At 35.9% G+C, this 184,862-nt stretch carries 195 protein-coding genes, 3 tRNA genes and 2 pseudogenes (1 of these 200 only partly in view); 92 read left to right on the top strand and 108 right to left on the bottom strand.

Annotated features, from left to right (window positions below; genetic code table 11):
* Positions 1–66 precede the first annotated feature (66 nt).
* The 25 genes and pseudogenes from EK17_RS04885 (at position 67) to EK17_RS04765 (ending at position 22,807) form a co-directional block, all read left to right on the top strand.
* Positions 67–837, top strand: a complete 771-nt coding sequence (locus EK17_RS04885; protein ID WP_035586604.1) for an N-acetyltransferase — start codon at positions 67–69, stop codon at positions 835–837.
* Between the two features lie 38 nt (positions 838–875).
* Positions 876–1,151 (top strand): annotated as a pseudogene (locus EK17_RS04880) (four helix bundle protein); the annotation flags it as partial.
* A gap of 171 nt (positions 1,152–1,322) precedes the next feature.
* On the top strand, positions 1,323–2,282 hold the full coding sequence (locus EK17_RS04875; protein WP_035588033.1) for a Gfo/Idh/MocA family oxidoreductase: 960 nt from the start codon (positions 1,323–1,325) through the stop codon (positions 2,280–2,282).
* Between the two features lie 79 nt (positions 2,283–2,361).
* Complete coding sequence (locus EK17_RS04870) at positions 2,362–3,465, top strand: DegT/DnrJ/EryC1/StrS family aminotransferase (protein WP_035588031.1); 1,104 nt, start codon at positions 2,362–2,364, stop codon at positions 3,463–3,465.
* Positions 3,455–4,705 (top strand): lipopolysaccharide biosynthesis protein, encoded by a 1,251-nt coding sequence (locus EK17_RS04865; protein WP_051904435.1) that lies wholly within the window; start codon positions 3,455–3,457, stop codon positions 4,703–4,705. The genes EK17_RS04870 and EK17_RS04865 overlap by 11 nt, the downstream gene beginning before the upstream one ends.
* Complete coding sequence (locus EK17_RS04860) at positions 4,702–5,409, top strand: class I SAM-dependent methyltransferase (RefSeq protein WP_035588029.1); 708 nt, start codon at positions 4,702–4,704, stop codon at positions 5,407–5,409. Before EK17_RS04865 ends, EK17_RS04860 begins: the two co-directional genes overlap by 4 nt.
* The gene (locus EK17_RS04855) at positions 5,406–6,626 is read left to right on the top strand and encodes a glycosyltransferase (protein ID WP_035588027.1); all 1,221 of its coding nucleotides are present in this window, start codon (positions 5,406–5,408) and stop codon (positions 6,624–6,626) included. The genes EK17_RS04860 and EK17_RS04855 overlap by 4 nt, the downstream gene beginning before the upstream one ends.
* The gene (gene hisH / locus EK17_RS04850; RefSeq protein WP_035588025.1) at positions 6,627–7,241 is read left to right on the top strand and encodes an imidazole glycerol phosphate synthase subunit HisH; all 615 of its coding nucleotides are present in this window, start codon (positions 6,627–6,629) and stop codon (positions 7,239–7,241) included.
* A 2-nt stretch (positions 7,242–7,243) separates the two neighbouring features.
* Positions 7,244–8,008, top strand: coding sequence for an AglZ/HisF2 family acetamidino modification protein (locus tag EK17_RS04845; RefSeq protein ID WP_035588022.1), 765 nt, complete (start codon positions 7,244–7,246; stop codon positions 8,006–8,008).
* Positions 8,008–9,153, top strand: a complete 1,146-nt coding sequence (locus EK17_RS04840) for an N-acetyl sugar amidotransferase (protein ID WP_084675085.1) — start codon at positions 8,008–8,010, stop codon at positions 9,151–9,153. The genes EK17_RS04845 and EK17_RS04840 overlap by 1 nt, the downstream gene beginning before the upstream one ends.
* Positions 9,150–10,301 (top strand): non-hydrolyzing UDP-N-acetylglucosamine 2-epimerase, encoded by a 1,152-nt coding sequence (gene wecB / locus EK17_RS04835; RefSeq protein WP_035588018.1) that lies wholly within the window; start codon positions 9,150–9,152, stop codon positions 10,299–10,301. Before EK17_RS04840 ends, wecB begins: the two co-directional genes overlap by 4 nt.
* Positions 10,294–11,571 carry a glycosyltransferase family protein gene (locus EK17_RS04830; RefSeq protein WP_035588015.1) on the top strand — a complete coding sequence of 426 codons (1,278 nt, stop codon included), beginning with the start codon at positions 10,294–10,296 and terminating at the stop codon, positions 11,569–11,571. The genes wecB and EK17_RS04830 overlap by 8 nt, the downstream gene beginning before the upstream one ends.
* A gap of 43 nt (positions 11,572–11,614) precedes the next feature.
* Positions 11,615–12,751: a hypothetical protein gene (locus tag EK17_RS04825; RefSeq protein ID WP_035588013.1), complete on the top strand. Its 1,137-nt coding sequence runs from the start codon at positions 11,615–11,617 to the stop codon at positions 12,749–12,751.
* 17 nt (positions 12,752–12,768) lie between these two features.
* Positions 12,769–14,562: an asparagine synthase (glutamine-hydrolyzing) gene (gene asnB, locus EK17_RS04820; protein WP_035588011.1), complete on the top strand. Its 1,794-nt coding sequence runs from the start codon at positions 12,769–12,771 to the stop codon at positions 14,560–14,562.
* A 52-nt stretch (positions 14,563–14,614) separates the two neighbouring features.
* On the top strand, positions 14,615–14,902 hold the full coding sequence (locus tag EK17_RS04815; protein WP_035588009.1) for a hypothetical protein: 288 nt from the start codon (positions 14,615–14,617) through the stop codon (positions 14,900–14,902).
* A complete protein-coding gene (locus tag EK17_RS04810) occupies positions 14,877–15,302 on the top strand; it encodes a PIN domain-containing protein (RefSeq protein WP_035588007.1) in 426 nt (141 codons plus the stop codon). The genes EK17_RS04815 and EK17_RS04810 overlap by 26 nt, the downstream gene beginning before the upstream one ends.
* 77 nt (positions 15,303–15,379) lie before the next feature.
* The gene (locus tag EK17_RS04805; RefSeq protein WP_035588005.1) at positions 15,380–15,673 is read left to right on the top strand and encodes a hypothetical protein; all 294 of its coding nucleotides are present in this window, start codon (positions 15,380–15,382) and stop codon (positions 15,671–15,673) included.
* Complete coding sequence (locus EK17_RS04800; RefSeq protein ID WP_084675084.1) at positions 15,630–16,265, top strand: nucleotidyl transferase AbiEii/AbiGii toxin family protein; 636 nt, start codon at positions 15,630–15,632, stop codon at positions 16,263–16,265. Before EK17_RS04805 ends, EK17_RS04800 begins: the two co-directional genes overlap by 44 nt.
* On the top strand, positions 16,262–17,350 hold the full coding sequence (locus tag EK17_RS04795) for a glycosyltransferase family 4 protein (RefSeq protein WP_035588001.1): 1,089 nt from the start codon (positions 16,262–16,264) through the stop codon (positions 17,348–17,350). Before EK17_RS04800 ends, EK17_RS04795 begins: the two co-directional genes overlap by 4 nt.
* A complete protein-coding gene (locus EK17_RS04790) occupies positions 17,334–17,876 on the top strand; it encodes a Uma2 family endonuclease (RefSeq protein WP_035587999.1) in 543 nt (180 codons plus the stop codon). The genes EK17_RS04795 and EK17_RS04790 overlap by 17 nt, the downstream gene beginning before the upstream one ends.
* Positions 17,869–18,474, top strand: a complete 606-nt coding sequence (locus EK17_RS04785; protein ID WP_035587996.1) for a sugar transferase — start codon at positions 17,869–17,871, stop codon at positions 18,472–18,474. The genes EK17_RS04790 and EK17_RS04785 overlap by 8 nt, the downstream gene beginning before the upstream one ends.
* Positions 18,461–19,402 (top strand): ATP-grasp domain-containing protein, encoded by a 942-nt coding sequence (locus EK17_RS04780; RefSeq protein WP_035587993.1) that lies wholly within the window; start codon positions 18,461–18,463, stop codon positions 19,400–19,402. The genes EK17_RS04785 and EK17_RS04780 overlap by 14 nt, the downstream gene beginning before the upstream one ends.
* A complete protein-coding gene (locus EK17_RS04775) occupies positions 19,386–20,000 on the top strand; it encodes an HAD family hydrolase (RefSeq protein WP_035587990.1) in 615 nt (204 codons plus the stop codon). The genes EK17_RS04780 and EK17_RS04775 overlap by 17 nt, the downstream gene beginning before the upstream one ends.
* A gap of 43 nt (positions 20,001–20,043) precedes the next feature.
* Entirely contained in the window at positions 20,044–21,096 is a 1,053-nt protein-coding gene (locus EK17_RS04770; protein WP_269557959.1) for an aminotransferase class V-fold PLP-dependent enzyme, read from the top strand.
* Positions 21,074–22,807 (top strand): polysaccharide biosynthesis protein, encoded by a 1,734-nt coding sequence (locus EK17_RS04765; RefSeq protein WP_035587984.1) that lies wholly within the window; start codon positions 21,074–21,076, stop codon positions 22,805–22,807. Before EK17_RS04770 ends, EK17_RS04765 begins: the two co-directional genes overlap by 23 nt.
* A 4-nt stretch (positions 22,808–22,811) precedes the next feature.
* On the opposite strand, the gene EK17_RS04760 is transcribed toward EK17_RS04765, so the two are convergent.
* Positions 22,812–22,902, bottom strand: a tRNA-Ser gene (locus EK17_RS04760).
* 273 nt (positions 22,903–23,175) lie between these two features.
* Here EK17_RS04760 and aroF point away from each other — a divergent pair.
* From aroF to fliS, 18 genes are all read left to right on the top strand, one after another.
* The gene (gene aroF / locus EK17_RS04755) at positions 23,176–24,207 is read left to right on the top strand and encodes a 3-deoxy-7-phosphoheptulonate synthase (RefSeq protein ID WP_035587976.1); all 1,032 of its coding nucleotides are present in this window, start codon (positions 23,176–23,178) and stop codon (positions 24,205–24,207) included.
* A 93-nt stretch (positions 24,208–24,300) separates the two neighbouring features.
* Entirely contained in the window at positions 24,301–25,593 is a 1,293-nt protein-coding gene (locus EK17_RS04750; protein WP_035587973.1) for a homoserine dehydrogenase, read from the top strand.
* Positions 25,586–27,403, top strand: a complete 1,818-nt coding sequence (gene argH, locus EK17_RS04745; RefSeq protein WP_051904434.1) for an argininosuccinate lyase — start codon at positions 25,586–25,588, stop codon at positions 27,401–27,403. The genes EK17_RS04750 and argH overlap by 8 nt, the downstream gene beginning before the upstream one ends.
* Complete coding sequence (recJ, locus tag EK17_RS04735; protein WP_051904433.1) at positions 27,403–29,112, top strand: single-stranded-DNA-specific exonuclease RecJ; 1,710 nt, start codon at positions 27,403–27,405, stop codon at positions 29,110–29,112. The genes argH and recJ overlap by 1 nt, the downstream gene beginning before the upstream one ends.
* 9 nt (positions 29,113–29,121) lie before the next feature.
* On the top strand, positions 29,122–31,296 hold the full coding sequence (locus tag EK17_RS04730) for a vitamin B12-dependent ribonucleotide reductase (RefSeq protein WP_035587970.1): 2,175 nt from the start codon (positions 29,122–29,124) through the stop codon (positions 31,294–31,296).
* Between the two features lie 9 nt (positions 31,297–31,305).
* Positions 31,306–32,526 carry a tyrosine--tRNA ligase gene (gene tyrS, locus EK17_RS04725; RefSeq protein ID WP_035587967.1) on the top strand — a complete coding sequence of 407 codons (1,221 nt, stop codon included), beginning with the start codon at positions 31,306–31,308 and terminating at the stop codon, positions 32,524–32,526.
* The gene (locus EK17_RS04720) at positions 32,527–33,285 is read left to right on the top strand and encodes a type III pantothenate kinase (RefSeq protein ID WP_035587964.1); all 759 of its coding nucleotides are present in this window, start codon (positions 32,527–32,529) and stop codon (positions 33,283–33,285) included.
* Positions 33,269–34,276, top strand: coding sequence for an NAD(P)H-dependent glycerol-3-phosphate dehydrogenase (locus EK17_RS04715; protein WP_051904432.1), 1,008 nt, complete (start codon positions 33,269–33,271; stop codon positions 34,274–34,276). The genes EK17_RS04720 and EK17_RS04715 overlap by 17 nt, the downstream gene beginning before the upstream one ends.
* Before the next feature lie 41 nt (positions 34,277–34,317).
* Positions 34,318–34,902 (top strand): flagellar basal body-associated FliL family protein, encoded by a 585-nt coding sequence (locus EK17_RS04710; RefSeq protein ID WP_035587960.1) that lies wholly within the window; start codon positions 34,318–34,320, stop codon positions 34,900–34,902.
* On the top strand, positions 34,899–35,183 hold the full coding sequence (locus EK17_RS04705; protein WP_035587957.1) for a FliM/FliN family flagellar motor switch protein: 285 nt from the start codon (positions 34,899–34,901) through the stop codon (positions 35,181–35,183). The genes EK17_RS04710 and EK17_RS04705 overlap by 4 nt, the downstream gene beginning before the upstream one ends.
* Positions 35,180–35,500: a flagellar biosynthetic protein FliO gene (gene fliO, locus EK17_RS04700; protein WP_051904431.1), complete on the top strand. Its 321-nt coding sequence runs from the start codon at positions 35,180–35,182 to the stop codon at positions 35,498–35,500. Before EK17_RS04705 ends, fliO begins: the two co-directional genes overlap by 4 nt.
* A complete protein-coding gene (fliP, locus tag EK17_RS04695; protein WP_084675083.1) occupies positions 35,484–36,236 on the top strand; it encodes a flagellar type III secretion system pore protein FliP in 753 nt (250 codons plus the stop codon). Before fliO ends, fliP begins: the two co-directional genes overlap by 17 nt.
* 3 nt (positions 36,237–36,239) lie before the next feature.
* Complete coding sequence (gene fliQ, locus EK17_RS04690) at positions 36,240–36,509, top strand: flagellar biosynthesis protein FliQ (RefSeq protein ID WP_035587954.1); 270 nt, start codon at positions 36,240–36,242, stop codon at positions 36,507–36,509.
* Positions 36,506–37,294, top strand: coding sequence for a flagellar biosynthetic protein FliR (fliR, locus tag EK17_RS04685; protein WP_035587952.1), 789 nt, complete (start codon positions 36,506–36,508; stop codon positions 37,292–37,294). Before fliQ ends, fliR begins: the two co-directional genes overlap by 4 nt.
* Entirely contained in the window at positions 37,295–38,356 is a 1,062-nt protein-coding gene (flhB, locus tag EK17_RS04680) for a flagellar biosynthesis protein FlhB (RefSeq protein ID WP_035587948.1), read from the top strand. It begins immediately after the preceding gene.
* A 46-nt stretch (positions 38,357–38,402) separates the two neighbouring features.
* Positions 38,403–39,776 (top strand): flagellar filament capping protein FliD, encoded by a 1,374-nt coding sequence (fliD, locus tag EK17_RS04675; RefSeq protein WP_035587944.1) that lies wholly within the window; start codon positions 38,403–38,405, stop codon positions 39,774–39,776.
* 12 nt (positions 39,777–39,788) lie between these two features.
* Positions 39,789–40,178, top strand: coding sequence for a flagellar protein FlaG (locus tag EK17_RS04670; protein ID WP_051904430.1), 390 nt, complete (start codon positions 39,789–39,791; stop codon positions 40,176–40,178).
* Positions 40,175–40,555: a flagellar export chaperone FliS gene (gene fliS, locus EK17_RS04665; protein WP_035587942.1), complete on the top strand. Its 381-nt coding sequence runs from the start codon at positions 40,175–40,177 to the stop codon at positions 40,553–40,555. Before EK17_RS04670 ends, fliS begins: the two co-directional genes overlap by 4 nt.
* Here fliS and EK17_RS04660 read toward each other — a convergent pair whose 3' ends face one another.
* Both EK17_RS04660 and EK17_RS04655 read right to left on the bottom strand, forming a co-directional pair.
* Entirely contained in the window at positions 40,556–41,188 is a 633-nt protein-coding gene (locus tag EK17_RS04660; protein ID WP_035587939.1) for a hypothetical protein, read from the bottom strand.
* Positions 41,189–41,327: 139 nt separating this feature from the next.
* On the bottom strand, positions 41,328–42,569 hold the full coding sequence (locus EK17_RS04655) for an ISNCY family transposase (protein ID WP_051904429.1): 1,242 nt from the start codon (positions 42,567–42,569) through the stop codon (positions 41,328–41,330).
* 184 nt (positions 42,570–42,753) lie between these two features.
* Here EK17_RS04655 and EK17_RS04650 point away from each other — a divergent pair, with 184 nt between their 5' ends.
* Genes EK17_RS04650 through EK17_RS04635 form a run of 4 tightly spaced genes read left to right on the top strand, consistent with a single transcriptional unit; the run spans position 42,754 to position 45,251 of the window.
* Complete coding sequence (locus EK17_RS04650; protein ID WP_035587936.1) at positions 42,754–43,623, top strand: methylenetetrahydrofolate reductase; 870 nt, start codon at positions 42,754–42,756, stop codon at positions 43,621–43,623.
* A gap of 2 nt (positions 43,624–43,625) precedes the next feature.
* Positions 43,626–43,937 carry a DUF2018 family protein gene (locus tag EK17_RS04645; RefSeq protein ID WP_035587933.1) on the top strand — a complete coding sequence of 104 codons (312 nt, stop codon included), beginning with the start codon at positions 43,626–43,628 and terminating at the stop codon, positions 43,935–43,937.
* Positions 43,934–44,485 (top strand): dCTP deaminase, encoded by a 552-nt coding sequence (gene dcd / locus EK17_RS04640; RefSeq protein ID WP_035587928.1) that lies wholly within the window; start codon positions 43,934–43,936, stop codon positions 44,483–44,485. Before EK17_RS04645 ends, dcd begins: the two co-directional genes overlap by 4 nt.
* A 10-nt stretch (positions 44,486–44,495) precedes the next feature.
* Positions 44,496–45,251, top strand: coding sequence for a YebC/PmpR family DNA-binding transcriptional regulator (locus tag EK17_RS04635; protein ID WP_035587926.1), 756 nt, complete (start codon positions 44,496–44,498; stop codon positions 45,249–45,251).
* Here EK17_RS04635 and EK17_RS04630 read toward each other — a convergent pair.
* Genes EK17_RS04630 through EK17_RS04595 form a run of 8 tightly spaced genes read right to left on the bottom strand, consistent with a single transcriptional unit; the run spans position 45,241 to position 53,066 of the window.
* Complete coding sequence (locus EK17_RS04630; protein WP_035587924.1) at positions 45,241–46,407, bottom strand: glycosyltransferase family 4 protein; 1,167 nt, start codon at positions 46,405–46,407, stop codon at positions 45,241–45,243. The genes EK17_RS04635 and EK17_RS04630 overlap by 11 nt on opposite strands.
* 27 nt (positions 46,408–46,434) lie before the next feature.
* Positions 46,435–47,979, bottom strand: coding sequence for a PAS domain-containing sensor histidine kinase (locus EK17_RS09010; protein WP_051904428.1), 1,545 nt, complete (start codon positions 47,977–47,979; stop codon positions 46,435–46,437).
* Positions 47,976–48,647 carry a response regulator gene (locus EK17_RS04620; RefSeq protein WP_035587922.1) on the bottom strand — a complete coding sequence of 224 codons (672 nt, stop codon included), beginning with the start codon at positions 48,645–48,647 and terminating at the stop codon, positions 47,976–47,978. The genes EK17_RS09010 and EK17_RS04620 overlap by 4 nt, the downstream gene beginning before the upstream one ends.
* Positions 48,644–49,306, bottom strand: a complete 663-nt coding sequence (gene phoU, locus EK17_RS04615) for a phosphate signaling complex protein PhoU (RefSeq protein WP_035587920.1) — start codon at positions 49,304–49,306, stop codon at positions 48,644–48,646. Before phoU ends, EK17_RS04620 begins: the two co-directional genes overlap by 4 nt.
* Positions 49,307–49,318: 12 nt before the next feature.
* Entirely contained in the window at positions 49,319–50,077 is a 759-nt protein-coding gene (gene pstB, locus EK17_RS04610) for a phosphate ABC transporter ATP-binding protein PstB (RefSeq protein WP_035587918.1), read from the bottom strand.
* Positions 50,074–50,913 carry a phosphate ABC transporter permease PstA gene (gene pstA / locus EK17_RS04605; RefSeq protein WP_035587915.1) on the bottom strand — a complete coding sequence of 280 codons (840 nt, stop codon included), beginning with the start codon at positions 50,911–50,913 and terminating at the stop codon, positions 50,074–50,076. Before pstA ends, pstB begins: the two co-directional genes overlap by 4 nt.
* Positions 50,910–51,836 carry a phosphate ABC transporter permease subunit PstC gene (gene pstC / locus EK17_RS04600; protein ID WP_035587913.1) on the bottom strand — a complete coding sequence of 309 codons (927 nt, stop codon included), beginning with the start codon at positions 51,834–51,836 and terminating at the stop codon, positions 50,910–50,912. The genes pstA and pstC overlap by 4 nt, the downstream gene beginning before the upstream one ends.
* 57 nt (positions 51,837–51,893) lie before the next feature.
* Positions 51,894–53,066: a cation diffusion facilitator family transporter gene (locus EK17_RS04595; RefSeq protein ID WP_156957522.1), complete on the bottom strand. Its 1,173-nt coding sequence runs from the start codon at positions 53,064–53,066 to the stop codon at positions 51,894–51,896.
* 103 nt (positions 53,067–53,169) lie between these two features.
* Between EK17_RS04595 and pstS the strand changes: the two genes are divergently transcribed.
* Positions 53,170–54,189 carry a phosphate ABC transporter substrate-binding protein PstS gene (pstS, locus tag EK17_RS04590; RefSeq protein WP_035587906.1) on the top strand — a complete coding sequence of 340 codons (1,020 nt, stop codon included), beginning with the start codon at positions 53,170–53,172 and terminating at the stop codon, positions 54,187–54,189.
* A 21-nt stretch (positions 54,190–54,210) separates the two neighbouring features.
* Here the strand turns inward: pstS and EK17_RS04585 are convergent, their stop codons facing one another.
* The 29 genes and pseudogenes from EK17_RS04585 to EK17_RS04455 form a co-directional block, all read right to left on the bottom strand.
* Positions 54,211–54,774 carry a hypothetical protein gene (locus tag EK17_RS04585; RefSeq protein WP_035587902.1) on the bottom strand — a complete coding sequence of 188 codons (564 nt, stop codon included), beginning with the start codon at positions 54,772–54,774 and terminating at the stop codon, positions 54,211–54,213.
* 94 nt (positions 54,775–54,868) lie between these two features.
* Positions 54,869–56,503 carry a molybdopterin-dependent oxidoreductase gene (locus tag EK17_RS04580; RefSeq protein WP_035587899.1) on the bottom strand — a complete coding sequence of 545 codons (1,635 nt, stop codon included), beginning with the start codon at positions 56,501–56,503 and terminating at the stop codon, positions 54,869–54,871.
* Positions 56,491–57,204 (bottom strand): Wadjet anti-phage system protein JetD domain-containing protein, encoded by a 714-nt coding sequence (locus tag EK17_RS04575; protein ID WP_035587895.1) that lies wholly within the window; start codon positions 57,202–57,204, stop codon positions 56,491–56,493. Before EK17_RS04575 ends, EK17_RS04580 begins: the two co-directional genes overlap by 13 nt.
* Positions 57,197–58,669, bottom strand: coding sequence for an ArnT family glycosyltransferase (locus tag EK17_RS04570; RefSeq protein ID WP_232229304.1), 1,473 nt, complete (start codon positions 58,667–58,669; stop codon positions 57,197–57,199). The genes EK17_RS04575 and EK17_RS04570 overlap by 8 nt, the downstream gene beginning before the upstream one ends.
* 43 nt (positions 58,670–58,712) lie before the next feature.
* Complete coding sequence (locus EK17_RS04565) at positions 58,713–59,285, bottom strand: isochorismatase family protein (RefSeq protein WP_035587891.1); 573 nt, start codon at positions 59,283–59,285, stop codon at positions 58,713–58,715.
* Between the two features lie 12 nt (positions 59,286–59,297).
* The gene (locus EK17_RS04560) at positions 59,298–59,615 is read right to left on the bottom strand and encodes a hypothetical protein (RefSeq protein ID WP_035587890.1); all 318 of its coding nucleotides are present in this window, start codon (positions 59,613–59,615) and stop codon (positions 59,298–59,300) included.
* Positions 59,608–60,531, bottom strand: a complete 924-nt coding sequence (locus EK17_RS04555; RefSeq protein ID WP_035587889.1) for a Ppx/GppA phosphatase family protein — start codon at positions 60,529–60,531, stop codon at positions 59,608–59,610. Before EK17_RS04555 ends, EK17_RS04560 begins: the two co-directional genes overlap by 8 nt.
* On the bottom strand, positions 60,531–61,778 hold the full coding sequence (locus EK17_RS04550) for an inorganic phosphate transporter (protein ID WP_051904427.1): 1,248 nt from the start codon (positions 61,776–61,778) through the stop codon (positions 60,531–60,533). The genes EK17_RS04555 and EK17_RS04550 overlap by 1 nt, the downstream gene beginning before the upstream one ends.
* Positions 61,775–62,443, bottom strand: coding sequence for a TIGR00153 family protein (locus EK17_RS04545; protein WP_035587887.1), 669 nt, complete (start codon positions 62,441–62,443; stop codon positions 61,775–61,777). Before EK17_RS04545 ends, EK17_RS04550 begins: the two co-directional genes overlap by 4 nt.
* Positions 62,444–63,478 carry an Mrp/NBP35 family ATP-binding protein gene (locus EK17_RS04540; RefSeq protein ID WP_035587886.1) on the bottom strand — a complete coding sequence of 345 codons (1,035 nt, stop codon included), beginning with the start codon at positions 63,476–63,478 and terminating at the stop codon, positions 62,444–62,446.
* Positions 63,479–63,490: 12 nt separating this feature from the next.
* Positions 63,491–64,747 carry an adenosylhomocysteinase gene (gene ahcY / locus EK17_RS04535; RefSeq protein ID WP_035587885.1) on the bottom strand — a complete coding sequence of 419 codons (1,257 nt, stop codon included), beginning with the start codon at positions 64,745–64,747 and terminating at the stop codon, positions 63,491–63,493.
* Between the two features lie 2 nt (positions 64,748–64,749).
* Complete coding sequence (gene metK / locus EK17_RS04530; RefSeq protein WP_035587884.1) at positions 64,750–65,910, bottom strand: methionine adenosyltransferase; 1,161 nt, start codon at positions 65,908–65,910, stop codon at positions 64,750–64,752.
* Positions 65,911–65,934: 24 nt separating this feature from the next.
* A tRNA-Leu gene (locus tag EK17_RS04525) sits at positions 65,935–66,022 on the bottom strand.
* Positions 66,023–66,090: 68 nt separating this feature from the next.
* Positions 66,091–67,164 (bottom strand): ATP-binding protein, encoded by a 1,074-nt coding sequence (locus EK17_RS04520; RefSeq protein ID WP_035587883.1) that lies wholly within the window; start codon positions 67,162–67,164, stop codon positions 66,091–66,093.
* A 9-nt stretch (positions 67,165–67,173) separates the two neighbouring features.
* Positions 67,174–68,325 (bottom strand): radical SAM family heme chaperone HemW, encoded by a 1,152-nt coding sequence (hemW, locus tag EK17_RS04515; protein WP_084675082.1) that lies wholly within the window; start codon positions 68,323–68,325, stop codon positions 67,174–67,176.
* 114 nt (positions 68,326–68,439) lie between these two features.
* Positions 68,440–68,547 (bottom strand): annotated as a pseudogene (locus EK17_RS09400) (ATP-binding protein); the annotation flags it as partial.
* A 3-nt stretch (positions 68,548–68,550) separates the two neighbouring features.
* Positions 68,551–68,823, bottom strand: a complete 273-nt coding sequence (locus tag EK17_RS04510) for a nucleotidyltransferase substrate binding protein (protein ID WP_232229303.1) — start codon at positions 68,821–68,823, stop codon at positions 68,551–68,553.
* A gap of 17 nt (positions 68,824–68,840) precedes the next feature.
* Positions 68,841–68,972, bottom strand: coding sequence for a hypothetical protein (locus tag EK17_RS09535; protein ID WP_269557958.1), 132 nt, complete (start codon positions 68,970–68,972; stop codon positions 68,841–68,843).
* Positions 68,969–69,262, bottom strand: coding sequence for a nucleotidyltransferase family protein (locus tag EK17_RS04505; protein WP_035587880.1), 294 nt, complete (start codon positions 69,260–69,262; stop codon positions 68,969–68,971). The genes EK17_RS09535 and EK17_RS04505 overlap by 4 nt, the downstream gene beginning before the upstream one ends.
* 15 nt (positions 69,263–69,277) lie before the next feature.
* Positions 69,278–69,853 (bottom strand): hypothetical protein, encoded by a 576-nt coding sequence (locus EK17_RS09005; protein WP_051904426.1) that lies wholly within the window; start codon positions 69,851–69,853, stop codon positions 69,278–69,280.
* Positions 69,854–70,879, bottom strand: a complete 1,026-nt coding sequence (locus tag EK17_RS04495) for a prepilin-type N-terminal cleavage/methylation domain-containing protein (protein ID WP_035587879.1) — start codon at positions 70,877–70,879, stop codon at positions 69,854–69,856.
* Positions 70,876–71,250, bottom strand: a complete 375-nt coding sequence (locus tag EK17_RS09000) for a type IV pilus modification PilV family protein (protein ID WP_084675080.1) — start codon at positions 71,248–71,250, stop codon at positions 70,876–70,878. Before EK17_RS09000 ends, EK17_RS04495 begins: the two co-directional genes overlap by 4 nt.
* Positions 71,222–71,674, bottom strand: coding sequence for a pilus assembly FimT family protein (locus EK17_RS04485; protein WP_051904424.1), 453 nt, complete (start codon positions 71,672–71,674; stop codon positions 71,222–71,224). The genes EK17_RS09000 and EK17_RS04485 overlap by 29 nt, the downstream gene beginning before the upstream one ends.
* A gap of 2 nt (positions 71,675–71,676) precedes the next feature.
* The gene (locus tag EK17_RS04480) at positions 71,677–75,237 is read right to left on the bottom strand and encodes a PilC/PilY family type IV pilus protein (RefSeq protein ID WP_035587875.1); all 3,561 of its coding nucleotides are present in this window, start codon (positions 75,235–75,237) and stop codon (positions 71,677–71,679) included.
* Positions 75,234–75,581: a hypothetical protein gene (locus EK17_RS04475; RefSeq protein WP_035587873.1), complete on the bottom strand. Its 348-nt coding sequence runs from the start codon at positions 75,579–75,581 to the stop codon at positions 75,234–75,236. The genes EK17_RS04480 and EK17_RS04475 overlap by 4 nt, the downstream gene beginning before the upstream one ends.
* A gap of 69 nt (positions 75,582–75,650) precedes the next feature.
* Complete coding sequence (locus tag EK17_RS04470; protein WP_035587872.1) at positions 75,651–76,298, bottom strand: nucleotidyl transferase AbiEii/AbiGii toxin family protein; 648 nt, start codon at positions 76,296–76,298, stop codon at positions 75,651–75,653.
* On the bottom strand, positions 76,295–76,519 hold the full coding sequence (locus tag EK17_RS04465) for a hypothetical protein (RefSeq protein ID WP_035587871.1): 225 nt from the start codon (positions 76,517–76,519) through the stop codon (positions 76,295–76,297). Before EK17_RS04465 ends, EK17_RS04470 begins: the two co-directional genes overlap by 4 nt.
* The gene (locus EK17_RS04460) at positions 76,512–77,090 is read right to left on the bottom strand and encodes a Uma2 family endonuclease (protein WP_035587870.1); all 579 of its coding nucleotides are present in this window, start codon (positions 77,088–77,090) and stop codon (positions 76,512–76,514) included. Before EK17_RS04460 ends, EK17_RS04465 begins: the two co-directional genes overlap by 8 nt.
* A gap of 19 nt (positions 77,091–77,109) precedes the next feature.
* Complete coding sequence (locus tag EK17_RS04455; protein ID WP_051904423.1) at positions 77,110–77,550, bottom strand: GIY-YIG nuclease family protein; 441 nt, start codon at positions 77,548–77,550, stop codon at positions 77,110–77,112.
* 246 nt (positions 77,551–77,796) lie between these two features.
* Here EK17_RS04455 and EK17_RS04450 point away from each other — a divergent pair, with 246 nt between their 5' ends.
* The 3 genes from EK17_RS04450 to EK17_RS04440 are packed head-to-tail and all read left to right on the top strand — an operon-like array spanning position 77,797 to position 81,528.
* The gene (locus EK17_RS04450) at positions 77,797–78,645 is read left to right on the top strand and encodes a VIT1/CCC1 transporter family protein (protein WP_035587864.1); all 849 of its coding nucleotides are present in this window, start codon (positions 77,797–77,799) and stop codon (positions 78,643–78,645) included.
* 9 nt (positions 78,646–78,654) lie between these two features.
* Positions 78,655–79,845, top strand: a complete 1,191-nt coding sequence (locus EK17_RS04445; RefSeq protein WP_035587863.1) for an L-serine ammonia-lyase, iron-sulfur-dependent, subunit alpha — start codon at positions 78,655–78,657, stop codon at positions 79,843–79,845.
* Positions 79,846–79,857: 12 nt separating this feature from the next.
* Positions 79,858–81,528 carry a methyl-accepting chemotaxis protein gene (locus tag EK17_RS04440; protein ID WP_035587861.1) on the top strand — a complete coding sequence of 557 codons (1,671 nt, stop codon included), beginning with the start codon at positions 79,858–79,860 and terminating at the stop codon, positions 81,526–81,528.
* Position 81,529: 1 nt separating this feature from the next.
* Here the strand turns inward: EK17_RS04440 and EK17_RS04435 are convergent, their stop codons facing one another.
* From EK17_RS04435 to EK17_RS08995, 7 genes are all read right to left on the bottom strand, one after another.
* Positions 81,530–82,096: a hypothetical protein gene (locus EK17_RS04435; protein ID WP_035587859.1), complete on the bottom strand. Its 567-nt coding sequence runs from the start codon at positions 82,094–82,096 to the stop codon at positions 81,530–81,532.
* A complete protein-coding gene (locus EK17_RS04430; protein ID WP_035587857.1) occupies positions 82,096–82,908 on the bottom strand; it encodes an MlaD family protein in 813 nt (270 codons plus the stop codon). The genes EK17_RS04435 and EK17_RS04430 overlap by 1 nt, the downstream gene beginning before the upstream one ends.
* Positions 82,898–83,659 carry an ABC transporter ATP-binding protein gene (locus EK17_RS04425; RefSeq protein ID WP_035587854.1) on the bottom strand — a complete coding sequence of 254 codons (762 nt, stop codon included), beginning with the start codon at positions 83,657–83,659 and terminating at the stop codon, positions 82,898–82,900. Before EK17_RS04425 ends, EK17_RS04430 begins: the two co-directional genes overlap by 11 nt.
* Positions 83,644–84,732 (bottom strand): MlaE family ABC transporter permease, encoded by a 1,089-nt coding sequence (locus EK17_RS04420; protein ID WP_051904422.1) that lies wholly within the window; start codon positions 84,730–84,732, stop codon positions 83,644–83,646. The genes EK17_RS04425 and EK17_RS04420 overlap by 16 nt, the downstream gene beginning before the upstream one ends.
* Positions 84,707–85,576 (bottom strand): DMT family transporter, encoded by an 870-nt coding sequence (locus EK17_RS04415; protein WP_035587849.1) that lies wholly within the window; start codon positions 85,574–85,576, stop codon positions 84,707–84,709. The genes EK17_RS04420 and EK17_RS04415 overlap by 26 nt, the downstream gene beginning before the upstream one ends.
* A 7-nt stretch (positions 85,577–85,583) precedes the next feature.
* Positions 85,584–85,946: a roadblock/LC7 domain-containing protein gene (locus tag EK17_RS04410; protein ID WP_035587847.1), complete on the bottom strand. Its 363-nt coding sequence runs from the start codon at positions 85,944–85,946 to the stop codon at positions 85,584–85,586.
* Positions 85,947–86,009: 63 nt separating this feature from the next.
* Positions 86,010–87,041, bottom strand: coding sequence for a hypothetical protein (locus tag EK17_RS08995; RefSeq protein ID WP_051904421.1), 1,032 nt, complete (start codon positions 87,039–87,041; stop codon positions 86,010–86,012).
* Positions 87,042–87,157: 116 nt separating this feature from the next.
* Between EK17_RS08995 and EK17_RS04400 the strand changes: the two genes are divergently transcribed.
* From EK17_RS04400 to rpmB, 13 genes are read left to right on the top strand one after another with little or no spacing between them, the layout of a single operon-like run.
* The gene (locus tag EK17_RS04400) at positions 87,158–88,624 is read left to right on the top strand and encodes an ASKHA domain-containing protein (RefSeq protein WP_084675078.1); all 1,467 of its coding nucleotides are present in this window, start codon (positions 87,158–87,160) and stop codon (positions 88,622–88,624) included.
* Positions 88,617–88,892 carry a SemiSWEET family sugar transporter gene (locus tag EK17_RS04395; protein ID WP_035587842.1) on the top strand — a complete coding sequence of 92 codons (276 nt, stop codon included), beginning with the start codon at positions 88,617–88,619 and terminating at the stop codon, positions 88,890–88,892. The genes EK17_RS04400 and EK17_RS04395 overlap by 8 nt, the downstream gene beginning before the upstream one ends.
* The gene (xth, locus tag EK17_RS04390) at positions 88,883–89,653 is read left to right on the top strand and encodes an exodeoxyribonuclease III (protein ID WP_035587839.1); all 771 of its coding nucleotides are present in this window, start codon (positions 88,883–88,885) and stop codon (positions 89,651–89,653) included. Before EK17_RS04395 ends, xth begins: the two co-directional genes overlap by 10 nt.
* A gap of 4 nt (positions 89,654–89,657) precedes the next feature.
* Positions 89,658–90,500: a glycine--tRNA ligase subunit alpha gene (locus EK17_RS04385; protein WP_035588071.1), complete on the top strand. Its 843-nt coding sequence runs from the start codon at positions 89,658–89,660 to the stop codon at positions 90,498–90,500.
* The gene (gene glyS, locus EK17_RS04380; protein WP_051904420.1) at positions 90,497–92,512 is read left to right on the top strand and encodes a glycine--tRNA ligase subunit beta; all 2,016 of its coding nucleotides are present in this window, start codon (positions 90,497–90,499) and stop codon (positions 92,510–92,512) included. The genes EK17_RS04385 and glyS overlap by 4 nt, the downstream gene beginning before the upstream one ends.
* 2 nt (positions 92,513–92,514) lie before the next feature.
* The gene (gene guaB / locus EK17_RS04375) at positions 92,515–93,969 is read left to right on the top strand and encodes an IMP dehydrogenase (RefSeq protein WP_035587834.1); all 1,455 of its coding nucleotides are present in this window, start codon (positions 92,515–92,517) and stop codon (positions 93,967–93,969) included.
* On the top strand, positions 93,962–94,486 hold the full coding sequence (locus EK17_RS04370; RefSeq protein ID WP_035587831.1) for a phospholipase D family nuclease: 525 nt from the start codon (positions 93,962–93,964) through the stop codon (positions 94,484–94,486). Before guaB ends, EK17_RS04370 begins: the two co-directional genes overlap by 8 nt.
* Positions 94,462–94,884, top strand: a complete 423-nt coding sequence (locus EK17_RS04365) for a hypothetical protein (RefSeq protein WP_035587829.1) — start codon at positions 94,462–94,464, stop codon at positions 94,882–94,884. The genes EK17_RS04370 and EK17_RS04365 overlap by 25 nt, the downstream gene beginning before the upstream one ends.
* Positions 94,868–96,664 (top strand): translation elongation factor 4, encoded by a 1,797-nt coding sequence (gene lepA, locus EK17_RS04360; protein ID WP_035587827.1) that lies wholly within the window; start codon positions 94,868–94,870, stop codon positions 96,662–96,664. Before EK17_RS04365 ends, lepA begins: the two co-directional genes overlap by 17 nt.
* A gap of 1 nt (position 96,665) precedes the next feature.
* Positions 96,666–97,307, top strand: coding sequence for a signal peptidase I (gene lepB, locus EK17_RS04355; RefSeq protein ID WP_035587824.1), 642 nt, complete (start codon positions 96,666–96,668; stop codon positions 97,305–97,307).
* Between the two features lies 1 nt (position 97,308).
* Positions 97,309–97,854 carry a CDP-alcohol phosphatidyltransferase family protein gene (locus EK17_RS04350; RefSeq protein ID WP_051904419.1) on the top strand — a complete coding sequence of 182 codons (546 nt, stop codon included), beginning with the start codon at positions 97,309–97,311 and terminating at the stop codon, positions 97,852–97,854.
* Positions 97,851–98,048, top strand: coding sequence for a YgaP family membrane protein (locus tag EK17_RS04345; RefSeq protein WP_035587822.1), 198 nt, complete (start codon positions 97,851–97,853; stop codon positions 98,046–98,048). Before EK17_RS04350 ends, EK17_RS04345 begins: the two co-directional genes overlap by 4 nt.
* Before the next feature lie 54 nt (positions 98,049–98,102).
* Positions 98,103–98,297: a 50S ribosomal protein L28 gene (gene rpmB / locus EK17_RS04340; RefSeq protein WP_035587819.1), complete on the top strand. Its 195-nt coding sequence runs from the start codon at positions 98,103–98,105 to the stop codon at positions 98,295–98,297.
* 29 nt (positions 98,298–98,326) lie between these two features.
* Here the strand turns inward: rpmB and EK17_RS04335 are convergent, their stop codons facing one another.
* Genes EK17_RS04335 through EK17_RS04280 form a run of 12 tightly spaced genes read right to left on the bottom strand, consistent with a single transcriptional unit; the run spans position 98,327 to position 108,409 of the window.
* Positions 98,327–98,860: a ferredoxin domain-containing protein gene (locus EK17_RS04335; RefSeq protein ID WP_035587817.1), complete on the bottom strand. Its 534-nt coding sequence runs from the start codon at positions 98,858–98,860 to the stop codon at positions 98,327–98,329.
* Positions 98,857–99,558, bottom strand: coding sequence for a sigma-70 family RNA polymerase sigma factor (locus EK17_RS04330; RefSeq protein WP_035587814.1), 702 nt, complete (start codon positions 99,556–99,558; stop codon positions 98,857–98,859). Before EK17_RS04330 ends, EK17_RS04335 begins: the two co-directional genes overlap by 4 nt.
* A 17-nt stretch (positions 99,559–99,575) precedes the next feature.
* Complete coding sequence (locus EK17_RS04325) at positions 99,576–99,878, bottom strand: hypothetical protein (RefSeq protein WP_035587812.1); 303 nt, start codon at positions 99,876–99,878, stop codon at positions 99,576–99,578.
* Position 99,879: 1 nt separating this feature from the next.
* On the bottom strand, positions 99,880–101,883 hold the full coding sequence (ligA, locus tag EK17_RS04320) for an NAD-dependent DNA ligase LigA (protein ID WP_035587809.1): 2,004 nt from the start codon (positions 101,881–101,883) through the stop codon (positions 99,880–99,882).
* A complete protein-coding gene (locus EK17_RS04315; protein ID WP_035587807.1) occupies positions 101,876–102,577 on the bottom strand; it encodes a UDP-2,3-diacylglucosamine diphosphatase in 702 nt (233 codons plus the stop codon). Before EK17_RS04315 ends, ligA begins: the two co-directional genes overlap by 8 nt.
* Positions 102,574–103,221, bottom strand: a complete 648-nt coding sequence (locus EK17_RS04310; protein WP_035587805.1) for a rhomboid family intramembrane serine protease — start codon at positions 103,219–103,221, stop codon at positions 102,574–102,576. Before EK17_RS04310 ends, EK17_RS04315 begins: the two co-directional genes overlap by 4 nt.
* Positions 103,208–103,657, bottom strand: coding sequence for a DUF2062 domain-containing protein (locus EK17_RS08990; RefSeq protein WP_051904418.1), 450 nt, complete (start codon positions 103,655–103,657; stop codon positions 103,208–103,210). The genes EK17_RS04310 and EK17_RS08990 overlap by 14 nt, the downstream gene beginning before the upstream one ends.
* An 8-nt stretch (positions 103,658–103,665) precedes the next feature.
* Positions 103,666–104,268 carry a DnaJ domain-containing protein gene (locus EK17_RS04300; RefSeq protein WP_035587803.1) on the bottom strand — a complete coding sequence of 201 codons (603 nt, stop codon included), beginning with the start codon at positions 104,266–104,268 and terminating at the stop codon, positions 103,666–103,668.
* Positions 104,268–105,116, bottom strand: coding sequence for a sigma-70 family RNA polymerase sigma factor (locus EK17_RS04295; RefSeq protein ID WP_035587801.1), 849 nt, complete (start codon positions 105,114–105,116; stop codon positions 104,268–104,270). Before EK17_RS04295 ends, EK17_RS04300 begins: the two co-directional genes overlap by 1 nt.
* A complete protein-coding gene (gene cysS, locus EK17_RS04290; protein ID WP_035587799.1) occupies positions 105,098–106,525 on the bottom strand; it encodes a cysteine--tRNA ligase in 1,428 nt (475 codons plus the stop codon). Before cysS ends, EK17_RS04295 begins: the two co-directional genes overlap by 19 nt.
* A 4-nt stretch (positions 106,526–106,529) precedes the next feature.
* The gene (locus tag EK17_RS04285) at positions 106,530–107,501 is read right to left on the bottom strand and encodes a LysM peptidoglycan-binding domain-containing protein (RefSeq protein ID WP_035587797.1); all 972 of its coding nucleotides are present in this window, start codon (positions 107,499–107,501) and stop codon (positions 106,530–106,532) included.
* Between the two features lie 2 nt (positions 107,502–107,503).
* Positions 107,504–108,409, bottom strand: a complete 906-nt coding sequence (locus EK17_RS04280; protein ID WP_035587794.1) for a tetratricopeptide repeat protein — start codon at positions 108,407–108,409, stop codon at positions 107,504–107,506.
* 126 nt (positions 108,410–108,535) lie between these two features.
* Between EK17_RS04280 and EK17_RS04275 the strand changes: the two genes are divergently transcribed.
* From EK17_RS04275 to EK17_RS04260, 4 genes are read left to right on the top strand one after another with little or no spacing between them, the layout of a single operon-like run.
* Positions 108,536–109,339 carry a DsbA family protein gene (locus tag EK17_RS04275; protein WP_035587792.1) on the top strand — a complete coding sequence of 268 codons (804 nt, stop codon included), beginning with the start codon at positions 108,536–108,538 and terminating at the stop codon, positions 109,337–109,339.
* 3 nt (positions 109,340–109,342) lie between these two features.
* Positions 109,343–112,414: an AsmA-like C-terminal domain-containing protein gene (locus EK17_RS04270; RefSeq protein ID WP_035587790.1), complete on the top strand. Its 3,072-nt coding sequence runs from the start codon at positions 109,343–109,345 to the stop codon at positions 112,412–112,414.
* On the top strand, positions 112,411–114,831 hold the full coding sequence (locus EK17_RS04265) for a homocysteine S-methyltransferase family protein (RefSeq protein WP_035587787.1): 2,421 nt from the start codon (positions 112,411–112,413) through the stop codon (positions 114,829–114,831). The genes EK17_RS04270 and EK17_RS04265 overlap by 4 nt, the downstream gene beginning before the upstream one ends.
* Positions 114,824–115,975, top strand: a complete 1,152-nt coding sequence (locus tag EK17_RS04260) for a sigma-54-dependent transcriptional regulator (protein ID WP_035587785.1) — start codon at positions 114,824–114,826, stop codon at positions 115,973–115,975. The genes EK17_RS04265 and EK17_RS04260 overlap by 8 nt, the downstream gene beginning before the upstream one ends.
* A gap of 23 nt (positions 115,976–115,998) precedes the next feature.
* Here EK17_RS04260 and EK17_RS04255 read toward each other — a convergent pair whose 3' ends face one another.
* Together EK17_RS04255 and EK17_RS04250 are read right to left on the bottom strand one after the other, a co-directional pair.
* Positions 115,999–116,421, bottom strand: a complete 423-nt coding sequence (locus EK17_RS04255) for an FKBP-type peptidyl-prolyl cis-trans isomerase (protein WP_035587783.1) — start codon at positions 116,419–116,421, stop codon at positions 115,999–116,001.
* Positions 116,422–116,485: 64 nt separating this feature from the next.
* Positions 116,486–117,490: a 4Fe-4S binding protein gene (locus EK17_RS04250; protein ID WP_035587780.1), complete on the bottom strand. Its 1,005-nt coding sequence runs from the start codon at positions 117,488–117,490 to the stop codon at positions 116,486–116,488.
* A 103-nt stretch (positions 117,491–117,593) separates the two neighbouring features.
* Here EK17_RS04250 and tatA point away from each other — a divergent pair, with 103 nt between their 5' ends.
* Genes tatA through EK17_RS04165 form a run of 17 tightly spaced genes read left to right on the top strand, consistent with a single transcriptional unit; the run spans position 117,594 to position 131,697 of the window.
* The gene (gene tatA, locus EK17_RS04245) at positions 117,594–117,812 is read left to right on the top strand and encodes a twin-arginine translocase TatA/TatE family subunit (RefSeq protein WP_035587778.1); all 219 of its coding nucleotides are present in this window, start codon (positions 117,594–117,596) and stop codon (positions 117,810–117,812) included.
* A 5-nt stretch (positions 117,813–117,817) separates the two neighbouring features.
* Positions 117,818–119,437 (top strand): arginine--tRNA ligase, encoded by a 1,620-nt coding sequence (gene argS / locus EK17_RS04240; protein WP_035587777.1) that lies wholly within the window; start codon positions 117,818–117,820, stop codon positions 119,435–119,437.
* 9 nt (positions 119,438–119,446) lie between these two features.
* Positions 119,447–120,241 (top strand): SPOR domain-containing protein, encoded by a 795-nt coding sequence (locus EK17_RS04235; protein WP_035587775.1) that lies wholly within the window; start codon positions 119,447–119,449, stop codon positions 120,239–120,241.
* Entirely contained in the window at positions 120,225–121,016 is a 792-nt protein-coding gene (gene lgt / locus EK17_RS04230; protein ID WP_035587772.1) for a prolipoprotein diacylglyceryl transferase, read from the top strand. Before EK17_RS04235 ends, lgt begins: the two co-directional genes overlap by 17 nt.
* On the top strand, positions 120,985–121,536 hold the full coding sequence (locus EK17_RS04225) for a beta/alpha barrel domain-containing protein (RefSeq protein ID WP_035587770.1): 552 nt from the start codon (positions 120,985–120,987) through the stop codon (positions 121,534–121,536). The genes lgt and EK17_RS04225 overlap by 32 nt, the downstream gene beginning before the upstream one ends.
* On the top strand, positions 121,530–122,906 hold the full coding sequence (gene murC, locus EK17_RS04220; RefSeq protein ID WP_035587767.1) for a UDP-N-acetylmuramate--L-alanine ligase: 1,377 nt from the start codon (positions 121,530–121,532) through the stop codon (positions 122,904–122,906). Before EK17_RS04225 ends, murC begins: the two co-directional genes overlap by 7 nt.
* Positions 122,890–123,690 (top strand): UDP-N-acetylmuramate dehydrogenase, encoded by an 801-nt coding sequence (gene murB, locus EK17_RS04215; protein WP_035587765.1) that lies wholly within the window; start codon positions 122,890–122,892, stop codon positions 123,688–123,690. Before murC ends, murB begins: the two co-directional genes overlap by 17 nt.
* Positions 123,687–124,574: a D-alanine--D-alanine ligase family protein gene (locus EK17_RS04210; RefSeq protein ID WP_035587763.1), complete on the top strand. Its 888-nt coding sequence runs from the start codon at positions 123,687–123,689 to the stop codon at positions 124,572–124,574. Before murB ends, EK17_RS04210 begins: the two co-directional genes overlap by 4 nt.
* Positions 124,568–125,359, top strand: coding sequence for a cell division protein FtsQ/DivIB (locus EK17_RS04205; RefSeq protein ID WP_035587761.1), 792 nt, complete (start codon positions 124,568–124,570; stop codon positions 125,357–125,359). Before EK17_RS04210 ends, EK17_RS04205 begins: the two co-directional genes overlap by 7 nt.
* On the top strand, positions 125,356–126,618 hold the full coding sequence (gene ftsA, locus EK17_RS04200) for a cell division protein FtsA (RefSeq protein WP_051904417.1): 1,263 nt from the start codon (positions 125,356–125,358) through the stop codon (positions 126,616–126,618). Before EK17_RS04205 ends, ftsA begins: the two co-directional genes overlap by 4 nt.
* Before the next feature lie 12 nt (positions 126,619–126,630).
* Positions 126,631–127,758 (top strand): cell division protein FtsZ, encoded by a 1,128-nt coding sequence (gene ftsZ / locus EK17_RS04195; RefSeq protein WP_035587758.1) that lies wholly within the window; start codon positions 126,631–126,633, stop codon positions 127,756–127,758.
* 1 nt (position 127,759) lies between these two features.
* Positions 127,760–128,347 (top strand): glycerol-3-phosphate 1-O-acyltransferase PlsY, encoded by a 588-nt coding sequence (gene plsY, locus EK17_RS04190; RefSeq protein WP_035587756.1) that lies wholly within the window; start codon positions 127,760–127,762, stop codon positions 128,345–128,347.
* A 39-nt stretch (positions 128,348–128,386) separates the two neighbouring features.
* Positions 128,387–128,668, top strand: a complete 282-nt coding sequence (locus EK17_RS09530; protein ID WP_035587754.1) for a DUF507 family protein — start codon at positions 128,387–128,389, stop codon at positions 128,666–128,668.
* On the top strand, positions 128,665–128,943 hold the full coding sequence (locus tag EK17_RS09525) for a DUF507 family protein (RefSeq protein WP_035587752.1): 279 nt from the start codon (positions 128,665–128,667) through the stop codon (positions 128,941–128,943). Before EK17_RS09530 ends, EK17_RS09525 begins: the two co-directional genes overlap by 4 nt.
* Positions 128,940–130,055, top strand: coding sequence for a glutamine-hydrolyzing carbamoyl-phosphate synthase small subunit (gene carA / locus EK17_RS04175; RefSeq protein WP_035587750.1), 1,116 nt, complete (start codon positions 128,940–128,942; stop codon positions 130,053–130,055). Before EK17_RS09525 ends, carA begins: the two co-directional genes overlap by 4 nt.
* A 13-nt stretch (positions 130,056–130,068) precedes the next feature.
* Entirely contained in the window at positions 130,069–130,983 is a 915-nt protein-coding gene (gene lpxC, locus EK17_RS04170) for a UDP-3-O-acyl-N-acetylglucosamine deacetylase (protein ID WP_035587748.1), read from the top strand.
* A gap of 36 nt (positions 130,984–131,019) precedes the next feature.
* Positions 131,020–131,697: a tRNA1(Val) (adenine(37)-N6)-methyltransferase gene (locus tag EK17_RS04165; protein WP_035587746.1), complete on the top strand. Its 678-nt coding sequence runs from the start codon at positions 131,020–131,022 to the stop codon at positions 131,695–131,697.
* Here EK17_RS04165 and dxs read toward each other — a convergent pair.
* The 45 genes from dxs to mraZ all read right to left on the bottom strand — a co-directional run bounded on the left by dxs (position 131,649) and on the right by mraZ (position 177,103).
* Complete coding sequence (gene dxs / locus EK17_RS04160; protein WP_035587744.1) at positions 131,649–133,520, bottom strand: 1-deoxy-D-xylulose-5-phosphate synthase; 1,872 nt, start codon at positions 133,518–133,520, stop codon at positions 131,649–131,651. The genes EK17_RS04165 and dxs overlap by 49 nt on opposite strands.
* Entirely contained in the window at positions 133,521–134,318 is a 798-nt protein-coding gene (gene ybgF, locus EK17_RS04155; protein WP_035587742.1) for a tol-pal system protein YbgF, read from the bottom strand.
* Positions 134,319–134,330: 12 nt separating this feature from the next.
* Positions 134,331–134,867 carry a peptidoglycan-associated lipoprotein gene (locus tag EK17_RS04150; RefSeq protein WP_035587740.1) on the bottom strand — a complete coding sequence of 179 codons (537 nt, stop codon included), beginning with the start codon at positions 134,865–134,867 and terminating at the stop codon, positions 134,331–134,333.
* A 15-nt stretch (positions 134,868–134,882) separates the two neighbouring features.
* Positions 134,883–135,452 carry an OmpA family protein gene (locus EK17_RS04145; protein WP_035587738.1) on the bottom strand — a complete coding sequence of 190 codons (570 nt, stop codon included), beginning with the start codon at positions 135,450–135,452 and terminating at the stop codon, positions 134,883–134,885.
* 10 nt (positions 135,453–135,462) lie between these two features.
* A complete protein-coding gene (locus tag EK17_RS04140) occupies positions 135,463–136,728 on the bottom strand; it encodes a PD40 domain-containing protein (RefSeq protein ID WP_035587736.1) in 1,266 nt (421 codons plus the stop codon).
* A gap of 1 nt (position 136,729) precedes the next feature.
* Positions 136,730–137,509: a TonB family protein gene (locus EK17_RS04135; protein ID WP_035587734.1), complete on the bottom strand. Its 780-nt coding sequence runs from the start codon at positions 137,507–137,509 to the stop codon at positions 136,730–136,732.
* Positions 137,506–137,883, bottom strand: a complete 378-nt coding sequence (locus EK17_RS04130) for an ExbD/TolR family protein (RefSeq protein WP_035587732.1) — start codon at positions 137,881–137,883, stop codon at positions 137,506–137,508. The genes EK17_RS04135 and EK17_RS04130 overlap by 4 nt, the downstream gene beginning before the upstream one ends.
* The gene (locus tag EK17_RS08985) at positions 137,883–138,461 is read right to left on the bottom strand and encodes a MotA/TolQ/ExbB proton channel family protein (protein WP_051904416.1); all 579 of its coding nucleotides are present in this window, start codon (positions 138,459–138,461) and stop codon (positions 137,883–137,885) included. Before EK17_RS08985 ends, EK17_RS04130 begins: the two co-directional genes overlap by 1 nt.
* Positions 138,458–138,862: an ATP synthase F1 subunit epsilon gene (atpC, locus tag EK17_RS08980; RefSeq protein ID WP_051904415.1), complete on the bottom strand. Its 405-nt coding sequence runs from the start codon at positions 138,860–138,862 to the stop codon at positions 138,458–138,460. Before atpC ends, EK17_RS08985 begins: the two co-directional genes overlap by 4 nt.
* Before the next feature lie 11 nt (positions 138,863–138,873).
* Complete coding sequence (gene atpD, locus EK17_RS04115; protein ID WP_035587729.1) at positions 138,874–140,277, bottom strand: F0F1 ATP synthase subunit beta; 1,404 nt, start codon at positions 140,275–140,277, stop codon at positions 138,874–138,876.
* Between the two features lie 22 nt (positions 140,278–140,299).
* Positions 140,300–141,172 carry an ATP synthase F1 subunit gamma gene (atpG, locus tag EK17_RS04110; protein WP_035587726.1) on the bottom strand — a complete coding sequence of 291 codons (873 nt, stop codon included), beginning with the start codon at positions 141,170–141,172 and terminating at the stop codon, positions 140,300–140,302.
* Between the two features lie 14 nt (positions 141,173–141,186).
* Positions 141,187–142,695: a F0F1 ATP synthase subunit alpha gene (gene atpA, locus EK17_RS04105; protein WP_035587723.1), complete on the bottom strand. Its 1,509-nt coding sequence runs from the start codon at positions 142,693–142,695 to the stop codon at positions 141,187–141,189.
* Positions 142,696–142,707: 12 nt separating this feature from the next.
* Positions 142,708–143,247 (bottom strand): ATP synthase F1 subunit delta, encoded by a 540-nt coding sequence (atpH, locus tag EK17_RS04100; protein WP_035587720.1) that lies wholly within the window; start codon positions 143,245–143,247, stop codon positions 142,708–142,710.
* The gene (locus EK17_RS04095) at positions 143,244–143,783 is read right to left on the bottom strand and encodes a F0F1 ATP synthase subunit B family protein (protein WP_035587717.1); all 540 of its coding nucleotides are present in this window, start codon (positions 143,781–143,783) and stop codon (positions 143,244–143,246) included. Before EK17_RS04095 ends, atpH begins: the two co-directional genes overlap by 4 nt.
* Before the next feature lie 8 nt (positions 143,784–143,791).
* Positions 143,792–144,208, bottom strand: a complete 417-nt coding sequence (locus EK17_RS08975; RefSeq protein WP_051904414.1) for an ATP synthase F0 subunit B — start codon at positions 144,206–144,208, stop codon at positions 143,792–143,794.
* 69 nt (positions 144,209–144,277) lie between these two features.
* Positions 144,278–144,718: a universal stress protein gene (locus tag EK17_RS04085; RefSeq protein ID WP_035587713.1), complete on the bottom strand. Its 441-nt coding sequence runs from the start codon at positions 144,716–144,718 to the stop codon at positions 144,278–144,280.
* A gap of 1 nt (position 144,719) precedes the next feature.
* Entirely contained in the window at positions 144,720–146,387 is a 1,668-nt protein-coding gene (locus EK17_RS04080; RefSeq protein WP_035587711.1) for an ArsB/NhaD family transporter, read from the bottom strand.
* Positions 146,388–147,200: a ParB/RepB/Spo0J family partition protein gene (locus tag EK17_RS04075; protein ID WP_035587709.1), complete on the bottom strand. Its 813-nt coding sequence runs from the start codon at positions 147,198–147,200 to the stop codon at positions 146,388–146,390.
* A complete protein-coding gene (locus EK17_RS04070) occupies positions 147,193–147,939 on the bottom strand; it encodes a ParA family protein (protein ID WP_035587705.1) in 747 nt (248 codons plus the stop codon). The genes EK17_RS04075 and EK17_RS04070 overlap by 8 nt, the downstream gene beginning before the upstream one ends.
* Complete coding sequence (gene murG / locus EK17_RS04065) at positions 147,936–148,973, bottom strand: undecaprenyldiphospho-muramoylpentapeptide beta-N-acetylglucosaminyltransferase (RefSeq protein ID WP_035587702.1); 1,038 nt, start codon at positions 148,971–148,973, stop codon at positions 147,936–147,938. Before murG ends, EK17_RS04070 begins: the two co-directional genes overlap by 4 nt.
* On the bottom strand, positions 148,970–150,502 hold the full coding sequence (locus EK17_RS04060; protein WP_035587699.1) for an AAA family ATPase: 1,533 nt from the start codon (positions 150,500–150,502) through the stop codon (positions 148,970–148,972). The genes murG and EK17_RS04060 overlap by 4 nt, the downstream gene beginning before the upstream one ends.
* Entirely contained in the window at positions 150,496–151,392 is an 897-nt protein-coding gene (locus EK17_RS04055; RefSeq protein WP_035587695.1) for an NAD(+)/NADH kinase, read from the bottom strand. Before EK17_RS04055 ends, EK17_RS04060 begins: the two co-directional genes overlap by 7 nt.
* Complete coding sequence (locus tag EK17_RS04050; RefSeq protein WP_035587692.1) at positions 151,393–152,103, bottom strand: ABC transporter ATP-binding protein; 711 nt, start codon at positions 152,101–152,103, stop codon at positions 151,393–151,395.
* The gene (locus EK17_RS04045) at positions 152,103–152,861 is read right to left on the bottom strand and encodes an ABC transporter ATP-binding protein (protein ID WP_035587689.1); all 759 of its coding nucleotides are present in this window, start codon (positions 152,859–152,861) and stop codon (positions 152,103–152,105) included. The genes EK17_RS04050 and EK17_RS04045 overlap by 1 nt, the downstream gene beginning before the upstream one ends.
* Positions 152,840–153,766: a branched-chain amino acid ABC transporter permease gene (locus EK17_RS04040; RefSeq protein WP_035587687.1), complete on the bottom strand. Its 927-nt coding sequence runs from the start codon at positions 153,764–153,766 to the stop codon at positions 152,840–152,842. The genes EK17_RS04045 and EK17_RS04040 overlap by 22 nt, the downstream gene beginning before the upstream one ends.
* A complete protein-coding gene (locus EK17_RS04035) occupies positions 153,763–154,599 on the bottom strand; it encodes a branched-chain amino acid ABC transporter permease (RefSeq protein WP_269557961.1) in 837 nt (278 codons plus the stop codon). The genes EK17_RS04040 and EK17_RS04035 overlap by 4 nt, the downstream gene beginning before the upstream one ends.
* A gap of 32 nt (positions 154,600–154,631) precedes the next feature.
* Positions 154,632–155,177: a macro domain-containing protein gene (locus EK17_RS04030; RefSeq protein ID WP_035587682.1), complete on the bottom strand. Its 546-nt coding sequence runs from the start codon at positions 155,175–155,177 to the stop codon at positions 154,632–154,634.
* Positions 155,178–155,190: 13 nt separating this feature from the next.
* Positions 155,191–157,080, bottom strand: a complete 1,890-nt coding sequence (locus EK17_RS04025; RefSeq protein ID WP_035587679.1) for a hypothetical protein — start codon at positions 157,078–157,080, stop codon at positions 155,191–155,193.
* A complete protein-coding gene (locus EK17_RS04020; RefSeq protein WP_035587677.1) occupies positions 157,077–159,698 on the bottom strand; it encodes a valine--tRNA ligase in 2,622 nt (873 codons plus the stop codon). The genes EK17_RS04025 and EK17_RS04020 overlap by 4 nt, the downstream gene beginning before the upstream one ends.
* An 11-nt stretch (positions 159,699–159,709) precedes the next feature.
* The gene (locus tag EK17_RS04015) at positions 159,710–160,282 is read right to left on the bottom strand and encodes an indolepyruvate oxidoreductase subunit beta (protein WP_035587676.1); all 573 of its coding nucleotides are present in this window, start codon (positions 160,280–160,282) and stop codon (positions 159,710–159,712) included.
* Positions 160,279–162,048 carry an indolepyruvate ferredoxin oxidoreductase subunit alpha gene (iorA, locus tag EK17_RS04010; protein WP_035587669.1) on the bottom strand — a complete coding sequence of 590 codons (1,770 nt, stop codon included), beginning with the start codon at positions 162,046–162,048 and terminating at the stop codon, positions 160,279–160,281. The genes EK17_RS04015 and iorA overlap by 4 nt, the downstream gene beginning before the upstream one ends.
* A 10-nt stretch (positions 162,049–162,058) precedes the next feature.
* A complete protein-coding gene (gene queF / locus EK17_RS04005) occupies positions 162,059–162,418 on the bottom strand; it encodes a preQ(1) synthase (protein WP_035587668.1) in 360 nt (119 codons plus the stop codon).
* 59 nt (positions 162,419–162,477) lie between these two features.
* Positions 162,478–163,992, bottom strand: coding sequence for a YifB family Mg chelatase-like AAA ATPase (locus EK17_RS04000; protein ID WP_035587665.1), 1,515 nt, complete (start codon positions 163,990–163,992; stop codon positions 162,478–162,480).
* Positions 163,992–165,212 carry a fibronectin type III domain-containing protein gene (locus tag EK17_RS03995; RefSeq protein WP_035587664.1) on the bottom strand — a complete coding sequence of 407 codons (1,221 nt, stop codon included), beginning with the start codon at positions 165,210–165,212 and terminating at the stop codon, positions 163,992–163,994. The genes EK17_RS04000 and EK17_RS03995 overlap by 1 nt, the downstream gene beginning before the upstream one ends.
* Positions 165,209–166,123: an RluA family pseudouridine synthase gene (locus EK17_RS03990; protein WP_035588055.1), complete on the bottom strand. Its 915-nt coding sequence runs from the start codon at positions 166,121–166,123 to the stop codon at positions 165,209–165,211. The genes EK17_RS03995 and EK17_RS03990 overlap by 4 nt, the downstream gene beginning before the upstream one ends.
* Positions 166,110–168,062, bottom strand: coding sequence for a penicillin-binding protein 1A (locus tag EK17_RS03985; protein WP_051904411.1), 1,953 nt, complete (start codon positions 168,060–168,062; stop codon positions 166,110–166,112). The genes EK17_RS03990 and EK17_RS03985 overlap by 14 nt, the downstream gene beginning before the upstream one ends.
* The gene (locus EK17_RS03980; RefSeq protein ID WP_035587661.1) at positions 168,059–170,287 is read right to left on the bottom strand and encodes a tetratricopeptide repeat protein; all 2,229 of its coding nucleotides are present in this window, start codon (positions 170,285–170,287) and stop codon (positions 168,059–168,061) included. Before EK17_RS03980 ends, EK17_RS03985 begins: the two co-directional genes overlap by 4 nt.
* A gap of 7 nt (positions 170,288–170,294) precedes the next feature.
* Positions 170,295–171,497 carry a pyridoxal phosphate-dependent aminotransferase gene (locus EK17_RS03975; protein ID WP_035587658.1) on the bottom strand — a complete coding sequence of 401 codons (1,203 nt, stop codon included), beginning with the start codon at positions 171,495–171,497 and terminating at the stop codon, positions 170,295–170,297.
* Positions 171,498–172,001: a pantetheine-phosphate adenylyltransferase gene (coaD, locus tag EK17_RS03970; protein WP_035587657.1), complete on the bottom strand. Its 504-nt coding sequence runs from the start codon at positions 171,999–172,001 to the stop codon at positions 171,498–171,500. It abuts the gene before it with no gap.
* Positions 171,994–172,527 (bottom strand): 16S rRNA (guanine(966)-N(2))-methyltransferase RsmD, encoded by a 534-nt coding sequence (rsmD, locus tag EK17_RS03965; protein WP_051904410.1) that lies wholly within the window; start codon positions 172,525–172,527, stop codon positions 171,994–171,996. The genes coaD and rsmD overlap by 8 nt, the downstream gene beginning before the upstream one ends.
* Positions 172,502–173,710, bottom strand: coding sequence for a peptidase U32 family protein (locus EK17_RS03960; RefSeq protein ID WP_035587654.1), 1,209 nt, complete (start codon positions 173,708–173,710; stop codon positions 172,502–172,504). Before EK17_RS03960 ends, rsmD begins: the two co-directional genes overlap by 26 nt.
* A gap of 37 nt (positions 173,711–173,747) precedes the next feature.
* A complete protein-coding gene (locus tag EK17_RS03955; RefSeq protein ID WP_035587652.1) occupies positions 173,748–175,451 on the bottom strand; it encodes a peptidoglycan D,D-transpeptidase FtsI family protein in 1,704 nt (567 codons plus the stop codon).
* Positions 175,448–175,774 carry a hypothetical protein gene (locus tag EK17_RS03950; protein ID WP_035587650.1) on the bottom strand — a complete coding sequence of 109 codons (327 nt, stop codon included), beginning with the start codon at positions 175,772–175,774 and terminating at the stop codon, positions 175,448–175,450. The genes EK17_RS03955 and EK17_RS03950 overlap by 4 nt, the downstream gene beginning before the upstream one ends.
* Positions 175,767–176,660, bottom strand: coding sequence for a 16S rRNA (cytosine(1402)-N(4))-methyltransferase RsmH (gene rsmH / locus EK17_RS03945; protein ID WP_035587648.1), 894 nt, complete (start codon positions 176,658–176,660; stop codon positions 175,767–175,769). Before rsmH ends, EK17_RS03950 begins: the two co-directional genes overlap by 8 nt.
* Positions 176,660–177,103 (bottom strand): division/cell wall cluster transcriptional repressor MraZ, encoded by a 444-nt coding sequence (gene mraZ, locus EK17_RS03940; RefSeq protein ID WP_035587646.1) that lies wholly within the window; start codon positions 177,101–177,103, stop codon positions 176,660–176,662. Before mraZ ends, rsmH begins: the two co-directional genes overlap by 1 nt.
* Before the next feature lie 139 nt (positions 177,104–177,242).
* Between mraZ and EK17_RS03935 the strand changes: the two genes are divergently transcribed.
* Genes EK17_RS03935 through aspS form a run of 5 tightly spaced genes read left to right on the top strand, consistent with a single transcriptional unit; the run spans position 177,243 to position 182,511 of the window.
* On the top strand, positions 177,243–177,794 hold the full coding sequence (locus EK17_RS03935) for an HDIG domain-containing metalloprotein (RefSeq protein ID WP_035587644.1): 552 nt from the start codon (positions 177,243–177,245) through the stop codon (positions 177,792–177,794).
* A gap of 25 nt (positions 177,795–177,819) precedes the next feature.
* Positions 177,820–178,383 (top strand): elongation factor P, encoded by a 564-nt coding sequence (gene efp, locus EK17_RS03930; RefSeq protein ID WP_035588049.1) that lies wholly within the window; start codon positions 177,820–177,822, stop codon positions 178,381–178,383.
* Positions 178,380–179,513, top strand: coding sequence for an MFS transporter (locus EK17_RS03925; RefSeq protein WP_035587639.1), 1,134 nt, complete (start codon positions 178,380–178,382; stop codon positions 179,511–179,513). Before efp ends, EK17_RS03925 begins: the two co-directional genes overlap by 4 nt.
* Entirely contained in the window at positions 179,510–180,733 is a 1,224-nt protein-coding gene (gene hisS / locus EK17_RS03920) for a histidine--tRNA ligase (protein WP_035587637.1), read from the top strand. Before EK17_RS03925 ends, hisS begins: the two co-directional genes overlap by 4 nt.
* Entirely contained in the window at positions 180,724–182,511 is a 1,788-nt protein-coding gene (gene aspS, locus EK17_RS03915; RefSeq protein ID WP_035587635.1) for an aspartate--tRNA ligase, read from the top strand. Before hisS ends, aspS begins: the two co-directional genes overlap by 10 nt.
* A 7-nt stretch (positions 182,512–182,518) precedes the next feature.
* Here aspS and EK17_RS03910 read toward each other — a convergent pair.
* Positions 182,519–182,593: transfer RNA gene (locus tag EK17_RS03910), tRNA-Val, on the bottom strand.
* Positions 182,594–182,697: 104 nt separating this feature from the next.
* Here EK17_RS03910 and EK17_RS03905 point away from each other — a divergent pair.
* Entirely contained in the window at positions 182,698–183,981 is a 1,284-nt protein-coding gene (locus EK17_RS03905; RefSeq protein WP_035587629.1) for a C40 family peptidase, read from the top strand.
* Positions 183,953–184,417 (top strand): crossover junction endodeoxyribonuclease RuvC, encoded by a 465-nt coding sequence (ruvC, locus tag EK17_RS03900; protein ID WP_035587625.1) that lies wholly within the window; start codon positions 183,953–183,955, stop codon positions 184,415–184,417. Before EK17_RS03905 ends, ruvC begins: the two co-directional genes overlap by 29 nt.
* Here ruvC and rlmN read toward each other — a convergent pair.
* Positions 184,388–184,862 carry the 3' end of a 23S rRNA (adenine(2503)-C(2))-methyltransferase RlmN gene (gene rlmN / locus EK17_RS03895; RefSeq protein ID WP_035587623.1) on the bottom strand. Its footprint extends 578 nt past the window's final position, so only the last 475 of its 1,053 coding nucleotides appear in the window; its start codon lies beyond the right edge, outside the window; its stop codon occupies positions 184,388–184,390. The two genes, ruvC and rlmN, sit on opposite strands and share 30 nt — an antisense overlap.

Raw genomic sequence — 184,862 nt, 5'->3', positions numbered from 1 at the left:
TATACTTGCGTTCAGGTTTTGAATTTAGAAAAGTTTTTAATAAACCTAACAAGAAAGGATCTTTTTATGGAGAAATTTGAAAGATGCGTTATTGACCCATCAAGTGTGATAGGTGAAAATACACAGATTGGTTATTTTACCGTTATAGGTAGGGATGTAAAGATAGGCAAGAATTGCCAGATAGACAATAATGTTGTTATTCATGAGGGTACAATTATTGGTGATAATGTCAGAATTGATGATAATACCGTTATTGGCAAGCAACCAATGAAATCACCCATTAGTGCAACAACAAAAAAACAGCAACTACCACCAGCAATGATTGCGGATAATTGCTTGATAGGCACATCAGTTGTGATTTATGCTGGTTGCAAGATAAATAAGAATGTGCTTGTAGCAGATCTATCTACCATTAGGGAAAATGTTGAGATAGGCGAATACACGATTGTTGGAAGAGGCGTTGCAATAGAAAACTTCTGCACCATTGGCAAACGATGCAAACTTGAAACAAATGTATATATCACAGCCTACTCTGAAGTTGAGGATTACTGCTTTATAGCTCCAGGTGTTTTAACATCTAACGACAATTATTTAGGCAGAAGTCAAAAAAGGTTTAAAGAATTTGGTGGGGTTAAAATTCAAAAAGGTGGAAGAATAGGTGTTGGTGCGGTTATATTGCCAAACAAGACTATAGCTGAAGACAGCGTGGTTGCCGCTGGAAGCCTTCTTACAAAAGACACTCAACCCAAAAAGATCTATGCAGGCTTACCTGCAAAATACTTTAGAGATGTGCCAGAAGATGAGCTGTTGGAGAATCAATTCAGCATTAAGCGCTAAGTATCAAGGACTAAGTTTTAAAAGGGGAAAACGTAATCATGAAATGTGAAAATTTGGATGTTTGGAAAAAAGGCTGTAGGCTTTCTATTGAAATATACAAATATTTCAAAGACCTGAAAGATTTTGGCTTTAAGGATCAGATAACAAGAAGCAGTTTGTCAATAGCTTCTAATATTGCAGAAGGAATGGAAAAAGAGTCCGACAAAGAAAAGATTAGATTTATCGAAATCGCTAAAGGTTCTTGCGCAGAATTAATAACGCAGATATATATTGGAATAGAAATTAATTATATAGAAAAGCAGTTGGGTTTAAAATAGATTAAAGAATTAAATGAAATTTTAAAAATGCTGACAGGTCTAAAAAACAATTATATAAAAGTTCTAAGCTCTAAGAGTTAAGTTAAACGCCAAAAATTTAATCTCAACTTTTAACGCTTAGCGCTTAACACTTAATACTTAACGCTTAACGCTAACTCAGGAGGTTTTATGAAAAACTTTGTCCTAATAGGTGCAGCAGGTTATATCGCACCAAGACATATGAAGGCAATTAAAGATACCGGTAATAATCTGCTTGCAGCAGTTGATCCAAACGACAGTGTAGGCATTATAGATTCATACTTTCCAGAAGCCCATTTTTTTACAGAATTTGAAAGGTTTGATAGGCATGTTGATAAGCTAAGAAGAAGAGGAAATAAGGTAGATTTTGCATCTATCTGTTCCCCAAATTACCTTCATGATGCTCATATAAGATGGGCATTGAGAAGTGGAATAAACGCAATATGCGAAAAACCTCTTGTTTTAAATCCCTGGAATTTGGATGCTTTAGAGGAGATAGAGCAAGAAACAGGGAGAAAAGTTTACAATGTTCTTCAATTAAGACTTCATCCTTCAATCATTTCACTAAAGGATAAGATAGAAAAAGAGACTTCTAAAGAGAATAAAAAATACAACATAGACTTGACCTATATAACCTCAAGAGGCAGATGGTACTTTGTTTCGTGGAAGGGAGATTTATCAAAGTCCGGCGGTGTTGCAACAAATATCGGAATACATTTCTTTGATATGCTGATGTGGCTTTTTGGTGAGGTAAAGAACAGCGAGGTTCACTACTGTGAGCCTTTAAAAAAGATGGCAGGCTTTATAGAGTTAAAAAAAGCTTATGTTAGGTGGTTTTTGTCAGTGGATTATAACGATTTACCCGATGATATAAAACAAAAAGGTCAGAGAACATACAGATCTATAACAGTAGATTCAAAAGAGATTGAATTTTCTGGTGGCTTTACAGACTTGCATACACTTGTTTATAAAGATATATTAAACGGCGGAGGTTTTGGCATTAAAGATGCAAGACTATCTATTGAGCTTGTGCATCAGATAAGAAATATAAAACCTGTTGGATTTAATGATAGAGTACATCCTTTAGCAAAGAGATTGATGAATGGATAAATGTGGGATATGAGTGGATGAGTTAATGAGAGGATGTGCAGATGAGATTAAGGGTAGATGAGTAAAAGGAGCATTAGTGATGAAAATTGACTTTGCAAAACTTACATATCAGTATAATTTGTATAAAAATGAAATAGATAAAGCCATTCAACATGTTTTAAATCATGGGAAATATATTATGGGGCCTGAGATAAATGAGCTTGAAGAAAAATTATGTGAATTTACTAGTGCAAAAAATGCTATAACATGTGCCAGTGGAACAGATGCCTTATTACTTGCTATGATGGCTCTTGATATAAAACCAGGAGATGAAATAATAACAACTCCATTTACTTTTATAGCAACAGCTGAAACAATAGCACTTCTTGGTGCAAAACCTGTATTTGTAGATATAGATGAAAAAACATATAATATTGATGTATCAAAAATAGAAGAAAAAATAACTTCTAAAACAAAAGGTATTATATCAGTTAGTTTATATGGACAGCCAAGCGATTTAGATGCAATTAATGAAATTGCAAAAAAATATAATTTATTTCATATAGTTGATGGTGCTCAAAGTTTTGGAGCCACTTACAAAGGTAAAGCAGAAGTTCATTACTGTGACATATACACAACAAGCTTTTTTCCTGCAAAACCTCTTGGTTGTTATGGAGATGGTGGAGCAGTTTTAACAAATAATGATGAATTAGCTGAGAAAATTAAAATGCTAAGAGTTCATGGGCAAAATAAAAGATACAACCACAAATATATCGGTATTAATGCACGAATGGATACTATACAGGCAACTATTCTGAATATAAAGCTCAGGCATTACCCAGAAGATTTAAAAAAGCGCCAACAGATTGCTGAAAAATACACAGAATTACTCAACTCATCCACCCATCCACTCATTCTACCATTTACTAAAGATGATAGAACAAGTGCATGGGCGCAATATAGTATAAGAGTAAAAAATAGAGATGAAATACAAGCAAAATTAAAAGAAAAAGGAATTCCAACAGCAATTCATTATCCTATGCCACTTCACTTGCAAGAGTGCTTTAAATATCTTGGCTACAAAGAAGGAGATTTTCCAGTGGCTGAGAGAGTTAGTAAAGAGATTATAAGTTTGCCAATGAATCCTTATTTGAGTGATGAGGAGATTGAGTATATTAAAGAGGCCTTAATAGGTGATAAATAAACTAAAACCAAAAAGTGAATTTGCAAAAAATGTTTTAACTCTTATGACAGGTACAACTATAGCTCAAGCCATACCAATAGCTATTAGTCCAATTCTTACAAGGCTTTATACTCCTGAAGATTTTGGAATATTTGCCTTGTTTGTATCAATTACTTCTATTTTAGGAAGCATAGCAAGTGGTAGTTATGAATATGCAATAATGCTTCCAAAAAAAGATGAAGATGCTATAAATATTGTGGCTCTTGGTATTATTATAACAACTATTTTTTCATTTATAATTTTTTTAGTCGTTTTATTTTTTAATAACAAAATAGTAAAACTTTTAAATAATAAAGAGATTTCTTTGTGGCTTTATTTCATACCCTTAGCAGTATTACTCACAGGTTTTTATAATGTGCTTAATTACTGGAACAATAGAAAAAAATATTATAAAGATTTGGCAAAAGCTACAGTTATAAAATCAATAGCAAATACTATTACTCAATTAAGTTTAGGGTTTATAAAAGTTGGAGCGAGTGGTCTTATTAGTGGACAAGTAATTTCTCAAATGTTTGCTAATGGGAAGTTATTTAAAAATTTGATCAAAGAAAAAACTATTTTAAAAAAAATAAACAAAAATAGTATACTATTTTTGTTTAAAAGATATATTAAGTTTCCAAAGTACTCTTTGCCTAATGTATTGATTGATTCTTTTAGGGAACAAGGATTTAATATATTAATAAGTTCAGTGTACAATATAACAACTTTAGGACAGTATTACTTAGCTCAGAGAATGTTGAAATTACCAATGTCTATTATTGGAAGTTCAATATCACAAGTTTTTTTACAAAAAATGAGTGTTGTTGATAAAAGAGAACTTTTTAACTTATCTTGGAATTTTGTAAAAAAAGCTTTGATTATTTCATTGCCAATATTTACTGTAGTCTATTTTTTTGCGGGTGATCTGTTTATTATAATATTTGGAGAAAAATGGAAAACTGCTGGAGATATAGCTTCCATTTTATCTTTCTGGATATGCTTAACTTTTGTTTCATCACCATTATCAAATATATTTATTATCTTAGAAAAACAACATATTGTTTTAATATATGCTATTATTTATGCTATTGTACCAATAGTATTGATTTTTTTAATGCAAGACTTTATTCAAATGTTAAAGTTGTTATCTTTTAGTATGATAGTAATTTTGGTTGTATTTATTGGGCATATTTTTTACATTTTACAAAGAGAAAGACTATGATTTTTAGAGATATTTTAGGATATTTAAATGGAGAAAAGTTTCATAATGGTTTATTGGTTGATATACCGTATAGTGATTTAATATTTAGGAATAACTACTTATTAAATATTTCAAAAGGAAAAAAAATTTTACACATAGGTTTTGTAGATCATTTACCGTTAATTGATAAAAAGATAGCGACAGATAATTGGCTACATAATAAATTGATTAAGGTTTCTAAAAAATGCATTGGAGTGGATATAAATAAAGAGGGAGTTGAATATCTTCAAAAGAAGTATAAAATAAAAAATATTTTTGCATTAGATATACTTAATGATGAATTTCCTTCTGAAATAGTAAATGAACAATTTGATTATTTATTATTGCCTGATGTTATAGAACATATTGGTAATCCAGTGCTATTTTTATCAAAATTGAAAAAAAGATTTCCTAATGTTAATAGATTTATTATTACAACACCAAATGCATTTTGCTTAGATAATATTAAATTTGCTTTGAAAAGTAAAGAATGTATTAATACAGATCATAGATTTTGGTTTACCCCTTATACATTGTCTAAAATTTTGATTGATAGTGGATATGAATTAGATAATATTTTATTTGCAGAACATGCAAGTAGATTATCAAGGAGAAGAATAATAAAAAATATTTTAATTAAAAAATATCCTATGCTGCGAGATACAATTATAATGGAAGTAATATGAAAACCATAGTTCTTTTTACAGGTTCATATCCGTATTCTGTAGCACTGGAAGATACTTTTATTGAGCCAGAGTTAGAGGTATTGTCAAAACATCATAAAATAATCATTATTCCTTTAGCTAAAAAGGGTAATCGTAGTAGATTTGTTGACAAATTACAAAATGTAAAAGTTTATGAAGATTTAGATGAATTTAATAAAAACAAGATTTTTTTATATTTAAAAAATATAGATGGAGAATTTTTTAAAGAATTAAAATATATCACCAATAAGAAGCATTTTATAGATTTACTTAAATATTATTTAAGATATATTTGGATTAAAGATAATATCAAAAAACTTATCAAAAATAATGTTTTAAATGCGGATTACATCTATTATACCTATTGGTTTGATTATACGACAACAGCTTTACGTAGTTTAAAAAAACAGTTTAATTTAAAAGTCATTACAAGAACTCATAGATATGATTTGTATGAAGAAAGAAGAGGTGGGTATATTCCTTTTAGAAAAGATGATGTGAGAAATATAGATAAAATTGTAACTATTTCTATGCAAGGATATAATTATTTAAAAAGAAAATATAATTTGCAAAATCTTTATAATAGCTATTTAGGAGTGAAAGATTTGCATATAATAAATCCTATCAATATTTCAAATACTCTTAAAATAGTTTCTTGCGCTTTGATGTCTCCAGTAAAAAGAATAGATATGATTATGGAGTATTTATCAAATTATTCTAAAAAATATAATATAAATATAGAGTGGCATCATATAGGAAATGGTATTTTAGAAAATGAATTAAAACAACAAAAGAAAAAGTTACAAAATGATAACTTTATAATAAACTTTGTTGGGTTTTTAGAAAATAGAGATATATTTGAATATTATAAAAAGAATTCATTTGATTATTTTATAACTTTAAGTGCAAGTGAAGGGTTGCCTGTTAGTTTAATGGAAGCTTGTAGTGTAGGACTTCCAATTATAGCTACAGATGTTGGTGGAATAAGTGAGATAGTAAAAAATGAAGTAAATGGTTTTTTGCTTTCAGCAAATCCAGATTTTGGAGAGTTTGAAAATATTTTAACAAAAGCTATAAACTTAAAGAAAAGTATTGAAAATTACAAAAAAATGAGAGAAAAATCGAGAGATATTTATATAAAAAACTTTAACTCAAACGATAATCATGAGAAATTTGCTGAGTTTTTGGAAAGGTTTTAGATGATAACAATAATAAACTGCGGAATGGGAAATGTAGGCTCTGTTGCTAATATGATAAAAAAAGTAGGCGGAAAAAGCATAATTACTTCTAATAGAGATGAAGTAAAACATGCAAAGAAATTAATCCTTCCTGGTGTTGGAGCTTTTGATAATGCAGTAAAAAATTTAAAAGATTTAGGTTTATGGGATTTGATAAAAGAAAAAGTTTTGCTTGAAAAAGTTCCTATTATGGGGATTTGTCTTGGTATGCAACTTCTAACAAAGGGAAGCGAAGAGGGTGAGTTGAAAGGTTTTGGTTTTATTGATGCTTATACTAAGAAATTTAAATTTGAAGATAATAAGTTAAAGGTACCACATATGGGATGGAATACGGTAAAGATTACAAAAAAGTCAAAATTGTTCGAAAATATGGAAAATCAGGAAAGTAGGTTTTATTTTGTACATAGCTATTATGTGGATTGCTATAATAAAAATGACATTTTAACAATCACTAATTACGGAATAGATTTTGTATCAAGTTTTGAGAATGATAATATTATTGGTGTTCAGTTTCATCCTGAAAAGTCTCATAGGTTTGGAATGCAATTGTTAAAAAATTTTGTGGAGAAATATTAGAAATGATAAAAACCAGAATAATTCCTGTTTTATTAATGAAAAATAGAGGATTATATAAAGGAATAAAGTTTAAAAATCATAAATATGTAGGGGATCCAATTAATACAGTAAGGATTTTCAACGAAAAAGAGGTTGATGAACTAATAATATTTGATATAGAAGCAAGTAAAGCTAATAAATCAATAGATTTTGATTATTTAAAAGAGGTGGTTAGTGAAGCTTTTATGCCTATTGGATATGGAGGAGGGATAAAATCTGTTAAAGACGCTGAAAATCTATTCAAAATAGGAATAGAAAAAGTAATATTAAATACGCATGCAATTTTAAATTTTCAATTAATAAAAGAACTGGTTAAAAACTTTGGCTCTCAAAGTGTAGTTTTTTCTTTAGATTACAAAAAAACTTTTTTCAATGGCTATAAAGTTTTTATAAAAAGTGGAACAAAAAAAACCAGTTATAAGCCGGAAGATATAGCTTCAATCATGGAAGATTTAGGAGCTGGAGAAATAATACTCAATGATATTGATAGAGATGGAACTTTTAATGGATATAACATAGAAATGATAAAAGAAATCTCGTCAAATCTTTCTATCCCCTTAATAGCATGTGGCGGAGCAAGAAATTTAAAGGATTTTAAGATGGCAAAAGATGCAGGAGCAAGTGCTTGCGCAGCTGGAAGCATGTTTGTATTCCATATGCCTCACAGAGCAGTAGTGATATCATACCCAAGATATGAAGAACTTAAAAAAGTATTAGGAGAGAATTAATGCAGGAATTTATAGATTTATTAAGAGAAAAATTAGTTGAAATTAACGAAAAACCTAAAAGATGCAAAAGGTGTCTTATGGATGAAACAGCAGAAGGTATTGTTTTTACCGAAACAGGATGTAATTATTGTGACGAATTTTTAAAAATTTTAGATAATCCTCCTAAAAAAATAAATTTGAGTTTAGAAGAGCTCGTAAATAAAGTTAAAAAAGACGGCAGAAATAAACCTTATGACTGCATAGTCGGACTAAGCGGAGGTGTAGATAGTTCCTATACTTTAGTGAAAGTAAAAGAATTAGGGCTGAGACCCCTTGCTGTTCATATGGATAATGGTTGGGATAGTGAGCTTGCAGCAAATAATATAAAAAACCTTGTAGAAAACTTAGGTGTGGATCTATATACTCATGTTATTGATTGGGATGAATATAGGCAATTAATGCAAGCCTTTTTTGATGCAGATGTTATAGACATAGAATTACTATATGATAATGCAATGCTTGCAGTTTGTTATCAACAGGCAAATAAATATGGATTAAAATATATATTAGCTGGAACAAATTCATCAACAGAAGGTATGATATTACCCCGCAACTGGAATTGGTTTAAGTGGGATAAGAAAAATATAAAAAATTTGGCAAAACTTAAAAGAATTAAGATAAAAACATTTCCCGCTATAGGTACATTAGATAAGATTTATTATGAATTTGTTAAAGGTATAAAGTGGATTTCTTTTTTGGATTACTTACCAAGCTACAATAAATTTGAAGCATTAGAAGCATTACAAAAACAATTTAATTATAAACCGTATCCATATAAACATTATGAATCCGTATTTACCCGATTTTATCAAGGGTTCATTTTGCCAGTAAAATTTGGAGTTGATAAAAGAAAAAACCATTTATCAACACTTATTTTAACCAATCAAATGAAAAAAGAAGATGCAATTAAAACGCTTCAAGAAATTCCATATCCAACAGAACAAGAGTTAAAAGATGATATTGAATATTTTCTAAAGAAAATGAATTGGACTAAAGATGATTTAAAAGATTACTTACAAAGACCTGAAAAGCCTCATAAACAATATGGAAGCGAAATTAGCCTATGGAATTTTTTTAAAGAGATTTACAAGAAAATAAACAAATGAAAATCCTAACAATACTTGGAGCAAGGCCACAATTTATAAAAGCAGGAGCAGTGAGTAGAGCAATAAAAGAATATAATGAGCAACTTACTAATCACAAATCACTAATCACTGAAATTATCGTTCACACAGGTCAGCATTATGATGCAAATATGAGTGATATATTTTTTGAAGAGATGAAAATTCCAAAGCCAGATTATTATTTAGGAATAGGTGGAAAATCTCATGGCGCAATGACAGGGCAAATGATAGAAAAAATTGAAGAAGTTACACTAAAAGAGAAACCAGATTGGATAATGGTTTATGGTGATACAAACTCAACTCTTGCAGGAGCAATTGTGGCAAGTAAACTTCATATAAAATTAGCTCATGTAGAAGCAGGACTTAGAAGTTTTAACATGAAAATGCCTGAAGAGGTAAATAGAATACTTACAGATAGAGTAAGTGATATACTGTTTTGTCCAACAGATACAGCAGTAGAAAATCTAAAAAAAGAGGGATTTCCATTTATAACTGCATCAGGAAATAAACAAAGAATAGTTAATGTAGGTGATGTAATGTTAGATGTAGCATTATATTACAAGCAATTTGCTAAACCACCAAATCATCTACCCATTCACTCATTAACCCATTCATCCTTTATATTATGTACAATTCACAGAGCCGAAAATACCGATAATCCTGAAAGACTAAAAAATATATTTGAAGCATTAGAAAAAATTGCAAAAGATACTCAAATTGTTTTGCCTCTTCATCCAAGAACAAAACAAAAATTAGAAAAATTATCGCTACCTCTAAATTCTATCACTATAATTGATCCAATAGGATATTTAGAAATGATCTGGCTTCTTGATAATTGTGAATTAGTTATTACAGATAGTGGGGGACTTCAAAAAGAAGCTTACTTTTTTAAAAAGCCATGTATTACATTAAGAGATGAAACAGAGTGGGTAGAGTTGGTTGAAATTGGTGCGAATGTGTTAGTTGGAGCTGATAAGGATAAGATAGTGAAAGTAGTTAATGACAGTGACAGATATTTTGAAAAGTTTTACAGTCAGCTATCATTAAACACTTTTACCAATATTTATGGAGACGGTAAGGCTGGTAAATTGATTTGCAATTATATCCAAGATCGGGTTTCAGATGAATAAAAACAGTATTCTTTTTATTAATTACTATTTTCCACCTGTAAAAGCTGTAGGTAGTATTGGAAATTATAAGATCGCAAAAGGTTTTTTAGAAAACAATTGGAATGTCTATATTATATCAACTGCAGGCTGTGGGTTGAACAAAGATTATTCGTGCTATAGTGAAATTAGAGCAGACAAAAAATGCTATAATATAGACGGTAAATACATTTTAAAAATATTTAATGTTTTGAAAAGTAAACTATTCAAAGCAAGTAATATCTATTCAAAAAAAGAAAAAAACGATATTAAACATAAAGAGTCAATATTGAATTCGCATTTATCAATTTTATATGAAGGTAATTTATTTTATATAATTCAAGCAATATATTATTCTATATTCTATATTAAAAAATATAATATAGAATATATTTTTACATCATACTCACCATTAGCCGATCATATATTAGGATTAATTCTCAAAGAAATATTTCCAAATCTAAAATGGATTGCACATTTTAGAGATTTAAGAATAACAAATGATAATAAGAGTAAGGTAGATTTGAAGATAGAAAGGACTATATTAAAAAAAGCTAATGTTGTAACTGGAGTCTCTAAAGGTATTTTAGATGAACTTAATAATATTTTTCCAACGAATAAATATTTTATCCTAAGAAATTGCATAGATAAAATTTATATAGATACCCAAGAAAAAACAAAAAATGATAAGTTTAAGATTATATACACAGGTAAATTGTATGCAGGAAAAAGAAATTTTAATGTTTTATTAAAAGCAATAAACAAGTTGCCCTCAGATATTAAAAAAAATATACAGCTGATATATGCAGGGGGCGATTCTGAATTATTTAAAAATCTACTTATCAGAAATAAGATAGATATGCCATCAATAAACATCGTTACTTACAATAATCTAACCTGGAAATCTTCGATAGAATTACAATCAAATGCAGATTTACTACTACTTCTCACCTGGAGTTATAAAGGAAATAAGGGTATTTTAACGGGTAAACTTTTTGAATATTTAATGCACGAAAAACCTATCTTGGGAATTGTAAATGGAGAAAAAGACAAAGAGCTTGAGGAGATCTGGAATAAAGGAAATTTAGGTCTTTTGGTTTACAATAAAAATGAGTATGTAGATTTAATTGTCGACTTTATAATAAAACTCTATCTACTAAAAAACAGAGAATCATGGAAATACAAAACTAATTATATAAATAATTTTTATTGCTCTAACATGGTAGGAAAGTTTATTAAAAATGCATTATTTTAAATGATAGCATTTATATAGTTCAATATTTTATTTGGAGGATAGGATGGACATTATAACTTTGTTATACAGTGTAGGTATAGCCACAGGTTTTTGCACAAAATTAAGAGTTATGCATTTAATTGGGTTATCTGAGATATCTTTTTTAGTTATAGTTTTAATGGCAATTTTTAGGGAAAAATTTGCCTCGCTATATCAGCATTCTAATATTAAAAATGATATGTTTATAATGTTTTTTATACCTATAATTATTATATTTGTAAATCCACTAATGACATTACTAAATTACAAATTTCTACATTTATGCTGTTTATATCCGCATTATATACCCGGTTATATTATGGCATTTTTAATTTTTTTGGCAACTCTATTATATCTAAATAACAATAAAATTAACTTAAGAAAAATCAGTATTTTTTCTGCTATTATTTTTATTGCATTAAACATCATTGTAACGCTATGTGGTAAAAACTATTATATGTGGAATATATATAGATTTGATAGTTTTGCTATAAATCCCAATCAAGTTGCTATATACGGTTTTTTTATGATATTCCTACTCTGGCAAGATATTAATCTTAAAAAAGCAAATTTTATAAACAACATTACACTAACCACAATAATAATTTTTATTGTTTACTTTACAAAAAGCGATGCCTTTTATTTAGCTGTTTTTTTAGCCTTTGTTTCATGTGTAATATTGTTTTTGCTAACTTACAACAAAACTACTTTTATAATAACAATTTTTTTCTTTGTAATTGCAATTGCTTTATCTTTACAGCATTTAGATTTTCTTGTTGAATTATGGAAGAAAGCCGATGATGGTACTTTTAATAGATTATATTTAACTGTAAATGGTATCAAAGCTCTAAGCTACTCTCCTTTTGCTGGATTAGGAAGTGGTTCTTTTTCGGGTATAGTTAAACCATTTAGCGGCAGTGAAGTTCACAATACATTTTTGGATTTTTCTGTAAGATTTGGAGTTGTATTTGCAACCTATATTTATTACATAATTGTAAAATATATTGTGTATACAATAAAAAACAGACAAATATACAGATCAGGCGTAGGTATTGGACTATTATCACTTTCTCTTTTCCACTTTATTGGCAGACATTTTACATTTTGGGTTATCTTGGCAATAATGTATTATATATTTAGTCACAATAAACAATTACAATAAATCTTATTCTACGGTATATGTGCGGAATAGCCGGTTTTTGTAATATCTCTGCTGATATTAACAGATCAAAAAAGCTGCTTCACCATAGAGGACCTGATGATAATGGTGAATTTATTGATGATAATTTAGCTCTTGTTCATACCCGTCTTGCAATTCAGGATATTCAATATGGCAAACAACCTTTCATTTTTGAAGATTTTGTTATTATTTTCAATGGGGAAATTTACAATCATCTTGAAATAAGAGAAAATTATCTTAAAAAATTTAAATTCAAGACAAATTCTGACACTGAAACTCTTCTTTATCTTTATTTAAAAAAGAATAAAGACATGTTTGACATAATTGATGGAATGTTTGCATTCTGTATTTATGATAAAAATAGAAAAACTTTGTTTTTAGCAAGAGATAGAGCTGGTAAAAAGCCATTATATTACTACATCAAAGATAAAAAATTTGCTTTTGCAAGTGAACTAAAAGTGTTGCAGAAGATTTTAAATCCTGAAATAAATTATGATGCAATCAATCAGTATCTATCCACTGGTTTTTTTTATAAGCCTTACACTCCTTACAAAGATATTTTTGAGCTTGAAAATGGAACATGGATGGAAATAAATTTGAATAATTTTTTTATAAAAAAAGGAAAGTTTTTTAATATTGAAAAATTTTATACGAATAAATTTTCTAAAAAAGAAAATGAAATTATTGATGAAATTGATGATAAATTAACTCAATCTGTTAAAAATAGGTTATTTGCAAGTGATGTTGAGGTTGGTGCTTTTTTAAGTGGAGGAATAGATAGCGGTTTAATTGTTGCAAAGGCAAGTGAATTTACAAATATTAGAACTTTTACTGTAAAAATAGAAGGAAATCTCGACGAAAGTTCTCTTGCAGAGCTTGTCGCAAAAAAATATTCCACAAAGCACACAATTATTGAAATTTCAATGGATTTAAAGAATGATATAGAAAAGATTTTATTAAATTATGGCAAGCCATTTTTTGATTCATCTGCAATCCCAAGCTATTATGTGAGCAGACAAGCAAGAAAGTATGTAAAGGTTATTCTAAATGGTGATGGTGCAGATGAACTGTTTGCTGGATACAGAAGGTATGTTCCAATTGCAAATAACTGGATAAATTTTGCAAAGTATTTTTCGTTTTTACAAAATTTAATTACCCCAGAAAGTCGTGGAATAAAAATGTTTATCTATAGACTTTTAAGGCTTTCAAAAAAAAAGGGTATTAATTTTTATAATGTCTTTTTAAATGATATTTTTGAGGATTTTTATTCTTTTAATAGTCAAATTATCAGTAAACTTGATGATTATATAAAAAAAATAATGCATAAAAATTTTACGCCTCTTTCAAAAGTAATGCTACTTGATTTTGAATTAAATCTTGTAAGTGACCTTGTTGTTAAAATGGATATTGCAACAATGAGCAATTCTTTGGAGGGAAGAAGTCCTTTTTTAAGCAAGTATTTCCTTGAATATGCTCCACAAATTCAGGATAATTTTAAAATAAATGGATTTACAACAAAGTATATTTTAAGAAAGCTTGCTAAAAGATATCTTCCAGAAAAATTAATAACTCAGCCAAAAAGAGGTTTTGAAGTTCCATTAAAAAAATGGGTGAATAATGAATTAAGAGAAGTTATATTTGATTATTTGAACAAAGGGTGTTTTTCAGAAAATTTTATTGAAAGAAAATTTATTGATAAACTCCTTGAAAAAAAGATAAAAATAGCAGAAGAAAAAAGAGCAAAAATGTTATGGATAATGTTTACTCTTGAGGTATGGAAGAAAAATATTTGACAGATAAATTTTTATGTTGTACATTAATTTAAAGTTGGACAAGGAGTAATATATGATTAAAAAAATGGGAATTAGAGAAATTACAAAAAATTTTAGCGCTATTGACAGATATGACTATATTGAAATTGAAGATAAAAAAACTCACCAGATAAAAGGGATTATTGTTTCTGGACGGTATGTTAATGAAATTAGAGATATAGTTAGAAAAGTAATTGAAGAGAAAAAGAAAAAAGAAATTGATGAAATTCTAAGATTTGCAGGAATTGCAGATGGAGATACTACAAATTTATCAGAAAAAGAGTTAAGGATAATTCATGCAAAAAAATACACGGATAAATAGAGTATTTTTAGACACAAATATAATAATTGACATCATTGATACTACAAGAAAATACCATCATTACGCAAAAAAGATAATAGAAATTATTTATAATAATAAAATTGAAGTTGTTATTAGTGAAAACATGCTTACAACAATTTATTATATTGTAACAGATAAAATAAATGTTTTAAAGTTTTTAGATTATATTGTTAAAAATTGGTATGTATATTCATACAGTAGAGAATTAATAAAAAAAGCTATTAAGATTTCGATAAAAAATCAGGTTGACTTTGAAGATGTGTTGCAGTGTTTGTGTGTGTTAGAAAATAAATGCGAAATTCTTATTACAAATGATAAAAAATTTTACAATTGTGGAATTAAAATAATGAAAAGTGAAGAATTTATAAAGGTTTTTTAAGAAATCTGAGAAACAAGAAAGTTATGTATAGCATTTACTTTTAAGATTGGTGTACAAGGCAAAAACAAGAAAAAAGCATGATAAAAAAAAGATTATTCTGGTTTAGTAAAAACTCAAAGGTAAATAAAGTAACAGTGATAGAGCATATTTTAAAATATGGAGATTTTGATGATATTTTAGAATTGTTTAAGAGATACAGAAAAGATGAAATACAGTATATATGGTTTAAAACAATGGCAGATGATAAAAGGTTTATAAAAATCAATCTCATGCTTGCAAGAGTATTTTTTAATATGGATATTGAAACAGATTATCTAAGAAAATTAAATGAAAAAAGATTTAAAATTTCATTGTCTATCAAAGAACACTGAAAATGTTTTGAAAAAACTTATAAATTATGATTATATGAGTAATTTCGTGCTTGTTGGAGGCAGTGCGTTAACTTTAAGATTATGTCATAGGATAAGCGAGGATTTAGATTTTTTTACTTTTCACAAAGAAAATTTTAATATTAATAAATTAAGGGAAATCTTAACTCCTTTCAGTGAAAAAGAAATAGTTAACATTAGTGATGAGCAGATTGATATATTTCTTGATGGAGTCAAAGTAACATTTTTTAATGCAGGATGGAATTTTCTTAAGCCTAAGGAAATCTCAAATTTCAATGTGGCATCATTAAAAGATATTGCAGTAATGAAAATCAATACCCTTTTTTTAAGGGCAAAATATAGAGATTATTACGACCTATATTTTTTATCTCAATACTTTACTCTAAATGAGTTATATGAGTTTTCTCGAAATATATTGCAAGGCATAAATAAAAAACTGTTCATTGCTGCATTGTTGTTTATTGACGATATTGATGATGAAGATATTGAATACCTAAAACCTGCCAAAAAGGTATCTTTAAAAGACATTAGAAAACATTTTGAAACAAAAATTAAAAAAGAATTTCATCTATGAAAATAGCTTTTCTTAGCCATTTAGATTTAAATTTGTATCTTTTTAGACTTCCTATTATGAAAGAGTTAGTAAGTCGTGGAGTTGAAGTTTATGCTATTGTTCCACGAGGTGAAGTTTTTGATGAGTTTAAACATTATGGGATAAAAGCGGTTGAATATAAAACAATTAGAGGCTCACTAAATCCACTAAATGCAATAAAAACAATAAAAAATATAAATGAAGTTGTAAAAAACATAAATTCAGATATTCTACACTCTTTTACTCATCAGCCAAATATTTATGGGGCATTTAGTGATACCAAAAACTATATTCAAACAATAACAGGGCTTGGGAGTTTCTTTATTTATAACGATTTAAAATCAAAAAAAATTAGAAAAGTAATTGAGAGTTTATATAAGATAACTTCAAAAAAAGCAAAAAAAGTTATTTTTCAAAACAGTGATGATTTAAATTATTTTGTTGAAAAAGGGCTGGTTAATAGTAAAAAAGCAGTTTTGATAAAAAGTAGTGGCATTGATACAAAGGAGTGGGTTAGTAAAAATAGGCCTAAAAATAAAAAACCAGTGGTTTTAATGGTAGCAAGGGTTTTAAAAGATAAAGGAGTTGAAGAGTATATAAAAGCAGCTGAGATTTTAAAAGATAAGGCAGAATTCTGGTATGCAGGTGATATTGATAGAGGTAATAAAAATACCTTTAAGCCTGATTGGAAAAATGTTAAATATTTAGGTTTTAGAAGCGACATAAAAAACTTAATAGAAAAGTGTGATATTTTTGTTCTGCCAAGCTATAGAGAAGGAATACCAAGAACCCTGCTTGAGGCAGCCTCTATGTCTAAACCGATAGTGACAACTGATGCAGTTGGGTGTAGAGAAGTCGTAGATGATGGATTTAACGGATTTTTAGTACCAATAAAAGATCACAAAAGTTTAGCAAAAAAAATAGAAGTTTTAATCGATGATAAAAATCTAAGAGAAAAAATGGGGGATAATTCAAGAAAAAAAGCAGTTAGTGAATTTGATATAAAAGTAGTAGTTAGTAAATATTTAGAAATTTATAAGGAGGTATTAAATGGCGTTAGTTCATGAGACTTATTCGTATGATGATTATAAATTGTGGGAAGGGAAATGGGAGTTAATTGATGGAGTGGCTTATGCCATGACTCCGAGTCCTGTTAAAAAACATCAAAATTTAAGTGTAAGAATTGCGGGAATGTTAGAAAATTTTATGGAAAATTGTAAAGAGTGTGAGGTTGTAATCGAGCAAGATTATAAAATAAGTGAATTTACTGTTTTAAGACCAGACATTGCAGTTGTATGTAATGATGAAAACCCAGATTATATTTCAAAAGCGCCTGAAATTGTGATTGAGATTATTTCAGCCTCAACAGCTTATAGAGATGAAAAAATAAAATTTGAGTTATATGAAAAAGAAAAAGTTAAATATTATATAATTGTATATCCAGGCGAGTTAAAAGCAAAAGTTTATAAATTAATAGATTTTAAATATACAAAATTAGGAGATTTTTTTGAAGAAACAATAGAATTTAACGACATTAAGTGTAATCCTAAAATAGATTTTTATAAGGTTTTTAAACGATACAAAAATGTATAGAAATTTTTTTAAACCCTTACTGGATAAGGTTTTAGCTACAATTTTAATTATTATTTTTTCTCCTATTATGTTAATAGTCGTAATAGGAATTTATTTATGGGATGGAAGACCCATTATTTTTAAGCAAAAGCGCCCGGGATATAAGGAAAAAATCTTCGAAATATATAAATTTAGAACAATGACCAATGAAAAGGATAAGCAGGGAAACCTTTTGCCGGACAAAGATAGACTTAAAGGATTTGGTAAAATTATAAGAGACTTAAGTATAGATGAGCTACCTCAGCTATTTAATGTCCTGAAAGGCGACATGAGTTTTGTTGGACCAAGACCACTATTGATTGAGTATTTACCTTTATACAAAAGCTGGCAGAGAAAGAGGCATGATGTTAAGCCCGGCATTACGGGTCTTGCTCAAGTAAAAGGTAGAAATGCCATCAGCTGGAGAAAAAAATTTAAGTATGATGTATTTTATGTAAACCATGTAAGTTTCTGTTTGGATATAAAAATATTGCTATGGACTTTACAAAAGGTTATAAAAAAAGAGGGTGTGTATCAAAACACCAACACAACCATGGAGAAATTTAATGGAGAAAATTAAAGTTTTGATAACAAGTGCAGGAAGAAGGGTTAGTCTTGTAAATAATTTTAAAAAGCATGCTATAGTTTACTGCTGCGATAATATACCAGAATTCAGTGCGGCTTGTCATATAGCGGATTTTAGTTTTAAAGTACCACCTGTTAATTCTACAGATTATATAAATACTCTTTTAGATATATGTAAAAAGGAAGGTATTAATATAGTTGTACCTACAATAGATCCAGAGTTGCCAGTTTTAGCAAAATTTAAAAAAGATTTTGAACATGAAGGCATATCCATAGCAATTTCAGAAGAAAGTTTGTGTGATACTTTTTCTTTAAAAACTAAAACATACGATTTTTTTAAAAAAAACGCCTTTAATACACCTGAGATTATAATTGATTTTCTTAAAGCAAAATATCCACTTTTTGCAAAGCTCAATAATTCATCATCTTCTCAAGGTGCTACTATAGTTATCAACCATCAAGAAGCTGAAATTTTGCTATTAAAAAACAAAGAATATGTGTTTCAAGAGTTTATCGAGGGGCAAGAGTATACTGTTGACATGTTTTTTGATAGAAAAGGTAATTTAATTTGTGCTGTGCCAAGAGAAAGAATTAAAGTAAGGTGCGGTGAGGTTGAAAAAGCCAGAACTTCTAAAAACCCCACAATATTAAAGGAAATAAAAAAATTATCTAAGAAACTGATAGGAGCATATGGTGTTATAACTACACAACTCTTTTTAAAAAACGATGAAATTTACTTTATTGAAATAAATCCACGCTTTGGTGGTGGATACCCTTTAAGCTATTTAGCTGGTGCTGATATGGCAAAAATGCTGATTGATGATTTTTTAGGCAAAAATTTAACCTACACTGAAGAGTGGAAAGATAATCTCATTATGCTTAGATATGATGCCGAGGTGTTAGTAGATGGTAATAGTATTTGACCTTGATGACACCTTATACGATGAAATTGATTTTGTAAAAAGTGGTTTCTTAGAAATAAGTGAGTATTTAGGATCAAGTCACTATTTTGATTTTATGTGGGAAGAATTTTTAAAAGCAGGTAGTGGTAAAATTTTCAATAAACTCATAGATAGATTCAAAATTTCTATACCACTTCAAAAACTCATTGAGATATATAGATTTCACAAGCCAAAAATCTCACTCAGAGAAGATGCTTCCAATATTTTAGGACGTATTAAGTGTAATATATCTTTAATAACAGATGGTCACTATATTATGCAAAAAAACAAATTTTATGCTCTCAACTTGAATTTATATATTAAAAAACCAATTTTTTCTGATTTCCTACATTCCCACAAACTTGAAGTCAAACCTTTTTTAGAAGTAATGAAACTTTTTCCTAACGATGAATATGTGTATATAGGTGATAATCCTCAAAAAGACTTTACAATACCAAAAAGATTATCGTGGATAACAATCAGATTAAAAAATAAAAGAGGTATATATTCTAACATAGAAAACAACGCTGACTTTGAAATTCTAAATTTAGAAGAAATTTACAATACATTAAAAATATAGGAAAAGCAGAATGCCTAAACAAATCTTTCTCTCTCCTCCTCATATGGGGAAAAATGAGATAAAATATGTAAAAGAAGCTTTTGAAAGCAACTACATTGCACCGGTTGGGCCGTTTATTGAGAAATTTGAACATGCTATATGCAACTATACAAAAGCTAAATACAGCGTGGCTTTATCAAGTGGTACAGCAGCCATACATCTTGCTTTGAGAATACTAAATATCAAAAGCAGTGACAAAGTTCTTGCATCAACATTTACATTTATAGGCTCTGTTGCACCTATTTTATACCAGAACGCAGAGCCAATCTTTATAGATAGCGATGAAAGCTGGAATATAGACCCGAATCTTGTTGAGGAAGCCATCAAAAAAGAAAAACCAAAAGCTATTATTGTAACACATCTTTATGGTCAACCTGCCAAAATTGACGAGATCATGAATTTGGCTTTAAAATACGGCGTGTATGTGATAGAGGATGCAGCAGAATCCTTAGGAGCAACACTAAAAAACAAACACACAGGCACTTTTGGACATTTTGGTGTGTATAGTTTTAACGGTAACAAGATTATAACAACAGGCGGAGGTGGAATTCTTGTAAGCAACAACAAAGAATGGATTGAAAAGGCAAGGTTTTTAGCCTCACAGGCAAAGGAAAATGAATACTGGTATGAGCACAAAGAAATAGGCTACAATTATAGAATGAGCAATGTGTTGGCAGCAATAGGGCTTGGTCAGGTTGAGGTATTAAAAGAAAGGATCAGAAAAAAAAGGGAGATATTTAAAATTTATTCACAAAACTTAAGCGAAATCGCTGAATTTATGCCAGAAATTAAAAACGCATACGGAAATAGGTGGCTTACAACCTGTCTGTTTAAAGATAAAAACCCTATAAAAGTACTTGAATATTTAAAAAATTTTAACATAGAAACAAGACCACTGTGGAAACCAATGCACCTACAACCTGTATTTAAATCAGCAAAAGCCTATATAAACGGAAAAAGTGAGTCGTTTTTTAAAAAAGGTTTATGTATGCCAAGTGGCACAGCCTTAAGTTTTGAGGAGGTGAAACGAATCTGTGAACTTATTAAAAAAGTCTAAAACAACACGCGCCATCTTTTTTATAATCGGTGATTTTCTGCTTTCCTTTGTCTCACTATACACAGCTTATCTTTTGAGATTTAACTTCCATATTCCCGTAGATTTTTACCACTCATTCACCAAGATTTTTTTTGTTTTTGCTATTTTAAAGATACTCTTTCTCTACACATTCAGGTTATATTTTGTAAGCTGGAGATATTTTTCCTTACTTGAGCTAAAAGAGCTAACCATCGCCTTAATAGCTGCATATATATACGGCTTTATGATTATATTTTTTTTTAGAAACTTTTTTTTGCCTTATCCAAGAAGTGCAATATTAATCGATTTTGTTTTGAGCTTTATTTTTATAGGTTTTTTTAGGATTTCAAAAAGACTCTTTTTAGAAAACAATACAAAAAATAAGCCTCCTGCTATAATAATAGGCGTATCCGACAAAGCTGCAACGATCTTTAAACAGGATTTTCCCTTTAATGTTGTAGGTGTATTTGATGAAAGCAAAGAAACAATAGGAAGCTATTTTTTTGGATTTAAGGTAAGGGATATAAAAAGCATACCGGAAAATATTAAAACAGCTATAATTACAAAACAACTACCGCCTGATAAACTAAATCAACTCTTTGAACTACTAAAAGATAAAAATATAGAGGACATCAAAATTTACAATCCCTTTTCCAACATAATAAGGGAGTTGTCCATTGAAGATTTATTGTCTCGGAAACCCCGTGATTTAGACCAAAGAGCCATATCAGAATTTGTTAAAGATAAAACGATTCTTATAACAGGTGGCGGAGGTAGTATAGGCAGCGAGCTTGTTCGCCAGTGTGTATTTTTTAAGGCAAAAAAAGTTGTGGTTATTGAAGCAAGCGAGTTTAATCTATACAAAATCAAAGAAGAGCTACCTCAAATAGAAGGCAAACTCGTAAATGTAGTGGACAAACAAGAACTTGAGAGAGTATTTAAAGAATACTCACCCGATATTGTTATCCATGCAGCAGCATATAAACATGTGCCGCTGTGTGAAGAAAATCCCCGCTCAGCTGTAATAAACAACATAATAGGAACAAAAAACACAATAGAGTTAGCAGAAAAGTATAACTGTAAAAAGTTCGTTTTGATCTCAACAGACAAGGCTGTGAGGCCAACAAGTGTTATGGGGGCAACAAAAAGGCTGTGTGAGTTATATGCTCAAAATTTTAAAGGGAAAACAGAAATTGTGAGCGTAAGATTCGGAAATGTCCTAAACAGCAGCGGCAGCGTTGTTCCCAAATTTAAAAAACTGATAGAGGAGGGTAAGCCCCTGACAGTCACACACCCAGAGGTTAAGCGCTATTTTATGCTCATACCTGAGGCATGTAAGTTGGTTTTGCAGGCTGCAAGCATAGGCAAAGGTGGTGAGATTTTTATCCTTGATATGGGAGAGCCTGTAAAGATAGTGGAGCTTGCTAAAAAAATGTTGAAAATCTATGGAAAGGATGAGAGTCAAATAGTGTTTACAGGCTTAAGAGAAGGGGAAAAGCTGTTTGAGGAGCTGCTTGTAAACGAGGCAGACAGAAAAACCCAGTATGAATCTATACTTGTAGCTAAAACAAAAACAGTTGACATAGGGTATTTAGAAAAAGGAATAAATGAACTTGTGAAATTGCATAATAAAGAGGAAATTCTGTTAAAACTCAAAGAGCTTGGTGTGGAGATAATGACTCAAAAAACATAGACAATGGCGGAGAGGGCGGGATTCGAACCCGCGGTGCGAAAAAATCGCACAGTTGATTTCGAGTCAACCGCCTTCGACCACTCGGCCACCTCTCCGCAGACCTTATAACAAAAACACCCCTTTTAGTCAATTGTAAGGTCAAATTTTTTACTTGCTTTTTTTAAACATATGTGGTATTAAGACTGCACTATGATGAATGTAGCTTTCTTTGTTTCCCATAACTTTAGCTTTTATTACTATTGGTTTGGAGGAGGGGGGTAGTCTATTTGTAAGGCTTTTTGTTGAGCCGTTTGGATAGGCTATCCTCCAGGGGATGGTCGATCCAAACGGCTTTTTTTATTGGCCGAAATTTTTTAGGAGGTGTTGTTATGATTATCGTAACGAAAAAAAGTTCAAAGGATGAGGATGTAGAACGGCTAAAACAAAAGATTGAAGAGTTAGGGTTAAAAGCTCACATCTCTAAGGGTAGCAGACGCACAATCATAGGTGTTATAGGGGATATAGACAAAAAGATAGAAAAAATAGACCCGGTTGCTGTTTTTTCTTTAGATAAAGCAGTTGATAGTGTTCACAGGGTTTCAAAACCGTACAAATTAGCATCAAGAGAAAACAAAGACTACGATACGATAATCGATGTAAAAGGAATAAAAATCGGCGGTGAGAATTTTACCATGATGGCAGGACCCTGCTCTGTGGAAAATAGAGAACAGATGCTTACAACAGCAACAGGCATAAAAAAATGCTCAGCTCATATCTTAAGGGGCGGTGCATTCAAGCCAAGAACATCACCCTACACCTTTCAGGGGCTTGGCGAAGAAGGCTTAAAACTTTTAAAAGAAGCCGGTGAAAAGACGAATATGCCCATCGTAACAGAGGTTATGAATCCAAAGGATTTAGATGTGGTTTTAAAATACGCTGACATACTGCAAATCGGGGCCAGAAATATACAGAATTTCTCTTTATTGAAGCTTGTTGGCCAAACAGACAAGCCTGTGCTTCTAAAAAGAGGTATGGCAACAACTATTCAGGAATTTTTGATGAGTGCAGAATATGTTATGAGCGAGGGAAATGCCGATGTAATTCTGTGTGAGCGAGGCATAAGAACCTTTGAAACAGCAACAAGAAACACACTGGATATATCAGCTGTTCCCGTATTAAAAAAGGAAACACATCTACCTGTTATAATAGATCCATCGCATGCTGCAGGCAAAAGGGAGTATGTACCGGCTTTAGCAAGGGCAGCAATAGCAGCAGGAGCTGACGGTCTGTTAATTGAGGTGCACTACAACCCAGCCATAGCCGTTTCAGATGCAGCCCAGCAGTTAACAATTGAGGAGTTCTGTGAACTAATGGAGGATATTAAAAAGATAGCAGCTGTTGTGGGTAAGGTAATTCAATAGAAATTTTTAAAGAATAAAAACTAAATTTTTGACATTGTTTGACATAAATTTTATATTATCGAGATGAAACTTTGATGCAAAGGAAGGTAGGCTATGGCAATCAATGTTGGATTGATAGGCGCTGGAACTGTTGGAAGCGGCGTTGTTAAAATCTTAACACAAAACAGTGAAATTATTAAAAAAAGGCTGGGTTTTGAGCTTGTTTTAAAGAAGGTTTATGCAAAAAGCATCAAAGATGAAGTAAAGAATCTTGTTGAAGGAAAGATTGCAAACAGCTTTGATGAGTTGCTTTCTGACGATATCGATATAATCGTTGAGCTTATTGGCGGGATAGACGCTGCCAAGGATTTTATTCTATCAGCGATTGATAAAAAGAAAAGCGTGGTTACAGCAAATAAGGCTCTACTTGCCGAATACGGTTATGAGATTTTCTCAAAGGCTTTTGAAAATAAGGTTGATGTGGGTTATGAAGCATCCGTTGCTGGTGGCATACCCATCATAAAAGCCATAAAAGAATCATTGGCAGCAAACAATATTATATCGATCAAAGCCATTGTTAACGGCACATGCAATTACATTTTATCTGAAATGTTTAACAATGAGATGTCGTTTGATGATGCACTAAAGGATGCACAAAAAAAAGGGTTTGCCGAAGCTGATCCTACATTTGATATTGAAGGCATCGATTCAGCCCATAAAATGGCAATCCTGAGCTCAATCTCATTTGGAGATAATGTTAAGGTAGCAGATGTTTATACAGAAGGTATCAAACGAATCAGTCTGCTTGATTTAAAATTTGCCGATGAACTGGGTTATAGAATAAAGCTATTGGGTATCACAAGCCTCACGGATGGAAAAATAGATGTCAGAGTTCATCCCACAATGGTCAAAAAAGGTGATATTTTAGCCAAAACAGAGGGTGAGTTTAATGCAATCAAGGTTAAAACCGATATGGATGATGAAACTATTTATATAGGAAAGGGTGCAGGAAGCCTGCCTACAGCAAGCGCAGTTGTTGCAGATATTATGGATATTGCAAGAAACATAAACAACAAAACAAATCTGCGCGTGCCGTTAATGGCTTTTCCTTTCAATTATGTCAAAAAAAGACCTATCAAAAACATAGACGATTTAGAAATGAGCTATTACTTGAGGTTTACTGTTAAGGATCAGGCGGGCGTGCTTTCAAAGATCGCTGGCATTTTAGGCGAGTTTGACATCAGTATAAAAAGCGTTATTCAACCAAACAGGGATGAAGCGTGGGTGCCGTTGATCGTATTTACGCATACAGCCAAAGAATCAGCCATCAAACAGGCACTTTCAATCATAGAAAAGTTTAATTTTGTTAAAGAGCCTGTATTGCTTGTGAGGGTTGACGATGAATAAGAAACTCTGGGGTGGTAGATTCTCTACATCTACAGATACCACAATGGAGCGATTCTCAGAATCGATCAGTTTTGATAAAAGGTTGTATGAATACGACATCACTGGCTCGATTGTTCATGCCCAGATGCTTGCAAAAGCAGGTATCATAACAGAAGAAGAGGCTAACACAATAATAGAGGGTTTGAGAAAAATAAAACACATGATCGATGAGGGTGAGTTTGATTTTCGCATAGAGGATGAAGATATCCACATGAATATTGAGCGTAAACTCATCGAAATTGTGGGAAAGGTTGGTGGAAAACTCCATACAGCAAGAAGCAGAAACGATCAGATTGCTTTAGATATAAGGCTTTTTTTGCGCGATGCAACAGTAGAAATCTCAGATAAATTAAAAAAACTGCTTGAAGAGATTGTAGAGTTGGCAGAAAAATATATCGATGTTGTAATGCCTGGCTTTACGCATCTTCAGCATGCACAACCGGTTCTTTTTTCCCACTACCTTATGGCTTATTATGAAAAATTTAAACGGGATCGTGAAAGATTTTTAGATACAATCAAACGGATAGATGTTTTGCCACTTGGAAGTGGAGCCTTAGCTGGCACAAGTTTTCCTATTGACAGAAGGTTTGTAGCTGAAAAATTAAAATTTTCAAAGATCTCAAATAACTCAATGGATGCAGTATCTGACAGGGATTTTGCAATAGAGTATCTAAACGATGTGGCAATCTGCGCTATGCATGCGTCCCGTTTTGCCGAGGAGATGGTTATTTTTTCAACAAGTGAATTCGATTTCTTTGAATTGCCGGATGAATTCTGCACAGGCTCAAGCATTATGCCGCAGAAAAAAAATCCCGATGCAATGGAGCTTGTTAGAGGCAAAACGGCTCGTACCTACGGCAATCTCATCCAGATGCTAACACTAATGAAGGCACTGCCTTTAACATACAACAGAGACCTGCAGGAAGATAAAGAATCGCTCTTTGATTCAACAGACACAATAATGGGAATCCTGGATATTTTGATAGGTTTTATACCAAAGATAAAACCAAAATCTGAATCGCTGGAAAAATCGCTTCAAAAAGGTTACATAACAGCAACCGATGTGGCAGACTACCTGGCCAAGAAAGGCCTGCCTTTCAGGGAAGCACACAGAATTGTTGGAGAGATCGTAGCTTATGCAGAAAAACAAAACAAACAGCTCCATCAGTTAAGCATAGACGAACTAAAAGGGTTTTTTGAGCTTATCGAAAGCGATATCATAGATGTTTTATCCTACAAAAAGGCTGTTGACTCAAGAACAAGCTACGGCGGCACAGCAAGAGAAAATGTTAAAAATATGATAAAAAAAGCCAAAAGTGAATTAAAACAGCCTGATATAAATGACAGGGTCGAATGTCCAAGGTGTGGATACCCTGTAAAAATCTACAAAAATCCCATACCAACGGTTGACATAATTATTGAGGTTGACAACAAAATTGTATTAATTAGAAGAAAGAATGAGCCTTTTGGCTGGGCAATACCCGGCGGATATATAGACTACGGTGAATCTGCAGAAGATGCAGCAGTAAGAGAGGCAAAAGAGGAGACCGGGCTTGATGTTGAGCTAAAATCCCTTTTGGGTGTCTATTCAAAACCAGACAGAGACCCAAGAAACCACACAATAACAACTGTTTTTGTGGCAAAGGCAGAAGGAACACCAAAGGCTTCAGACGATGCACTTGAAATAGGTTTATTTGATAAAGACAATCTACCTCAGCCAATAGTTTTTGATCATGAAGATATTTTAAAAGACTACTTTAGCAGACTATAATGTCAAAAACAAAAACAGCCAAAAGCATCACAGGCGAGATAAAAAAACTCAATATCTTGGATGAATGTTTAAAAAATATTCCCGTAAGGGTAGGGCAGCTAACGCTATTTGATGCAACAAGAAGGATATTAAAAAACAGAAACATCACAGGCGCAAAACAGATTAAAGAGTTTCTTTTTCCCTCTCTAAATCAGCTATACAATCCCTTTTTACTTGAGGATATGGATATTGCCGTTGATAGAATTATTAGAGCTATTGGCAAAAGGGAGAATATTTTAATTGTTGGCGATTACGACACAGACGGCGTTACAGCAACAAGCCTGCTTTTGATGTTTCTTAAAGAGATTGGCATTAATGCATCCTTTTACATTCCAACAAGAGAGGATGGCTACGGTTTAAGCGTTGAGGCTATCAAAAGGGCAATAGAAAGCAAGGCATCTTTAATAATAACAGTGGATAACGGCATCACAAGTATAGATGAGGTAGAGTTTGCAAAAACTGTTGGTATCGATGTCATAATTACAGACCATCATGAGCCGCAGGATATACTGCCCAACGCATTTGCAGTAATAGATCCTAAAAGAAACAACTCCCGTTTTCCTTTTAAGGAGCTATCAGGCGTTGGTGTTGCATTCAACCTTATAATGGCCTTAAGAAATAAACTGAGAAAAAAGGGATTTTTTACAAACAAAGAAGAGCCCAACCTGAAAAAATACCTTGACCTTGTAGCACTTGGCACTTTAGCCGATATAGTGCCGCTTTTAGATGAAAACAGGGTTTGCGTAAAAATAGGTTTGTTTAATAAACAACATTCAACAGCGGGTATTGAGCTTTTGAAGAAGGTTTCTGGCATTGAGGGTAATCTCACATCAAGACATGTGGGTTTTGTTATTGCCCCGAGGATAAATGCAGCAGGTAGATTATCCGATGCATCCATTGTTGTAGATATGTTTACAAACGACAATATGGAGGAGGCAAAACTCATAGCAGAAAAGCTTGAGCAGATCAACAACGAAAGAAGAAGGCTGCAAAATCAGATAATAGAAGAGGTTGATAAGCTCGCTTGCAACTCATCAAGTAGAATCATTGTAGCCGCCAAAAAAGGCTGGCACAGGGGTTTGATTGGAATAGTGGCAAACGCCATCGCCTACAGGCATAAAAAACCATCGATAATAATAGCAAAAGAGGGTGAGTTTTCCATTGGAAGCGGCAGAAGTTTTGGCGATATCGATCTATTTAGTATTATCAAGGAAACATCCCATCTACTTGAAAGATTCGGCGGCCATAAAATGGCCGTTGGTATAACAATAAAGACAAAAAACATTGATAAATTCTACGAAAACATAAACGATATAATAAAAGAGAAATATCCAGAAGAGGCCACCATTTCTACACTTAACATAGATTGCCTATCAAACTTCAATATATTTTCAAAAAAATTTGTTGAGGAACTGTCGTTGCTTGAGCCGTTTGGCCCGCTAAACGAAGAGCCGCTTTTTTTTACTCAGAATGTAATCGTTAAAAATAAAACAATGATATTAAACCGCTATCCACGATACCTTCTTGATGATGGAACTGCAAGTTTATGGATGGTTAGTTTCGATAAGCTACAGCTTGATGTTGGCGGTATCTACGATGTTGTTTATACTGCTTATATGAAAAACGGTTATGTGTCTTTTAATATAAAAGATGTTTTTAAGTTAGATTAGGAGGTTGTTGTGAGATTATCCGAAAATGCATTGGTTGTATTAAAAAGTAGATACCTGCAAAAAGATCAAGAAGGCAACATTATAGAAACACCCGATCAGCTTATAGATAGGGTGGCAAAAGCTATAGCAGATGCCGACAAACTCTACACCTCTGATGAAAAGGAGATTCAAAAAACATACGAAGAGTTTAAAGAGATAATGAGTGAGTTGCAATTTCTACCCAATACACCCACCCTCGTTAATGCTGGAAGACCGCTGGGTCAGTTATCCGCCTGTTTTGTTCTTCCGATTGATGATAGCATGGAAAGCATATTTGATGCTGTGAAAGCCACCGCTTTAATCCACAAATCTGGTGGCGGCACAGGATTCTCTTTTTCCCGTCTAAGGCCAAAAAACGACATAGTCAGCTCAACGATGGGCGTGTCAAGCGGGCCTGTTTCGTTTATGAAGGTTTTTGATTGCGCAACAGAGGCAATCAAGCAGGGAGGCGTAAGACGCGGCGCAAATATGGGCATTTTAAGGGTAGATCATCCAGACATCCTTGACTTTATCCACTGCAAAGAAAAAGAGGGGGAATTCAGCAATTTCAATATATCTGTTGCCATAACAAATAAATTTCTACAGGCGCTTGAAAACGACGAAGAATACGAGCTTGTAAATCCTCGAAACGGTGAGGCAACAGGCAAGCTCAAAGCTTCTTTTGTGTGGGATGAAATAGCAAAAGGTGCGCACAAAAACGGAGAGCCAGGTATAATCTTTATAGACAGAATAAATGAAAAACACCCCTTATCAAAAGAGGTGGGGATAATAGAAAGCACAAACCCCTGCGGTGAACAGCCGCTTCTGCCTTATGAAAGCTGCAATCTTGGATCTATAAACCTGGGTAAATTTGTAAAAAACAAAGCAATAGACTTTGACAGTCTGGCAAGGGTTGTCAAAATAGCCGTGCATTTTTTGGATAATGTTATTGATGTAAATAAATATCCACTCAAAAAAATAGAGGAAAATACAAAGAAAAACAGAAAAATCGGCCTTGGTGTTATGGGCTTTGCAGACCTTTTAATTGATCTTGGTATCCCTTATAATTCACAGGAGGCTGTAAAAACTGCCGAAGAGGTTATGAGATTTATTCAAGAAACATCCAAAAAGGCATCCAGCGAACTTGCAGAAAAACGGGGTAATTTCCCCAATTACAAATACAGTGTTTATGCAAAAGACGAAATACCTATGAGAAACGCAACAACAACCACAATAGCTCCAACAGGCTCAATATCCATGATAGCTGATGCATCAAGCGGCATAGAACCAATATTTGCACTTGCCTACTACAAACAGGTTCTGGATGGCAAACGGCTACCGTATGTTTATGAGAGGCTGTTCAATATATTGAAGGAAAGAGGGGTTTATTCAGATGCCTTGTCAGAAAAAATTATCGACAATAGGGGAAGCCTAAAGGGTATTGAAGAAATTCCTGAGGATGTTAAAAAGCTCTTTGTGACAGCTATGGATATTTCATACAAAGCGCACATAGATATTCAGGCTGCATTTCAGAAATACACAGACAACGCCGTTTCAAAAACAATTAATATGGCAAATTCAGTTACCGTAGATGATGTAAAAGAGGCTTATAACTATGCATACAAAAAGGGCTTAAAAGGCATTACAGTCTACAGAGATGGCTCAAGAGTCGATCAGGTGCTTGTTACACCCAAAAAGGAACAAAAAATAGCAGATAGTTTTGTTAGACCTGTGGTTTTAACTGGATTTACAGAAAAGATAAGAACATCCCGCGGAACACTTTATGTAACAGTCAATACGGTTAATGGTGAGCCTGTTGAGGTGTTTGCAAATATAGGCAAATCCGGCGGTGATATATCTGCTCTCAGTGAAGCAATAGGCAGACTCATATCAATTGCTCTACAAAACGGTGTTCATGTAAAAAGCATAATCAATACGCTTATCAGTATAACGGGCGCTCAACCCATCTGGAGCAACGGCAGGTTGATAAAATCTGTGCCCGATGCTATTGCTCAGGTGTTGAGGGATCATTTCCTCAATCACGACGCAAAGCCTGCTGAACCAAAAAAATTAGCAGGTGAGGAGTGTCCTGAATGTGGTTCTCCTCTTGAGATTGTTGAAGGATGCGCAGTTTGCAGAAACTGTGGATATTCGCGATGCGGTTAGGGAGGTAAGATGGATTTAGAAAAAGAGGTAAAAAGACAGTTAGAAATTATTAAACGCGGTGCAGCTGAAATCATAGATGAAGAAGAATTAAAGGAAAAAATAAAGGATAGCCTGCAAAAAAATAAACCTTTAAAGATTAAGGCAGGATTTGATCCAACAGCACCCGATTTGCATTTAGGCCATACGGTTTTAATCCAAAAACTCAAACAGTTTCAGGATTTAGGCCATGAGGTTTATTTTTTAATCGGTGATTTTACAGGCATGATTGGTGATCCAACAGGTAAAAGCGAAACAAGAAAAGCTTTGACAAAGGAAGAAGTAGAAAAAAACGCTCAAACATACAAAGAGCAGATTTTTAAAATCCTTGATGAGAAAAAAACAAAGGTAGTCTATAACTCAAGCTGGTGTGAGAAACTTTCAGCTGTTGATCTAATAAAACTTGCATCCACAATGACCGTTGCTCGTATGCTTGAAAGGGATGATTTTGCCAAACGGTTTGCAGCTAATAAACCGATTTCTATACATGAGTTTTTATACCCTCTGCTTCAGGGCTATGATTCAGTGGCATTGGAAGCTGATGTTGAGCTTGGAGGCACCGATCAGAAGTTTAACCTGCTTGTAGGCAGACATCTACAAAAACTTGTCGGTCAAAGGCCTCAAACAGTGCTTATGATGCCTATCTTGGAGGGACTTGACGGTGTTCAAAAGATGAGCAAATCGCTGGGTAACTATGTGGGTATAACAGAAAAACCAAACGATATGTATGGTAAAATCATGTCGATTTCTGATGAGCTGATGTGGCGATACTATGAGCTTTTAAGCGACAGAAGCATAGAGGAGATCAAAAAAATTAAACAGGATGTTGAAGATGGCAAACTCCATCCCAAAAAAGCCAAGCAACTGCTTGCTTTTGAGATAACGGCTCGATTTCACTCAAAAGAGGCAGCCGATTTAGCTCAGCGCTATTTTGAAGAGGTCTTTTCAAAGCGCGATATACCAGAAAATCTACAGACCATCAACTACAAATTGGAAGATGAAAATATCTGGATATGCAGACTCCTTAAGGATATAAGCTTTACGAAAAGCACATCTGAGGCTAAAAGATTGATAAAATCAAACGCTGTTTCCATAGACAAAAAGAAAATCAACGATGAAAATCTTAAATTAGAAAAAGGCAGCTATATCATAAAAGTTGGCAAGAAAAAGATTGCAAAAGTGGAGATTGAGTAGATGTTGATTGCGGTTGATATAGGCAATACCAATATCGTAATTGGAGTATTTCTAAATGATAGATTTTTGAACTTTAGGCTCAGCACAAACAAAAAACTCACACAGGATGAATACTGCATAAACTTTTACAACCTCTTCAATCTATACGGCTTAAACAAAAAGGTTGAAGGAGCAATCATCTCATCTGTAGTGCCCCAGATAACACCACTTGTTAAAAACGCCATAAAGATCGTTTTTGATATTGAACCGCTTGAGGTTGGACCGGGTATAAAGACTGGAATGCCTATTTTATACCACAACCCTCAGGAGGTTGGAGCAGATAGAATTGTCAATGCCGTTGGCGCTTATGAGGAGTTCAAAGACGCCTTGATTGTTATAGACTCAGGAACTGCCATAACATTTGATGTGATAAGCAAAAAAGGTGAATATATCGGTGGGGCAATAGCTCCGGGTATCAATATTTCAGCTGATGCCTTAGCTGAAAAAACAGCCAAACTACCCCGCGTTCCTATAGAAAAACCGCAGACTGTTATAGGTAGAACAACACTTAGAAGTATTCAATCGGGTTTGTTTTACGGATACCTATCAATGATTGAGGGGATGATTAAAAGAATCAAAAAGGAGATGCAAACAAACTGCACCGTTGTTATAACAGGTGGTGAGAGCGCACTTTTTTATAGACACCTATCAGAGATAAACCACTTCAGGCCATACCTTACGCTGTTTGGACTAAAGGTTATTTATGAAAAAAATGTATAAAATCGGTGTTGTAGGTGCTGGAAGCTGGGGAACAACCATAGCCGATTTATTAGCAGAAAACAACGATGTTAAGCTATTTGTAAGAAACAGAAAACTGTTAGAACAATTAAAGAAAACAGGCATAAACAATATCTATTTGAAAGATATACAACTAAACAAAAACCTTAACTACACAAATAATATAGACAAGCTATTCAAAGAAAGCGAAATTATTGTAATAGCAATTCCAACAAAATTTATAAGGTCGGTATTAACAGGCAAAATCCTGAATAAAAGCAGTTATGTTATATCGCTTTCAAAAGGCATCGAAACCAAAACATTCAAAAGACCCTCCCAAATCATATCAGAAACCTTAAGAATAGAAAATGAAAGAATCGCTGTTTTAAGCGGACCCAATTTTGCAGTAGAGGTTGCAAAGAAACTACCAACCGCAACTGTTGTTGCATCGGTTAATTTAGAGCTTGCAGAATTTTTTCAAAAACTCTTTTTCAGAAATTACTTCAGGGTGTATACATCTTCAGATGTTGTGGGTGTTGAGTTCTGTGGGGCTTTAAAAAATATAATGGCGATCGCAAGCGGTGTTAGTGATGGCCTGGGTCTGGGTTTTAATGCAAGGGCGAGTCTGATTACAAGGGCTTTGGTTGAAATGAAACGATTGGGATTGGCATTTGGATCAGATGAGCAAACATTCAACGGACTTGCAGGTATAGGAGATTTAATCTTAACATGCACGGGCAGCTTAAGCAGAAATAGACAGGTGGGTTTAAGGATTGCAAAAGGTGAAAAATTAGACGATATACTGAATAGCATGCAAATGGTGCCAGAGGGTGTATCAACTGTATTGGCAGTTAAAGAGTTCAGTAAAAAACACAATATAGAAATGCCTATCTGTAGTGAGGTTTATGAGGTTTTATTTGAAAACAAAAATCCATTAAATGCCATATCAGCACTGATGAGTAGACCAAAAAAACAAGAAAATTATTTACTTTAAAGCAATTTTATGTTAACTAATTAATAAAAAAGGAGTCAGATATGGCAAAGGAAAAAGAAGAAGCAAAAGAAAACGAAGGCGGCAAAAAGAAATCAAAAGGTAAGCTGCTGATTATAATCGTTGCGGTTGTTGTACTTATAGTGGCAGGTGTTGCTGTAAAGATGTTTGTATTGGGCGGTAAAAAAACGGAAGAAGCCAAACCAAAAGAAAAACAGGTTGAGCATCAAAAACAGGAAGAACCACCGCCCCAACCTCAGCCTGAATATGGCGGGGGTGAATATGTTAATGAAGCAAATCTAACACCTGTTGTTGTTGGGCCGCTAATTGTAAACCTTGCTGATGTGGGCGGTGATAGATATTTAAAAATAAAACTTGTGCTTCTTGAGGCCGTAGCCAAAAAGGAGGAAAAAAAAGAAGAAGGCGAAGAAAACAAAACCGGTATAAATCTCCAGGATGCTGTTATAAAAGATACAATAATAACCGTCCTTTCATCGAAAACATCCGACGATCTACTGTCTATTTCTGGCAAAGAAGAATTGAAAAATGAGCTAATGACTGCAATCAATAGGGCACTGCATAGGCCTGTAGTAAGAAAAATATACTTTTTGACATTTATAATACAATGAAAAAAGCTGAAGAGATAAAAAAAGAATTTGAAAAATACTACGATATTCCTCTAAAGCTAATTTTTGATCTGGCAACAGCAAAAGTAACAATCAGAGACCTTTTAAACTGGAAAGAAGGGGATGTAGTTGAAACAAACAAAATGGCAGGTGAGTATATAAACATCGATATAGAGAATAAACCTCTGGGAACAGGCGAGGTTATCGTTCTGGACAACAAATTTGCCATAAGAATTACAAATATCTATTCAAAAGATGACCTGATGGAACTCAATGTAAAATGAAAAAACTCTTTTTTGTTTTATTTCTCTTTTTCCCCTGCGATGCCTTTGCTGAGGGTGTTGGCTATTTTAGCTATACGCTTAAAGCCTTAGGCAGTCTGATACTTGTTTTGGGTGTTATAGTTGTTTTTTTCTATCTTTTAAAAAAAATCTCTTCACCATCAAAACTTTCATCGGGTAGATTAAGGCTAAAGGGGAGGCTTTATCTGGATAACAAACATTCACTTGCCATTGTTGAGATAGATAAAAAAGAGCTACTTATAGGCATAGCAGATAACATAACCCTTTTAAAAGAGCTTGATAATGAAGAAAACGATTAGTTTTGCAATTATATTTACAGCAATTCTTATTCCTTCAATTGTTTTTTCGCAAAATGTTGTAGCACCTTCTCTTAACATAACGCTTCCTGCGACCAATAATCCAACAACCATAGCAACATCGATAAAGCTTTTGGTAATTTTAACGGTTCTTGCACTTGCACCTTCAATTCTTATAATGATGACATCCTTTACACGGATTATTATCGTGCTTGCCATACTTAGGCAGGCGCTTGGCACACAGCAGATGCCGCCAAATCAGATTCTTATAGGTATTGCCCTTTTTTTAACATTTTTTATCATGACTCCACAGATAAACGCCATCTATTACAACGCATACCTACCGCTTGAAAAAAATCAAATCACGCTTCAGGAGGCTTATTACAGAGCCACAACACCGCTAAAAACATTTATGCTCAAACAAACAAGGCAGAAGGATATTGCTCTGTTTTTGCGTATAGCCCACAAAAAGAATCCAAAAAATCCACAATCCTTATCGATGGGGATATTAATACCTGCTTTTTTAGTCAGTGAGCTAAAAACGGCTTTTGAGATAGGCTTTTTAATCTATATACCGTTTTTAATTATCGATATGGTGGTTTCAAGTATTTTGATGAGTATGGGAATGATGATGCTACCACCTATTATGATTTCTCTACCGTTTAAATTATTAATATTTGTGCTTGCAGATGGCTGGAATCTTGTCGTTATGTCTCTCTTTAAAAGCTTTATGAGGTGAAAAATGGATATAGCAACCGTTGTTAGTATTGGAAAAAACGCCATGCAGGTTACTATGCTGCTTTCGATGCCCCTGTTGATTGTAAGTCTAATAGCTGGATTATTAGTAAGTATCTTTCAGGCTGTGACGCAGATTCAGGAGATGACCCTTACATTCATTCCAAAAATAATAGCAACGGCAGTGGCATTGATATTCCTTGCACCGTGGATGGCTAAACTAATGGTTAATTATATGATTCAACTATATTCATCTATACCAAATTTTATTAGATGAATGAGCTTATTGTTTACTCTGCCACCTTTTACCATAGCTTTTTGATATTTCTGTTTGTTTTGTTGAGGGTGTCAGCCGTTATTGTCTTTGCACCGGTGTTTTCATCATCATCCATACCAGCCCAACTAAAAGCCCTTTTTTGTGTGGTTCTTTCGTTTGCCCTATATCCTGTTGCAAAACCTTTTATCCACATAGAAAACTTAAGCGCATTGTATCTTGGACTTGCCGCAGTAAAAGAGGTGGTTTTTGCAGCCTTGCTTTCTTTGTGTATCCATTTTATCTTTAGCGGTATAGAGATTGGTGCACAGCTTGTAGGATTCAATATGGGATTTTCGATTGCCAATGTTGTAAGCCCTGAGGAGAATATTCAGATTTCAGTACTTTCTGAGTTTGAAAGCATCTTTGCTATTTTGGTTTTTTTAGCAATAAATGGACATTACGAATACATAAAAGCCATAGCATACAGCTTCAAAACCATACCCGTAGGAGGATTTTTTCTCAATCAATCTCTATTTGAAATACTCAACAGGATGATCGATACAATGTTTGCAGTGGCATTTACTGTGCTTGCCCCTGCAATAATAGCTTTGTTTATTACTCAGGTGGTGTTTGGCCTAATTGCAAGAACAATGCCGCAGATAAACATAATGATAGTGGCCTTTCCATTGAGTATAGCAATAGGTTTTGTGGTGTTGGGTGCTACATTTACATTTGCAGCCGAATCGCTAATTAACTACTACCATCAGGCAATTCAATATCTTTATGCAATAATAAAGGTGGGTTAAATGCCAGATCAGGATAAAACCGAGCCTGCGACCCCCAAACGGCGACAGGAAGCAAGAGAAGAGGGTAAAGTAGCTAAATCTGTAGAGCTAAACACTGCATTCCTGCTACTTATTTCTATTATCTTCTTCTACTTTTTTGCTAAAACAATGACTGAAACTATAGAAAATATGTTTGAGTATTACATAAACATGTCAGCGTGGTTTGACATCAAACTATCAAGTCTTGGAATTCTTTTAAAAACAATAAATGAATTTATACTAAAGCTTGTTTTACCATTCTTTATTTTAATCACAGCGGCTGCCTTCTTAATCAATGTCGTTCAGGTGGGTTTTATGATAACCCCGAAGGCACTTGAGATTAAATTTGACAAAATCAATCCAGTAAACGGGCTTAAAAATCTATTTTCCTTAAAATCATTTGGGGAACTTGTTAAGTCACTTCTAAAGGCTATCGTAATGGGTTATATCTTGTGGATCTTTATAAAACACAATTTACCTATATGGCTAAATCTAACCAAAACACAGCCAAATACTGTCTTTGTTAATCTTGCAAAGGATACATTCTCAATTGTATCTTATATTTTAATCTTTATAATCTTTATGGCGATTTTGGATTATCTATTTCAGAAATACACATTTGAAAAAAGCATAATGATGACAAAGCAGGAAGTAAAAGATGAATACAAACAGATGGAGGGTGACCCAAAGGTAAAGCAAAAAATAAGAAGCATGCAGATGGAGATTGCAAGACGCAGGATGATGGAGGATGTAAAAAAAGCCACTGTGGTCGTAACTAACCCGACCCACTATGCCGTAGCCCTTCAATACAAACAAAATGAGATGAACGCCCCTAAGGTAGTTGCAAAAGGCATAAATCTCATAGCTGAAAAAATCAAAGAAGTGGCCAAAGAAAACGATATACCCATAGTAGAAAGACCGCAACTTGCAAGGGAACTTTACCAAAAGGTTAAAATAGGCAGTGAAATCCCTCCCGAACTCTATCAAGCAGTAGCAGAAATTCTAAGCTACATCTACAGGCTTAAAAATTCCGCAAATTTTTAAAGTTTAACAGCTTTCATCCGATAATAGATACGAAAGGAGGAAGGCTATGAATGTAGGTAACATCACCGTTTTGGGATTGGGAAGCGGAATGGACCTTCAGGGTCTTGTAGATAAACTGGTAAAAGCCGATAGCCAGCCTCTACTACTTGCTCAAGCTCAAAAGGTTCAATATCAGGATTACTACCAAACCTTTAATAAATTAGAATCGGGACTAATGACCCTAATGAGCGATGCAAATAAAATGATTACAGATTTCTCCACTCAGACTGCCACAGTAAGCGATGACTCCAAAGCCGAAGTCTCCATAAGTTCCAATCCTGTTAACGGTATGCATAATATAACCGTAAACCAACTTGCAAGAGGTCAAACATGGATATCTAATTCTGATATAAGCTCAAAAACCGACACAATAGCCTCAGGATACGGGGAGTTTACATATAAAATCGGCGATAAGGAATACACCATCAACCTTGACAACAATATTTTAAGCTCAACACCTACAACGGCTGAGCAGTTTGTTAATGCGATTAATAGTAATGGTAGTGGCCTTCAGGCAAGCCTTATATACGATGGAACAGGTTATAAAATCATTCTTAAAACACCTGAAGGTACAAACAACAACTTAACAATCGTAAAAAACGACACAACATTAACATTTGGAGATGGCAACGGAAATACAACCCCCGCTGAAGATTCTCAAGATGCTACATTAACAATTGATGGCGTAGATATTACCTCACACACAAACACATTAAACGATTATATCCCCGGCTTATCAATAAAGCTTAAAGATACAGGCTCATTTAGCGTGTTTATATCGACTGACTATTCAAAGCTTGCTGAAGATATGCAAACCATCGTAAAAGATTACAACGATGTTATAGACTACATCAAAAAGAACAATAACTACAACGATCAGACAAATGTAGCCGACGCTTTCTTTTGCAATAGCACAATCGAAAATCTTCAAAATAGATTGAGTAATCTGTTTGTGTCCAATTACAACACCTCTTCAAACAACAACTACCACACACTATCCGATATCGGTTTGAGCTTTGATAAGGATGGCACACTTGAGTTTGACTCATCTAAGTTTTTAAGCGCTTTACAAGATGATTTTAAAGATGTTAAAAAGATGCTTGTTGAAAGCTCAACTGGAGCCAATGATGGCTTCTTAACCAAACTGCACGATATGATTTTTAATATGACTTCCTCAAATGGCTCTATAGAGCTTCAAAAAAACTATATAAACAGCAGAATAGACAGCTTAGATAGCCAGATCAAGCTAATGCAAAAAAGCCTTGATCAGGAAAGGGTAATGCTAACATTAACATTCTCTCAAATGGATGAGTATATAGGGATTTTAAAGAATCAGAGCGATTATATGACAAAAATGTTTGATAGTATGAATAAAAAGTAAGGAGGCGTAAAAATGTCTTCCGGAATTAATAAAATTGCAAATGAGGTTGCGGTTAAGAGTATAACACAAAACCAACAAACCAACAAACAAATCAACTCACCTAAGGATATATCAAAAATCTCTATCAATGAGAGTTACACAAAAAATTCAACTCAATCAAAACAGCTCAAGCCCCACGAGATCAAAAAAATCATTGAAAAGCTCAATGAAAATGTTGGCAAACTGACACAGGATGTTAAATTCACCTATTCAGACACGATCAAGTCGCTGGTAGTAAAAGTTATAGACGCAAAAACAGGGCAGGTTATAAGGGAAATTCCACCAAAAGAGGTTATAAACTTGCAGAAAAAACTCTCAGAGGTTGTAGGAATAATATTTGATAGTAAGGAGGTAGAACGATGACAGCTACAGAGGCATATAATACTTATAAAAACATGATGATCAACACGACGGTTGATAAGCTACAGATCGTGGCGATGCTTTATGAAGGCGCTTTAAGATTCGCAAAAAATACTGTTGAGGCTGCAAAACAAAACGATGAGGAGAAATTTATAGACAATATAAACAGGGTATTGGGTATTCTGCTTGCCCTAAGGGATTCTCTTGATCCAAACGCCGATAAAGAAACAGTAGATTATTTAACAGCGCTTTACAACTACCTTATCCAAAAAAGCATAGAAGCGATTGAGGATTATTCAGAAGAAAACTTTTCAACAGTAGTAAGATACCTCCATAAAATGCATGAGATCTGGACAACTCAGGTTATGAACAAGGAATAATCACCCCGCTTTAAAATTACTGATAAAGGCATTCTTCTCCTCCAAAGAGGAGTAGGATGCTAACCCTTTAAAAAAGTTATTTAATTGATTTGTAATGATCTTTGAAGAAGGCACAGAGGATAGCATATCGTTTAATTTATTTATAAAGTTATTAAACAGATTCTGGTTTTTATCTAAAGATAGAATTGAATTTGTCTCGTTAATAAATTTATCTGCGAAACCGTATTTAGAAACACCATTAAAATCATTAAGCCATAAACCTAAATCGTAGCTGTTGTTTTTGATGGTATTTGCAGTCTTAAAAAAGTTCTCAAACAGCTCGGGTTTTTGTTTTAGATTATCTATCGCATTAATAGTTTCGGCCGTTTTAAGTGGTGAGTCGTTTGAGTTTGCTAAAGTTAAAATAACCTCTCTTGCCCCTTTTAAAGCCTCACCGGATGCATTGTTCTCAGAAAGCGTATTGTAGATATCGTTGAGCTTTTTGCCAAAATTAGAAATTGTGGCATAATTTTCAGATAGCTTCTGCAGTGTCTCAACAACATCGTTGCCATTTTTGTTGGATTTTCCAAAAAGTGTATTAACCACATATTGATTGATGTAATTTTGATATCTATCATCGATCTTCAATGCCATTTTATCACCCCCTTTCTTCTTATAAAATGAACAAAAATCACCAAAAAGTCAACAGTAAAATTACCTTTGTCAATACAAAATAAAAATGTCCCCTTTTTTGCAAAATAAAAATGTCCCCATTACTATTATTCCTTCCATTCTATTTCTCTTTCTCTTTTTGTTCAAAAGAAGAAGAAATAAAAGAATGATTTAAAGAAATTTTGCAAATAGAAGAGGTTTCTTTTTTGTTTACCTCTTCTATTTGCAATTCTCTGTCTTTGTAAAACACTCTTATTGGTCCATAAATGGATTCTTTTATTAAAACCTTTTGTTTTCTTCTTACTGAAAATACATCTTTTATCTGAAAGAGCCTGCCTTTGTATCTTATTGTATAGTCGTTGTTTATGTTCCTTTGGCTTTCAAGTGCAAACTCCCACTCATAATCAAAATCCTTGTCTAACTTCTTAAAAAGGGATATGTTTGATTTGGGTTGTTTTGCAAACTGTTTATTGAAGAGAGGTATATACTCCTTCAAGAAGCAGTTTGCTTCTTCTTTTGTTTTTATCCCTTTTAATCTCATCTCTTTTATAAGCCTATCCTGTAGTGTCTTAAAAAGCCTTTCAATTCTTCCTTTTGCTTGGGGAGAGTAGGCATGTATAAGCTCAACACCAACCCTTTTTAGTATTCTTTCTACCTGTGTAGCAGGTCTTTTGTTTTTTAGCTCCTCCTGGATTGTTGGTTTCCTTGTTGTTTTGTAGGTTGAATGTCTATCTGTATAGATAGATTTAGGCAATCCATTTATCTTTACAAACTCTAAGAAGGAATCCAGAAATGAGTATACACCCTCATAATCGTAGAATTTTGCAAATATCTCACCTGTTGCATCATCTATATAACCCATAAGTGTAAATTTATCCTTGCATCTATCCTCAAGCCATCTATGGGTAGAACCGTCCACCTGAATAAGTTCTCCTGCATGTCTTTTTCTTTCTCTAAATACATGAACAGATTTTGAATTTCTCCTTGCTTTTCTGCTTTTATATACTCCGTATTCTTTCAAAATTGTTCTGATTGTCTCTCTGCTTAATGTGATGTTGTGAATAAGAAAAAGCTTTTCTTTAAAAAGAGATATTGAAAAATCTGAATAATTCTCCTTATAAAGAGAAGCTATTTTATCCCTCAGATAATCATCAATTCTTTTTGGTGATCTTCTGCCTCTTGATCTGTGAATCAACCCTCTTTCTTCTTCCTGTCTAAACCTCTTCAATATCCTTTTTGAATGTCTGTAGCTAATCCTTAGAATCTCACTTGCCTCTTTCAGTGTAATAGAACCCTTTAAAACCATACCCATATAGGTTGCTCTTTCCAATTCCTTCCTGCTCATAAGATAATGTTCCTCCATAAAACCTCCTTACCTGAATGATACCAGGAAAGGAGAGGATTATTAAAAAAAGAGAATAATAATTAATCCTCCCATCAAAGATGGGAGGGGACATTATTATTCTGCATAAAGAGGACATTATCACTTTGCGGTGACACATTAAAATTACCTTGAAAAAGAGCGGCAAATAAGTAATATTTTCCAGATGAGCTTAAGAGAAACAATAGGAAAAAAGAAGCTGTTGAGTGTTGAGTATAACCCACCAAAGGGTGCATCAAATCCAAACTTAGAAAAACTCAAAGAGGTAAGTCAATTTATAGATTTTATAAATATAACAGACTGTCCAATGGCAAGCATCAGGCTTAATGTAATAACCGCATCTTATCTTGTAAGGCAACACCTGCAAAAAGAAGTTGTGTTTAACCTGACCTGCAGGGACAGAAACAGACTTGCTATTACATCGGATCTTCTTGGTGCAAATGCCCTTGGTCTTGAGAATGTTCTTGCCATCAACGGTGACCCGATCTTTTATAAACCTGAAGAAAATGTTTATAAATTTAACACATACGGACTGCTTTCTTTAATTGATAACCTAAATAAAGGCGTTGATTTTTGCGGAAATCAGTTAAAATCAAAAACAAACTTTTTTTGTGGAGTGGCAAGCAATATTCCAACCAAACTATCGCTTAAAGGCATTAGAAACAGGCTAAAACGCAAGCATGAGCATTCTGCTAAATTCGTTATAACCCAGCCAATATACAGCATTGAATCGCTTGAGCTGTTTTTAGAGGCAATAGATGGCATTAATATGTTTAAAATTATAGGCATATTTCCACCTCCAAGTTTGAAGGTAGCGGTTTATCTGCATAAAAATGTTAAAGGTATAACAATTCCAGAAAACTACCTGAAACGCCTACAGGATGCAAATAATGAAAAGGAGCAAACAAAAAAACTCAGCCTTGAGTTGATTGAAAAAATTACTACAAAGGGGTATCTCAAACTAATAGACGGCATACATTTAATGAGGTTTGATCAAGAACTATTGCAAAATGTTTATCAACTAATAAGGGGGTAATTATGGATAAAAAGGATGCTATATTTGGATCGCCATTTAGCCAGATAGGTCAGGCAAGCTATGAGGAAGTTGTTGAGTTTATCGAAACTGTATTAAATAAAGCGCCTCACCATGCAATCATCGATGAATTGGAAAAAACAGCAGAATATGTTGTGCTTTTGGAAAAGCTACTTGAGGAAAACGGCATAGATTTCTCAGACGAAACACTTTTTGCAAAGAAGATTGAAAACACAGCAGAAATAGACAATCAAAAAAGGCTTTTTTTGCTCCATTTTGCAGGAAAGATCGTTAGAAAAGAGGGGTCTGTCGTATGAGCATTAAAAACGACCGCTGGATTATAGAGATGGCAAAAAAGGGTATGATTGAGCCGTTTGCAGAAAGACAGGTTAGAGAGGGCGTTATATCATACGGTGTCTCAAGTTACGGATATGATATGCGTATTGCCGATGAATTCAAAATCTTTACAAATGTCAACAATACAATCGTTGACCCTAAAAACTTTACAGAAAAGAATTATGTCGATTTTAAGGGCGATGTTTGTATCATACCGCCAAACAGCTTTGTTCTTGCAAAAAGTGTTGAATATTTTAGAATCCCCCGCAATATTCTAACCGTATGCGTTGGCAAATCCACATACGCAAGGTGCGGGTTGATCGTTAATGTAACACCATTTGAACCTGAATGGGAAGGGTATGTAACGATTGAGATTTCAAATTCAACACCAATTCCTGCTAAAGTTTATGCATTTGAAGGGATAGCACAGGTGTTGTTTTTTGAAGCAGATGAGGAGTGCATGGTTAGCTATGCCGACAAAAAAGGCAAATATCAAAAACAGATGGGTTTAACTCCACCAAAATTATAAGGAGGATGCGATGTCAGGACATAATAAATGGAGCTCTATAAAACATAAGAAGGCAAGGGAAGATGCAAAAAGGGGCCAGATTTTTACAAAACTTATTAAAGAAATAACAATAGCTGCCAAAAACGGGGGTGGAAACCCCGAAAATAACCCACGCCTGCGTATCGCCATTGAAAAAGCCAAAGAGGCAAATATGCCCAAACAGAATATAGAAAAAGCCATTAAAAAGGGCACAGGTGAGCTACCCGGAGTCTCCTATGAGGATGTAATTTATGAGGGTTATGGGCCAGGCGGTGTTGCAATGATAATTGAGGCAACAACCGACAACAGGCAGAGAACCACAGCAAGCGTAAGGCATCTGTTGAGTAAATACGGTGGAAGCCTCGGAGAAACTGGCTGTGTATCTTGGATGTTTGATTATGTAGGCTATATTACCTTTGATAAAAACTCAACCGATGAAGAAGCGTTGTTTGAAGCTGCATTGGAGGCCGGGGCAAGCGATGTTAGAGAGAATGAAGAAGACGGTATTTTTGAAGTTATCACAGATCCAAAGGAGTTTGTTGCTGTAAAAGAGGCTTTAGAAAAGCAGGGTTTTAAACCATCATCTGCTGAACTCACAAGAATACCGCAAACAACGGTAAAATTAGAAGGTGAAAAGGCCATTACGATGCTTAAACTGATGAGTGCACTTGAAGATGATGAGGATGTCTCCAATGTTTATGCAAACTTCGATATACCTGATGAAATAATGGACCAGTTTAATCAGTAAAGCATTTATCTAAAATTAGCTTCTCGATTTTCTCAAAACCACCAGAAAGCTCAAACTTTTGCAGGCTTTTGATAGCCTGCTGCTTTATTTGATCTATATTTATCTGCCTTTGTAGAATAGGTTTTAGAAGAGTTGCAATTTCGTGGGGTTTATCAGGCTCATGAATAATAAAACCGTTTCTGCCGTTTTCTATAATTTCGCTACTGCCGCAATATCTGCTAACAACAGGAATACAGCTGCATGCCATTGCCTCAAGCACAACAAGGGCAGATGTATCAAACAGGGTTGGATATACGAAAACATCAGACATCTGATATATTTTCTCAACATCTTTTATTCTACCATATATAATAACATAATCATCAAGCCCAAGCTTTTTTATAAGTTTTTTAAAATAGGGTTCATCGCCGCTTCCAGCAACAACAAGTTTGAAGTTATTAATTCCCTGATCTATAAGCAATCTTAAAGCTTTTAAAAGATACTCAAGCCCCTTTAGTCTGTGATTGGTTGAAACAAAGCTTAAAACAAATTTATCTTTTGCACCGATTTTATCCTTTAGCTCGATTGCTTTTTTTTCATCAGGTTTAAATCGACTCAAATCCACCCCGTTTCTAATAATCACTATCTTATTCTCATTAAACCCAAAAATATCAACAATCTGTTTTTTAACAAACTCAGATGGCACTATAACGGCTTTAAGATCTGGATTTTTAAATGTTAAATACTCAATAAATCTAACAGTCCAGTGGTAGGGCAAAATCTTTTTTTTAAAAGTATAAAACAATCTGCCGATTTTAGTTGAATATTTCTTTTTTGCCCTTTCAAAGTAGAATTTATGAACGCCACCGCCGCTTCTGTAAATATCCTGATAAAATGTTTTACCAAAACCAAGAATACATATGTCACTATATCTTTTTTTCAACGATTTTGCTTTAAAAAAACTATACAATGCAAACCACAAAACACCCACACTACCACCAAAAGGCACAAAAACTCTGTTGATTTTTATTCTACCGTCTTCTGGCTGATCAAATATCTTTTTTGCATATACCTCAATATCAAAACCTTTTTTTGCTAAAAAATAAGCAAGATTGTATATAACCTTTTCCTGTCCGCCGTATTTTCTAAAATACTTATAAAATATTGCTATTCTCATGCGATTGATAATATAAAAGTGACAAATTTAAGTCAAGGAGGGTAGTGTGATTTTGAAGCGTGAGCCTTTACCAACCTCAGATTCAACCTCAATATCACCACCATACAGCTCAACAATATGCTTAACAATAGCAAGCCCCAATCCTGTGCCAGAAAGCATTCTATCTCTGCCTTTGTGAGTTGTATAAAACCTCTCAAAAATTCTATTTATATGTTGCTTTTGGATTCCAGCACCGCTATCTGAAACTTCAATTGTAAATTGATTATTTTCAATAAAACATTCAACCTTAACAAAACCCTTTTCTGTATATTTTATGGCATTGTCAACAAGATTAAACAGAATTGATTTAAGATAGCCACACGGTATAGGCGCTTTATCAACATCACAATTGATGATAAATTCAATTCCCTTCTCTGATGCAAATTTTGAAAATGATACCCCTAACTCCTCCTTTACAATATCAACATCACAACTTTTAACCTCTTTTGTTCTAGTTGTCTCAAGTCTATGTAGCATCAAAATATCTTCAATTAACTCAGCTAAATGTTGGGCATTCACATTTATATATTTGAGGAATTTTTTTAGCGTATCGTTATCCATCTCACTATCAAGAATCGTTTCTGAATAGCCTAAAATAGAGGTTATCGGTGTTTTTAACTCATGAGATGCATCTGCAAAAAACTTTGCCTTTATACTGGCATACTCTTTCTGTTCAGTTATATCGCTAACAACAATAAGCAAACCATCAAGCACCTGCTGTTTGTTTACAAAAAGCCACATATTTGAAAGTTTATATTCAAAAGTTTCAGTCCTGTTTTCAAGCAACTTCTCACAAAATTCTATCGTTTCAACACTCTGACAGCAATCAAGAAGGTTTAAGCCATCTTTTAATTCTACCCCAATAAATTCCTCAATTTTAGGGTTGAAAAGTTCAATATTACCATTTTTTAAAAACAGCAATCCATCACTCATGGAGTTGATTATATGATTAAGTCTTTCCTTCTGTTGGTTTATCTGCTGGTTTCTTTTTTGAAGCGTTTTGTAGATCTCCTTTATGCCGTAAAACAATCGAATTAAGTTTTTGTCTTTAAACTTGGGAAACTCAGGTTTTTTGTCGTTTTTTATATTCTTTATGATTTCATTAATATATTTGAAAACCTTATCAGACTGTACACTTATTAAATAACTCACAAATAAAGATAAAAAGGTAAATAAAGCAAACAACAAACCGAGTAAATTTAATATATCTTCAACAAATTTATTAAGATGAAATGTATATGAAAGTCTTATATATTCTTTACCTCTTTTAAAAATCAAGTAAGCGGTATTGTTTCTTTCAAAAAATCCCGTCTCTTGAGGTTTTTTTAAAAATTCTATCTTTACAGAGCCCACCTGTTTTAAAGGTTTAAAATGTTTTGAATGCAATAGTATGTTCTTTGTTGTAAAGAGCAGATGTCTTGATGAGCTTTCAGATGCCTTTTTGATCTCACTGTATAGAAAAAAACCACTCACAGAAATTAAAATTATTTCTATGGCAAGCAGAATATTAAACAGTGCTATGAGTCTTTTCATACCACAAATTTATAACCAACGCGGGGAATAGCTTTTAGATGCTCAGATTTATCCTTCAATTTTTTTCTTATCTTTGAAATATGTACATCAATAGTTCTATCGTTTATTGCAGGATCATCACCCCAGATGTTTTTTAGAATATCATCCCTTGAAAATACCTTATTGGGATTTGTAAGCAAGAGTCTTAAGATCTCAAATTGCGTCTGCGTAAAATCAACATCCTTACCTTCGATTTTAACTGTGTATGACTCAACATCCAGATCTATGCCGCATAAAGATATTTTGGTTGGTAGTTTATTAATGCGTCTTAAAAGCGCCTCAACCTTGGCAACAAGAAGTTTTATACTGAACGGTTTAACCAAAAAATCATCGGCTCCCATCTCAAGCAGTTTTACAAACAAATCCTCCTGCGTTTTTGCTGTTATTATCATAATCGGGATATCCTTTGTAGAGGGACGAGATTTTACAAGGCTTAAAAACTCCTCACCCTGTAGGCCAGGCAACATTAAATCAAGCAGCATTAAATCGATATCCATAGACTGCAAAAACACCAGTCCGTCGTTGGCATTATCGGCTCTTATAACACCGCAACCTTTCTTTTTTAAGTTAAACTCAATAAGCTCTGCTATGTAATTATCATCTTCAATGATCAAAATCTGTCTTTTCATTGTGGCTCCCTCTTGTGCTTATAAATTTTTCCTGTCGCTACAAATAAAGCCTGCTCTGCTATATTCGTGGCTTGATCCGCAATTCTTTCAAACGCCCTTGCTACAAACATTAATCTCATTGCTGTTTTTGAATTAGAGGCATCCTTTGCAATAAACCCAAACAGCTCTTCTAATATTTTCATTTCATACTGATCTACAATCTTATCTTCCTCAATAATTTTAAGACTTTTCTCAATATCTTTAGCAAAAAACGCATCCATTGCTTCTTTTACCATCAAAACAGCAATATCTTTCATCTTTGGCAAATCCACATAAGGCTTAAGTTGTGAGTATTTATTAATCTTCAAACCCCACCTTGCGATACTCACCGCATTATCTGCTATCCTTTCAATCGACACATTGATTTTCAACGAAGAAAGAATCACCCTCAAATCTGTAGCCTCTGGCTGCCTGATAGCACAAATCTTTATAACCATTTCATCTATTTCGTTATCTATCCTGTCGACTTCATTATCCAATTCAATTGCCTTTAATAATTTTTCATTGTTCCTGTTAAATAATCCATCTGATGCAAGCTCTACCATATCCAATGCAATATGAGTCATTTTTGAGATTTTAACCTTCAGCTGTCTTAAATCCTCATCAATAAAAGCTACCATAAAAAACTCCTTTTAACCAAATCTGCCTGTAATATACCTTTCTGTCAACTCTTTTTCTGGATTGGTAAATAACTTCTCTGTTTCACTAAATTCTATCAATTCTCCTTTAAAAAGAAAAGCTGTAAAATCAGAAATCCTTGCTGCCTGCTGCATATTGTGTGTGACGATTAAGATTGTGGTGATGTTTTTTAACTCACTAACAAGCTCCTCAATCTTGGCCGTTGCAATGGGATCAAGTGCGCTTGTTGGCTCATCAAACAGAATAATATCGGGCTCAACTGCCAAAACCCTTGCTATTACAAGCCTTTGCTGCTGACCTCCTGATAAAGACAAACCGCTTTCAAACAATTTATCTTTAACCTCATCCCACAGGGCAGCCTGTTTGAGTGCTTTTTCAACCCTCTCCCTGATTTCTTCTTTATTTTTAACACCTTTTAGTTTTAAACCGTATGCAACATTGTCAAATATCGACATGGGAAATGGTGTTGGTTTTTGAAACACCATACCAATTTTTCCCCTCAATTCAATAATCCTTTTTGTTGTAAGAATATTTTCTCCCTGATAGATAATCTTACCCTCGTATCGATTATTTTTATAAAGGTCATGCATTCTGTTAAAACAACGCAAAAAAGTGGTTTTACCGCAACCTGATGGCCCAATCAACGCCGTAATCTTATTTTTATAAATGCTAAGATTTATATCTTTGAGCACCTGATTGTTGCCATAATAGAAGTTTAAATGTTCAACACTTATCAAAATATTTTCGCTCAAGCCTTAAACCTCCTTATCATCCATTTACTGAATAGACTCACAAACAATATCGTAATGGTAATTACAAATGATGCAGCCCAGGCAAGTTTATGCCAATCACTATAAGGCCCCATTGCATATTGATAAATCGTAACAGTCAAAGATGGCATGGGCTGGTTCATATTCAAAGTAAAAAAGGGATTGTTAAAAGAGGTAAACAGCAAAGGTGCGGTTTCTCCAGCAACACGGGCAATCGATAAAATAACACCGGTTAGAAGTCCAGCTGATGCTGATCTATAAACCACATCAATGATTACGCGGTAATAGGGTGCACCAAGTGCAAATGCAGCTTCTCTCAATTCCCACGGTATAAGCTTTAATGTCTGCTCGGTTGTACGCAAAACAATTGGAATCATAATAATCGCTAATGCTATACTACCGGCAATACCGCTAAAATGACCCATAGGTTTAACTATTATCGCATAAACAAAAGTACCTACAACAATAGATGGAAAACTCATCATAATATCTGAAACATCGCTAATGATTCTTGAGATTTTGAGGTTTCTACCGTACTCTGAAATAAATGTGCCACCCAGAATTCCGATTGGCACACCAATAATTGTTGCAACCAGACTCATTAAAAGCTGTCCAACAAAAGCACTTCTCAAACCGCCTCCTTTAATTCCAGGAGGCGCTGGATCTTTTAAAAATAGCGATAGGTCTATAGATGACAGGCCTTTTATAAGAACTTCGATAATAATAAAAACAAGCCAGAAAATGCCAATTAAAGCTGCAATTACACTCAAAGATAGGGCTATATTGCTTATGAGTTTTCTTTTTTCTAAGTTATTCATTGCTCAATCCTCTTTACAAAGATCTTACCGATACCAAGTAAAATAAAGCTTATAACAAACAGAATCAACGCAAGATAAAACAAAGAGGAAATATAAAGACCAAAATCAGCCTCTGTAAATTCGTTGGCAAGCGTAACAGAAATCGTGGTTGATGACTTTAAAAGCGATAGGTGAATATGATGATCGTTTCCAAGCACAAATGCTACAGCCATTGTTTCTCCTAAAGCCCTGCCAACTGCAAGTATGACACCACCAAGCACCCCTATCTTTGAATAGGGTAAAATTACATCCTTTATAACCTCCCATTTTGTTGCCCCCATAGCATATGCTGATTCTTTGAGCTCCTTTGGCGTCAAATCAAAGCTATCCTGTGAAATAGAGGATATAAAAGGAATTATCATGATGCTTAAAATTATGCTGCTTGTAAGGATATCTATTCCAAGGGGCGTGCCTTCAAAAAATAATCTCACTACTGGAATCGGCAAAAAAATAGCCTGCAGGGCTGGCTCTATGTAATTTTTCATAATTGGTGCAAGGACAAACAAACCCCACATGCCATAAATAATACTCGGAATAGAGGCAAGCAATTCTATCGCATTTGAGAAAAACAATCTAAAACGGGAAGGGCAGATCTGTGTGGCAAAAATTGCTATACCTATCGAAACGGGCGTGGCAAAAAGAACAGCCAAAATCGTTGTCATCAAAGTGCCGTAGATACTTGTAGCACCACCAAAAATTTTTTTAACAGGATTCCATTGACTGCTAAAAATAAAATGCAGCACACCAAAATGCTTGATTGCTGCAATAGACGCACAGGTTAGTACAACAAGCATAGCAATAACAACTATAGCTACAGTCGCCGCGCTCAATGCAGTTAAAACCATAAATATTCTGTTTTTTACAAAAAGAGATTTCTGCCTCATTAAAATCTATCATAATGAAATATGTTAAGAAAATGTTAATCTTTTTTTAAAGTTATATTAATTGGACTTTGAAACCTTTATATCCAGACCTTCAAGAAGAGCTATTCGATCACTATCGATATTTGAATAGTTAAATACTATTTCATTAACATTCTGCTTCACAAGCCATGAAAGAAATCTTACAAAATAACCGCGCTGCGTATTAAAAAATGGGTTTTCTCTCTCAAAAACACTGACCAGGTCACCTTTTTCATCAACCGTTTCAAATTTGACTTTATAAGCATCCCTTATTCTTTTTGCGATATTGCCATTCATATCCAGCAAAATAGCCCTTTTCTTATTGAAATTTATAGCCGGCTCGTAGTGAATGGTCAAGAAATGTAGATTTTCAATATTCTTTTTTAGGCTATTTTCTATCTTTTCCACAACCTCGTGAGCCTTAACCATATTTTTTTGTCTTATTTTCAGTATAATATCCCCAATTAAAACACTACCAGCTTTTCTTATAAACAGCATATCTATACTTTCAACTTCATCGAATGACTCTATAATCTCTTTTGCTTTTGAAAGAATAGCCTTATCAACGCTTGCATCAAGTAAAACCAAAACAGAATCCCTTATTAACTCATATGCAGCTTTAAAAATAAATACCACAATTACAAAAACAGCAATTTTTTGGGCATATACTACACCCAGCCAATCAAAAACCACACCAAAAATTGCAACTACTGTAACAGAAGTATCAAAAAGCCATTCAGCTGCATCAGCTTTCAGCGCAGGAGAATTATATTTTTTAGCAGCCTTTGATTCTAAAAATGTAAACACAAACTGAATTATCAAAATAAATATCAAAAAAAGAACAGCAAAAGCTCTATATCTTATTGGGTGGTGGTATTTTAGAGCATGAATCAAAATCTCATATCCTGCATAAATAATAAAAATACCGCTGAAAAGAGCCGCAAGGTCTTCCAACTTGTGCAACCCCTCAGGAAATCGTTCATTCTTTACACCTGCAAACTTAACAGACAGCAAAATTACAGATGAAGTTATAATATCGCTTAAACTGTGAATGCCATCGGCAATAATTACAGCTGTTGCCGTTAGGTAACCAGCGGCAAGTTTAGTTATTGCAAAAAAGATATTTAATATAACCGAAGCAACCATCCATCTCTGTTTATAATCCTTCATAAAACACACCTCTTTTTGAACATTTGTTCTATTATAATCCACCAACCGGAATTTTTCAAGTTTAATATTTTTTTAACACTTTTTCCATAAAAGCTTCACACTTAAAGCTTAAAACTATCGCAGAAAATCTTTTTAGGAGGTGTGTATGAAGCGGTTGCTGGGTTTATTGTTAACGGTTATGCTTTTTGCCACTACTTCTTATGCGGGTGGCATGGTAAATGGCGCAGGGGCAACATTTCCCTATCCGGTTTACACAGCATGGGCTTACAATTACTACAAAGCCACAGGTATCAGGGTAAACTATCAGGGCATTGGCTCTGGCGGTGGTATCAGGCAAATCACAAACAGGGTAGTGGATTTTGGCGGTTCTGATAAGATGTTGTCACCAGTGGAGCTGAAGAAAAAGGGTTTATATCAGTTTCCTGCTGTAATTGGCGCAATTGTGGTCGTATTCAATCTTGACAATATCAAAGATGGTCAGCTTAAATTATCAAACAAAACCGTTGCTGACATTTTTCTTGGAAAGATTAAATACTGGGATAACCCAGAAGTCAAAAATGATAATCCATCGCTTAGCTTGCCACATCTAAAAATCACCGTTGTTCACAGATCTGAAGGTAGCGGAACAACATGGAATTTTAGCTACTGGCTATCACACATATCAACTCAGTGGAGCAAAAAGGTTGGATTTGGCAAGGTTGTAAACTGGCCTGTTGGCATAGGAGCCAAGGGCAATCAGGGTGTAACAAACTATGTAAAACAGATTAAGGGTGCTATTGGATATGTTGAGTATGCATATAAACTTCAGAACAACCTTAAAACAGCACAGCTTATGACAAAGGAAGGTAATTTTATAAAACCTTCTGATGAAAGCTTTAAAGCTGCGGCAAAATATGCAAGCTGGAGCCCAAAAACATCGTTTTATATATATGGCAATCTGCTGTTAGCAGAAGGCAAAAACAGCTGGCCTCTAACTGTGGCAACAATGATCCTGCTTGCAAACAATAGACCCGCATCGAACAAAAAAGCCGTTAAATTCTTCAGCTGGGCTTTTAAACATGGAGATGCAACAGCGCAGCAACTTGGCTATGTGCCGCTTCCAAAAAGTGTGAAGAATACGATTAGAAACTACTGGAAAAATACTGTTGGTGTAAATGTAGAATAAGAGGGGAATACCCCCTCTTATTTAGTCAGCAACAACGGTAAAACGGTATTTGCAGGTTTTTGAGCCACCTACATTTTTACTAACATGGATTTCTAATCTGTAATGCACCTCGTTTCCCGCTTCAAGGTCTGGAGCATAAGCAGGCAACTCTATAGTTTTATATTTAGGATTAGACACATAGACATTCAGCTGCTTATAGGCAACAAGCTTTCCACCGTTTCCTTCTCTTACCAACGAAACCTGAATAAGGTTCTGTTTTTTCCTCCATATACCATATTTTCTTACACCAGCAACCTTTACCTTTAATTTGATTCTTACCGTTCCAGCTATAGTATGAATGTTGTTTTTACTCCATGTTCCAAGATCGGATTTAAATTTGCTTGGAAATTTAATATAACCCTTCCAGCCACCTTTACCATCCATAAAAACCGTTTTACCAAAGTCTATTACACCGGAAACCCTATTAACATTTGCCGTCCTGTTTTGAACCTTACATACCCCATGAAACTTAGCAAACGACACCGAGGAAAAAAGAATGGTAACAAAAAACACAACACCGCTCATTACACTTAACAATCTCTTCATACACACCTCCATACTTCATTTAACATTATGCATGAGCCCTTACTATTAAAATTATAAGATTATGGAACTTTGTCAAGTATATTTTTATTTATCTTTAAAGTTTTACAATTTCAACGAATGTATCGTTGAATGCTATGCCTCTTTTCGTATCGGTTGGGATGTTTGAGCAGATATAGTTTACATATTTTGATGAATCCTTATAAACAAAAGCAATATCTCCGTATATCTTATCGCTTAATTCTACTTCAAAAACAGCCTTTTTTGAAAGGTTTTTTAAAAACACACGCTGACCTTTAACCAGAGTGTATTTTTCTTTTAATTGTGGTGATACATAAACCCTGCTAAACGATTTTAAATCCCACTGCGAATTGAGATAGGCATGATGAGAAATATTCAGCAATCTAACTTTATCCTTAATATTAAACGGTTTTTTTAGATCAATCTCTTCAAAATTAATTTTTCTTTTCAAACTCCGTTTATCCTCAATATTATCAGTCGAAAAATCTATGGTGCAATTAAAGATGGCTGCAAGTCTCTTTGCCACATCAACATCGTTGGGCAAATCGATAAGCTTTTCTTTTTTTAAGGTCTTTGGAAAGAAATAGCTACCCTGAATATCCTTTTGAGAAAACATGCCTCCAACCCTTATAAATACATCAGCTAAAGCAGCAGTCTGGGTGCAGTTTGCATCAACAACGACAGTAGGGTTGTTTTCAAAAAAATCTGTCAACACATCGTTATCGGGCAGACTAATTAAAGGATTTGATGCCACAATTATAGCACCATCAAAAAACCCTTCCTTTATATAGTTTGTCAGTTCGCTTATAAAGATACTGTTTTTTGGCTTTACAGCGGGTTTCTTTAAACCCTCTTTGGATGAGCGAGAATAGTAAAGCCTATCTAAATTGCCTGTAAAATATGCAAGTCTATTGAGCCATTTTATAGTATTCTTGCCGTTAACATAACGCTGAAGGCCATATCCTTCAATAATTGCAACCTTTTTTTTCTTAAAAATGTCTTTTAAATATTCAAATTCCTCATCCGTCAATCCTGTTTCTTCAAAAGCATCATTACCGTTTTTTGTAAATCCATCTAATTCATCCAGAAGCGCTTTGGCTAACGCTCCGTCTGAGGCTGGATTGATTCTTATGTATCTGCCTATCGATGCTGCCTGCGTTTTGACAGGATCTATATAGACAATCTCTTTTGTTTTTGAGAGTTGCTTTAAAAGTGCAAAAAGATGAGGCGAAACTGCGTGTGCATTTTTACCAAATATAACGATGGCATCAGAGTTTATTAGGTTTTCAATAGGAGGATTTATACAAACTCCAAAATCCTCAATATGAGCCTCGATACCTGTTTCATCGCATGGACTTCCATCAACGAAATAAACATTCTCAAATTTAGCAAGAAGCAAATCCCATACAAACATGGAATAACCAAGATTACCCGAGCCCCTGTAATACAAGATTCTCTTTGAAGATTTAATAATTTTAACTGCAGCTTTTATGGCCTCATCAAGCAAAACAGGTTTTCCTGAAACCATACATGATGCGTCATTAAAAGCAATTTCTCTGTTGAAAAACTGCTTAAGCTTACCACAAACAAACGGTTTTTTTAAAAAATCCCAGCCTTTTGGTTTTATTTTTAGTTTATTATTCTCAATCCTCGCCAAAAATGCACATGTATCAGGACAATCTTTAGCACAAAACTGCTCTATCCAATCCATAACGGTTTTTTAAGACCCCCTTTTGCAAATAATACCTGCAAAAACTCCTGTTCTATCTTTTTGTTCTTCATCTTCAGATACTCAAAAACATCTTCTAAATGGTTGAAGTTCAAATTGTCTGTATTATTTAACGCTGGTAGTTTATCATAAAAATTTTCCATCACAAACTCAATCGTTTCAAAATCTGGATAAAACTCGATATCTTTAAAATTTTCTTTGAAACTATTGTATATGGCAATACCGTTTGCGTCCGCATCGCCAAAAAAAATCAATTTTTCATAAGGAAGCCTTTTTACAAATGCCGTTATTTGCTTTGTTAGATGAAAACCTTTGTTATACAGAAAAATAGCGTTGTTGGGATTTGCACTCATAAAAAAAGACAGGTTTTCAGAGATAACAACTGTAGCTTTACTAACTTTTAAGGTTTCAATTCTACCACCAAAAAAAGCAGCAAGCGTGAGTTTTTGAGTAAGCTCTTTAAGGTTTATGCCGTTTATCATCAAATCAACATCGCATCTGACATAAATAATATTAGGCCTTTGAATGATAGCCCTTTTATTAAACTCATCAGCAAGAAGCCTGTGTTTTTCGATAAACTTTGAGTCTCCAAACAGGTAAGCTGAACAAAACCTTATATCCTCTCCTTTATATTCATTTTCCATAAATTTTAAAAGCTTCTGGTGTGCATTTTTTTCATCCATTATCAACCCTCAACAGCAGGGTTGTTCTGCCGTTTTCAAAAAATCTATAAGCAATTTTGTATTTAAATGAGAGATATTTTAAATACTTTGGTCTGGTGTAGATATAAAAGCTTCCTTTTAATTTACCAAAAAGGGCAGGATTGCGAATCTCTCTTAAACAATGCCTTGTATATGCTACAAACGATTCGTTAAAAACGGCAAATTGATAAACCCTTGCATGCTCAAACTTTACCATTCTCCAGATTTTTTTCTCAGCTCTTAGGCTATCAAGCTGCAGAAGCAATACACCAAAAGCAACGGTTATTGCAACTGTTTTATAAAACACAACCTTTTGTGGCGTTTTTTGAAAATTAAGTAAAGCCACAACAAACAAGCCAAATAGCAACCAGTAACCAACAAATGCATAATGGATTTTATAAAAATAATAGGCAGAAAACATTGCAGCTAAAAATTCAATAACAAAAAAAATTTTTGCCCTTATTAAGGTTTGCTTTGACGATAAGATATATCTGCCAAAAATAATAGAAAGTGGGATGGTGCCAAATGCTATATAATGAGCAAGTTTATTGGCAGAAATGGAAAAAAATAGAAAAATCCACAAAAACCACAAAATCAGAAACCTGTTAAACTTATCTTTAAAATCAAAAGATTTTACAATATCGTAAACAAAAGGATACCACAGATAAACAACACCAACAACAACGGGAAAGTAGTAAAAAAACGAGCGGGGATGCTGATGGGCTGTGCCTGTAAATCGTTCAATGTTGTGATAGAGTAAAAATTTATTGATAAATTCATAACCATACATCTTATATACTGCCACATACCAGGGCAAACCAACAATAAAGAATATTGCAAAACCAGTAAGATTCTTTTTTTCAAAAAATTTTTTAATGGGATTTTCATTCGATACCAAAATCAAATAGATGATGTAGGTTACACCAACCATAACAGGACCTATAGGGCCTTTGGTTAAGAAGGATAGGGCAGTTAAAATCCATGCTATAATAAAACGCTCTTCAATAAAGTAATAAAGCGCTGCCAAAGCAAAAAAGGTTAAACTCATATCCGGCGTGGCTGCTCTTGGCAGGTAAATAAAGAAACCGTTTGATATAAAACCTAAAACGGCAAATTTTGCAATATTATCATCATCAAATAGTTTTTTTGAGAGTTTATAAACAAAAATACTACTAAAAGAGGCAGCGATTATACTTGGCAGTCGTGAAGCATACTCTATAATGCCAGCTGGATCAATACCTTTATTTATAAAATAGTTAACAAAAAACAGCTTAAAAGATGCAACAAGCTCCCAGTAAAATAGAATTGGTTTATCAAACCTCACATGGCAATTAAAAAACGGGATAATGTAGTTGTGATTAGAAATCATTCTGAGGGCTGCATCTACATATTTTGGCTCATCCGGCGGAAAAAGTGAGGTATAAAATGCCCCTATACTGAATAGCACAAAAGAGTATAAAAAAATTGATTTTTTATCTTTAAAAAAACGCTCAAACAACGCTAATTCTATGTGCTTTACCCAGTATAATCTTTTGCAGCTTTTTAAACGAATCTGTTCCTGCAAATTCAAGCCAGTAAAAAACAAGTGTTTCTGCAGGCACAACGGCAATACCTTCAGAGTTGTAAAAATCCATGGCCGTTTGATAAAACTCATCCTCTCTTGATGTAGTTGCATCTTTGGCAACAACAACATTATAACCCTCAGCTTTTAAATCTACAGCTGTCGATAAGACACATATATGCGATTCTATACCTGTGAGAATAATGGTTTTCTTACCAGTTTGTTTAATTCTATTATTAATTTCATCTATCTTTAAGGCAGAAAAAGACATTTTATCAAATCTCTCTGCTGAATAATCAACAAGAAGAGACTTTAGAGGCTCTATAGTCTCACCAAGACCCTTGGGGTATTGCTCTGTATAAATCACTGGCATATTAAACTCATGAGCTGCCTCAATCAGCAATCTTATGTTTTTCACTGTTCTGTCAAGGTTTTTCATTACTTTGCATAGTTTTTCCTGCATATCGATAACAACCAGCAAACAATCCTCTTTTGCAAACATAAATCACCCCCTTTAGCCTTTTAAATAAGTTGAAATCTTGTTGGCATCAGACTTCTTTTTATTAAACTCACCCTGCATTATCTCCTTCTTTCTGGTAATTTTTTTAAGTAAATCATTGTTGTCATTTATCATTCCCTCCACAAACTTAAGCTCCTCTTCATCTGCTTCTTTTAAAACAAATAAATCCTTCAGCTGATAAAATAGATTATTTCTCTGTCTGAACAGTTTATCTACCTCTGCAAGGTTAAACTCTTTTTTATCAAGCAACTCTCTTAGATTTTCTGCATTCTCTTTTAATTTGATATAAATATCCTTTCTTGTGTTATCCATCACACAACCTTTCTATAAAAATACCCTCTCTTAAAGATCCGTTTGTTACAACAACACTTTCCATCCCAAAAAACTCAAGCAATCTTTTTAATAGATAAGCCCCCAAGACTATAACATCCTCCCGACCCTTTTGCAAAATAGGATAAACCTCAAGTAATTTATCCGAATTATATTTTAACATTTCATCTATGATTTTTTCAATAAAATCCTTGCTCAACTCAAGACCCTCTGTGGCATAATAGTCATACTCAACAAGACCCAATTTTATTGCAGCAAGCGTTGTAGGCGTGCCTGCATTGGCCACAAAACAATCAATATTAAAATCGCTTTTAACAAAGCGCTTTAGGTTATCGATAAAATAATCGCATGCCTCGTTCAGCTCACTTTCTTGAGGTGGATCATGTCTAATAAACATTTCAAGCAGCTTTACAACACCCAATGGCACACTAAAGCTATCTATAAGCTCAAAACCACGGCTAAATATAAATTCAGTTGAACCCCCGCCTATATCAACTGCAACCCACGATTTATTGGCTAATACTTCCCTTAAAAAGTAAATAATACAAAGATGTGTTAAAAAGGCCTCCTTCTTTCCATCAATAATCTCTATATCAAAACCTAACTCTTTAGCCTTATTAATAAATAATTCTGAGTTTTCTGCCTCCCTTGTTGCAGATGTTGCAAGACAAAAAACTTTCTCGACCTTATAACTATCTATAATAGCTTTATATTGTTTTAAAACTGCTATAGCTCTATCTATAGCCTGAGGTTTTAATAGGTGTGTTTTTGCAATATCCTCACCAAGTCGTGCTATTTTGCCTTTTCTTAATAGAAACTTAAAATTACAATTTTTATCTTTTTCAACTATTGCCAATCTGATAGTGTTTGTTCCAATATCAATTGATGCTGCTCTCATTATCCAACAAAGAGACCTTTAAGAGAAAGAAATATAGCGGCAGATAAAGCAGCTGCAATAGGCAGGGTTAAAAGCCAGGAAACAACAATATCCTTCAAAACCTTTAGATTCAAAGCACCTATACCTCTTGCCAGTCCAACGCCAATAACTGAACCCACAAGTGTGTGGGTAGTAGAGATAGGAAGACCCATCTTGGAACAAACAAGAACTGTAGTGGCTGCCCCAAATTCGGCTGCAAATCCCCTTGATGGTGTCATGTCTGTTATCTTTCTTCCAACAACCAATATAACCTTATACCCATACATCGAAAGACCCGCCACTATGCCAACCGCACCAACACTCAACACCCATATAGGCATGGAAAGTGCTTTATGGGCAGTCAAAGCAGATGCATAAACAGCTCCCATCAGTGGACCAACAGCATTTGCAACATCATTTGCACCATGAGAAAATGCCATATAAGATGCAGTTATAACCTGCAGGATAGCAAACACACGCTCAACCTGAGGGAATCTTCTTTTGTAGGGCAGGGTAGCATCAACCGGTATGTTGTCAACAATTTTATAAATAACAGCATAAAAAACGATACTAACAGCAATTGCTATCAATAAAGCGTGTGTAAAACTAAAGTTTAAGTGCAGGTTTTTTAGTCCTTTATAAAGCATTGAAAATACAAGCACCATAGACACCAAAAAAGCCAGAAAGGGAGCGTATTTTTTGGCTGCAACAACCGGTTTATCATCGGCTAAAATCTTCTTTGATATAAAAAGAAAAATAAAAAACGATATAATACCACCGCTGATTGGTGAGACAATCCAGCTTGCAACAATAGTTATAACCTTTCCCCACTCAATCGATGCAAGACCGTGCGTAACTATACCAAATCCCATTACACCACCGACAATTGAGTGGGTTGTGGACACTGGCATTCCCAATTTTGTTGCCATATTTACCCACAGGGCTGCAGCAAGGAGTGTTGCAAGCATACCCAGAGCAAACACCAACGCATCTTTACTGTATGCAGCAGGTGACACAATACCTTTTGCCACAGTCAAACTAACATGGTTGCCCACAAGCATGGCACCTGTAAATTCAAAAATAGCCGCTACAATAATAGCCTGCCTGAAAGACAAACTCCTTGCGCCAACACTTGTACCCATTGCATTTGCAACATCGTTAGCGCCTATATTCCAGGCCATATAGAATCCAAAAGCTGCGGCAAGTAAAATAACGATTAAGGGGCTCATTGTGAGATTATCAACCTGATTCTATTTGCCATTTTTTCGGCTGCATTGGCAATATCACCAGTTGTCTCTAAAATCTTCATCCATAACATCAGCGAAGCACAATCTAATTCCCCTGATCTATTTATTACGATCTTTGTAAGGTTATATTGAAGCACATCAGTTTTATGCTCACTTTCATTTACTTTATCCAATAGATCAATAACTGTTTTTGCTTCTGGTCCTGCAAATCCTGCCTCTCTCAATGCCTCCAATTCATCTATAACATTACTGGACAACTCTACAACATCCAATACAGCTTTAATAAATTCATCAATTTTATCTTTAAGCTCATCGGGTACTTTTATGATTTTAAAGCTCATCAAGACGCCCAGGTCTTCTGTTTTATCTGCAATTGCATCCATCGATGTTATTATCTGCAGCACATCACCGCGGGCTACAGGCATAAAGATACTATTTGGAAGACTCTGTCTTATGCTGTTTTTTATATTATCTGTTTGAAATTCATGATCTGATATCTCTTTTGCTATCCTTTCAACCTCTTTCTCATCACCATCCATAAAGGCCTTATAGAGTTGCGGAATCCTTGAAGTGCATTCCAATACCTCTTTCATCATCTCCCTCAAGGCTATAAAGGGAGATTTTCTAAATAGGTCAAATATACCCATCTAACCCTCCTGATTCAGCTCTTTAACCCTTTCGATAATATTCCTTGCCACATCCTCAAATGCCTGGGTTATAGGAGAGGTGGGATCTGCTACAACAATCGGTTTACCCTTATCTGCACCCTCTCTTACCTCAACATCTATCGGAATCTCGCCCAAAAAAGTTAAGCCTTTATCCTCTGCAAAACGCCTTGCACCACCGTGGTCAAAGATATCGGTTCTTGCTCCACAGTGTGGGCAGATAAAATAGCTCATGTTTTCTATAACTCCTAAAACAGGGATATTTAGCCTTTCAAAGAAATCGTTTGCCTTATAAGCATCGCTCATTGCAACATTTTGGGGTGTAATAACAATTATTCCACCGCTAACCTTTGTCTCCTGCGCAAGCGTCAACTGTGCATCTCCAGTACCGGGTGGCAAATCAACAACCAGAAAGTCAAGTTTCCCCCAACTGACATCCTCTAAAAACTGTTGAATCGCCTTATGAATCAAAGCTCCTCGCCAGATTACAGCAGCATCCTTTGGAACAAGGTTTCCAATAGAGATAACCTTAATACCGTATTTTTCTATAGGAAGGATTTTATCCTTGTGATTTGGATCAAGTGTAACAGGAACACCCTCAATCCCCATCATTGTTGGAACATTGGGTCCGTAGATATCAGCATCAAGCAGGCCAACTTTATATCCAAACTTTGAAAGTGCAAGCGCTGTATTAACACTAACAGTGGTTTTACCCACGCCACCTTTACCACTTGTTGTTGCAATCACATAGCGAATATCCGAAATCTTATCTTTAGCATCAACAACCTTTTCAATAACAAGCTCTACATCTTCAACGCCGTCCAATTTCTTTAACGCAATCGGTATGCTGCGTTTGAGCATATCAATAACGGCCTGATTTTTTTCCTGAGTTTTTATTTTGACAACAACTTTATTGCCCTCAACAACTACATCATCGATAATTCCTTCCTGAAGCACACTATGCGTTTTACCCGGATAAAAAACCTTTTTCAGCTCATCCAAAACTTTCTCTTTCATCTTTAACTCCTTTTAAGTGCCAATTGTCCAGCTGTTTAGATACTCTTCTTGTTCCTTTGTTAACTCATCAATGTTAACACCCATCGATTCAAGTTTAAGTCTTGCAATTTCCTTGTCAATCTCCTCTGGAACCCTGTAAACCTTTTTTTCAAGCTTATCACCATTCTCAACCAGATACTTAGCACTCAAAGCTTGATTGGCAAAACTCATATCCATAACAGCAGAAGGGTGGCCCTCAGCAGCAGATAGATTAACAAGCCTGCCTTCGGCTAATAGATATACACATCTGCCATTCTTTAGTTTATATTCTCTAACAAAAGGCCTTACATCACGCTCTGAAACTGCAATCTCTTTCAAACCTTTAACATCTATTTCTATATCAAAATGACCCGAGTTGGCTACAATAGCTCCATCCTTCATCAACTCAAAATGTTCTTTTCTAATTACATGCATATCACCCGTTACTGTGCAGAAGAAATCCCCAATTTTTGCTGCCTCAGCAATAGGCATAACCCTATAGCCATCCATCACAGCTTCAAGCGCCCTTAATGGGTCAACCTCCACAACAACAACATTGGCACCCATGCCAGAAGCTCTCATGGCAAGCCCTTTGCCGCACCAGCCATAGCCACACACAACAAACACGCTCCCGGCAATAAGCCTGTTTGTTGCCCTGATTATACCATCTATTGTTGACTGGCCCGTGCCGTAGCGATTATCAAACATATGCTTTGTATCTGCATCATTAACCGCAATCACAGGAAACTTTAAAACACCATTTGTTTCCATGCTTTTGAGTCTTATCACGCCTGTGGTTGTCTCTTCTGTGGAACCGATAATATTATCGGCAAGTTCAGACCTTTTTGAGTGAAGCAAAGACACCAAATCTGCACCATCATCCATGGTGATATTGGGTTTTTTATCAAGAACGGCATTTAAGTGGGCATAATAGGTATCTCTATCTTCGCCCTTTATAGCAAAAACAGGTATGTTATAATATTTTACAAGGGCTGCTGCCACATCATCCTGAGTGGAAAGGGGGTTTGAGGCACAAAGATAAACATCGGCTCCACCCTTTTTTAAGGTTACCATTAGATTTGCCGTTTCTGTTGTTACATGAAGACAAGCACCTATCGTTTTGCCTTCAAGGGGTTTATTCTTTTCAAAATCATCCTGAATGGACTTAAGCACATTCATCTGCTTAAATGCCCATTCAATCCTATTTTTACCCTCATCGGCTAAATTGATATCTTTTATATCGTAATCCATCTTCACAACCCCGCTTTCTTTCTTATTTCTTCGGCTTTATCTGTTTTCTCCCAGCTAAACTCAGGCTCTTTCCTGCCAAAATGGCCGTATGCAGCAGTTTTCTTATAAATAGGCCTTAAAAGATCCAATGTTTCGATCATACCCTTTGGCGTCATATCAAATGTATCGACGATTATTTTTTTAATATCCTCCTTTGGTAGCTTACCTGTTCCGTAGGTATGCAACATAATACTTACAGGCTCCTCAACACCAATTGCATAGGCAAGCTGCACCTCGCAGCGTCTTGCAAGACCTGCAGCTACGATATTTTTAGCAATATACCTTGCCATGTAGGCGCCGCTTCTGTCCACTTTCGTTGGATCTTTTCCAGAAAATGCACCACCGCCATGGGCTGCAACACCACCGTATGTATCAACAATAATCTTTCTTCCTGTTAAACCGGTATCTGCATGGGGTCCGCCAAGCACAAACCTGCCTGTTGGGTTAATGTATAGCTTAATATCTGGATCCCACATCTCTTGCGGAATTACATACCTTATCACATACTGCACGATGTCCTTTCTTAACTGTTCAAGCTCAATATTGGGATCATGCTGAGCAGAAACAACAACCGCCGTTACTTTATCAGGCTCAAAACCTTTATATCTTATCGTTACCTGCGTTTTACCATCGGGTCTTAAATAGGGCAGAAGCCCTTGTTTTCTAACATCGGCAAGCCTCTTTGATAGCTTATGGGCATAAACAATAGTCAGAGGCAAAAACTCATCAGTCTCATCGGTTGCATAACCAAACATCATACCCTGATCGCCTGCCCCTAACTTTTCACCTTTATTGACGCCTATGGCAATATCAGGGGATTGCCTATCAATAGATGTAACAACAGCACAGGATTTATAATCAAGACCGTAATCTGCATTGGTATAGCCAATCTCTTTTATCGTCTGTCTTACAACCTCAGGAATTTCAACATAGGTGTTTGTTGAGATTTCTCCAGCTACAAACACAATGCCTGTTGTTAACATTGTTTCGCAGGCAACGCGGCAGTTTTTGTCATCTTTAATAATGGCATCCAAAATAGCATCAGAAATTTGATCTGCAACCTTATCTGGATGACCCTCTGTAACAGATTCTGAGGTAAAAAGGAAGGTTTCGTTGTTATTCATAGCCAACTCCTCTATACAAAAAAATGGTGCCGAAGAGGGGGGTCGAACCCCTACGGGCGTAAAGCCCACTAGACCCTGAATCTAGCGCGTCTGCCAATTCCGCCACTTCGGCACTTTTGAAGTGATTATAATCAAAAGTTTATCTTTGTCAATTCAAATACTAACCATGTAAGGTTTAAATTATCCTTTTACTAACAGCTCCATAGCCTTTTCATAGAGCCTGTTGTTACCCACTACCTTCAGACTTAGCGGGTCGAAGAAGAGGATTTCTGCTGAAGCAAAGGTGTCTATAACCCTGGTATACTTATCACTGTCTGGGATAAAGTAGCCGTTTTTTACTATAGAGGATGCAATATCTTCAAATATCTTCCTATCTTCTTTACTAACTTTACCAGAGAAATTCATAAAATGCATTATCTCAGTGTATGCCAGCCATTGCTGGTGTTCAAGATACTCTTTGAGATTTTTAAACTCACCTATATTTCTCTTCAACTTCTGCAAAAGCGGTATACATCCACCAAGGTAGTAGTAAATCATATCTATATCATTCTTTTTGAAGCCTTCAGAGGTTAGCCAATCATAAACAATTTCAAAGGGTAGATGGTCAACTTTATAAAACTCACTTGTTAGTTTTAGTTTTGCGTCGTTGTAGATTTTATCTATAAAAACAGTATTGGAAGAAATAATAGCAACATGCGATATATGGAGTTCTTTAGTTAACCTCACACAAAAATTCAAGAATTCCTTGAGAAGTTCTTTTTCTCCATTTATGTAAATATCCTCTAAAGTTTGAATCTCGTCAATAATTATTATTACTCTTTTATGCTTTGCAAGTTTACTTATTTCTCCTATCATCACATTAAACAGATCTTTTTCTCTGTTTTTAATTTCTTTTAAAATCTCGGCTTCTATCTCAAATATACCCACAGACATACGGGCATTAATCTTCTTTTTTTCTTTTATTTTTTTATCTGTAGGTTTTATGAAAGCCTCAAGAAACGAGTTGTAATTTGTAATCAAGTATCCCCTTAGATTCATATACTTAACCCAGTAATTTTTCTTTGGTTTTAGCTGATCAAAATCCTCAAATAGCTCTTTTTCAACAACATACTCTACAATTGTTGTTTTGCCCGATGATTTAGGACCATAGATCCATAATATTTCTTTTGGTAAAGCATTAAACCAATCAACAAGAAAATTTATCTCTTTTTCTCTGTCTATAAGTTTTTCTCCTCTGAAGAATCTATCTGCCATAACCGCTCCTTATAAAAAATCGCTTAAAATATAATTAGACACAAATTTAGCACTGTTTGAACTTAAAAATATCCTCCCGCCCTTTATCTCTATCATACCTGCAGTTTTAAAATAATTCAATTGATCCTTATAATAATCAAGCAAATCCACTCCAAATCTATCCTCAAATTCTTTTATACTTACTCCATCTGTTTTTCTTAAACCAAACACAAAAGCCTCTTTTAAAAGCTCATCATCTTTGAGATTTTCCTCAACAACCCTGCAGGAGAGTGGATCCTTCATGTAATTTAGCACATCTTCCTTATTTTTAAACCTCTGTTTATTACAAAACGAGCTTGCCGATGCCCCAAACCCTAAGTAATTTTTAAACTCCCAGTATGCACAGTTATGGATGCTTCTAAATCCCTTTTTTGCAAAATTGGAGATTTCATACTGCAAAAAACCGTTTGCCTCTAAAAAATTACACGCCTCATTATACATAAGCCAAGCCTCATCATCATCAGAAATTACCAGCTTTCCATTTTCAAATAATCTATAAAACTCAGTATGTTCATCAATAGTCAAAAGGTAAATTGAAATGTGATTAATATCAAGGTTCACAGCTTCTTTCAGCTCTTTTTTAAATAAATCAACACCTTCACTAACGCCATACATTAAATCTAAGCTGATATTCTCAAATCCACTTCTTACAGCCTCATCAACTGCCTTGTAATTATCTTCAACACTATGCCATCTGCCAAGCTTTTTAAGCTTTTTTATATCAAAGGACTGCACACCCAGACTTAGCCTGTTAAATCCAAAACCAACAAGCTCTTTTAAATATCCCTTTTTAATAAACGGCACCGCCTCAATAGTGGCTTCTTTGATGTCGCAGCTAAACTTTTTATGTACTGCAGATAAAACATCCTCAATATGTGAAGGCTTCAAAACCGTCGGAGTTCCACCACCAAAATAAATGCTCTTTACCACACCACTACAATCGCTCAAACTTATCTCTCTTTTCAATGCCTCAACATAATCATCAATTAAGCCAAAAGATTTCTCAAGGGAATAAAAGCCACAATATGGACATTTTTTGTAGCAGAAAGGAATATGAAAATACAGATAAAGTTCATTCTTATCTGCGCCAGTTAAAGCCTTCACACCTTTAAAGTATCGCATAGTTTTATTCTAACTTATGAAAACAAGTCATGCAATAGGTAAAAAAACAGTGGTTTAGTGTCAACTGCAATCCCAAACTGCACCACCTGCGCAATACAAAAATGCACCACTTTACTAAAAAATTTTTTCTAAATCTAAAAGAACACCAGCCTTTCTTTTCTGTTTAAGTCTATAGCTTTCCCCTTGAATATTGAGTATATGACTGTGATGGATAAGCCTATTTTGTCAGGATTTACACAGTTTTTGTGAGGGGTCTTGAAGGTTTTTATACCACTCTAAAACATTTTTCAAATGTTTTAAATAAACATTAAATCTTGAAAATAGCTCCTCTGCAACCTCCTCTCTGTAAGTATGGGAAGTAAGATTTCTATCATCTATCATTTTAAGAAATTGCACCACATCTTTCTCTTTCATATAACCTGCAGAAAAAAATTCTCTAACACAAGACTTTGGGCTTCTACATTCAATACCATCAATCTCCCTTAAATAACTTTTCATAAATTTCCACAATAATTCTACTGTAAATTTAAAGCGTTGTATTGCACTATCTCTAAAGTAGCCGTATTAGTCTTCATCTGCCTGTTTAGCTTTAAAATATGCCTGACTAAATCTATCAAATGCCTTTTGCAAAGTTTCAAAATACTCATCTACATCTTTCTCCCTCTTTTAGGATTTTATCGTATAATTCACTGTTTTTATTTAAAACAACCAGATCAACTTTAAAAGGAAAATTACTTTCCTCAAGAAGTTCTTTTAACAACACAATTTTTGCTGAGATATCCATTTCTGAAACAATAGCAATATTCACATCAGAAAAAGGAAAGTTTATCTTTTTAGCCCTTGAGCCAAATAGATAAATCTTAACCTTGGAGTCTTTGAAAAAATCTATCAGGTATTGTTTTAGGTCGTTTATACTTATTAATTCACTACTCTTCACAATTGGCCAGTAATATTAAAACTTTTTAAACAACACGGTCAGCCAGGCAATCTCCTGCTGATTCGTTTTACTTTTTGCAACTAAATCCACGCTGTATAACCAGTAATTTCTATTCTCAGGAATTACTGCAGTAGGTGCATTTACATGTGTAACATCTGTAATCTTTGCATAAACAGTATAGTTGCCCAAATCCCTCTTCCAGTCGTAGTAATTGATTATATCCTGCGGGCTTGAATGACTTATGCAGTGCTGGAATTCTTCATCTCCGCCACATATTTGATAACATGAGCTATTTGGCCACTTCCAATCATCAACCGACTCTGCAGGTTTAAGCTTGCAACTATGCAAAACAGTTACGCTGGAAATAACATCTCTTCTCCAATCGCTTGCATCCAGCCTGTCGATGTCGTAATAAAGCAGTAGCTCTGAAGCCCCCTTTGCTGCCTCTAATGCTGATGTGTAAACCTTAAAACTACCCGAAATCTTTGTGGATCTAAAAACCAAACTCATCAAAATAGCTATCAGGGCAAGAGCTATGAAAGATAAAAATAAAGTTGTTACAAGCGCAAGGCCCTTTTTGCTGCTCAGCATTTATTTCTCCTTGGGTGATAGATTTAACGGATTAACAACAAGCTCTATAGTTTTCCATCTATAATGCCTCTGTTTTTCAGTCAAATGGTCGACATTCAATACCCCTGTTCTATCATCACCAACTGCAATTGTTGAGTCATCGTAATAAAAATTTGGATCATACTTACCTATCTGCTGGACAATAAAAACCCTGACCTGTTTTAGATTACTTCTTTGAGCAGCTGCATCATCTGTCATAACCTGCTTCCAGATAATTTTATTACTGTTTTTATCATATACTCCAAAAGCAACCTGAAAATCCAGAATACAATCAAGAAGAGGCTGAGGGTTATTTCTTTTTCCATCAGCCTGATTTATATTGGCTCTGTAGAGTTCATATGTTCCTGAAGCACATCTTGAAGGCATGGTTGAGGGTAAATAAAGAAAATAATCTGCCCTGTTAAACGGCATACGTGGTTGCTGAGAGCTAATACCAAAGGCAAGAAAAATCCTCTGGCCCGATGGATATTGAAAAGATGATTTTTTATTGTAACCTATAAACCTAAATCTATTAAGGTCAATCTCAGAAAAATAGGTATCTGATATCTCATCACTTTGATTTAAAGGTATATATTTATATTTTGTTAAATAACCCCAGTTTCTTACATAATCGTTTAAAGATGCAACTGTTGACTTAATTACCAAAACATCAGAGTTATTTGGTCCACTACCGTTATCAGATACAAAAGGCCGCGGGGGGTTGTTTGGGGCATCGTTAAATGTTGTAGGGTTAGGGGAGTATTTTGAATCGTCAACAGCTTCGTTGTAGTTATCAAGCACATAAGGCAAACCAAAACCAGCCATCTCTATATCTTTTCTTAATATGTTTAAACCAACAAGGCTGTTTATATTATTTTCTGCAATGCCCACCTGTCTTGCTTGATGTCTTAAAACATAAATAAAACTTTGAGACACAGCAGCTATTACAAGAACAAATATAACCATAACAACCAATAACTCTACAAGCGTCAAACCTTTTTTATTCATTTGTAAATCACCGTATCAATTGAGTAGGAGTGTTTTTTAGATGGTGGATAAAAATATTCAACCACAACCTCAACATTATTATTACCATTAACAAAACTTGATGGGTCTGGAGCATTTACAACATAGAGTTCTTTAAAATTGCGAAAATCCTTTGTTACATTATCACACTTCAAGCCAGCTCTTAAATTTTCAACGCATCTTTGTGCTATATTGATAGCAGCATTTCTTAAACTATTTTGAACATTTATTTTTGTATACATAGCTAAGGCAGAAAACAAACCCATAAAAATTATAAGGAATATCACCATGCTCACCAAAATCTCAATAAGTGTAAAACCCTTCTTATTCCTCAACATTACAATTATCTCCATCCCATTCACCAACAGCGATTCTTAGCCTTGATACGCTTATACATGTAGCTGGCTTGTTTTTTAATTCTAAAGAATATATTGTACCAACAATATTTGCAGAACCATCAATCCCAAAAGTCATATTGTCAGATCCCAATTGAAAACGATGGCCGAATCGTGTCTTTGTATTTATTACAGACACAAGCTTATTGCCGCAAGTCAATTTTAATTCATTTGAAGAGCTACACGAAACTGCGCAGTTGGTTTTCATGGTAAACGCCTTAACTCGTGCATCATTAAGCAGCGAGTAAATATTATATATGTCTTTTTTCACCTGTGTTTTTTTAGACCAGCTTGCATACATAGGGATTCCAATCGCAAGCAATATAACCGCTATTGCCATTACTACAATAAGTTCAATTAAACTAAAACCCCTGTTTTTCAAAATCAATGCTCCCAGATATAGATTACTTCGTTGCCCGAATGAGAAAACTCATTCAACGGCATTGGTTGTTCAGGAGTAACTCCTTTATGCCATTGTGTAGCCATTCCGTTGTTTTCGGTAAATGATGTTTTTGCATTTATAGTATGAACAGCACCTGTTGAAGTTTGCAAAAGCAATATTGCTTGAGGTAGTGATTTTAAATTAACAGTATAAGAACCACATTTATTTAATATAGAATCCCCTGTTGCACAGTTTAATCTCAAAACTCTTGAACGTCCACCAAAACCACATATATCAGAGGTAGGCTCAGTAGTGGCAAAAAATACAACATTGAAATCGCTTACCATAGGATCCGATAAAACTCTTTCTTTAAGATATCCGTCTTCAGAACCATTAAGCTCCCTATACCAGCTTCTTATTACATTGTTTCCAAGGTCGGAACAGATAGCTGAGCTGTCATTTGTGACATCAGCAACATTAGCATTTACAAGAACTTTACCGTTATCATCTAAACTCAAAGCTAAACCATACAATCTTTCTTTCTGGCCAGATAATGGATTGTCTTCTTTGAAAAACCATTTTCCTGTTCCAAAATATATATAACCCCTATTGAAGCATTTAGCAAACTTGATATTTGATGTTACCGGTGTAATAGCTCTATTAAAATATACTGTTGTTGTCCATTCGTTTACATTATCACTATTTGTATTCAATTCTACCAATGCCCCTTTCATATTATTTATATCACCGTCAAAGATTGTTGCACCTGCAAAAACCGCATCTGTATTGCCGTCGTTATTCAGATCAACACCGTTATTAAAGAGCCTTCCGCAAAATGCCCTTTGTAAACCTGTATCGATTTCCCTTTCAAGTTTACCACTTAAAAGATCAAGAACAAAAAATCTTAAATCCGTATATACACCACCCTTGTAGTTATCAGGTCCGCTGCCAAACACAACATATCTCTTAGATCCTCTTTTTACAATCGCAGGGCCGGAGTAGGTAAATCCCAGATCTTTATTTGTAAACTCCCATAAAAACTTAGGTTTTAAAGGATTGGTAATATCAAGAGCAAAGTAAGATGACAAACCTATACAATCTGATGAAGATGTATTACTACATGTATCCTTGGGCGGGTTTATACAGCCATTATCTGTGCAACCAACTGCTCCACCCAACCTCATACCACCAATTAATATAATTTTATCATAATATCCATCGCCATTCGTATCTAACCTTAAAATATAAGGTGTTAAATCAACAAAATAATAGTGACAATAATCAGGATCAGCCAACACCCTTAAATAGGGCAGGGCATTCCTTGGTATAAATGCCCATAACTCCTTACCCACATCATTATTCTCATCGACAGTTGAATTTATGTTATTCACAAGTCTTAATTTTTGATTTGACTCAAGATGATTGTATTTTACCTTACCAACCAAGAAGGCATGAAGCATACCATCATTTGCTCCAACATAAACCACAGAAAAATTATCGTAGTCAACTACCTTGGGTGTAGAATAAATAATATCTCCAAGTTTCCAAATACCATTACCTGTATCTCTATTCCTGTAACCATTTATGTCAATTCCATAAATATATTTTTCTAAGTTTCCTAATGTTATTGCTTTAGACAATTTATAATTTTCATTGTCATCATCAATTACACCATCATTATTCTCATCACCAAATATGGTTGAATTATCAACATCTTTGAGTTCTATTAAGTGATTTTCTGAATTATCGTCAAAAGCGGGTGTATATATTTTCCTATTATTCAAGGGGTCATTATCTTCTTCCAATATTTTTCCTGATTCCACCACAGGTATTAATTCATTCAGAGTTTTAATTTGAGGCTGAGAGCTATTATCTATAATACCACCGCAGGTACTTTTATACACAGATATTTTGGTTGCTGTTTCCCCATACTGTATTATATTATCTCCTCCGCTATCTCCATTGGGCTGACAAATATCAAGTATTTTATTTTCAATTGTGTCTTCTCTGATATTATTAACTAACTCTCCATTGGCATAATAATTATACAACCACCATGTAAATAAATAACCCATCCAATCAACTGAATAGTTACTACTAAAGCTTCTTGAAGGATAAAACGCAGCTTGCAACATCAAAGACCCGAAACGATTTTTTTCTGACAAAACGGAAACAGAAGATCCAGAAGAGGCTTGTTTGAGAATCTCAGAAAATACATTGGTTATTGCCTTTTTTAATTCCTCCGGATTATTACCAAGAAAGAACCCATAAGGACCTGTATTATCCTTATTCTTTTTCACTTCAGGATTATTTTGTAGATTTTCAAGATTTTCCGTTTGAGTTAATGATGTGTTAGGATAACCATCATTGGTTAAGGCAATAGAATTGTTTGAGCCCAAATTATAGGGCTTACCATTATTATCTTTATCAAGATAGTTTCCATAAACAGCCATCCATTTTAAAGCATTTGTTCCTGAATCTGTTGGGCTTGCAAACATAGATATTGAGTAAGTCTCCACTTTTTGGTTACCGCTTAAGGATGGGACTAAATCGGCTGTTCCCCCGCGCCACATTTCATCTATCGGTCTTATTGGATCACTGCTTGTTTTAGTACTTGGAGTATTCCACTCACCATCTGACATTACAATTATAAAATTCTTTGTACATTTAACCTTCTGCTCCTGACCGTTAACTATAAATTCATAAGGGTCAACATTACCATAATTAGATAGATTCTTTTCTTTAAATAACTTCTCTACATCATCTAAAGCTATCTTTGTCGCTGTTGCACCGTTTGGAGATGTGTTATTAATTTTATTAATAAGTGTTGAATAATCATAAGATAACCCAATCCTATCAATAATATCGCCATTAAAAAGAATTGAACCAATTCTTGGTTTCTGCTTAAGTCTTTCAATTTCCTGCAAAATTCCCTCAACTTGCCCCAATGTTGAATTGTAAGTTGACGCATCTTGCTTCTTTATCCGTTCCCACCAATTTGAGTTACCTGAATAAGTAAACGTTGTCTCAATATAATTACTGTTATAAATTTTCCCTCCTGTCAAAATCCATCTTAGAATATCAACTCTGGACATAATCAACCAATTCAATACGTTGCCGCTAAAAGCATGTTTTTTAGTAAAATAAAAATAAGAATCATAAAAATTTGCTGTCGATGATGCATCATATTTTACTGTATCATTATTTGAGTTACTAAACGAAACAGTTGAATCTATATACCAATAACCATAACAATCATAGCCATTCAAACCATATATGCTTACACTGTTCCACTTACTACACTTATACATTTTATCTGGTTTAAAATAACCATAATAAGTTTTATTAGGATCATAACCGGATGTATCTCCAGGATAAGCAAAAAAAGTCATACTGCCCGAATAATCCAATACAAGCATAACATTGGATGGTGATTCTGATATTAAAAACGGAGGAATTGAACAATATTTACTCAATTCAACTGTTGCCGAAAAGGAAACATTCACAAACATTGTAAAAGAAAAAAACAAAAACAATAAAATAATCTTATTTGCTTTTTTCATCTTAGCCTCCTGTTATTAATTGGCGCAAACTTATTTTTACCCAAAAAACCTTCAATATAATCGCCCTTTTTAGCATCAATATTGCCGTCTATTAAAAACAGACGGTTCCTGTATGTCTCACTAACAATTCTTATTAAGGTTTGGTTAGCTTTTTTCTTTACAACAACAGCTCTGACCATCAAAGGCTCGACACCTAAACTTTTTACATTTGATAGCTCTAAAACAGTAATTTGTTCATTTATATTGTGAGATTTATTGTTGATAGGAAAATCATAACCAAACACATCAACAGACAACAAACAAATTACTAACAAACCCAATATCAATACCTTTATTCTTTTCATACCCCACCTCAACTTTTTATTCTTATTTTAAAGCTACTCGCTCTTCGTTAAAAAATCGTGAAAATTTCATCATTTCCAGAATTTTTTTGCTATTTGAATGGCTTTTTGTTCAAAAAATTGCTTATAATACTCTAATGGCTTTATTAAATAAGGCACATTCTCTAAATTCTCAGGCAGATTGGCAAATTTTCTCTGAATTATATATTGAGCACCATCTATTCCAAATTTTTCTTTCACTTTTTCTAATCCCCAGAACAAATAATTCTCATCTTTTGAGTTCAAAATAAAATACAAATCGATTAAATCCTTTTCTTCATCTCTATCAATTAAGGCAGCAATTTTATTTACAAAAAGATCATCAAAACTATCCACACGCAAACCTTCAATTATTATACATTTATTGATTTGCTCAAATGGATAGAAGCTAAACTCAACCTTCAATGAATCATTTGTAAACTCAAGAAAAAAAAGCCTTCTATCGTAAATCTTTTCATATTTAATTTTTCTAATATGCGGCAGGGAATTAAGAAATGAAATAATCGTATTTATATCAAGTGCTTCTTTGTGTTTTGTAAAAAAATCAAGATCATAGGAGTAGCGATGCTTTAAATAAAATTCAGATAGCGCAGTTCCACCAGTAAAATAAAAATACTTATTCAATGCAGAACTTCTAAATTGGTCTAAAAAAAGCCTTTGAGTGTCAGTCAATATCTTCATTCAAGTTCACCTTTTTGTATAAGCTCATAGTAAAGCTTGATCAGCTTTTTGTTTGCGGCTGGCACATCCAATTCATCAAGCATATTATAAAGTTCAATAACGGTATTTTTATCTCTTCCAACCTGAGGAAAAAACAAGGCTATTTTTTGCAGTTTTGCCTTTTTTGATAGTTTTTTATAGTCCCAGAATATATCAATATTATCGTGTGGTTTATCATTCATTCTTATTTTCCAGCTCCCTTTCAAATATCTCCCATAGCTTAAGTTCTATATCAAAGGTCTTGAGTTTTACAGTTTCGTCCCAGTTGAATATCTCAGGAGCCTGATATATGCCATTTTCAAGAAAGTATCGTTCAATGTATTCCCTGTCTGGAAAAACGATTATGTATTCTCCTACGCCAAATTTCTCATAGAGTTGCTTTTTTTCTCTTCTGTCTTTGATTTCTGTGGATGGGGATGTGATTTCAATGATTAAATCCGGTGCACCTTTTATGTTGTCTTCTGTTATTTTATTTTTATCACACACAACAAAGATATCAGGCTGAACAATATTAAACTCATTAAAAACCACATCTGTGGGGGCGGAGAATGCCTCGCAACCCTTCTGTGAAAATTCCTTCTTATGAGAAGCAAAGATTGCTACTATATTCCAGCTTATCCTCTGATGTTTAACTTTTGGTGCAGGTGTCATATTGTATGCAGTGCCATTTATTATCTCCCAGCGTTCATCATCTGGCCAGTTTAGATAATCATGATAGCTATATTTTATAGACTCTTTTTTAGCAACCGGCATGTGAGCCTCCTGTGTAAATTTAAAACTCTATCAATACAGCGTTTTTTGAGCTTTTCAGTAGAGCATCTCTTAGTTTTTCAAATTGTTCAGAATAAAAAAGATGGCTTTTAAGCTTTGAGTCGCTTGCACCAAAATTATCAACAAAATCAAACTGCCTTGCAAGCCTTCTTGCTATAACATCCTCTCTTTTTCTGTTTGACGGAAAAACAACAACCCCCACAATAATTGCATGCTTTAGCAAATAATCTATATGCCAGCGCGGCTTTTCAATGGGTTTAAAATATCTTTTTATCCTCCTTTTTATGCCAGCCATAGCTGAACCCACATAGGCATAATACCCTGCTTTAAATGTAACCCTGCCGAGTGCACCAACTGCTATAACTGTTTTCCTATCAAGCTTTAATATTAAAGCATATGCGCCTTTTTTATTCAACAATCCTTGTTCTACTTTAAAATCCACCGCCCCATCGATATAACTTCTTTCTTTAAGATTTCATTTAAAATTATACCAAAAACGATCCATAAAATCGATAAAATTACAAATAAATGTCAAATCACCAACCAGCTTGCACTGGATTTACATAAAAACCATGGTTTCTATAAATATCCCCCTTTAAATAAACATTAATTAACTTTATTTACCATATATTTAACCTTGAAATCAAGCTCTCTCTATCCTATAATTTTGAGGTTTAAAGGAGGGGGGATGGAACTTGAGAGGTTTCAAAAGGATGAAATAAACGGCTATACAATTTACTTAAAGCTTTCAGGTCTCAAAGGAGTCTCAACAAAAAACGCTGAAATTTTAAGACAGATAGCCGAGGATGAAAAAAAGCACTATGAAATTTTAAAAAAATACACAAAAAAAGAGATTAAACCCAACAGTCTCGTAGTTTTTTTCTATGTTTTGATGGCCTACATTTTTGGCATAGTTTTCAGCATAAAAATGATGGAAGCAGGTGAGGATAAAGCACAACAAAATTACTCATCAATCCTTAAGGATGTAAAAGAGGCAGAGTCTATCATAAAAGATGAAGAAAATCATGAAAAACAGCTTGTTGAAATGTTAAAAGAGGAGCGTATTGAGTATATCAGCTCGATGGTGCTTGGCATAAGTGATGCAATTGTTGAGTTAACAGGAGCCTTAGCTGGTGTTTCCCTTGCTCTGCAAAACCCACGCCTGATCGGTGTAGTTGGTGTTGTTACAGGCATTTCTGCTGCTTTGAGTATGGGTTCAAGCGAATATCTCTCGCAAAAATCAGAAGGTCAACAACATCCACTAAAGGCTGCTTTTTATACAACAGTGGCTTACTTTATAACGGTAATTATGCTTGTGGTTCCGTTTTTTATCTTTGAAAAGTTAATCTTTGCACTTCTTTTGATGTTTTTTGATGCAACTGTTGTAATATTATTTTTTAGCTTCTTTGTTAGTGTTGTTAAAGAGGTTTCGTTTAAGAAAAGTTTCTTTGAGATGTTTATTATAAGTTTCAGCGTTAGCATCATTTCCTTTGGCATAGGTTATCTTGCAAGAAAAATATTGAATATAAATGTTTAAGGAGTAGATATGGAGTTAAAAGAAAAGTTTCTTTCTATGATTGAGTTTTCTTTAGGATGTACGGAGCCCTCAGCCATCGCATACAATACATCTTTTGTGGGCAAATACCTACCCGATGCTACAACTTTAAAAATAGAAATCGATAAGATGACTTTCAAAAACGCATTTGCTGTTGGTATTCCAAATTCAAACGGTCTGCATGGCACAAAAAACGCTGCAATTTTTGGTTTTTTGATCGCAAACCCTGATTTAAAATTGGAGATATTCAAGGGATTAAATAATGAAATAAGAGAGAAATTTAACAGCTGTCATCTAAAGGTAGATATAAAAATCTCAGACAAAAAATACCTATACATCCATACAACGGCAAAAAATAAAAAAGGAGATGCGGTTGAGGTTATAACCAAAAAAACCCACACAGGCATCACTGCTCTAAAAAAGAACTCCGAATACATAATAAAAAAAGAGAACGAAAAAATTGAGGAGATTGAGTTTGAAAAAAAGCTATATAAACCCAAAGAGTGGCTGAAGATCGTTGATGAGCTTTATAGTATTGAGGGGGTTAGAAAAAAAGTTAAAAAAGCTATAGACACAAATATAAAAGCAGCGGAGTTTGCAAAGCGGTATACCAAAGATGAGAATTCTCTGGTGTTTGGTGCGGTGTATGCCAGAATGGGAGGTGATAATATAGAGGTGGCAAGCTGTGCAGGTAGTGGAAACAAAGGCCTTACGGCAATTATTCCTGCGGTAAATTTTGCAAAACAAATAAACGCCGATAATGAACAGACAACAAAGGCTGTGATTTTATCATGTCTTATAACATCGCTTATTACGGCAAAATTTGGTTTTGTTTCCTCCACTTGTGGAACGATCCATGCAGCAGGCGTTGGTGTGCTTGGAGCTGTGTTATATTTGCAAAATAGATTTGATAGATTTTTTGATGCTTTCAAGATATACGCTGAGGGAAGTTATGGCGTTTTTTGCGATGGTGCCAAAAAAGGATGCGCTGCAAAGGCAATACTGGCTCAAACTGAGGCGTTTAATGCAATCAACTTTGCATTATCAAACATAAAAATTGAACCAACAGATGGTTTTTTGGGTGAGAGTTTTGAAGACACATTGTCAAATTTTGCTCAATACGATGCGTATTTTAAACTGTTTGACAGAGAAACAATAGACATACTGCAAAAAAAGTTTTAAAGGAGGATTGGTATGGGTTTTAAAACAAAACTTGTTTTATACGGCATTGGTTCTGTTATTATTTTCCTTATTATTTTTGGAGCCTATGCTATATGGTGGAATATTGATCAGCTCAAAGTTAGAGAAAACCACACCTATTCACTGCTGTTGAAGGTAGAAAAACAGAAGATTAAAAACTTAGTGGAAACGGTAGCCTCAAACTACATAAAAATGATCCAAAATGGGGCAAGTTTAGAAGATGTGAAGTTGGCCATATTTGATGATCTAAAAAGAATCAGATACGATAACGGCAACTACTTCTTTGTTATCGATCAAAACGGAAAAATGATACTTGATCCACCAAAACCCAGCCTGAATGGTCAGGATGTTCTTGGTCTAAAGGATAAAAAGGGGCATTATCTGTTTCAGGATATGATTAAAATATCAAAAACAAAAGGTGCAGGTTATGTTTTTTACTGGTGGAAAAAACCAGGTGGTGGTATTGCACCAAAAATTTCATATATAATGACCATACCCAAACTCAAATGGATAATTGGCAGTGGTGTATATCTTGATGAGATCAATAAAGCTGCCTCTATTCAAGCTGCAAAAATAAAATCTGAGATGGTTTCATCATTCACTATTTCAATTATTGTTGTACTCGTTGCTCTAATTATAGTGGTATTTGTGGGTATGGCATTGGCAAACAAGTTGGTTAAACCAATCAACCTGATGGCGAATGAGTTGGATGAGCTTGCTAAAGGCGAAGGTGATCTAACGCGTAGAATCAAGCTTGATACAAACGACGAATTTGAGAATTTAGCCAATAAATTCAATAGCTTTCTTGAGAGCTTGCAAACGCTTGTTAGAGACATCAGAAAATCAGCAAACGATGTTATGAGTAAGTCAGAAACTACAGCAGCCCAGGCTATAGAGATGTCTTCAACCGTTGAAGAAACTACAAGAAACCTTGAGGAGATGGTGCAGGCAATTAACGATATGAATGAGGCTGTGCATAATGTTGCACAATCCACAGAAGGCATCAATATGCAGGCTGAAACAGTTAGCGAAATCAACCAGAGGATGCTTAAGGACATTGAAGAACGAGTTAAACGAATGAACTATAACGCAGACCTTGTCAGAAAAGCAATGACACAGATTAATACAGTGGGTGAATCATCAAAGCAGATAGGTCAAATTGTTAATGTGATAAATGAGATTGCCGATCAAACCAACCTTCTTGCATTGAATGCAGCAATTGAGGCTGCCCGTGCTGGTGAGGCAGGACGAGGCTTTGCTGTTGTGGCAGATGAGGTAAGAAAGCTTGCAGAGAAAACGCAGCGGGCAACAGAAGAAATCAAATCAATGATAATTAAGATGCAGGCCGATGCTGAAAAATCGATTGAGATGACCAAAAAAACAGAGGATGGCATCTTGAAAGAAGCCGAAAAAGCAGTTGAGGATGAAAATAACATTAAAGCAATGGTTGAGCAGATCAACAAAACTATCGAGGAGATAAACTCAACATCTGCAGCAACGCAGGAGCTTTCATCCACTGTTGCAGAAATCAACTCTCAGGCTGATGAAATCAGGCAGGCTGCAGAGGATAATTCAAAAGTTACAGAGCAGATCGCATCTCTTGCCGAGCAGCTAAAAACATCATCTGAACAGCTCACATCGATGGTATCTCGTTTCAAAGTGTAAATTAGCGGGGGCTTTTGCCCCTTTTTATTTTTCCAACAAGACTTTTAGCTGCCAACATTGTAAGCTTATTTAATGCTTTAACAGAAGAATAGGTTGAGTTATCTTTTAATTTTAAGCTTTTTAAAAATTCAAATTCATAGCTGTTTCTGCCGCAATTTATAAGAAAATCTACATCGATTTTTGCAGTATAGCTTTTTTTTATAAAAACAAGCTCAAAATCATATACATTAAAGGAAATCCTGCAAAAAGCCTCCGAGGGTAGGGCAGGTTTAAATCCGTTTTTTGCTAACGCTTTATAAAAGGTGTTTTTCAGCATGTTGCATGGTAAATCGATCCAGCGGGCATCTTTGAATGGTTTAAAACTAAAGGGCGAATTTTTGTAATAGATAAAATAGCTGTCAAACGGGGCAGGGCAACCTGCAAGAGAAATATAAACAGTTGATGGTTTTTTTATCTCTTGGGATGGCTTTATGGGTGGTGATATTGAATAGAGTGTGGGCTGCTTTAGCGGTGCAAAAGAGCACCCTGCAACAATAAAAGCAGCCAGTATTATGCAAATTTTTTTCATCACTGACTCCTTCCCCTTATTAATATTTGAGGATTGTGGTTAATTTCATCAATTAAGCCTCTGAGATGTTGATTCGTAATCTTTAAAGATTGAATTAAATCATAAACTGCAGGGAGTTCATCACTGTTGATCTTATTCAACATCCTGTTTGATCTGGCCGAAAGGTTGTCTATCTTTTTTAAAGTAACCTTAAGCTGTGGCATAACATCTCTGCTGCTTTTTAATAGTTTGGCAAGCTCTACTGCATCGCCGTTTAAATTCTCAAGCAGTTTATTGAGCCTAAAGATAGATGAATGAACATCCTTAATCGTTTTATTGTTTAGCAATTGATTAATCTTATCAACTGCAACTTTTAATGAGTTTATCAAAGGCGGCAGTTGTTGTGTTATCGATTGTATTGTTGAAGGAGCAGCATCGATCTGTGGATATTTTAAACCGTTTAATCTATTCTTGATTTTGTGTTTTTTATAGAATAAGTTGACATAGGCGATGCCGGTTAAACCGTTTGAAGATATTTTTGCCTCTATATCGTCAACGCTACCCAATTTTCTGCTTAGCTCTATATAAATCAGAATATAGCGAGGATTTTGTCTGTAAATTTCAATTTTTGAAACCCTTCCCACATCAAGGCCGTTGTATTTAACAGGTGAGTCTACATGTAAACCAGCAACAGAATAAGGCGTGGGTATAACATATTTTGCCTTTAAGTTTTTTTCCTTTGGTCCTAAAAACCACAAAACAATTACAACACCAGCAATTGAAAACAAAATTACAAATATGCCAACAAGCACATACCTTGCCTTAGGCTCCATTTAAAAATCTCCTTCCTCTATAGCCAAAAAACAGTTCTTTTAGCCATTTATCCTCAACCTTTAAAATATCTTCAGGCTCACCCTCGGCCAAAATCTTTTTATCTTTAATCAGACATGCCCTGTCTGTTATACCAAAAAATGTTGCAAGATCGTGCGTTATCATTACAACCGTGATGCCCATCGTCTCATTGAGCTTTTTTATTGTGTTATCAAAATCATCTGCACTTACAGGATCAAGACCGCTTGTTGGCTCATCAAGAAAGATAATATCGGGGTCTAAAACTAAAGCCCTTGCAAGAGCAGCCTTTTTTCTCATGCCGCCTGACAGCTGGGAAGGATATAAATCAAATACAAAATCATCAAGACCAACAAGCCTCAATTTAAATCGCACAATATCATCAACTGTATCTTTATCTAAGGAAGCATTTTCTTTTAGCGGCACTGCAATGTTTTCTCCTACAGTCAACGATGTGAATAAACTTGCAGCCTGAAACATTACACCGTATGACCTCAACACAGCTTTTCTTATTTCATCTGATACACTTTTCAAGTCTATTCCGTTTACCTTTATTGTGCCATCAAAACTATTAAGAAGCAAAATCGAGCGCATGAGGGTTGTTTTGCCAGAGCCACTTTTTCCCAGAATCGTGTATATTTCACCTTTTTTAACAGTAATATTTACCCCATCAAGCACAACCCTATCTCTAAACGAAACCCTTAAATTTCTTACCTCTATTAAATTCCCATCCATCTAAACAACACCGAAAATATTGCATCAGCTATAATAACGGCAAAGATACTATCGACCACGCTAATTGTAATGTTTTTGCCTATACTTTCAACATTCCTTTGAGTGGTAAAGCCCTTAAATGAGCCAATGGCTGCAATAAGAATCGCAAAGGCTGGCGCTTTTAAAATACCTGAAAAGAATGTATGCAGACCTATAGCCTGATGAAGACGCAACATAAAATCGTGAGGCGATACACCAAGCGAAATATCAGCTACAACCATTCCGCCAAACACACCCACAACATCTGCAAGAACAATCAATAAAGGCACACTGATTAGCAGTGAAACAACCTTGGGAAAAACCAATACATCGAAAGGTTCAATACCCATTGTTTTGATAACATCTATCTCCTCTGTCACCTTCATTATGGCAATCTGAGCTGTATAGGAACTGGCAGAGCGCCCTGCAAGAAGAATCGCAACAAGTAGTGGACCAAGCTCTCTAAACACCGAAATCGTCACTATATCCACAACAAATATATTTGCACCAAACTGTTTTAGTTTTATAGAACCGTGATAGGCTATAACGGCACCGATCAAAAAAGAGATTGTGGTCAAAATTGCAACAGCTTTTAGCCCCATAAGCTCAATATCTGCAACAATCGATTTAATGCGAATCCTTTTTGGATGGGTCAATACATCGATTATATTCAATACTACTATGCCCAAAAAAGACAGAAAGGCATAAAATTCCTTTAATCTTTCCACAACAGCCAAACCTAACTCGTTGAAAAATGCTACAACAAAATTGACTTTACTTTTTTCTGTTTTTTTAAAATCGATATAGTTTTTAACAAGTTCAAAAAGGTCTTCCTGTTTGTGATTTTTGATAATTTTGGGAAAGTGCTTTATTAAATAAACGGCAAACGACGAATCGAGGCTTTCTGCTTGTGTTATATCAACTACATTGAATCTTTTTTGTTTTGTTAATTTTTCAAGTTCATGCAGTGTTTCGAAGTTTAGCGTTCCTTTTAGAATCAACTTATCGCCATCTGTTTCTATTAAAATTCTACCTTTTGTTTGTGAGTATGACACCACCAATTACCAGAATACCACCAATAAATTCATACAAACCAAAACTTTCATTAAAAAATAAAACGCTTGTCAAAACACCAAATACAGGCACAAGATTTACAAAAACACTTGACCTTGATGCACCTATAACCTCAATCGATTTATACCAGGCACTAAAGGCAAAAACTGTTGAAAATACAGCCATATAAAGAATACTCAACCAGCCTTTAAGCGGATAGTGGATAAAGTTTTTCAAATCTCCAAAAATTATAGCTACAGGCAAAAATAATACAGCACCAATCAATGAAACAAGACTTACTGTTTCAAATAGATTCATTCTAACCAAAGCTTTTTTTGTCAAAACAGAGTAGATAGCCCACATCGTTGTGGCAACAAGCATCAAAAGACTGCCGATATTGAAATCTAAAACAGAAAAGTTACCCTTTAGCACAATAAACGATACGCCAATAAAAGACAGAATAATGCCTGCAATCATAACTAAATTTACCTTTTCTTTTAAAAAGATCGCTGCAATCAGGGCTGTTATTGCAGGATTAAAGCCAGAAACAAGCGAAACATCACTTGCTTTGGCAAACCTGACGGCAAATAAAAAGAAAACTCCATATAGAAATATACCTGTTAAAGCCATCAAAAACAGTATTGTAAAATTATCTTTTAGCTTTAATAAAAGATTGAAAGGCGAAAGTTTAAATAAAAAAACAAACAGAACAAAAACCAGACTAAATCTAATAAAGGCAAAACTAAAAGGGTGGATAACCTCCACCCCTACCTTTGCAATAGGAAAGCCTACTCCCCAGAAGAAGCAGGCTAAAACTACTAAAAAATATACATGGTTATTTTTCATTAAAGCATTAGAAAGCCTTTTTTATCTTATCTGCTGCAGATTTTATCTCCATGTATAAAAGTCCAAGCTTTACCTTTTCTTCGGCCATAACCATTAAAACAGCCTCTTCACCTGCTGATGTAATAACAATGTAGCCTTTATCACCTTTTATGGTAACCTGCTGTGGGATTCCCTTTTCCAGTTCCTCTACAGCCCTTTCAGATAAAGAAAGCAGTGCGGCCGACATTGCAGAAACCCTATCTTCATCCATCTCACTTGGTAAGTAGCTTGAAATCATCAAACCATCCGATGTGACAAGTGCTGCTCCCTCGATATGCTGGCTTGAATTTACAAGCTCCTGCAGCGTTCTGTTGATTAATTCTTCCTTCATCCTTTCAACCTCCAAATTTTACTTACTTTAGCATAACATAAAGATTTAGATTATCAAGTTTTTTTAAAGTTTATAGCCAATCCTCAAGCCACCCCAGTGCTTACCATCAAACATAACAGGTGCTGATAAATCATACATTAGAACACCGACATCTCTGGGATAGGGTTGCAGCAGATATTTTCTCTGGGTATTTTGAGCAGCAGATAATCCCGTAAAATCGTTAAAGATTCTCATTGAGCGATTACCTACAAGGTCTTTTTTATAATCACCCGTCAAAGGCTTATCGTATTTTGAGTTATGCGCAGGTAGGTATCCGTTTTCATCAACAAGCACAACAAACACTATTTTTTTACAGTTTTCAAGGAGTTTATCCTCAACAGGTTGAATATATTTCTTAGCAAAATCGGTAAATTTTGTTTTATATTTTTGAGGATTCGTGTTTTCAACTGGAATATAGTTTCTATCCCATAGGTCATCTTTTGATATCTCACCATTTTCAACCGCTGTATTAAAAATCTTTTCAATTTCTGCTACGCCATTTTTAAGTGTCTCTATCAATGTTTTAAAGATCTCATCCTCTTCTATCGTAAGCTCAATAATATCCCACTCACCATCTCGTCTCATATATGAGCCGTCTGGCTGCTTAACCATACCTACCTTTTTTGCCATATAACCATTTTTTATAATCATATCCAGATAAACACTGAAAAGCTGTGGGTAGGGACAAATCGTTGTGCCAAGAAGAGCTCCTCCAACACCTGTTGGGCAATACATACATCTATCTTTATGTATCCGAATTACAACACTTTTTTCATCGCCATCAACCTCATATCCATCAGCAAAAAACAAAAAATCATTTAAATCATCAAAAATCTCCCTATAAAGCTCCTTGTTTAGCGTTCTTCTATCTATAAAAGGAAATGTATTATTCTGCATTTTGTGTCGTGCAAGCCTTAAAGCGGCTGTTTTCATAGAAGGAATAAGCATCGCTTTACTCATTATGCCAAGATCAAATGTAGCCCCCATGGTGCTTGCCCACAGCAGATGAGCTCCATCCAACTTTTTAAATCTCTCCATCTTTTCTTTCTGGCTCATCTTCAACCTCCATATCTATACTAACTTTTAACAACTGAGAGTTTAGCAAACCTCTAAATATTATTCAATAATCTTTATAACTTGCCCCAAAAACAATTTTGTTGTAATCTTGGCATGTGAAACTTACTGTAGTGGGCGATGTTCAAAGAGAAATAGAGTTTAGCGAAAATGAGAACCTGCTAAAACTGCTTGCAAAAAACGGTATCTTTATTGAGGCATACTGTGGTGGAAGGGGCATTTGTAGAAAATGCCAGATAAAATTTATAGATAATGCACCGCCTCCCTTTGAAATAGAAAAAGAGGTATTTTCACATAAACAGTTAGAGGAAGGCTACAGGCTTGCATGTCTTCACAAGGCTACAGCATCAACAATCAAAATCACAAAAGCAAAAGGGGTTGTAAGTTTTGCTGAAAATCAACAATGTTGCTGCGATGATGATAAAAAGCATGCTACAATAGACATAGGCACAACAACAATAGCCATCTCTTTAATAGAAAATGGTAAAGTTATAAAAAACATAGGCATTCTCAATCCCCAGATTCCCTTTGGAGCAGATGTTATCAGCCGCATCACATACTCAGACCAGCACGGAGAAAAACTATTAAGCAACATTCTCAATAAAGCAATATTGGAAACTATTAAACCCTTCAATCCTTCATCGATTGTTGTTTGTGCAAATCCAACAATGCTTGCCTTCTTTTTGTGCAAAAATCCACACTCCATAGGCACATACCCCTATAAACCCTTGTTTTTTGGTGATTTACATACCAGATGGCATAATTTTGAAACATATATTCCACCTGTTGTAAGCGCCTTTGTTGGTTCAGATATTACGGCTGGCTTGATATTGTTAAAAGAGGTTAAAGAAAACTACCTATTTATCGATATAGGTACTAATTGCGAATTTGTAATTAAGTATAAAGATAGTTATTTTGCTGCAAGTGTGCCTGCAGGTCCTGCACTTGAGGGTAGTGGCATAGATTATGGAACAATTGCAAAAGAAGGCGCTATTACTTCTGTAGATTTTGATAGCAGTTTTAAAGTTAAAACAATCAACAACAAAAAGGCAACAGGTATAACAGGAAGCGGCCTAATCAGTGCAATTGCTCTTTTAAGAAGAGTGGGTTTTATAGACAAAGATGGGAGACTTTTGGAAAACTGGGAAGCCGAAGGTGATTTTCAACTAATAAACAGGCTTAAAAAAGAGGGTTTTTTGCTTGACAATAATATCTTTTTAACGCAAAAGTCGATAAGGGAATTTCAGCTTGTCAAGGCATCACTGGCAGCATGCCTGGATATTCTTTTTAAAAAACTCAACATTGATATGCCGGATAAGGTTTTTATAGCTGGCGGTTTTTCTAAATCATTAACAAAAAGGGATTTAATCGACAGCGGCTTGTTGCCTTTTGATAAAGATTTTGTTATGCTTTCAAACAGCTCTATAGCAGGGGGTAATTTATTGTTCTGTGAAGAAAACAGAAAGTGGCTTAAGGAAATTGCAAAAAATATCCAATACATTGAAATAGCAAATGAAGAAGGATTTGAGAGTAAATTTATAGAAAAGATGGCGTTTGATGAGTGAGGCAGAAATTAAGGCGATTGGCTTTTGTGCTGCTTTTTTGACAACCTTCGGTTTTGTGCCACAGTTTATAAAGCTTATCAAAACAAAACAGACCGAGGGGTTAAGCCTGCTTATGATGATTCAGATTTCATGTGGGCTTCTTTTGTGGTTGATATACGGTATTTTAAGAAAAGACATTGTCTTGATTGCAGCAAACGGCATAGGCCTTGTAATTATGCTTTCAACTATAGCCATTTTTTTACTTATAAGGGGTAAAATATGGAGCTAACCATTGCAACATGGAATGTAAATTCAATAAGGGCAAGACTCAATCAGGTTTTAAATTTTATAGACGAAAATAATATAGATATTCTGTGTATTCAGGAAACCAAGGTCGAGGATAACCTTTTTCCTAAAGAGGAATTTGAAAATTTAGGTTATGAGGTTGCAGTGTATGGTCAAAAACGATTCAATGGTGTTGCAACCATATCTAAATTTGGTTTTGAAGCTGTTGAACCATATCCGGATCAAAAAAACCACAAACGACTGCTTATCAGCAAAATTAAAGGTATTACGATATTCAACGCATACTTTCCAAACGGTCAAAGCCCTGACAGTGAGCATTTCATCTACAAACTCAATTTCATAAACAACCTCAAAAAATACCTTGAAGATAACTATAAAACAGAGGATAACATTATAATTTTAGGTGATTTTAATGTTGCAATGGATGATATAGATGTTTATGACCCGGTGGCTATGGAGGGTAAGATTGGGTTTCACATAAAAGAAAGAGAGGTTTTAAAAAATCTTTATCAGTGGGGATTTATTGATACATTTAGAAAATTCAACAAAGAAAAAGCCTTCAGCTGGTGGGATTACAGGGCGGGTAATTTCTGGAAAAATATAGGTTTAAGAATCGATTACATCTGGGCAACAAAGCCTCTGGCTGATAAATGTATCAACTGCTATATCGATAAACGGGAAAGAAAAAGAAAAAAACCATCCGACCACGCACCGGTGGTTGCAGTTTTTAGACTGGAGGGCTAAAATGATGACATATCAGGATGTTGTTTTATCTTTAAATCAATTCTGGAAAGAAAAGGGCTGCATAATACTTCAACCATACGATATTGAGGCTGGTGCTGGCACCTTTCACTGGGCAACAACGCTAAAATCATTGGATAAAGATGAGTGGAATGTAGCCTATCCAGCACCATCAAGAAGACCAACAGACGGCAGATATGGCGAAAACCCCAACAGGCTACAGCATTACTATCAATATCAGGTTATCATGAAGCCATCGCCTGAAAACATTCAACAGCTTTATTTAGAAAGCCTTGAGTATTTAGGCATAAAGCTCAATGAGCACGATATTAGATTTGTTGAGGATAACTGGGAGTCACCGACACTTGGCGCCTGGGGTCTTGGCTGGGAGGTGTGGCTTGACGGTATGGAGATAACGCAGTTTACATACTTTCAGCAGGTTGGAGGATACGATCTAAAACCGATACCTGTCGAGATTACATACGGCACAGAGCGATTGGGCATGTATATCCAGGGTGTAGATAATGTGTTTGATATGAAATGGAACGAAAAATACACCTACGGCTACATTCATAAGCACGATGAGTATGAGTATTCTGTATATAACTTTGAGGTTGCAAATACATCGATGCTATTTAAACTTTTTGATATGTTTGAGGATGAGGCAAAAAACTGCTTAAACGCTAAATTAGTAAGGCCAGCCTATGATTACTGTATGAAATGCTCCCATATTTTCAACCTGCTTGATGCAAGAAACGCAATAAGCACCACAGAGAGGGCAACATTTATAAAACGGGTAAGAGATATGGTTGCGCTTGTGGCCAAGCTTTATGTGGAGGGTGAATTATGAAACTGTTGTTCGAACTATTTACCGAAGAGCTTCCAAACAGCGAGATGGTAAACCTTGAAAGCGAAATTACAGAAAATTTAAAGAAACTACTTGAGAAAAATAGTGTATCATACAGCGAGCTTAATTTTTATATGACTCCAAGAAGAATAGCCATAAAATTTAAGTTTGATGAGACAATAAAAGCAGAAGACTTAAAGGTTATGGGGCCACCAAAAAACATATGCTTCGATAAAGATGGAAACCCAACAAAGGCTCTGGAAGGATTTTTGAAGAAAAACAACGCAACAAAAGAAGATATCGTTTTAGAAAATACAAAAAAAGGCGAATATGTAGCGATTGTTAAAAAGGGTCAGGAAAGTGAGGCAAAACCCATCGTTGTAAATATAATGGATGAGCTTTTCAAAATCATTCACTTAAATAAACAGATGCGATGGGGAGAAGGAGAGTTTGAATTTGTAAGACCCGTTCACGGTGTTGTTTTTTTGATTGACGATGCAGTGGTTGACTTTGAGTTTAAAGGCAAAAAGGCAACATCAAAAACATACGGCCATCGCTTTTTATCCGAAGGTAGTTTTGAGGTTAACTTTGATAACTACGAAGATATCTTGAATAATCATTATGTAATTGTTGACCACAAAGAAAGACGCAAAATCATCTTCAATCAGCTCAATGAAATAGCAAAAAAATACTCAGCAAAGCTTATTTACGATGATGATTTGCTTGATGAGGTTGTAAATTTAACAGAATATCCTACTGTAGTTGTTGGTAGATTTGAGGATAGATTTTTAAAACTACCCAAAGAAGTCCTCATTACCTCAATGAAGGATCACCAAAGATACTTTTCCTTTTTAAAAGAGGGCAAACTACTCAACATTTTTGCTGCTGTAAGCAACATAAAAACCCAGAATATGGATGTTATAATAAACGGCTATGAGAGGGTTTTAAGGGCAAGATTCTCTGATGCTGAATTCTTCTTTGAAGAGGATAAAAAGAAACCGCTTGAAAGCTTTGTAGAGAAACTTGATGAAATGATGTTTCATGAAAAATTGGGCAGCCAGCTTGATAGAACCAACAGGCTTGTCAACCTTGCAGGCTTTATAGCTGAAAAATTGGAATTTGATGTAGAAAAGGCAAAAAGAGCTGCCTATCTATCAAAAGCAGACCTTTTAACCCAGATGGTTTATGAATTTCCAGAACTGCAGGGTGTTATGGGCAAAGAGTATGCTCTTCTTAGTGGCGAAGATAAAGAAGTAGCTGAAGCAATTTATGAACAATACCTACCAAAAGAAGACGAAATACCCAAAACAGCAAGCGGCATAGCATTATCTATAGCAGATAAAATCGATATAATCGTTGGTGGATTTTATGCAAACCTTAAGCCAACAGGGGCAAAAGATCCGTATGGCTTGAGGCGGGCGGCATTAGGAATTATACGAACATTGATAGATAACAGGCTATTTTTAAACCTTGATGAACTCATAGATAAATCAAAGGCTATCCTTGGCGTAGATGTTGACAATAATCAGATAAAAGAGTTTATCAAAACACGATTTATAAACTACTTAAGCGATTATCCGTTTGATATTCTAACTGCAGCTTCAGACAACTTTGAAGATATATATGAGACATACTTAAGGGTTAAAGCACTCAGTGAATTTGCCAAAAAAGACACCGATAAAAAAGGTCAATATGCAATTAAAAGGATATTTAATATTGTTAAGGATTTTGATGATATCGATGTCGATACTACACTTTTAAAAGAAAAAGAGGAAAAAGAGTTATTTGAGGCAATAAAGGGCATTGAAGAAAATATAGAGGTTTATGCTAAAAATAGAGCTTACCTTGAGATTTTAAACAGCGTTGCTGCAATAGAAAATACAATCAGTCGCTTTTTTGATAATGTAATGGTTATGGATAAAGATGAAAAAATCAAGAACAACAGGCTCTCTTTATTAAACCGCATAAGAAAAGCCGTCCTGAATGTCGGCAATTTTAAATATCTGGAGATTTAGCCATGAGATTAAAAAGTGGATACGGTCTAACATTTGATGATGTATTGCTTTTACCCAACAGATCAGATGTTCTACCAAAGGATGTGGATGTTTCAACCACTCTAACAGAAAGATTATCTCTAAAAATACCCATTATCTCGGCTGCTATGGATACGGTCACCGAATACAGAATGGCAATAGCGATGGCAAGGCAGGGAGGCCTGGGTATTATTCACAAAAACATGCCGATAGAGGAGCAGGTCAAGCAGATCATAAGGGTTAAAAAATCAGAAAGCGGTATGATTATTGACCCGATAACCATTAGACCCGATGCAACAATAGAGAATGCCCTTGCCTTAATGAAAAACTACCACATCTCTGGAATTCCTGTAACGGATGAGACAGGCAAGCTGTTGGGCATAATCACAAACAGGGATGTGCAGTTTGAGAAGGATTATTCAAAACCGGTCAAAGATGTTATGACAAAGGAAAATCTAATAACGGCAAAAGAGGGTATTACACTGCAACAGGCTGAGGAGTATTTAAAGCAGTTTAAGGTAGAAAAGCTGCCTATCGTGGATGAAAACTTCAGAATCAAAGGCCTAATTACTATAAAAGATATCAGAAAGAAAAAGGAATACCCTTACGCCTCAAAGGATATACATGGTAGACTTCTTGTGGGAGCTGCAGTGGGTGTAAAAGATGGCATAAAGCGGGCAAAAGATCTTATTGCAGCAGGTGCTGATGTTATCGTTGTTGATTCAGCTCATGGACACTCCGTCTATGTTTTAAACCTTATAGAGAAAATAAAAAGCCTCTATCCAGAAACCGTTGTTGTGGGTGGTAATGTAGCAACAAAGGAGGGCACACGGGATCTTATAAAAGCAGGAGCAGACATTGTAAAAGTTGGCATAGGGCCTGGTTCAATCTGCACAACAAGAATAGTGGCAGGCGTTGGCGTGCCACAGATAACCGCAGTGAGTGAATGTGCCGATGAGGCAGCTTTATACGATAAAAAGATTATAGCTGACGGTGGCATAAAATTCTCAGGGGATATAGTAAAAGCACTGGCAGCAGGTGCAAGCGCTGTTATGGTTGGAAACCTTCTGGCAGGAACAGAGGAATCACCGGGTGAGTCTATCATTTATCAGGGTAGAAAGTATAAAATCTACCGCGGCATGGGCTCAATAGAGGCTATGAAAGAGGGCAGCAAAGACAGATATTTCCAGGATGAGGTTGAACCAGAAAAATTAGTACCAGAAGGCGTTGAGGGTAGGGTGCCTTATAAGGGCGAGGTTGCCGATGTTTTATATCAACTGATCGGGGGCTTAAAATCAGGTATGGGTTATGTGGGTGCACAAAATATCGAGGAGCTTAAGCAAAAAGCCACCTTTGTTCAGATTACAGAGGCATCCTTAAGGGAAAGCCATGTTCACGATATCATAATGACAAAGGAGCCACCAAATTACAATGTATAAAAAGATAGCTTTATTCGCTTTCATTGCAATATTGATACCGTCTATCTCTTTTGCGCGATGGATATATGTCTATTTTACCCCATCCTATGAAGCCTTAGATGCTATTATTGAAAGAATTGATGAAGCCAGGCAATCGATCGATGTGGCTGTTTATGATTTTACATCCAGACCGCTTGCAAGAGCCATAATAAAGGCAAAAAAAAGGGGTGTTAAGATTAGAATACTGCTTGATAAAAAGGCAAATAAAGATAGCATCTACTCTAAATACAGGTTTTTACGCCAGAATGGCATCACAGTTAGATTTGCCACGCCGCATATAGCCTGGAACAGGGAAGGGTTGATGCATAATAAGTTTGCCGTAGTAGATAAAAAAATTGTTATCACAGGCTCTGCTAACTGGACAGCAAGCGCCTTCAAGATAAACGACGAAAATATTTTAATTATAAATCGATTCGATATAGCAAATGTGTATGAGAAGGAATTTGAATACCTATGGAAGAGGAGTTTCATAAGATAAAGCGGGTTATAGATGCAAACCTCAACAGAACAAAAGAGGGATTGAGGGTTTTAGAGGAGATATCGCGCTTTATTTTAGACGATAAACAAACGACCCAAAGAATAAAGCAGATACGCTCAGATGTGGGTTTAAAGGCAAAGGAGTTGGATTTTGTTGCATTCAGAGAAAGTGCAGGTGATGTCGGTAGAAAGTTGTTTAGCAAGGGTGAAACACAAAGAAGCACCATCAAAGACATAGCCATAGCAAATGCAAAAAGGACTGAGGAATCCCTAAGGGTGCTTGAGGAGTTTTTAAAGATCATAAAACCCGACATGTCAAAATTTTTCAAAGACTTGCGATATGAAACCTATGAGATAGAAAAAATTCTACTGGAGAAAATAGATGAAAAGCAACATTAGGAATTTTTCCATAATAGCCCATATCGACCATGGAAAAAGCACTTTAGCTGACAGACTTATTGAGCTTACAGGTGCATTGAGCAAGCGTGAAATGAAACAGCAGGTGCTTGATAATCTTGAGGTTGAAAGAAAACACGGAATCACAGTAAAAGCCCAGACTGCAAGACTCAAATATTCATACAACGGCAATGAGTATATTTTGAATATGATTGATACACCAGGCCATGTCGATTTTGGCTATGAGGTATCAAAGTCGCTCAAGGCATGTGAGGGCTGTCTGCTTGTTGTGGATGCAACACAGGGTGTTGAGGCTCAAACGATAGCCAATGCCTATTTAGCTATCGACAATAACTTAGAGATCATTCCCGTGATCAACAAGATAGACCTACCAAGTGCAGATGTTGAAAAAACAAAACGAGAAATAGAGGATGCATTGGGGATAGATGCATCAACGGCTATAGAGATCTCTGCAAAAACAGGAGAAAACGTTGAAAAAGTGCTTGAAGCAATTATAGAGCGCATTCCTCATCCAAAAGGCAATTTAAATGAACCTTTAAGAGCGCTTGTTATAGATTCCTGGTATGACAACTACCGCGGCGTGGTTTTTATTGTCAGGGTTTTTGATGGAGAGTTTAAGGTTGGCGATAAAATCATGATGTACTCAACAAAAAAGGAGTATGAAGTTGAAGAGTTAGGCTATTTTACACCCAAGCAGGTTAAGGTTGATGGTTTATCAGCTGGCGAGGTTGGATATGTCATTGCAAATATTAAAAATATTAAAGAAGCTGTGGTAGGTGACACATTAACATTATCAAAAAACCCAACAACAAAACCGTTCGAGGGGTTTCAAAAACCCAAGCCGTTTGTGTTTGCTGGACTTTACCCAACAAATCCAGAGGATTATGACGATTTAGCAGAAGCATTAGAAAAATTGCAGTTAAACGATGCATCCTTAACAGTTGAGAAAGAAAAATCAGACTCTTTAGGTTTTGGTTTTAGATGTGGCTTTTTGGGTGTATTGAGTATGAATATTACCAAGGAGAGGCTTGAGGAGGAATTTGATCTTGATGTTGTAATGACAACACCGAGCGTTTTATACAAAGTGGAGAAAACCAACTCTGAAATAATCGAAATTTCAAACCCCTCTCAACTTCCACCACCTCAAACAATCAAGGCAATCTATGAGCCGATGGTTGATGCAGAGATTATTACACCGTCAGAATTTGTGGGTAATCTGATAAAACTACTGCAGGATAGGCGGGGAAACCAGAAAGAGTTGCTCTATATAGCCCAGGATAGAGTGCTTTTAAGATATAGACTACCTTTATCGGAGATTTTAGTTGATTTTTACGATAAATTAAAATCTCTATCAAGAGGATACGCATCGTTTGATTATGAATTTGCAGGTTTTGAAAAGGCAGATTTAACAAAGCTTATAATTTTAGTAAACTCAAAGGAGATCGATTCATTTTCATTAATCGTACCAAAAGAAAAGGCATACAGAATTGCAAGAGAGGTTTTAAAAAACCTGAAACAATATATACCAAAACAGCTGTTTGAAGTAAGGCTTCAGGCAAAGGTTGGCGGCAAAATCATAGCCAAAGAAACCATTGGGGCATTAAGAAAGGATGTACTTGCAAAATGCTATGGTGGTGATATAACAAGGAAGAAAAAACTGTTAGAGAAACAGAAAGAAGGTAAAAAAAGGCTCAAAAAATTGGGCAATGTGAGCATTTCAAAAGAGGCGTTTATAAAATTGATGCAGATAAAGGAGAGTTAAATTGAAACAGCAAAAAAAAGATGTTGTAGGTGAATGGATAAAATCAATCATTATAGCATTAGTTATTGCACTGTTTATCAGGGCTTTTTTTGTTGAAGCGTTTAAGATACCATCATCCTCAATGGAACCAACGCTTCTAATAGGCGATCATATACTTGCAAATAGACTGATATACGGCATAAGAGTACCAATAAGCGGAAAAATCATTATACCTGTTGAACATCCTAAGGTTGGTGATATAGTAATTTTTAGATATCCACCCAAACCATCTGTCTATTTTATCAAGCGGTGTGTTGGTGTTGGCGGTGATGTATTGATGATGAAAAACAAAGTATTATATAGAAACGGTAAAAGGGTAAATGAGCCTTATGCGATTTACACAGACCCACATATTTATCCAAGAAATACGGATAATCCAATAGTAAAAGCAAGATGGGGTTCTCGTGATAACTGGGGGCCTGTTAAGGTGCCTCCTCACGAATACTTTATGATGGGCGATAATCGCGATAATTCATACGACTCACGATACTGGGGTTTTGTGCCTGAAAAAGACATAGTGGGCAAGGCGTTTATCATTTATGGATCATGGACATTCTCACCCTTTAGAATACGATTTAAAAGGTTTTTTAAACTAATTCATTAAAATGAACAGCCTTAATCTACCAAACTCAATAACAGTTTTAAGATTGATTTTAGTTATACCTACAACAATTTTTTTAATAAAGGATAAATACACTTTGGCGGTTATACTTTTTTTTGTTGCCGCAATAAGTGATATTGCCGATGGTTTTTTTGCACGAATATTAAACCAGAAAACAAAAGTCGGCGCGATTTTAGATCCTTTAGCAGATAAATTCCTTATTAACTATACATTTCTTATTCTTTCAACAAAGGGCTTGATTCCTCTTGTACTATTTGGTGTTGTGCTGTTTAAAGATATTATTTTGATAAGTGGCAGTGTTGTGGGTGTTTTAACCTCAAAAAATTGTAAATTCAACATAAAAGCAAGTATCTGGGGCAAAATATCCACTTTTTTGCAGGTTGTAGTTATAGCAGAGGTATTTTTTAAAATATTTAACACCTACTTTAACAAAACACTGTTTGATATCACTGTGTATGTGTGCATATTGTTATCTATTGCGGCCTTAACTGATTATACAAATAGATACCTAAAAAGGGAGGAGTTATGAAAATTACAGCAAAGCCCAATATTGGAGGCAAAGACAGGGAGTTGAGATTAATCGGTGGATCTATTTTAACATTAATTGGCTGCATCACAAAAAAGCCTATCATCAAAACAGCTGGATGTATCTTGCTTACAACAGGCATAGCAAGAAAATGCGTCTTCTATGATCTGCTTGGAATTGACACAACAAATTCTTGAGATTAACTGCTTTTTTTGCTATAAATGGGCTTTAGTTTATGTAGGAGGTTTGAAATGGCAAGAAGATGTGAGATATGCGGTAAAAAAGCACAGGTATGGTATAAAGTCAGTCACTCCCATATCAGAACAAAGAGAAAATGGTATCCCAATATCCAGAAGGTAAAGGTAGTGGTTGACGGCAAAGTAAAGAGGATGAATGTCTGCACAAGCTGCCTAAAAGCAGGCAAGGTTCAAAAGGCCGTGCATTAAAAATATGCCAAAAGGGGCGTTTGAGCCCCTTACACCTTTATCTTTCTATCAAAAAACGGGTTTTTTGTAGTGGCAGAAAGGGGGATTCCGTAAGCACCCCTAACTTTAAAAGAATACCTTTCCTTATAATACCCCATCTCAACAGCAGCCTGACCAATCGATATCATTATCCTGTTATCCACACCAAAAATTGATGCAAGCTTTACAAGGCTACCGATGGCAATACCACAATCTGTAGTGGTTACTGCACAAATGCCACCATTTTTAGCACATTCATCGCAACCTGAAAATCCGCAAAAACCACAGTCAAAACCGTGATAAAACTCCTTGAATCCAATCAAAATAATATGCGATACATCTTTGCAGTTTATAGCATCCCGTTTATAGAAGCTCTTACCGCCCCTATCTGTTATAGTCTCCATCTGTGAAAGGATCTTTTCTTTTATCTTTTTATCCGACACAATGTCTACAACTATATCATCTCTTCCAACGCTTTTTGGAGCAGTAATGGCATCAATCACAAGCAGTTTTGATACAATATCTATCGCCTCATCAACTATCACTGTAAAAACCTCCTTTCAACAAAAGCTCTAAGTTTTAGCAATGCCTTGGTTTTAATCTGAGAAACTCTTGATTCTGTTTTGCCTATAATTGAGGCAATCTCTTTCATGTTGAGGTCTTCGTAATAATACAGGTTTAACACTATAATCTCTGTTTCAGTTAAATGAGATAAACCCTCTTTTAAAACATCCTCAAGCTCTTCTTCGTAGTATTTCTCCTCTGGTGATTTAGCTGCTTTATCCTCGATTACCTCAAGCAGTATAGCATCGCCATCACTTACTGTTTCATCTATACTCATCATCGTGGCATTTGCCTGTCTTCTAAGCAGCTCATTGAACTCATCTATGTCAAGATCGGCTTTTTTTGCTACCTCTTCATCTGTAGGATTAAAATTACCACTATCCATAAACGATTTATAGGCTTTGTGAATTTTTTTTAGTTTATCGCGGGAGTAGCGAGAAACAGGGTCAATTTGTCTTAATTTATCTAAAATATAACCTCTGATCTTTGTGTTGGCATAAGACTTAAACTCAGAAAAGCTTCTTGATTCATCCCACTTTTCAATTGCCTTTAAAAGACCCATCATACCGATCTGGACAAAGTCATCCTCATCGTATCCTTCAGGCATCCTTACAACAGTCTTTTTAACGATTCTTCTTATAATTGGATAGTAACCGTTAACAATTTCTTCTATATCCATGCGACAACTCTTTTAGATTATGCAGCTTCCTGAGTTTCTTCCTCTTGTTGCTCCTCTTCTAAAGTCTCTTCTTCCTGCTCTGCGTTTTCCTCTTGTGCTTCATCTTCCTCTTTCTTTAAAAACTGCAAACCAACAAAATTTACAGCCGCCGCAGTTGCTATACCAAACAGATAAAAAGAGATAGCGGTAAAAAAGGTTTTAACAAAGGCATCAAAAAAATCGATACCTTTATATGTAAAAATCAATGTGCAAAGAGCCGTCGCAACCAATGCATAAAATGAAGAAATCCATTTGGGGTCAAGCAAAATACCCTCTTTCAAATTATGCCTCCAACATCTTCAACAGCTGTTCTTCATTTATAATTTCAACCTGAGCTTTCTGAGCTTTTTTTAGCTTTGAACCCGGATTTTCACCTACAACAAGGTAGTCTAAATTCTTACTAACAGAATTTCTTACAATACCACCATGTTTTTCAATCAACTCTTTGTAGTAATCCCTTGGTTTGGAGAGCGTGCCTGTAAAAACAAAGCTTTTGCCTTTGATTTTCGGGTTAACTTTTCCTGTATCTTCTTCAAAATGCACGCCGGCCTTTAGTAGTTCTTCTATCATTTTTAGGTTCTTTTCCTCACCAAAGAAAGCAATTACGCTATCTGCTATTTCTTCACCAATACCATCTATGGAAAGCAGTTCCTCTTTTGTTGCTTTTTTTAGATTATCAAGATTCTTAAATCTCTCTGCAAGTAGCTTTGCCACATATTCCCCCACATGCCTGATTCCCAATGCATAGATAAATTTAGCAAAAGTAGTGCCTTTTGAGCGACTCAATGATGTTAAGAGATTTTCTGCAAGCTGCTCACCAACCCTATCAAGCCCCATCAAGGTGTCTTTATTAAGTTTGTATAGGTCTGCAACGCTTTTTACTATACCCTTATCAACAAGCTGCTCAATGAGTTTATCGCCAAAGCCTTCTATATTCATGGCCTTTCTTGAGACAAAATGCTTTATCGACTCCTTCAAAACCTTGGGACAATTGATGTTTGAGCATCTATAATACGCTCCGTCTTTTACCACTTTAGCGCCACACACCGGACAAAACTGCGGCATTTTGAAAGGCCTTTGGGTGCCATCTCTTAATTCCTTAACAGGTTTTACAACCTCAGGAATTACATCACCAGCCCTCTGAACAAACACCGTATCCCCGATCATAATATCTTTTTTCTCTATTTCATCCATCGTATGCAGACTTGCTTTTGATACAACAACGCCGCCGATTTTAACAGGCTCTAATATTGCAACAGGCGTTAGAATACCTGTTCTGCCAACATTCACTTCTATGTCTCTAATCTTTGTTGTTGCCTGCTGGGCTTCAAATTTAAATGCAATTGCCCATCGGGGAGATTTTGTTGTAAATCCAAGCTTTTTCTGTAGCTCAAAACTATTAACCTTTATAACCACACCATCAAGCTCATAAGGCAAATCTTTTCTTATCAAACCAAGATACTCTTTATGCTTTATCGCTTCTTTGATATTTCTGCATAACTTATTCAAATCACTCACAGGAAAACCCATCTGTTTTAACACCTCGAGTGCCTCAAACTGTGTGGAAATTTCTTTTTTATAGCCTTCAATCTCTCTGATTGCATAAAAAATCATTATTAGATTGCGCTTTGCGGTTTCTTTGGGGTCAAGCTGTCTGACTGAGCCAGCTGCTGCGTTTCTTGGGTTTGCAAATACACTCAAGCCCTCGTTAAGTCTCTCCTCATTTATTCTTTTAAACTCATCCTTTGTAAGTAAAACCTCACCCTGAACATCCAAATATTGAGGTGGATCGTTTAAGATAACAAGCGGAACATTGCGAATTGTTTTTATGTTTTGTGTTACATCCTCGCCGGTTAAACCATCACCCCTTGTTGATGCAACGCTAAGTTTGCCATTTTCATAAATGATTGAAATCGATAAGCCGTCAAATTTGGGCTCAACGCAGTATTCTATATCTTCATCCTCATCAAGTTTTAAAAACCGTTTAACCTTTCTGTCAAACTCTATAATTTCCCCTTCCTCAAAACCATCATCCAGTGACATCATGGGGATTTTATGCTCAACCTTTTTAAATTTTGAAAGCGGCTTTCCCCCAATCCTAACAGTTGGCGAATTTTCATCGTAAAACTCAGGAAACTGCTCTTCTAACTCTTTGAGCCTCTTAAGCATTGCATCGTATTGACTATCAGAAATAACAGGGTCATCTAAAACATAGTAGCGGTAGTTGTGGTAATGTAGCTGTTTTCTTAAATCCTCTATGATTTTTTTAGCCTCCTGCTTATCCATTTTTGCCTCCTGCAAACCTCTTCATGCAAAACTCACCGTTTTCATAAACAACATAACTAAACTGCTCAAAAAAATCTCCCGTGTTTATGTATAATCCGTTTTTAAAATTCTTAAACACACTCTTATGTGTATGAGCTAAAATCACTACATCAACCTCATCAAGCTGTTTTTTTGCAAACTCCTCAAGTGCCCTATATGTGCCCCTGTAGGGTTTATTTTTTAGTTTACTCTTTGAAAAATCAGAGGCAAACCCTGCAAGTTTTAAAAGTGTTTTTGGTGGAACACAACGGTTTATAAACTCAAGCGTTATGTCGTTTTTCAAAAAATATCTAAACAGCATATAAAATCTATCGTTTTTATCAATAGCATCACCATGGGCAAGATAAACCCTTTTTGAGTCTATTGTCTCAATTGCATAGTCATCTATAACCTCAACAGGTAAAAACCTTTTGATATTTTTTAGCCTGTATTCGTGATTTCCCTCAAAGAGAACTACACGGCTATACTGTGCAACCAATCCCAAAGCCTCAAGCAACGGTTTATGATGAGGGTATATTTTTTCATAACCATAGTAAAACTCAAATAGATCCCCAAGAATATAAACGGTATCGTATTGTTTAACAATAGATATTAAAAAATCAACAATAGCTGAACTTTTTGGATAGTGGGCATCAGAAACAAATAAACATCTCATAATCTTTTTAGGTAATATTTGGCAAATAGAAAACCAAACGAAAATCCGCCTATGTGGGCAAACCAGGCTATATGACTAAACCCACCAGCCAAAGCCAATACACCGTTGAAGTATTGCATAAAGAACCAGATAATGATAAACAGCCAGGCTGGTATCTGTATAAATGTAAAAAACAGAAAAATAAAAATAAGCGTTGTTATACGAGCTCTCGGGAAAAATACCAGATATGCACCAATAACAGCCGAAATTGCCCCACTTGCACCGATTACAGGAGCTCTAAGATGAGGTGTTACAGCACCCTGAATCAAAAAGGCAACTACACCGCCAGCAAGATAAAATAACAAGAAATTTACATGCCCCAATCGATCTTCAACATTATCTCCAAAAATCCATAAAAACCACATATTGCCCAAAATATGCATAAATCCACCATGAAGAAACATAGACTCAAAAATATTGAGAAACTGGGTTATGTAGTGATGCTTTTCAAAAAACATATACGGTATAAATCCATGCCTAAATATAAAATGCGTAAATGAAGGCTGTGATAGCTCATAAAAAAATGCTAAAACATTCACGGCAATCAATGTATAATTAACAACAGGGGCTGAATATGATGGTATATCATCCTTAAGCGGTATCACTTAATTTTCTCCTTCTGTAGCTTCTAATTAAATACTTTATCAAAAAATAGCTTATAACGGAAACAAAAACACCAAAAATAACACTGCCTGTTAATATATCAAAAAACGCCTGCTTTGATCCGCTTAAATAGTGCTGTAGACTGAATGGCTTTAGCTCAAATGAAGTAGGATCGTTTAGCAAAAACTTACCAATTCTATATTCTATATAAAACATCACAGGCACACTCCAGGGCAGGTTGACCCACGAGCCTATTAAAGCAGCAACCTTATTCAATTTAAAAAGAAAGGCAACAGCCAAAATAATAATCGTGTGAATTCCAAAAAAAGGAGAAACAGAGACATAAACGCCAACAGCAAATGAAATTGCTATCTTTTCTGGTGTATCATCAAGCGCTAATAGATCTTTTAGAAGCTTCCGATACGAGATTTTTTTCAAATTTAACCTTATTTTTTAAAAAATTTTCCCAAACCAGCAAAAGGGTTTTTTCTTTCTAATTTTTCTAAAGCCTCAGATGCCATCTTATTTGAAGGGTCAATCTTGAGCGCCTCTTTATAATACTTTACAGCCGACTCCTTTAGCCTGCTTTTTTCATACACCATGCCTATATAAACATAGGGCAGGGCATCCCACGGGTTTAAATCAAGGCTTCTTTTAAAATACTTTAAAGCCTGATGGAGTCTGTTCTTATTAAGCAATGCTATGCCAAGAAGCATATTGCATTCAAAGTCCATCTCATCTTCTTTGGGTCTTAACAGATCTATCGCTGCGTTGTAATCGCCTTTTTTGATGAAATAGTTAGCCTTCTTTTTAATATATTCCAAGTTATCTTTTTCATCCTTAACTTTATCGTTTATATCAGCAACCTTACCCTCTTTTATGAGAGAATATGCATAGGAAATCTCTTTGAACCGTTTTTCTTTAGCTATTCTATCTGCCTCATCTATTGCAGTATCTGGATGTAGCTGTTTTGCCAACGACAAAAAAACCTTTCTTATCTGCTCAAACGAGGCAGATCTGTCTACTCCCAAAACCTCGTATGGATCCATTACTGGTAGTTTTTAAACCGCTTTTTTAATTTTTTTAAGATATTATTCTCTAACTGCCTGACCCTTTCCTTGCTAATGCCGTATTTTTCTCCAATCTCGCGCAGGGTTCTTGGTCTGCCATCATACAAACCGTACCTCAATTTTATTATATCTTTATCCCTTTGAGGCAAGGTCTCGATAAATTTATTAACCTCTTCGATAAGAGATTCTTTGATATACCTATCCTCGGCTGACTCATCCTCCACACTGATCAACTCACCCAAAGACACATCCTTATCATCACCAACATATTCATCCAAAGAATCCACATATATCCTTGAAAACTCGGCATTTTTTAGTTCTTTTTCACTTAGGTCTGCCATTTCCTGAAGCTGCTTATCCATTGGATCCTCATTAAACTGCATTCTGTAGGCTTCCTTTAAATTATCAAGCTTTTGAATTCTGTTTTTTGCTTTAACGGGAATCTTGATAGGCGCAGACTGCTCGGTTATATATTTCATAATCGATTGTTTTATCCACCAGGCTGCATAGGAGATAAACTTTATATCTTTATCAGGGTCAAACTTCTTTGCTGCCTTAATTAAACCTAAATTGCCCTCATTAATCAAATCAAGTAAAGGAATGCCTAAATTCTTGTATTTTTTTGCCACACTGACAACGAACCTTAAGTTGTGTTTAACGAGCTTCTTTAAAGCCTCCTTATCACCCTTTCTTATCCTGTAGCCCAGCTCTTTTTCCTCATCTGCTGTCAAAACAGGAATGTTAGCTATCTCTTTTAGATAACTCTCAAGCGCTGTGCTTTCTGTATCGTTTTTATCCACTTCCAGAACTATCTTTTCACTTTCCATCGAGTATATCCTTTAGCATCCTCAAGTATAATGCCTTTTTTTGCAAGCTCATCCCTGATTGCATCAGCCGTTTTAAAATCCCTGTTTTTTCTTGCTATAGCTCTTTTGTCTATCATATCCTCAACCCACTTCACATCAATATCATCGGGTATGAACCACTTTGCAGAAGAGCTGCCAAAAACACCTAAAACATCTGAAATCCTCTCAATGGCATCAAGGAATAGCTCTTTATATACTTTTTTTGGTTTATCGTTATTCTTATCAACATTATCCAGATAGCTATTGAACTGCTTTATTGTAGAAAAAACCTCACCTATAGCCTTTGGTGCATTAAAATCATCATCCATCGCAGCCTCAAATCTATTAATTAAACCCTCAAGGGCTTCCTTTAGGCTATCATCCTCAACGCCATTTTTATCAAACGGTGTATCCTCAAGCCTTTTAATAAAATTATAGAATCTGTTGAGTGCCTCTTTTGCAGCATTCAAACCATCAAAAGAGAAGTCGATAGGGCTTCTGTAGTGGGTAAGCAGTAGAAAGTATCTCAACACCTCACCGCTAAACTGTTTTAGGATATCCCTGATTGTAAAAAAATTTCCCAAAGATTTGCTCATCTTCTCTTTATTAATCCTTACAAAACCGTTGTGGATCCAGTATCTTGCAAATGGTTTACCTGTTGCTGCTTCACTCTGGGCTATCTCATTTTCATGATGGGGAAAAATCAGATCCTCACCACCGCCGTGAATATCAAACGACTCACCCAGATACTTCATGCTCATGGCTGAGCATTCAATGTGCCAGCCAGGTCTGCCATCACCCCAGGGAGAATCCCAAAAAGGTTCATTCTCTTTGGAGTGTTTCCATAAAGCAAAATCAAGCGGATTTTTTTTCTTATCGCTTACCTCAACCCTTGCTCCGCTTTTTAGCTCTTCTATGTTTTTGTGAGACAGTTTGCCGTAATCTTTAAATTTTTCAACGCTGTAGTAAACATCACCATCTACCTCATAGGCAAAACCCTTTTTAATGAGGGTATCTGTAAGGTCAATGATCTCTTTGATATGCTCTGTGGCTTTTGGCTCATAAGTTGGCTTTTTTATGCCTATTGCTTCCATATCCCTGTAATACTCTTCAATAAATCTGCTGGAGATCTGATCAAAGCTCACCCCTTCTTTATTTGCACGATTGATAATTTTATCATCTATATCTGTAAAGTTTTTGACAAAAACTACCTCATAACCTTTAAACACCAAATACCTGTAGATTATATCAAACACCACAGCACTTCTTGCATGACCGATATGGCAGTAATCATAAACTGTCACGCCACATACATACATGCCAACCTTCTTAGGATTTAACGGCCTAAATTCTTCTACCTTTTTTGTTGCAGTGTTATAAATTTTCAACATTCCCTCACCTCAAAATGTATTGTTGTGTTCTATCTGGCACTTCATCTATTCCGCCAATAGAGTTAACAAATATTGCAAAATAATTTTTATACTGGCTAACCACTACGCCTTCTGCAATCTTAATGGGCTCATAGGCACCTTTATTGATCCTGTCGATTTCAACCTTTTTAAGCAGAATATTAGAAATGGGCTTTTGGGCTTTAAAGAAAAAGAAAAATCCAAGTCCGCTTTGAAACTCGCTTTGATAGGAAAACATCTGTCTCAAAGGAACCTTGCCTGCTTTAGCTTCTTCTAATTTTCCTTTTAGCACAATATAGGGATAAACACTGCTTATAACATCGTCGTGTGTAATTGAGCCTATAGATTTTATAACTTTAGCTTTAAAGATCCCTTTTCTTATGGGTTTTAAAACTTTAAGCTCTGCTACAACAACATAAACCTCATCCAGATCATTGCACATAGATGTATCCAATCTATCCTTTAGATTTCTATAGACATAAACAACCTCAGGCAAGTTGTTTAAATGCGTGTGAATATACACTACATCACCCTTTGACACCTCAACATGGCTGTAACTATCCCAGCTGATATAACCTATTCTAAACTGATCTTTATGCCATAAACATGTATGATAATTGCATATTGAGTAAAATTTATATCCGTCATACCAGATGGGTGCAATATACTTTTTTTGACCAATGTTTTTTGTTGTTTTCTGTTTATTTTTATTTTTTGAAAAAATTTCAAGACCGTGGTCAGTGATCTTTAAGATCTCTCCAGGAAAAATCAAATTCGGGTCGTTTATATATACATTGTTGTGCCAGATCTTACCCCATAAAAACGGATCTTTATAGAATTTTTTAGATATATCCCACAATGTATCATGCGGTTTTACGATGTATAGGTCTCCATACTTATAAGCATAGCTATTCAGCGCAAAAAAAACAATCAACACAACAAGCACCGTTTTTCTCATAACTAACTCCCTTTAATCTTTTTTGTGTAGCTACTTAATGGAAAACGTTTAAGTAGTTGATTTTTGTACATCCTTACCTGTTTTTTCTTACCCATTTTTTTATAGATCCTAATCAAACTAAAAATCGCCGCATCTGTTTTACCACCTTGAGAAACACTGCTGTATGGAAATTCATTAATGATTTTTTTAAACAAGGCTATTGCTTTTTTTATATCACCCATATGGATATTGCAGTATGCAAGCCAGTATAAGGAATTATCATATAGATCTGAGGTTTTATATTTTGCAACAAATTCTTCAAACAAAATACTCGCCTGTTTATAGTTGCCTTTAAAATATAAAGATAGAGCTTTTTTGTATAACTCTTTGGGCGTTAGGTTACTGCCTTGTTTATATTGCCTTGAATCTATAGAATTTCTCTTATCATTTGGGCCTTTACCTGTTGTAGCTACTTTTACAATGGGTGGCGGTATGCTGCTGACCTTTACTTTTTTTTCATTTTTGGGTTTTGCAGCTATCTTGATATTATTTATCGAGTGAGCCTGTTTCTTATTGCTTTGTTTTAAATTCTTTTCAATCTTGATTGTTTTTTTTGTTATAGTTGTTTTAGCAGGTTTTTTCTCTGAATTATTAGCTTCATCAACTGAAAGGTTATCAACTACTACTGCAGGAGGAATAGCCGATAATATACTATCGTTTTGCATTTGCCTTCTGATTCTCTCTTTGATTCTTTCAAGTTGGGCTTCAATAGAGCCAATTCTTTTGCTATTTTCTTTGATTCTAAAGCTGTTATAATCGATACGCTGCTGCATAATATCCAATCGTTTCAGAATAAAACTGTTGTCAAAACCACAGGAGGTCAAAAACATCACCATTACTACAGGAATTAAAAACCTTACATACCTCATTGACTTAACTCCTTATTTAAATGATTTTAAAGTATGCCCTACCATCTGTCAACCACAAGCTTTATACTTGCCAAAACACCTGAAAGCTCATATAATTTTATAACTTAAATTAAAGGGGGAGAGATTATGGATCTCAAAAAACTACTTGTTGGAAGTATCGTTGCAGGTTTTTACACCACAACTGCATTTGCTGCTCAAAACTACAGCGACATTTTAAACAAACTAATTCCACCAACAATTAGCTACAAGGTAAAGGTGGAAAAAAACAGCCAACTAAAAGGGTTTGACCAGCTAAATGTATCAATCATCCAGAAAAAAACAGGAACCGTCTATCATCGATACCTGTGGGTATCAAAGGACAAAACAAAGATAATACCTGTTCTACTTGAAAACAAAAACGGTAAAATCGTTAGAGTAAAACCCCAACAAAATGTTGAACGGATTCCTGTGGATATATCGTGGCTAAACAATCTCATAGAAAAGCTACCAGAATGGGCAAAGAAATCAATCGGAGAGGGCAGAGAGGTTTATCTTTTTAGCGATCCATTGTGTCCATTTTGCAAAAGAGAGCTGCCCAAACTACTAAAACTTGCAGAAAACAAAAAGATAAAACTCCATGTTTTGCCGTTTGATGTGCATGGACCTCAGGCAAAAAAGGGTAGTGCAGTATTTTTAGATATTGAAAAGAAAAAAGGCCTAAAGGAAGCACTCAATAAGGTAGAGCTTGCAAATTTTGGTGATGTAGAAAAGATGGCAAACACAAAAGAAGCCGCTGAATTGCTCAAAAAATACTCAAAAGTACTTGATGAAATTCAGAATGCTGCAGCAAAAGCCGGCATAAACGGAACACCTGCAATGTTGATTAAAACATCCAAAGATAAAGGGTATCTGATTTTGGGTTTAACGGATATAACGCCATACATAAAATAAACAATGAAAAAAGCCTTAAAGATCATAGGGGCAGCTTTTGCTGCCCTTTTTATTATCATCGTTATAGCAGTAGTAGTTGTCTGGAACAAATTCGACGCAGCGGCTATTTTAAATATCATCAACTCAAATAAAGCAAAACTCAAGGAACAACACATAAATCTTAACATAAAAAATCTCTCTATCAACAAGCAATTTCCATATTTAACAGTTAGAGCACAACAAATAACAATTACATCAGGACAGTTTAATGCCACCTGCGAGGATATTTACGATAAAATAAACATCGTTAAATTTCTAATCTCTTTGGCTGGTGGTAAATACTACGCTGGCAAGATAAAGATCAGCAAAGCCAATGTGGTATTGCTATCTTCGAATCAAAAAACAAACATAAACGAGATACACTTTCCAACAATTCCTGTTGATTTAGAGATAAAGCAAATACTCTTAAAATACAAAGGCTATAAGCTTACTGGAGGTATTTCAAGTTATTTTAACCCCATTACAAACTCAAACTCGATACATTTCATAGGAAAAATCAACACAATCTTTTTAAAACTCTCAGCCAAACTTTCAAAAAAGTACCTTACATTAAATATTTTTACCCCTCATATTATATTTAACAGTTTAAATGCAACCCAGATCTCAGCCAATATAAAGATAGGCAGTTCAAAACAGATTACAATAGATGCAAGTGGATTAGATATTCGCTACAAAAAATTCATATTTATAAAACCAAGGTTAATGGCAACTCTAAATCTACAAAAACCGCTTGAGATAGAAACATTGCAGTTTAGAAGCAACAACGGCTATGCAGTTAAACTCAAAGGCAGTATAGATGCAACAAAACCACTCAAAAGCGTTGTCTTTGGTTCAATAACCACACCTTTTATAAGCCTAAACCGCATAACACCTTTTCTGCCTGAAGATCTAAAAAACTACCTGCTTAAAGGAAAAGTAAAATTAGACAATATAAATTTTGCAGGCAAACCACCAATATCCTTTATAAGAAATGGCAAAGTGATTATAGAAAACGCTGAATTTAGAATAAATACAAAAGATAGACCATTTTTTGTTAATAAGGCAACGGTTAACATAACACCAGAAAAACTCAAAGCAGAAGGTTATGGCAATTTCGAAGGCGTTAAAGCCAAAAAAGCCCTTTTTATCGTTTATCGAAAAAATCTCTCATCAGATATACATCTCTTGCTTGATGGCAGTTTGAATGATTATGTAAGGTTGTTTTTAGAAAACAACATACTGGGTAAAAACGATTTAAAAATTATAGGTAAAACATCAAATCTAAAAGGATACGCCAAAGCAACAGTGGATGTCTATGGGTATCGCTTCAAGCCGAAACCGTATTTTGACTTTGATATAAATATAGTATTAAACAATGTTGAATTGATAAACAAAAACATACCCAACGGGTATATTAAGGCAAAAGGAAATTTAAGAATCAAAAGAACAACATCAAAGGGTAGGGTGGTAAAACTTTTTTTAAACTTCAAAAATTTCACCGCCCAAACAAAAACATCCTATCTTGATACAAACAACTTTGTACTTACAATTCAACCTGCATTGCACCTCAAAGGTAATATCACAACACGATTATCCTCAGTTGATTTAAAAAAACTGTTTAAAGAATTCAACAAAACACCACCAAAGGTATTATTAAATGCGATTACAGTTAAAAAAGCCTTTATCGATGGAACGCCAGCTAACTTAAGTTTCAGATTAAATACAAAATTAAAGTTTACTGACGATATTTTAGACTCCTATGCAGAAGGTATTATAAAAAACAATATACTCAGCCTAAAAAACATAACTATAAAAGGCTTTGGCAAGTCAACAGCATCTGCAAAAATAGACTTAAGCAAAGAAAAAATTCTGTCTCTCAAAGCACAATTTAACAACTTCAAGATAGAAACCATCTCAAAATTAATGGGCAAAAACTACAGCGGCATTGTAAACGGCAACATAACAATTCAACCGGGCAAAAATAAACCTTATCTAAAAACAGGCAATCTGCTGTTAGAAAATATAAAAATATATAACTACATACTACCACACGGTTCTGTATCTATAAAAAATAATCTGATCAATTTTAAGGTAGATGTAAAGCACAACAAAGAAACCGTCACTGCTGATGGAAAATACAACTACAACAACAATTCATTGGCCGTTAAAGGCTTCTGTGATAGTTTTACCGTTGACCTGACAAAAAAACATAAAAATACTTCACTCAAAACCATAAAATTACCCAAAATGGACATAGATGCTGTCTTTTCAACTATTGCCCTAAAAATCAAAAAAAGGAATGGTAGTGTAGTGATAGGTCCTGCCAAGCTTGTCCTTTTAAACAACAAAAACAAAGCCACGATGTATTTTGTAGCTGTTAAAAGCCGCATAAATATAAACTACGATAAATATTCAAAAAAGATAGTAGCTAAAGTAAAAGATTCCGCCATCTGGTCAGCTCTTACAGATTGCACAAAACCAACACTGCAGCTTAAAATAGAAGCTATTCTTCACAATCCTTACACAGATATAATCGACCCTTTAAAACTCAACGGTTTAATAGATTTTGAGGCAAGAAATGGCTGTATAAAAAATACACCTGCAGCAATCAACCTGTTCTCACTCCTAAATCCATTCAAACTATCTCTAAGTGGCTACAAAATTTCTAAAGGCATTGATTATGATACATTAAAAGCTCATCTTTTTTTGAAAAACGGTTCAATAGAGGCAAAAGAGAATAAACCGTTATACTTAAAAGGCAAAACACTCGATCTATTCGCATACGGCACTTACGACTTAAATAAAAGTTTTATAAACGGTTATGTTACATTTATCACATTCTCAACTATAAACAGCATCGTTTCAGAAATTCCAATAATTGGCTATATCCTTACAGGCAAACAGAAAAGCTTTACAGGTTTGTGTTTTAAAGTCAAGGGCAATATCAATAATCCATCAATAAAACCCGTGCCCTTTAAAAATCTTGCAAAAGGTGTCTTTGGTGTAGTAAAAAGAACGCTTGAATTACCTTTGGAATTGTTTGGAGTGGGTAAATGAGAAATTTTAGAAAAGAGCTAAACAAAAAAATCCTTATACTGGACGGTGCAATGGGCACTCAGCTTCAGCAACTTGGCATCTTAAAAGAAGGTGTTTCTCCCGACTACCTGAATATCACTCATCCAGAAGCAATTGCACAGATTCATAAGTCCTACTTAGAAGCTGGTGCTGATATTATTGTTACCAACACATTTGGAGCAAACAGGCTAAAACTTGCCGAATTTGGTGTTGAAGATAAGGTTTATGAAATAAACTATCAGGCTGTAAAGATAGCCAGAGGTGTTGTAAAAGATAAAGGTTTTGTTTCTCTATCCATAGGACCAACAGGAAAGTTTATCCAACCTGTGGGTGATGCTGAGTTTGATGAAATCAAAGAGATATTCAAAGAACAGGCGCAGGCAGCTGTTGATGCAGGTGTAGATCTATTTTCACTTGAAACATTTATGGATATAAAAGAGCTCAAAGCAGCTATAGTTGCCATAAGAGAAATCACGGATAAACCGATTATCGCCATGATGACATTTGCAGAGGATGGAAGAACAATTCTTGGCACAACACCTGAGGTCTTTGCAAAGACTATAGAGGCGATGGATGTAGATGTGATCGGCGCAAACTGCTCTGTTGGGCCGGATCTGCTGGATAAATTTGTTAAACAGATGGCCGATGTAACAGATAAACCTTTAATCATTCAGCCAAATGCAGGCATACCCCGTCTTATTGATGGAAAAACGATATTTCCCGTTGGACCTCAAGAGTTTGCAACTTATGCAGAAAGTTTTGCTCAATATGCAGCCATTGTTGCGGGATGCTGTGGCACATCGCCTGAGCATATAAAGCTACTTGCAAAAAAATTAAAAAACAGAGAGGTTAAAAAAAGGACAATAGAAAAATCTACGGTTCTGACAAGTAGGACAGAATTGTTGCAGATAGGTTATGGAAAACCTGTAGTTTTTATCGGTGAAAGGCTCAACCCAACAGGCAAAAAGCACCTCAAAGAGCAGCTAAGAGAAGGCAAAACAGGTTTATACAGAAAAGAGGCTATTCAGCAGGTAGAGCATGGAGCTAAAGCTTTGGATATCAATGTTGGCACCCCCATGATTGATGAAAAAGCCATGATGAAAAAATGCGTGCTTGCTGTCCAAAGCGTTGTTTCTGTTCCGCTTGTAATAGATTCATCAAATACAGAGGCAATAGAGGAGGGTCTAAAGGCAGCTGACGGTAAGGTTTTGATAAATTCTGTTAATGGTTCTTTAGAAAGCTTAGAAAAAATCCTGCCTTTAGCAAAAAAATACGGTGCAGCTGTTTTGGCTTTGCTATTGGATGAAACAGGCATCCCCGATACATCAAAAGAAAGGGTAGATGTGCTTGAAAGAATAATAACAAAAGCAGAAGAGTTTGGCATAAAAAATGAGGACATCGTAGCGGATGCCCTTGCTCTAACTGTGGGAAGCGACAAATTACGAGCCTTAGAAACATTAAAAACAATAAGGTTAATCAAGGAGAAATACAACCTGACAACAATATTGGGCTTAAGCAATGTATCATTTGGTCTGCCAAACAGAAAACTGATAAACGCCTCTTTTCTTGCAATGGCAGTTTACAACGGCCTTGATAGTGCAATTGTTAACCCATACGATGAGCTGTTATGGCAGATTAAATATGCAAGCGATCTTATTGTGGATAGAGATAAGGATGCTTCAATCTATATAGAAAAATCATCAGACATAACACTTACTGGCAGTCAGAGCAATAAGGCAAAAATGGAGCTGATTAGCTCTCCTTTTGAAAAAGGCAGCCTGGAAGATAAGCTGTTTATGTGCGTTGTTGAGGGCAACGAAGAGGAGATAATCACACTTACAAAAGAAGCATTAAAAGAATATGAGCCGCTTGAAATAAGCAATAAAATGCTTATACCCGCTTTAGATGTCGTAGGAAAGCTCTATGATAAAGGCATATACTTCCTGCCGCAGATGATCAGGTCTGCAAATGCAATGAAGAAGGCGTTTAACATTTTGAAGGATGAGATCAAAAAGAATTCTAAAAAAACAAAAACCGGCAAAACCATTGTAATAGCAACAGTCAAAGGCGATATACATGATATAGGTAAAAACATTGTATCTTTACTGCTTGAAACAAATGGATTTGAGGTTATAGACCTGGGTAAAAATGTAGATGATGATACTATAATAAAAGCCATCAAAGAGCACAACGCCGATGCAGTGGGTTTAAGCGCCCTTATGACAACCACAATGATAAATATGAAAAATGTGATAGATAAGATAAAAATGGAAGGTTTAAAGGTAAAAATCATGGTTGGCGGCGCTGCTGTGACAGAGGAGTTTGCTAAAAAAATAGGCGCTGATATGTATGCAAAAGACGCTATCGAGGCTGTGAGGTTGGCAAAAGAAAATGTATAGGGTTTTAGTAGTAGATGATGACGATCAGATGAGAATGGCCCTAAATGCCACACTAAAGCACCTAAACCACTCGCCTGTCGTTGCAAAAAATGCAAAAGAGGCTTTAAAGCTCATAAAGAAAGAGGATTTTGATGTTATAATTAGCGACCTTAAAATGCCCAAAATGGACGGCATAGAGTTTTTGAGTGAGGTAAAAAAGATAAAAAAAGATATACCGTTTATTATGATTACGGCTTTCGGTGATGTAAAAACAGCCGTTGAGGCTATGAAGTTGGGTGCTTTTGATTTTATACTTAAGCCATTCTCTCAGGAAGCACTACAAAAGGTGCTACATCTTGCTGTATCGCATAAAACAATAAAAAAATCAACAACGCAGAAGAATGATACTCCCTTTGCATTTATTTACAAAAGCAAACAGATGGAAAAAATTGTTAACCTTGCAAGCAAAGTTGCAAAAACCGATGCAACGGTTTTATTAATCGGTGAAAGCGGCACAGGAAAGGAGGTGTTGGCAAAATATATCCATTCACAAAGCCCCCGCTGTAATTCTAAATTTGTTGCTGTAAACTGTGCAGCTATTCCATCAAATCTATTGGAAAGCGAAATGTTTGGATACGAGAAAGGCTCATTCAGCGGTGCCACAAAAACCCATAAGGGCAAATTTGAACAGGCCAATAAAGGCACACTGCTTTTGGATGAGATTACAGAGATGCCACTTGAGCTACAGGCAAAGCTGTTAAGGGTAATTCAGGAAAAGGTCATAGACAGAATTGGGGGCGTTGAACCGATAAAAGTGGATGTTAGAATTATCTGCACAACCAACAGAAATATAGAGGATTATGTAAAAGAGGGAAAATTCAGGGAGGATCTATATTACAGAATAAGTGTTTTTCCAATAACCATTCCGCCTTTAAGAGAAAGAAAAGAAGATATACCATTACTTGCAGAGCATTTCTTGAAGCAGTTTTCAAGCTCATTTGGCAAAAATATTGAAAAAATAGACGATTCGGCCATGGAGATACTGATAAATTATCCGTGGCCTGGAAACATAAGGGAACTTCAGAATGTTATTGAGCGAGCAGTCGTTTTATGCGACAAGGATAAACTAACCAAAGAGGATATCTATCTGCACAACATGGGCTGACAAAAAGCCAGCCCACTATTTTTCTATTTTACGCTTACGATCTCCACATCAAAGATAAGGTCTTTGCCTGCAAGAGGATGGTTAAAATCTATTGTTACAAACTCCTCATCAACCTCTATGATTGTAACAGGCAGGCTTGCTGTCTGGGTCTGGGCAAGTAGCTGCATGCCAACCTCTGGCTCAATATCTGCAGGTAGTTGATTTCTTTCTACCCTTTGCACAGCCTCGGGATTCCTTTCACCGTAGGCATCAGCTGCCTTTACAACAACCCTCTTTTTTTCACCTTCTTCCATACCCTCAAGTTCTTGCTCCAATGCAGGAATAATACTTCCCTCGCCAAAAACAAACTCAAGTGGCTCCTTTCCTTCGCTTGAATCAAACACCGTTCCATCATCGAGCCTTCCGACATAGTGCATCTGCACTGTCTTATCCTTGGAAACCTTCATCAAAAATCCTCCAAAACAAAAATAATAAAATATTATTGCATAAAAAAGGGAATTTTGCAAATATTTAGATATTTTTCAGGAAATTTATCAGGCGGTTCTTTTCATCCTCTCTGTGGCGACATATATTGCAAATTTTTTCATTGGATGTCGTATAAAAGGTCTTACCACAGGATTCACAAACAACTTTTGCTGCCTCAAAAGCAACATACGGTTTTGTTTTAAATAGTGACGCACTGCCCTTATATATTTTGATTGCCTGAGGCAGGCATGCGTGCTCACACTCCCTACAACCCACACACAGGGCAGGATTGAACTTTATTAAGCCTTTTAAATCATTCTTTTCTACTAATATTGCATCCATTGGACAGATATGCTCACAGATCCCACACAAATTGCATTCATTTGAAATCTCAAGTTTAGCTATATCATTAAATTTCCTATCATGTTTAATATCTTCATGTTTAATCTTCTCAAGTAGCAACTCTCTTTTTGTTTTTTTATGTTTAAATTTCCTTGAAATATTAAAAAGACTGCGTCTATCCATACTTTCCTTGGGTATAAAAGTGCTTTTATCAGGATATGTTTTAATAGTTAATCTAAATTCAACCCCAAACGAAAGTAAAAGGGAAACAGTATTTTTTAGGTTTTTATAAAAATAGGGCAGGGTGGATTTAAATTTACAATTTTTGCAAATACCCCTTTTTATAACAACTGACTTATCTTTCAATAAAGCAAACAATAGGTCATCTGTTAGTCTGCTTAAACAAGCTACCCTGTTTTTAGCAAAAGAAAATATACAACCAACCTCAATCTTCTCAGCCTGTTCTATATTTGACAATATAAATTCATCATCCTTTGAGATATCAATACTCCCAAAAGGACATGCAGCATAGCATAAGCCGCATTTAATGCAAATATCATGAGCAATTTCTATTCTGTTTGGGAATCCAAATCTTACAGCATCAACAGGACAGATATCCTCACAATAGCGGCAGTGAGTTTTTGAAAAATTATGCCTTATGCATCTTGATTTATTTACATCAATTTTAGAGGAGAGCACAAAATCCATGCTTGTATTATTACACAGATTATTTTTAAGTTTCAAGTATCGTTGATATTGACTTTTTTTAAGCTAATAATTACACTGTGGCAAAAGGAAAGGAGGTGTAAAGATGCTGCCAAGCATGCAGGAGTTAGCTCCTATATTAATATTGCTTTTAGTTATTTTTGGTGCAAGAAAATTGCCAGAAATCGGTGCTGGATTAGGCAAGGGCATTAAGGAATTTAAAAAATCGATGAAAGATATTGAGGAGGATGAGCAAAAAGAGGAGAAAAAACCACTAAATGCCGAAATAGAGAATGAAAAAACAAAAGACGGTGAGGCTAATTAACAAACATGAAGGAAAAGATTAGCGAGCTGATCGAAAGATATTTAAATAAAATTGATATTAAAGATGTTTACTATACGATAGAACACCCAAAAGAGGAAAAATTTGGAGATTACTCAACCAACATAGCAATGGTGCTTGCCTCAAAGCTAAAAAAACCGCCCAGGAACATAGCAGAGGAGTTTATAAAAACCATAGAAAATAACCAATTATTTGAAAAAATTGAAATTGCAGGAGCAGGGTTTATCAACTTTTTCATAAATCCAAAAGAGCTTTTATCCCAATTGATGGAGATCAACTCTAAAAAAGACGAGTATTTCAAGCCATTTACCGATAACAGCAAAAAAATACAGGTAGAATTTGTTAGTGCTAATCCAACAGGTCCTTTGCATGTAGGCCATGGGCGTGGTGCAGCCATAGGTGATAGTATAGCCCGCATCTTAAGATTCGCAGGTAATAATGTCGAAACAGAGTATTACATTAACGATGCAGGGCTTCAGATGGAGCTTTTGGGTAAATCGGTATATGCAAGGTATAAACAGCTGTTAGGCTATGATGATGAACTACCTGAGGATGGATACAAAGGTGAATATATTATAGATATAGCAAAAAGCCTCGTTGTTGCATATGGTGATAGGCTGATTGACAATCAAGATGCAGTTGAGATATGCAAAAATGAAGCTGCTAAGGTTATCTTAAAGGAGATAATGGATGACCTTTCTCATTTCAGGGTCAAATTTGACAAAATATTTAACGAAAAAAGCCTATATGATAAAGGTGAAATGGATGAGAGCATTAATTTTTTGGAACAAAAAGGCGTTATCTATAACAAAGATGGTGCAGTATGGTTTGCATCAAGTAGATTCGGCGATGATAAAGATAGGGTTATAAAAAGAAGTAACGGTGCTTTTACCTACTTTGCAAGCGATATAGCTTATCATAGAAATAAATTTATTTTAAGAGGGTTTGATGAGGTTATAGATGTTTGGGGGGCAGACCATCACGGCTATGTGGCAAGAGTAAAGGCAGCACTCAAAGCCATGGATATAGATCCTGATAGACTAAAGGTAGTATTAGTGCAAATAGTTAACCTTTTAAGAAACAAAGAAAAGGTATCGATGTCCACAAGAAAGGGTGAGTTTATAAAACTTAAGGATGTTATGGATGAGGTGGGTGTCGATGCTGCAAGGTTCATGTTTGTTTCACGCAGCGTTGACTCACATCTGGATTTCGATTTAGAGCTTGCAAAAAAGCAAAGCAGCGACAATCCTGTATATTATGTACAATACGCCCATGCAAGGATTTGCAGCATTCTTGCAAACATAGACAGCATACCAAAATGCAATTACCCAGATGCTTTAGAACAAAAAGAGGAATTTGATCTGATAAAAAGCCTGATTTTCTTTAAGGAGTTTATAAAAAAAGCAACAGAAGAGATAGAGCCTTATTTTATCGTAAAAGGACTGATAACTATAGCGGAAAAGTTTCATAGATTTTACAACAAACACAGAATTATAGGCTCAGAAGATAATATTTTTGCATCAAGACTGATCCTTATTGAGGCTGTAAGAGTTGCATTAAAATTGGGCATGGATCTAATCGGCGTTGAAGCAAAAGAGAAAATGTAGGAGGAAAAAATGGCTGATCCTGAGAACAAAGACAAAATAAAGGAGATACTGGAAGGACATAGCAAAAAGTTTTCAACAGCTGAGATAATTGTTGGTATTGTGGTGGTACTCATAATTGGTGTTGGAGCAGGATATGCGATATTTAAATTAATCTTGCCGCCACCAACACCTATAGAATATCAAACCCAGCCGATAAATGAACAGCAAAATATTCAGTTAGCTCAAACACCCAAACAGGCTCCTTTACCACAACCAGAAATCAACAACAAAGAAAACCAACCAAATCAAAATCAAACTACACCACCCCAACAAGAGCAGCAAGCTGTGGTTGGCAATAATACAGAAACGCAGCAGGCACAAATTACCACTCAAACACAAAAACAAACGCAGGGTCCTGAAATTATCAATCCTTACAAAAAAACAACTCAAAAACCCAAACTACAGACAAAACCTGCATCTACACACAAACCCAAATTAACAACCAAAAAAACATCTCATGCGAAGCATTATATCGCAACAAGGCATTCAAAGGTTAAAAAGCATAAAACCACAACAAGAAAATACATACTGCAGGTCTCATCCAACTCCAACAGAAAATTTGCCATTGCAACGGTTCTTAAGTTAAGAAAATGCGGCCACAAAGCCTATACAAAAGAGATTGAAATAAAGGGTAAAAAATATACGAGAGTATATGTAGGTCCGATTAAAGGTTACGAAGCAGCAAAAGATGAGGCAGAAAATATCAAAAGACAACTCCATCTTGGATATCTGCCAATAATTAAGCGGTATGATAAAGTACCCTGATATAAACCCGAATATCTTTAGCTACAAAGGAATACATATACGTTGGTATGGTGTTGCATACGCAACAGGTTTTATTGTCGGTTATCTGTATTTATTGAAGCGATTTAGTGCGTTTAAACTCAAAGGTTTTGTAGATGATGCACTGCTTTATGGCGTATTGGGCGTTATATTAGGCGGAAGAATAGGCTATGTATTAATTTACAATCTTCCTTATTACATACACCATCCCATAGAGGCTTTTGAGATATGGAAAGGAGGCATGAGTTTTCACGGAGGCTTAATCGGCACAATTATTGCAGGTATTCTACTTGCAAAAAAATACAACATAAGTTTTTATAAAATTGCCGATGAAGTGGTTGTAATAGTACCCATAGGTCTTTTCTTTGGAAGAATTGCAAATTTTATAAACGATGAACTGTGGGGTAGACCAACAAATCTGCCGTGGGCTGTTGCATTTCCCAACGGAGGCTACATACCCCGCCATCCCTCCCAAATCTACGAGGCTATCTTTGAGGGTCTTGTATTATTTTTCATCCTTTATTTTAACAGGGACAAACTCATAAAAAAAGAAGGTGTTTTATTCTGGCTATTTGTATTTCTCTACGGTTTTTTCAGATTTTTTATTGAATTTACCAGACAACCTGACCCCCAAATAGGTTTTATATACGGCCTAACCATGGGACAATGGCTGTGCTTAATTATGATAATAACAGGATCAATAGAACTATTTATAAGGTGGAAAAATGGAAATAGAACAAAAGAAAATTTGGGTTAGACAAAAAAAACAGGAAATTCCTCCTCATGTTTTGGAGATGGGATTGAATATGTTGTTTGAAGAGCCCAGGGATATTTTTTCAAAACTAAAGAATAGTCAACCATTAAAACCCCTACAATTAGAACAGATAATAGATGCTCAGGAAGATTTGGTTTTCGTCGATGCAATAAAGATGCCCTACACAGCTGAATTTGACAATGTGGGCTTTGCAAAACAGCTAAATCCTAAGCTTAATGTTGCTGTTAAAGATATACTTGTTGAGGAGTATCAGGTATATCTGCATAGAATCTATGGTTTTGACGGCATTATCTTTCCTATCAGCCACTTGACAAAAAAACTCACAGAAACTTTTATATTTATGTGTGATTCTATGGGTATGTTGCCCATACCGATTATAGAAAACGAACTGGATCTTGAAAAGATTAACTCGATAGAACTAAAAGCTGCCATAACACAATTCAACAAGAACGGTTTAGTAAAACTAAAACAAAGCAGGGAAGGTTACATATCAAAATGCTAAGTGAATTTATAAAAAAGGCAAGAAAAATCCATTTTGTGGGTATCGGCGGAGTGGGTATGAGCTCACTGGCTCAATACTTTCTATCAAAAGGCTATACAATCACAGGCTCTGACCTTGAAAAAAACTCCTATGTGGAGAATCTTATCAGGCAGGGCGTAAAGGTTTATTTTGGTCATTCACTGCAAAACATCGAAAATGATGTTGACCTTGTTGTCGTCTCAAGCGCTATCAAAAACAACAATATAGAGGTAATTCAGGCAGAGAGAAACAGTATTTTAGTCATTAAACGCTATCAACTTTTAGCTTTTTTGGTAAATCAATCAAAATCGATTGCAGTGGCAGGCTCACACGGTAAAACGACCACAACCTCACTGTGCGCTTCACTTCTAAACAACGCAGGTATAAACCCCACAGCAATTATAGGTGGCAAACTAAGAAACATTAATAACAATGTGATTATAGGCTCAAGTGATTATTTAATCGTTGAGGCAGACGAAAGCGATGGTGGATTTTTGCTTTTGATGCCGTATATTGGAATAGTCACAAATATAGATAACGACCATTTAAGCTTTTATGGTAATTTTGAAAACGAAAAATTGGCATTTTTTGATTTTATCAGTAACTCTAAATATTGCGTGGTAAATATAGATGACCCGATAATCAAAACATACAAAAATCGCAATAACTCAGATAATCAGCTGATTACATACAGCACAAAAACAAAAAAGGCCGATATTTACGCCTATGATATAAAACTCAACAAAAACAACTCAATATTCAGTGTTAAAACGCCCACAAAAAACATAGAAAACATCTCACTTGGCATTATAGGCTATCACAACATATCAAATGCGCTTGCCGTGATAGGTGTAGCTGAACTATTAAACATAAAGGAAGAGATAATCAAGCAAACTTTTGAGGAGTTTAAAGGCGTTGATAGACGCTTTACCTACATCGGCAAATACAACAACCTTGAAGTCTACGATGACTACGCACATCACCCAACAGAAATAAAAACAACGCTTAAAGCAGCCAAGCTGTTGAACAAAAATGTTTATGCCATTTTTCAACCGCATCGTTTCTCACGCACAGCTTATCTTATGGATGATTTTGCTAAAAGTTTTAAAGAGGCAAAAAGGGTTTTTGTTTTGGATATTTATCCTGCAAGTGAACAGCCAATCGAAGGTATAAGTTCATCTATTTTAACTGAAAAAATAAACCGTGTATCATCAAATGCAGTATATATAAACAACATAGATTTACTCAAAAGACATCTTGAACAGATCGACGAGGCAGGTGTAGCTATAGCACTGGGTGCAGGCAGTGTAAGCAGTATTATCAGGCAGCTTGTTAATGAGAAAAACAACTGAAGCAAAAAGAAATTTAACAACCATACATCAGGATGGGATAGTTGATGTTGTTTATATAGAAAAGGAAGATGAGTTAAATTTTATAGACGCCCCTGTTATAGGCGGAGGAAGCAATATATTGATAATCAAAAACAATAAAGTATTTAAACTTGCTGATCAATTCAACTATATCAAACAAAACAAAGAAGAGCTTGTTGTTGGTGCTGTAACACCGCTTAAAAGTCTTATCCTTTATTGTATAAAACACTCATTAGGAGGGCTTGAGTTTTTATCAGGAGTTCCAGCAACAGTAGGCGGAATAATAAAATCAAATGCAGGTGCATTTGAAAAAGAGATCTCCGATATACTAAGATATGTCAAAATATTTGATAGTAGTGATAAATCGATAAAGATTTTAGACAAAAGCGAAATAGAGTTTTCATACAGAAAAAGCTCAATAGACGGTGTAATTATAGAAGCTGCATTTAACTTAAAAAACTCAAATAGCGTAAAAGATAAAGTAATTGAAATACTAAAAAAAAGACTAACAAAAGCGCATCTGTCATTTACATTTGGCAGTGTATTCAAAAATCCAACAGATGGTTATGCTGGCTGGTATATAGAGCAGGTGGGCTTGAAAGGCTTTAGAAAAAATACAGCGGCTATTTCCCATAAACATGCAAATTTTATAATCGGTAGTCAGATCACAAACACCTACGATATACTGTATCTTGTTGAGCTTGCAAAAGAGAGGGTATTTAAAACATTTTCGATTGAACTAACAGAAGAGGTGGTGTTTATATGAAAATAGCGGTTATTTGCGGAGGCAATTCATCCGAAAGGGAGGTTTCGCTTAAAACAGGTGAAGCTGTTTATAACGCTTTAGCTGCATCATACAGCGATGTTTATTGTCTTGAATGTAAAGATGAGAGTGACTGCATAGAAAAAATAATGAACTCAAAACCGAATATTGTGTTTATAGCACTCCATGGAGGGTTTGGTGAAAACGGCCAGCTGCAGGCAACACTGGATATGTTAAAAATCAAATACACAGGCTGTGGTTTTGCTCAAAGCAGCCTTGCAATGGATAAATTTGCAACAAAATCGATTCTTAAGGCTTTTAATATTCCAACTGCTATGTTTAAGTTGATAAAAAAGCCTGAAGATATAGAGGATATCGACTTTTATCCTGTCTGTATCAAACCCAATAACGAAGGATCATCTGTGGGCGTTGAGTTTGCAGAAAACAAAAAAGAAGCTAAAGCAGTTGCAGAAAAACTTCTAAAAAACCACCATCCACTAATAGCCGAAAAAAAGCTAAGCGGCAAGGAGTTAACAGTAGGCATCATTGGCGATACTGTTCTGCCTGTTATCTGGATAAAACCAAAAAACGGTTTTTACGATTACCATCATAAATATACAAAAGGTGCTACAGAATATATAATACCATCCCAACTACCTCAAAAGATAGAAAACCTGGTTCAAACGATAGCCTATAACGCATATAAAGCGATAGGTTGCAATAGTTATGCAAGGGTTGACATAATACTTGAGAATAACATACCATATGTTCTTGAAATTAACACCATACCGGGCATGACCCAGACAAGCCTGCTTCCCAAAGCAGCTTTAGCTAAAGGTATTAGCTTTGAGAAGTTAACAAAAATGCTTGTTGAGGCGGCATGTTAGATTTAAAAGATATCGATAAAAAAACCAGTAAAACCTCAACAAACAGACATAAACTGGATTTTATTGTTTTTATAGCAAAGCTCATTACTTCTGTGCTTTTTGTAGTGGGAATTTTTGCAGTAGTCGTTTATGGATACAAACAATTATCAAATAGATATGCTATACTTAAATACATCGATATCAACGGAAACCATGTGATCGATAGAAATTCAATAGTTTCAGCGATTCTAAATCCCAACTTAAACAATATAAACAATTACTCACCACAAAAAATCTATATGAAACTCATAACAAATCCCTGGATCAGCTCAGCAAGTGTCAGCGTTGTTTATCCAGATACAATTATTGTTAACATAACTGAGAAAAAACCCAAGGCAATTGTTAAAACATCTAAATCGACTTACATAATAGATTCAAACGGCAGTATTATATCTTCATATTCCAAAAATCTACACCTACCAGAAAATCTATACACTATAATTTTAAAAGATAACAGGTTTTTAAAATCACAAGATCTTTTAAAAAATGTTCTTCGGATGTATAAAAAATTAGACAATGTAGAAAAAATAAATTATATTGAAGTAGTGTCGCAAAGTTATCAATTGGTGCACTTTAAAGGTGGCCTGACAGTGAGTATAAACAGTTTTGATTGCCCCGATAGAGCCATAAAACATCTAAAGGAGAAAATTTCATATCTTAATTCACTTGCCAGTAAACTCAAAGAAGTAAGTATCTGTTTTGAAAATAAATTTGTTCTGAAGTGGAAAAAAGGAGTAAAGAAGTGAGTGAGGTGGTAAACAGCGATATTATTGTTGGATTAGATATCGGCACAACAAAGGTTTGTGCAATAGTGGGTAAAAAGACCCCTGAGGGAGATGTAAAGATCATAGGCATTGGACAAACTCCATCAAAGGGGTTAAAAAAAGGTGTCGTTATAAATATTGATGAGGCTGTACTATCAATCAAAAGGGCAATTGCCTACGCAGAGAGAATGAGCGGTGTAAAAATCGACAGCGTTATAACAGGCATTGCTGGCGGTCACATCAGGTCTTACAATTCAAGCGGCGTTGTGGCTATAAAAAACTTGGAGGTTTCAGAATCCGATATTAGAAGGGTCATAGATGCAGCAAAAGCGGTTGTTATACCACCGGATAAAGAGATTATACATATTATACCTCAAGAATTTGTAGTGGATGACCAAAGTGGTATAAAGGACCCTCGGGGCATGAACGGCACACGCCTTGAGGTTAGAGTACATATCGTTACAGCTTCGGTCACCAATGTGCAAAATATCGTAAAATGCTGCACAAAAAGTGGATTAAAGGTTCAGGATATAGTTTTGCAACCCATTGCTTCAAGTTACTCTGTATTGAGACCGGAAGAAAAAGATCTTGGCGTTGGTTTGATAGATATCGGTGGTGGAACAACAGATGTAGCTGTATTTGCATCAAACGCAATAAAACACTCATCGGTTATTGCAATCGGTGGTGACCATGTAACAAACGATATAGCAATTGGTTTAAGAATTCCATCCTTCAAAGAGGTTGAAGAGATAAAGAAAAAGTACGGATGTGCATTAACCGAGATGGTGGATAGCGATGAAGTTGTTCAGATTCCTGGAATTGGTGATAAAAAAACACGGGAAATACCAAGAAGATTGTTAAGCGAAATCATTGAGCCAAGAATGGAGGAGATATACTCCCTCGTTAAGGATGAACTTTCCAAAATGGGTTTAATGGATCTGCTTGCAGGAGGTATTGTTTTAACTGGCGGCTCGGCTTTAATGCAGGGAGCATTAGAGCTTGCATCTGCCATATTTGAACTACCTGTTAGACTCGGTAAACCCTACGGAATTGTTGGTTTAAAGGATGCTGTTGATAATCCTATGTATGCAACAGGTGTTGGTCTGGTGTTGTATGGTTTTAATAAAATGGAAGAAAATGAACAGTTCTTAAACATCGACTCAAAAAAGGTAGCCGACGGAAATAATCTATTTTCTGTAATTTTGACCAAGATGAAAAACTGGGTCAAAGAAATGTTTTAATCGGAGGAAAAAATGGCAAAAAACGCTCAAAAAGAAAATTATTCTGAAGGTGCTGTTATAAAGGTAGTGGGTGTAGGTGGTGGAGGCAGCAATGCCGTTAACAACATGATAACCTATGGTATAAAGAATGTTGAATTTATAAGTGCTAACACAGATATTCAGGCCTTAAACATATCACTGGCGCCAACCAAACTACAGTTAGGCAAAAAACTAACCCGTGGATTGGGAGCAGGCAGTGACCCAGAAAAAGGCAAAAAGGCAGCAGAAGAAAGTATTGATGAGATAGAGCAGGTTTTAGACGGTGCCGATATGGTATTTATTGCAGCAGGAATGGGAGGAGGAACAGGCACTGGCGCATCCCCTGTTATAGCCAAAGTTGCCAAAGAAAAGGGTGCTTTAACAATCGGTGTTGTTACAAAGCCGTTTGAGATGGAAGGCAAACAGAAAATGGAAATAGCCTTAGACGGCATAAAAGAATTAAAAGAGGTTGTTGATAGTATAATCATAATCCCTAATCAGAAACTCATGGACATCTATAAAAACTTAACGCTACTTGATGCATTCAAAAGGGCAGATGATATACTAAGGCAGGCGGTTCAAAGTATTGTGGAGTTGATCTACAAAGAGCCCAGCACTCAGATCATTATGAACATAGACTTTGCTGATGTTGTCTCTGTTATGAAAGAAAAGGGTGTGGCTTTAATGGGCATAGGTGAGGCATCCTCCGACGGCTCAGAAAACAGGGTTAAACGCGCAACAGAGATGGCAATATCAAACCCACTATTAGAGAATACCTCTATCAAAGGAGCAAAAGGGATTTTAATGAACATAACGGCTGGCAAAAACTTTGGTCTTGAAGAGTTCAATGAAGCAACCACAATTATCCAAAACAACATGAATGAAAAGGCACTGTTTAAACATGGCTTTGTTCTTGATGAAAGCATGGGAGAAAAGGTAAGAATAACCATCATAGCGACAGGTTTCAGTGATAAAGCAAAACCAAGAACAACAATAAACAGAAACTTTTACAATAGAAAACTGGATGCAAATACGCTGAAGGAAATCAAAAAAGAAACATCTATTCCAATAGAAGACGAGGTGGATATTCCGGCATTTATAAGAAAACAGAGGACAGAATAACTTGAAGGAGTACCTTTTAGCGGCATTAATTTCATATTTATTGGGCAGTATTCCGTTTGGATGGATAATTGCAAAGCTAAAAGGTGTTGATATTCGCTCAAAAGGCAGCGGTAATATTGGAGCAACCAATGTTTATCGCGTTGTAGGGAAAACAGAAGGTTTTTTAACGCTTTTATTTGATCTACTTAAAGGCTTGGCAGCTGTAGCGATCTTTAGCGGTCTTTTTCCCAACCATACCTATATGGGAGTAGTGGCTGGTTTTTCTGCTGTAGTTGGTCATGATTTCAGTATATTTTTGAAGTTTAAAGGTGGCAAAGGCGTCGCAACCACATACGGTGTTGTGCTTCTTTTGTATCCGCTTGCTGCTTTAGTTGGTATGGCTATATGGATAGCGATTCTTTTAACATCCAAATACTCATCACTTGCTGCTTTGCTTTCATTTACCATCACAACAATTATTGCTATTGCAGGAAAAATAGCAACTGTTAATAAAGTTTTATTTATAATTTTACTTCTATTGATGTTTTACAGGCATAAGGAAAACATAGCAAGATTGATAAAAAAAGAGGAGCACAGGATAAAAATTTGAGTTTTTTTAAAGAATCTTGTATAAAAAGCGGGGTTGGTTATGGCATTAAGAAAAAGGGAAGTTGAATTATTAGCCGATAAGATAACAGCAAACCTGATAAGAAGCGGGCATGTCAAGCTAAACAAAGATATATCGATTCTAAAATCAATCGTTAGAGATATATTGCAGGCTGATGCAGATAAAGAAAGAGAGATAGACGCAAAAACAAAGGAACTCCTCAAACAATATTCAACCGAAATAGAAAAAGAAGGCGCCGATTCCTCAAGACTTTTTGCTATGGCAAAGAAAAAAGTAGCAAAACAGGAAGGTTTTTTGCTATGAGGTATAGTAGCGCACGAATCAGGTATCTATCGAAAAAAATTCTCAAGCAAGCTACAGAGGAGGGTGTTATTGAGATTATATCTACCGATAAATTGGCTACAGAGGCGATAGCAGAAACAATAGAGAAATATTTTGCTCTTGAAGATGAGGTTTACGAAAAGGTGATTGAAAGTCTCAATAAACGCAGCAAAAAACTCATTCCAGGCAGTATGGAGTGGGAGATAGCCTTCAACAAAACCTATGAAGAAGAAATGAGTAAAAGGTTGCTTAAATGAAAGCTATCCTGATGCTTGAAAACGGTGAAATCTTTGAAGGTATATCTATTGGAGCAGAAGGTAGTATAGTGGGTGAGGTTGTATTCAATACAGCCATGAGCGGCTATCAGGAGATTTTAACCGATCCATCCTACAAAGGCCAGATAGTAACAATGACATATCCTCAGATTGGCAATTATGGATTCAACATGGATGACAATGAATCCATCAAACCGTTTGTCGAAGGATTTGTGGTAAAAGAGGCATCAAGAATCGTATCAAACTTTAGGGGAAAAGAGAGCTTAGATGAATTTTTAAAAAGAAACAATATCATTGGAATAGAAAATATAGATACAAGAAAATTAACCAAGATACTGCGAAACAGAGGCTCCATGATAGGTGGAATTACAACACAAGACCCGGAAAAACTCAAACAGATGATCGATGAGTTTGAAATTGTCGGAAGGGATCTGGTTAAGTTTGTAACAACCGACAAACCCTATCAATTCAAAGAAAAGCTATTCAGGTTTGGATTTGAAAAAAGAAAAATCAAACAGATAGTGGAGAACAAAAGAGTAGCTGTAATAGATTTTGGTGTAAAACGCAATATATTAAGATATCAATGCGAGGTTGGATTTGATGTATATGTATTTGGGGCATACACCAAATATCAGCAGATAGAGGAATTTAATCCGGATGCGGTGTTTTTATCCAATGGACCGGGCGATCCAAGGGGGTTGGATGAGACATGGATAAAGGAATACAGAAAAATTATTGAGCGATATCCAACATTTGGAATATGTTTTGGTCATCAAATCATAGCCAGGGCATTCAATATCAAAATCTACAAGATGAAGTTTGGCCATCATGGTGGTAATCATCCTGTTGAGGATCTGGAAAGTGGCGATATATTTGTTACAGCTCAAAATCATAATTATGCAGCAGATGAGAAAGATTCGCTTGAAAAAGGCTTTAAAATAACATATAAAAACCTAAATGACGGAAGTGTGGAAGGCTTTATGCATAAAGAACTGCCTATTATGTCAGTTCAGTATCATCCTGAAGCATCCCCCGGTCCACACGATGCAGAATACATTTTTGAGAAATTTGCAGAAATGGTCAATAATTCCTAAAAAGGAGTAAACAGTGAGAAAACAAAGAACCTTAAAAGAGGCAATAAAAGCATCAGGCATAGGCCTTCATACAGGAAAAAGGGTAGAGATAGAACTTATTCCCGCACCAGAAAACCACGGCATTGTGTTTCATCGAGCAGATAGGGATGTTTTTATAGAAATCAATCAAGAAAATGTTATAGACACAACACTTGCAACAACTATCGGCAAAAATAATGTATACATAAAAACGGTCGAACATCTACTTGCAACTTTATACGGTCTGCATATAGACAATGTTTTAATAAAGGTATGGGGAGATGAAGTCCCGATCATGGATGGCTCAGCAGCCCCATGGGTATATCTCATAAAAACAGCAGGCATTATAGAGCAGGATGCGTATAAAAAGGAGATAATTATAAAGAAACCTATAACAATCAAGGAAAAAGGTAAGTTTGTAGCACTGATACCGTCAAGGAATTTTGAAATTCACTACTCAATTCATTTTGACAATATGTTCATAGGAAAACAGAAGATCGCTTTAGAGATAAACGAAAAAACATTCATAAAGGAAATCAGTAAGGCAAGGACATTTGGTTTGCTAAAGGATATAGAATATTTACAATCGCATAATCTGGCACTGGGTGGAAGCCTTGATAATGCAATTGTTGTGGATGAATACGGCATAATAAACGAAGACCCCTTGAGATATGAAAACGAGTTTGTCAGACATAAGGTTTTGGATGCTATAGGAGATCTATCTATTTTAGGATACGATTTAAAAGCACGCTATCTTGCCTATAAATCCGGACATGAATTAAACAACAAATTGATAAGAAAAATGATGGCGGATAAAGATAGCTATGAGATTGTTGGCAATCCATACATGGAAAAAAAGATAGCCGCTGCGGTTTGGGCAAATCTGGAGTATAAACAAAAGTTAACATAATGTAACTTATCGGAACCAAAGTTAATAGACCCCTTTATGGATTTAGAACTCCATACCTTTAAAACATTCAAAATATATCAACCAAAAAATGGTTATCGGTTTTCCATTGAGCCCTTCATATTAGCACATAGCTTAACGCATATTATAAACCACAAAAATGATAAGAAAAAAATCGTAGATTTTGGAAGTGGCTGCGGTATTATTGCGATTCTTATTGCAACGAAGCTTCCATTATCAACAATTTTTGCCATTGAACAGAACAAAAACTTTAAAGATATAATAAAAAAAAATCTAACTCTTAATGATATTAACAATGTCATTATAGATGATATAGAGTCAATTAAAACAAATTCGATAGATATTTTTGTATCAAATCCGCCTTATTTTACAACTCAAGGTTATAGATTTTCTAAGCGCTATAGCAGCGAAAAATTTTCCACTCAAATTGAAATAGAAGATATTATTAAGCATGCTAAACGGGCTTTGAAAAATAAAGGCACTCTGTTGTTATCATTTCACCCATCAAGGATGGTTGAACTTTTGCAGATTCTTAAAAATCACAATTTTGGTATACAATACATCCAACCGATATATGGAGATTTTGACAAAAAGGCCTGCTGCTTTATAATACACAGTAAGCTTTCTGGAAAGGATAATACACAGATCTATGAGCCTTTATTTATAAGCAGGGATTCAGATTGGCTTGTTATGTAGTCAACACCTAAGTTATACTTTTGCCTCAAAATATCCTGGGAACCATGCTCTATAAAGACATCAGGTAGCGCAAATTGTCTGAAACTCACATTTATACCGTTTTCAAAAAGGAATTTTGCAACACCTTCACCAAAACCACCTATTGCAACATTTTCCTCTATTGTTATTACAGCCTTATAACTACTCAAGCTTCTTAAAACATCCTCATCCATAGGCTTGATAAACAGAGCGTTAAATACACTACTTGATATATCCTTCTGTTTGAGTTTTTCAGATACATTCAGGGCGGTTTTTACACAATTACCTACACCCAAAATAGCTAAATCCTTACCATCTGTCAGTTTCTGCCATCTGCCAATCTCTATTCTATCAAGCACAAATTTTTCATCAAACTCTTCACAAAAACCTCTTGGATACCTTATGGCAAAAGGCCCATCCTCATATTTAGTAGCAAACTCAAGCAGCTGCTCAAGCTCTTTTGGGTCTTTTGGAGCTGATATAACCATATTAGGCACACATCTTAAGTAGGATATATCAAAAACGCCCTGATGCGTTTCGCCATCATCACCAACAATACCAGCCCTATCGATTGCAAATACAACGGGAAGTTTTTGAAGAGCTATATCGTGAATAATCTGATCGTATGCCCTCTGCAGAAATGTTGAATAAATCGCCACTATAGGCTTATAACCCTTCATGGCAAGGCCACCTGCCATAGTTGTTGCATGCTGCTCTGCAATTCCAACATCAAAAACCCTATCTGGATAAATATCTTTAGCCTTCTGCAACCCTGTTCCTATAAGCATAGCTGCTGTAATAGCAACAACATTGGGGTTTTTAGACATTAAATCTACAACTTTATCCCCAAAAATCGACGAACATGATTTATTTTTAGTGCTTTTAAGAGGCTTTCCGCTTTCTATATCAAACTTTCCTATCCCATGAAACAACGATGGGTTTTCTTCGGCAGGTTTATAACCCTTTCCCTTTTTTGTTACAACATGGACAACAATCGACCCCTTTATCTTCTTAACATTATTAAAAATCTTTATAAGGTCTTCCAGTTTATGACCATCAAGCGGTCCAAAGTATTTAAAACCCAGTTCCTCAAACAAAAGACCGGGCGAGAAAAACTTCATTGACTCCTCAATCTTTCTGGCAAGTTTCAATGCAGGTTCATGAGGAAGAGGCAGTGTGGTTATAAGCTTTTCAATCTCATCTCTGAGTTTATTGTAAACAGGACCACTCATCTTTTTTGACAGATATGCAGATATGGAACCTAAAGATGGGGAAATAGACATATTATTATCGTTAACCACCACAATAAGATCCGTATCTATATACCCGGCATTATCCAGACCTTCATAGGCGATACCACATGATAGAGATCCATCTCCAATTATTGCAATTATATTTTCCTGACTTTTTGCAAGGTCTCTTGCAAGCGCCATACCCAGGGCTGCAGAAATTGATGTTCCTGCATGACCCACATTAAAGGTATCGTAAATACTTTCCTCTACTTTTGGGAATCCACTAATACCGCCGTACTGCCTTAAAGTATGAAATCTATCCTTACGGCCGGTTATAATCTTATGAGCATAGGTTTGATGACCAACATCCCAGACAAGTTTATCCTTTGGTGTATCAAAAACATAATGAAGGGCAAGCGTAAGCTCAACAGCACCCAAAGAGGAGGCAAGATGCCCCCCCGTTTTTGATACCGTTTTAATAATAAAATCTCTAATTTCTGTAGCTAAAACCTTAAGCTCATCTACAGATAATTTGCGCAGATCATCAGGATAATTTACACTTTCAAGCAACACCTATTTGCCACCCAGTATTTTTTTTGCTTTTTGAGCCTCAGTTGAGCTGGGATACTGCTGAATAACTTTTTTAAGGAGATATCTCCCGTCAATCTTATCACCCATCTTTATAAAAGACACACCTTCTTTGAATAGAGCCGTTTTAACCCATTTATTATGTGGATAGGTATTTACAAGATAATCGTAGTTGATAATCGCCCTATCATACTGCTTCTTTGCAAAATAACATTCACCTAAATAGAAATATATATCTCCTACAAGCTTAGAATCTTTAAATTTCTGTTGGAATGACTTAAAAGCCTCTATCGCTTTATCGTATTGCTTCTGCTTAAACAACTCCACGGCATTATTAAATGCCATCTTATCAGGTTCAAGTTGCGGTTTCTGTTGTGGTTTTAATTGCGGTTTAGGCAAATTAGGTTTCAGATTACCAGCAGGTTGCTGATTAACAGTAGGTTTGTTTGGCGGCAAAGGCATAGAGGGCGGAGTTTGATTTTCAGGAATCTTAACCTGTGGCTTATTATTAGTTAAAGGCTTCTTAAGCAACAACTGATTTAGCTGGTTGTTGATCATATCGATTCTGTGTTTTAAATCATCAAGCTGACCCTTTATCTCTCCGTATTTAACCAGCAAATCCTCAAGTTTTAAGTATAGGTCTGCCTGCTGTTTTTGCAAAAGCTTTATAGTCTGTTCATTTTTTATAACCTGAGTAGTTATAGCATAGGGGTTTTCCTGTGCATAAGCGTTAGTGCATAAAATCGCCACTCCAACAAGAAAGAATAACAATAGCTTTTTCATCGCTCCACCAGCTTATTTTGAAATAATTACAAAGTGGTCTCTTCTGTTTTTTGCCCATGCATATTCGTTATGGGCTGGATCGATAGGTCTACTTTCACCGTATGAAATAATCGTGATTCTATTTGGACTCACGCCTTTGGATACAAGATACTCTTTTGCAGCTAAAGCCCTTTTTTCACCCAATGCAAGGTTGTACTCTACTGTTCCCCTTTCATCGCAATTACCTTCAATTCTGATTTTGATATTTGGATGCTTAATCATATACTTAGCTATTTTGTCAAGCACTGCAGGCACATTCTGCTTAATGCCCCACTTATCAATGTAGGTTAAGTTATACTTATCAAAGTTGAAATGTATATCCTGGAATATTTTTGAAATTTCAGTTTGTGTAGCTGAACCCGTGGTTGCAGGGGCGTTTGTGGTTGCAGGTTGCTCAACCACTACTTTCTTGGGTGGCGTTTTAACACCTTTGTGAGAACACATACAACCTGTAGTAATCAATGCAACACCAACAACAGAACCAACTACAATTCCTGCCCTTTTTAACATCACTTCACCTCCATCTTATTTTAAAATTACAAAATGATCTCTTCTGTTTTTTGCCCATGCATATTCGTTATGAGCTGGATCAACGGGTTTGCTTTCTCCGTATGAAACTACTTCAATCCTTTTGGGGTCTATTCCAAGAAGCACAAGATAGTTCTTTGCCGCAAGAGCCCTTTTTTCACCCAACGCAAGGTTGTATTCTATAGTTCCCCTCTCATCACAGTTACCCTCAATTCTAATGCGTACTTCTGGATGTGTTTTTAAAAAATTTGCAATTCTATCAAGTATTTGATGTGGGTTTTCATCTATTCCATACTGATGAATCGGCTCAATTGCATAACTATTGAATTTAAAATGGATATCCGATGCCACTGCTTCAAACTGTTTCTTTATCTTTTCAAAGCTCACCTGGTTTTTGCCGATTACATTTACTGATGGATACTTTAATGTTGTCTGCTGCGGCTTGGGTGCACTTACCTCACTGTTGCCCTGCCCTGTTTGAGTCTTTTTAACATACTTTGTCGAAGAACAACTGCTTACAAATATCAACACCATAAAAATGATTAAACCGTAAACTATTCTTTTCATCACAACACCTCTACTGCAATTTAGAGCTAACGCTCAATCCATTATATATGAACGGGGTTTTCATTGCAATAGAATAGTTAGAATTAATGGTGTTAACAATATAAATAACATTTATGCTTCCCACTCGCCCACTAACTGCAATATACCTTGAATCATACGCCCACGAAGGTGAATCAAGATTAGAGCCTTCCATAACTATTCTATCATTGCTCCCATCTATATTCATCACCTTTAGATATGTCATGCCGTTTTTTAGTGATATGTATGCTATCTTTTTACCGTCGGGTGAAACAGCTGGACTTGAGTTATACTTACCATCAAATGTTAAACGCTGTGGCGACTGATTAGTTGTCAGATCTTTTATATATATTTGAGGTGAACCATCTCTATTTGAAACAAAAACCATCTTCGAAAAATCGGGTGTAAAGGATGGAGACACATTAATACTCGGATTGTTTGTTAATTTTTCAATTATCCTCCCCTTTCTATTAACTGCAAAAATATTAACACTGCCAAATCTATTAAATGGAATAGCAAAATAATTTTTAAATCTAACAGCCGAAATAGAGAGATTGGATTTAGAAAACAACTTTATAAGGTCACCATTAAAGACATTAAATAAAAACAATGCTGGCTTACCGTAACGATAGGAAAGAAATGTTATCTCATCGGTTGACACCCATTTGGGTAAAATGTTAAAGGTATGCCAATTTGTTATTCTCACAACATTTTCTCCATTAAAATCGCACAAATAGATGTCACTTACACCTTTCTTGTTCAACGCAAAAGCTATTTTACTTTCAAACGGCCCATAAATACCCGTAATATACCCAATCAACTTATCTACTATTTTATTAGCAAGCCAATCAAGTGAATATATGTTGGTTACATAAGTATTATCATCTATTACCTGATTTTTTAAAACATCTAACATTTTAACATTGACATATATAGAATCACCTTTCTTAAAAGCATCTCCATAGATTGCATAATCAAGTCTATCAAGCCTTGCTAATCCCGATACGACATCATACGGGGCCTCATATGAAAAATGCTGGGTTTGATCCCAAACAAACAAACCGGAAAGCTTTAAATCCCTTTTAACTGTATAAAGAATATGTCGCGATATATCCTTTGGAGTATTTTTAGTAAAACCCCACAAAGCAATCTTGATAGGCTTATTCTGTGGATTGGATATACTTATCTCAAATGTTGCCGCATTGCAAAAAGAAACAAAGATAAATAGCATAATCATGACGCCAATTATTTTTTTCATATTACTCCTGCTCCCTGCTATCAAAGGTTATTATAAATTCTACAACACCCCCTGTAAGGATCTCCTTTGGAGGTGGCAAAAACGGCGCAGATTGCTTAATTGCATCAATACATGTGCCATCAAAATAAGCGTTTCCAGAGCTTTTCATAATCGATATGTTAATCAAATTTCCCTTAGAATCAAGTTTAATATCAACTTTTGTAATAAAAACTTTATTTTCAATAATAGTTTTTTCTACACCCCAGTTTTTATAAATAACACCCTCTATCACAGAAAGATAACTGCTTGCCAACTTTTGCTTAAATATTTTCTGGGCTTCTTCTTGAGAGTATACCTTTTCCTTTAGCATTTTAATCTTTTCCTTTAAAAGTTTTTCCCTTAACTGCTCCACCATAATTTTCTCTTTCATTAAACGAATCTTTTCCTCTATATTGGGTTTCTTTTTAATTTTTTTAACCAATTTTTTTGTAACCTTTTTCTTTACTCTTACTTTTTTAATTTCTTTTTTTGATTTTCTGGGTTTTTCTGGTAGCTTAATAGTTTTTTGCTTTTTTGGTTTGGGTTTATTAAAATTGACTTTGATAGTCTTTTTTAGCACTGTTTTTTGCTTTCTTGGTTGGGGTTGGGTTTTGGGTTTAGGTTTTGACTCCATTTTTAAAAGCTCAACCGTGTAAACCTTGGGTTTTGACTGGATAATCTTATGAGAAGAAAGTATTTGAAATAAAACAGCAATGAAAAGTAGATGGAGCAGAACTGAAAAGATAATGCTGATTAGCTTCATTGTTTGGGTTGTGTGGCAAGCCCTACCCTGATAATGCCAACAGACTTCACAATATCAATAAGTTTTACCACAACACCATATTCCACTCTTTTGTCGGATTTGATAATAACGGTTTTTCCACGGTGGGCTTTTAAGTAATCTTTCAAAGCATCAGGAGTAATTTTAACTTTATCTACATAAAAATTACCGTTTTTATCGATCGAGATAATTATATCTTTTTTCTCTATCTTTGTTGCACCAGAATGGGTCTTAGGTAGGTTAACCTTTATTCCCTTAACAAGCATCGGCGTAGTAACCATAAAAATAACAAGCAATACAAGCATTACATCAACAAGCGGCGTTATATTTATATAGCTAAAAGCTTTGTTTTTCATTATCCTTTTAAAGCCTCTAAAAAACCTTCCAGTTCCTCTATTATTAAAGATAGGCGGGTATTAAGAATATTGTAGCCAACAACTGCAGGAACAGCAACAAAAATGCCCGCTGCTGTTGTAACCAAGGCCTCAGAAATACCGGGCGCTACCGTTGCTATTGTTACGCTTTGAACCATTCCAATACTATTAAATGCATTTATAATACCCCAAACTGTACCAAAAAGACCAACAAAGGGGGCTGTTGCTCCAACAGATGCAAGCCAAGCAAAACCCCCTTCCAGTTCTTTCTTTATCATCTCTAAAAATGTCTTTGCCTGCGCATGCGACTGTTTTGAAAGTGTGTAAAGATTGCCTGCAATTGATTCGGTTGCCTTTGCCAATCCTTCGAGTGTTTCTTTATCTTTGGATTCTGTATACTTCGATATAAACAGTCGATTCCTTTTATCCACACCTCTAAGCTGGATCCATTTGTAGAACATAAACGCCCATGAAAATATGCTCATTACTGCCAGTATAATTAAAACAACAATGGCAATTGAACCTATATGGTAAAAACCAAAATAGTTATATCCGCTCATGATGCAAACTCAACCATTGCTTCATACTTTTTTACAATACGCTTTATGCGCTCATATTCAGCACTATCAAAACTCAAACCGTTTAACTCGCTTCTGTATTTATCCAATTTTTTTCTGGCATCATCAACATCTATATCATCTTTTGAATAAACCTCATCGGCAATAACAAATACCCTATCTTCCGATATTTCAAAATATCCACCCACTATAACAAATTTAATCTTTTCGCTATTTTCATCTAACTCTATCTCAACAATACCCACATCAAGAACACTGACAAAGCTTTCATGGCCGGGCAGTGTTTCAAATTCACCAACTATACCCGGCGCTTTTACACCATATACATCCCCTTCAAAATACTTCTTTGAAGGCGTTACTATACTGCAATTAATCTGTGGCACTGAAACCTCCTTTAAACAAGCGTCTTGGCTTTTTCTATAGCTTCATCTATCGTGCCAACCATGTAAAACGCCTGCTCGGGCAAATCATCATGTTTACCCTCTATTATCTCCATAAATCCTCTAATTGTCTCCTCAATGGGAACATACTTACCGCTCATGCCTGTAAACTGCTCTGCAACAAAGAACGGCTGAGACAGGAATCTCTGAATCTTTCTTGCCCTTGCAACAATAATTTTATCCTCTTCACTTAACTCTTCCATACCAAGAATTGCAATAATGTCCTGAAGCTCTTTATATCTCTGCAATATCTCCTGAACCTTCCTTGCCGTTTCATAATGGTCTTTGCCAACAACCGCAGGGTCAAGGATTCTTGATGTTGAATCAAGGGGATCAACTGCAGGATAGATTCCAAGCTCTGCCAATTTTCTTGAAAGAACCGTTGTTGCATCAAGATGGGAGAATGTTGTGGCAGGTGCAGGGTCTGTTAAGTCGTCAGCTGGAACATATATAGCCTGAACCGATGTAATTGAACCTTTCTTTGTGGAGGTAATCCTTTCCTGAAGCTCACCCATATCCGTACCTAATGTTGGTTGATAACCAACAGCAGATGGAATCCTTCCAAGCAAAGCAGAAACCTCACTACCAGCCTGCGTAAACCTGAAGATATTATCTATAAACACCAACACATCGAGGTGTTTTTCATCTCTAAAATACTCAGCCACAGTAAGCCCTGTCAAACCAACCCTTGCCCTTGCACCGGGTGGCTCATTCATCTGGCCATAGATCAAAGCAGCCTTATCTAAAACGCCTGATTCCTTCATTTCGTTCCACAGGTCATTACCCTCTCTTGTTCGTTCACCAACACCACAGAACACCGAATATCCACCGTGGTGCATTGCAACATTATGAATCAACTCCATAATCAAAACCGTTTTACCAACACCTGCACCACCAAATAAACCTGTTTTTCCACCCTTTGCATAAGGACACAAAAGATCAATAACTTTAATGCCTGTTTCAAACATTTCACTGGTTGTTGATTGTTCCTCAAGGGATGGGGCATCTCTGTGAATCGGCCATCTAACATCACTATTTATAGGACCCATTTCATCAACAGGCTCACCAACAACATTCATGATCCTTCCAAGCACGGGCTCTCCAACAGGTGTTGTTATGTAGTTGCCTGTATTTTCAACTTCCGTTCCCCTTACAAGACCATCAGTAGAATCCATTGCAACGGTTCTTACCCTTCTTTCCCCGAGATGCTGCTGAACCTCTAAAATCAAATCAGCTGTAGCACCCTCAATATCCTCTTTCTTAATTCTTAAAGCCGTATATATAGGTGGCAATTCACCTGTTTCAAACTCAACATCCACTACTGGGCCTATAACCTGAACGATTTTTCCTTTTTCCATAAGCAAACTCCTTCTTTTTTTGTTATTTCATAGCCTCAATACTTGTGGTTATCTCTATAAGTTCTTTTGTAATTGATGCCTGCCTGGCCTTATTAAACTGCAATGTTAAACCTTTAATCATTTCTGCTGCGTTGTTCGTGGCAGCATCCATAGCAGTCATTCTTGCCGCATACTCACCGGCTAAAGACTCAAGCATACTGCCGTAGAGTTCCATCTTAACATATTTGGGCAAAAGTTCGTTTAAAACGGTTTCTTTATCCGGCTCGTATGTAAATTTTTCAACCATCTGCTGCTGAGCTGGCACTTTATCACCAATCATTACCGGCAACACCTTTTTTATTGTTACCTTTTGAACAAGCACATTAACAAATCGGTTGTAAACTATATAAACCTCATCGCTTTTCTCATCCTTAAAGTCAGCAATAATCTTATCCATAATTTCGTTAACATAACTATAATCAACCCTATCCTTCAAAATATCACTATATGCGTATCGTGGCTGAATACCTCTAAATTTGAAATAATTTATCGCAAATCTCCCTATGAGCGTAAGATTGACCTTTTTATTGGAAAATTTAGTTTTAATAAAATTCTCTGTTTCCTTCAAAACATTGTGGTTAAATGCACCACACAATCCCCTATCGGATGTAATTACAATTAAATCCACATTTTCTACATCACTAAATCTCAAAAGTTTATTCTCCTGATGTGATGTAGAATCCACAAGCGATGCTATCATCTGCTCTAACTTATTTCTATAAGGCCTGAACTCAAGAGCAGCTTCCTGTGTTTTTCTTAATTTTGCAGCAGCAACCATCTTCATTGCTTTGGTTATCTGTTGCGTTTTTTGAATACTGCCTATTTTGCGTTTAATATCCCTCATGCTTAAAGCCATAGACGCTCTCCTTCTTAAGGTTTAAAAACCTTTTTGAATTCCTCTAACGCCCTGTCCATTTTGGATTTCAAATCATCATCAATCTTCTTCTTTTCTTTAATCTCTGGCAAGATATCAGGGTATTTTGCCTCAACAAACTTGTAAAGCTCCTGCTCAAACTTCTGAACATGCTCAACTGCTATATCATCAAGATATCCATTGTTTCCTGCATAGATAATCAAAATCTGCTTCTCAACAGGCAGTGGAGAAAATGGGGGCTGCTTTAGAATCTCTGTAAGCCTTGCACCCCTGTTTAGCTGCTGCTGAGTAACCTTATCAAGGTCGCTACCAAATTGCGCAAAAGCTGCAAGTTCTCTATACTGGGCAAGTGCAAGCCTCAACATTCCTGCAACCTGTTTCATAGCCTTGATCTGGGCTGCACCACCAACCCTCGAAACAGATATACCCGCATTAACAGCAGGTCTTATACCTGCGTAAAATAGGTCTCCTTCAAGGTAAATCTGACCGTCTGTAATGGAGATGACATTTGTAGGAATGTAGGCTGAGACATCGCCTGCCTGCGTTTCAATGATAGGCAACGCGGTTAATGAACCACCACCCAGTTCATCTGATAGTTTTGCAGCCCTTTCAAGTAATCGAGAGTGAAGATAAAAAACATCTCCTGGATATGCTTCCCTGCCAGGTGGTCTTCTTAGAAGCAGTGAAACCTGCCTATAAGCCTGGGCGTGCTTTGTCAGGTCATCGTATATGATTAACGCATGCATACCGTTATCTCTAAAATATTCACCCATCGTAACGCCAGCATACGGTGCAATATACTGCAGTGGTGCCGGATCGGATGCCGTTGCTGCAACAATCGTTGTATATTCCATAGCACCAGCCTCTTCAAGCTGTTTATATATTCGTGCAACAGTTGAGCGTTTTTGTCCAATAGCAACATAAATACAGTAAACATCCGTATCTTTTTGATTGATAATTGTATCAAGGGCGATCTGGGTTTTACCGATCTGCCTATCACCAATAATCAACTCCCTCTGACCTCTTCCGATAGGAATCATTGCATCTATAGCTTTAATTCCCGTCTGAAGCGGTTCTTTAACCGATTGCCTTTGAACAATACCGGGTGCCTTTATCTCAATTCTTCTATGATGCTCACTTTCAATAGGACCCTTTCCATCAATAGGCTCTCCAAGTGCATTAACAACCCTGCCAACTAAAGCCTCGCCAACCGGCACCTGTGAAATTCTTTTTGTCCTTTTTACCGTATCACCCTCTTTGATGTCTTTATCATCACCAAGAACAACGACACCAACATTATCCTCTTCAAGGTTCAACGCCATACCCATTACGCCACTTTCAAACTGAACAAGCTCATTTGCCATAACCTTTGTTAAACCATAAACCCTTGCAATACCATCACCAACACTTAAAACGGTTCCTGTTTCGCTTATATCGATAAATTCTTTAGTGCTCTCGATCTCTTTTTTAATAACCTCGCTAACTTCGCTGGCCTTAATCTGCATCTACCCCTCCTTTTAAAATGAAAGTTTCATTAATCTCTGTTCTAAATTGGCAAGATATGTTTTTATACTGCCATCATAAACAACATCTTTAACCTTAACAATTATCCCGCCCATAATGGATGAATCCACCTCAAAGGTAAACTCAACATCTTTATTTAGTTTATTTGTAAGAGATGAAGATAACTGCTGTTTTTCTTCCTCTGTTAGTTCAACAGCACTCTTTACTACAGCTTTAACCCTATTTAATTTCTCATCTACAAGGTCGCTAAAAATCTCAATAATCTGAGGAATAAATTTAAATCTACCTTTTCTAATAAGATATTTCATAAAATTCCTCAAAAGATCATCGTCACTTAGCTGATCAATAACCTCAAACCTCTTATCCAGACCAACGACATAAGCTGAAAGGTATTCAAGCACCTCGGGGTTTGCTTCAAAATACCCTTTAAGTTGCAACAACTCTTTTACAACATCATCAAGGTTTAGTTTTTTTTCATCGCATAACTCAATCAAAGCCTTTGCGTATCTTATAGAAACCTTTCTATCTATCATTGTTGCAGGCTCCTTATAAATTTCTCATTGATTTTTCTATGCTCATTCTCAGAGAGCTGAGCAATTTTTCTTTTGAGATTTTCTATGGCATCCTTGCTCATTTTCCTTAAAAGCTCAAGCTTTGCTCTGGATAAGATTGAGTTTTTCTCCTCCTCTATAGAGGCTTTGATCCTTGCAAGTGTTTCCTCAAGTTCCTTAAAAATCTGCTGTTTTTCGCTTTCTGCCATCGATTCGAAGGTTTCAATGATCTTTTTAAGCTCCTCCTCCAGAGAGTTGATCTTTTCTTCAGCTTCTTTTAAAAGCTTTTCTGCTTCCTCTTTTAGAGATTCTGCCTCTTTGAGTTCGTTTACAATACTCTCCCTGCGACCCTTAAAGTAGTTTACAATAGGCTTCCTTAAAAAATACCATAAAACCACAACAAAAATAGCAAAGTTTATCATTCTCCAGCCCATATTGGGCTCAATGCCGCTTTCATCAGCTCCAAATACCAAAACAGGGACAAAAACAAACATCAAAGACAAAATAAACTTAAACATACCACCTCCTACCCAAAAAGCTGCTTATAAATCTTATTTGCTATCTCTATAGCAAAATCCTTTGAGGCATTTATTTCTATATCTATCTGTTTTTTTACCTCATCCTCAAATGCACCAATCTCAGCTGCAGCCTGTTTTTTCTGCTCAAAAATCTTTTCATCCCTTTCCTTCATAGCTGAAAGAATAGCGTTATTGTATTTCTTTTTTGCATCCTCCTCAGTCATTGTCAATCTTGAATTATATTCCTCCTCATATTTTAAAGCCTCACTTTTAAGTCGCTCAGCTTCGCTTCTCAGCGTCTCTATCCTATTAAATCTCTCTTTGATAGTTTTAAGTAAAGGCTTGTACAGAATTACATTGAGTAATAACATTAAAATAAGAAACGCAGCCATCTGCAGAAAGAGAGTGTAGTCGATGTTTATCATGTTTTCCCTCCAACCTGTGTAAAATTTTCGGCTTAAAATACCATAAGCCTAAATTGATGTCAACTCAATTTACCCAACAACAACACAATTAGTTAGTTTTGCAATCTCTTTATAAAACGGTTCTATATCTCCACCAACTATAGATCTTTCAATAGGCCCTCGTTTATCTTTTGGTATTATAAATACATCTACTTTGTTTACCTGCAAAAATTTCACAATCTCTTCTGCAGTTGCTCCATACAGTATAATGCTTCTAACCTCTAAATCTTGATCTTCCTTTTTTATATAATCGGTTAACTTACTTATTACTGCATCGCCTATGTGCTTCAGACTTTCAGATACATCATCTTTGCCAACAGAAATACCCTCACCCGAATAGAAATTAGGATCATTCACAAAGAGCAGATATATCTCCTTATAGTTTTTATCTTTTGCTATTTTGACTGCCTCTTTTGCAGCTTTCAAACCAACTTCAGAGCCTTTTGCAACAACAACAATACCATAATCCATATCAACCTCCAAGTAATAGCCAGATCATTCCAATAGCAACTGAGATAGCAGTAGCAGGCGCACCTACCTTTAAAAATTCTTTAAAAGTAATTGGATACCCAGCGCGCTCTGAAATTCCTGCAGTAACAACATTGGCACTTGCACCGATAAGCGTTCCATTTCCTCCAAGGCATGCACCTAAAGCTAAAGCCCACCAAAGTGTATTGCCCGCATCAGGTATTGTGCGGGTAAGATAAGCAACAACAGGCAGCATAGTAGCAGTAAATGGTATATTATCCACAATTGCAGATGCAATAGCACTTACCCAAATTATTAAAATAATTGCAAGCGCTAGACTATTTCCTGCAAGATCCTTAACCCAGCTTGCAACAAACATAATAACACCTGTCTGCACACTCGCCTCAACAATAATAAACAGCATCATAAAAAATACCAGCGTGGTCCATTCAACCTCATGTTCCATCATCTCTGTTATATCAACACCACTAAATACAAGCAGTAATGCTGCTCCGATCATAGCTGCAATCGATGGCTCCATATGCAAAAAACCATGGGTTACAAAGAGGAGTATGACAAAACCTAAGATAAACAAAGAATATTTAAGTAATTTATAATCTGTAATTTTATATTCCTCTCTTAATTTTGCCAGCAGTGCATCAACATTCTCAATATGACCCTTCTTATACTCCTTTCCAAAAAATAGCTTCATAACGAACACATTTACTATGAGGATTATAAAAATTACATCACCAAGGTTTATCAAAAACTGGTTAAATGTTAACTGGGCATATGAACCTATCATAATGTTTGGAGGATCACCTATTAAGGTTGCCGTCCCTCCCATATTTGATGCAATGACTTCAGGAATCAATAAACTCAATGGGTTTATATTCAGCATAAGCGCAATCTCAATTGATACAGGGGCTATCAAAAGCATCGTTGTGACATTATCAAGAAAGGCACTTACAATTGCCGTTACAAACATCAAGATTATTGAAAGCTTAAACACATTACCCTTACTCAATGCATAAGATTTATAGGCAAGCCACTGGAAAACACCTGTTTTTTTCATTATGCCAACAATCACCATCATGCTCATCAAAAGCAAAATAACATTAAAATCGATAGCCTTTACCGCCTCTTCAAATGAAATAACAAAGAAGTTTTCATTAAAAATTCCCAAGGTGTAGGAAACAAACAGCAAGATACTGGCACCAAGAAACGCAGCCACCGTCCTGTGCAATGCCTCTATGGAAATCAACAAAAAAGTTAAAATTAAGACAACCAAAGCTATCCAGAATGCGGGTGTTATAGCTCTGTAAAGCGTGTCGTTTACAGAGGAAATGTAGATTGTTGAACCGTCAGGAAGCGTTGATTTTAATATATTTCTTATCGGCTGATTGATTGTTTTGTAGGTGGTTTTTTTGAATTCTATAGAAACATCCTTTGGGTTTATTTCATTTTTTATAGGAATCTCAATGAAGTATGTGCCTTGATCGGTGGTTTCTGTGGTTGCAAGCACTTTGTGATTGTAAATAATTTTAACCTCAACACCATCAATCGGGGTCTCATGCTGGTTTTTTAAAACACCACCAACACGCAAGGTTGCCGCAGATACAACATTAACAAAGAAAACAAAAAAAAGAACCACAAACAAGGTTTTTTTCATTTAAGACATCCTCCTTAAAAAATCTTCCACAACCTCTTTATTATCAAACACAAGCTCAAGCTTGTATTTACCGTTTTTCAAAGAAACCGATATCTTTGACACACTTAGTGTAGATTTTAATCTATTCTTTATTTCAAGGATAAATTCATCCTGTGATGTAAGATACACCTCTTTTTCTGCCTCTCTAACGCTTAGCTTTTTTTCCTTTATTCTGTTTGCAAGTTCAACCTGTTTATTTTGATTTTTTAATGAAAGTATAGCCCTTGCATGACCCGCCGAAATTTCACCTTTTTTAAGCATATTCAAAACAGGCTCAGGTAGCTTTAAAAGACGCAGGCTATTTGCAATGGTTGCCCTATCCTTACCAATTTTCTGGGCTACCTCCTCCTGAGTATAACCAAATGTTTCAATGAGCCTTTTGTAGGCCAAGGCCTCCTCAACAGGATTCAAATCCTTACGCTGAACATTTTCAATCAGAGCAATCTCTGCACTTTCCTTATCCGAAAGCTGCTTTATAATAGCTGGAATAGATGATAATCCTGCAAGTTTTGCGGCAAGAAACCTTCTTTCTCCTGCCACTATTTCATATTCGCCATCGATTTCTCTAACAATAATCGGCTGAATCAGGCCTTTTTGCTTAATCGATTCGGCAAGTTCCTCTAAGTCCCTATCGTCAAAAGACTCTCTTGGCTGAAATGGATTGGGTTTTATAGTGTCAAGCTCCAATGCCACAATTCTATCGCTGTTGTCTATATCCTCGATGCCTTCAAAAATTGCCTCGATTCCTCTTCCAAGGCCGCCCTTTTTAGGCATACTTTAAAACCTCTTTTGCAAGGGATAGATAACTCTGACTACCGGGGCATTTCAAATCATAGGCTATAACGGACTTTCCAAAACTGGGAGCCTCAGACAACCTGACATTGCGGGGAATCAGGGTTTTGAAAATATATTTGGGAAAATGCCTTTTAAGCTCCATTTCAACCTGCTTTGAGAGGTTGTTTCTCTTATCATGCATCGTAAGCAGAATTCCCTCAATCTTTAAAAGCGGATTGAATGTCTTTTTAACCAGATTTATTGTATGCAATAGCTGTGCTAACCCTTCCATTGCATAATACTCACACTGAACAGGCACAAGCACACTATCTGCCGCAACAAGCGCATTTACAGTCAAAAAACCCAAAGATGGAGGACAATCTATCAAAACATAATCAAAATCTTTTACATCTTTGAGGAGTTGCTTTAAAATTTTCTCCTTATGAGGCTGATTCACAAGTTCAACCTCAGCACCGATTAGTGAAATATTGGATGGCACAAGGTAGAGATTATCGGTCTCGGTTTGCGTTATAAGCGATTTAAGTGTTCGTTTGCCAATCAAAGCATGGTATATACAGATATCTTTTGAGATTCCAAGGCCGCTTGTTGCATTGGCCTGCGGGTCCATATCGATAATCAACACCTTTTTACCTAACACAGCCAAAGAAGCACCTAAGTTTATGGCTGTCGTTGTTTTACCCACACCACCCTTCTGGTTTGTAATGGCTATTGTCTTCATCGTTTAATCTCTTTTAGTTTCTTAATCATTTTTTCACAACTATCCGACTTACATAGCTTTGAGGCATTTTTAGAAGCCACCCTTAACTTCTCAACCGTCAAAGATGATATAAAAGAATGAATTTTTTTTCCACTCAAATCTTTATCGTTTATCAACCAACCAGCACCATTTTCCTCAAAAAATTTTGCATTATGGTATTGATGGTTATAAATGGCGTAGGGATAAGGAACAAGTAAACCGGGAAGGCTGCTGCAGGCAATCTCAGAAAGCGTGGAAGCACCGGCTCTACAGATAATAAAATCGATACTTTTATAAAACCACTCCATATCATCTATAAACTTAAACACCTGCCAGTTTTTTTTATTCCTTTTATATGCTTCTGATACAACTGGATAATCCTCATCGCCTGTCTGATGAATTACATCTATATCAATATCAAAAGCCGATAACTCAATCATCGCCTGATTTATCCTTCTTGCACCCCTTGAGCCACCTATAACACCGACCCTCAGTCTATTGTATGAAAAATCCCTTTCTATCGATAATTTCAGGCGTGTAGGATTGCCCACAACACAAGCATTTTTAAAATAATTGGCAGTCATCTCAAAGTTTACAAAAACCAAATCAACAAACCTACCCAAAAGCTTATTTGTTTTTCCCGGTATTGAATTTTGCTCAACTATCGCAGTTGTTTTCTTCAAAACAAGCGCAGCAGACATAACAGGAAGGCTTACATAACCACCAAAACCCACGCAAAACACAGGGTCTATTTTTTTTAAAATAGACAATGCATCAAAAAATCCATTAACCATAATAAAGCTATTTTTAAGCTTATCAACAAAAGACTTACCTGCTATACCCCTTGATTTAAGTAAAAAATATTCAAAATTGTAGTCTTTTAAAATCCTGCTTTCTATACCGTATTCTGAACCTATCAACACAACATCGTAGCCGTTTTGTTTCAGATATTCACCAAAGGCAATAGCAGCAAAAAGATGCCCTCCTGTTCCTCCACCGGTTAAAACAACTCTCATTTTAGCCTTTTTACAACGCTAACAGTTTTGCCTTCTTCAACAATCTTTTCAACACCATAGATTCTATCTGCTATCTTTTCAACCTCTTGTGCATGGGTAATCAACACAATCTGATTGGTTTTTGAAAAATCCTTTAAACTATTTAGTAGTTTTTCTAAAACCCTGCCGCTTATACCGGATTCTATCTCATCAAAAAACAGCGTTTCACTCTTCATATTAAGTTTTGATAGAGCCTTCTTTAAAGCCAATATAAACCTGTTTTTTTCACCACCTGAGGCAATTTTATGGATAGGCTGAACATCGTAGTCAAAATTTGCACTAAAAAGAATCTCCACCCTATCTGCTCCGCTTTTGTCAACCTTCTTTTCAGAAAAGTTAAACTCAACCCTGCTGCTTTTTAGCTGCAACTCACCCAGATATTTAACAATTTCGTTTTTTATCTTTTCTGCGGCTTCTTTTCTTGCCTGTGATAAATTTTTTTGTGCGTTTTTAAGTAAATTGCCTTTTTTATCAAGCTCCTCTTTAAGCTCTCTTAGTTTAAATTTCAGCTTATCCTGTTTTTTTACCAGCTCATCAAGTTTTTTTCTCTCATCAACGACTTCATCAAGCTCCATACCAAAGAAACGCTGTAGTTTTTCAAGCTCAAAAAGACGGGCATTTAATCTATCTATCTCCTCAAAAGAAAACGAAACCTCAAGTACATTTTCTATCTCAACCTTTAGCTGTTCTATCATCTCTTTGGCTGTATTAACACCATCTATTTTTATATCAAACCCGCCATTGGATAATTTTTCCAGCAAACCTACAGCCTCATCAAGTCTATTCACCACACTGTTGTCACCATCAAAGAGTATATCAATTAATCTATACGCAATCTCTTTGGATTTTTTTAGTTCTTTGGCTTTTTTTAGTTTATCAAGTAAACCTGTGTATTCACCCTTTTCTGGTTTTACCTTATCTATTGCCTCAATCATCACAAGCGGCCTTTTTTGATTAATCTTATCCAAAGCCTCTTCAGTTTCATCTATTGCCCTTTTTATTTCAGTATAATCCCTATACTGCCTTAAAAACTCATCTTTAATATTTTTATCAATAAATCTATCTATTATCTCAATCAACCTATCGGAATCAAACAGCTCATAAGCATAACCCTGCGAGGCTATTCCAACCAAAAAGGGTTTAAACACTGCCATTACCCTCATGCTAACAGGCTCATGATTAATCAATGCTTTTGAGCTTGTCTGTTTTATTATCTTCTGGATAACGACTTCATCGTCAAAAATTCCATACTCCTCAAAAACTTTCTTTTGATTTTCATCAAGCAAAAACTGCAATTTCACAGAAGCATCATTAGAAAAGTTGCCAATGTAGCCTGTCGGTGTTTTGGGCAAAAACACTGCCTCAACAGCCTTTAAGATCAAAGATTTTCCACTGCCTGATTCTCCCGTTATTGCTGTTATATTATCTGAAGGTTCAATTACTGCATGCTTTATCGTCAAAAAGTTATCTATCTCTATGCTTTTTAGCATTTAAGATGCCTGATCTTTCTTTCTTCCCAGTTTAGCTTCGTTCTTAAAACATCGAAGTAGTTTTTATCTTTCTGTGTGATAATCTTTATCTTTCTTTCAGATTTTCTTACAACAATAGTGTAATTTATGTCGATTTTATAACCGATCTGACCATCCAGTGTTGCCATCACATCTTCAATATCCTCATCCATTTTTATATACAAAACGGAATTATCCGGTATAATGAGCGGCCTGTTTGATAAGGTATGCGGACAAATGGGTGTAATAATAATAGAATCCAGCGTCGGATAAACAATAGGACCACCTGCTGCAAGTGAATAAGCCGTAGAACCAGAAGGTGTGGAAACAATCAATCCATCTGCATAGTAAACGGCAAGATGATTCTTTTTATTATCAACCAAAGCATCAACCCTTATGGGAACAATACGAGCCAGTGCGCCTTTGCTTATTACCGCATCGTTAAAGACGGTCTTCTTTGCTATAAGTTCATTGTTTTTTAGAATCTCCACATCAAGCATCATCCTATGTTCAATCAAAAAGTTTTTTTTAATAAAGATATCATCTAAAACCTCATAGATCCTGTTTAGAGGTACCTCTGTCAAAAAACCCATTCTGCCAAGATTCACGCCCAATATCGGCACATCCTTCATCGATTCATTCACGCTCCTTGCAGCAGAGATAAATGTGCCATCACCGCCTAAAACCAGAATCATATCAACAAAAGCTGCAAGCTGCTCTCTTTTTGGCCCATCCTTTCCCAAAGCCTGAGCTGCTTCACAACCAAGCACAACCTCAACATCTTTATCCTTAAAATACTCAAGCAACTCAAATATTATCTTCTCTATATTTTTAACCTTTGTTTTGGCTATTATACCGATTTTTTTAAACATCTAACCTCCAAAATAAGCCTTTTTTAGTTTCAGTTCGTCATAAAATTCCTCTGCTAAACCTTCATCGCTAATCTCACCATTTTTTAGCACATACACCCAATCCGATATCTTTATAGTTTTATTAACATTTTGCTCAACAATCAATACACCTATGCCGTTTTTTTTCAAAAAAGCCACAAGGTCAAACATAACCTTTGTGAGCTTGGGCGACAATCCAGCCGAAGGCTCATCCATAACAACCATTTTTGGTTGCCTTAAAACAAGCTGAGCAATAGAAAGCATCTGCTGCTCGCCGCCTGAAAGATAACCAGCCTTTAAAGATAGTTTATCTTTTAAAGATGGAAAGTGTTCAAACAACGCCTCAAGCTTTTCTTCAAACCATTGTTTGGGTCGTTTTTTAAGCATCGTATATGCTGCAACAATTAGATTATCATACACGCTCATATCAACAAAAACACTTCTTTTGTCAGGAATATAGCCAAGCCCCATCGATGTGATTTTATGTGTTTTTAGGTAAGTAATATCCTTTTTATCAAAAATCACCAAACCCTCTTTTGCAACTATATTAAAAACGGCATTCAAAAGCGTGGTTTTACCCGCTCCATTTGCACCTACAACTGCAGTAATCGCCCTCTCTTTTGCTTCTATTGATACACCTTTTAAAGCAACAGCCTTACCGTATCTTACACAGAGATTCTCTACCTTTAACATCACTCACCTATATAAGCCCTTATAACTCTTTCATCGTTTAATACTTCGCTTGGCAAACCCTCTGCAATCTTTTTTCCTGAATCCATCACAACGATGGAGTGTGAGCAGCTTGCAACAAATTCGATATCGTGGTCTATGAGTAGAATTGTGGTTCCCCTCTCCCAGACTCTAAATATAATATTCAACAACTGCTCGCTTTCGGATTCATTTAAACCCGCAGCTGGTTCATCAAGCAGCAAAAGCTTTGGGTTTGATGCAATAGCCCTCCCAATCTCAACAATACGCTTTATTCCAAACGGCAATTCATCTGGATACAGATCAACATACTCCTCTATCTTTAAAAAACGGATAATCCACTTCAGTTTTTCAAAAACTTTTTTTTCATTTTTTTTATATAAACCCAAAAAAGCCTCAAGAAGATTTGTCTCAAACAGGTGATGTGCACCTATTGCAATATTTTCAAACACTGTCAAATCACTGATTAACTGAATATTTTGAAATGTGCGTGCAATACCTTTTTTAATAAGTTTATGAGACTTGCAATTGGTTATATCTTCACCAAAAAGTTCGATTTTGCCTCTGTCTGCCTTATAAAGGCCTGTTATTATATTAAAAAGCGTAGTCTTGCCCGCCCCATTAGGACCAACAACTGCTTTTATTTGCTTTTTAAACAGATCAAAACTCACACCATCAACAGCCCTTATACCTCCGAAACTTTTATAAACATCATAAATTCTTAATAGAGGCTTTTTTTCCATCGAATCAAACCGCCTATGCCTTTTGGTAAAAACATAACCATAATAATCAACAGTATGCCATCAAAAACAACCCACCACTCCTGCAGTGATGTAAAAATATTGGGTAAAAAGGTTAAAAAGAGTGCTGCAATAATACTACCAAAGATATTACCCATACCACCAACATAAACCATAATCAAATAGTTTATGGAGGTTGAAAGATCAAAAAGTGAAGGGGAAATAAATCCCAGGTAAAACGCATAAAATGAACCTGCAACAGAAGCATAAACGGCACTGATAATAAATGCAATCATTCTATATAAAGCCACATTAATTCCAAACGATTTTGCAGCAGTTTCTGAGTGGTGAACAACCCTCAATGCTCTACCAAATCGCGACGATGCAAAACTGTATGCTACAAAAACAAAAAAAACCGATAGCGCTAAAATCAGGAAATAAAATTTTTTTTGAGTATCAAAAGAAAATCCACCTATTGATAATAGAGGTATTGCAGCAAAGCCCTGATGGCCTCCTGTTATATCAACAAGATTATTGGCAACTATATAAACAGCCTCACCGATGGCAAGTGTAGCCATTGCAAGGTAGTGCCCTTTTAGTTTAAGAGTGGGTATACCAACAATAACAGCTACAACAGCAGAAACTAAAGCAGCAATAATTGTTGAAAAAATAGGATGGATACCAAACTTGGATGAAACAATAGCGGCTACATAACCGCCTATGGCTACAAAACCCGCATGGCCTAAAGAAACAAGCCCTGCAAAACCAAATAATATATTTAACCCAACAACAATAATACAGGTTAATAGTGATATACCAAGAACATTTAAAATAAATGGGTTAGAAATGAAAAAACCAGCAATAAATAGAACCGCAAATAGAGCTATTAAAGCAATAGACTGCCTCATACCCTCTCAACATCCTTTGAACCAAATAAGCCCGATGGCTTTACAAAAAGCACAAACAACATCACAGCAAATGCTACAAGATCTTTATATGCCGATGAGATATAGCCAGCAGATAATGACTCAGACAGGCCTATAACAAGCCCGCCAACTATAGCACCTATATTATTTCCAAACCCCCCCACAACACTTGCAGCAAATCCTTTTAGGCCAAACATCAATCCGTAATTGTATTTGACAAAACTAACAGGAGCTACCAAAGCTCCACCTATAGCACCGATCAAGCCACTTAAAAAGAATGAAAACGCCTTTAAGCTTTCTACATTAACACCAAACAACTCAACTGCCGTTGGATTTATAGAGGCAGCGTTCATTACCTTGCCTTTTAATGTAAACATAAAAAAATACACAAGGAAAAACGCAATAACAATAACAGCTGCAAGAATTACGGCATACTGAGATGAAAACTCAAAGCCTGCAATAGTGATCGATGAAAATGGAAGAAAGTTTTTTACAGGATAGGCGTTCTTTCCAAAAATGATCATACTCAAACCTCTCAAAACCATAGAAACGCCTATTGTCAAGATAATAAACGCAAGCGGGTCTTTATTTTTACTGTTGGATATAAAAATAAAATATACAGCATAAGCCAATACCGCCACACATAATACAGAAACCAACAATGAAACACCCAAAGGCATGCCTTTTAGAAGAAAATAATACTCAAGCATTCCGCCTAGCATAACAAACTCACCCTGTGCAAAATTAACTATACGGGTTGATGTATAAATAACATTAAAACCTATGGCAATGAGTGCGTATATCAGCCCTTCAATTATACCGTTTATAGAGTATTGAATAAAGGTCTCTATCTTTCAGACTCCCACAGCTGGGCTTCTTTTTCAAAAAGTGAAGCTGTTAAGCCGTCTATGTTGCAAAAATGGATTTCCTTAAGGTTCTTTGCCTTAAGCAGAAAATCAACGGCTGTGTTGAATATGATTTTTGCCGCACGCTCCTTCGGAAACCCAAAAATTCCCGAACTTATAGCTGGAAGCGATACGCTTTTTATTCCTTTCTCTTCGGCAATTTTCAAAGCGGATAAAACGGCATTTTTTAGTTTTTCATCCTCATCACCCTCACCCCAAACTGGTCCTACAGCATGGATAACATATTTAGCCTTCAGGTTTCCTGCTGTTGTTATAGCCGCTGAACCCACAGGCACATAACCAATTTTATCGCTTTCTTCTTGAATGATTTTACCTCCGCGTCTAACTATAGCACCTGCGACACCTCCGCCATGTTTGAGGTGAGAATTTGCCGCATTAACGATAGCCTCAGTCTCTTCAAGTGTAATATCACCCTTTATAACTTTAATAATTTTTCCGTCCACATTAAGCTCTTTTAAAACCTCCATCTCCTCCTCCCTTCTAATACAACATCCTTGCTGCTACAAGCCTGTCGATCTCCTCTATACCCATGATAAACCTATCAAAGAACCCGGCAGGTAAACCTATCAGGGTTATCGCATAATCACCATCGACAGCAAAACCAACAACCCTGCCTTTAATATCACCAGAACTCCATACGAGTTTTGCATTATCGTCAAAAACTTTGAATAATTTTAAGCTATATGCATTATACGCCTGTTTTGCAACCGTTATGTGGTTTGACATATAATTTTGAGCACCCAGTATGTAGACATTGCTGTTCTTTTTAAACACAATAAGGCCCTTAGGGATTACAACAGAATGCTCTCTATAGAGCTCTTTTATATCCTTATCTTCTTGAGTTTCCTCACCAGGCAATACCGGATACCTTAAGATTTCTCTAAACCCTGACCCAAAGGCATAGGGTAGTGTTTTGCTTTTATCGGTTTGATAATCATAGATTGAAAGCTGTGAAGAAGGTGATAGATAAATCAATTTATCGTCAACCTTGAAGAATTCATAGAAATTTGCAACCGCTACAGGCAAATTAAATATTGAAGGTTTAAACGAATCAAGATCCAATCGATAAATCGGTCCATAGAAAATATGCTTAACACTGGCCTTTTGAGCAAGCAAAACAGGATGGTTTGAGTATTTATCAAAGAATCTCAAATGATACGGAAGATGCTTTTTTATTGCTATAAACCTTTTGTTTTTAATATAACCAACTGCTGAATCCAAGGCTCCATAGCGGTCAAGATTTGTTATGGCAACCAATACCTTTCCGTTTATATTAGCTGTATCGATATTTATAATGTTATAACCATATGTAAATTTATACAGTTGATCAAAACTATCGATATCAAACCTGTAAACATAAACTACTGAACCCTGAGCAAAAACAATTTCGTCTTTTAATTTACCATCAATATTTCCCAGATAGAATGCCGTTGTATTATAACCAATGTCTTTATATAGAGTTACTTTAAATGTGTTTGATGAAATCTGTACTGCATTGTATGGGCTATAAAGTCCAAATCTATTAAGTATAGCTTCCCAGAAAGTAAGTTTAGGTCTTAGACGTAAATTGGATGCCACAAGATTGGACGCAGGCACATTTTGAATGTTTTGATTTAAAACAACCTGTGTTTGTCTGTCAATAGGTAAAGTTTCAGCCATCATTTCGTAGCCACTATAGCCGTTATACACCTTAAATCTGAGTTTTTTATGTTTCAGGGTATTTAAAACAACAACAATATCTGCATCTACAACATTTGCAAGCTTTTTGATAGCCTTAGCCTCATAAAGAGAGTTTATTCTATGTTTTACAATGGCAATCTGCAGTTTATCAACAGGAATAACAAAGAATCGCTTCTGCTTTAAAAAAGCTTCTCGCAAACCATTGAATATCACCTGACTTCTTGTAATTATTGCAACTCTATAGGCTTTTTTGCCGGCAACAAAAAAATCGCCTTTTTGCGGTTTTCCATAAACTTCAGTCTCACCGTTTGGTATCAAACCAAGACCAATTAAATACTTCTTTTTTCTATCAATACCCTGGGTTATTTTTGCAACCGCACTATTATTATAAACCTTTACAACATCAGCATAAGCCACGCCTTTTTTGATCTGGATAGGTTTTGAGTTATCAAACGGAACAAAACTCCCCTCTTTTTTATAGATATACACAAAGTAATTTTTAAAAAGCCCATCCCTCAAACCCTTATTGAGTTTTACCGTATTGTTTTTTGCATTGTAATCTATAACTTTACCTTTAACAATACGAAGATTTGCAGCTATATTCTGGGCAACCTCATCAAAAACGGTTGCAGAAAAACCATTTATAGCAAAGAAAAATAGAAAAAAAAGCGTGGCTATAAAATGTTTCATTTTTTCAATCCTTTCAACTGTTCAATGCGCGTTTTTGTTTTCTCATACAGCAAGCGGGTCTCTTCCAATTCTAACTTTTTCTGCTCGACAAGCTCTTTTGGTGCCTTTTCCAAAAATGCCTGATTGGAGATTTTATTATTTAGAAATACAAGTGATTTCTCCAGTTTCTTTATCAATTTATCTAACCTTGCTATCTCCTTTTCAACATCTATATTACCCTCAACAGGCAAGAATATATCGCCATTAATGGTGGATTGAACAATACAACTTTCCTCAACTTTATCCGTTAATATCAGGTTTTCAACACCGGCCAATGCGTATATATAATTTTTGAAGTTTATAAGAATGGACTGAACCGCATCGCTGTTGGCTTTGATATAAACCTTTATTTTTTTGGAAGGTGGTATGCTATTCTCACTGCGCAGATTCCTGATAGATCTAATTGTATCTAAAACAATATCCATAGATGATTCTAAATCCTCAGCAATTTCAGATTCTTTATATTCAGGATATGAACTGATCATTATAGAATCACCTGTTTTGTTGGGAAGTTGCTGCCATAAAAACTCCGTAATAAAAGGCGTAAAAGGATGCAACAATCTCATCGTCTTTTCAAATACATCAAGTAGAGTGTATTTGATTGAATAGGAAAACTCATCATCCATATGGACCTTGCTCATCTCTATATAGTAATCGCAAAATTCATGCCACAAAAATTGATAGATGCTGCTTGCCGCTTCGTTGAATTTATATTCATTCAAGCTGTCTTCAACCTTCTTAATCGTTTTTGCAAGGCGGGATTTTATCCATATCGAAGCTGGAGATAACCTTTTTGGTTTTTCTTCAAATTTCATACCCTCTGTATTGAGTTTTATAAACCTGTAGGCGTTCCAGATTTTATTCATGAAGCGTTTGTAACCCTCTATTTTATCCTCAGAAAGCTTAATATCCCTTCCCTGAGCTGCCAGAATGGCAAGCGTAAACCTCAAAGAGTCCGCTCCATATTTATCAATAACCTCGATAGGGTCAATAACATTGCCTCTGGTTTTACTCATCTTCTGACCGTATTGATCCCTGACAAGTGCATGGATATAAACATCCCTAAACGGCACATCCTTCATAAAATGGATTCCCATCATCATCATCCTTGCTACCCAGAAAAAGATGATATCAAAACCGGTAACAAGAAGACTTGTGGGATAGAACCGCTTAAGGTCGTCTGTGTTTTCTGGCCATCCCAGTGTTGACATAGGCCACAATGCAGAGGAAAACCATGTATCAAGCACATCTTCTTCCTGAATTATATTTCTTCTGCCACAATGCTCACACGCCTCAGGTTCATCCTCACTCACCGTATACTTCCCACAATCCTCACACCTATAGACAGGCAGTCTATGTCCCCACCACAGCTGCCTTGATATACACCAATCCCTTATATTTCTCATCCACTCAAAATAGGTTTTCTCCCAGTTTTTGGGTATAAATCGCGTCCTTTTGCTCTCAACAGCCTCAATGGCAGGCTCTGCTAACGGTTTTGTTTTCACAAACCATTGATCAGACACATACGGTTCTATTGTTGTATGACATCTATAGCAGTGACCAACAGCGTGTTTATGCTGTGCTACATTTTTTATGAATCCCTTACTTTCAAGCTCTGCAATAAGCTTATTGCGACACTCAAATCTATCAAGACCTGCATAATGCATCGCTTCTTGGGTCATTTTTCCGTTATCATCGATTGCAACTACAATATCAAGATTATGCCTTCTTCCCACCTCAAAATCGTTGGGGTCATGAGCTGGCGTTATCTTTACAACACCCGTTCCAAACTCCATATCAACATACTCATCAGCAATAACAGGAATCTTTTTGTTTTTTATGGGTAAAATCACATTTTTGCCAATTGCATTTTTATATCTCTCATCGTTTGGATTGACTGCTACAGCTGTATCGCCAAACATCGTCTCAGGTCTTGTTGTTGCAACAACCACGCCACCATTTCCATCTTCAAAAGGATACTCAATATAGTAAAGCTTGCCGTTTTCTTCCTGATACTCAACCTCAAGGTCGCTTAAGGCTGTATGGCATCTTGGACACCAGTTGATAATGTATTTATCTTTATAGATAAGCCCCTCTTTGTAGAGCGTAACAAATACCTTTCTTACGGCTTTGGAAAGCTTTTCATCCATCGTAAATCTGAGCCGAGACCAGTCGCAACTCAAACCAAGCCTTTTTATCTGCTCAACGATTCTATTCCCGTATTTTTCTTTCCACTCCCAAACCTTTTCAACAAACTTCTCTCTACCCAGATCCTCTTTTTTGATACCCTTTGATGCAAGGTCTTTTTCAACCATGTTTTGAGTGGCAATACCGGCATGGTCTGTTCCAGGCACCCACAAAACATTATAACCCTTCATTCTTTTGTATCTAACAACTATATCCTGAAGTGTACCGTTTAGGGCATGACCGATATGCAGAGCACCTGTAACATTGGGTGGAGGTATAACAATACTGAAATTTTCTCTCTCTTTATTATCAGAAGGCTTAAAAAAGCCCTCTCTTTCCCAGAACTCGTATAGCTCCTTTTCAAATGTCGGTTGATATTTTGTCTGTTCCATCTTCACCTCTCCTATAAATCGGAAGCTAATTTTAACCCATAACTAAACGCAGATACATTTATCGTCCTTAACTTTTGAGGCAAAACCTGCTCTATGGCATCGAAAAAGTGGGTTTCATCTACATCTATAAACTTTGCAAGCACACCTATCATAATTGTATTTGCCACCCTGCTGTTTCCTATTTTTAAGGCATCATCAAGAAAACGCCTCTTAATTAGCTTACCGATTGTTAGACTATCAATGTTTTTATCGATATAACCCTCATCAATCGTTTGATTAACTATAGGCACAACTCTATCATTTACAATCGCAACGCTTTGATGATTTAAATACGGAATACTCCTTAACGCTTCAACCTTTTCTGTTGCAAACAAAAAAGAGGCATTACCTAACTTTTCCGTTGGTGAATAAACCTTCTTGCCAAATCTAACAGTTGCAGTAACAGAACCGCCCCTCTGGCTCATGCCGTGAATCTCGCTTTTTTTAACATCAAAACCTGCATTCATCAAAGCTGCAGCAACAATATTTGAAGCTGTTATAATCCCATCGCCACCGACACCGGCAAATAGTATTCCTTTTATCATTGCTCCTCCAGTGGTACAATTGCTCCATCTACTGGGCAGACATTCATACACAGATCACAACCCGTGCACATCTGGGCATCAATTATCGCTTTATTATTAACAAAACTGATGGCAGGACATCCAATCCTGATACACCTCTTGCAACCAACGCATTTATCTTCAACCACCTTAAGGGGTCTTTCTTTGATCTTCTTTGGCTCAAGCACACACGGTCTTGTGGGAATTATTACGCTCAATCCGGGTTTATCGATCTCATCGTTGATGAGTTTTTTTGTATTTTCGTAATCGTATTGATCTATCTCAAACACCCTTTCTATGCCTATAGCTTTGGCAATATCTGCAATACTTACCCTTTTTGCTGGCTCACCTGTTAGTTTAAATCCACTACCCGGGTCAGGTTGGCCTCCTGTCATGGCTGTAATTCTGTTGTCAAGAATGATAACCGTCATCGAAATATCGCTTAAATAGGCATCGACCAACGGCTGTATGCCCGTGTGGAAAAATGTTGAATCACCAATAACAGCCACAATCTTATCTTTGTTTTGAGCCTTTGCAGCTCCAATTGCCATGGATATGCTTGCACCCATACACACAGTTGTATGCATAGCAGATAACGGTGGCAGGCTACCCAATGTATAACAACCTATATCACCCGTTATAAAAACATCCTTCCTTGAGTGCAAAACATCAAAAATCGGCCTGTGGGGGCAACCGGGACATAAAGCCGGTGGTCTTTTTGGAAGATCAATCTCATCAAATACAACAGAGCTTTTATTTTTCAAAATTCCAGCTTTATAAAGCCCTTCCTCAATAATATCAAGGTTAAACTCTCCGTTATAAGGAAAATACTTCTTACCCTCTACATCGATGCCTGCAATTTTTAGCTCCTCTTCCATAAAAGGCTCAAGCTCTTCAACAACAATCACTTTATCAAACTGATTAACAAATTCCCTGATCTTTTCAGTTGGCATCGGATAGCTCATACCTACCTTAAAAACATGGGCATCGGGTAAAATCTCTTTGACATAGTTGTAAGCCATTGAACCAGTTATTATACCGATATCGGTAGAGCCTTTTTCGATTCTATTTATAGGTGTTGTATTGGTGAATTCTCTTAATTTTTCAAGCCTATCAAGCACAACCTTATGCCTTTCAATGGCGTTTGCTGGTATCATTACATACTTTTTAAAATCTTTTTGCAGAGTTAGCTCTTGTTCGTTATCCAGTGTGCGTGGGTCAAACTGAACCACAGACAGGGAGTGAGAAATCCTTGTTGTTGACCTGAATAAAACCGGCGTGTCAAACTTCTCACTCACAACAAAACTATACTGCATCAAACCCATAGCCTCAAATGGGTCTGAGGGCTCAATCAAAGGAATCTTTGCGAATTTGGCATACCTTCTATTATCCTGCTCGTTCTGGGAAGAGTGCATGCCCGGATCATCTGCAGTAACAATAACAAATCCGGCATTAACACCTGTGTACGAGGCAGTCATTAAAGGATCTGCTGCAACATTCAAACCAACATGTTTCATCGTGGCAAAGCTGCGCAAGCCCGCAATCGATGCACCCAATGCCTCCTCAACTGCCACTTTCTCATTTGAAGCCCATTGAGCCATAACATCGGGGTAGTTTTTAAAATGCTCAAGAATCTCACTGGAAGGTGTACCGGGATAACCACAACCAAAGCGCGCATTTCCCTTGTAAGCACCGATAGAGATTGCCTGATTACCACTAACTATCTTTTTAACAAGCTTAAGCTCCACATCTATCTCCTTACATGGAAATTCTTATGATTGTCTTTACATTGCCACGCGGCGTAAAATCACCTATCACTTCCAACCTGCGTGGCTTTAATGTATCCTTTAGAGTATTGTAAATCTCGTTTATGGCATCCTCATGCGAAATATACCTATCGCGATATTGATTGAGCCATAGCTTCAGAGATTTCAACTCAACGACAAATTGATCGGGAATGTATTTAATCCTTATTGTTGCAAAGTCTGGATAACCGCTTCTTGGGCATTTACATGTAAATTCGGGAAACTCGATATTTATTTCATAATCATTTTGAGGATAATGGTTTTTCCACACCTCAAGGTGAGCCTTTTTTATCTCCTCTTCTCCGTATTTCAACTTTCACCCCCAACAACAATCTGCCTATTTTTAACATAAGAGAGATAAAATTACAAGTATCAGAGGTCCCAATCAAGACTTCTAAACGATATCGCTTCCTTTATGTGAACAGGCTTGATTTCATCTGAATGCTCAACATCAGCAATTGTTCTTGCTATTTTTAAAATCTTTGAATAGCTTCGTGCTGATAGACCAAGGTTTTCAACAGCCATTTTCAAAACATTGTGGGAATCATCACCTATTTTACAATACTTCTTAATCTGTTCGGCATTCATCTGAGCGTTGTAGTTTATAGGCTCATCCTTGAAACGCCTCTTTTGAACCTCAACAGCGTCTTCTACCATAGCCCTCATGCTTTTTGAATCAAATGAATCATTCTCATAGGCCAGCTTTTCATAATCAACCTCAGCCACATTCACCTGAATATCGATTCTATCAAGAATCGGACCGGAAATCTTACTGCGGTATTTTTTGATCTGAGCAACACTACAGCTACAATTCTTCTTCTTTGATCCATAATATCCACATGGACAGGGATTCATGGCAGCAAGCAATAGAAATCGGGCTGGATAGGTAATCTTTGCGTTGGCTCTTGAAACGCTAATTACACTATCCTCAAGCGGTTGTCTTAAGGCTTCTATAACATTACGCCTAAACTCAGGAAACTCATCCAAAAACAACACACCGTTGTGGGCAAGTGTGATCTCGCCGGGCATAGCATTAATTCCGCCACCTATTAAACTAACATCGCTTGAGCCTGAATGCGGAGATCTGAATGGCCTTTTGACTACTATAGGATTTTTCTCATCAAGCATACCACAAACACTGTATATTTTTGTTGACTCAATAATTTCATCATAGCTCATCGATGGCAGTATGGTTGGAATCCTTTGGGCAATCATACTTTTTCCCACACCAGGAGGACCCACAAGCAAAAGATTGTGAAAACCAGCAACGGCAATTACAGCTGCCCTTTTTACCTTCATCTGCCCTTTAACCGACGAAAAATCCACATCGTATTCAGCTTTTTTAACAAAATCCTCTATATTGATTGAGTAAGGATCTCTTTGGACCTCACCACTTAAAAAAGACAGCACCTCAAGCAGATGGTCAAAACCATACACTTCAGCACCGCTTAAGGCAGCCTCAGATTTATTTAGATTGCAAACAACCAATTTTAAGTTTTGTTTTCTTGCTAAAACACCTATAGGAAAAACACCTTTTATGGGCTTCAGCGTTCCATCAAGCGAAATTTCAGCAGCAAAAAGATAACCATCAACATCAAAGGTTTTATTCAAAGCAAGACCTGCAAGTCCAAGTGCAATAGCTAAATCAAAACCTGAACCCTGTTTTTTAATATCAGCAGGTGTAAGACTGATTGTGATTTTTTTGGGAGGCAGTTTTATGCCGCTATTTGATAGAGCATGAATTGCTCTGTCCTTACTTTCTTTGGCAGCACCTGTTGCAAGGCCTATGATATTGATAGATGGCAAACCCCTTACGCCATCAACCTCTATACCTATTTCAACAGCATCTATACCAACGATCGCAGCACTTTTTAGCCTTATAAACATTACTGCACCCTGATTTTAACCTCAGGCGACGGCTTACTTTCCTGCCCAAATTTATCAACTGCCTTAACATAGTAATAGTATGTTGTATTTTTTGACACATCATCATCTGTATAGTAAGTGTTCTCGGTTATTGCTATTTTTTGCGTCAAAATAAGAAAATGCCTTCTAAAAACCTCGTATTTAACAGTATCGGGTGAACCCTTTGACCAGCTTAAAACAACCTTGGAGCCCACCTGTTTTACAGAAATACCCGTTGGCGGCTCTGGCAGCGGTTTTGTTTTGAATGCATAAACCTTTGAAGGTTTGCTTTCAAGGCCATCCTTATCAACACTGGTAATGTAGTAATAATAGATCTTTCCTGCATCAAGTCCCTTATCAACATAACTCAACTTTGATGATGGCACCTCACCCACCAGACCAAATGAGCTGTTATCAGGGCTTCTATAGATTCTGTATTTTACCACATCAGGTGTCATCGACGGCCACCAGTATATCGTCAACTGACCGGCGCCAGTTGGGGTTGCAGAAAGGTTTGATGGAGGTGCAGGTTTAAATTTTGTTGTTGCACTAACAACAGCTTCAATATCACCTTCAACACCTTTATAATTGACTGAGACTACAGAGTAATAATATGTTGTCCCATCCTTTAGATTTTTGTCTATAAACATCGTATTTACATATCCATTAACACGCCCTACCTTTTTGAAAGGACCATCCTTTTTCAAAGAGCGATATATATTGTATGCAACAACCGTATCATCAGCCGGGGGCTGCCATCGTAATACAACCATTCTTGCAAGTCCACCTGTTGCATGTATGACAGTCGGTGATTGAGGCGGGGGAAGAGTTCTGGCAGAAACAATTTTTCCTGCAGGACCTATACCATTTTTTGAATAAACAACAACCTTGTAGTAATAAATCGTATTATCTTCAAGGTGCTTCAAAAAACCGCCGTTATCAACATATGAGGTTTTAAGTTTATCTGGTATGGTTGCAATTTTTTCAAATGGACCATTGATCGAACCAGCCCTATAAACAATATAACCCTCAACCCTTTTATCGTTTACAGGATTCCATTGAAGACCTATGCTTCTGATACCACCTTTTGCCACAATACCACTTACAACAGGCAGAGATGTCACAACAGTTGGAGCCTTACTTATTGTGGAGCAGCTTGACAAAAGCAAAACAGCCATAAAAAAAGCCATAAATTTTTTCATTTCCACCCCCTATTTATTATACTCATCATATCTTCAGGTAACTTTGAATAAAACACCATCATCCTTTCTTTAGATGGATGAACAAAACCAAGCTTAAATGCATGTAACGCCTGCCTTTCTATCTCTTTGCTTTTTTTTGAATACACAACATCCCCCAATAAAGGGGCATTTAAATATTTCATATGCACCCTGATTTGATGGGTTCTACCTGTAAACAATTTAAACATAACAATGTCGTATTTTTCAAGTCTTTTGAGAACTTTGTATTCTGTTTTGGCGTTCTTACCCTTTTCAGACACACAAAATTTCTTTCTATCCTTAGGATGCCTTGCAATAGGTTTATCCACGATACCATGGTCTTTTTTTAGATGAGTCGATGTTATACCTATATACCTCCTATCGATTGTATGCTCAAAAAACTGCTTTGATAGATAAAAATGCGCTTTTTCACTTTTTGCAAGTACAATTACACCGCTTGTATCCTTATCTATTCTATGCACCACACCGCCCCTCAAAGGCGCTCCTATACCCGACAGCTTAATCCCCATATAAAGCAAAGCTGAAATTACGCTAACCTCTTCTTTTGCTGCACCTGGGTGAACAACAAAACCCGCAGGTTTATCAACAACCACCACATCATCATCCTCGTATAATATTTTAATTGGTGCTGGCGCTGGCTTAACCGATACCTCTTTAGGCTTGGGAAAATCGATAATTAAACAATCCTGTGATGATAATTTGTAGCTCTTCTGAATCTGTTTATCACAAACCCTTATAAGGCCTTCTTTTATCCATTGTTGAATCTGATTGCGTGGAATATCCAAAATTTCACTTAAGACTTTATCGATTCTTTTACCAATATAGATACCATCTATTTTGTCAATGACAACGGTTTTTTCAATTGACGGCATTTTCATAAAGCTGCTGAATAGTGGGCTGAATCGTTTCAAGGTCTTGCGGATTTTTTGGTGGTCTTGAAAGCATCTGAATAATATCGCTGCTGACACCTTTGGGGATGGGAAATGTTTCTATTGGCTTACTCGCCAAAGCATTAGACATAAACTTTATCCAGATGGGCAATGCCGCTCTTGCACCTGTTGCACCCCTAAAAATTATTCTGTTGTCATCATAACCCACCCAGACGCCGCATACAAGTGATGGAGAATACCCTATAAACCAGGCATCCCTGTAGTTGTTGGTTGTACCTGTTTTTCCTGCAAGCGGCCTTTTGATAACCCTTGCTGCCCTACCTGTCCCATATAGAATAACATTTCTAAGCATTCCCGTTAGAATATAACCATCTATCGTATCAAACACCCTTTTTAGCTCAGGCTTTGCTTTATAGATAACATGCCCGTATTTATCGACGATCTTTGTAATAAAAATCGGCTTTGGCAGAAGCCCATAATTGTCAAAGGCTGCATAGGCTCTAACCATTTCAATGGGCTTAACACTCAAAGAACCAAGAGCAATTGATAAATTATGAGGAATTTTTTCCTTAATACCCAATTGATGAGCCATTCTTATAACATTCCCTATTCCAACGCTGTTTAAAAGATTGATTGTGGCAACATTAACAGAGTGCACAAGAGCATACATAAGGGTAACCGTGCCGTGAAACACCCTTTCATAATTTTGTGGCCTCCATTCTCTGCCGTTAAATCTGAAAACAACGGGCTGGTCAGCAATTGTATCATCTGGTAGATAGCCTTCTGTTAAAGCAGTTAGGTAGATAATCGGTTTAAAGGAGCTTCCAGGCTGCCTCAAAGCCTGCAATGCCCTGTTAAACTGGCTTTGTGAATAATCAAAACCGCCAACTAAGGCTTTTATAAAACCTGTTTTTGGATCCATAGCAACTAAAGCTGCCTGCAGTCCATCGTATTTCTTTTTAATAGACAAAATGCCGCTTTTTACAGCTATGAAGGCAAAACGCTGTAGTTTGCTATCTAAAGTCGTATAAACCTTTAAACCGCTCTTATAAACCACTTCCTCACCAAAGCGCTTAATCAACCAGCTTCTTATGTAATCGGTAAAATAGGGCGCTATAATCAAACCAAACAGGTTGGCTGTGGGTTTTTTTAATATGATTTTAGCATTCATAGCCCTCTTAAACTGAGCAAGCGAGATAAAGTGATTCTCATACATTCTTTTTAACACATAAACAGTTCTTATCCTTGCCAGTTTTGGATGCTTGTATGGATTGTATCTGCTTGGTGCTGCAACAAGACCGGCTAAAAGCGCACTTTGAGTGATAGTGAGTTTTGAAGCATCAGTGTTAAAGTAGGTTTTTGCTGCTGCCTCAACCCCCCATGCACCCTCACCAAAATAAACGGTATTTAAATACAGCTGCAAAATCTGATCCTTTGAAAGTTCTTTTTCCAGTCTGTAGGCAAGCATAATCTCCTTTATTTTTCGTGAAATTGTTCTTGATGGTGTCAGATATATATTTTTAACAAGCTGTTGAGTTATTGTGCTTCCACCCTGCACAACCCTGCCCTTTATAATGTCAACAGCAAGAGCCCTTAAAATACCAACAAGGTCGATAGCTCCATGCTCATAGAATCGTGCATCCTCTGCAGCTAAAATTGCATATCTCATCCATGGAGAAATTTGCTGTAATTTTACGGGGATTCTATTTTGAAGCCCAAACTTTGCAATGAGTTTACCATCGGCTGAATAAACCTCTGTGGGCAGTGGCAGCATCTTTACACTTACAATCCTATTAAAATCACCCCGAATACTCACATACAACGAACCAATATAAACAGCACCAACAATCACACCCACAACAACAATTATAGAAAATAGATATAAAAAAAACCTAAAAATAGCCCTAAACAGCTTTTTCATTGCAACCTGATGTCATAGTCAAGGAAAATATCTGTATCCAGCCATGCAAATTTAGCTTCTTTTTTGAGAATAATTTTTAGATAGTATTCTACACCAGTTAATGAACCCTTCTGAGCCTGAATAATCGCCTTTGCAACATAGCTGTTAAAAAAGTTTGTGCCTTTCAAAATAGACTTTGTGAAAAAGTTATCGGCAATGTCAGGATACCCACTCAAAAGATATGCAACGCCCAGCTTATAATAATCAGATGCAGAATATTCTGTCAGATTATACAAAGCCTGATACGCTTTTGCAGGTTTTCTATCAATCAGATAAACCGTTGCCATAAGCCGCTTTATAAAATCGATATTGTAGTTTTTAAAGAAAAACTCACACAGAGTTTCAAGTGTCTCTGGATTCCACTTCAAATGCATCCACTCCTCAAAAGGTTGATTAATATACAGATAATCAACATCCATCGACAGAGCTGCCCTAAATAGTTCAAACACTCGTCTGTTGTAATCACCAAGTTTATTTAGTTTAGCACGATTAAAATTCTCCTTATTGAGTATATAGCTAACAAAAATATCAAGGTCTTTTAGCTTCTTCATTGCATCTGAAGCCAAAGACTTCGTGCGACGAGAAAATGCGTTTAAATATTTCATGCTATCCATATGCTTACCTTCAATCTGACTAACGATAAACATCCCCAGATAAGGCAGAGGAAAAGCCTCATATCCGTTAATTAGTTGGAGAAAAATTGTTTTTGCCTCATCAATTTTAAAGTTTTTTAAATCAAGCAGGGCAACATCGTATAAAATCAAAGGGTTTGTAGGCACTTTTTTAAGAGCCATTTTGTAGTATGCAAGTGATTTTTTATAATCTCCAGATATATAAAAATTCTTGGCATATTCGGTTAACAAAACAGCCTCAGAAAATACCGCAGCTTTGGATAACTCCTCTTTAGCCTGCTTTGGCAAACCTATGCTTTTATAAACCTGACCCAACTTTATAAACGGATTCGCTTTAGCTGATGGCAAATCGACCGGCTCAAGGTAGGATGCAAGTATTTGGGCTGCAAGCATATAGTTAAATGTTGAACGCAATAGATAGCTTTCAAGGCTTAATGGGCTTCTTACTTTGGGAATAATCTTAAAGTTATCATAGCAGCTTAGCTTTTTTAAGCCATTCAGCTGCAAAAACGAGTTGGCTGCTTTGAATTTATTTTGTTTGAAAAGCAAAAAGAAGCCTAAATAGTTTTTGCATGCAATTTTGCTAAAATCCATGTAATACATCTTATTTAAAAGAGCCGTTGCTTTATTATACTGACTGTTTTGCACATACAGCAGGGCAAGGTTGTAGTAAATACTACCAAGCGGATACAATCTCAAAGCCTTTATAAAATAATCCTCAGCCTGCTTTAGTTTGTTTTGTTTCAAAAGCAAATCGCCTGCAAGTGAATAAACAAGCGGCGAATCTTTGTAATGATCTAAAAGTCTAAAAATATCATCGGCTTTATTGTTCTTCACAAAATCGTAATATGTCTCCATGAGCTTTAAATCATCACTATCTACACCTTTTTGTCTTAGAATCTCTATCATCTTCAAAGCGTTGTTGTAGTCTGAAACAGCCATATAAACCCTGAAAAGATTTACATAACCTTCGATATAGTCTGGATTGTCGTGAACGGCAAGCAATAGATAATCCCTCGTTTTATCAAACAGATACTCTTTTGCCTTTTTTAAATCGCCAAGCAAAAGATAAACATACCCTATACCGTAGTAGGAGACATAAAGATCGATTGTTGCCTGCTTAAGCTGATTAATTGCCTGTCTATATAAACCCTTTTGTTGAAGTCTCATGGCGTTGATAAAATGCACATCCACAATAGGGTTGTATTTTTCTGGCTGTGAGGGTTTTGGTTTGGGTTTGGGTTTGGGCTTTGGTTTTTTTGCTATATGTTCTACCTTTTTTGGTTTGGGTGGTGGTGGTTTTGGTTTTAGAAGAAAAAAATAGGCTGCTGCTATAATAGCAACAACTACCAAAGCAGCAGCCACAATTAAAGGAAGCTTGTTTTTTTTCTTTAAAGACTGTTCTTGAAGCTCTTCCTTTTCTTCTGTACTTTCCTCTTCAGGCTTTTCTTCTAACTGTTCCTCTTCCTCTTGACCACTTTGCTCCTCTTCATCCTCTATAACTATAACTTCTTCGTCTGTTTCTAAATTTTTATCTTTTTCCTCATCAGCCATGGCTTATTTATTGAATTTTCTCTATAAAGGCTTTCAATCGAGCCATACCCTCTTCAATATCTTCAAGACTTGTAGCAAACGATACTCTCATAAATCTATCATCACCAAAGGCTATGCCTGGCACTGTGGCAACATGGGCATGCTCAAGCAAAAGCGTGCAGAAATCCATGGAATTTTCAATCTTTTTGCCCTCATAACTCTTTCCAAAGAAACTTGAAATATTAGGGAATACATAAAAGGCACCCTTTGGCTTATAACAGCTTATACCCTCCATGCCATTCAATGCACCAACAATATAATCCCTTCTTTTTTCAAACTCCAACCTCATCTTTTCAACACTATCCTGTGGACCTTCCAATGCCTCCAATGCTGCAGTCTGGGATATACATGTTGGATTTGAAGTGCTCTGAGACTGCAATTTTATCATTGCGGCAATAATATCTTTATCACCACAGGTATAACCGATTCGCCATCCAGTCATTGAATATGTCTTGCTTACACCGTTAACAACAAGTGTTCTTTCATAGGCATAATCAGATAGCGTTGCAATACTTACGGGCTTATAACCATCAAATACTATATCCTCATATATCTCATCAGAAACAATCCATAAATCATGTTTTTGAGCAAGCTGGGCGATATCTTCAAGCTGCTGTTGAGTGTATGTTGCACCGGTTGGATTGGTAGGATTGTTTATCCAGATCATCTTTGTGTTTTCTGTTATCTTTGCCTCTACATCATCAACAGTTGGCACAAATCCGTTTTCCTGCTTTGTATCAACAATTATCGGCGTAGCACCTACATAGCTTACAATAGCTTCATAGGTTACCCAGTAAGGAGATATAATTATAACCTCATCCGGGGGCTCGAGCATAACTGCGGCAATGTTGAAGAGGGCATGTTTTGCACCAACTGAGATACAAACATTTTCCCTTTTATATTCAAGATTGTTTTTAACTTTTTCTTTCTTGGCAACGGCATCTCTTAATTCATTTATACCACCTGCTGCAGTATACTTTGTAAAACCCTCAGCTAAAGATTTTATTGCGGCCATCTTTATATTATCTGGTGTATCAAAATCCGGCTCTCCTGCTGAGAAGTTAATAACATTAACACCGTTTGCCTTAAGTTCTTTAGCCTTTGCACTGATTCCTATTGTCATGGATGGTTGAATTAATCCGATTCTACTGTTGAGCTTTGCTTTAGACATCTACCCTCTCCTTTCTTCAAGTTTTTTATTCATCGCTTCAATAACCACACCAGGCACAAACTTAGAAATATCGCCGCCGTTAAAAAATACATCCTTAACAATGGAGGAGCTTAAAAAAGAGTATTTTATATACGGCATAAGATAAACCATTTCAACCTCTTTATTTAGACGCCTATTCATAAAAGCCATCTGCAATTCATATTCAAAATCAGAAACTGCCCTCAAACCTCTAACGATAACCTTGGCATTCACCTCTTTTGCAAAATCAACCAACAAACCCTTTATCCCCTTAACCTCAACACCACTTAAATCAGGCTCCTCATCAACAACCCTTTTTGTCAACTCAACCCTCTCATCAAAATCAAACATCGGCATTTTACTGGCATTAATCGCAACAGCAACAATAACATGGTCAAAAATCTTGCACGCTCTTTTAATTATATCCAAATGACCGTTTGTAATGGGATCGAATGTCCCAGGCACAATAGCTATGCAATCATTCATCTTTCACCCCAAAATAATCAAGCGTATTTTTACCAAAACTTCTGCTTTTAATTTTCTTAAATCTTCCAAATCGATCATCAAGCGGTTTATACTTATCATGTTCAACACACACAATAGCATTTTGATTGATTTTTTCAAATAGCTCTACTAAAAATTCTTTAAGGTTAAAATCATAAGGTGGATCTACATAAACAAGGTCAGCCCTATCTAAAACCGGATCATCCAAAAAACGTCTCGCATCGATCTTTTTAACAGTTGCATTACTAAATGGCTTGACATTGTTTCTTATCAGCTCAACACTTTCTGAAGAATTATCCACAAAAACAACCTCTTTTGCGCCTCTTGATAATGCTTCAACACCAATCGAGCCACTTCCAGCAAAAAGGTCTATAAATACACTTTCCTCCAAAAGCCCCCTCACTGTATCAAAAAAAGATTTTCTTACGATACTGCGAGTAGGCCTTAGGTATCTGTTTCTTTTATATTTTAATTTCTTATATTTATAAGCTCCTGCTATTACTCTCATGACAGACTCTTAACAATCCCCTTACATTCAATTTTTTAGCTAATTTAATATACACAATCTCGTTGGGATTTCCAGATTTTTTTTCATTACCATCCCTATCAAAAATTCCTTTTACAGTTATTTTTTCAATGGATAAGTCCTTTCCAAATACCTCATATTCACCCACACTCAACCTATCCCTGACAGCCACCCTTGCCACATTACCATCGATTTCTTCTACAACACCAACAAATCTGCAATTCCTGATATAGCCCGAGCTTTTTGTGTATTGCCACACATCGTTTTTATAAAAACCCAGACAGTACGGTCTGTGGCTCACTCTTTCTAACTCCTTTAAATAGAATTCAAGCTTGCTATCTATAGTTCCTCCACTAAGAATTGTATTCAAAGCATCCCTATACACAGCTACAACAACGGCAACATAATAAATGCTTTTCATTCTCCCTTCAATTTTGAGAGAGCTTACCCCTGCTTTTATCAATTCATCCAGAACAGGCAAGGCGCATAGATCGCAGGAATTAAAAACAAAACTACCCTCGGGGTGCTCTTCCACCTCAAAATGCTCATTCGGCCTTTTCGACTCAACGATTGTATATCTCCATCTGCAACTTTGAGCACAATCTCCTCTATTTGCACTTCTTTTTGTCATAAACGCAGACATAAAGCATCTACCGGAATATGCCATACACATCGCCCCATGAACAAAAGCCTCAAGCTCAAGGCTACAATTTCTTTTAAAATCTTTAATATCGTCAATTGAAAGCTCTCTTGCAAGGATAACCCTTTTAACCCTAAACCTTTTTAGCATTTTGGCAGCATAACTGTTTGTAATATTCGCCTGAGTGCTAATATGGATATCTATATCGCTGTTATTGTAAATATAACTCAAAACACCTAAATCTGAAACAATCACACCATCAGGCTTAAATCTATTCAAAAAACCTACTATCTTTTTCAACTCTTCAAAATCTTTATCAAACAGATAGGCGTTCAATGTTAAGTAGAGTTTTTTGTTTTTCTCTCTTACAAATTCAAGTGCTTTAATATACTCATCGAACGATAGATTCTTTGCCCTTGAGCGCAATCCAAATCTTTTCAATCCACTGTAAACGGCATCTGCTCCATAGTTTATAGCTGTTTTAATTTTTTCTAAATTTCCCGCTGGAGCCAACAGTTCAACCATCGCTGCAAACTTATCATACTTTGGAAAGATTAGAAAGTTATTTGTTCGGTTTTACGCCGTAGTAGTGAAGCGCATAGTCCATAATTTTTGCAAACAGTGGTGCGGCAACCTCGCCTCCATAAATTCCACCCTTCTGGGGCTTAAAAATAGATACAACCACAACAAAACGGGGCTTTTTAAACGGTGCAAAACCGGCAAATGATGCTACATACTCATGCTGATATTCACCCCTGAAGGCAATCTGGGCTGTACCTGTTTTTCCAGCAACATTATAGTCTTTCAGTGCGGCTCTTTTACCCGTTCCATAAAGCACAACTTTTCTTAAAATCGATTTTACCTTTTCTACCGTTGATGGTTTAAGGATTCTGTGTTTTTCCAATTTATATCTTATTGCTTGCGAATCTGAGATAAGGCTTTTCATAAAATGCGGCCTGACAAGATACCCGCCATTTGCTATGGCTGAATAGATACGGGCAAGCTGAATCTCTGTAACGCCTATACCCTGACCAAACGCCATTGTAGCAAGATCTACATCGCCAACATTGAAAATATCTTTAACGATTCCTTCTGCCTCGCCATTTAAATCAACGCCTGTCTTAAAACCCACACCAAATTTATAAAGATACTTATAAAACAGCTTTTTGCCTAATTTTAAGGCTATTTTTGCGCTGCCAATATTACTTGAATACACAAATACATTATCAAAGCTTAAATATTTAAATCTATGAACATCATGAATCACTTTATTCTTGATTTTATACCGCCCTTTATTGCAATATATGATTTCATTACCTTTAAAAACACCAGAATCTAAAGCCGCTGACATCGTCACAACTTTAAATACACTGCCAGGCTCAAACACATCAGTTATACACCTGTTTCTAATGTCGCTATATTTAAACTTATAAAAAAAATTATTATTATAAAACGGATATGAATCCATGGCAATTATAGAACCATCGAAAGGGTTCATTACAACAACCATACCGCTTTTTGCCTGATGTTTTAATACCGTATCTTTTAAGGCTATATGCACAAAATCCTGAATATCTTTATTGATAGTTGTGGTTAGCTTATCGCCACCCTTTGGGGCAATTGAGGTTTGAGTTTTTAAGTTATCAAAAAACACCCTTTCCTTTAATACTGGTGCTTCAAGATATTTATTATAATACCTTTCAAGCCCTTCAGCACCTTCACCGTTTTTATATCCTCTGTAGCAGAAACCAACAATATGTGCCGAAAACTCACCATCGGGGTAAAACCTCTTATAATTTTTAACAAATCCAAAAGACCTCAAAAAATTTGGATTGTATTTGAGTTTTCTAAACTGATTAAGTGTTATGTTTCTTTTAAGAATAACAAATCTTAAACTTTTATACTTATTTATAACACCCAAAACATATCTTTTTTTAAGCGAAAGAACAGTTTCTAAATCCTCAAAAAACGCATCTTTTTTAAACTCAAACAGCGGATCGTCGCCATATTTTTCATTTAATCTATTAAAAAAAACAGGGTCCACAAACAGCTCAAACGAAGGATAACTGATTGCAAGAGCTCTATGATCGGCATCGAAGATCTCTCCTCTGTAGCCCTTTACAACAACATTTCTTGATAGATTTTCAATATACTGGTTGAAGTAGTAGCGATGTTTTATAATTTGAATATAAAAAGCACGTCCAACTGCAATGATAAAAAGAAGAGTTATAATGAAAACGATAAAGTTGAGTCTTACCCTATTCAATGGATAATTTCTATCTGATTATCTTCTGCCCAGTTGATATTGCCTTCGTTTATTAAATGAGCCGACGAAAAAACGGTCATTCTATATTTATCAAGTTGCTGTTTTTCAAGCATAAGTTTATGCAGTTGCTCAACCTTATAATTGATTTGATGTTTTGTTCTGGCAATCGTTATGTTCTGCCATGCAACAATATACACAAGTAGCACAAATATGCCACTGAATATAATATAAGACGGATGAACAAATACGCCTACTATGCTGATCTCATTTGTTTTTGTTGTATCTATATTTTCTAAAGCTTTAACCTTAGCATAATCAATCATTATCCGCCTCCTTTGCTATCTTTAAAGCACAACGCATCTTTGCTGACCTAGCCTGCCTGTTTTTCAAAATCTCCTTTTTTGATGGATAGATGGGTTTTTTTGTAAGTGGCCTAATAATACCTTTCTGCTTAAAATTACGCAGTGTGTTTTTAACAATCCTATCCTCAAGTGAATGAAACGAAATCACACAGATGCTACCACCGATCTTTAATCTCTTTATCGCAGCTTTTAGTCCACCCTGTAGGCTTTCAAGCTCATCATTGACAACTATACGCAGAGCCTGAAAACTCCTTGTTGCAGGATGGATTTTTCTTGAAAAATGCCTTGGCACAGTGTCCTCTATCAACTCTGCAAGTTGTTTTGTTGTATGGATCGGTCTGTGTTTAACAATCTGTTTTGCTATCCGTTTTGCAAATCGTTCCTCTCCATAAACCCTTAAAATCTTCTCCAGTTCATCTTCCCTGAAGCTGTTTATGATTTCTGATGCCGTTAGAGAGCTCCTTTTATCCATTCTCATATCCAGCGGTGCATCGATATTAAACGAAAACCCTTTTTTTGACTTTAGTTGATCCAAGGAGACGCCAAGATCCATAACAACACCATCAACCTCTTCAAAACCCAGACTATTAAGTACTTCGTCAAGTTTTACAAAATCCTCATGCACCAATATTAATCGATCCTGATAAATAGACTTTAATGTCTCTGTAGCATGCTTTATTGCATCCTCATCCTTATCAAATGCAATAACAATTCCCTTAGGCGAGGAAAGCTTTAAAATTCTGCTTGTATGACCTGCCGCCCCCAGCGTCATATCTACATAGACACCACCGGATTTTGGCTGTATTATCGCCATAAGCTCTTCGGTTAATACGGGTTTATGCAGCATCAGAATATTCCTAATTTTTCAATCTCTTCTGCTAACTCTTCCTGGGCATCCTTAAGGGCTTTGGATTCATCCATCCAGCGATGCTTTGCCCAGATCTCTATGTGGTCAAGGTTTCCCAACACAACAACATCCTTATCTATTTCCACATCGTCTCTTAAAAGCTGAGGAATATGTATTCTACCCTGTCTATCTATAGAAACATCTACAGCTGATGAGAAAAACATGCGTTTAAACCGTCTTGCGGCTTTGTTTGTGAGGGGCAATTGTGAGGCCTTCTTTTCTAACTCTTCCCACACATCATAGGGGTAGGCATAGATACAATCATCAAAAACCGTTAAAACCAGTGTGTTCTGGTTGCGGTTTTTTAAAACCTCTTTAAATCGGGGAGGAACCTTAACCCTTCCCTTATCATCTATTGAATACTCAAATCTACCCCTAAACATCCACTTTCACCCACAATTACCCACTTTTTATCCAATTAATATATCGGTTGTCAAGCAAAAAAATTAAATAAATCTAAATAAAAACTTTTCCTTGAAAATTGTGGCAAAAATTCTTATAAACTCGCTGGGAGGTGAAAAAATGAACTACAACAAGGCATTAGAGTTATTGCATGAATACACAAAAAGCGAAAACCTTTTAAGGCATGCGTTGTGTGTCGAAACAGCCATGCGATGCTATGCCAAGAAATTTGGTGAAGATGAGGAAAAATGGGCAATCACCGGACTTCTGCACGATTTTGATTATGAAAAATATCCCGATGAGCACCCCTACAGAGGGGCTGAGATTCTAAGATCTATGGGCGTTGAAGAGGAAATTGTTGAGGCAATTTTAGGACATGCCAATTATACTGGTGTAAAACGCACTACCCTGCTTGCAAAAACATTGTTTGCTGTTGATGAGTTAAGCGGATTTTTATACGCTTATGCGCTTGTTAGGCCAACAAAAAACCTAAAAGATGTAAAGCTTAAGTCTATAAAGAAAAAGCTTAAGGATAAGGCTTTTGCAAGGGGTGTCAACAGGGAGGATATAACAACAGGAGCTGAAGAGTTAGGGGTTGAGCTTGACCAACACATTCTTTTTGTTGCTCAATGCCTCCAAAACAACGCAAAAGCTTTGGGATTAGAAGAATAGAAAGAGGGGTGGATTTATGGCTGAAATGGTTGCTACAAATGAATTTAGAAGGGGTTTGAAACTTGAAATCGACAACGAACCATACGAGATTGTGGATTATGAGCATGTAAAGCCGGGCAAAGGTCAGGCTTTTGTAAGGGTAAAATTAAAGAACCTCAAAACGGGCAATGTTGTTGAAAAAACCTTCAAATCCGGCACGAAGCTGCAAAAAGCAGAGGTCGAAGAAAGGCAGATGCAGTATTTATACAGTGATGGTGATGGCTACCACTTTATGGACTTAACAAGCTACGACCAGATCAGTATACCACCCGATGTAATGGGTGATGCAGCCAAATTTATACAGGAAAACAAAGAGGTAGGCGTATTGTTATACAACGGCTTGCCTATAGGCGTTTCATTGCCAAACTTTGTTGAGCTAAAAATAGTTGAAACAGAACCCGGTTTTAAAGGGGATACAGCAGCAACAGGCACAAAACCAGCAACCCTGGAAACAGGAGCCGTTGTTCAGGTGCCGTTTTTTCTAAAAGAGGGCGATATAATAAAGATCGATACAAGAACAGGCGAATATGTAGAGCGCATAAATAAATGAAATCACTGACAAATCCGTTTGTTTTACTGTTTGCCGTAGCTTTGGCTCATTTTGTGAACGACTGGTATTCTCTGTTGATTGCACCAGCAATTCCGCTTTTAAAAAAACTTTATAAGATAAACTACTTTCAGGCAGGCTTACTGCTGAGTCTGCCTTATTTTTTATCAGCTGTTTTACAATCTCCCATTGCCCATTTCTCAGAAACTTATGCAAAACGCAAGTTAACCTTAATCGGCGGTTTTTTGATACTTTCTCTATCGTATTTTCTTTTTTTTTTTTTAAATAGCTACTATTCATCCCTGTTTGCCACAGTTTTAATAGGCGTGGGGCTTGGAAGCTACCACCCTCAGGGTATGGGTATTCTAAGCAGTGTTTTTAAGGAAAGAAAAGGAATGGCAATAGGCTTAAACGGAATTGGAGGTGCATTAGGGTATTTTTTTGCACCTATAAGCATGGGCTATCTACTTGCCCACTACGGAAAACAATCGTTTCTTATTGTATCAATTCCTGGTGTTGTTATAGCCTTTATTCTTTTTGTTCTTGTGAAAATAGAAGAAGAACCTATACGCTCACCGTTTCGCGCAACACTGTCAAAGCAGCTGATAATGCTTGGCATTGTAGCTATAGTGATTCCTTTTTTCTCAAGGGGCATAACCTCTTTTCTACCGGCATACTTCTACTCTCTGGGTAACAATATCCTCAATGCTAACCTGAAGGCATCCGTAATGCTGCTTGCCGGTATGGTAGCTCAACCCTTGGGCGGTGCCATATCAGATAAAATAGGAAGAAGGCAAACTATATCGATCAGTTATTTCATGATGGGCGTATTTTTGATGCTTTTTATTCTAAAGCCAAGCCTTGTTTTTCTGTTCTTTATGGGATTTTTTATGTCACTGTCGATACCTGTAAGACATGCATTTGCTGCTGAAATCGGTGGCAAAAAAGTCAATTCCAATATAGCAGTTGTCTTTGGAATGGTTATGATTGGCTCATCTGTTGCACCGGCTATTCTTGGAAGCCTGATCGATAACTTTGGATTCAAAGCGGCATTTGGGTTTAATATAGCTATAGCAATAGCTGGCAGTTTGCTTGTATGGATAATTAAACCACAATCGCAGGAGGCACAATGATTCTTAAGGGTTTTAAGGATATTCTTCCTGAAGATATAGACAAATGGCATAAACTTGAACATAGCGCAAGAAAAGTGCTGGAATCATTTGGCTATAAAGAGATAAGAACGCCTATTTTAGAAAAAACGCAGCTATTTGCACGGGGTGTAGGTGAGGCAACAGATATTGTGGAAAAAGAGATGTATACCTTTGAGGATAGAAGTAAAGAGTCGGTTACGCTAAGACCTGAAGGCACAGCTGGTGTTGTCAGGGCGTTCATTGATAACAACCTTTATGATACACCACTTAAGCGTTTTTACTATATAGGCCCGATGTTCAGACATGAAAGGCCACAGAAAGGCAGGCTGAGGCAATTTCATCAGATAGGTGTTGAGGTTTTTGGTATAGAAAAAGCCGCCGTTGATGCAGAAATAGTTATGGTCAACATAAAACTATTGTCTGAGTTAAATATCAATGATTATACGATAGAAATCAACAACATTGGCTGCCCTGTTTGCAGACCTGAGTTTAGTAAAAAACTCAAAGAGTATTTTGAAAAGCATTACGATAAACTCTGCGATGACTGCAAAAGAAGACTCTACAGAAATCCATTGAGGATTCTTGATTGCAAGAATAAAAACTGCTCAGCAATAGCCAGAAATGCACCAAAGATCACAGATTCTGTATGCGAAAACTGCAAAAATCATTATAAAGAGGTCAAACAACACCTTGACTTTCTTAAAATACCATACAAAGAAAATCCCTATCTTGTAAGGGGTCTGGATTACTACACAAAGTTTGTTTTTGAGATAAAAACAGACAGATTGGGTGCTCAGGGTACGATTTCAGCTGGCGGCAGATACGATAATCTGATTGAACAGCTGGGCGGAAAACCAACAAGCGGTATTGGATTTGCAGCTGGATGTGAGAGACTGATAGAACTTATGCCTTTAGCTGATACCAAACCTATAGTGTTTTACATAGCAAATTTAGGTGTTGATAGCTATGCTTTAGAGATTTTAAAAACAGTATCCGAGATTGGCGCTACCTATGTTGAATTTGAAAACAAAAGCCTAAAAGCAATGATGAAAAAAGCAAATAAAATAAAAGCACGATTTGCAATAATCGTTGGAGAAAATGAGCTTAAAAACAGAGAGGTGGTTTTAAGGGATTTAAGTAATTCAACACAAAAGACTCTAAAATTCGATAATATCGTTGATGAGGTGAAGAAATGGCTGTAGGAAACCTAAAAAGAACCCATTACTGCGGTGATGTATCAACAAAGGATATTGACAGAGAAGTAGTGTTGTTTGGATGGGTGCAAAACTGGCGCGATCACGGTGGTGTTATCTTTATAGACTTGAAGGATAGAGAGGGTATAGTTCAGATTGTTTTTGATCCAAGTGTTGATAAAGAGATTCATCAGATGGCCTCAAAACTCAGAAGTCAATACTGCATCGGCATAAAGGGAACCGTTAGACACAGACCTGAAGGGACTGTTAATCCAAATCTCAAAACCGGTGAGGTTGAGGTTGTAGCCCATACACTCAAAATTTTTAGCGAATGCGACAATCTTCCATTCCCTGTTGAGGAATATGTAAATGTCAATGAGGAAATTCGTCTAAAGTATCGCTATTTAGACCTAAGAAAACCCCACATGCAGAGGAATCTAATCATCAGATCAAAAGCGGCTTTTGCAGCAAGAAAATACCTTAACGAGCAGGGTTTTATAGAACTTGAAACACCTGTTCTGACAAAAAGCACACCTGAGGGTGCAAGGGACTTTCTTGTGCCAAGCAGATTGTCGCCAGGTAAATTTTACGCTCTGCCCCAATCACCCCAGCTTTTCAAACAGCTGCTTATGGTTTCTGGTTTCGATAAATACTATCAGATCACAAAGTGTTTTAGGGATGAGGACTTAAGAGCTGACAGGCAACCTGAGTTTACACAGATCGACCTTGAGATGAGCTTTGTTGAGGAAGATGATGTAATTGAAGTAACAGAAGGCATCATTGCAAGTGTTTTCAAAGAAACGATAGGTATCGATGTTAAACCACCATTTAAGAGGATAACATACAAAGAGGCCATAGAGCGATTTGGCTCAGACAAACCGGATATGAGATTTGAACTTGAGCTAAAAAAACTAACAGACATTGTTGCGAATACAAGTTTCAAGGTATTTAAGGATGTGGTGGATAAAGGTGGCATTGTTTATGGATTAAACGCCAGGGGTTGTATAGACTTCTCACGAAAAGAGATCGATGATTTAACAAAATTGGTTGCCGTCTATGGAGCAAAAGGCCTTGCCTGGATAAAGGTAAAGGCAAACAACGAACTTCAATCTCCCATCGTAAAGTTTTTCTCACAAGGAGAAATCAACGCCATACTTGAAAGACTTGATGCAAAAGCAGGGGATCTACTGTTCTTTATGGCTGATACACCAAAGGTTGTATTTGATTCTTTAGGAGCTTTAAGATTGGAAATTGCAAGAAAACTCAATCTAATAAACGACGATGAGTTTAACTTTGTATGGGTTGTTGATTTTCCTTTATTTGAATGGAATGAGGATGAAAACAGGTGGGAAGCGATGCACCATCCATTTACATCGCCAAAAGAGGAAGACCTGGAATTTTTAGAAACAGACCCTGCTAAGGTCAGGGCAAGAGCATACGATATAACGCTAAATGGTGTTGAGATTGGCGGAGGCAGCATCAGGATTCACAGAAGCGATATTCAGCAGAGGATGTTCAGGGCACTGGGAATCTCTGATGAGCAGGCAAAGATTAAGTTTGGATTTTTGATAGAGGCCTTAAAATACGGTGCACCGCCCCATGGTGGTCTTGCCATAGGCTTTGATAGGCTTGTGGCTTTAATCTTGAAAGAAAAATCGATCAGAGAGGTTATTGCATTTCCAAAAACGCAAAAAGGCGTTTGTATGCTTACAGATGCACCAAGTGAGGTTGACCCCAAACAGCTGGATGAGCTGTCTATAAAGCTTAAGAAAATTAAAAAAGGCTAATATAAAATGGTGGGCGGTACAGGTGTCGAACCTGTGACCTCTTGCGTGTGAAGCAAGCGCTCTTCCGCTGAGCTAACCGCCCACTTGCTCTTTTAAAATAGTCAAAACCTCATCCTTTGTCAATAATTTAGCATAAATTTACTAAAAATACTTGAAAGCAGTAATGCTTTTTTGTAGGATTAAAGCATGAACTTAACTAAAATTTTGGTTGGTGTAGTTTTCCTCCTCTTTTCTATTAACGCCCATGCATTCACAACCTATATCGTTAAAAAAGGTGACACCCTAATAACCATCGCAAAAAAATTAAACATATCTCCAAAGCTTATCAAAGAAGCCAACCCCAATGTTAACTGGTTAAAAATTAAGCCTAACGATACAATAAAGATTCCATTTGTCGTTGGCGGGGTAGCTGTAGAGTTATCAAAACCAAACGAAGAAGAAAAAAATAAAAATAAGAAACCAAAAAATATCTATATCATCAAAAAAGGCGATTCGTTGCTAAAAATTGCCCACACTCTAAACTATTCCTACAAAGAAATCAAAAAGCTCAACCCCAATGTTGACTGGTCAAAAATAAAGCCTGGGCAGAAGATTCTACTACCATCAAAGCACTTAGTAGCCAAAAAAACACCAAAACCCGGTGAAATTGGTGATGGCTATTATATTGTGGCAAAGGGTGATACATTAAACAGCATTGCAAAAAGATTTGGATTAACCTTAGAAAAGCTTATGCAGCTAAACCCCGGCGTTGGCAAAATAATAAGACCGGGTGATTTAATAGTTATTCCAGGGGATCTGGCTAAAAAAATCATGCTAAGCAGAAAAGAAAACTTATTCATACCACCAAAATATCTACTTTACTCGCAAGTCTATAAAGTCAAAAAAGGCGACACTCTATGGAAAATAGCAAAAAAATTCAATACAAGCATAGATATTATAAAAACAATCAACGACATTGATGGCCGATATTTGCGGGTTGGCCAGGTTTTATTTGTGCCAAGCTTAAATTTGAAGGAAAGTGAAAAGCTTAAACTGAGGTATTCAATAATTATGCAGGAAAGGCATGCACTTATCAGGTATGCTGAACGATTTATAGGTGCACCGTATCGTTTCGGTGGAGACAGCCTGAAACACGGAATAGACTGCTCAGCCTTTGTCCAAAAGATCTATGCAAAATTTAAAATCCGTCTTCCAAGAACTGCCGAGGAGCAATACAGGGTAGCTGGTGTTCCTGTATCTATTAAAAGATTGCAGCCAGGCGATCTGTTATTCTTCCACACGCTAAATTACGCAAGGGTAACACATGTTGCCATCTATATAGGCAACGGAAAGTTTATTCATGCCGCAGGCAGGCGTAGCGGCGTAAAGATTTCGCACTTCAGTAAATACTACTGGAGGCGTTTTGTCGGCGCAAAAAGGGTTTTAGGAATAGATACCCGATATGCTTATAATCGGGGTAGATCCGGGTAGTTCCACAACAGCCTGCGGAGTTATAGAAACCACCACAAAACATATAGAATTTGAAGTGTTAAAATTAAAGAGAAATCTCAATGAAGTAGAAAAAATTATGAACGTTTTTGAATTTATCAAAAAGACAATAGAAAACTACAATCCAGAGGAGTTTGCCATCGAAACACCATTTTACTCGGTCAATATTAAAACGGCGATGATTCTAACGCAGATAAAAACAGCAGCCATTATTGCGGCAAGATTGTTGAATATTCCTGTTTATCAATACACGCCCAGACAGATAAAACAGGCAATCTGTGGATATGGTGCTGCAGATAAAAAACAGATAAAATTTGTTGTGGAAAAAACACTCAAAATCGATTTATCAAGCCAACCATACGATGTATCAGATGCAATAGCAGTGGCATTAACCCACATCTATGTTAGAGGTCTTTAAGATATCGGTTGCAAGCATGCCACAGGCTGCGTTAATTTCAGAGCCTTTAGACTGCCTGACTGTTACAAAAACGCCTTTTTTTCTAAGATAACTGGCAAATTCTTCGATGGTTTCCTCTTGCGATGGCTCAAAATCAGTACCAATTAAGTCGTGCTTGTTGAGGGGAATGATATTAATTTTGCATCTAAACCTTCCAGAGAGTTTAACAAGCGCCTTTGCATCCTTATGAGTATCATTCAAACCTTTAATCATAACATACTCAAATGTTATGCGTTTCCTTCTTGGTAGCGGGAAATCTGCAAGAGAATTTAAAACCTTCTCTACTGGATAGGCTTTGTTTATCGGCATAATCAAGCTTCTTTTTTCATTATCGACACTATGTAAAGATAGAGCCATATTGATATAAGGTAGATCTTTTTTTAGTCTTTCTATACCTTTCACAATA

It is taken from the genome of Hippea jasoniae (assembly GCF_000744435.1).
Lineage (GTDB): Bacteria > Campylobacterota_A > Desulfurellia > Desulfurellales > Hippeaceae > Hippea > Hippea jasoniae.
This window is presented reverse-complemented; position numbering and strand designations above follow the sequence as displayed.

Bases quoted from the DNA above. Each gene is read 5' to 3' on its own strand.
- EK17_RS04025 (WP_035587679.1), bottom strand. From the start codon at position 157,080: ATGAAACATTTTATAGCCACGCTTTTTTTTCTATTTTTCTTTGCTATA.
- tyrS (WP_035587967.1), top strand. From the start codon at position 31,306: ATGGATTTAGAAAAAGAGGTAAAAAGACAGTTAGAAATTATTAAACGC.
- argH (WP_051904434.1), top strand. From the start codon at position 25,586: ATGAATAAGAAACTCTGGGGTGGTAGATTCTCTACATCTACAGATACC.
- EK17_RS04370 (WP_035587831.1), top strand. From the start codon at position 93,962: ATGTATAAAAAGATAGCTTTATTCGCTTTCATTGCAATATTGATACCG.
- EK17_RS04495 (WP_035587879.1), bottom strand. From the start codon at position 70,879: ATGAATAAAAAAGGTTTGACGCTTGTAGAGTTATTGGTTGTTATGGTT.
- EK17_RS04415 (WP_035587849.1), bottom strand. From the start codon at position 85,576: ATGAAAAATAACCATGTATATTTTTTAGTAGTTTTAGCCTGCTTCTTC.
- murC (WP_035587767.1), top strand. From the start codon at position 121,530: ATGCTAAGTGAATTTATAAAAAAGGCAAGAAAAATCCATTTTGTGGGT.
- rsmH (WP_035587648.1), bottom strand. From the start codon at position 176,660: ATGCTGCATAAACCCGTATTAACCGAAGAGCTTATGGCGATAATACAG.
- EK17_RS04385 (WP_035588071.1), top strand. From the start codon at position 89,658: ATGACATATCAGGATGTTGTTTTATCTTTAAATCAATTCTGGAAAGAA.
- hisS (WP_035587637.1), top strand. From the start codon at position 179,510: ATGATTCTTAAGGGTTTTAAGGATATTCTTCCTGAAGATATAGACAAA.
- EK17_RS04825 (WP_035588013.1), top strand. From the start codon at position 11,615: ATGGACATTATAACTTTGTTATACAGTGTAGGTATAGCCACAGGTTTT.
- EK17_RS04470 (WP_035587872.1), bottom strand. From the start codon at position 76,298: ATGAAGATATTGACTGACACTCAAAGGCTTTTTTTAGACCAATTTAGA.
- EK17_RS04210 (WP_035587763.1), top strand. From the start codon at position 123,687: ATGAAAATAGCGGTTATTTGCGGAGGCAATTCATCCGAAAGGGAGGTT.
- EK17_RS04080 (WP_035587711.1), bottom strand. From the start codon at position 146,387: ATGAAAAAAACCTTGTTTGTGGTTCTTTTTTTTGTTTTCTTTGTTAAT.
- EK17_RS04435 (WP_035587859.1), bottom strand. From the start codon at position 82,096: ATGAAAAAAATTTGCATAATACTGGCTGCTTTTATTGTTGCAGGGTGC.
- fliQ (WP_035587954.1), top strand. From the start codon at position 36,240: ATGGATATAGCAACCGTTGTTAGTATTGGAAAAAACGCCATGCAGGTT.
- EK17_RS04060 (WP_035587699.1), bottom strand. From the start codon at position 150,502: ATGCTAAAAAGCATAGAGATAGATAACTTTTTGACGATAAAGCATGCA.
- EK17_RS04840 (WP_084675085.1), top strand. From the start codon at position 8,008: ATGCAGGAATTTATAGATTTATTAAGAGAAAAATTAGTTGAAATTAAC.
- EK17_RS04845 (WP_035588022.1), top strand. From the start codon at position 7,244: ATGATAAAAACCAGAATAATTCCTGTTTTATTAATGAAAAATAGAGGA.
- metK (WP_035587884.1), bottom strand. From the start codon at position 65,910: ATGAATAACAACGAAACCTTCCTTTTTACCTCAGAATCTGTTACAGAG.
- EK17_RS04045 (WP_035587689.1), bottom strand. From the start codon at position 152,861: ATGGAAAAAAAGCCTCTATTAAGAATTTATGATGTTTATAAAAGTTTC.
- EK17_RS04450 (WP_035587864.1), top strand. From the start codon at position 77,797: ATGGAACTTGAGAGGTTTCAAAAGGATGAAATAAACGGCTATACAATT.
- EK17_RS04660 (WP_035587939.1), bottom strand. From the start codon at position 41,188: ATGGCATTGAAGATCGATGATAGATATCAAAATTACATCAATCAATAT.
- EK17_RS04575 (WP_035587895.1), bottom strand. From the start codon at position 57,204: ATGGATGAAAAAAATGCACACCAGAAGCTTTTAAAATTTATGGAAAAT.
- EK17_RS04875 (WP_035588033.1), top strand. From the start codon at position 1,323: ATGAAAAACTTTGTCCTAATAGGTGCAGCAGGTTATATCGCACCAAGA.
- EK17_RS04475 (WP_035587873.1), bottom strand. From the start codon at position 75,581: ATGAAAAGAATAAAGGTATTGATATTGGGTTTGTTAGTAATTTGTTTG.
- EK17_RS08975 (WP_051904414.1), bottom strand. From the start codon at position 144,208: ATGATAAACATCGACTACACTCTCTTTCTGCAGATGGCTGCGTTTCTT.
- EK17_RS04075 (WP_035587709.1), bottom strand. From the start codon at position 147,200: ATGCCTAAAAAGGGCGGCCTTGGAAGAGGAATCGAGGCAATTTTTGAA.
- EK17_RS04275 (WP_035587792.1), top strand. From the start codon at position 108,536: ATGGATCTCAAAAAACTACTTGTTGGAAGTATCGTTGCAGGTTTTTAC.
- EK17_RS03985 (WP_051904411.1), bottom strand. From the start codon at position 168,062: ATGAAAAAGCTGTTTAGGGCTATTTTTAGGTTTTTTTTATATCTATTT.
- EK17_RS04645 (WP_035587933.1), top strand. From the start codon at position 43,626: ATGGATAAAAAGGATGCTATATTTGGATCGCCATTTAGCCAGATAGGT.
- EK17_RS04345 (WP_035587822.1), top strand. From the start codon at position 97,851: ATGAAAATTACAGCAAAGCCCAATATTGGAGGCAAAGACAGGGAGTTG.
- EK17_RS04560 (WP_035587890.1), bottom strand. From the start codon at position 59,615: ATGGATAACACAAGAAAGGATATTTATATCAAATTAAAAGAGAATGCA.
- ahcY (WP_035587885.1), bottom strand. From the start codon at position 64,747: ATGGATTACGATATAAAAGATATCAATTTAGCCGATGAGGGTAAAAAT.
- coaD (WP_035587657.1), bottom strand. From the start codon at position 172,001: ATGAATGATTGCATAGCTATTGTGCCTGGGACATTCGATCCCATTACA.
- hisH (WP_035588025.1), top strand. From the start codon at position 6,627: ATGATAACAATAATAAACTGCGGAATGGGAAATGTAGGCTCTGTTGCT.
- glyS (WP_051904420.1), top strand. From the start codon at position 90,497: ATGAAACTGTTGTTCGAACTATTTACCGAAGAGCTTCCAAACAGCGAG.
- rpmB (WP_035587819.1), top strand. From the start codon at position 98,103: ATGGCAAGAAGATGTGAGATATGCGGTAAAAAAGCACAGGTATGGTAT.
- EK17_RS04720 (WP_035587964.1), top strand. From the start codon at position 32,527: ATGTTGATTGCGGTTGATATAGGCAATACCAATATCGTAATTGGAGTA.
- xth (WP_035587839.1), top strand. From the start codon at position 88,883: ATGGAGCTAACCATTGCAACATGGAATGTAAATTCAATAAGGGCAAGA.
- EK17_RS04350 (WP_051904419.1), top strand. From the start codon at position 97,309: ATGAACAGCCTTAATCTACCAAACTCAATAACAGTTTTAAGATTGATT.
- fliS (WP_035587942.1), top strand. From the start codon at position 40,175: ATGACAGCTACAGAGGCATATAATACTTATAAAAACATGATGATCAAC.
- EK17_RS04770 (WP_269557959.1), top strand. From the start codon at position 20,044: ATGGGGAAAAATGAGATAAAATATGTAAAAGAAGCTTTTGAAAGCAAC.
- EK17_RS04810 (WP_035588007.1), top strand. From the start codon at position 14,877: ATGCAAAAAAATACACGGATAAATAGAGTATTTTTAGACACAAATATA.
- EK17_RS09005 (WP_051904426.1), bottom strand. From the start codon at position 69,853: ATGCTGAGCAGCAAAAAGGGCCTTGCGCTTGTAACAACTTTATTTTTA.
- EK17_RS04830 (WP_035588015.1), top strand. From the start codon at position 10,294: ATGAATAAAAACAGTATTCTTTTTATTAATTACTATTTTCCACCTGTA.
- EK17_RS04800 (WP_084675084.1), top strand. From the start codon at position 15,630: ATGAAAAAAGATTTAAAATTTCATTGTCTATCAAAGAACACTGAAAAT.
- lepA (WP_035587827.1), top strand. From the start codon at position 94,868: ATGAAAAGCAACATTAGGAATTTTTCCATAATAGCCCATATCGACCAT.
- EK17_RS04395 (WP_035587842.1), top strand. From the start codon at position 88,617: ATGAGTGAGGCAGAAATTAAGGCGATTGGCTTTTGTGCTGCTTTTTTG.
- rsmD (WP_051904410.1), bottom strand. From the start codon at position 172,527: ATGAGAGTAATAGCAGGAGCTTATAAATATAAGAAATTAAAATATAAA.
- EK17_RS04585 (WP_035587902.1), bottom strand. From the start codon at position 54,774: ATGAAGAGATTGTTAAGTGTAATGAGCGGTGTTGTGTTTTTTGTTACC.
- asnB (WP_035588011.1), top strand. From the start codon at position 12,769: ATGTGCGGAATAGCCGGTTTTTGTAATATCTCTGCTGATATTAACAGA.
- EK17_RS03990 (WP_035588055.1), bottom strand. From the start codon at position 166,123: ATGCCGTCAATTGAAAAAACCGTTGTCATTGACAAAATAGATGGTATC.
- aroF (WP_035587976.1), top strand. From the start codon at position 23,176: ATGATTATCGTAACGAAAAAAAGTTCAAAGGATGAGGATGTAGAACGG.
- pstC (WP_035587913.1), bottom strand. From the start codon at position 51,836: ATGAGGCAGAAATCTCTTTTTGTAAAAAACAGAATATTTATGGTTTTA.
- EK17_RS04020 (WP_035587677.1), bottom strand. From the start codon at position 159,698: ATGGAACAGACAAAATATCAACCGACATTTGAAAAGGAGCTATACGAG.
- tatA (WP_035587778.1), top strand. From the start codon at position 117,594: ATGCTGCCAAGCATGCAGGAGTTAGCTCCTATATTAATATTGCTTTTA.
- EK17_RS03960 (WP_035587654.1), bottom strand. From the start codon at position 173,710: ATGGTTGAACTGTTGGCTCCAGCGGGAAATTTAGAAAAAATTAAAACA.
- EK17_RS04860 (WP_035588029.1), top strand. From the start codon at position 4,702: ATGATTTTTAGAGATATTTTAGGATATTTAAATGGAGAAAAGTTTCAT.
- atpA (WP_035587723.1), bottom strand. From the start codon at position 142,695: ATGCAGATTAAGGCCAGCGAAGTTAGCGAGGTTATTAAAAAAGAGATC.
- EK17_RS04855 (WP_035588027.1), top strand. From the start codon at position 5,406: ATGAAAACCATAGTTCTTTTTACAGGTTCATATCCGTATTCTGTAGCA.
- EK17_RS04870 (WP_035588031.1), top strand. From the start codon at position 2,362: ATGAAAATTGACTTTGCAAAACTTACATATCAGTATAATTTGTATAAA.
- EK17_RS04260 (WP_035587785.1), top strand. From the start codon at position 114,824: ATGTATAGGGTTTTAGTAGTAGATGATGACGATCAGATGAGAATGGCC.
- ftsZ (WP_035587758.1), top strand. From the start codon at position 126,631: ATGGCAAAAAACGCTCAAAAAGAAAATTATTCTGAAGGTGCTGTTATA.
- EK17_RS04050 (WP_035587692.1), bottom strand. From the start codon at position 152,103: ATGTTAAAGGTAGAGAATCTCTGTGTAAGATACGGTAAGGCTGTTGCT.
- ruvC (WP_035587625.1), top strand. From the start codon at position 183,953: ATGCTTATAATCGGGGTAGATCCGGGTAGTTCCACAACAGCCTGCGGA.
- EK17_RS04300 (WP_035587803.1), bottom strand. From the start codon at position 104,268: ATGGATCCATACGAGGTTTTGGGAGTAGACAGATCTGCCTCGTTTGAG.
- EK17_RS04790 (WP_035587999.1), top strand. From the start codon at position 17,334: ATGGCGTTAGTTCATGAGACTTATTCGTATGATGATTATAAATTGTGG.
- EK17_RS04650 (WP_035587936.1), top strand. From the start codon at position 42,754: ATGAGCTTAAGAGAAACAATAGGAAAAAAGAAGCTGTTGAGTGTTGAG.
- EK17_RS04565 (WP_035587891.1), bottom strand. From the start codon at position 59,285: ATGTTTGCAAAAGAGGATTGTTTGCTGGTTGTTATCGATATGCAGGAA.
- EK17_RS04250 (WP_035587780.1), bottom strand. From the start codon at position 117,490: ATGGATTTTGTGCTCTCCTCTAAAATTGATGTAAATAAATCAAGATGC.
- EK17_RS04315 (WP_035587807.1), bottom strand. From the start codon at position 102,577: ATGAGATGTTTATTTGTTTCTGATGCCCACTATCCAAAAAGTTCAGCT.
- EK17_RS04040 (WP_035587687.1), bottom strand. From the start codon at position 153,766: ATGAGGCAGTCTATTGCTTTAATAGCTCTATTTGCGGTTCTATTTATT.
- ybgF (WP_035587742.1), bottom strand. From the start codon at position 134,318: ATGAAAAAGCTATTGTTATTCTTTCTTGTTGGAGTGGCGATTTTATGC.
- EK17_RS04030 (WP_035587682.1), bottom strand. From the start codon at position 155,177: ATGGAGGTTTTAAAAGAGCTTAATGTGGACGGAAAAATTATTAAAGTT.
- EK17_RS04440 (WP_035587861.1), top strand. From the start codon at position 79,858: ATGGGTTTTAAAACAAAACTTGTTTTATACGGCATTGGTTCTGTTATT.
- EK17_RS04295 (WP_035587801.1), bottom strand. From the start codon at position 105,116: ATGGAAAGTGAAAAGATAGTTCTGGAAGTGGATAAAAACGATACAGAA.
- EK17_RS03995 (WP_035587664.1), bottom strand. From the start codon at position 165,212: ATGAAAAAATTTATGGCTTTTTTTATGGCTGTTTTGCTTTTGTCAAGC.
- aspS (WP_035587635.1), top strand. From the start codon at position 180,724: ATGGCTGTAGGAAACCTAAAAAGAACCCATTACTGCGGTGATGTATCA.
- EK17_RS04750 (WP_035587973.1), top strand. From the start codon at position 24,301: ATGGCAATCAATGTTGGATTGATAGGCGCTGGAACTGTTGGAAGCGGC.
- EK17_RS04715 (WP_051904432.1), top strand. From the start codon at position 33,269: ATGAAAAAAATGTATAAAATCGGTGTTGTAGGTGCTGGAAGCTGGGGA.
- EK17_RS03950 (WP_035587650.1), bottom strand. From the start codon at position 175,774: ATGATTGATTATGCTAAGGTTAAAGCTTTAGAAAATATAGATACAACA.
- murB (WP_035587765.1), top strand. From the start codon at position 122,890: ATGAGAAAAACAACTGAAGCAAAAAGAAATTTAACAACCATACATCAG.
- EK17_RS04780 (WP_035587993.1), top strand. From the start codon at position 18,461: ATGGAGAAAATTAAAGTTTTGATAACAAGTGCAGGAAGAAGGGTTAGT.
- argS (WP_035587777.1), top strand. From the start codon at position 117,818: ATGAAGGAAAAGATTAGCGAGCTGATCGAAAGATATTTAAATAAAATT.
- EK17_RS04150 (WP_035587740.1), bottom strand. From the start codon at position 134,867: ATGTTAAAAAGGGCAGGAATTGTAGTTGGTTCTGTTGTTGGTGTTGCA.
- EK17_RS04580 (WP_035587899.1), bottom strand. From the start codon at position 56,503: ATGGATTGGATAGAGCAGTTTTGTGCTAAAGATTGTCCTGATACATGT.
- lgt (WP_035587772.1), top strand. From the start codon at position 120,225: ATGATAAAGTACCCTGATATAAACCCGAATATCTTTAGCTACAAAGGA.
- fliP (WP_084675083.1), top strand. From the start codon at position 35,484: ATGAAGAAAACGATTAGTTTTGCAATTATATTTACAGCAATTCTTATT.
- EK17_RS04145 (WP_035587738.1), bottom strand. From the start codon at position 135,452: ATGAAAAGAATAGTTTACGGTTTAATCATTTTTATGGTGTTGATATTT.
- recJ (WP_051904433.1), top strand. From the start codon at position 27,403: ATGTCAAAAACAAAAACAGCCAAAAGCATCACAGGCGAGATAAAAAAA.
- EK17_RS04815 (WP_035588009.1), top strand. From the start codon at position 14,615: ATGATTAAAAAAATGGGAATTAGAGAAATTACAAAAAATTTTAGCGCT.
- EK17_RS04225 (WP_035587770.1), top strand. From the start codon at position 120,985: ATGGAAATAGAACAAAAGAAAATTTGGGTTAGACAAAAAAAACAGGAA.
- EK17_RS04130 (WP_035587732.1), bottom strand. From the start codon at position 137,883: ATGAAAAACAAAGCTTTTAGCTATATAAATATAACGCCGCTTGTTGAT.
- EK17_RS04135 (WP_035587734.1), bottom strand. From the start codon at position 137,509: ATGAAGCTAATCAGCATTATCTTTTCAGTTCTGCTCCATCTACTTTTC.
- EK17_RS03980 (WP_035587661.1), bottom strand. From the start codon at position 170,287: ATGGCTGATGAGGAAAAAGATAAAAATTTAGAAACAGACGAAGAAGTT.
- EK17_RS09525 (WP_035587752.1), top strand. From the start codon at position 128,665: ATGAGGTATAGTAGCGCACGAATCAGGTATCTATCGAAAAAAATTCTC.
- EK17_RS03975 (WP_035587658.1), bottom strand. From the start codon at position 171,497: ATGTCTAAAGCAAAGCTCAACAGTAGAATCGGATTAATTCAACCATCC.
- EK17_RS09530 (WP_035587754.1), top strand. From the start codon at position 128,387: ATGGCATTAAGAAAAAGGGAAGTTGAATTATTAGCCGATAAGATAACA.
- fliO (WP_051904431.1), top strand. From the start codon at position 35,180: ATGAAAAAACTCTTTTTTGTTTTATTTCTCTTTTTCCCCTGCGATGCC.
- EK17_RS04235 (WP_035587775.1), top strand. From the start codon at position 119,447: ATGGCTGATCCTGAGAACAAAGACAAAATAAAGGAGATACTGGAAGGA.
- atpD (WP_035587729.1), bottom strand. From the start codon at position 140,277: ATGGAAAAAGGAAAAATCGTTCAGGTTATAGGCCCAGTAGTGGATGTT.
- EK17_RS04480 (WP_035587875.1), bottom strand. From the start codon at position 75,237: ATGAAAAAAGCAAATAAGATTATTTTATTGTTTTTGTTTTTTTCTTTT.
- EK17_RS04805 (WP_035588005.1), top strand. From the start codon at position 15,380: ATGATAAAAAAAAGATTATTCTGGTTTAGTAAAAACTCAAAGGTAAAT.
- EK17_RS04270 (WP_035587790.1), top strand. From the start codon at position 109,343: ATGAAAAAAGCCTTAAAGATCATAGGGGCAGCTTTTGCTGCCCTTTTT.
- EK17_RS04635 (WP_035587926.1), top strand. From the start codon at position 44,496: ATGTCAGGACATAATAAATGGAGCTCTATAAAACATAAGAAGGCAAGG.
- EK17_RS04795 (WP_035588001.1), top strand. From the start codon at position 16,262: ATGAAAATAGCTTTTCTTAGCCATTTAGATTTAAATTTGTATCTTTTT.
- EK17_RS04095 (WP_035587717.1), bottom strand. From the start codon at position 143,783: ATGTTTAAGTTTATTTTGTCTTTGATGTTTGTTTTTGTCCCTGTTTTG.
- pstS (WP_035587906.1), top strand. From the start codon at position 53,170: ATGAAGCGGTTGCTGGGTTTATTGTTAACGGTTATGCTTTTTGCCACT.
- EK17_RS04520 (WP_035587883.1), bottom strand. From the start codon at position 67,164: ATGGCAGATAGATTCTTCAGAGGAGAAAAACTTATAGACAGAGAAAAA.
- EK17_RS04410 (WP_035587847.1), bottom strand. From the start codon at position 85,946: ATGAAGGAAGAATTAATCAACAGAACGCTGCAGGAGCTTGTAAATTCA.
- EK17_RS04280 (WP_035587794.1), bottom strand. From the start codon at position 108,409: ATGAGGTATGTAAGGTTTTTAATTCCTGTAGTAATGGTGATGTTTTTG.
- EK17_RS04285 (WP_035587797.1), bottom strand. From the start codon at position 107,501: ATGAGAAAAACGGTGCTTGTTGTGTTGATTGTTTTTTTTGCGCTGAAT.
- wecB (WP_035588018.1), top strand. From the start codon at position 9,150: ATGAAAATCCTAACAATACTTGGAGCAAGGCCACAATTTATAAAAGCA.
- hemW (WP_084675082.1), bottom strand. From the start codon at position 68,325: ATGCGATACTTTAAAGGTGTGAAGGCTTTAACTGGCGCAGATAAGAAT.
- EK17_RS04265 (WP_035587787.1), top strand. From the start codon at position 112,411: ATGAGAAATTTTAGAAAAGAGCTAAACAAAAAAATCCTTATACTGGAC.
- EK17_RS04330 (WP_035587814.1), bottom strand. From the start codon at position 99,558: ATGGATATAGAAGAAATTGTTAACGGTTACTATCCAATTATAAGAAGA.
- EK17_RS04430 (WP_035587857.1), bottom strand. From the start codon at position 82,908: ATGGAGCCTAAGGCAAGGTATGTGCTTGTTGGCATATTTGTAATTTTG.
- efp (WP_035588049.1), top strand. From the start codon at position 177,820: ATGGTTGCTACAAATGAATTTAGAAGGGGTTTGAAACTTGAAATCGAC.
- EK17_RS04555 (WP_035587889.1), bottom strand. From the start codon at position 60,531: ATGAGAGCAGCATCAATTGATATTGGAACAAACACTATCAGATTGGCA.
- EK17_RS03935 (WP_035587644.1), top strand. From the start codon at position 177,243: ATGAACTACAACAAGGCATTAGAGTTATTGCATGAATACACAAAAAGC.
- EK17_RS04460 (WP_035587870.1), bottom strand. From the start codon at position 77,090: ATGCCGGTTGCTAAAAAAGAGTCTATAAAATATAGCTATCATGATTAT.
- EK17_RS09535 (WP_269557958.1), bottom strand. From the start codon at position 68,972: ATGAGTATTTTGAAACTTTGCAAAAGGCATTTGATAGATTTAGTCAGG.
- EK17_RS04085 (WP_035587713.1), bottom strand. From the start codon at position 144,718: ATGGATTATGGTATTGTTGTTGTTGCAAAAGGCTCTGAAGTTGGTTTG.
- EK17_RS04465 (WP_035587871.1), bottom strand. From the start codon at position 76,519: ATGAATGATAAACCACACGATAATATTGATATATTCTGGGACTATAAA.
- EK17_RS04365 (WP_035587829.1), top strand. From the start codon at position 94,462: ATGGAAGAGGAGTTTCATAAGATAAAGCGGGTTATAGATGCAAACCTC.
- EK17_RS03905 (WP_035587629.1), top strand. From the start codon at position 182,698: ATGAACTTAACTAAAATTTTGGTTGGTGTAGTTTTCCTCCTCTTTTCT.
- cysS (WP_035587799.1), bottom strand. From the start codon at position 106,525: ATGTTGAAAATTTATAACACTGCAACAAAAAAGGTAGAAGAATTTAGG.
- EK17_RS04655 (WP_051904429.1), bottom strand. From the start codon at position 42,569: ATGGAGGAACATTATCTTATGAGCAGGAAGGAATTGGAAAGAGCAACC.
- EK17_RS04620 (WP_035587922.1), bottom strand. From the start codon at position 48,647: ATGAAAAGACAGATTTTGATCATTGAAGATGATAATTACATAGCAGAG.
- EK17_RS04000 (WP_035587665.1), bottom strand. From the start codon at position 163,992: ATGTTTATAAGGCTAAAAAGTGCTGCGATCGTTGGTATAGATGCTGTT.
- EK17_RS04785 (WP_035587996.1), top strand. From the start codon at position 17,869: ATGTATAGAAATTTTTTTAAACCCTTACTGGATAAGGTTTTAGCTACA.
- EK17_RS04205 (WP_035587761.1), top strand. From the start codon at position 124,568: ATGTTAGATTTAAAAGATATCGATAAAAAAACCAGTAAAACCTCAACA.
- EK17_RS04885 (WP_035586604.1), top strand. From the start codon at position 67: ATGGAGAAATTTGAAAGATGCGTTATTGACCCATCAAGTGTGATAGGT.
- EK17_RS04445 (WP_035587863.1), top strand. From the start codon at position 78,655: ATGGAGTTAAAAGAAAAGTTTCTTTCTATGATTGAGTTTTCTTTAGGA.
- mraZ (WP_035587646.1), bottom strand. From the start codon at position 177,103: ATGTTTAGGGGTAGATTTGAGTATTCAATAGATGATAAGGGAAGGGTT.
- EK17_RS04425 (WP_035587854.1), bottom strand. From the start codon at position 83,659: ATGGATGGGAATTTAATAGAGGTAAGAAATTTAAGGGTTTCGTTTAGA.
- EK17_RS04775 (WP_035587990.1), top strand. From the start codon at position 19,386: ATGGTAATAGTATTTGACCTTGATGACACCTTATACGATGAAATTGAT.
- EK17_RS08995 (WP_051904421.1), bottom strand. From the start codon at position 87,041: ATGAGCCAGAAAGAAAAGATGGAGAGATTTAAAAAGTTGGATGGAGCT.
- phoU (WP_035587920.1), bottom strand. From the start codon at position 49,306: ATGGTAGCTTTTATTGATGAGGATTTAAGACAGCTGAAGGTTAAAATC.
- EK17_RS04545 (WP_035587887.1), bottom strand. From the start codon at position 62,443: ATGGGTATATTTGACCTATTTAGAAAATCTCCCTTTATAGCCTTGAGG.
- pstA (WP_035587915.1), bottom strand. From the start codon at position 50,913: ATGAATAACTTAGAAAAAAGAAAACTCATAAGCAATATAGCCCTATCT.
- EK17_RS03925 (WP_035587639.1), top strand. From the start codon at position 178,380: ATGAAATCACTGACAAATCCGTTTGTTTTACTGTTTGCCGTAGCTTTG.
- EK17_RS04255 (WP_035587783.1), bottom strand. From the start codon at position 116,421: ATGAAGGTTTCCAAGGATAAGACAGTGCAGATGCACTATGTCGGAAGG.
- fliR (WP_035587952.1), top strand. From the start codon at position 36,506: ATGAATGAGCTTATTGTTTACTCTGCCACCTTTTACCATAGCTTTTTG.
- fliD (WP_035587944.1), top strand. From the start codon at position 38,403: ATGAATGTAGGTAACATCACCGTTTTGGGATTGGGAAGCGGAATGGAC.
- ligA (WP_035587809.1), bottom strand. From the start codon at position 101,883: ATGGATAAGCAGGAGGCTAAAAAAATCATAGAGGATTTAAGAAAACAG.
- EK17_RS09000 (WP_084675080.1), bottom strand. From the start codon at position 71,250: ATGGAGATAATTGTAATGTTGAGGAATAAGAAGGGTTTTACACTTATT.
- EK17_RS04710 (WP_035587960.1), top strand. From the start codon at position 34,318: ATGGCAAAGGAAAAAGAAGAAGCAAAAGAAAACGAAGGCGGCAAAAAG.
- atpH (WP_035587720.1), bottom strand. From the start codon at position 143,247: ATGATAGATAGAAAGGTTTCTATAAGATACGCAAAGGCTTTGATTGAG.
- dcd (WP_035587928.1), top strand. From the start codon at position 43,934: ATGAGCATTAAAAACGACCGCTGGATTATAGAGATGGCAAAAAAGGGT.
- flhB (WP_035587948.1), top strand. From the start codon at position 37,295: ATGCCAGATCAGGATAAAACCGAGCCTGCGACCCCCAAACGGCGACAG.
- EK17_RS04550 (WP_051904427.1), bottom strand. From the start codon at position 61,778: ATGAGCCCCTTAATCGTTATTTTACTTGCCGCAGCTTTTGGATTCTAT.
- EK17_RS04015 (WP_035587676.1), bottom strand. From the start codon at position 160,282: ATGATAAAAGGAATACTATTTGCCGGTGTCGGTGGCGATGGGATTATA.
- EK17_RS04630 (WP_035587924.1), bottom strand. From the start codon at position 46,407: ATGAGAATAGCAATATTTTATAAGTATTTTAGAAAATACGGCGGACAG.
- EK17_RS04705 (WP_035587957.1), top strand. From the start codon at position 34,899: ATGAAAAAAGCTGAAGAGATAAAAAAAGAATTTGAAAAATACTACGAT.
- EK17_RS08985 (WP_051904416.1), bottom strand. From the start codon at position 138,461: ATGAGCGGATATAACTATTTTGGTTTTTACCATATAGGTTCAATTGCC.
- EK17_RS04540 (WP_035587886.1), bottom strand. From the start codon at position 63,478: ATGAAAGAGAAAGTTTTGGATGAGCTGAAAAAGGTTTTTTATCCGGGT.
- guaB (WP_035587834.1), top strand. From the start codon at position 92,515: ATGAGATTAAAAAGTGGATACGGTCTAACATTTGATGATGTATTGCTT.
- EK17_RS04140 (WP_035587736.1), bottom strand. From the start codon at position 136,728: ATGAAAAAAATAATTGGCGTCATGATTATGCTATTTATCTTTGTTTCT.
- carA (WP_035587750.1), top strand. From the start codon at position 128,940: ATGAAAGCTATCCTGATGCTTGAAAACGGTGAAATCTTTGAAGGTATA.
- EK17_RS04055 (WP_035587695.1), bottom strand. From the start codon at position 151,392: ATGTTTAAAAAAATCGGTATAATAGCCAAAACAAAGGTTAAAAATATA.
- EK17_RS04165 (WP_035587746.1), top strand. From the start codon at position 131,020: ATGGATTTAGAACTCCATACCTTTAAAACATTCAAAATATATCAACCA.
- EK17_RS09010 (WP_051904428.1), bottom strand. From the start codon at position 47,979: ATGAAAAGACTCATAGCACTGTTTAATATTCTGCTTGCCATAGAAATA.
- atpG (WP_035587726.1), bottom strand. From the start codon at position 141,172: ATGGCTTTAAGCATGAGGGATATTAAACGCAAAATAGGCAGTATTCAA.
- EK17_RS04510 (WP_232229303.1), bottom strand. From the start codon at position 68,823: ATGAAAAGTTATTTAAGGGAGATTGATGGTATTGAATGTAGAAGCCCA.
- EK17_RS04670 (WP_051904430.1), top strand. From the start codon at position 39,789: ATGTCTTCCGGAATTAATAAAATTGCAAATGAGGTTGCGGTTAAGAGT.
- EK17_RS04070 (WP_035587705.1), bottom strand. From the start codon at position 147,939: ATGAAGACAATAGCCATTACAAACCAGAAGGGTGGTGTGGGTAAAACA.
- murG (WP_035587702.1), bottom strand. From the start codon at position 148,973: ATGAGAGTTGTTTTAACCGGTGGAGGAACAGGAGGGCATCTTTTTGCT.